Source organism: Snodgrassella sp. B3882, assembly GCF_026535915.1.
Classification (GTDB): Bacteria; Pseudomonadota; Gammaproteobacteria; order Burkholderiales; family Neisseriaceae; genus Snodgrassella.
In genome coordinates this window covers 1,707,087-1,937,772 of record NZ_JAFNPF010000001.1, presented here as the reverse complement: position 1 = coordinate 1,937,772, position 230,686 = coordinate 1,707,087, and the positions used below count along the sequence as shown (strand labels likewise).

Annotated in this window: 195 protein-coding genes, 2 tRNA genes and 3 pseudogenes (1 of these 200 running past the window's edge); 133 read left to right on the top strand and 67 right to left on the bottom strand. The window is 39.6% G+C overall.

The genetic code is table 11. The features are described from left to right. The 5 genes from ileS to J3U68_RS08140 all read left to right on the top strand — a co-directional run. Positions 1–1,057, top strand: the final stretch of a protein-coding gene (ileS, locus tag J3U68_RS08160; RefSeq protein ID WP_267375975.1) for an isoleucine--tRNA ligase. Its footprint begins 1,733 nt before the window's first position; only the last 1,057 of its 2,790 coding nucleotides appear in the window; the start codon falls outside the window, past its left edge; it ends in the stop codon at positions 1,055–1,057. A gap of 103 nt (positions 1,058–1,160) precedes the next feature. Next, positions 1,161–1,646: a signal peptidase II gene (gene lspA / locus J3U68_RS08155; protein ID WP_267375973.1), complete on the top strand. Its 486-nt coding sequence runs from the start codon at positions 1,161–1,163 to the stop codon at positions 1,644–1,646. A gap of 37 nt (positions 1,647–1,683) precedes the next feature. After that, positions 1,684–2,625, top strand: coding sequence for a 4-hydroxy-3-methylbut-2-enyl diphosphate reductase (ispH, locus tag J3U68_RS08150; protein ID WP_267375972.1), 942 nt, complete (start codon positions 1,684–1,686; stop codon positions 2,623–2,625). Next, positions 2,622–3,332, top strand: coding sequence for an ABC transporter ATP-binding protein (locus tag J3U68_RS08145; protein ID WP_267375970.1), 711 nt, complete (start codon positions 2,622–2,624; stop codon positions 3,330–3,332). Before ispH ends, J3U68_RS08145 begins: the two co-directional genes overlap by 4 nt. Further along, on the top strand, positions 3,322–4,131 hold the full coding sequence (locus J3U68_RS08140; RefSeq protein ID WP_267375969.1) for an ABC transporter permease: 810 nt from the start codon (positions 3,322–3,324) through the stop codon (positions 4,129–4,131). Before J3U68_RS08145 ends, J3U68_RS08140 begins: the two co-directional genes overlap by 11 nt. A 185-nt stretch (positions 4,132–4,316) precedes the next feature. Here the strand turns inward: J3U68_RS08140 and iscX are convergent, their stop codons facing one another. From iscX to J3U68_RS08090, 10 genes are all read right to left on the bottom strand, one after another. Beyond that, the gene (gene iscX, locus J3U68_RS08135) at positions 4,317–4,511 is read right to left on the bottom strand and encodes a Fe-S cluster assembly protein IscX (RefSeq protein ID WP_267375968.1); all 195 of its coding nucleotides are present in this window, start codon (positions 4,509–4,511) and stop codon (positions 4,317–4,319) included. A gap of 67 nt (positions 4,512–4,578) precedes the next feature. Then, entirely contained in the window at positions 4,579–4,920 is a 342-nt protein-coding gene (gene fdx / locus J3U68_RS08130) for an ISC system 2Fe-2S type ferredoxin (protein ID WP_267375966.1), read from the bottom strand. Between the two features lie 72 nt (positions 4,921–4,992). Next, a complete protein-coding gene (locus J3U68_RS08125) occupies positions 4,993–5,619 on the bottom strand; it encodes a glutathione S-transferase family protein (protein ID WP_267375963.1) in 627 nt (208 codons plus the stop codon). A gap of 40 nt (positions 5,620–5,659) precedes the next feature. After that, positions 5,660–7,534 carry a Fe-S protein assembly chaperone HscA gene (gene hscA / locus J3U68_RS08120; protein WP_267375960.1) on the bottom strand — a complete coding sequence of 625 codons (1,875 nt, stop codon included), beginning with the start codon at positions 7,532–7,534 and terminating at the stop codon, positions 5,660–5,662. Between the two features lie 82 nt (positions 7,535–7,616). Further along, positions 7,617–8,120: a Fe-S protein assembly co-chaperone HscB gene (gene hscB / locus J3U68_RS08115; protein ID WP_267375958.1), complete on the bottom strand. Its 504-nt coding sequence runs from the start codon at positions 8,118–8,120 to the stop codon at positions 7,617–7,619. A gap of 160 nt (positions 8,121–8,280) precedes the next feature. After that, complete coding sequence (gene iscA, locus J3U68_RS08110) at positions 8,281–8,604, bottom strand: iron-sulfur cluster assembly protein IscA (protein WP_267376242.1); 324 nt, start codon at positions 8,602–8,604, stop codon at positions 8,281–8,283. Between the two features lie 312 nt (positions 8,605–8,916). Further along, the gene (iscU, locus tag J3U68_RS08105) at positions 8,917–9,300 is read right to left on the bottom strand and encodes a Fe-S cluster assembly scaffold IscU (protein ID WP_267375956.1); all 384 of its coding nucleotides are present in this window, start codon (positions 9,298–9,300) and stop codon (positions 8,917–8,919) included. A 108-nt stretch (positions 9,301–9,408) separates the two neighbouring features. Beyond that, positions 9,409–10,623 carry an IscS subfamily cysteine desulfurase gene (locus J3U68_RS08100; RefSeq protein ID WP_267375955.1) on the bottom strand — a complete coding sequence of 405 codons (1,215 nt, stop codon included), beginning with the start codon at positions 10,621–10,623 and terminating at the stop codon, positions 9,409–9,411. Between the two features lie 33 nt (positions 10,624–10,656). Beyond that, positions 10,657–11,124 (bottom strand): Fe-S cluster assembly transcriptional regulator IscR, encoded by a 468-nt coding sequence (gene iscR, locus J3U68_RS08095; RefSeq protein WP_267375954.1) that lies wholly within the window; start codon positions 11,122–11,124, stop codon positions 10,657–10,659. 180 nt (positions 11,125–11,304) lie between these two features. Continuing rightward, on the bottom strand, positions 11,305–11,688 hold the full coding sequence (locus J3U68_RS08090; RefSeq protein WP_267375953.1) for a winged helix-turn-helix transcriptional regulator: 384 nt from the start codon (positions 11,686–11,688) through the stop codon (positions 11,305–11,307). 102 nt (positions 11,689–11,790) lie between these two features. Here J3U68_RS08090 and J3U68_RS08085 point away from each other — a divergent pair, with 102 nt between their 5' ends. After that, positions 11,791–12,330: an NAD(P)H-dependent oxidoreductase gene (locus tag J3U68_RS08085; protein WP_267375951.1), complete on the top strand. Its 540-nt coding sequence runs from the start codon at positions 11,791–11,793 to the stop codon at positions 12,328–12,330. A 308-nt stretch (positions 12,331–12,638) separates the two neighbouring features. On the opposite strand, the gene serB is transcribed toward J3U68_RS08085, so the two are convergent. Further along, on the bottom strand, positions 12,639–13,481 hold the full coding sequence (gene serB / locus J3U68_RS08080) for a phosphoserine phosphatase SerB (RefSeq protein ID WP_267376241.1): 843 nt from the start codon (positions 13,479–13,481) through the stop codon (positions 12,639–12,641). A 313-nt stretch (positions 13,482–13,794) separates the two neighbouring features. On the opposite strand from serB, the gene J3U68_RS08075 reads away from it, so the two are divergent. Both J3U68_RS08075 and J3U68_RS08070 read left to right on the top strand, forming a co-directional pair. Further along, on the top strand, positions 13,795–15,843 hold the full coding sequence (locus tag J3U68_RS08075) for an OPT family oligopeptide transporter (protein ID WP_267375950.1): 2,049 nt from the start codon (positions 13,795–13,797) through the stop codon (positions 15,841–15,843). Between the two features lie 3,024 nt (positions 15,844–18,867). After that, positions 18,868–19,098 (top strand): hypothetical protein, encoded by a 231-nt coding sequence (locus J3U68_RS08070; protein WP_267375949.1) that lies wholly within the window; start codon positions 18,868–18,870, stop codon positions 19,096–19,098. Between the two features lie 691 nt (positions 19,099–19,789). Here the strand turns inward: J3U68_RS08070 and J3U68_RS08065 are convergent. Genes J3U68_RS08065 through J3U68_RS08055 form a run of 3 tightly spaced genes read right to left on the bottom strand, consistent with a single transcriptional unit; the run spans position 19,790 to position 22,511 of the window. After that, positions 19,790–21,145 (bottom strand): histidine kinase dimerization/phospho-acceptor domain-containing protein, encoded by a 1,356-nt coding sequence (locus J3U68_RS08065; RefSeq protein ID WP_267375948.1) that lies wholly within the window; start codon positions 21,143–21,145, stop codon positions 19,790–19,792. Beyond that, entirely contained in the window at positions 21,142–21,804 is a 663-nt protein-coding gene (locus J3U68_RS08060) for a response regulator (RefSeq protein WP_267375946.1), read from the bottom strand. The genes J3U68_RS08065 and J3U68_RS08060 overlap by 4 nt, the downstream gene beginning before the upstream one ends. Before the next feature lie 8 nt (positions 21,805–21,812). Continuing rightward, positions 21,813–22,511 carry a VIT1/CCC1 transporter family protein gene (locus J3U68_RS08055; protein ID WP_267375944.1) on the bottom strand — a complete coding sequence of 233 codons (699 nt, stop codon included), beginning with the start codon at positions 22,509–22,511 and terminating at the stop codon, positions 21,813–21,815. A 148-nt stretch (positions 22,512–22,659) separates the two neighbouring features. Here J3U68_RS08055 and J3U68_RS08050 point away from each other — a divergent pair, with 148 nt between their 5' ends. From J3U68_RS08050 to J3U68_RS08025, 6 genes are all read left to right on the top strand, one after another. Next, positions 22,660–24,273 (top strand): phosphoethanolamine transferase, encoded by a 1,614-nt coding sequence (locus tag J3U68_RS08050; protein WP_267375942.1) that lies wholly within the window; start codon positions 22,660–22,662, stop codon positions 24,271–24,273. Positions 24,274–24,508: 235 nt separating this feature from the next. Next, positions 24,509–25,411 (top strand): recombination-associated protein RdgC, encoded by a 903-nt coding sequence (locus J3U68_RS08045; RefSeq protein WP_267375939.1) that lies wholly within the window; start codon positions 24,509–24,511, stop codon positions 25,409–25,411. 89 nt (positions 25,412–25,500) lie between these two features. Further along, positions 25,501–26,067, top strand: a complete 567-nt coding sequence (gene dcd, locus J3U68_RS08040) for a dCTP deaminase (RefSeq protein WP_267375938.1) — start codon at positions 25,501–25,503, stop codon at positions 26,065–26,067. Positions 26,068–26,573: 506 nt separating this feature from the next. Further along, positions 26,574–27,092 (top strand): toxin-activating lysine-acyltransferase, encoded by a 519-nt coding sequence (locus J3U68_RS08035; RefSeq protein ID WP_267375937.1) that lies wholly within the window; start codon positions 26,574–26,576, stop codon positions 27,090–27,092. A gap of 67 nt (positions 27,093–27,159) precedes the next feature. After that, entirely contained in the window at positions 27,160–36,231 is a 9,072-nt protein-coding gene (locus J3U68_RS08030; RefSeq protein ID WP_267375936.1) for a hemagglutinin repeat-containing protein, read from the top strand. A 13-nt stretch (positions 36,232–36,244) separates the two neighbouring features. Next, positions 36,245–36,511, top strand: a complete 267-nt coding sequence (locus tag J3U68_RS08025) for a hypothetical protein (protein WP_267375935.1) — start codon at positions 36,245–36,247, stop codon at positions 36,509–36,511. Positions 36,512–36,561: 50 nt separating this feature from the next. Here the strand turns inward: J3U68_RS08025 and J3U68_RS08020 are convergent, their stop codons facing one another. Then, positions 36,562–36,750: a SymE family type I addiction module toxin gene (locus J3U68_RS08020; RefSeq protein ID WP_267376240.1), complete on the bottom strand. Its 189-nt coding sequence runs from the start codon at positions 36,748–36,750 to the stop codon at positions 36,562–36,564. A 107-nt stretch (positions 36,751–36,857) separates the two neighbouring features. On the opposite strand from J3U68_RS08020, the gene J3U68_RS08015 reads away from it, so the two are divergent. Both J3U68_RS08015 and J3U68_RS08010 read left to right on the top strand, forming a co-directional pair. Beyond that, entirely contained in the window at positions 36,858–38,051 is a 1,194-nt protein-coding gene (locus J3U68_RS08015) for a hypothetical protein (RefSeq protein ID WP_267376239.1), read from the top strand. Continuing rightward, positions 38,051–38,431, top strand: coding sequence for a DUF6911 family protein (locus J3U68_RS08010; protein ID WP_267375934.1), 381 nt, complete (start codon positions 38,051–38,053; stop codon positions 38,429–38,431). The genes J3U68_RS08015 and J3U68_RS08010 overlap by 1 nt, the downstream gene beginning before the upstream one ends. A gap of 44 nt (positions 38,432–38,475) precedes the next feature. On the opposite strand, the pseudogene J3U68_RS10715 reads toward J3U68_RS08010, so the two are convergent. Together J3U68_RS10715 and J3U68_RS08005 are read right to left on the bottom strand one after the other, a co-directional pair. Further along, positions 38,476–38,607: pseudogene (locus J3U68_RS10715) on the bottom strand (SymE family type I addiction module toxin); the annotation flags it as partial. A gap of 216 nt (positions 38,608–38,823) precedes the next feature. Beyond that, complete coding sequence (locus J3U68_RS08005; protein WP_267375933.1) at positions 38,824–39,063, bottom strand: RstR family transcriptional repressor; 240 nt, start codon at positions 39,061–39,063, stop codon at positions 38,824–38,826. Between the two features lie 112 nt (positions 39,064–39,175). Between J3U68_RS08005 and J3U68_RS08000 the strand changes: the two genes are divergently transcribed. Beyond that, entirely contained in the window at positions 39,176–39,361 is a 186-nt protein-coding gene (locus J3U68_RS08000) for a hypothetical protein (RefSeq protein WP_267375930.1), read from the top strand. Positions 39,362–39,567: 206 nt separating this feature from the next. Here J3U68_RS08000 and J3U68_RS07995 read toward each other — a convergent pair whose 3' ends face one another. Continuing rightward, a complete protein-coding gene (locus J3U68_RS07995; protein ID WP_267375928.1) occupies positions 39,568–39,792 on the bottom strand; it encodes a hypothetical protein in 225 nt (74 codons plus the stop codon). Between J3U68_RS07995 and J3U68_RS07990 the strand changes: the two genes are divergently transcribed. Both J3U68_RS07990 and J3U68_RS07985 read left to right on the top strand, forming a co-directional pair. Next, positions 39,791–41,701 (top strand): VENN motif pre-toxin domain-containing protein, encoded by a 1,911-nt coding sequence (locus J3U68_RS07990; RefSeq protein WP_267375926.1) that lies wholly within the window; start codon positions 39,791–39,793, stop codon positions 41,699–41,701. The genes J3U68_RS07995 and J3U68_RS07990 overlap by 2 nt on opposite strands. Next, the gene (locus J3U68_RS07985) at positions 41,698–41,922 is read left to right on the top strand and encodes a CPCC family cysteine-rich protein (RefSeq protein WP_267375924.1); all 225 of its coding nucleotides are present in this window, start codon (positions 41,698–41,700) and stop codon (positions 41,920–41,922) included. The genes J3U68_RS07990 and J3U68_RS07985 overlap by 4 nt, the downstream gene beginning before the upstream one ends. 22 nt (positions 41,923–41,944) lie before the next feature. Here J3U68_RS07985 and J3U68_RS10710 read toward each other — a convergent pair whose 3' ends face one another. Beyond that, positions 41,945–42,013 carry a hypothetical protein gene (locus tag J3U68_RS10710; RefSeq protein WP_416384661.1) on the bottom strand — a complete coding sequence of 23 codons (69 nt, stop codon included), beginning with the start codon at positions 42,011–42,013 and terminating at the stop codon, positions 41,945–41,947. Between the two features lie 212 nt (positions 42,014–42,225). Here J3U68_RS10710 and J3U68_RS10705 point away from each other — a divergent pair. From J3U68_RS10705 to J3U68_RS07880, 22 genes and pseudogenes are all read left to right on the top strand, one after another. Next, positions 42,226–42,333: pseudogene (locus J3U68_RS10705) on the top strand (hypothetical protein); the annotation flags it as partial. A gap of 575 nt (positions 42,334–42,908) precedes the next feature. After that, entirely contained in the window at positions 42,909–43,106 is a 198-nt protein-coding gene (locus J3U68_RS07980; protein ID WP_267375922.1) for a hypothetical protein, read from the top strand. Positions 43,107–43,196: 90 nt separating this feature from the next. After that, complete coding sequence (locus J3U68_RS07975) at positions 43,197–43,391, top strand: DUF637 domain-containing protein (RefSeq protein ID WP_267375921.1); 195 nt, start codon at positions 43,197–43,199, stop codon at positions 43,389–43,391. Next, positions 43,342–43,587, top strand: a complete 246-nt coding sequence (locus J3U68_RS07970) for a hypothetical protein (RefSeq protein WP_267375920.1) — start codon at positions 43,342–43,344, stop codon at positions 43,585–43,587. The genes J3U68_RS07975 and J3U68_RS07970 overlap by 50 nt, the downstream gene beginning before the upstream one ends. Continuing rightward, a complete protein-coding gene (locus tag J3U68_RS07965; RefSeq protein ID WP_416384660.1) occupies positions 43,526–44,671 on the top strand; it encodes a VENN motif pre-toxin domain-containing protein in 1,146 nt (381 codons plus the stop codon). The genes J3U68_RS07970 and J3U68_RS07965 overlap by 62 nt, the downstream gene beginning before the upstream one ends. Beyond that, on the top strand, positions 44,668–44,982 hold the full coding sequence (locus J3U68_RS07960) for a hypothetical protein (RefSeq protein WP_267375916.1): 315 nt from the start codon (positions 44,668–44,670) through the stop codon (positions 44,980–44,982). Before J3U68_RS07965 ends, J3U68_RS07960 begins: the two co-directional genes overlap by 4 nt. Before the next feature lie 423 nt (positions 44,983–45,405). Beyond that, entirely contained in the window at positions 45,406–45,672 is a 267-nt protein-coding gene (locus J3U68_RS07955; protein ID WP_267375915.1) for a hypothetical protein, read from the top strand. A gap of 17 nt (positions 45,673–45,689) precedes the next feature. Beyond that, entirely contained in the window at positions 45,690–46,016 is a 327-nt protein-coding gene (locus J3U68_RS07950; RefSeq protein ID WP_267375914.1) for a hypothetical protein, read from the top strand. 402 nt (positions 46,017–46,418) lie between these two features. Beyond that, entirely contained in the window at positions 46,419–46,691 is a 273-nt protein-coding gene (locus J3U68_RS07945) for a hypothetical protein (protein ID WP_267375912.1), read from the top strand. 139 nt (positions 46,692–46,830) lie between these two features. Then, positions 46,831–47,403, top strand: a complete 573-nt coding sequence (locus J3U68_RS07940; protein WP_267375910.1) for a hypothetical protein — start codon at positions 46,831–46,833, stop codon at positions 47,401–47,403. Between the two features lie 12 nt (positions 47,404–47,415). Continuing rightward, on the top strand, positions 47,416–48,060 hold the full coding sequence (locus J3U68_RS07935) for a hypothetical protein (protein WP_267375908.1): 645 nt from the start codon (positions 47,416–47,418) through the stop codon (positions 48,058–48,060). A gap of 252 nt (positions 48,061–48,312) precedes the next feature. Continuing rightward, positions 48,313–48,642, top strand: a complete 330-nt coding sequence (locus tag J3U68_RS07930) for a hypothetical protein (protein ID WP_267375907.1) — start codon at positions 48,313–48,315, stop codon at positions 48,640–48,642. Positions 48,643–48,650: 8 nt separating this feature from the next. Then, positions 48,651–49,121 (top strand): hypothetical protein, encoded by a 471-nt coding sequence (locus J3U68_RS07925; protein ID WP_267375906.1) that lies wholly within the window; start codon positions 48,651–48,653, stop codon positions 49,119–49,121. Positions 49,122–49,471: 350 nt separating this feature from the next. Beyond that, the gene (locus J3U68_RS07920; protein ID WP_267375905.1) at positions 49,472–49,630 is read left to right on the top strand and encodes a hypothetical protein; all 159 of its coding nucleotides are present in this window, start codon (positions 49,472–49,474) and stop codon (positions 49,628–49,630) included. A gap of 48 nt (positions 49,631–49,678) precedes the next feature. After that, entirely contained in the window at positions 49,679–49,987 is a 309-nt protein-coding gene (locus J3U68_RS07915) for a helix-turn-helix domain-containing protein (RefSeq protein WP_267375904.1), read from the top strand. Positions 49,988–50,359: 372 nt separating this feature from the next. Further along, entirely contained in the window at positions 50,360–52,741 is a 2,382-nt protein-coding gene (locus tag J3U68_RS07910; protein WP_267375903.1) for a type I restriction-modification system subunit M, read from the top strand. Between the two features lie 5 nt (positions 52,742–52,746). Next, entirely contained in the window at positions 52,747–54,090 is a 1,344-nt protein-coding gene (locus J3U68_RS07905) for a restriction endonuclease subunit S (protein WP_267375902.1), read from the top strand. 20 nt (positions 54,091–54,110) lie between these two features. Further along, positions 54,111–57,152 carry a type I restriction endonuclease subunit R gene (locus tag J3U68_RS07900; protein ID WP_267375901.1) on the top strand — a complete coding sequence of 1,014 codons (3,042 nt, stop codon included), beginning with the start codon at positions 54,111–54,113 and terminating at the stop codon, positions 57,150–57,152. Positions 57,153–57,171: 19 nt separating this feature from the next. After that, entirely contained in the window at positions 57,172–58,155 is a 984-nt protein-coding gene (locus tag J3U68_RS07895) for a hypothetical protein (RefSeq protein ID WP_267375900.1), read from the top strand. Positions 58,156–58,214: 59 nt separating this feature from the next. Further along, a pseudogene (locus J3U68_RS07890) lies at positions 58,215–59,422 on the top strand (IS256 family transposase). Positions 59,423–59,486: 64 nt separating this feature from the next. Beyond that, positions 59,487–59,732: a hypothetical protein gene (locus J3U68_RS07885; protein ID WP_267375898.1), complete on the top strand. Its 246-nt coding sequence runs from the start codon at positions 59,487–59,489 to the stop codon at positions 59,730–59,732. Between the two features lie 542 nt (positions 59,733–60,274). Next, positions 60,275–60,643 carry a hypothetical protein gene (locus J3U68_RS07880; protein ID WP_267375897.1) on the top strand — a complete coding sequence of 123 codons (369 nt, stop codon included), beginning with the start codon at positions 60,275–60,277 and terminating at the stop codon, positions 60,641–60,643. Positions 60,644–60,884: 241 nt separating this feature from the next. Here J3U68_RS07880 and J3U68_RS07875 read toward each other — a convergent pair whose 3' ends face one another. Both J3U68_RS07875 and J3U68_RS07870 read right to left on the bottom strand, forming a co-directional pair. Further along, on the bottom strand, positions 60,885–61,019 hold the full coding sequence (locus J3U68_RS07875) for a hypothetical protein (protein ID WP_267375896.1): 135 nt from the start codon (positions 61,017–61,019) through the stop codon (positions 60,885–60,887). 184 nt (positions 61,020–61,203) lie between these two features. After that, positions 61,204–62,310 carry a class I SAM-dependent methyltransferase gene (locus tag J3U68_RS07870; protein WP_267375895.1) on the bottom strand — a complete coding sequence of 369 codons (1,107 nt, stop codon included), beginning with the start codon at positions 62,308–62,310 and terminating at the stop codon, positions 61,204–61,206. Between the two features lie 816 nt (positions 62,311–63,126). On the opposite strand from J3U68_RS07870, the gene J3U68_RS07865 reads away from it, so the two are divergent. Next, entirely contained in the window at positions 63,127–63,666 is a 540-nt protein-coding gene (locus J3U68_RS07865; RefSeq protein ID WP_416384644.1) for a C40 family peptidase, read from the top strand. Then, positions 63,666–63,887, top strand: coding sequence for a hypothetical protein (locus J3U68_RS07860; protein ID WP_267375894.1), 222 nt, complete (start codon positions 63,666–63,668; stop codon positions 63,885–63,887). The genes J3U68_RS07865 and J3U68_RS07860 overlap by 1 nt, the downstream gene beginning before the upstream one ends. Before the next feature lie 1,603 nt (positions 63,888–65,490). On the opposite strand, the gene J3U68_RS07855 is transcribed toward J3U68_RS07860, so the two are convergent. The 3 genes from J3U68_RS07855 to J3U68_RS07845 form a co-directional block, all read right to left on the bottom strand. Beyond that, the gene (locus J3U68_RS07855; RefSeq protein ID WP_267375893.1) at positions 65,491–65,988 is read right to left on the bottom strand and encodes a hypothetical protein; all 498 of its coding nucleotides are present in this window, start codon (positions 65,986–65,988) and stop codon (positions 65,491–65,493) included. Positions 65,989–66,137: 149 nt separating this feature from the next. Further along, positions 66,138–66,755, bottom strand: a complete 618-nt coding sequence (locus J3U68_RS07850; RefSeq protein ID WP_267375892.1) for a BON domain-containing protein — start codon at positions 66,753–66,755, stop codon at positions 66,138–66,140. A 33-nt stretch (positions 66,756–66,788) separates the two neighbouring features. Next, complete coding sequence (locus J3U68_RS07845; protein WP_267375891.1) at positions 66,789–67,376, bottom strand: D-sedoheptulose-7-phosphate isomerase; 588 nt, start codon at positions 67,374–67,376, stop codon at positions 66,789–66,791. 283 nt (positions 67,377–67,659) lie between these two features. Between J3U68_RS07845 and rsmI the strand changes: the two genes are divergently transcribed. Together rsmI and J3U68_RS07835 are read left to right on the top strand one after the other, a co-directional pair. Further along, on the top strand, positions 67,660–68,568 hold the full coding sequence (gene rsmI, locus J3U68_RS07840; RefSeq protein WP_267376237.1) for a 16S rRNA (cytidine(1402)-2'-O)-methyltransferase: 909 nt from the start codon (positions 67,660–67,662) through the stop codon (positions 68,566–68,568). A 156-nt stretch (positions 68,569–68,724) separates the two neighbouring features. After that, entirely contained in the window at positions 68,725–69,618 is an 894-nt protein-coding gene (locus J3U68_RS07835; RefSeq protein WP_267375890.1) for a peptidoglycan DD-metalloendopeptidase family protein, read from the top strand. 237 nt (positions 69,619–69,855) lie between these two features. Here the strand turns inward: J3U68_RS07835 and pckA are convergent, their stop codons facing one another. The 4 genes from pckA to J3U68_RS07815 all read right to left on the bottom strand — a co-directional run bounded on the left by pckA (position 69,856) and on the right by J3U68_RS07815 (position 74,438). Further along, the gene (pckA, locus tag J3U68_RS07830) at positions 69,856–71,448 is read right to left on the bottom strand and encodes a phosphoenolpyruvate carboxykinase (ATP) (RefSeq protein WP_267375889.1); all 1,593 of its coding nucleotides are present in this window, start codon (positions 71,446–71,448) and stop codon (positions 69,856–69,858) included. A gap of 346 nt (positions 71,449–71,794) precedes the next feature. Continuing rightward, on the bottom strand, positions 71,795–72,352 hold the full coding sequence (locus J3U68_RS07825; RefSeq protein WP_267375888.1) for a cysteine hydrolase family protein: 558 nt from the start codon (positions 72,350–72,352) through the stop codon (positions 71,795–71,797). A gap of 600 nt (positions 72,353–72,952) precedes the next feature. Beyond that, positions 72,953–73,528: a hypothetical protein gene (locus tag J3U68_RS07820; RefSeq protein WP_267375887.1), complete on the bottom strand. Its 576-nt coding sequence runs from the start codon at positions 73,526–73,528 to the stop codon at positions 72,953–72,955. A gap of 274 nt (positions 73,529–73,802) precedes the next feature. Then, the gene (locus J3U68_RS07815) at positions 73,803–74,438 is read right to left on the bottom strand and encodes a flavin prenyltransferase UbiX (RefSeq protein WP_267375886.1); all 636 of its coding nucleotides are present in this window, start codon (positions 74,436–74,438) and stop codon (positions 73,803–73,805) included. 222 nt (positions 74,439–74,660) lie between these two features. Here J3U68_RS07815 and J3U68_RS07810 point away from each other — a divergent pair, with 222 nt between their 5' ends. Continuing rightward, on the top strand, positions 74,661–75,131 hold the full coding sequence (locus tag J3U68_RS07810; RefSeq protein WP_267375885.1) for a hypothetical protein: 471 nt from the start codon (positions 74,661–74,663) through the stop codon (positions 75,129–75,131). An 84-nt stretch (positions 75,132–75,215) separates the two neighbouring features. Here J3U68_RS07810 and J3U68_RS07805 read toward each other — a convergent pair whose 3' ends face one another. Continuing rightward, entirely contained in the window at positions 75,216–76,379 is a 1,164-nt protein-coding gene (locus tag J3U68_RS07805; protein WP_267375884.1) for an extracellular solute-binding protein, read from the bottom strand. Between the two features lie 332 nt (positions 76,380–76,711). Here J3U68_RS07805 and alaS point away from each other — a divergent pair, with 332 nt between their 5' ends. Together alaS and J3U68_RS07795 are read left to right on the top strand one after the other, a co-directional pair. Continuing rightward, positions 76,712–79,339, top strand: a complete 2,628-nt coding sequence (gene alaS / locus J3U68_RS07800; protein WP_267375883.1) for an alanine--tRNA ligase — start codon at positions 76,712–76,714, stop codon at positions 79,337–79,339. 78 nt (positions 79,340–79,417) lie between these two features. Beyond that, positions 79,418–80,035 (top strand): MlaC/ttg2D family ABC transporter substrate-binding protein, encoded by a 618-nt coding sequence (locus J3U68_RS07795; RefSeq protein WP_267375881.1) that lies wholly within the window; start codon positions 79,418–79,420, stop codon positions 80,033–80,035. A 65-nt stretch (positions 80,036–80,100) separates the two neighbouring features. Here the strand turns inward: J3U68_RS07795 and J3U68_RS07790 are convergent, their stop codons facing one another. The 5 genes from J3U68_RS07790 to J3U68_RS07770 form a co-directional block, all read right to left on the bottom strand. Next, on the bottom strand, positions 80,101–80,352 hold the full coding sequence (locus tag J3U68_RS07790; protein WP_267375880.1) for a GlsB/YeaQ/YmgE family stress response membrane protein: 252 nt from the start codon (positions 80,350–80,352) through the stop codon (positions 80,101–80,103). Between the two features lie 304 nt (positions 80,353–80,656). Beyond that, positions 80,657–80,872: a hypothetical protein gene (locus J3U68_RS07785; protein ID WP_267375879.1), complete on the bottom strand. Its 216-nt coding sequence runs from the start codon at positions 80,870–80,872 to the stop codon at positions 80,657–80,659. Between the two features lie 304 nt (positions 80,873–81,176). Next, positions 81,177–82,427 carry a serine hydroxymethyltransferase gene (glyA, locus tag J3U68_RS07780; protein ID WP_267375878.1) on the bottom strand — a complete coding sequence of 417 codons (1,251 nt, stop codon included), beginning with the start codon at positions 82,425–82,427 and terminating at the stop codon, positions 81,177–81,179. Positions 82,428–83,238: 811 nt separating this feature from the next. Next, positions 83,239–84,021 (bottom strand): tetratricopeptide repeat protein, encoded by a 783-nt coding sequence (locus J3U68_RS07775; RefSeq protein ID WP_267375877.1) that lies wholly within the window; start codon positions 84,019–84,021, stop codon positions 83,239–83,241. 989 nt (positions 84,022–85,010) lie between these two features. Further along, positions 85,011–85,652 (bottom strand): hypothetical protein, encoded by a 642-nt coding sequence (locus tag J3U68_RS07770; RefSeq protein WP_267375876.1) that lies wholly within the window; start codon positions 85,650–85,652, stop codon positions 85,011–85,013. A 270-nt stretch (positions 85,653–85,922) separates the two neighbouring features. Here J3U68_RS07770 and J3U68_RS07765 point away from each other — a divergent pair, with 270 nt between their 5' ends. Beyond that, the gene (locus tag J3U68_RS07765; protein ID WP_267375875.1) at positions 85,923–86,564 is read left to right on the top strand and encodes a Pr6Pr family membrane protein; all 642 of its coding nucleotides are present in this window, start codon (positions 85,923–85,925) and stop codon (positions 86,562–86,564) included. 382 nt (positions 86,565–86,946) lie between these two features. Here J3U68_RS07765 and J3U68_RS07760 read toward each other — a convergent pair whose 3' ends face one another. The 3 genes from J3U68_RS07760 to miaA form a co-directional block, all read right to left on the bottom strand. Continuing rightward, the gene (locus J3U68_RS07760) at positions 86,947–88,167 is read right to left on the bottom strand and encodes an MFS transporter (protein WP_267375874.1); all 1,221 of its coding nucleotides are present in this window, start codon (positions 88,165–88,167) and stop codon (positions 86,947–86,949) included. 479 nt (positions 88,168–88,646) lie between these two features. Then, positions 88,647–90,164 carry an acetyl-CoA hydrolase/transferase family protein gene (locus tag J3U68_RS07755; protein ID WP_267375873.1) on the bottom strand — a complete coding sequence of 506 codons (1,518 nt, stop codon included), beginning with the start codon at positions 90,162–90,164 and terminating at the stop codon, positions 88,647–88,649. Between the two features lie 352 nt (positions 90,165–90,516). After that, positions 90,517–91,455, bottom strand: a complete 939-nt coding sequence (gene miaA / locus J3U68_RS07750) for a tRNA (adenosine(37)-N6)-dimethylallyltransferase MiaA (protein WP_267376236.1) — start codon at positions 91,453–91,455, stop codon at positions 90,517–90,519. Positions 91,456–91,632: 177 nt separating this feature from the next. Here miaA and J3U68_RS07745 point away from each other — a divergent pair, with 177 nt between their 5' ends. From J3U68_RS07745 to J3U68_RS07720, 6 genes are all read left to right on the top strand, one after another. Beyond that, entirely contained in the window at positions 91,633–92,526 is an 894-nt protein-coding gene (locus J3U68_RS07745) for an NAD(+) kinase (protein WP_267375872.1), read from the top strand. Positions 92,527–92,813: 287 nt separating this feature from the next. After that, on the top strand, positions 92,814–92,972 hold the full coding sequence (locus J3U68_RS07740) for a hypothetical protein (protein WP_267375871.1): 159 nt from the start codon (positions 92,814–92,816) through the stop codon (positions 92,970–92,972). A gap of 141 nt (positions 92,973–93,113) precedes the next feature. Further along, positions 93,114–94,775, top strand: coding sequence for a DNA repair protein RecN (gene recN, locus J3U68_RS07735; protein ID WP_267375870.1), 1,662 nt, complete (start codon positions 93,114–93,116; stop codon positions 94,773–94,775). Between the two features lie 1,266 nt (positions 94,776–96,041). After that, the gene (locus J3U68_RS07730) at positions 96,042–96,281 is read left to right on the top strand and encodes a sulfurtransferase TusA family protein (RefSeq protein ID WP_267375869.1); all 240 of its coding nucleotides are present in this window, start codon (positions 96,042–96,044) and stop codon (positions 96,279–96,281) included. 130 nt (positions 96,282–96,411) lie between these two features. Beyond that, on the top strand, positions 96,412–97,452 hold the full coding sequence (gene pyrC, locus J3U68_RS07725) for a dihydroorotase (RefSeq protein ID WP_267375868.1): 1,041 nt from the start codon (positions 96,412–96,414) through the stop codon (positions 97,450–97,452). Continuing rightward, the gene (locus J3U68_RS07720; protein ID WP_267375867.1) at positions 97,449–97,886 is read left to right on the top strand and encodes an acyl-CoA thioesterase; all 438 of its coding nucleotides are present in this window, start codon (positions 97,449–97,451) and stop codon (positions 97,884–97,886) included. The genes pyrC and J3U68_RS07720 overlap by 4 nt, the downstream gene beginning before the upstream one ends. 67 nt (positions 97,887–97,953) lie before the next feature. Here J3U68_RS07720 and J3U68_RS07715 read toward each other — a convergent pair whose 3' ends face one another. Continuing rightward, positions 97,954–98,175, bottom strand: coding sequence for a YdcH family protein (locus tag J3U68_RS07715; RefSeq protein WP_267375866.1), 222 nt, complete (start codon positions 98,173–98,175; stop codon positions 97,954–97,956). Between the two features lie 143 nt (positions 98,176–98,318). On the opposite strand from J3U68_RS07715, the gene J3U68_RS07710 reads away from it, so the two are divergent. The 6 genes from J3U68_RS07710 (at position 98,319) to J3U68_RS07685 (ending at position 103,620) form a co-directional block, all read left to right on the top strand. Next, on the top strand, positions 98,319–98,909 hold the full coding sequence (locus J3U68_RS07710; protein ID WP_267375864.1) for a LemA family protein: 591 nt from the start codon (positions 98,319–98,321) through the stop codon (positions 98,907–98,909). Between the two features lie 208 nt (positions 98,910–99,117). Further along, positions 99,118–99,525 carry a hypothetical protein gene (locus J3U68_RS07705; protein WP_267375863.1) on the top strand — a complete coding sequence of 136 codons (408 nt, stop codon included), beginning with the start codon at positions 99,118–99,120 and terminating at the stop codon, positions 99,523–99,525. Positions 99,526–99,704: 179 nt separating this feature from the next. Continuing rightward, the gene (locus J3U68_RS07700; RefSeq protein ID WP_267375862.1) at positions 99,705–100,568 is read left to right on the top strand and encodes a TPM domain-containing protein; all 864 of its coding nucleotides are present in this window, start codon (positions 99,705–99,707) and stop codon (positions 100,566–100,568) included. A gap of 106 nt (positions 100,569–100,674) precedes the next feature. Next, positions 100,675–101,583, top strand: a complete 909-nt coding sequence (gene djlA / locus J3U68_RS07695) for a co-chaperone DjlA (protein WP_267375861.1) — start codon at positions 100,675–100,677, stop codon at positions 101,581–101,583. A gap of 78 nt (positions 101,584–101,661) precedes the next feature. After that, positions 101,662–102,189 (top strand): TPM domain-containing protein, encoded by a 528-nt coding sequence (locus tag J3U68_RS07690; protein ID WP_267375860.1) that lies wholly within the window; start codon positions 101,662–101,664, stop codon positions 102,187–102,189. A gap of 1,185 nt (positions 102,190–103,374) precedes the next feature. Next, a complete protein-coding gene (locus tag J3U68_RS07685) occupies positions 103,375–103,620 on the top strand; it encodes a hypothetical protein (RefSeq protein WP_267375858.1) in 246 nt (81 codons plus the stop codon). A 267-nt stretch (positions 103,621–103,887) separates the two neighbouring features. Here J3U68_RS07685 and J3U68_RS07680 read toward each other — a convergent pair whose 3' ends face one another. The 4 genes from J3U68_RS07680 to modA all read right to left on the bottom strand — a co-directional run bounded on the left by J3U68_RS07680 (position 103,888) and on the right by modA (position 107,317). Then, entirely contained in the window at positions 103,888–104,679 is a 792-nt protein-coding gene (locus J3U68_RS07680) for a TOBE domain-containing protein (RefSeq protein WP_267375856.1), read from the bottom strand. After that, positions 104,676–105,362: an ABC transporter ATP-binding protein gene (locus J3U68_RS07675; RefSeq protein WP_267375854.1), complete on the bottom strand. Its 687-nt coding sequence runs from the start codon at positions 105,360–105,362 to the stop codon at positions 104,676–104,678. Before J3U68_RS07675 ends, J3U68_RS07680 begins: the two co-directional genes overlap by 4 nt. Positions 105,363–105,832: 470 nt before the next feature. Next, positions 105,833–106,513 (bottom strand): molybdate ABC transporter permease subunit, encoded by a 681-nt coding sequence (gene modB, locus J3U68_RS07670; RefSeq protein ID WP_267375853.1) that lies wholly within the window; start codon positions 106,511–106,513, stop codon positions 105,833–105,835. Between the two features lie 36 nt (positions 106,514–106,549). Beyond that, positions 106,550–107,317: a molybdate ABC transporter substrate-binding protein gene (gene modA, locus J3U68_RS07665; protein ID WP_267375852.1), complete on the bottom strand. Its 768-nt coding sequence runs from the start codon at positions 107,315–107,317 to the stop codon at positions 106,550–106,552. Positions 107,318–107,781: 464 nt separating this feature from the next. Here modA and fdnG point away from each other — a divergent pair, with 464 nt between their 5' ends. From fdnG to J3U68_RS07590, 15 genes are all read left to right on the top strand, one after another. After that, positions 107,782–110,889 carry a formate dehydrogenase-N subunit alpha gene (gene fdnG / locus J3U68_RS07660; protein WP_267375851.1) on the top strand — a complete coding sequence of 1,036 codons (3,108 nt, stop codon included), beginning with the start codon at positions 107,782–107,784 and terminating at the stop codon, positions 110,887–110,889. A 12-nt stretch (positions 110,890–110,901) separates the two neighbouring features. After that, positions 110,902–111,816, top strand: coding sequence for a formate dehydrogenase subunit beta (gene fdxH / locus J3U68_RS07655; RefSeq protein ID WP_267375849.1), 915 nt, complete (start codon positions 110,902–110,904; stop codon positions 111,814–111,816). Then, positions 111,816–112,481, top strand: coding sequence for a formate dehydrogenase subunit gamma (locus J3U68_RS07650; protein ID WP_267375848.1), 666 nt, complete (start codon positions 111,816–111,818; stop codon positions 112,479–112,481). The genes fdxH and J3U68_RS07650 overlap by 1 nt, the downstream gene beginning before the upstream one ends. A 90-nt stretch (positions 112,482–112,571) precedes the next feature. Beyond that, on the top strand, positions 112,572–113,372 hold the full coding sequence (fdhD, locus tag J3U68_RS07645; protein ID WP_267375846.1) for a formate dehydrogenase accessory sulfurtransferase FdhD: 801 nt from the start codon (positions 112,572–112,574) through the stop codon (positions 113,370–113,372). A gap of 101 nt (positions 113,373–113,473) precedes the next feature. After that, entirely contained in the window at positions 113,474–114,799 is a 1,326-nt protein-coding gene (locus J3U68_RS07640; protein ID WP_267375844.1) for a cation:dicarboxylate symporter family transporter, read from the top strand. Between the two features lie 200 nt (positions 114,800–114,999). Next, complete coding sequence (gene fdhE / locus J3U68_RS07635) at positions 115,000–115,917, top strand: formate dehydrogenase accessory protein FdhE (protein ID WP_267375842.1); 918 nt, start codon at positions 115,000–115,002, stop codon at positions 115,915–115,917. Positions 115,918–117,028: 1,111 nt separating this feature from the next. Beyond that, the gene (locus tag J3U68_RS07630; RefSeq protein ID WP_267375840.1) at positions 117,029–118,798 is read left to right on the top strand and encodes a ShlB/FhaC/HecB family hemolysin secretion/activation protein; all 1,770 of its coding nucleotides are present in this window, start codon (positions 117,029–117,031) and stop codon (positions 118,796–118,798) included. A 73-nt stretch (positions 118,799–118,871) separates the two neighbouring features. Continuing rightward, positions 118,872–126,725 carry a hemagglutinin repeat-containing protein gene (locus tag J3U68_RS07625; protein WP_267375839.1) on the top strand — a complete coding sequence of 2,618 codons (7,854 nt, stop codon included), beginning with the start codon at positions 118,872–118,874 and terminating at the stop codon, positions 126,723–126,725. Then, positions 126,706–127,092, top strand: a complete 387-nt coding sequence (locus J3U68_RS07620) for a hypothetical protein (RefSeq protein ID WP_267375838.1) — start codon at positions 126,706–126,708, stop codon at positions 127,090–127,092. Before J3U68_RS07625 ends, J3U68_RS07620 begins: the two co-directional genes overlap by 20 nt. Positions 127,093–127,428: 336 nt before the next feature. Continuing rightward, positions 127,429–127,818, top strand: a complete 390-nt coding sequence (locus J3U68_RS07615) for a hypothetical protein (RefSeq protein ID WP_267375837.1) — start codon at positions 127,429–127,431, stop codon at positions 127,816–127,818. A gap of 336 nt (positions 127,819–128,154) precedes the next feature. Beyond that, complete coding sequence (locus J3U68_RS07610; protein ID WP_267375836.1) at positions 128,155–128,544, top strand: hypothetical protein; 390 nt, start codon at positions 128,155–128,157, stop codon at positions 128,542–128,544. Between the two features lie 331 nt (positions 128,545–128,875). Continuing rightward, the gene (locus J3U68_RS07605) at positions 128,876–129,265 is read left to right on the top strand and encodes a hypothetical protein (RefSeq protein WP_267375835.1); all 390 of its coding nucleotides are present in this window, start codon (positions 128,876–128,878) and stop codon (positions 129,263–129,265) included. 343 nt (positions 129,266–129,608) lie between these two features. Beyond that, positions 129,609–130,157, top strand: coding sequence for a hypothetical protein (locus J3U68_RS07600; protein ID WP_267375834.1), 549 nt, complete (start codon positions 129,609–129,611; stop codon positions 130,155–130,157). A gap of 472 nt (positions 130,158–130,629) precedes the next feature. Continuing rightward, positions 130,630–131,178 carry a hypothetical protein gene (locus J3U68_RS07595; RefSeq protein WP_267375832.1) on the top strand — a complete coding sequence of 183 codons (549 nt, stop codon included), beginning with the start codon at positions 130,630–130,632 and terminating at the stop codon, positions 131,176–131,178. Between the two features lie 477 nt (positions 131,179–131,655). Further along, positions 131,656–132,204 (top strand): hypothetical protein, encoded by a 549-nt coding sequence (locus J3U68_RS07590; protein ID WP_267375831.1) that lies wholly within the window; start codon positions 131,656–131,658, stop codon positions 132,202–132,204. 1,304 nt (positions 132,205–133,508) lie between these two features. Here J3U68_RS07590 and glp read toward each other — a convergent pair. From glp to J3U68_RS07570, 4 genes are read right to left on the bottom strand one after another with little or no spacing between them, the layout of a single operon-like run. Continuing rightward, the gene (glp, locus tag J3U68_RS07585; RefSeq protein WP_267375829.1) at positions 133,509–134,699 is read right to left on the bottom strand and encodes a gephyrin-like molybdotransferase Glp; all 1,191 of its coding nucleotides are present in this window, start codon (positions 134,697–134,699) and stop codon (positions 133,509–133,511) included. A 6-nt stretch (positions 134,700–134,705) separates the two neighbouring features. After that, entirely contained in the window at positions 134,706–135,305 is a 600-nt protein-coding gene (locus J3U68_RS07580; protein ID WP_267375828.1) for a molybdenum cofactor guanylyltransferase, read from the bottom strand. Beyond that, positions 135,296–135,757 carry a molybdenum cofactor biosynthesis protein MoaE gene (locus J3U68_RS07575; RefSeq protein WP_267375827.1) on the bottom strand — a complete coding sequence of 154 codons (462 nt, stop codon included), beginning with the start codon at positions 135,755–135,757 and terminating at the stop codon, positions 135,296–135,298. The genes J3U68_RS07580 and J3U68_RS07575 overlap by 10 nt, the downstream gene beginning before the upstream one ends. A gap of 1 nt (position 135,758) precedes the next feature. Then, positions 135,759–136,007, bottom strand: coding sequence for a MoaD/ThiS family protein (locus tag J3U68_RS07570; RefSeq protein ID WP_267375826.1), 249 nt, complete (start codon positions 136,005–136,007; stop codon positions 135,759–135,761). 185 nt (positions 136,008–136,192) lie between these two features. On the opposite strand from J3U68_RS07570, the gene moaA reads away from it, so the two are divergent. From moaA to J3U68_RS07540, 6 genes are all read left to right on the top strand, one after another. Next, on the top strand, positions 136,193–137,167 hold the full coding sequence (moaA, locus tag J3U68_RS07565) for a GTP 3',8-cyclase MoaA (protein WP_267375825.1): 975 nt from the start codon (positions 136,193–136,195) through the stop codon (positions 137,165–137,167). A 1,169-nt stretch (positions 137,168–138,336) separates the two neighbouring features. Further along, positions 138,337–139,473 (top strand): polyamine ABC transporter substrate-binding protein, encoded by a 1,137-nt coding sequence (locus J3U68_RS07560; RefSeq protein ID WP_267375824.1) that lies wholly within the window; start codon positions 138,337–138,339, stop codon positions 139,471–139,473. Positions 139,474–140,305: 832 nt separating this feature from the next. Next, complete coding sequence (locus J3U68_RS07555) at positions 140,306–141,754, top strand: anion permease (protein WP_267375823.1); 1,449 nt, start codon at positions 140,306–140,308, stop codon at positions 141,752–141,754. 489 nt (positions 141,755–142,243) lie between these two features. After that, entirely contained in the window at positions 142,244–142,996 is a 753-nt protein-coding gene (gene surE, locus J3U68_RS07550) for a 5'/3'-nucleotidase SurE (protein WP_267375822.1), read from the top strand. After that, positions 142,993–143,667, top strand: a complete 675-nt coding sequence (locus tag J3U68_RS07545) for a protein-L-isoaspartate(D-aspartate) O-methyltransferase (RefSeq protein WP_323811433.1) — start codon at positions 142,993–142,995, stop codon at positions 143,665–143,667. The genes surE and J3U68_RS07545 overlap by 4 nt, the downstream gene beginning before the upstream one ends. Before the next feature lie 138 nt (positions 143,668–143,805). Then, positions 143,806–144,849 (top strand): zinc-dependent alcohol dehydrogenase family protein, encoded by a 1,044-nt coding sequence (locus J3U68_RS07540; protein WP_267375821.1) that lies wholly within the window; start codon positions 143,806–143,808, stop codon positions 144,847–144,849. Between the two features lie 83 nt (positions 144,850–144,932). Here J3U68_RS07540 and J3U68_RS07535 read toward each other — a convergent pair whose 3' ends face one another. The 8 genes from J3U68_RS07535 to tsaB form a co-directional block, all read right to left on the bottom strand. Next, positions 144,933–145,940 (bottom strand): aldo/keto reductase, encoded by a 1,008-nt coding sequence (locus J3U68_RS07535; RefSeq protein ID WP_267375820.1) that lies wholly within the window; start codon positions 145,938–145,940, stop codon positions 144,933–144,935. A gap of 196 nt (positions 145,941–146,136) precedes the next feature. Beyond that, positions 146,137–147,111 carry a LysR family transcriptional regulator gene (locus J3U68_RS07530; RefSeq protein WP_267375818.1) on the bottom strand — a complete coding sequence of 325 codons (975 nt, stop codon included), beginning with the start codon at positions 147,109–147,111 and terminating at the stop codon, positions 146,137–146,139. A 1,369-nt stretch (positions 147,112–148,480) separates the two neighbouring features. Beyond that, a tRNA-Asp gene (locus J3U68_RS07525) sits at positions 148,481–148,557 on the bottom strand. A gap of 32 nt (positions 148,558–148,589) precedes the next feature. After that, positions 148,590–148,665 (bottom strand) — tRNA-Val (locus tag J3U68_RS07520). Positions 148,666–148,728: 63 nt separating this feature from the next. Continuing rightward, the gene (locus J3U68_RS07515) at positions 148,729–150,699 is read right to left on the bottom strand and encodes a cation:proton antiporter (protein ID WP_416384643.1); all 1,971 of its coding nucleotides are present in this window, start codon (positions 150,697–150,699) and stop codon (positions 148,729–148,731) included. 102 nt (positions 150,700–150,801) lie between these two features. Further along, positions 150,802–151,701 carry a uracil-DNA glycosylase gene (locus tag J3U68_RS07510; RefSeq protein ID WP_267375816.1) on the bottom strand — a complete coding sequence of 300 codons (900 nt, stop codon included), beginning with the start codon at positions 151,699–151,701 and terminating at the stop codon, positions 150,802–150,804. Then, the gene (gene rimI, locus J3U68_RS07505; RefSeq protein ID WP_267375814.1) at positions 151,695–152,126 is read right to left on the bottom strand and encodes a ribosomal protein S18-alanine N-acetyltransferase; all 432 of its coding nucleotides are present in this window, start codon (positions 152,124–152,126) and stop codon (positions 151,695–151,697) included. Before rimI ends, J3U68_RS07510 begins: the two co-directional genes overlap by 7 nt. Then, the gene (tsaB, locus tag J3U68_RS07500; RefSeq protein WP_267375812.1) at positions 152,126–152,803 is read right to left on the bottom strand and encodes a tRNA (adenosine(37)-N6)-threonylcarbamoyltransferase complex dimerization subunit type 1 TsaB; all 678 of its coding nucleotides are present in this window, start codon (positions 152,801–152,803) and stop codon (positions 152,126–152,128) included. The genes rimI and tsaB overlap by 1 nt, the downstream gene beginning before the upstream one ends. Before the next feature lie 261 nt (positions 152,804–153,064). Between tsaB and gluQRS the strand changes: the two genes are divergently transcribed. The 7 genes from gluQRS to J3U68_RS07465 all read left to right on the top strand — a co-directional run bounded on the left by gluQRS (position 153,065) and on the right by J3U68_RS07465 (position 161,152). Further along, positions 153,065–153,994 (top strand): tRNA glutamyl-Q(34) synthetase GluQRS, encoded by a 930-nt coding sequence (gluQRS, locus tag J3U68_RS07495; RefSeq protein WP_267375811.1) that lies wholly within the window; start codon positions 153,065–153,067, stop codon positions 153,992–153,994. A gap of 51 nt (positions 153,995–154,045) precedes the next feature. Beyond that, the gene (gene cydD / locus J3U68_RS07490; RefSeq protein ID WP_267375810.1) at positions 154,046–155,749 is read left to right on the top strand and encodes a thiol reductant ABC exporter subunit CydD; all 1,704 of its coding nucleotides are present in this window, start codon (positions 154,046–154,048) and stop codon (positions 155,747–155,749) included. Position 155,750: 1 nt separating this feature from the next. Further along, a complete protein-coding gene (locus tag J3U68_RS07485) occupies positions 155,751–157,403 on the top strand; it encodes an amino acid ABC transporter ATP-binding/permease protein (RefSeq protein WP_267375808.1) in 1,653 nt (550 codons plus the stop codon). A 361-nt stretch (positions 157,404–157,764) separates the two neighbouring features. Beyond that, the gene (locus J3U68_RS07480; protein ID WP_267375806.1) at positions 157,765–159,309 is read left to right on the top strand and encodes a cytochrome ubiquinol oxidase subunit I; all 1,545 of its coding nucleotides are present in this window, start codon (positions 157,765–157,767) and stop codon (positions 159,307–159,309) included. A 9-nt stretch (positions 159,310–159,318) separates the two neighbouring features. After that, positions 159,319–160,467: a cytochrome d ubiquinol oxidase subunit II gene (gene cydB / locus J3U68_RS07475; RefSeq protein ID WP_267375805.1), complete on the top strand. Its 1,149-nt coding sequence runs from the start codon at positions 159,319–159,321 to the stop codon at positions 160,465–160,467. A gap of 44 nt (positions 160,468–160,511) precedes the next feature. Beyond that, positions 160,512–160,619 carry a cytochrome bd-I oxidase subunit CydX gene (gene cydX / locus J3U68_RS07470; protein ID WP_267375804.1) on the top strand — a complete coding sequence of 36 codons (108 nt, stop codon included), beginning with the start codon at positions 160,512–160,514 and terminating at the stop codon, positions 160,617–160,619. A gap of 251 nt (positions 160,620–160,870) precedes the next feature. Further along, complete coding sequence (locus J3U68_RS07465; protein WP_416384642.1) at positions 160,871–161,152, top strand: hypothetical protein; 282 nt, start codon at positions 160,871–160,873, stop codon at positions 161,150–161,152. Positions 161,153–161,904: 752 nt separating this feature from the next. On the opposite strand, the gene J3U68_RS07460 is transcribed toward J3U68_RS07465, so the two are convergent. After that, positions 161,905–162,294: a hypothetical protein gene (locus tag J3U68_RS07460; RefSeq protein ID WP_267375803.1), complete on the bottom strand. Its 390-nt coding sequence runs from the start codon at positions 162,292–162,294 to the stop codon at positions 161,905–161,907. 996 nt (positions 162,295–163,290) lie between these two features. Between J3U68_RS07460 and J3U68_RS07455 the strand changes: the two genes are divergently transcribed. Both J3U68_RS07455 and J3U68_RS07450 read left to right on the top strand, forming a co-directional pair. Then, positions 163,291–163,653 carry a DUF423 domain-containing protein gene (locus tag J3U68_RS07455; protein ID WP_267375801.1) on the top strand — a complete coding sequence of 121 codons (363 nt, stop codon included), beginning with the start codon at positions 163,291–163,293 and terminating at the stop codon, positions 163,651–163,653. A gap of 34 nt (positions 163,654–163,687) precedes the next feature. Further along, a complete protein-coding gene (locus tag J3U68_RS07450; protein WP_267375800.1) occupies positions 163,688–164,182 on the top strand; it encodes a hypothetical protein in 495 nt (164 codons plus the stop codon). 438 nt (positions 164,183–164,620) lie between these two features. Here the strand turns inward: J3U68_RS07450 and adhE are convergent, their stop codons facing one another. After that, the gene (gene adhE, locus J3U68_RS07445) at positions 164,621–167,239 is read right to left on the bottom strand and encodes a bifunctional acetaldehyde-CoA/alcohol dehydrogenase (protein ID WP_267375799.1); all 2,619 of its coding nucleotides are present in this window, start codon (positions 167,237–167,239) and stop codon (positions 164,621–164,623) included. Positions 167,240–168,299: 1,060 nt separating this feature from the next. Beyond that, complete coding sequence (coaD, locus tag J3U68_RS07440; RefSeq protein ID WP_267375798.1) at positions 168,300–168,824, bottom strand: pantetheine-phosphate adenylyltransferase; 525 nt, start codon at positions 168,822–168,824, stop codon at positions 168,300–168,302. A 506-nt stretch (positions 168,825–169,330) separates the two neighbouring features. Between coaD and J3U68_RS07435 the strand changes: the two genes are divergently transcribed. From J3U68_RS07435 to J3U68_RS07330, 22 genes are all read left to right on the top strand, one after another. Then, on the top strand, positions 169,331–170,515 hold the full coding sequence (locus J3U68_RS07435; protein ID WP_416384641.1) for an efflux RND transporter periplasmic adaptor subunit: 1,185 nt from the start codon (positions 169,331–169,333) through the stop codon (positions 170,513–170,515). A 3-nt stretch (positions 170,516–170,518) separates the two neighbouring features. Continuing rightward, a complete protein-coding gene (locus J3U68_RS07430) occupies positions 170,519–172,456 on the top strand; it encodes a MacB family efflux pump subunit (RefSeq protein WP_267375796.1) in 1,938 nt (645 codons plus the stop codon). Between the two features lie 98 nt (positions 172,457–172,554). Continuing rightward, entirely contained in the window at positions 172,555–173,955 is a 1,401-nt protein-coding gene (locus J3U68_RS07425; protein ID WP_267375795.1) for a TolC family protein, read from the top strand. Between the two features lie 611 nt (positions 173,956–174,566). Further along, positions 174,567–175,307, top strand: coding sequence for a DNA polymerase III subunit epsilon (dnaQ, locus tag J3U68_RS07420; protein WP_267375794.1), 741 nt, complete (start codon positions 174,567–174,569; stop codon positions 175,305–175,307). Beyond that, on the top strand, positions 175,304–176,008 hold the full coding sequence (gene ispD, locus J3U68_RS07415) for a 2-C-methyl-D-erythritol 4-phosphate cytidylyltransferase (protein ID WP_267375793.1): 705 nt from the start codon (positions 175,304–175,306) through the stop codon (positions 176,006–176,008). The genes dnaQ and ispD overlap by 4 nt, the downstream gene beginning before the upstream one ends. After that, positions 176,008–176,490: a 2-C-methyl-D-erythritol 2,4-cyclodiphosphate synthase gene (gene ispF / locus J3U68_RS07410; RefSeq protein WP_267375792.1), complete on the top strand. Its 483-nt coding sequence runs from the start codon at positions 176,008–176,010 to the stop codon at positions 176,488–176,490. Before ispD ends, ispF begins: the two co-directional genes overlap by 1 nt. Positions 176,491–176,580: 90 nt before the next feature. Then, entirely contained in the window at positions 176,581–177,249 is a 669-nt protein-coding gene (gene rpiA / locus J3U68_RS07405) for a ribose-5-phosphate isomerase RpiA (protein WP_267375791.1), read from the top strand. 378 nt (positions 177,250–177,627) lie between these two features. Further along, positions 177,628–178,281 (top strand): thermonuclease family protein, encoded by a 654-nt coding sequence (locus J3U68_RS07400; RefSeq protein WP_267375790.1) that lies wholly within the window; start codon positions 177,628–177,630, stop codon positions 178,279–178,281. A gap of 7 nt (positions 178,282–178,288) precedes the next feature. Further along, positions 178,289–178,930 carry an endonuclease III gene (nth, locus tag J3U68_RS07395; protein WP_267375789.1) on the top strand — a complete coding sequence of 214 codons (642 nt, stop codon included), beginning with the start codon at positions 178,289–178,291 and terminating at the stop codon, positions 178,928–178,930. A 79-nt stretch (positions 178,931–179,009) separates the two neighbouring features. Continuing rightward, entirely contained in the window at positions 179,010–180,494 is a 1,485-nt protein-coding gene (locus J3U68_RS07390; RefSeq protein ID WP_267375788.1) for a DegQ family serine endoprotease, read from the top strand. A gap of 144 nt (positions 180,495–180,638) precedes the next feature. Continuing rightward, entirely contained in the window at positions 180,639–180,782 is a 144-nt protein-coding gene (locus tag J3U68_RS07385; protein ID WP_267375787.1) for a hypothetical protein, read from the top strand. 232 nt (positions 180,783–181,014) lie between these two features. Further along, positions 181,015–181,773 (top strand): lysozyme inhibitor LprI family protein, encoded by a 759-nt coding sequence (locus J3U68_RS07380; protein WP_267375786.1) that lies wholly within the window; start codon positions 181,015–181,017, stop codon positions 181,771–181,773. A 577-nt stretch (positions 181,774–182,350) separates the two neighbouring features. Further along, a complete protein-coding gene (gene nagZ / locus J3U68_RS07375; RefSeq protein WP_267375785.1) occupies positions 182,351–183,448 on the top strand; it encodes a beta-N-acetylhexosaminidase in 1,098 nt (365 codons plus the stop codon). Between the two features lie 230 nt (positions 183,449–183,678). Next, positions 183,679–184,599, top strand: a complete 921-nt coding sequence (truB, locus tag J3U68_RS07370) for a tRNA pseudouridine(55) synthase TruB (protein WP_267375784.1) — start codon at positions 183,679–183,681, stop codon at positions 184,597–184,599. Between the two features lie 89 nt (positions 184,600–184,688). Beyond that, positions 184,689–184,958 (top strand): 30S ribosomal protein S15, encoded by a 270-nt coding sequence (gene rpsO, locus J3U68_RS07365; protein WP_267376232.1) that lies wholly within the window; start codon positions 184,689–184,691, stop codon positions 184,956–184,958. A gap of 688 nt (positions 184,959–185,646) precedes the next feature. Continuing rightward, positions 185,647–187,767 carry a polyribonucleotide nucleotidyltransferase gene (pnp, locus tag J3U68_RS07360; protein ID WP_267375783.1) on the top strand — a complete coding sequence of 707 codons (2,121 nt, stop codon included), beginning with the start codon at positions 185,647–185,649 and terminating at the stop codon, positions 187,765–187,767. Positions 187,768–189,222: 1,455 nt separating this feature from the next. Further along, positions 189,223–190,602: a UDP-N-acetylmuramate:L-alanyl-gamma-D-glutamyl-meso-diaminopimelate ligase gene (gene mpl, locus J3U68_RS07355; RefSeq protein WP_267375782.1), complete on the top strand. Its 1,380-nt coding sequence runs from the start codon at positions 189,223–189,225 to the stop codon at positions 190,600–190,602. Between the two features lie 399 nt (positions 190,603–191,001). Then, the gene (locus J3U68_RS07350; RefSeq protein WP_267375781.1) at positions 191,002–191,124 is read left to right on the top strand and encodes a hypothetical protein; all 123 of its coding nucleotides are present in this window, start codon (positions 191,002–191,004) and stop codon (positions 191,122–191,124) included. A 102-nt stretch (positions 191,125–191,226) separates the two neighbouring features. Next, entirely contained in the window at positions 191,227–192,399 is a 1,173-nt protein-coding gene (locus J3U68_RS07345; protein WP_267375780.1) for a 5-methyltetrahydropteroyltriglutamate--homocysteine S-methyltransferase, read from the top strand. Positions 192,400–192,622: 223 nt separating this feature from the next. After that, on the top strand, positions 192,623–193,558 hold the full coding sequence (locus J3U68_RS07340; protein WP_267375778.1) for a PoNe immunity protein domain-containing protein: 936 nt from the start codon (positions 192,623–192,625) through the stop codon (positions 193,556–193,558). Between the two features lie 793 nt (positions 193,559–194,351). Further along, the gene (locus J3U68_RS07335) at positions 194,352–195,032 is read left to right on the top strand and encodes a hypothetical protein (RefSeq protein ID WP_267375777.1); all 681 of its coding nucleotides are present in this window, start codon (positions 194,352–194,354) and stop codon (positions 195,030–195,032) included. 679 nt (positions 195,033–195,711) lie between these two features. Then, on the top strand, positions 195,712–195,849 hold the full coding sequence (locus tag J3U68_RS07330; RefSeq protein WP_267375776.1) for a hypothetical protein: 138 nt from the start codon (positions 195,712–195,714) through the stop codon (positions 195,847–195,849). A 26-nt stretch (positions 195,850–195,875) separates the two neighbouring features. Here J3U68_RS07330 and clpX read toward each other — a convergent pair whose 3' ends face one another. Further along, the gene (gene clpX, locus J3U68_RS07325; protein ID WP_267375775.1) at positions 195,876–197,147 is read right to left on the bottom strand and encodes an ATP-dependent Clp protease ATP-binding subunit ClpX; all 1,272 of its coding nucleotides are present in this window, start codon (positions 197,145–197,147) and stop codon (positions 195,876–195,878) included. Positions 197,148–197,545: 398 nt separating this feature from the next. Between clpX and J3U68_RS07320 the strand changes: the two genes are divergently transcribed. The 11 genes from J3U68_RS07320 to J3U68_RS07270 all read left to right on the top strand — a co-directional run bounded on the left by J3U68_RS07320 (position 197,546) and on the right by J3U68_RS07270 (position 210,051). Continuing rightward, complete coding sequence (locus tag J3U68_RS07320; protein WP_416384640.1) at positions 197,546–198,505, top strand: serine hydrolase; 960 nt, start codon at positions 197,546–197,548, stop codon at positions 198,503–198,505. 208 nt (positions 198,506–198,713) lie between these two features. Beyond that, positions 198,714–199,466 carry an SDR family oxidoreductase gene (locus J3U68_RS07315; RefSeq protein WP_323811432.1) on the top strand — a complete coding sequence of 251 codons (753 nt, stop codon included), beginning with the start codon at positions 198,714–198,716 and terminating at the stop codon, positions 199,464–199,466. Between the two features lie 9 nt (positions 199,467–199,475). Then, the gene (locus J3U68_RS07310) at positions 199,476–200,003 is read left to right on the top strand and encodes a Fur family transcriptional regulator (protein ID WP_267375773.1); all 528 of its coding nucleotides are present in this window, start codon (positions 199,476–199,478) and stop codon (positions 200,001–200,003) included. Positions 200,004–200,938: 935 nt separating this feature from the next. Further along, positions 200,939–201,958, top strand: coding sequence for a 3-oxoacyl-[acyl-carrier-protein] synthase III C-terminal domain-containing protein (locus J3U68_RS07305; RefSeq protein ID WP_267375772.1), 1,020 nt, complete (start codon positions 200,939–200,941; stop codon positions 201,956–201,958). Then, positions 201,955–202,965, top strand: coding sequence for an NAD-dependent epimerase/dehydratase family protein (locus J3U68_RS07300; protein WP_267375771.1), 1,011 nt, complete (start codon positions 201,955–201,957; stop codon positions 202,963–202,965). Before J3U68_RS07305 ends, J3U68_RS07300 begins: the two co-directional genes overlap by 4 nt. Further along, positions 202,962–203,771, top strand: a complete 810-nt coding sequence (locus J3U68_RS07295; RefSeq protein ID WP_267375770.1) for an MBL fold metallo-hydrolase — start codon at positions 202,962–202,964, stop codon at positions 203,769–203,771. The genes J3U68_RS07300 and J3U68_RS07295 overlap by 4 nt, the downstream gene beginning before the upstream one ends. After that, on the top strand, positions 203,768–205,048 hold the full coding sequence (locus J3U68_RS07290; RefSeq protein WP_267375769.1) for a F390 synthetase-related protein: 1,281 nt from the start codon (positions 203,768–203,770) through the stop codon (positions 205,046–205,048). The genes J3U68_RS07295 and J3U68_RS07290 overlap by 4 nt, the downstream gene beginning before the upstream one ends. 264 nt (positions 205,049–205,312) lie before the next feature. After that, complete coding sequence (locus tag J3U68_RS07285) at positions 205,313–206,449, top strand: sterol desaturase family protein (protein ID WP_267375768.1); 1,137 nt, start codon at positions 205,313–205,315, stop codon at positions 206,447–206,449. Beyond that, positions 206,446–207,537 carry a fatty acid desaturase family protein gene (locus J3U68_RS07280; protein WP_267375767.1) on the top strand — a complete coding sequence of 364 codons (1,092 nt, stop codon included), beginning with the start codon at positions 206,446–206,448 and terminating at the stop codon, positions 207,535–207,537. The genes J3U68_RS07285 and J3U68_RS07280 overlap by 4 nt, the downstream gene beginning before the upstream one ends. A 138-nt stretch (positions 207,538–207,675) precedes the next feature. Continuing rightward, complete coding sequence (locus J3U68_RS07275; protein WP_267375765.1) at positions 207,676–208,476, top strand: carbon-nitrogen hydrolase family protein; 801 nt, start codon at positions 207,676–207,678, stop codon at positions 208,474–208,476. A gap of 219 nt (positions 208,477–208,695) precedes the next feature. After that, on the top strand, positions 208,696–210,051 hold the full coding sequence (locus J3U68_RS07270; RefSeq protein WP_267375764.1) for a sodium-dependent transporter: 1,356 nt from the start codon (positions 208,696–208,698) through the stop codon (positions 210,049–210,051). Positions 210,052–210,210: 159 nt separating this feature from the next. Here the strand turns inward: J3U68_RS07270 and J3U68_RS07265 are convergent, their stop codons facing one another. Continuing rightward, positions 210,211–211,053, bottom strand: a complete 843-nt coding sequence (locus J3U68_RS07265; RefSeq protein WP_267375763.1) for a class II glutamine amidotransferase — start codon at positions 211,051–211,053, stop codon at positions 210,211–210,213. A 425-nt stretch (positions 211,054–211,478) separates the two neighbouring features. Here J3U68_RS07265 and hslO point away from each other — a divergent pair, with 425 nt between their 5' ends. Next, positions 211,479–212,393: an Hsp33 family molecular chaperone HslO gene (gene hslO / locus J3U68_RS07260; RefSeq protein WP_267375762.1), complete on the top strand. Its 915-nt coding sequence runs from the start codon at positions 211,479–211,481 to the stop codon at positions 212,391–212,393. A gap of 65 nt (positions 212,394–212,458) precedes the next feature. Here the strand turns inward: hslO and pepP are convergent, their stop codons facing one another. The 4 genes from pepP to J3U68_RS07240 form a co-directional block, all read right to left on the bottom strand. Further along, positions 212,459–213,781, bottom strand: a complete 1,323-nt coding sequence (gene pepP, locus J3U68_RS07255; RefSeq protein ID WP_267375760.1) for a Xaa-Pro aminopeptidase — start codon at positions 213,779–213,781, stop codon at positions 212,459–212,461. After that, on the bottom strand, positions 213,771–214,163 hold the full coding sequence (locus J3U68_RS07250; protein WP_267375759.1) for a VanZ family protein: 393 nt from the start codon (positions 214,161–214,163) through the stop codon (positions 213,771–213,773). Before J3U68_RS07250 ends, pepP begins: the two co-directional genes overlap by 11 nt. Next, positions 214,160–214,348 carry a dioxygenase gene (locus J3U68_RS07245; protein WP_267375758.1) on the bottom strand — a complete coding sequence of 63 codons (189 nt, stop codon included), beginning with the start codon at positions 214,346–214,348 and terminating at the stop codon, positions 214,160–214,162. The genes J3U68_RS07250 and J3U68_RS07245 overlap by 4 nt, the downstream gene beginning before the upstream one ends. Positions 214,349–214,434: 86 nt before the next feature. Beyond that, on the bottom strand, positions 214,435–215,163 hold the full coding sequence (locus J3U68_RS07240; RefSeq protein ID WP_267375757.1) for a YebC/PmpR family DNA-binding transcriptional regulator: 729 nt from the start codon (positions 215,161–215,163) through the stop codon (positions 214,435–214,437). Between the two features lie 433 nt (positions 215,164–215,596). Here J3U68_RS07240 and htpG point away from each other — a divergent pair, with 433 nt between their 5' ends. After that, positions 215,597–217,495 (top strand): molecular chaperone HtpG, encoded by a 1,899-nt coding sequence (gene htpG, locus J3U68_RS07235; RefSeq protein WP_267375756.1) that lies wholly within the window; start codon positions 215,597–215,599, stop codon positions 217,493–217,495. 414 nt (positions 217,496–217,909) lie between these two features. Here the strand turns inward: htpG and J3U68_RS07230 are convergent, their stop codons facing one another. Together J3U68_RS07230 and J3U68_RS07225 are read right to left on the bottom strand one after the other, a co-directional pair. Next, on the bottom strand, positions 217,910–218,404 hold the full coding sequence (locus J3U68_RS07230) for a hypothetical protein (protein ID WP_267375755.1): 495 nt from the start codon (positions 218,402–218,404) through the stop codon (positions 217,910–217,912). Positions 218,405–218,551: 147 nt separating this feature from the next. Next, positions 218,552–219,946: an amino acid permease gene (locus tag J3U68_RS07225; protein ID WP_267375753.1), complete on the bottom strand. Its 1,395-nt coding sequence runs from the start codon at positions 219,944–219,946 to the stop codon at positions 218,552–218,554. Between the two features lie 946 nt (positions 219,947–220,892). Between J3U68_RS07225 and J3U68_RS07220 the strand changes: the two genes are divergently transcribed. Both J3U68_RS07220 and J3U68_RS07215 read left to right on the top strand, forming a co-directional pair. Beyond that, positions 220,893–221,189, top strand: a complete 297-nt coding sequence (locus J3U68_RS07220) for a type II toxin-antitoxin system RelE/ParE family toxin (protein WP_267375752.1) — start codon at positions 220,893–220,895, stop codon at positions 221,187–221,189. Continuing rightward, the gene (locus J3U68_RS07215) at positions 221,182–221,460 is read left to right on the top strand and encodes a HigA family addiction module antitoxin (protein WP_267375751.1); all 279 of its coding nucleotides are present in this window, start codon (positions 221,182–221,184) and stop codon (positions 221,458–221,460) included. The genes J3U68_RS07220 and J3U68_RS07215 overlap by 8 nt, the downstream gene beginning before the upstream one ends. A gap of 699 nt (positions 221,461–222,159) precedes the next feature. Here J3U68_RS07215 and kynU read toward each other — a convergent pair. Beyond that, a complete protein-coding gene (kynU, locus tag J3U68_RS07210) occupies positions 222,160–223,407 on the bottom strand; it encodes a kynureninase (protein ID WP_267375750.1) in 1,248 nt (415 codons plus the stop codon). Between the two features lie 376 nt (positions 223,408–223,783). Between kynU and J3U68_RS07205 the strand changes: the two genes are divergently transcribed. From J3U68_RS07205 to J3U68_RS10700, 5 genes are all read left to right on the top strand, one after another. Beyond that, positions 223,784–224,860 carry a bifunctional transcriptional activator/DNA repair enzyme AdaA gene (locus tag J3U68_RS07205; protein WP_267375748.1) on the top strand — a complete coding sequence of 359 codons (1,077 nt, stop codon included), beginning with the start codon at positions 223,784–223,786 and terminating at the stop codon, positions 224,858–224,860. Between the two features lie 336 nt (positions 224,861–225,196). Then, on the top strand, positions 225,197–226,219 hold the full coding sequence (locus J3U68_RS07200; RefSeq protein WP_267375747.1) for a hypothetical protein: 1,023 nt from the start codon (positions 225,197–225,199) through the stop codon (positions 226,217–226,219). Between the two features lie 422 nt (positions 226,220–226,641). After that, positions 226,642–227,112 (top strand): GNAT family N-acetyltransferase, encoded by a 471-nt coding sequence (locus tag J3U68_RS07195; protein WP_267375746.1) that lies wholly within the window; start codon positions 226,642–226,644, stop codon positions 227,110–227,112. 580 nt (positions 227,113–227,692) lie between these two features. Next, positions 227,693–228,235 (top strand): hypothetical protein, encoded by a 543-nt coding sequence (locus tag J3U68_RS07190; RefSeq protein WP_267375745.1) that lies wholly within the window; start codon positions 227,693–227,695, stop codon positions 228,233–228,235. A 518-nt stretch (positions 228,236–228,753) separates the two neighbouring features. Then, a complete protein-coding gene (locus J3U68_RS10700) occupies positions 228,754–228,939 on the top strand; it encodes a transposase (RefSeq protein ID WP_416384639.1) in 186 nt (61 codons plus the stop codon). A gap of 499 nt (positions 228,940–229,438) precedes the next feature. Here the strand turns inward: J3U68_RS10700 and J3U68_RS07185 are convergent, their stop codons facing one another. Beyond that, positions 229,439–230,251, bottom strand: coding sequence for a tetratricopeptide repeat protein (locus tag J3U68_RS07185; RefSeq protein ID WP_267375744.1), 813 nt, complete (start codon positions 230,249–230,251; stop codon positions 229,439–229,441). Positions 230,252–230,686 lie beyond the last annotated feature (435 nt).

Here is a 230,686-nt window from a genome sequence, read left to right as displayed (position 1 = left end):
GACCGCTTGTGCCACTGTTGGGGCACCACCTTATAAGCAATTGCTGACGCATGGTTTTGTGGTAGATGGCAATGGTCAAAAGATGTCTAAATCCATCGGTAATGTGATCGCTCCACAAAAAGTGAATGATAGTCTGGGCGCGGACATTCTGCGTTTATGGGTTGCTTCTACTGATTATTCAGGCGAACTGGCTATTTCAGATGAAATTTTGAAACGAGTAACCGAAAGTTATCGCCGGTTGCGCAATACTTTGCGGTTTTTATTGGCTAATCTAAGCGATTTCAATCCTGCAACTGATGCTGTACCTACGGCGCAAATGTTAGAAATGGATCGCTATGCATTGATCCTGGCACAGCAATTGCAACAACGCGTTGCAGGTGATTATTATGGACGTTATGCCTTCCATTTTGCTGTACAGGATATTGTTCAGTTCTGTTCTGAAGATATGGGTGCTTTCTATCTGGATATTTTGAAAGATCGCTTGTATACCATGCAGGCCAATAGCTTAGGGCGTAGAAGCGCGCAAACAGCTCTGTATCATATTACCCGTAATTTGGTATTGCTGCTGAGCCCGATCCTATGTTTTACTGCTGAAGAAGCATGGGCAGTATTGACCGCGAGTGAAGAGGATAGTGTGCTATATCATACAATGCACATTTTCCCTGAATTAGATCAGGCGGAAATCAGTACGTTAACGCAAAAATGGTCGGCCATTCGTCAGGTGCGTGATGTGGTTAATGCAGCCATTGAACCGCTACGTGCAGATAAAAGTATTGGTTCATCACTGCAAGCTGATGTGGAATTGACTGTACCGCAAGATTTGCTGCCATTTATCTCTGCTTTGGGAGCAGAATTGCGGTTTGTGCTGATGGTCGCTCGGGTTAATGTTCAGGAAGGTGCAGAATTGAGCGCGATTATCAGTGTTGATTCAGGTAAAAAATGTGAACGTTGTTGGCATTATACTGATGATGTTGGTTCGGATCCCCAGCATCCTACCATTTGCGGACGATGTGCCACGAATGTGGATGGTAGTGGTGAGCAACGCTTATTTGCATAATCTGCTTTGAAATGATATGACTGGATTTCATTGGTCGGGTTTAATATGAATTCAGGCGTGACTGATTTTATTTGGTCACGCCTGTAATAACTTAGGTAAAGCTATGGGTAAAAAGTTGTTTATTTATGGTTTGATTATCGCATTGAGTATCATTGCGGATCAGTTATCAAAAAATTTGATTTTGCAGCATATGCAATATATGCAACGTACAGCGGTGATACCTGGATTTTTCGATTTGATTTTGGTCTACAACACCGGTGCTGCGTTCAGTTTTTTGGCAGATGCAGGTGGCTGGCAAAAATTTCTATTTATGGGATTGGCGCTGATTATTTGTGTGTATTTGCTTAAAGAGATTATCTGCGATGGATTCGGAACGGTGGGCAAGTTTGGCGCTGCGATGATCGTAGGCGGAGCGGTAGGCAATGTAATAGATCGTTTAATTCATGGTCATGTGGTTGATTTTATATTGCTTTACTACCATAATTGGTTTTATCCGGCCTTTAATATTGCGGACAGCCTGATTTGTGTTGGTGCCGTGTTGCTGGTGTTGGAGAGTTTTTTTCATCGAAAAAATAAACCTTCTGCCTGAGCAGAATAGATGAAACCAACCAGGTAACGGAAGTTGTATGAATAATAAGCGTATTTTGTTGGCCAATCCTCGTGGATTTTGTGCTGGCGTAGATCGGGCGATCAGTATTGTTGAACGTGCGTTAGCACAATTTGGCGCACCCATTTATGTGCGGCATGAAGTGGTTCATAATAAATTTGTTGTGGACAATTTGCGTAAAAAAGGTGCTGTTTTTATTGAGAATTTGGATGATGTTCCACCTCAATCGACTTTGATTTATTCGGCACACGGTGTTTCAAAGGCTGTACAGCAGGAAGCAATAGCTCGAGGGTTTCGTATTTTTGATGCCACCTGTCCTTTGGTGACGAAAGTACACAAAGAGGTGTCCCGTCTGGATGAACAAGGTTATCAGATCATTATGATTGGTCACAAAGGTCATCCGGAAGTTGAAGGAACGATGGGACAATTAGCACCGGATACGATGCTGTTGGTCGAGCGGGTGGAAGATGTAGCTGGTTTGGTGGTCAAAAATGAGGAAAAACTGGCACATGTTAGCCAGACCACGCTTTCTGTAGATGAAACCAGTGATATTATCGCGGCGTTGCAACAACGATTCCCGCTGATTAAGAGTCCGCATAAAGAAGACATCTGTTATGCAACGACGAACAGGCAGGACGCGGTAAAAAAACTGGCGGTAAGTTGTGATGTGGTTGTTGTAGTGGGTTCGCCTAATAGTTCCAATAGTAATCGGCTACGTGAAGTGGCAGCTTTATTAAATGTCGATGCTTATATGGTTGATAATGCGGATTGTTTACAACCACATTGGTTTGAAGGTAAACAACAAGTAGGAATTACAGCTGGTGCTTCAGCGCCTGAAGTGCTGGTAGATGAAGTGGTGCAGAAGATAGTTTCTTGGGGATATGCAACCGTTACTGAAAACTCTGGTGTGGAGGAAAGTATTATGTTTGTACTACCCAAAGAACTGCGTGGTTCATCATGAATGTACCCGTTTTATCTGGTGAGCGAGTCTGTCAACGTGCACATGACGATGGCAGAGTCCTTTTACAGGATACCGACTTTCAGTTAATGGCTGGAGCACGCGTGGCAATAAGCGGTGCTTCAGGGGCTGGCAAGTCGGTTTTTTTACGCACGATTTCTTTGTTGGATTTACCAGCAGCCGGAAAGCTGTTTCGCCATGGTAAGCCAGTGCATTTGGATGCCCACAGTATCAGTGAACACCGCAGTCAGATAGCCTATATCAGCCAAAAAGCGGTGCTGGTGCCGGGAACGATACGTGATAATTTGCAATTGCCATATACGCTAAATCGTTATGCGCAGCAAAAATTCAATCCCGAATATGCGCAGCATGTGTTTTCAGATTTGGGTAAAGAAAAAAACTTTCTTGAACGAGATACAGCCGATTTATCAGGTGGTGAAGCGCAACTGGTGTGCTTAATGCGCGTTTTACAGCTTAATCCGCCTGTACTGCTGCTGGATGAGCCTACCGCATCATTGGATGAAACCTCTGCACATTTCGTGCAGAAGTTGTTAAATCAGTGGCAAAGCGAAAACCCTGAAGCTGCTTATCTATGGATATCTCATAGTGAGCAGCAGGTGCAGGAAGTTGGTGATGAAGTCTGGTATTTTGATGCCGGTAAATTGACTCATACTAAACAATTGCATCAGGAGGAGCACTATGCAAGCTGATCATTATTTAAGTGTTGGCGAATTGGCTCTGGCTTCTTTGTTGATATTGATTAGTGCCGCAGTATCGTTGTGGTTGAAATTAGGTTTGACTAAGCGTATTTTAATTTCGGCTGTGCGCGCTGTGGTGCAATTGACGATAGTTGGTTTGCTGCTAAAGTGGATTTTTGCCGCTAATCAATGGTATTGGGTATTGCTGATTATTGTTGTGATGACTGTGGTAGCCGGCTTTTCAGCTCGATCACGCGGTAGTTATGTTTATCGAGGGTTAACTCGAGATGCGTTATCTTCTGTCTGGTTTGCTTCTTGGCTGACGGCTGCAGTTGGTCTTTATGCAGTTCTGCATATTAAGCCATGGTATTCTCCGCAATATGTTATCCCGATTCTGGGGATGGTTCTTGGTAACTGTTTGACCGCAGTGGCATTGTGCTTGGATCGACTGACACAAGATTTACGCCAACAGCAATCTCGGGTAGAAATGATGCTATCTTTAGGAGCAAGCGGCTGGGAAGCCTATCGAGATACCGCCCGTGCTGCTGTGGTAGCAGGGATGCTGCCTACCATTAATCAATTAAGTGTTGTTGGTCTGGTTAGCTTACCAGGCATGATTACTGGTCAGATTCTGGCCGGAGCCTCTCCTGATCAGGCGATACGTTTTCAATTATTGACCATGTTTTTGATCTGTGCAGGTTCTGCAGGTGGTTGTCTGTTATGTGCAGTATTTGTTTACCGGCATGTGTTTAATCGTTGTTGGCAGTTCTGTGGCTGGCGCTTACAACGCCGGAAAACTGAAAAGGCATAGAGAGTTAATCCTAGAGCAGATTAATCCGTGCTAATAGATTTAACAAAAGGGGATTTGTCATTTTGTTTAAGCACAGATAAGCCAGATGCAGGGTTTAGATTTTAATGAACATCCGCTATGAACATTAAAAATGAGCCAATCAACCACATTGGCTCCTAGCAGTAAATTCAATGATAGGCCGATGGTCAGACCATTTCATTAATCCACGCTTGTTGTATCGCTTCCAGTATTCTTTCACCACAATGATCGGGATCATCATCAAAATCGGGTAAAGCCAAAACTAAATCGCGTAATTGGGTGAAACGAATCTGGCTGGGGTCAATTTCTGCATGACGATCGGCCAGCTCTTCAGCAATATAATGTATGTCGGTCCATTTCATCGGCAAAATCTTTATGTAATCTTGATCACTATTTAGTTTTATACAGCATTAGGATTTAGCTACCGGATTAATGTTCTTCACGGGCATGATTAATGGTGTATTTAGGTATTTCCACGGTTATGTCGCTTTCTCCGACTCGAGCTTGACAGCTTAAGCGAGAATCTGCTTCCAGCCCCCATGCCTGATCGAGTAAATCTTCTTCCTGTTCACTTGGTTCGTTTAATGTATTATATCCTTGACGGATAAGCACATGGCAGGTGGTACAAGCGCAAGATTTTTCACAGGCATGTTCTATTTCAATATCATGCTCCAATAGTGCATCACAAATGCTGGTTCCAGTTGGAATATCTTCAAGTTCCTTTCCGTCGGGACAAAGCTGAGGATGAGGCAAAACAGTAATTTTGGGCATGTGTCTTCCGTAAATCTAAATCATACAAGCTGGCTGACAAAACAGAGAATCATTGTCAAACCATGCTCGTTATTAAAGCAAATTTTGTGTTTTTAGTGCAGCCTGAACACCAGTATCAGCTTCAATGCGTTGGTAGAATGCTGGCAGATGCTCGTACTGACTGAGATCAATTTTACAGATTTCAGCCCAGCGTAACACAACATAAATGTAAACATCAGCAATACTGATGTTGTCACCAGCCACATAGTGATGCTGAGCCAATCTGCGATTAATTGGAGCAAACATTTTAATCACATTGGCAACAGCTTTTTGAATCAGATTTTTTTGTGCTTCATCGCCATCAATCATCTTATTGGCTTTAAATATAGTCAAAAAACAAGGGTGCAAATCACTATTCGCATAAGCTATCCATTGGCGTGCTCTGGCTCGCACACGCGCATCTTTGATGGCATCTCGTCCAAAAATGCCTTGTTCAGGAACCAGATCATTAATGTAATCAAGAATGGCTAGATTTTGAGATAAATTCCAGTCGCCATCGACTAATAATGGTACTTGTCCTTGTGGATTCATGGCAAGATATTCAGCACTTTTAATCTCTTCACGACTGATTTCTATAGCTTGATAATCTAAATGACTCCATTCCAAAGCAACGTGAGGAACCAGAGCACAAGTTCCGGGTAAAAAATATAATTTCAACATAGTCGTTCTCCCTAGTTATTAGTTGAAAAAAGAGCTTTTATTATGTTTCTATATCAGTGACATTTTTACCTTGTAAGGCTCGTTGAATATTGCGATTCATTCGTTTGGCAGCAAATTCATCTGTAGCCTGACTAAGTGTATGAATGGCATTCCTGATAGTTTGTGCTTCACCAAATTGCAATTGCTTGCTGGTTTCAGCCAGAGCAGCTTGAATGATGCTTAATTCTTTATCAGTCAGGATGTCGGCATCCAGCGACAGAGCATGCTCAACTGCAGCAATGATGCTTTGTGCTTCAACTATCGCTTCGGTTCTAGCCCGTTCTATGGCATCAGCTTGGGCATTAGCAAAGCTATCTTTTAACATTTGCGTTATCGTGGTATCGTCCAATCCATAGGAAGGCTTAACTTCAATATGCGCTTGTACTCCAGAAGTTTGTTCACGAGCAGAGACCGATAATAGGCCATCTGCATCTACCTGAAAGGTGACTCGAATGCGCGCTGCACCCGCAGCCATGGGAGGAATACCGCGCAAAGTAAATTGTGCAAGACTGCGGCAGTCGCTTACCAGTTCGCGTTCACCTTGAACCACATGAATCATCATGGCCGTCTGACCGTCTTTAAAAGTGGTGAATTCCTGCGCACGGGCTGTAGGTAAGGTGCTGTTACGGGGAATGACTTTTTCTACCAGTCCCCCATAGGTTTCCAGACCTAATGATAACGGAGTGACATCCAACAACAACCATTCATCATCATTTTTATTACCCGCCAATACATTGGCTTGCATGGCTGCGCCCAAAGCCACCACTTCATCAGGATTAAGATTGTTTAATGGAGTTTGTCCAAAAAAGGTGGCCACTGCCTGTTGCACATGCAGCATGCGCGTTGCGCCGCCGACCATGATGACACCCTTGATGTCTTGTTTGGTTACATGAGCATCTCGTAATGCTTGTTTGACTGGTTCGAGGGTTTTAACCACTAATGGCTGAGTGAGTTGCTGAAAAGTCTCACGACTGACTGTTGTTGAGATTGCCAAACCGGTAGATAAGGTTGCAGTTATTGTAGCGGTGGTTTGAGAGGTTAATTTTTCTTTGGCTTCTCTACATAGTGATTGTAATAATGCGCTATCTTGTGCCGGCAGCTGTGATAGGCTGTTGTGTTCCAGTAGCCAGCAAAATAACCGTTGATCAAAATCATCTCCACCTAAGGCACTATTCCCATTGGTTGCTTTGACTTCAAATAATCCGCGACTTAAAGCCAGAACAGAAACGTCAAAGGTGCCACCCCCCAGATCGTATACGACGAAAGTGCCTTCTGACGCATTATCCAGACCATAAGCAATAGCAGCGGCTGTAGGTTCATTTAGTAGGCGTAAAACATGTATGCCGGCCAGGCGAGCAGCATCTTTAGTGGCCTGGCGTTGTGCATCATCAAAATAAGCCGGTACGGTAATCACAGCACCAGCCAGTTCTCCACCTAACGATTCTTCGGCACGGGCTTGTAAAACTTGCAGAATTTTTGCCGAAACATCAATCGGGGTAATATCGCCAGCGCGAGTATGAATGTGAATAATCCGTTCATCATTGCCAAATTTATACGGCAAATATCTGATCTCGTCGTCAGCTTGAATATCATTTAGAGTACGACCAATCATGCGCTTAGCGGAACTAATAGTATTAACCGGATCGGTTCGCTGAGCTTGCAGGGCGAGATTACCCACTTGTACTGAGCCATCAGGCAGATAACGCACTACTGATGGCAGGATAACCTGACCCTGCTCATCTGGAAGGCATTCAGCATGTCCATTGCGTACCGTAGCCACTAAACTATTGGTGGTGCCTAAATCGATACCAACTGCCCGTCGTTGTTGATGAGGAGCAGGGGATAATCCGGGTTCGGAAATTTGCAATAAAGCCATAATCTGAATCTTGTCTGAATTTTTTTAACATTAATCAATAGCCAATAATCTTCACGAATTAACGGATTGAATAATTTATGGTTTAGGGTAAAGCGTGTGAAATTTCTGCCTGTAATTTAGTCAGAAAACGACCTTGACGAACCAACTCTGCCGCCGGCTCTAATTGATTGTTAACAAATGCAGTATTTAATTGACTCAGCAATTGCTGCAAAGATAGCTGAATCGTGTCTGCGAGGTTTTTTAAAGCTGTTTTATCGCCAGATTGCTGAGCTTCTGCAAGATCTTCACGCCATTGCATTTGTTGCATTAAAAATTCTGCTGGAAAACGTGTGTGTTCAGGCGCATCAGCGTTAATGCCCTTTTGTTGCAATAAGTAGGCTGCGCGATCTAAAGGCTGGCTGAGAATCCGGTAAGCTTCATTGATCGTTGCTGTCATCAACATGGCTTGTTTCTGTTCAAATGCACTTTTAGCAGCAAATCTATCGGGATGGCATTGCGCCGCCAATGCACGGTAATTGTCTTCCAGTTTGACTTGATCAACGAAAAACTGCTCGGGTAACTGAAAAAGTGCAAAATATTGATTCATGGTAAATCTTCATCAAAACAGCATGATAGGAGAAGCTGACTCAAAGCACATTGGGCATTCTAGCGCTAAAAATTGAGTCATATATCACTCTAATGACATCAAAATAAATCACCATAGCCATAACTGATCTTCATCAGTCCTATAACGGGACATGACGGCATCAGACGTGAAAACTTTCTCCACATCCACATTCGTCTTTAGCATTGGGATTAGCAAATTTAAATCCTTCTTGCAATCCCTCTTTGACAAAATCCAGCTCTGTTCCATCCAAATAGACATGACTTTTAGGATCTACAAATACCCGGACGCCATGTTGCTCAAACATCATATCTTCTGGCAGAATCTGATCCACAAATTCTAAAGTATAGGCCATACCTGAGCAGCCACTGTTTTTAACCCCGAGACGAATACCTTCACCTTTACCTCGTTTGGTTAAAAAATTGCTGATATGTTGTGCAGCCTTTTCAGTTAGAGAAATCATAATTGGTTCCATCTTATCAATTTTATTCAATCGAATGCATTGGGTTCGGAAGATTGAATAACATCATTATATCGTTTAAAACGGCGTATATATGCATGCATAAACAATCGCCGGCAAGCTATTTTTTCGGCACAGCTATTACAAAAATAGCTGATAATTTTGTTTGGGTATGAGTCCGATTCAATAAAGGTACTACATTCCAGACATAATTTCTGCTGTGTCTGATACATCATTGGTGTTCAACTACTTAATCTTGATTGGTGTGTTCTTAATGATTTTATTATATATTTTAAATATTAAACTTCATCATCGTTGTTATTCATCGTGCTTTTTTCGATAATCGGCAACAGCTGCCTTAATGGCATCTTCAGCTAGAATCGAACAATGAATTTTAACTGGAGGTAAGGCCAGTTCTTCAGCTATAGCACTATTTTTAATCGCCAACGCTTCATCCAAACTTTTACCCTTAACCCATTCTGTGATCAAACTGGAAGAGGCAATAGCAGAACCACAGCCGTAAGTTTTGAACTTGGCATCTTCAATAATGCCATTCTCACTAACCTTGATTTGTAACTTCATTACGTCACCACAGGCAGGAGCACCTACCATACCAGTGCCTACACTTTGATCACTTTTTTCAAAAGAGCCGACATTGCGGGGGTTTTCATAATGATCAATAACTTTATCGCTATAGGCCATAAAAGCGTTCCTTATATATTTTTGTCATTTCTGGCTGTCATGATAACAGCCGTTCACTGCCTTTCTTAACCCGATTGGGCAGTTATCAACCGGGCAGGGGGTTGCTAATCAGTGAGCAGCCCATTCCACCGTACTCAGATCAATGCCTTCTTCATGCATTTCCCATAACGGCGACAATTCGCGTAACTTATCAATTTTAGACTTAATTAAATTAGCAGCATAATCCACTTCTTCTACAGTAGTGAATCGTCCAAAAGTAATGCGCAATGAACTGTGAGCAAGCTCATCATTGCGTCCCAAAGCCCGCAAGACATAACTAGGCTCTAAACTGGCAGAAGTACAGGCCGAACCACTGGAAACCGCAATATCCTTAACGGCCATAATCAGAGATTCACCCTCTACAAAGTTAAAACTGATATTGAGATTCTGATAGACCCGATGATCCATATCGCCATTAATATAAACTTCTTTGACATCCTTAATCGCGTTCAGAAAACGATCTCGTAATAGCTTGGCATGCGCATTATCCTGTTGCATTTCCAACCGAGCCAATCGAAAAGCCTCACCCATACCAACAATCTGATGCGTTGGTAATGTACCTGAGCGGAAGCCACGTTCATGGCCGCCACCATGCATTTGCGCATTCAAACGTACGCGCGGTTTACGTCGTACATATAATGCACCAATTCCTTTAGGGCCATAAGTTTTATGTGCTGACATGCTCAATAAGCCAATATGATTGGCTTTGACATCGATAGCAACTTTTCCGGTAGCTTGTGCGGCATCAACATGAAAGATGATGCCATGTTCTTCACAAATCGCACCGATCGCAGCAATATCCTGAATCACTCCGATCTCATTATTTACCCACATCACACTGACCAAAGTGGTATCAGGGCGAATGGCCGCTTTCAATTCATCCAAATCAAGCAAACCATTTTCCTGTACCCCAAGATAGCTGACTTCAAAACCTTCACGTTCCAGTTCACGCATCGTGTCCAAAACAGCTTTATGTTCGGTTTTTAACGTGATTAAGTGTTTACCTTTGCTGGCGTAGAATTGAGCAGCACCTTTAATGGCCAAGTTATCCGATTCAGTTGCACCAGAGGTAAAAATAATTTCCTTAGAATCGGCTCCTATTAAAGTGGCAATCTCATTCCGGGCATTTTCCACGGCTTCTTCTGCAGTCCAGCCAAAACTGTGACTGTTAGAAGCTGGATTACCAAAGACCTCGGTTAAATAAGGTATCATTTTTTCAGCTACACGAGGATCAACAGGTGTAGTAGCAGAATAATCCAAATAAATTGGTAGTTTTACAGTCATAATTGTGTTCTCTAAAAATATCTATCAGCTCATTCAATGCAGGCTGACTAATGTTACAGCCTGCTCATGGCTGGCGTTTTGATCATTATTAAGTCGGTGCTCATGCTGATTTAGAATACATTGCAAAGAAATATTACGCAGATAGCTATCAATGGTCTTATTCAAATTAGTCCATAAATCATGTGTCAGACAGGGTGTACCAGACTGACAGTCGGCATGACCGCCACACTGAGTGGCATCCAGCATATCTTCAGCAGCCGCGATAATGTCGGCTATATTAATTTGCGCCGCATTCTGACTAAGAACGTAGCCACCTCCTGGTCCTCGAATGCTTTCCACCAAACCAGCACGCCTCAATTTGCCAAATAATTGTTCCAAATAAGATAAGGAAATTTGCTGGCGTTCACTGATGGCCGTCAGGTTGACCGCACCACATTGCGAATGCATGGCTAGATCCAGCATAGCAATAACAGCGAAGCGCCCCTTAGTGGTTAAACGCATGACAAAACCCGCATTAGAATGACAATACTTAAATTATCTAATACCCGACAATTTTAGTCAACTTTATTCATGGCTAAATCAAGCAATTATCTCAGAGCTGGCACCAACGAAAATGCCAGGTTTAGCTTTAAAACCTATCCGTTCAAATCACTAACACAAATGATGACCACAATGCGGCGATCATCCATGATTTGTAGTTTTAATCATTGACCCATCTTCATGGTTAATCTTTTTAGCCCAGTCACTCAGCGCCAGCAGAATGGGGCTGAGTAATTGCCCCTTCTCAGTCAATGCATAGCTGACATGTACCGGTGGTTTGTCACCTTTCACCGTTCGGGATATCAGTTCATCTTTTTCCAACTGTTTAAGCTGCAAACTTAAGGTCATTTCAGTGATATCCGGCATACTTTTTTTAAGTTCACTAAACCTTTTAGGCTGATTGAGTAAATAATAAAGAATCACACCTTTCCATTTACCCCCAATCAAATTCATGGCCATACTGATACTGCAATGATAGTGTTTACCTTGATAGGTAATCGCGCAAGGATTAGTTGTATGCATCATAATGATCCAACTCTCATATCTGATAGTTATAGCTATTTTTTTAAATTTTACTATACTTATTTGAGTAGATAAAAAATTGATAGTGTATTTAGGAAAACAACTATGACTTTAATGATTTTGGCGCATCCTGATTTCAACAATTCCACAGCCAATAAAACCATCTCTGAAGCTTTAGCCGTCAAATTGCCTGATATGGAAATCAGAAATATTCATGCTTTATACCCTGATTATCAAATAAATAGGAATGCCGAACAGCAGGCATTACTCAGACATAAATTGATTATTCTGCAATATCCAATGTACTGGTTTAATATGCCCGCCATCTTAAAAATTTGGTTTGAACAGGTGTTTACTTATCAGTTTGCCTATGGCTCGCAAGGAGACAAGCTGAAAAATAAAAAAATGCTGGTCAGTATGACCGTTGGACAGCCAGAAATCAATTTCCAGAAAGAAAATCATTCTCTTATGGATGATTTTTTACAACCAGTGAAACATTCGGCGGAGTATAGCCAAATGAATTATCTTGGCTATTCTGCCTTATATGGTGTTTCTCCGGTATTGGATAAGACACCAAAAATGATAGCCATTGAAGCCGAGAATTATAGTCACGATTTATTTAATCTGATTGTGAAAAACGGCTAACAACGAAAAGCTTTTCTGTCATCAAAAAGGCCTGAATTGGTTCAGGCCTGATCAGTCGAAGTTTCTAACTGCGAACTAACTTTTAGACTGGGAAACTTATTGGTTACTGTCCTGTCTGTGATTGGTCTTATCAAAACCAAATTATTTGGCTATGGTTACCACCAACATTGCTTAGCATAACGCACATCAACCTCTTATTGCGTGCGCAAATTCTCAATATCGGCACAAACCCCATACCATCAGTAATACTATATATCCCAGCAAAGAAAACGCATTTTTGCTTGGTCAGTATTTTCAGACACCACGCTTTAGCGAAACCATTTTCGTATTGTATCCAGACCACCAAAGCGGACGTTTATGCTGGTTGCAGCCTGTGTTTTTGGTTTGGCATGATAAGCCACCCCCAATCCTGCCAGCTGTAACATCGGGATATCATTGGCGCCATCTCCCATTGCCAACACTTGTGATTTTTTTAGTCCTAATTTGTTGGAATACTCAGCCAATAAATCTGCTTTAGCATGAGCATCGATAATGCGGCCGGTCAGCTCACCAGTTAAAACCTCGTTTTTAATCATCAACTGATTAGCATAAGCGTAATCCAGCCCATATTGCTGTTTTAACCGTTCGGTAAAATAAGTAAACCCGCCTGATACCAGCATAAATTTAACCCCGTGTTCACGACATTGCTGTAACAGCCATTTTGCACCCGGTGATAATTGCAAAACCTGATCGTATACACGTTGTAATTCAGTAATGGATAACCCTTTTAACAATGACACCCGCGCCCGTAATGATTGTTCGAAATCAATTTCACCACGCATGGAACGTTCTGTTATAGCGGTAACCTCAGATTGCAACCCCACACCGGCAGCGATTTCGTCGATACATTCAATCGTGATCAAAGTTGAATCCATATCACTAACAATCAGTCCCAAATCAGCAAAAGCCATATCGGGTAAAACAGCAAAATCAATTTGTTGTTGAATTAACTGTTTTTCAGTCGCGGCATCTAAACAAAAACCAGCATTTACAGGTAATCGAAGAACCGATTGATCAAAACTATAGTTATCAGAAAGGGTTAATACACCTTGCAAACCATTTAAATGGCAACGAGGTAAATTGGCGTGCTGTAAAACCAGAACATAGCTCATGACAAATACAGTATTCAAAAAACATGCAGTATAGAGACCAACGTCTAAGCGCACAACTGCTTAAATTGCAGCAATAAAAGGTGATAAAAACAAAATAGTTGGCATAAATTACCCATAAAATTTGTTTATAAGCCCCTCAATCAACGAAAAAATGATATATTTAGAAGTTATACACAAAATATAATGAATAAAAACTCTTTTTTATTTCATTATTACCTTTTGTCCAAAACTGCGTTCATAAAATTAAATTCAACATCCAGAATGAGCAATATATTTGCTATTATTCATGGACGCATCTTTATGGAGTTAATAAATGCAACAACCTTCAACCACCTCATCGTCGGTGGATCATTACCGTGAACTAACCCTACGCGGCATGATTCTAGGTGCCTTGATCACAGTCATATTTACAGCATCTAATGTTTATTTAGGACTAAAAGTTGGACTGACATTTGCTTCTTCTATTCCGGCAGCGGTTATTTCCATGGCGGTTTTGAAGTGTTTTCAGGGTTCCAATATATTGGAAAACAACATGGTGCAGACACAGGCATCTGCAGCCGGCACCTTGTCTTCCATCATATTCGTCTTGCCTGGTTTACTGATGATTGGTTATTGGCAGGGCTTTCCGTTCTGGCAAACTACCCTTATCTGTGCTGCTGGTGGGATCTTAGGGGTCATCTTCACCATCCCGCTGCGTCATGTACTGGTTGTCAAAAGTACTTTGCCCTATCCTGAGGGCATAGCAGCCGCAGAAATCCTTAAAGCTGGTGACCATAACCAGCCCATAGAAGATACCAATGATGGCGAAACCCCACAAAGTGGCGTGAAACAAATCCTGACTGGTTCGATAATCTCAGGGGTTTTTAGCTTTTTAGCCGGTGGTCTGCGCGTAATCAGTGAAAGCGCTAGTTATTGGTTTAAAGTTGGCGGAGCCATTTTTCAGATACCAATGGGTTTCTCATTAGCCTTATTGGGTGCAGGATGGTTAGTGGGTATTGCCGGTGGTATCGCGGTTTTATTCGGTATGTTTATAGCTTGGGGCATCGCCGTACCTATTTTCACCAGCTTAACCCCTATGCCGGCCGGTGTTGAAATGATTGATTTTGCCAAAGGCATCTGGACAGCTAAAGTAAAATTCATCGGGGCTGGTGCTATTGCTGTAGCGGCAATTTGGACTTTACTGACTCTGTTTAAACCGATGTTAGAAGGCATGAAATTGTCTTTTCAGGCATTCAGTGGTAATGGACAGCAAAGCCAGTCACAAGATAGAGTTAATCAGGATTTATCACCTAAAACCATGATCCTGATTATTTTGGCTACCATGATCATCTTATTAGCCACCTTTTACGGCTTTGTAGCCAGCGCACCCATTTCCGTTGGTTTGGCGTGTGCGCTAGTGGCGTGTGCGACCTTCTTAGCGTTTATAATCGGCTTTTTGGTGGCTGCTGCCAGCGGTTATATGGCTGGTTTGATTGGTTCTTCTTCTAGTCCGATTTCCAGTATTGGTATTGTGTCAATTGTGATTATCTCTTTGATATTCATGGCAATTGGACAATCAAATGGCGTGTTCTCACTAGAAGGTGGTAATCAGTTTATGACCGCTCTAGCCTTGTTTACCGCTGCTGTGGTGATGGCCATTGCCACCATTTCCAATGATAACTTGCAGGATTTGAAAACCGGTTACTTAGTGGAAGCCACACCTTGGCGTCAACAAGTTGCCTTAATTATTGGTTGTATCGTTGGCGCTATCGTTATTTCTCCCGTTTTAGAGTTGTTGTATAACGCTTATGGTTTTACCGGCGCTATGCCAAGAGCGGGTATGGATTCAGCCAATGCTTTGTCTGCACCACAGGCGACCCTAATGACAACCATTGCTACCGGAATTTTCTCGCATAATCTTGATTGGGATTATATTGGCATGGGTGTCATTCTTGGCGTGATGTTGATCATCTTAGATATAGTGGTTAAACGTGTACGTCCTGGATGCTGTGTTCCTCCACTGGCCGTAGGCATGGGCATCTATTTGCCAGCTGCCGTTAATATGCCTATTTTCATTGGTACCGTTCTATCCTATTTCTGCATGCGTCATATCAAAAAACGTTACTCAGATCCGCAAGTACAAGAACGTGAACTCAAAGCAGTGGATCGCCGTGGTACATTGCTGGCTGCTGGTTTAATCGTAGGCGAAAGTATCATTGGCGTCTTGTTAGCGATGGTGATTGTGGGTTCCATCGCTTTAGGCAAAGGTGAATCACCGTTAACCATTAGTCTATCTAACTGGGATGAAATGGCCGATTTGCTTGGTCTGGCCTTATTTATAGCAGCAATCGTCATTTTGTTACGGAAAATCATGAAAAAATAAGTTTGTTTTTTCATCAAAACAGCACTTAATAAGTGCTGTTTTTTTATGTAAATTGCAAATTGAAAACCGTGTTCAAACAGAATAAAACCAGTTTTTTGAAAATAAAATAAAAGATTTCAGATCGACTAATTAATTTGAATAATACTTATTAGTTTTAATTAATAAGTATCGCAAAATAATTCGTGTGCCAATAAATCTTTTATGATTATTTTAAAAATTAAACTAAATTTATTATTGAGAATTTTACTAAATTTGAAGGTGATTCTTCAAATAGTCGGGATGATTAATAGTGCATAATATGTTATTGCAAAGGGAAAAAATTTTTAACCATTGAAGATGAATGCTTTTTAATCAAATATAGATGTAGGAAAAATGTCTCTATTCAGTCTTTATTAATATGTACCGTGTAACTTTAGTGAAGTTTTAGATTAAATCGGTTCTAAGGCAAAAGGAAATACCAAATCATAAAATCTATAGAAAATACCTTAAACTATTCTTGAATTTAAAGTAAAGCTCAAGACAAAAATAAATTTATCAATATCTGGTATACTGACATGGATTTAAAAACATTGATGCTGCTGGGGACTGGCTATGGTCGCCAGACGTGAGTTACACATGTCAAAGTGGAAAGCTTTTCTAAATTAAAAAAAGAATAAATTATTCTGAATAAATACCTAAATAGAAAAAAAATGTAAATAAATTTGTATTGAATATTTTTATGTGCTATTATAAATTTAAATGACAGGGAAATAATTTTAAATGATTAAAAGTTAATTTCCCTAAATTATGAATTGGCCAAATTTACGGGCACAAACAACTTATATTTATAAACGTTTTGGAGACATTACCTTTATTAATTTATAATTATATAGCATCTTACACGACATTTACATAATGCTATAACCATTATTTGGTCAAATGATCAAATCAGAGACATAGTCTCAAAATAAGTCTATACGGTGGAAAAAACAATCTGTGTTTTAAAATGCAAATTTATTGGAGAATAAGCAAATGGTCAAAAGCAAAGGATTCATTTTTAGATTTAAAATCTGTACTGAACATTAATCTTAAGGTGTTAGCAATAAAATTAAGAACTTAAACTAAGGGAATATTTTTTTGGAGCGGTTTTTATTGTTGATATATGGGATAATAATTTCTGGTACTCTCTAAATGCAAGATTTGTCGGAGGAAAAGTTAAAAAATCCACTTTACAATAACGTAATGGATGAAGGAATACCGATAATCTGCCCTTTGAGGGTTATATAAAAGAAATATGCGCAAACTTGTTATACAACAAATTATTTCTTAAAACAAATTTTAAAGATAAAAATTTATTATAGCTAATGGCTTTAATTCATCTTGAGAAGGAGATATTAGGTTCAAACTATGAGGATTAGAGTCTATTTCCTCCTTATTCATTGGGTTTATCTGATTGTGCAGTAAGAAATGTCTTAAGGTATTTAATAATGCATTTACATTAGAAGGTATCTGCAGGCTGAATTAACAGTGAAGAAAATTTAGAGTTATTAAAATGGAAAGTAAATAATGATAAAACAATGATAAAAACTACTTAGATTTTTATAGAATATCATTAAATATAATAAATTAGCATACGCTAAAATAGCAGAAAATATCTTAAACAGACTGATCAAAATTACTTATCAAAAGTGAACAGAATGAAATCAAATTCTTTTTGTTTGCAAAATAGGAATGTTTGGACGAAGAAATATTGTTTAAAAAGCATATTGAAAAAGGAGAAAAAATGATCAAATAGCAAAAAATATCTCAAGTTAAGTTTTTAATAATTAAGCAACATTGGATTAAACAATTCAACTGTTTTTATTGATACACATTTTATAAGGCGTTAAGAATGGCTTTTTTCTCAGTTACAGCACGAAATGGTAATAAATCTCTTATCAACGGTAATATGGTAAATAAAGTAATTGATTATGGTCAATATCGAACAATATATCAAGGCAGTGATAACAATTACTATGATGTTCGAGAGACATTGGCTAGTATACAAAACGAATTAAAGAAATAATGGCGAATTTTTTTCAGCTAATCAGTATGAGAGTAATCTAAAAGTTTTATAGTTTTTAGCCATATGCAATGATACAAATTTTATATCCTTCTCAAATTAAGGTATCTGTACATTGAATTTTCTCTCTCTATTTGGTAAATCATATCTTGACAATATAGAAATTTTTCAGCATTTTTTATTGCTTGAAACAGATAATCAATGAGTTAGGGAGTAAGAATGAGATTACCAAAAAATGCTTTAAACATATAAAATTAAAAAATTATATTTTGAAATCAATGATTCCGTATAATTTTTGGTAAAAGATTCAATTTTTTTTGCTGCACTCGTCATTAATTGTCGGTGCAGCATTTTATACTTTTTTATTCTCGGCACTTTTATAATTATGCTGCTTGTGCATGTAAAACTATATAATAAATGAAATGAATGATATATAAATGCTAAATTAATATTATTATTTTGTAATATACGCAAACTAAATGAATAAATGCGAAGTTCTTTGTAAACAGGTGAATATTAGTTATAGATATCTTTTTCAAAACTATAGAGAGTTATAGTTCGATTTTAATTATTCTATTTTATTAATCTCCTTTTTAGTTGATTGATTAGATAATAATTTTTAATTGTTCACGAATATATCCACAAATTCATATAATCAATTATATCCATTATCGAACAAAATATTTTTCATATTCGCATGATGCCAAAGTTAAGTCATCTATTATTTGTAATTTTTAAATTTTTACTAAGTAACTCAATAATAAAATTTAACTGATTTTCCAAAAGGTTATAGCAGAAGAATTATTTTGAAAAATAACTTTTTTGTTTTTTAAAACGTTGGTTTTAATTGAAGGAAGAAATTTAAATTAGTTTGATGCTTTACAAATTGATAATATAATATTTTAAACGCTTTAAAAAATATACATTATTTATCATCTATGTTATTATTCTGAAAATTAACTAGAAAAAAAGGAGTAAATACTATGCCAAAAAATATTCATACTATTTGTATCCTAATGCTGGTGTTTTTTTCTGTAAGCAGCGCCTATTCCTATACGCCGTCTCAGTTTGATAAAATTAGCTTAAAACAAAACTGTCAGAGAGAATTAAACTCGTCATTTAGAGATATGGCCGGAACTCCTAGCTGCGATAAATTAAAAAAAATTGAACTTGAAGAAAAACAGCCATCTTATAAAGTAAAGCTTGAACAATAATTACTTAATTGGTGCATCGGTTTCTTCAACAGCAGTGTGATTAAATTCATTGAGTGATTAATCTTAAAGATAGTCTTATTTTTTATCATTAATTTGGAAGCAGCTTCCTAGTTTGATATGCTAAGATTTTTATTACAATTGTCATTGAAGATTATTTTCAACGGATAATTTTATGCCAAAACATATGGTTCTAGTTTTGCTAAAATTATTGTTTAGCATATAATAATTGCTAGCACCCTAGTTAATTTGTGATCAATGTTGATATCTATAATCTCGTTGTGCATCCACGTTGATGTCTAATTAGTTTTTTATAAAATTATATTAGTTATATTAGATAATAACATTTGTCGGGTAATACTACATTGATATATATACCCAAAGGATGGTCAATAATTCCAACCTGAGTTATATCAAAATCAGGGTAATTCCTCATCAGATATATTATGTTAAGTAAATTGAAGGACTAGTTAAAAGCTATATAAAGTTGTGATGGGCTATAAAATGGTTTTAATAAAGTTTCTGATTATCAAAATAGTGACAATTTTGCTTTTTCATAAGCAGATAATTAATTTGGAAATGGATTACCTTAGCATTAGTTTTTAATGTGCTCAGCTTAAATACTTTTTGTTATCGTCTATTTAAGTTACTAGTCCAAAATTAAATAATTTGTTCCGCTTTAAAATATATTTCCTCAGTGATAAATTTTTATAAAGAATAAGTGATTGTTTTCTTCAGCGTTATAAAGATTTTGCAAATCGACCTTCAGCCCATGCAATTGCGCCACGGCATCAACAATAGACAATCCTAGCCCGCTACCGCTGTTTTCCTGACCTGCTGGACGGTAAAATCGTTCGCGCAACCGTTGCAGGTTAATCGATGCCTGACCGTTATAGGGGTTGGTGATGCTGATGCTGTCAGCTGCCATGATAATGTTGATGGTGCTGTGTGCTGGGCTGTAGCGAATAGCATTATCGAGCAGGTTGCGAATGAGTATGGTCAATAGCGTAGGGTCGCCTGATAGGGGAAGGACGTTCGTTGCTTCCGTTTGATACTGGCGTTGGATGCGACACTGATGTTCCCGTGCCGTTAAACTTACGCTTTCAATGGCTGCGGTAGTGAGTTTTGTCCAGTTGACAGTGGTGGTATATGGTGGGGCAGTTAACGGATCGAGACGGGAGAGGGTAAGGAGCTGATCGACGAGATGGGTAGTGCGGTTAATGCTGTTGTCTAGATTACGTATGCGCTGTTGTTGATTATCGTCGAGTTCGGTTAACGCCAAAACTTCGGTTTGTACTTTAAGTGCAGCTAACGGACTGCGCAGCTCATGTGCGGCATCAGCGGTAAAGCGTAATTCGCGTGCGCGGGTTTGTTCGATGCGTTGTAAAAGGTCGTTTAGCGCATTAATCATGGGCTGAATTTCGCTAGGTACGTCGTGACTGATAGGATTTACACTGTTTGGATCTCGCTGATACAAGGTTTCAGTTAGTATCTGTAAAGGGCGTGTACCGCGTCGAACGCTCCATACAATCAACCACAATAGCAAAGGTAGAGTGAGTATGGATACGGCTAATTGTGACCATATGGCGCGTAAAACAGTTTGCAAACGTTCGTGCATGCTGAAAGATACCGCGACTTGAAGTTGTTGTTGCGGGTCATTCAGGTAGAATAGGCGCCAGGAACGTCTTTGCCACCAGTTTCCTTGATTAATAAAGCCTTGGTAATTATTTTTGTAGGGAATGTTCAGACCAGTTTTATCGGCGTTAATGAGCTGCCCTTGATACCAAATGGCATAGCCGGATTCTTTACTGTCGATCAGACCGCGCTGTTTTTTAGGTATTTCGGGAAGGGTTGGGTAGTGGCTGGTATCAAGATTAATGGGCGTATGCATCAATCGCTGAGCAAACTGACTCATTTGGGTATCACCAGCTTCATTGATTTCGTGCATAACTGCGATGGCACTAATGATGGCAGTGGTGATCCAAAGCACTGGTAATGTACAACCCAAATAAATAAGTAATCGTTTGCTAATGGCGGTGGTCGGCTTCAAGGCTCTTCCCCAAGTTGGTATCCTAGTCCGCGACGAGTACGAATGATTTTACTGTTTATTTTTTTTCGTAAATGATGCACATGTACTTCGATAGCATTACTTTCAACTTCTTGTTGCCAACTGTAAAGTTTATCTTCAATTTGAGCGCGACTGAATACGCGTTGCGGATGCGTGACCAGTAACTGTAATAATAACCATTCACGTTGAGTGAGCTCAATCGGATGACCATCCAGCTTTGCACTGCAACTATTCAAGTTTAAGCTTAACTGTCCGAAATTAATTTCTGTCTGGCTAAAACCTTGACTACGGCGAATAAGTGCATGCAAACGAGCGATCACTTCATCCAAGGCAAATGGTTTGCATAAATAATCATCAGCACCTGCATTCAGACCGGCTAGTCGGTCGGGTAAGGCATCACGTGCTGTTAAAATCAATACTGGCGTATCCATTCCTTTATGACGCCAATGGGCAAGGACATCCATCCCATCGATTTCAGCCAAACTCAAATCGAGTATAACAGCATCGTAGGATACGGCACTTAATGCCTCTTCTCCTAACCGACCCGAAGCAAAAACATCGCATACCATTCCATGCTGATGTAGACCTGTACTGAGGCCTTCAGCTATATATTTATCATCTTCAAGAATCAATATGCGCATGCGTTCGCTCAGATAACGGTACCTAAAATATGTCCGATGATGCTGGTGAAGGCGAGTGCTAGGGCGCCTAAAATAACTATTCTAATCACGGCTGGACGTTTGGGCGCTCCTCCCAGATGGGCTGAAATGCAGCCTAAGATTCCAAGACCCACTATGGTGGTTATGGAAAGTATCGACATCAGCCAAATAGTTGAGCTTAGTAAAGATAGTAATACAGGCAACAATGCACCACAAGCAAAAGAAAAGGCAGAAGCCAAGGCAGCTTGTAAAGGATTGGCTTTACTGACTTCAGTAATACCGATTTCCTCACGTGCATGCGCTTCCAAGGCATTATGTTTAGTCATGGCTTGGGCAACCTGCTGAGCTAAACTTTCATCTAACCCTCGCTGACGATAAATATCAGTCAGTTCTTCCAACTCAACTTCTGGGTATTTTATGAGCGAGTCCATCTCTTTGCGTAAATCGGCTGCTTCGGTGTCTCGTTGGCTGGAAACAGAAACATATTCACCGGCAGCCATTGAAGCCGCTCCAGAAACCATGGCAGCGATACCGGTTAAAAGTAAGGTTTGATGATTTGGATCTGCTGCGGCCATCCCCATTAGTAAGCTGGCTGTGGAAATTAAGCCATCATTGGCACCCAATACACTAGCACGTAACCAGTTATTACGCGTAGAAAAATGTTGTTCAGTGTGCCAAGAGTGATTCATTTTGTTCTCCGATAAAAGCATGATATTACTATTAAATTCTTCTATCACTATGGGTTAAAGCAAGGTTCAATGCTGCAAAATTATGGCTTAAGCTTTTCTTAAGGTAAGTTGTTTACACTTGCACAAGTTTAGTTAATCAAGAATAGCTATGCATAAAAAGTGTATTTTGAGCAGTAATCAGGTGGTTTTTATCTTAAGCTGCTATATGATTTTAGTATTCAATCTGGGTTTTTGGCATTATGTGTTACAGCATGTAATTTTTAGAAATAATGTTGTTTTGTGGTTAACTTTGCCTGTTGTCATGTTGGCAGCCATGAATTTTTGTATGCAGTTGTTATTTTGGCCATATCTGCATCGAGTTTTTGTGCCTTTGATATTAATATTGGGCTCAGCGGCCAGTTATGCAGTCATGTCGCAAAATATTTATTTTGATGCCAACATGTTGCAAAATATCTTTCAAACCAATCCTGGCGAGGCCATGGCATGGTTAACCCCTCGGTTCTGGGTATGGCTAGGTTTGACTGGAGTGTTACCGGCGCAATGGTATTGCTGGGGTGTAGCTATCAGTTACAAAACCAAATGGTTTCGGGAATTAATGGGACGGCTGGTCAACACCATTATTTCTGTCGGAATAGTGGTTGCTATCATTTTAATGGCTTATGGCAGTTATATTTCTTTTTTCCGTAATAATAAGGCGTTGAATTATCTCATTGTCCCTACAAATATCGTAGGTTCGTCCATAAAAACTGCCTATAACACTTATGAAGCGCATCAGCCATTACAGCAGATTGGGCATGATGCCACTCATCAGAAACTAAAGCAAAAAAGAGTATTGGTTATCGTTATGGGTGAGACCACGCGTGCTCAAAACTGGGGGTTAAATGGCTATCAACGACAAACCACGCCTGAATTGGCCGCAATGGAAAAAGAGCTGATTAATTTTCCGCAGGTCACCTCCTGTGGTACAGCTACGGCGGTATCTCTACCTTGCTTATTTTCCAACATGCCTCGTCAACACTATAAAGCCAATTTGGCCAGACATCAGGAAGGATTATTGGATGTTTTGCAGCATGCTGGTGTGAATGTGTTGTGGCGTGATAATGATGGAGGTTGCAAAGGTGTATGTGACCGAATCCGTCATGAAAATGTACAGGATTGGGCCGCAGATTTGTCATGTAACAGCGAGGGCTGTCTGGATGAAAGTCTATTGCTTCATTTAAGTTCAACTATAGCTAGCTTACCCAATGATGCTGTATTGGTTTTGCACACCATGGGTAGCCATGGTCCGGCATATTATCAACGTTATCCAGATGCTTTTCGGCGTTATACGCCCACTTGCAATACCAATCAGATACAACAATGCTCTAAAGAAGAATTACGTAATACTTATGATAATACCGTGCTGTATACAGATCATGTGCTGGCAGAGGTCATCAAATTGCTGCAACAGCAAACGGGATTAGCCAGTGCTATGTGGTATTTTTCTGACCATGGTGAATCGCTGGGTGAAAATGGTATATATTTGCACGCTACACCTTATTCGATCGCACCGGCAGAACAAACCCACGTACCAATGGTGTTTTGGGCTAATCCGGATTTTAGCCGTGCCAGCCATTTGGATATGAACTGTCTGCGTCAACAAGCGCAGCAGCAAGATTATTCACACGATAATATTTTCCATTCAGTTCTGGGGTTGATGAATGTGCAGACCCGAGAATATCAGCCACAGCTAGATTTATTTGCAGCGTGTCGACAACAATAGTGATTAGGATAAAACTCATTTACCAACAAAAAATCTGCTATTAATTGAATACATTGGACTGATTTGCGATTAATAGCAATAAATGGTGGCTACTTTGACATAAACACAATAGCAATATTCAACCTTAGCTTGCGATTAAAGTTAATCCATAGCCTCTTAATTGCTAAATGGTCCACAGATGCTCAAGCTGCCGTATAATAGCCCCTTTCTCAGTAGGATGTGAAAGACATAAAACATGTGGTTTAAGCAACTAAGTATTTATCCGCTAAACAAAGAGAATTTGCCTGATCTGGATACCTTGGCAGATAAACTCAATGATGCAGCATTCAAACCATGTATGGGATTAGACTGGGACAGTATTGGGTTTGCCAGTCCCGTATCATTTAGTCCTGAAATGGTTTTTCCAGCGCAAAACACATGGCGAATTGCGCTGAAAAAAGAAGAAAAAGTGCTACCAGCAGCAGTTGTGCGTGATATTTTGGATGAAAAAATTAACGAAATACGTGAAATAGAAGGACGCAATGTTGGTCGCAAAGAAAAGATGGAATTGAAAGAAACCATCACCGACGATTTATTACCTCGTGCTTTTACCAAAAGTGGTAAAACGGAAGCAATCATTGATACCCAGCATGGACTATTACTGATCAATCAGGCAAATAGTAACCGTGCAGAAATGCTATTAACCAAATTACGTGATGCTTTAGGCGGTTTGGAAGCCAAATTGCCACGTACCCAGCAGTCACCAGGAAGCTTAATGACCGAATGGTTGTTAAACGGAGCTGCAGCAGGACATTTTGAATTAGATAGTGATTGTGAGCTAAAAGGCTTAGGAGATGCCGCGCCAGTAGTTCGGATTAGTCATCAGGATTTAACTGCTGAAGAAGTGATTAATCTGGTCAAAAACGGTAAAATCGTTACCCAGCTTGGATTGAGTTGGCAGGATAGAGTGCGCTTTGTCCTTACACAGGATTTCACCCTCAAACGCATCCAATTTCTCGATGTAATACAAGAAGAAGCAGCAGGGCAGGGAGACGATATGCAAAGCATCACCTTTGCTTCTCAAATATTGATGGCAGAAGCTTTAGGAGAATTATTGTCTGAACTTGTGCATCACTTGGGTGGTTGGCTTCCCGAATAAACATTTAATCAGGGGTAAATTAGCGCAATTTATCCGCTGGATTGATACAGGCTTCGGTATAATGCGCTAAATTTATTAAGGGTAATATCATGAGTATTAAGTCGGATAAATGGATACGCCGTATGAGCGAAGAGCACGGCATGATAGAACCGTTCGAACCTAATCAGATTAAACAGATGAACGGTGAAAAAATCATCTCTTATGGTACTTCTAGCTATGGCTATGATATTCGCTGTGCACGTGAGTTCAAAATCTTCACCAATATCAACAGTACCATCGTTGATCCGAAAAACTTTGATACACGTAACTTCGTCACTGTTGAGGACGATTCCTGTATTATTCCTCCCAACTCATTTGCATTGGCGCGTACCGTCGAATACTTCCGCATTCCGCGCGATGTATTGACAGTCTGTTTAGGTAAATCCACCTATGCGCGTTGTGGGATAATCGTTAATGTCACCCCGTTTGAACCAGAATGGGAAGGATATGTAACTTTAGAATTTTCTAATACCACGCCATTACCAGCAAAAATCTATGCAAATGAAGGTGTAGCACAAGTGTTATTTTTCCAAAGTGACGAAGAATGCGATACCTCTTACAAAGACCGTGCAGGCAAATATATGGGACAAACTGGCGTAACCTTACCTAAAGCATAATACCATTGGTCAAAAAGGGCACTTAGGCGCCCTTTTTTCATATAAAAATATATCAGCCATATTCGATCTTACTTGAATAAGTTTTTTAAAAAAATGAACCCACAACCCTAATTTTAAAGGGTTATGTTTATAACAAAATCATTTTAATCAAGATCAATTTAATTAACACGAATAAATCATATATGACAATATATTGACTATTCATTTTGAAATAATCTTAAAAATAATCCATCTTAATTATTAAATAACGTTAAATACAAACCTAAAATAAATAAATAATATTAATTTAAGATAACTAATCCCTGACAAGCTCTTCAAAAAATAGATCTCAAAATTCATCCATTTTGAGATTTATTCATCTCAAAAAGCAAATAAACCTTAATTTTGCTACTTTTTTTGGGCAAAGAGAATTCATTCAAAAAATATCGAAAGTTAAGAAATAATAATGGCGAATAATTAAATTTACAATTATAATTATACCGATTTGATAAATATAAGTATTCAAGATGGAGAAATTTAACATATCGTTTTTAGCTCCGGCTGTTTTTCAGCAACAATGGGCAACGACTACGGTTTTAGGTTCAATTACATGGTTATGGATAAATTCAAAACATCACCAGCAACACACGATCCAAACATTTCATAAGCATTTATTGCCAGTAATCAACTGTCAACAATTTGCTTTATTTTATTTAAACCAGCAACCAATCGCCTATATTACCTGGGCAATGTTTGATGAAGAGGCCGAACAAGCTTATATACAGGACAACCGCTCATTACTATTGCATCCGCAATACTGGAATAGCGGTAGCAGAATGTGGCTAATCGATTGGTTTGCCCCATTTGGACATTCCATCTACTTAAAAAACATCATTCAAAACCAAATTTTTCCCACTTCAGTGGTGCGCTTTCTTTATCACCGTAGTGAACAGACCAAAGCAAAAATTCTGCATGCTAAGGGCGTAGCTGTTACAGCTCAAGAGTATCAGTACTGGATGCAACACAATCCATTACCGGCCCTTTAAATAACTCCACCTTTTCATTTAATTCCAATTAACTTTCCTATTTATAAATTAGATAACAGGTATAAAAATGAACAAAGCACGTTATAAAGTCATCTTTAACCGTCACCGTGGTCAAATGATGGCCGTAGCCGAAAACACCGTCAGCAATGGTAAAAGCCCAGCAGATCGGAGTGCAGGTGAGCATAGCGTGTTCAAACAATTTTTAGCTAGCATTCCCGTGCTGACTAGTGCCATCCTGTTGGGGCTGGGTATCTGCGTGGTATTAGATCATGCCATAGCCGCTGATATTCATGTTGATCCATCCGCCCCTAAAAACCAGCGCCCCAACATCGTACAAAGCGCTAATGGTACCGTCCAGGTCAACATCCAAACTCCAAGTAAAAAAGGTGTATCTCTCAACCAGTATCGCCAGTTTGACGTTCATCAAAAAGGTGCCATCCTCAACAACAGCCGTAAAAACACCCGTACCCACTTAGGTGGATGGGTTCAGGGCAATCCATGGTTGGCTGGAGGCGAAGCCAAAATCATCGTTAACCAAATCAACAGTCGCAACCCAAGCCAACTAAATGGCTACATCGAAGTAGCCGGACGTCGTGCCGAAGTCATCATGGCTAACCCATCCGGCATCAACGTCAATGGAGGTGGCTTCATCAACGCAGCGGGTGTCACCCTGACTACCGGTCAACCCATCATCAACAACGGACAACTAAACGGCTATCAAGTACGCGAAGGCAACATCAGCATCAACGGACAAGGTCTGGATAGCAGTGGCAGCGACTATACCCGTTTGCTGAGCAAAGCCGCCCAGATCAATGCAGGCATCTGGGCAAACGACCTGAGCATCATAGCTGGCAGCAATGACCTCAGCAGCAATGGACAGATCAGCCAGATTCAGTCAGACCCAAACGGCCGTGAGCGTATAGCCATAGATACAGCTCAGTTAGGCGGAATGTATGCTGGCAAAATCAGCCTTATCAGCAGCGAAAAAGGGGTTGGTGTGAACAATGCCGGGCAAATCTTTGCCGGAGCAGGAGGGGTGGTAATCAGTGCGGATGGGAAACTGAGTAACAGTGGTAGCATCGTAGCAGCAGACCGAGCACAAAACGGAGGCGACCAAGCAGGAGCGGCCTTACAAGGGCAAAGCATCATAAACAGTGGCACCGTATCCAGTCAGGGCAAAATGCAGCTGCAAAGCGAGCAGCTAAAAAATAGTGGCTTAATCACCAGTGCAGACGAACTGAACATCCGCAACCAGCATAACCTGGACAACCAAGGCGAAATCAATGCGGGTCGACTGGATATTGACACCAATAAACTGTATAACCGCGAAGGCAAAATCATTCAAACTGGCTTACAAAGCCTAGGTATCAACACCCAGCACCTTCAAAACAGCAACAACAGCTTAATCGGCTATGCACCGAGTACAGCGACAGCCGATCAGCCAGATAGCTCATCGACCCCAACCAAACCTACCGAAACCCCTTCAACCCCACCAACCACAGCCAGCGCCGCTGGCACAACCCAGAGCGTTGCTGAAACAAATAGCTCAGTACCTAATACCTTTACTGCCGGACAAATCACCAGCGAAAGTATTAACAATGACAATGGCCAGATCATCGCCAACGGCGGTATTGATCTCAGTTCAGAGCAGGGTTTAACCAACCAAGCTACCTTGAACCTGAACCAACTTCATGTGAGCGGAGCTGAGTTGAATAATCAGCATGGCAAACTGAGCGTAAACCAAGCCCACATCACCACCGACCGCATAGACAACCGCCAAGGTGAAATTTTCAGCAATGAACACTTTAAGTTTGCCGGACAACATCTCGACAACCGTCAAGGCAAAATACAATCAGCCAACCAACTGCAGATTCATAGCCAGGAAATAGACAACAGTGCCACCGGCGTCATCGCAGCGCAAAACCAGGCCGAACTGAACACGACTTCCCTTAATAACAACGAGGGCAGCATCGATGCAGAAAACATTAACTTAAGTGCTGAGCGCGTCAGCAACCAGCAAGGCGCCATACGCGCCAACAAACAGCTTCAAGCACAAATCAACCAAAGCCTCGACAACCAACAAGGGCAAATTAGTAGTGCCGAAGACCTACTCTTACATGACCAGCAGCAAGAAAACCTGATTATCAACAACAGCGGCAAAATTCTGGCAGGCAATGACCTGACCATCCAAAGCAAGCAACTGCACAACAGCGGAGAGATAGGTGCCAATCGCGATGCCAGCATTCAACTGCGTGATGACTTCAACATCACCGCCGACCTCAATGCGGGCGGAGCGTTAAACATCAGCAGCAAAGGCGACATCAACAACCATCAAACCCTCACCGGTGGTAAAAGCGTCAAATTGAACGGCAACAACATCATCAACCACAGCGATGGCACCATCCAAAGCAACACCCAAACCGAGCTGCAAGCCAACCACAGCATCACCAACCGTGGATTAATCAACAGCAACGGCACCACCCTGATTCAATCCGCTAGCGACATCAACAACATCGGAACTGGTCGTATCTATGGCAATCATGTCGCCATCGGTACCCAGCAATTGATTAATCGTGAAGAAACGCTCAATAATCACACCCAAGCAGCCGTGATTGCAGCCAGACAACGACTGGATATCGGCGCTAAAAACATCACCAACCAAGAACATGCCTTAATTTCTAGTGCTGGTGACATTGCTATTGGCGGCGCATTAGATCAAAAAAATCAAGCCATAGGTATGGCTGATAGATTGATTAATAGCAGCGCGCGTATCGAAGCGCAAGGTAACGGCACCATCGCTGTACAGCAGCTGCAAAATCGCAACAACCACTTTAATGTAGAAGAATACCTACACAGCGAAGAGCGCATCAAACAGTATCAACAACAAGGCAATCCAGCGATCTGGGTAGATGGCGTTGACGGCAAATTCGTAAGAGAAAGAAAAAAGCTCAAATTTATTTTCAACGATGGCAGCAAAACAATTTGGAATAAATGGCATTCTGAAAAACTTCACTGGTGGGATTTTAAACGCAAAACCTACAAACAAAAAGTGACCGAAACCGATCCGAGTGAAATCATTATCGGCGGCGACCTAAATATCAGCGGCAGTCACTGGTTGAACGAAAACAGCCACATCATCGTTGGTGGCATTCTAAGTGGAACAACAAACCTCAACCTCGAAAATCGCGAAACCAAAGGACAACAGCGTGTTGAAGAACAAGGTCGCCAAGGTGGCTATAAATATGACAATTCATCGCATAGAAAAGGCCGAATTAAAACCACCAATACAAAATCCTACAATCGGACCATCAGCACCAGCCATGATTTTGACAATCCTGTAAGCACTGTACAGCAGCATGCTAATACCGGTACCAACCAAGCTCAGGCCGATCAGGCAAACCTTAACAATCTGCCCGATCATCAGCTAAACCAACACAATCAGCTTATCCAGAGCCAAAATAGCAGCCTGAGCAAACTGCCTAATAGCAGCCTGTATCACATTAACCCCAACAACAATGGTTACCTGATCGAAACCGATCCGGCGTATACCAACATGCACAAATGGCTCAGTAGCGACTATATGCTCAGTGCCTTAGGTCATGATCCAAGTAAAATGCAAAAACGACTGGGAGATGGTTACTACGAACAACGCCTGATTAACGAACAGATCACCAACCTAACCGGCTACAGACGCTTAGAAAATTATCAAAACGACGAAGAGCAATACAAAGCCCTGATGAATGCGGGCGTGACCTTTGCGCAGCAATACAACATTACCCCAGGCATCGCCTTGACAGCAGAGCAGATGGCCAAACTAACCAGCGACATCATCTGGTTAGTGAGCGAAACCATCACCCTAGCTGATGGCAGCAAACAAAACGTACTCGTACCCAAAGTCTACCTGATTGCCCGCTCCGGCGACGTCAGCGCCAATGGAAGCCTAATCAGCGCGCGCAACATCAACCTGCAAAACAGCGGTGACATCAGCAACCAAGGTACCATCGCGGCGCAAAACATCGTCAACCTTGGCGCGCAGAACATCGACAACAGCGGACTAATCAGCGCACAAAAAATGAGTTTGAGCGCACAACATAACATCGACTTCAATGGCGGAGCAGCCGTAGCCAAAGACCTGATATTATTGAATGCTGACCATGTCCAGTTAAACACCACCACCGTAGACTATGGAGATCAACGCAATGGTGGTACCGTTATCGACCGTACAGCTGGACTGTACCTAACTGGTGAAAAAGACAGCGTACTGAGCATATCAGGTACCCATGGCATCAGCACCCATGGTGCAGCGATCATCAACAACGCCGAGAATGGTCTTACCCAGCTCAGCGCCAAAGAAGGCAGCGTCGAACTGAGCACCGTGACCACCAGCCAAAACATGGCGTCAGGCAGCCGCAGCGACAAAAACCACTGGATTAATCGCTATCAAAGTGAAAACGGCACCGGCATCATCGCCGCGGGCGACATCAACATTAATGCCAAAGATCAAATTAACCTTCGCCAAAGCGATATATACAGCCTCAATGGCAGCATCAACATCTATGGTGAAAACGGCGTCAACATCATCGAAGGGCGGCAGCAAACCGAACTGGATCATTCCGTTTACCGCAAAACCAAAAAAATCGCTTCCAAAAAAACCGTCCTGGATCGACATCAGGCCAACTATAACGAAGCCATAGGCAGCACTCTATCCGGTCGCCAAGTCAATATTGGTTCAGCGCAAGACATCCACATACAAGGGAGTAACATCATCTCTACCGACCAAACCATTCTCAGTGCTGGTAGAGACATCAACATCGAAGCGGCGCATAACCTCTATCAGGATCATATCTATCACGAAGAAAAAAAATCCGGCTTTAGCGCCAGCGTAACTAAAGGCGTTGCCAGCGTAGGCTACAGCAAATCCAAACTGCAACTGGATCAACAAGATCACAACAACACCTTGACCATGAGTCAGATAGCCAGCCTCAACGGCAACACCATCCTGCAGGCTGATGGAGACATCAACCTCAAAGCCTCCGCTCTGGGCGCCGGCAAAAACCTCACCTTAAATGCTCAAAACATCAACTTGATGGCTGATCATATCAGCAGCGACCACTATACCGACCTCAAAACCAAACAGAGTGGTTTCAGCATTGGCTTCACCTATTCCCCTTTAGTTGCCGCCGCCACCACCCTCAAAGACGGCATGCGCAGTGGAGACTTCAGCAACAGCATCGTTGGTCGCAGCATGCAGCTGGGCGAAGCAGCCTCCAGCGCCTATCAAGCGGCCAGTACCCCCATCGTGGTTACCCTGAGTCACCAACGTAGTCACCAGACCCGTGATGTTCACCAACGTACTGCCGTGGGCAGCGAACTAACAGCTGGCGGCAACCTAAACCTCATAGCCAAAGGCGGCGACATCACCAGCGAAGGCGGTAAACTATCTGCCGAAGGCGATGCCATCCTCTATGCCAAAGACAACATCAACCTAAGCTTTGCGCGTGATGCCCATAGCGAAAGCGCCAGCAGCAAAACCAGCGGTTTCAACTTTGATAACCGCAACTGGAACTCATCCTTCGGCATGTACCATGACAAAAGCGCAGGTCAGGGTAAACTAGACACCATTACCGGCACCCAACTCTCCGTTGGTGGGACATCCATCATCAAAACCGATACCGGCGACATCAACATCCTTGGTAGCAGCGTTGTGGCCACCCACAACAACATCATCAATGCAGCCGGCGACGTCAACATCAAATCCAGCCAAAATAGCAGCTTCCAAAGCGAAAAACACAGTAGCAAAGGCTGGGGCAGCGCCCAAATTTCCGATACCGAAAAATTTACCGGCTACATGAGCAGCAAAGACGAATATCGCGGTAACAGCGTCGAACAAATACGCAGCCAAATCGGCAGCTTAACCGGCAACGTCAACATACAAGCAGGAGGTCATTACACCCAGCAAGTAGCCGACATCATAGCTGGCAAAGACATCAACATCAGCGCCAAAGACATCAACATCCTTGACGATGCCAACTACGGTAGCAGCCATCAATCATCCAAAGACCTCAAAATAGGCAACTTCACCAAAATCAGCTCCCCACTGATCGATCTGGCTAATGCCGTCGACACCGCGTATAAAAGCAAAGCCGACGATCGTACCCGAGCCCTGCAAGGCATGGCGGCACTGGGACAAGGATACATGGTTTACAGCGCGGCACAGAACTTCCAGAATGCCCTGAACAACAACGCCGGCGTCATTGCCGCAGCCATGAAAAACGGCCAGGCGGTTGATCCAAACAAACTCCAAGACGGCACCCTACTCAAAATAGAAACTGGTATTGGTTTCAAGAGCAGCAATAGCCGGCAGGACAACAGCTACCGCGTTTCCCAGGCCAACCAACTGACAGCAGGAGGTAACATCAACCTCAACAGTCGAGAAGGCGACATCCACCTGCAAAACACCCAGCTGAATGCCACCGACACCATCGCCTTGAACTCAGCCCGAGACATCCTGCTCGAAGCAGGTCAAAACCACCAACAAGCCGATGGCAAAAACAGCAGTGCCGGCGTAAGCGTCGGAGTAGGAGCCTCAATCGGAGCCAAAACCGGCGTCTACATCTATGGTGATATAGGATTTAGTTCAGGCAAAAACCATCTGGATGCCCTCACATACAATCCAACCACCCTGCAATCAGACAAACTAAAAATCAGCAGCAAAGGCAACACCACCTTAAAAGGAGCTCAGGCCACAGCAAACCGCATTGATGCCGATGTAGGAGGCAAACTAAGCATCATCAGCCTGCAAGACAAAATAGACCAGAAAAACAGCCAAAGCGGAGCCAACATTCATGTACAGGGCGGCTTTGGCAGCGTGTGGGAAGTATCTGGTGGAGTCAACAGCAGCAAAGCATCCGGACACCTCAATGCCGTCAACCAACAATCCGGCTTATTTGCCGGAGAGGGCGGCTACCACATCAAAGCAGACAGCGTAGAATTGCAAGGGGGAGCCATAGCCTCAAGTGCTGCCAAGGAGCACAACCAGCTTATTGCTAACAGCATCAGCTTTAGTGACATCGAAAACCAATCTAGTTTCAAAGCCAATACCGCGTCCATCAACGGAGGCGTCTCTGGACTAGGCTCAAGTGAACCGGGCAAACCGCACTATACACCGAGCATACCGCAGCACCAAAGTGGCAGCGATAAAAGCACCACCCATGCCACCTTAAGCCCGGGACAGATCATCATCAATGGTAAAGAGACCAGCGTAGAAGAACTGGGTATCCACAGCGACATCAACACTGCGCATAGCCAAGTAAACCAACTGCCGGATTTACAGCAAATACTCGACAAACAGAAGGCAGTAGCCGACGCCACCGCAACCATCATGCAAAGTGTGCGTACTTTCAGTAGCGACATGGCCAACAAAGCGGCCAAAGAACGCTTAGAAGCGCGAGAGCAAGCCGAACAGGAAATGTATAACAACAACCCAGAACTGTGGCAAGAATATAACGAACTGACAGAATCAGAAAAACAACAAGTACTAAGAAAGACCAATAAAGAATATCAAGCAGCAGATGATCAGGCCCAATCCTGGGGCATAGGCGGCAACAAGAGCCGCGCCTTAAATGCAGTCACCACCGCCATCACCGGCATATTGGGAGGACAAACCAATATGCAAGTGCTAACCAACACCTTAGCCCCATATGCCTCCGAATTAATAGGGCGGAAGTTTGGACATGGAGAAGATCAGAACAAAGCAGCTCAACTACTGGCCCATGCGATATTGGGAGCAGTTACGGCAAGCGTCAACGGAGGCAATGCAGCCGCCGGCGCAGCAGGCGCAACCGGAGCGGAACTAGCAGCAGATTACCTGATCAGTCAATTACCTAAAGACAAATATCCAGAAGCAATAAATCCATTAACAGGAGAAATCGACCCGAACAGACTGCCGGAAGAGGTGAAAAGCACCATAAGAGACTTGTCATCCGCTGTCGCCTCAGTAGCAGGGGGGATAACCGGAGGGAATATAAGCAATGCGCAGATAGCCGGAGTGGCAGGGATGAATGCGGTTGAGAATAATGCCCTAATTAATATTAAAGGAGAAAGTAAACTAAATTCTGAAGAGAGAAAAATAAATGACAAGCTTAAAAAGGCCGGCGTACAAATTGCAGATGATTATCAGAAAAGATATGACGCTTGTGTAACAGATCAATGTAGACAACAAGTAGAAAAAGATTATAGAAAAGCCTCAGAAGAGGCAAACAAAATCATATTGAATTTGTATATGACGGGACAGCTAACAGAAGAAGAATCCAAAATATTATTGACAAGCTATGCTACAAAAATGATGGAAGGAGCGGGCGAAAGCCAAAGAGCAAGAGGGCCACGCATCGTAGATATAAACGTAAATGAATGGATACCATCGGCAAGAATAGCGAATGAGTATTTTCATCAAATAACCATAGCCAACGTAATAAAACAAATGAAACGCTCAGGAAAGTCAGATGAGCAAATAGAGACAAGATTAGTTCAATATGGACTAGTGGCAAATCACCTAGGTTCCTATAGTGTATTGCAACAGCAAGTAGATGCATTAATTAATAAGGGAGAGGGTGGAGATGCACTGATACAAGCAGCAATATTTAAAAATAAAAGAAAATTAATAAATGGAGGGTATAATGCCAAAAAGGGGACTAGTCAGACTAATAAGGTTGCAACTACAGGAACTCCGAATTTACCAGTAGCGCGTAAAGGAAAAGTGACTTACGAACCATTGGCTAAACCTGATGCTAATGAGTTAAGGGCTGGTCAGAAATTTGCTGATCAGGGATATGATGTAACTTATAGAGCAACTGCTTCTGATAAAGGAATTTCAGGAACAAGGACATCTGATTTACATGTTAATGGGATAGGTAAAGTTGATGTTTATACGCCAAAACCAACAACTAAAGTTGATCGAATATTGAGCTCGATTGAAAAGAAAAGCAACCAAGCTGGTGGCGTTATTGTACAAATGGATCTATCTGGAAAAGAAATGCAGAGTATGGCCTCTAGATTATGGGGTAAACCAAATGCTCAAAATATTAAGACTCTATTTTTCCAAGATTCAAAAGGCACAATACACCGTTATGATAGAAAATAATTAGGATTAGTTTATGCCGAAAATTGCATGCAAATGTGGGCAAATAATGAATATTGGCTCACTTGATGAAGACTTCGCTTATGATCTCATTTCACAAAATGCTTTATGGGACATAATAGATATATGTTCTGAACAAAAAGGACTTACCTCTGAAAAGTTTATAGATTCTTTTAATCAAGAAAGCGTTGAAGTGTATGAATGTCCATCTTGTAAAAGATTATTAATTGAAGAGTCTCCACGTTCTAATAAATTTAGTTTTTATAAAAAAGAAACTGAATAATCCAACAATAATAAGATCCCAGCTTAACACTGGGATCTGTTTTTGTATTATTAGATCTGTATAGCACGTTCAATAATCAGCTTGTTCTGCTCAACTTTAATAATAACAGGCCGCCCGGCATAAAAACCTATCTGCTCCAGCCATCTACCTTTAATGGTGAGTTGGGGTCTGAGGGTGGTGAGTCCGCCGTTGGGAGTGTAACCCACGGTGTAAAATCGCTCAGTGGGTTGTAGTGCCAGTGCTTGTCTGTGGTTGATTTTAGCGTTGAATATATCTTAGCCATAGTTAACTCCGTAATAGTTAGTTGTTGTTAGCAAGTTAGCGGTTGCCTCAGTAGCGGGGGGGAATAACCGGAGGGAATATAAGCAATGCGCAGATAGCCGGAGTGGCAGGGATGAATGCGGTTGAGAATAATGCCCTAATTAACATTAAAGGAGAAAGTAAACTAAATCCCGAAGAGAGAAAAATAAATGACAAGCTTAAAAAGGCAGGCGTACAAATTGCAGATGATTATCAGAAAAGATATGACGCTTGTGTAACAGATCAATGTAGACAACAAGTAGAAAAAGATTATAGAAAAGCCTCAGAAGAGGCAAACAAAATCATATTGAATTTGTATATGACGGGACAACTAACAGAAGAAGAATCCAAAATATTATTGACAAGCTATGCTACAAAAATGATGCAAGGAGCGGGCGAAAGCCAAAGAGCAAGAGGATCACGCATCATAAATATAAACGCAAATGAATGGATACCAGCGGCAAGAATGTCGAATGAGTATTTTCATCAAATAACCATGACTAACCTGGTAAAACAAATGAAACGGTCAGGGAAGTCAGATGAACAAATAGCAACAAGAGTACTTCAATATGAACTAGTGGCAAATTACCAAGGTTCATATAGTGTAATGCAACAGCAAGTAGATGCATTAATGAATGGGGGAGTGGGTATTGATGCTGTGATACAAGCAGCAGTATTAAGAGCGGGAAGAAAATTAACAAATCAAGAGATAAGATTAATAAAAGAAAGGTATAATGCTAAATGGAATGCTGGTAAGAATACACCAGTAAAAATGCTGAAAAAGCCCAACAAGGGACTAAAAAATGAATCGAATGCAAATAAGGGAACGACGGTTGTTAAACCAACAGTCACGGCTGAGTTAGAAGTTAATGGTGTTAAATTTAAAGATACTAATCAAAAAGCAAGACCTGCGGACAAGGCAAATGCAAATGAGTCAACACTGATTGCAGATAAAATAAGAGATAAAGAAATAGCTACAGGTAAAGAACTTCCTAATTGGAATATGGCTAATGCACATGCAGAAATAGGTGCAATTCAGCAAGCTCATAACGCAGGACTGGCTAAGGGGGCTGATCTGAAAATTAATGTGACAGGGAAAGCTATTTGTAGTTATTGTCGTTCGGATATTGTTTCTGCCGCAAAAGCTGCTGATGTTAAATCGATAACAATATATGAAGCAAAAACAGGGTTAACCTATTATTGGCGACTAGGTATGAAAAAACTTGAGGTACAAAAATAATGAAATTTTTATTGTCTTGGGTTATTGAAGATAAAGGTGGTCACACTTATTCTTTTAATTGGGATTTTTTAAAGAATTTGCTAATTAATTTAAAAAATTCTCGAGGGAGTATCACATTATCTATAATTGATAGGGAAACGGGAATAACATCGCTACAAACTCAAGCAGAAAATAATAATTATCTACTAACATTAGAAGATGAAACGGAAGATGAAATAGATGTAAAATCTTATTTTAATGAGTTGGGTGGACAAGGACAGATTAAAATTCTTGGTGATTATTGGGATAAGAGACAAGTAACTAATGACTATTCAATGATTTTAGATATCTTCTCTCAATATTATTTAACAGGCGATATAAATAGAGATTATATAAAGTAATCTCCTAATCCCCACATCATCAGCGGGGGAGCTTTTACAGCCTTCTAAATCTGCATCACAAGTTCAATAATCAACTTGTTTTGCTCAACTTTAATGATGACCGGTCGGCTGGCATAAAACCCTATCTGTTCCAGCCAGCTCCCCTTAATGGTTAGTTGCGGTCTGGGGTTGGGCTTTGTGCCTTGTGGTACTTAACCCACGGTTTAAAATCGCTCAGTGGGTTGTGGTGTCGGTGCTTTGTCTGTGGTTGATTTTAGCGTAGGCTATCTCTTAGCCATAGTTAACTCCTAGTAAGTTAGTTGTGGTTAGCAGGTTAGCGGTGGTGGTACACCGTTAACCTGCGCTGTTATTTACTGTCTTGTGTAACTTCTCTTCTTTATGCCCAGTTTTAATCAACCAATCAAATGCTTAGCCTGATGCTTTAAAATCATAGCGACTAAAATCTTTTTTATTGACTTCTGCTCGTCAGCAGTCATCTGCTTGACCGCCTCAAACTTAAGCTTAAGCTCAAGCTGTGGTTCACGTTCACCGTCCTCAAATATCAGCCAGTCGGTGGTGACATTAAACGTCGTGGCAATCTTCTTTAAGATATCTAAAAAGGGCTGAGCTTCGCCTGCTTCATAGGGGCGCACTTGGGTTAACAGTTAATGGTGTAGAGAGGACTGTGCATTGGAGTGGTGATGTAGGTGTTGTTACCGAAAGTAACGGTAAAATTATTGTGACCTTTTTAAGACGGAGTGAAAAGTGATCAACTGGATATATCCTGATGTTGTTGATAAATTGAAAAAAAAATGTGATTCTTTTTTGAACAAAGAAATCGGGGTGGAAGAAATACAATCTAGCATTTATGAGGCTGAATACCAAATTCTAGCATTAGAAGAGAAATGGTTAAGGGAATTACTGTTTGATGCAGAAAATAAATTGAATTAAACCGTTATACGATAGATAGCGATAAGTTAGAACTATCTGTTGAACTCATCATTAAGAATATAATGACAAAAATATCATAGTGGTAATGATCCCCACCTAACTGGCGGGGATCTCATTATTGAAAACGAATCCAGCTTCAAAGCCAATACCGCGTCCATCAACGGAGGCGTCTCCGGACTAGGCTCAAGTGAACCGGGCAAACCGCACTATACACCGAGCATACCGCAGCACCAAAGTGGCAGCGATAAAAGCACCACCCATGCCACCTTAAGCCCGGGACAGATCATCATCAATGGTAAAGAGACCAGCGTAGAAGAACTGGGTATCCACAGCGACATCAACACTGCGCATAGCCAAGTAAACCAATTGCCGGATTTACAGCAAATACTCGACAAACAGCAGGCAGTAGCCGACGCCACCGCAACCATCATGCAAAGTGTGCGTACCTTCAGTAGCGACATGGCCAACAAAGCGGCCAAAGAACGCTTAGAAGCGCGAGAGCAAGCTGAACAGGAAATGCATAACAACAACCCAGAACTATGGCAAGAATATAACAAACTGACAGAATCAGAAAAACAACAAGTACTAAGAAAGACCAATAAAGAATATCAAGCAGCAGAAGATCAGGCCCAATCCTGGGGCATAGGTGGCAACAAGAGCCGCGCCTTAAATGCTGTCATCACCGCCATCACCGGCATATTGGGAGGACAAACCAATATGCAAGTGCTAACCAACACCTTAGCCCCATATGTCTCCGAACTAATAGGGCGGAAGTTTGGACATGGAGAAGATCAGAACAAAGCAGCTCAACTACTGGCCCATGCGATATTGGGAGCAGTTACGGCAAGCGTCAACGGAGGCAATGCAGCCGCCGGAGCAGCAGGCGCAACGGGAGCGGAACTAGCAGCAGATTACCTGATTAGTCAATTACCTAAAGACAAATATCCAGAAGCCATAAATCCATTAACAGGAGAAATCGACCCGAACAGACTGCCGGAAGAGGTGAAAAGCACCATAAGAGACCTGTCATCCGCAGTCGCCTCAGTAGCAGGGGGGATAACCGGGGGGAATATAAGCAATGCGCAGATAGCCGGAGTGGCAGGGATGAATGCGGTTGAGAATAATGCCCTTATAAATATTAAAGGAGAAAGTAAACTAAATTCTGAAGAGAGAAAAATAAATGACAAGCTTAAAAAGGCAGGCGTACAAATTGCAGATGATTATCAGAAAAGATATGACGCTTGTGTAACAGATCAATGTAGAGAACAAGTAGAAAAAGATTATAGAAAAGCCTCAGAAGAGGCAAAGAAAATCATATTGAATTTGTATATGACGGGACAACTAACAGAAGAAGAATCCAAAATATTATTGACAAGCTATGCTACAAAAATGATGCAAGGAGCGGGCGAAAGCCAAAGAGCAAGAGGATCACGCATCATAAATATAAACGCAAATGAATGGATACCAGCGACAAGAATGTCGAATGAGTATTTTAATCAAATAATCATGACTAACCTGGTAAAACATATGAAGCGCTCAGGAAATTCAGATGAACAAATAGCGACAAGAGTATTTCAATATGAACTAGTGGCAAATTACCTAGGTTCATATAGTGAATTGCAACAGCAAGTAGATGCATTAATGATTGGGGGAGTGGGTATTGATGCTGTGATACATGCAGCAGTATTAAGAAAGGGAAGAAAATTAACAAATCAAGAGATAAGATTAATAAGAGAAAGGTATAATGCCAAATGGAATGCTGGTAAGAATACACCAATAAAAATGCTGCAAAGGCCCCCCAAGAGACTAGAAAATGAATCGAATGCTGGAAAGGGGACGGGCGCCAACAAGCCATTAGACAAAAAAGCGTTAGAAGCAAATCACGGAAAAGGGAATGTTAAACAAGGGGGTGGAAAATATAAACAAACTAAGGATAAAATACTTGAAAATCAGGTTACCAATCAGAAAGGAAATAAAAGTAGCAAGTTTAGTGCCCTTGTAAAAAAAGAACAAGATATTAATGCTAATTTAGGTAAGCGTCCAGAAGATAAAATTTGGACAGAAACAAATAAAAAAGAGCCAGTTAAAAATGCTTACGATCATTGGGATAAACATAAAAATGAGTTTCCTGAATTTCAAAATTCAAAACAATACGTTGATGCTACCCATAATTTTGTAAGAAATCCACCTAAAGGAACTTTGACAAAAGTTAGAAAAAATGGGGATACGCTATACTACAATCCATTAAAAAATATTTTTGCAATAAAAAATGCAGATGGAACACCTAGAACAATGTTTAAACCTAAAAAAGGTTTAGAATACTGGAATAAACAAAAATGATTGAAAAAAAATTATATTCTTGCCCATGCTGTGGTAATAAAACTATAAGTAATTTGGGTGACTACGAAATATGTTATATCTGCAATTGGGAAGATGATCCTGTTCAATCAGATGATCCAGATTTTTCCGGCGGAGCGAATGTAGAAAGCTTAAATGAGGCAAAAAAAATGTATCAACAGTTAATTCAGAAAAACAAAGATCCCTTAATTAGAGATCTTTGATATTTAGCTTTGAAATTAAGCTTTAACAAAACTGGCTCTGTTCAACTTTAATAATGACCGGTTGTCCAGCATAAAACCCTATCTGCCCCAGCCACCTGCTTTTAATAGTCAGTTGAGGGCTGGGGTTGGGTTTTGTGGCACGTAACCGACGGTGTAAAATCGCTCAGTGGGTTGTAGTGCTGGTGCTTTGTCTGTGGTTGATTTTAGCGTTGAACATATATTAGCCATAGTTAACTCCGTAATAGTTAGTTGTGGTTAGCAAGTTAGCGGTTGCCTCAGTAGCAGGGGGAATAACCGGGGGGGAATATAAGCAATGCGCAGATAGCCGGAGTGGCAGGGATGAATGCGGTTGAAAATAATGCCCTTATTAATATTAAGGGAGAAAGTAAACTAAATCCCGAAGAGAGATAAATAAATGAGAAGCTTAAAAAGGCAGGCGTACAAATTGCAGATGATAATCAGAAAAGATATGACGCTTGTGTAACAGATCAATGTAGACAACAAGTAGAAAAAGATTATAGAAAAGCCTCTTGATGCAGAAAATCAAATTGAATTAAACCGTTATACGATAGATAGCGATAAGTTAGAACTATCTGTTGAACTCATCATTAAGAATATAATGACAAAAATATCATAGCGGTAATGATCCCCACCTAACTGGCGGGAATCTCATTATTGAAAACCAATCTAGTTTCAAAGCCAATACCGCGTCCATCAACGGAGGCGTCTCTGGACTAGGCTCAAGTGAACCGGGCAAACCGCACTATACACCGAGCATACCGCAGCATCAAAGTGGCAGCGATAAAAGCACCACCCATGCCACCTTAAGCCCGGGACAGATCATCATCAATGGTAAAGAGACCAGCGTAGAAGAACTGGGTATTCACAGCGACATCAACACTGCGCATAGCCAAGTAAACCAACTGCCGGATTTACAGCAAATACTCGACAAACAGCAGGCAGTAGCCGACGCCACCGCAACCATCATGCAAAGTGTGCGTACCTTCAGTAGCGACATGGCCAACAAAGCGGCCAAAGAACGCTTGGAAGCGCGAGAGCAAGCCGAACAGGAAATGTATAACAACAACCCAGAACTGTGGCAAGAATATAACAAACTGACAGAATCAGAAAAACAACTCGTACTAAGAAAGACCAATAAAGAATATCAAGCAGCAGATGATTAGGCCCAATCCTGGGGCATAGGCGGCAACAAGAGCCGCGCCTTAAATGCAGTCACCACCGCCATCACCGGCATATTGGGAGGACAAACCAATATGCAAGTGCTAACCAACACCTTAGCCCCATATGCCTCCGAATTAATAGGGCGGAAGTTTGGACATGGAGAAGATCAGAACAAAGCAGCTCAACTACTGGCCCATGCGATATTGGGAGCAGTTACGGCAAGCGTCAACGGAGGCAATGCAGCCGCCGGCGCAGCAGGCGCAACTAGCAGCAGATTACCTGATTAGTCAATTACCTAAAGACAAATATCCAGAAGCCATAAATCCACTAACAGGAGAAATCGACCCGAACAGACTGCCGGAAGAAGTGAAAAGCACCATAAGAGACCTGTCATCCGCAGTTGCCTCAGTAGCGGGGGGGAATAACCGGAGGGAATATAAGCAATGCGCAGATAGCCGGAGTGGCAGGGATGAATGCGGTTGAGAATAATTACCTATCAGAAGATAGGCTAATGTATTATTCCAAAAAATTAAGAAATTGTACTAACAAAAAAGAATGTGATCAAATAATTCAACAAATGAATGAAGAAGATGAGAGAAATAGAAAATTGCTGACAGATATATGTAGTAAAGATAGGTTCAGTAAAGCTTGTAGAGATCAAATAGGCAATGCCCAAAGCGGTGATGATATGGTCTATACACCGATAGATAATAACAATTTAGACGGAGTGAGGGGTAAATTTTTAGTTACTGATCTTTGTGGTATAAATCAAACTTGTATTAATACATTTTTAGAGCAAGATAGAAAAAATAAAGCAGATACAGAATTTGGAAAAGAGAAAACAATAAAACAACAAGCTTCCCAAATAAAGCAATATCCAATATATAAACATGTTGATTTTTCAGAGATGACAGATGAGGAAATATACAATTTTCATAATCAAATGTTATTGGGTATTGTGTTGTCAGGTGGAAGCAAGCTGGCAGGAAAAACATCAGGTAGGAAAAATTCACCAAATTCACAAGGAGAAAAAGGTAGTAATAAAATAAATGTTGCAGAAGCACTTAAAAAAAGTTTTAGAATTTTTAATGATAATATCAGTGCCGGAAAGGGATCTAAGGCAGGAAAGGGAACGGGCCTAACATCAACTCAAATAAAAGATGTTAAAGCAATTAGTGCTGCAGAGGCAAATAAACCACATATAGACTCTGGTTGGAATTCACCATACGATCCTTCAGCCCAAGTAAGGCAATTTACAACAGTCACGGAAATAAAGGGTGAATTTGTTCGTGTTTATGTGGAAGGGTTAAATAAACCTTCAGGAGCTTTTATTGTGAGGGCTAGTGAAATAAAAGGGATGACGCCACAGCAAATACAACAACATCTTGCTTTACCAGCAGTACCTACACATATAGTTGATGTTACAATACCGGCTGGAACAAAAATGCAAACAGGTAAAGTTGCAGCCCAACCTAATTTTGGAGTTCAAAATAAAGTGGGGACTCAATATCAATTATTGCAAGAAATACCTATCAATAATTTTCATAATAAGAGGCCAATAAAATGATTAGGCATATTAGTAAAAAAGATATAGTGGAAAGTTTATGTTTATCAAATAACCTGTATATAGTACGAGTAGATAGTTTTAATTCTATATTAAATAATGATATAAATAATAAAGTCAGAAATGTTTTTAAAATCGATAATGAAGGAAATGTTATTTGGCAAATTTTTTCTAATTCTGATTTAGAACAAGATGGTAGTTTTCAAGGGATTAGAATGGATGGAAATAGATTGAAAGGTTATAGGTGGAACGGCGGCCAATATGATATTAATATTGAAACAGGATTTGCTACACCAGAAATATTGTTAAAATAGTTATACTGACCCACAAATCCTAGTATAAAAAAACTTGGTTTTACTATAATGTAGACCTGAGCAAATTGTTTATCAACTTTTAGATCTGCATCGCCAGTTCAATAATCAACTTGCCCTGCTCAATCTTAATGATAACAGAGTTACCCACTTAAAGCCCTATCTGCTCTAGCCTCCTGCCTTTAATGGTCAGGTTGTCTGCGGATGGGTTTTGTGCATTGAGGTACGTAACCGATGGTATAAAATTGCTCAGAGGGGTTGGTGTGTTGGTGCTTTGTCTGTGGTTGATTCAGCTTAAAATATGTTGTAATTCATAGAAAATTTCCTCGTTTAAGGTTTGTGATTAGCAGATTAAAGGTCGCATTAGTAGCTTGGGGGAATAACCGGGGGAATATAAGCAATGCGCAGATAGCCTGAGTGGCAGGGATGAATGCGGTTGAGAATAGTGCCCTTATTAATATTAAAGGAGAAAGTAAACTAAATCCTGAAGAAAGAAAAATAAATGACAAGCTTAAAAAGGCAGGCGTACAAATTACAGATGATAATCAGAAAAGATATGACGCTTGTGTAACAGATCAATGTAGACAACAAGTAGAAAAAGACTCTAGAAAAGTCTCAGAAGAAGCAAACAAAATCATATTGAATTTGTATATGACGGGACAACTAACAGAAGAAGAATCCAAATATTATTGACAAGCTATGCTACAAAAATGATGCAAGGAGCGGGCGAAAGCCAAAGAGCAAGAGGATCACGCATCATAAATATAAACGCAAATGAATGGATACCAGCGACAAGAATGTCGAATGAGTATTTTCATCAAATAACCATGACCAACCTGGTAAAACAAATGAAACGGTCAGGGAAGTCAGATGAACAAATAGCGACAAGAGTACTTCAATATGAACTAGTGGCAAATCACCTAGGTTCATATAGTGTAATGCAGCAGCAAGTAGATGCATTAATGATTGGGGGAGTGGGTATTGATGCTGTGATACAAGCAGCAGTATTAAGAGCGGGAAGAAAATTAACAAATTAAGAGATAAGATTAATAAGAGAAAGGTATAATGCCAAATGGAATGCTGGTAAGAATACACCAATAAAAATGCTGCAAAGGCCCATCAAGGGACTAAAAAATGAATCGAATGCTGGAAAGTGAACTAAGGGGCAGGTAACTCCGGATTTACCTAAAACAAGAAAGGAGTTCTATGAAGATCTAAGATCTAAAGGATTTATTAGTAATGGACAATCACAGGGAGGCTACGAAACATGGAAAGGTCCAGATGGTGTCACTGTAACCATCACGCCAACAGGTGAAGTTATTAGAACGCAGAAAGAATGGAAATCAGATAGATCAGGTAAATACTCGGAACGACAAGATTATTTTGGTAATAGGATACCAGATCAATCACATTCAACTGGACATTTTGTGGAGTAAAGTATGAAATTAGAAGATGTATGTCTTGGAACTATAAATTTTAATAATTTTGGGCGTGATCTTATTTTTGATATATGGAGTACTTATAATGGGCATTCTTTGGGAAAAATTCATTGTAAAAATGTGAAGGAATTTGAATGCAGAAATATGCTGGATGGCGAAGAGTTATTTGGTTCTTATATTGCACTTGTGAAAATAGAATCAGAAACTTTGTTAATGGAGTCTGGAGAAGTTTGGATTAAAGTAATTAGCAATGAAATCATTTCCACTTTGTAAATTAACATTTTCCAAGTGGATAAGAATGGTAATACTATTAAAACCAAGGATGGATATGAAGTTTTGGATCTGGTGATAGTAGGTGATATCAGTCAACTCACAGAAAAAGAAGAAAAAGTATATCGTGAATTGAAAAGACATGATTAATGATCCTGAAAATATTGCTAAAGTCACAATTGATAAAGATGTTCCTTATGTAAATACCGGCGATTACATCAATCAAATTATTGATTTAGCAGATATTTATGAATATGACAAAGTTCCTTATGGAATGAGTGGTATAGCAGCAATAATGCATGAAATAGTTGAACAATATGAAAAATCTAAGCATGGAACACCTATTGGTAGTGCAGGTCGTTGGGATAAAAACCAAGGTGGTATACTGCAAGATGAAAATTCCGACTTTAATAAAGATCATGCAAATGCTGTCAAAGTACAGAATAAAATTGATAATACTGATAGAACACAGGGGGATATAATAGATATAAATTCTGGAAGAAAATATATAATGTTTTATATTGATCAAACAAATAATAAAGTTGTTGGTATAACTGAACAAAAAAAAGGGAATCAATTCACTCCACAAAAGACGGAAATCAAAACTGATAAAGATGGATATTACGATCTAGGGGTTAATAGATTTGATGATCGAGGAAACCCTCAATTCATAAGGGCTAGATTTAAATTGAAAAATGGCAAGCCTATTAAGTAAATGGAGAGTTATATGCTTAATTATTTAAAAAAAGGATTATTAATATCAATTTTAATAATTCAAAATCCATTAATTGCTAGAGAGTTTGATATAAAGGAACAGCAAAATTTTTTTTGTAAATTAGAGAAATTTGATCAATGTTTTTATACCGGAAATTGTTCATTAAGACAATTGAAAAAGTATACGGACTATTTTGATAAAATAACTGAGCATAATTATAAAAGCGTCAGTGATATATATGATACTATTCCAAAAATATTGGTCAAAGAAATTGACATTACAACAAATAAAAAAATATTTGAATATAGTGGTGCTCGGGTTTTCTATCTTTCAGGAGCTTACGTAGCTGGAAAATATAACTGGTTAACATGGTTTAAACAAAAAACTGGAATTAGTTATGAATCTCCAAAAAAAATATTTATGGATAATAAACCTGATCAATGTGGAATAAAAATGTTTGACAAATATTTATCATTACCATTACCAGAAGATGCTGATTTACTAACTTGCATAATACATTATCAATATATATATCGCTGTATACCAAATGATAAAGAGTTAATAAAAAATTTATTTTGCACATTAGGTTCAAAAAATTGTAAAATTGAAGGATTTAAAAAATTAAAATTTTATTTAGAATATTTAAAAGAAAATTAGATTATATAATAATATCTTCAAATCAATATTATAATAATCAAGATTCAATATATTACTTGAAAAGTAATTGAAAAATAATACTCATTTGGAATAATTGGTATTAAGAAATGAGCTAGTAAAAATGTAATTTGTAAAATATAAAATGTAGCAACGGGAGCGGAACTAGCAGCAGATTACCTGATTAGTCAATTACCTAAAGACAAATATCCAGAAGCCATTAATCCACTAACAGGAGAAATCGACCCGAACAGATTGCCGGAAGAAGTTGTTACTGAACACATCATTGTATCATCAGGGAAAGCACCAAAAACCTCAACACCAAACTCAATTTATGAAGTATCGAGAGCAAATGGTTCTAAAAGTGTTACTTATTATTATAAAAATGGGAATATGTTCTCAAGAGAAGATTATGGTCAATTGAATCCCCACAAAGAAATAAAATTAGGTCCAGACGGGAGAGCTGAAGCTCATGAACATAAAATAATGTATAATAATCAAGGAAAGCCTATTGGTAAATATTATAGAAAAATTGATAAAAACGGTAAACCATTAGGAGAATGGATTAATGATAAAAAGAAATAGGAAAAATTATGTCAAATGATGTAAGAGGATATATCTATCACTTAGGAGAAGAAGATTTAACTTCTTTGATAGATTTTATTGAAAAAAAATATAATATTGGAATAAAGAATATTGGAATCAATGAGCTATATAATTTTCCCGATTTAATGTTACCTAATAAGCAAAAACAATTTATTTTTGTAATTGGTGATGATAACGAGTATTTTAATGCAAGTTTTTTAATTGATTATATTGATTATGCCCCTGAAACAAATTTAGGTTTTCCAAATATTGCTGAAGATCGGCTTAATATCCTTTTTAATGTTATGTCAGAAATAATTAAAATTACTAATGCATCTAAAATGGTTATATCATTGACTGACAGTTGTGAAATAGAAACGATAAAAAAAATAAATTTTTCTGAAATGAGAGAAATTATTCATGCTGATTTTGAAGCATATCAAGCACCGCCTGATACACTTTATGAAATTATATGTTAACAAATTCTTTTTTAATAAATCAGGCTCTATAACCAACTTGCTCTGCTCAATCTTAACGATAACAGGGTTACCCACTTAAAGCCCTATCTGCTCTAGCCTCCTGCCTTTAATGGTCAGGTTGTCTGCGGATGGGTTTTGTGCATTGAGGTACGTAACCGATGGTATAAAATTGCTCAGAGGGGTTGGTGTGTTGGTGCTTTGTCTGTGGTTGATTCAGCTTAAAATATGTTGTAATTCATAGAAAATTTCCTCGTTTAAGGTTTGTGATTAGCAGATTAAAGGTCGCATTAGTAGCTTGGGGGAATAACCGGGGGAATATAAGCAATGCGCAGATAGCCGGAGTGGCAGGGATGAATGCGGTTGAGAATAATCCCCTTATTAATATTAGAGGAGAAAGTAAACTAAATCCCGAAGAGAGAAAAATAAATGAGAAGCTTAAAAAGGCAGGCGTACAAATTGCAGATGATTATCAGAAAAGATATGACGATTGTGTAACAGATCAATATTAAAGTTTCTCATTAATAATTCATGTGTAATTGATGATTTTAGGAGGTATTATGAATAGCAAAAAGGACTGGCATCCTGCCGATATTATTGCAGCATTGAAAAAGAAAGGAACAACGCTATCTGCGTTATCTAGACAATCTGGCTATGCACCTTCAACGCTCTCTAACACACTTGTACGCCCATGGACGAAAGGCGTACTGATTATTGCCAATGCATTAGGTGTAGAGGCTAAACAAATTTGGCCCTCTCGTTATAGAAAGAAAATTTGGGTATTGCGAATTAAAAATGTGTATAGAAACAATCTAATATCTATTACAGACAATACTAAAAAGTCAGGTTTAATAAAATGCATGGCTTAAAGCACGCTTATACATAAACATGGTATGAAACACTAACAGGCTGTAGATCATCCAAAGCTGCTGGGCTATCAGGGAAAGAACTCACGCCGGCGCAGCAGATCAAAGATCAATGGACTCGGCAGATAATTAGCAGGGAATTTAGACATTATCGGGGGGTTTTGGTATTGAATACTGGCTTTTTATAAATGCCTAAATCTCCTTTTATTTCATTAAATTATTTAGACAACATACAAATCTGAATATAATTTATTTCTGTCTTTTTTTGTCCATCTAATATTTCTCATGTTTTACCTTCTATTGGTAATATAAAGATTATGCTATCATTTATTGCATAAATTTAAGTTAAAAAGTTACTCATAACTAAGGTAAAAAATGAATCACAGCGCACACAATAAACTTATTTCTTTTATTTGGTCTATAGCCGATGATTGTTTGCGCGATGTTTATGTGCGGGGAAAATACCGTGATGTGATTTTGCCTATGGTGGTTTTACGGCGTATTGACACATTATTAGAACCAACTAAACAAGCGGTATTAACAGAATATCATGTTCAAAAAACAACCTATAAAAATACTGAGCTCGATGATTACCCATTGGAAAAAGCATCCGGTTATGTGTTTTATAACACGAGCAAATGGACGCTAAAACAGCTTCACCTTTCAGCTAATAATAGCAATCAAATTTTATTAACTAATTTTGAAGAATACCTTAATGGCTTTAGCAAAAATGTTAAAGAAATTATTCAATGCTTCAATTTAAAAGCACAGATTCGCCATATGGCGAATAAAGATGTGTTATTAGATGTTATTGAAAAATTTGTGTCACCTAAAATTAATTTGACACCACAAGAGGTTAAAGATCCCGATGGTAACCGTCTACCAGCTTTGACCAATTTAGGTATGGGGTATGTATTTGAAGAGCTGATTCGTAAGTTTAATGAAGAGAATAATGAAGAGGCTGGCGAACATTTTACGCCACGTGAAGTCATTGAACTGATGACCCATTTGATCTTTGATCCGATAAAAGATCAGTTACCGGAGGTTTTAACTATTTACGATCCAGCTTGTGGTAGTGGTGGCATGCTTACCGAATCACAGAATTTCATCGAAGAAAAATACCCCCTTGAAGGAACGGATCGTATGATTGAACTCTATGGTAAGGAGATCAATGATGAAACCTATGCTATCTGTAAATCCGATATGATGATTAAAGGTAATAATCCACAAAATATCAAAGTTGGCTCAACACTTTCTACCGATGAATTTGCAGGTTGTCCTTTTGATTTTATGTTGTCAAATCCACCTTATGGTAAAAGTTGGGCATCAGAACAAAAATATATCAAAGATGGCAAAAATGTCATCGATAATCGTTTTAAAGTGAAGTTAAAAGATTATTGGGGTAACGAACAAGAGGTTGATGCAATTCCTCGATCGAGTGACGGGCAATTACTGTTTTTAATGGAAATGATCAGTAAAATGAAATTGCCACAAGCTGGTGTGCAAGGATCTCGTATCGCTTCGGTTCATAATGGGTCTAGCTTGTTCACCGGTGATGCAGGTGGTGGCGAAAGTAATATTCGTCGTTATATTATTGAAAATGATCGCCTTGAGGCTATTGTCCAACTGCCTAATAACCTATTTTATAATACCGGCATAACCACCTATATTTGGTTACTAAGTAGTAACAAAGCTCCGCATCGTCAAGGTAAAGTACAATTAATTGATGCGAGTCTATTATTTCAAAAATTGCGTAAAAATTTAGGTGATAAAAATTGTGAGTTTTCACCTGAACATATCCGAGAAATCACTCAAACCTATTTGAATATGGCGACTATCGAACGGCAACTTGATAATAATAACGACCCGATTGGTATTGCCAGTCAATGTTTTGATAATAGTGATTTTGGTTATTATAAAGTTAATATTGAACGCCCCGATCGTCGTAAGGCACAATTTAATATTGAATCCCTTGCTGAACTGCGGTTTGATAAATCATTACGTGACGTGATGAGCCATTTATATAGTATTTATGGTGAGCATGTTTATCAGACTGGATTTTTAAAACCGCAACAAAAATCGATTCTAGACTGGTGTGATGATAATGGTATTAGTTTGAATAGCAAAGCCAAAGATAAAATTTTTGATACAAAATATTGGTTAAAGCTACAAACTCTTTATCAATCTGCATTAGCTATCATGCAGCAGGTTGGTGAGCAGGAGTACCGTGATTTTAACCTATTTAAACGGGATGTTGATAAAGCAATTAAGACATTGAGTCTAAAACTATCATCTAGTGAGAGAAATGCCATTTTAAATGCGGTGAGTTGGTATGACGAAAATGCCGAAAAAGTGATTCAAAAAGTGCATAGTTTGAATAAAGATAAACTCGAAAAGCTATTAGTGCATCTAGATTGTGAAGTGGAGCAATTAGCTGATTTTGGATATTTTGCGAAGGGTAAGCCTAACGAATATATCACTTATGAACCTTGTACTGATTTACGCGATGCAGAATCTATCCCACTGAAAGACAATATTCACCGCTACTTTTTAGCAGAAGTGCGACCATATGTCGCAGAAGCTTGGATTGACCTAGATAGTACTCAAATCGGTTACGAAATTAGCTTTAATAAATATTTTTATCGTCACAAGCAATTACGTTCATTAGAAGAGGTTACACATGATATCTTAGCCTTAGAACAACAAGTTGATGGTTTGATTGCCGATATTTTAGGTTTATCCGGTAAGAGTGAATAATGACAATGAAAAAAGTAATTAATATGCCTCGTTATTCGGTTTATAAAGATTCTGGAGTTGATTGGTTGGGATATATTCCTGAACATTGGAAAATACTCCGGTTTAACTTTGTTTTTTGTTTTAGTAAAGGTTTAAATATTACTAAAGAGAACTTACAAGATAATGGCATTCCCTGTGTTAATTATGGAGAAATTCATTCAAAATATGGTTTTGAGATAGACCAAATAAAACATCAACTTAAGTGTGTCAGCGATGAATATTTAAAAGCAAATAAAAAATCTTTACTAAGTTATGGTGACTTTGTTTTTGCGGATACCTCCGAAGATATAGAAGGTGCTGGAAATTTTAGCTATTTAAATAATGCTAAAGATACTGTATTTGCTGGTTATCATACAGTAATAACTAGACCTATTGTTGATGTAAATATACGGTTTTTGGCTTATATGCTTGATTCAGAATCTTATCGTTCTCAGATTAGAAATAAAGTTAAAGGTGTCAAAGTTTATAGTGTCACTAAAACTATTTTAAAAGATACAAATATTTGTTTACCTTCAGACACCGAGCAAATTGCTATTGCCAATTTTTTAGATAAAAAAACAATTCAAATAGATCAAGCGATTTCTATAAAACAAAAACAGATTGAACTATTAAAAGAACGTCAACAAATTATTATTCAACAAGCAGTAACAAAGGGATTAAATCCTAATGTACAAATGAAAGATTCCGGTATTGAGTGGATTGGGATGATCCCTGAACATTGGAAAATATCTAAGCTTAAGTATTTATTAGACGAAATAAATATCAGAACAGCAACTGGTAGTGAAGAACTATTATCCTTAAGTAAATATCAAGGGGTCATACCCAAATCATCTTTGGCAGAAAGAGCCGGTTATGCAGAGTCATTAGTTGGATATAAAATTGTTAAAAAAGGGTGTTTAGTTATAAATAAAATGCAAGCTGTAAACGGGCTATTAGCTGTCTCTAATTTTAATGGAATAACTAGTCCTGATTATTCTGTATATAAAGAAAAAAATAGTAATATTATTAATATAAATTTTCTCTGCCATTTATTACTTTGTCCCGAATTTCTTGCTGAGTTTAAAAAGAGGGTTACAGGAGTAATGGATGGTTTTATTCGTTTATATACTGCTGATTTATATTCAATTAGTATATTTTTTCCAGAAAAAGAAGAACAATCAACTATAGTTGATTACATAGAACAAAAGATGAAAAAATATAACAATTTAATTGATATAGAAACACAACAAATCGAAAAACTTAAAGAATATAAAACTACCCTAATTGATAGCGCAGTAACAGGAAAAATCAAAATTACGCCAGAAGAATAAATGTAAATGGAGAAGTGGATATGGTCAGTCAAACCAATGAGCAAGCCCTTGAAGCAACAATTGAAAAACAGTTAACCGGTACTTGTCTGGAAGAACTCAAGGGTGCAAAAGAACCTAATTTGGATCATCATTCAGACTATTATCAATTAGGATTGGCAAGGGATTTCAACGCCCAGTATGCCATTGACAACCACTTCTTCTGGTCTTTCCTGCATAATACCCAAGCCAATGAGCTGGATAAATTACAGAAAAATCACCCCCATGATTGGCAGCGTAAAGTACTGGATCGTTTTGATAAGTTAATTAAAAAATATGGCATCATTCATTTACTAAAAAAAGGCTTAGCCATAGATGATATTCATTTAACACTGATGTATCCAGCTCCGCTTGCCAGCAGTGGCGAGCAAGTGAAACATAATTTTGCGCAAAATATCTTTAGCTGTACACGTCAGGTACGTTATTCTCAGCTCAATCCTCTACAAGAAATTGATATGGTGCTGTTTATTAATGGTATCGCCATTATCACCCTTGAGTTAAAAAACCCGTGGACAGGTCAAACAGCTCAATATCATGGTCAAAAACAGTACCGCGAAGATCGAGATATCAATCAACCACTATTAACCTTTGCTCGTTGTTTAGTTCATATGACCGTCGATACTGACGAAGTGTATATGACTACTAAATTAGCTGGTAAGGATACCGTCTTTTTACCTTTCAATAAAGGTAATAACGAAGGTAAAGGTAATCCGGTTAATCCTAGTGGTCATAAAACGGCATATTTATGGGAAAGTATTTTTAAGAAAGCAAGCATTGCCAATATAATTCAGCATTTTGTACGTTTGGACGGTAGCAGTAAAGATTTATTAACCAAACGAACGCTGTTTTTTCCACGATACCATCAATTAGATGTTGTGCGTAAACTTATTGAAGATGTGGCTAGTCGCGGGACTGGTCATACCTATCTTATTCAACACTCAGCCGGTTCAGGCAAGTCCAATTCCATTACATGGGCAGCATACCAATTGATCGAAGTTTGTCCTCATAATAATTCAGTGACTGGCGCAAAAGGTATTGATTTGCCGCTCTTTGATTCAGTGATTGTGGTGACGGATCGCCGTCTTTTAGATAAGCAACTGCGTGATAATATCAGTGGTTTTTCAGAAGTAAAAAATATTATTGCTCATGCTCAAAAATCATCAGATTTAAAAGCAGCACTTGAAAATGGTAAAAAAATTATTATCACCACTATCCAAAAATTTCAGGTGATTGTTGATAGTATTAACGATCTGAGTGATAAACGCTTTGCAGTCATCATCGATGAAGCGCACAGTTCACAAAGTGGTTCAGCTCACGATAATATGAATAAAACTATGGGCAAAACGGCTAATGTCGATACCAATGAAAATGAAGATATTCAAGATGTCATTATCAAAACCATGCAGGCGCGAAAACTACGAGGCAATGCGTCTTACTTTGCATTCACAGCTACGCCTAAAAACATTACCTTAGAAAAATTTGGTGATCAGCAAGCTGATGGTACCTTTAAACCATTTCACTTGTATTCAATGAAACAAGCCATTGAAGAAGGCTTTATCTTAGATGTACTGACTAATTACACTACCTATAAATCTTATTACGAAATAGAAAAGTCGATTTCAGATAATCCACTGTTTGATACTCAAAAAGCACAAAAAAAATTACGCGCTTTTGTTGAGAGAAGTAAGCAAACCATCGCCGTTAAGGCTGAAATTATGTTGGATCATTTCCTTAATCAGGTAGTGAATAGTAAAAAGCTGAAAGGAAAAGCCAAAGGTATGGTAGTTACACAAAATATTGAAAGTGCTATCCACTATTATTTTGCTCTTAATGAACAGCTTAAACAACTCAATTATCCATTTAAAATACTAATTGCATTTTCCGGCGATAAAGAGATTGATGGAATTGAATATAGTGAAGCCAGTATCAACGGGTTTTCAGATAATGATACCTCCGAAAAATTTGACTCTGATGAGTATCGATTACTGGTTGTTGCCAACAAGTATTTGACTGGTTTTGACCAACCTAAACTTTGTACCATGTATGTGGATAAGAAATTACAACATGTGTTAGCTGTACAGGCTCTTTCTCGTCTTAATAGAGCAGCACCTAAATGGGGCAAGAAAACCGAAGATCTATTTGTGCTTGATTTTTTTAATAGTATTGAAGATATTAAGCAGGCGTTTGATCCTTTCTATACTGCAACCTCATTATCTCATGCGACCGATATTAATGTATTACACGAACTGAAAGATATGCTTGATGAACCTGGCATTTATGAATGGCATGAGGTTGAAACGTTTAATCAACTTTACTTTAAAGGTAGTGCAGCCGAATTACTTAGCCCAATTATTGACCTTGCTGCAGATCGTTTTAATGTTCAACTCGAATTAGATAACGACGATAAAGTTGATTTTAAAATTAAAGCGAAGCAATTTGTAAAAATTTATAGCCAAATGGCGGCTATCATACCGTTTGAAATGCCAATATGGGAAAAACTGTTTTGGTTCTTAAAATTCTTAATCCCTAAACTAAAAGTGAAAGATCCAGACATGGATAAATTAGATGAACTCCTTGAATCTGTAGATCTTAATTCATATGGTTTACAACGGGTAAAATTGAATCATAAAATTCAATTAGATACTGAAGATGCCGAACTCGACCCTCAAAATGCTAATCCAAGAGGTGCGCATACTGGCGAAAGTGAAGAAAGTACATTAGACGATATTGTGAATATGTTTAATGAACGTTGGTTTCAGGGTTGGAGCATTACTCCAGAAGATCAACGGGTGAAATTTATTTCCATTGTGCAAGATGTCACTGCTCATAAAGATTTTGATATGAAATATAAAAATAATCACGATCCCTATAATCGAGAATTGGCGTTCGAAAGAATCATGCGCGAAATCATGCTGGAAAATCGCCAGAAAGATATGCAACTCTATCAACTCTATGCTCACGATCCAGCCTTTCGGTCAGCATTTTTAGAGAGTATTAAAAGACAAGTAGGTCTTTTATCAAAGTAAAAGTAAAGGTGGATTGAATATGGCAAAAAAAACATGGGCGTATGCAAAGAATGAACAGGATGAGTTCATACAAGATAAAAATGATCCATCTAGATTTCGAACTTTCTATATTTGGGAAGTACTAAAATTAAAAAATACTTTACCAGAAGATTATAAAAAAATTAGTTTTTATAGTACGCAAGCGAATCCGTCAAACAGATCAAGAATGGCGCCAGTTAAGAATGGTTTTTTTAGATATATAGAAAATATGAAAGGTGGCAATAATAGCGAAGGTGATAATGAAACTATTTCCCATTCAACAGCTTTACTTGTTTTATCTGAATTAAAAAATATTAAATTTATTATTAAAGATAAAACTTATTTATTGAATTTTTCAAAGTTTATTATTGAACAACGCTTGCAGTTTGAAAATGGTAATGTTTATTTTCCTGACCTTATTGGTTATTTTTCTTCTGAATGTGATTTAGCAGAGAAATGGAATGGAAAAGTCGTTATCGAAATTGCAGTAAAACATAAATGCACGTCACAGAAGATACGTGATTTCTTAGAATATGGATTACCAATAATTGAAGTCAGTATTTCAGATAAAATTTGGTTTTCTAAGGAATTTAACGGAAAAGTTTATGATGCTAATGATGTCGAAAACTACTATAATTTTTTAAAAAAATTATTTAATAATAGAGTTTATGGTCACATACGTTCAAACCCTACATCATCTGATTACTATGAAAAACAATTACTCATAAAGGATAAAATAATAGATGATAATCAACAGAAATTTAATGAGTTCCAAGAATTATGTAAGCTTAAATTAACAGAGGCAATTAAACGGTATGATAACGTTAGGAATAGCTTAGATAATATAAAATTAACTAACCAACAGTTACAACAAGCATTATCTAAAAGCCAAGAAAACGAAAATGCTTTAAAAAAAAGAATTGAAGAAATAAAGTCTATGAGTTTTTGGGAAAAAATTAAACAGATTTTTAGACCCTGTAAATAAATTTGTGTATTTGTCTATTTTTGAACTACTCTAATGAGTAAAAAAATAGGTAGATATAAATGGACGAAAAAAGACTAAGAGAAATGGCCGCAGAGCTCGCCAAAGGCATAAAAACTCAGGAAGATTTAGGTAAATTAACGGGCTTTATGAATAAGTTCGTGATTGACACGGCTTTAAATGAAGAAATGGCTCAGCATCTAGGTCATGAAAAACATCAGAAAAAACGAGGTAGCAATACTCGTAATGGTTATAGTAAAAAGACTGTTATAAGTGATGATGGCGAGTTAGAGCTTGCCATTCCACGAGATAGAGAAAGTCGTTTTGAACCTCAGCTGGTTAAAAAGCATCAAACACGCATCGATAAAATTAATCATCAAATTCTCTTTTTATATGCTAAAGGTATGACAATAAGGGAAATTGCCAACACATTCAAAGAGATGTATGATGTTGATGTCTCTCCGACTCTGATTTCAAAGTGACAGATTCAGTAAAAGAGCAAGTGGTTGAATGGCAAAATCGTCCGCTTGAGAATATGTATCCAATTGTTTATTTGGACTGCATAGTGGTCAAAGTAAAACAAGATGGAAGTAGCATCAATAAATCCGTTTTTCTTGCGCTAGACATAAATGTGGAAGGTAAAAAGGAACTGCTTGGATTATGGATGGCAGAAAATGAAGGTGCCAAATTCTGGTTGTCAGTACTCACAGAACTTAAAAATCGAGGTGTTGAAGATATCTTAATTGCTTGTATAGATGGATTAAAGGGCTTCCCAGATGCGATTAATGCAGTGTATCCGGATTCTAAAATTCAACTTTGTATCATCCATATGGTGCGCAGTAGTCTGAAATTGGTGAGTTGGAAAGATTACAAAGAACTAAGCAAAGATTTAAAGATGATTTATCAGGCTCCAACCGAAGAACAGGCATTACAGGCACTCGCTCATTTTGAGGAGATTTGAGATGATAAATACCCGTATATTGGTCAATCCTAGCGCAGACATTGGGAAAATCTCAGCACCATCTTTGTTTATTTTCAGGATATTCGCAAAGCGATTTATACCACCAATGCGATAGAGTCTTTAAATAGTGTTATTCGTCATGCTATCAAGAAAAGAAAGGTATTCCCGACCGATGACTCAGTTAAAAAGGTCATCTATTTAGCGGTACAACAAGCATCAAAAAAATGGACAATGCCAATTCAAAACTGGGAGAGTGCGATGAATCGATTTATTATAGAATTTGGTGACAGAATGACTCGTCACCTCTAACTGGCAAATACACAAAATCTAGGATAGGGTCCTTATTATAGAAAATATACGTTGTTATGATCTTATGGTTATTCACAATGAATCTAATTATTATTATTCGTCTGGATTAAAATTTAATACTAAAGATCGTTTTATATCATTAGGTGGTTATGATATAGAACACTCGGATTCCAATATTTATAGTCGGGTTATTTTTAAAGGTAAAGTTTTTCTAGAATTAGAAGAGGAAAATATTATTCCTTTAATGATAGGATGTGATGATCAAATTGGCTATAAAGATATACAAAAAATAAATAACGAAAAAAACTGAAGTCATGAAAAAGAATAAATCTATGAATTTGAAACGTTTTAATTCTATAATATCATCAATATGGGAATTTGACTTTTTAATGAATTATTTTGCTAGTCAAGATGGTTATCATGAAGCAATTAAAAGTTATGTGTAGACTTTATAAAGAAAATTATGTGACAAATCAAGCTAAAGTATACTAGCTGGAAAGGGAAAGACAAATCTAACACCAATAAAAATTAATATTGCAAATGATTTTACAAAATCGCCTCAATCTAATTTGGGTAGGTCTGCTGATGATTTTACAAAAGATCTTCAGGCAGCAGGACATTAAGTTAAAGTAAGGCAATCAATAAGAGGTTTAGGACAAGAGGTCATTATCGAAGTTAAAGGTCATCCTGAAATTAGCCAGATACCGATACACGAACGCGGAGGACGTCACGACGGTAGTAATTATAAAGTATTAACCACAATACAAGGTTCGATAAAAGTTGTTGATGCAAAGACTAATAATTCAAGTGTGGGAAAAATCGACAATTGTTGATAAACCAAAGAGATATTATATGAATAAGATTAAATGGGTAACTCAGGCAATAGCACAGCCTTGTGAAATACAAAAGAGTTTATTTCCTGATTTTGCAAATATAGCTGATGAATTAGCAGTTGAGTGGGAGATGGCTTTAAATGAACTAAATGATTCTCAAGTAGCATCTCTGTTTTCATCAGAGCAAAAACTAGCAGTAAAAAATTTAGATAATTATATGTTATCTATAAGTGGAGCCGCTAATATTCAATATTGGAATAATGACGCACTTTGTAGAAGCGTAGAGTGGCAAAAAATGAGAAAAATGGCCATTAATATATTGCGCATCATGAATTGGGAAAATGTTGTACCAGCAAAAGCCGATGCTTTATATATCAATTATGGTTAAGTATCAAATCCCCACATTGTAGTAAGGAAATTTATCATTTTTTTTGAGTTTGCAATTCTGTGTTTTGTTTAATACTTTAAAGACGTACTGTTTAATATCTAATTTTTTTAAAATTAATAAATTAGCTGTTTGCTTAGTTTGATTAAATTAGTTTGGATAAAAATTTATTGTTGTTTGACTTCCTTTTTTTAGTATTGAACTAGAAACCAATTTAAGCTATTTATTTTATGCGGTCATACTATTATAGCTTGGCCGATTGATCGTCACATTTTGGGGCAAAGGTGACCTCAAGCGCTGAAGGTAATAGGTTGTGACTACGGTGATTATCAGCGGGATCAAAGCAATATGTAACTGCTTCCAGTTGATTTTGCGTCATCTGCTATTGCATCAATTGGTTGCAGTTGATAGGTGGCTGGTTTATTTAGCCACATTTTCTACTATTGCATTAATGGTTTGTATTTTCATTCTGATGTGTTCAGTTTGTTTTTTCTGTTTACTGATGATTGTGTATTTTTTCATCCTGCTGGATTTCGCGCGAAACATTACTTTCGAATGAAATATTAAGCAATAGTCAGTTGCCACAATGAGGTGGTTTCGTGATTGCGGGCATAGGCAAGGGCGTTGTGCTGGTGTTTTGCTTTCGGATGTTGTGGTTGAATGTTGCTTTTTTTAATTACTGATAATCCGGCAGCTGCAAACCACTGCTCAAGTGCCTGAGGTGAACGTAAACCCAGATGCTCGGCAATATCGGACATGATTAGCCATACCTGACCTTGCGGATTTACATGTTTGGTAACCTTTTGGAGAAATGTTTTTAACATTTGGTGATCCGGATCGTATAAAGCAGTTTCGATGCTACTGCTTGGTTTAGCCGGTAGCCATGGTGGATTACAAATGATGAGATCGGCACGACCATCAGGGAAAAGATCTGTTTGTTGAATGTTGATTTGTTTAGTTAAGTTTAGGCGCTGAACGTTGGCTTGAGCGCAAGCGACGGCACGAGGGTTGTTGTCGGTGGCGATGATATGTGGGATACCCCGTTGTGCCAGAATAGCTGCCAGTACACCACTACCTGTTCCAATGTCGAAAGCTGTGTGACAGGATGCGGGTAAGGATGCTTGATTGACCAGCTGTAAATATTCACCACGTACTGGTGAGAATACGCCATATGGTACGTGAATTCTTTGATTGTTTAAGGCAGGAATGATGACGCCGGTTTTATGCCATTCATAGGCGCCGATATAGCCGAGTAACAGGTGTAAGGGTATCAATATATTGGTTTTATTGATTTGTCCAAAAACGTCTAGCAGAGCAGGAGCGATATTTGGCGCACGTTTATTTTTGATGTGTCCCTCTGCTTGGATTTCAATCAATATGCGTTGAAATAAACGGCTTTGTTGTGCCTGTTGTAAACGATGCTTATGAAAATCCTGATGTTTTTTTGCTTTGTGATGAATACGTTTTTTGATCGCGGTGAGTAGTTGTTTACCTTGATGGTAGTCACCACGCCAAAGTAAGGCGTTGTTCTGATGGATAAGTCTCAGCGCATCATCAGCACTGATTTGGTGGATGCATTCTATTTGGTTGGGAATGGGATGACGGTCATCGCCAGCCCAAATGGCGTGCATGGGTTGACCTTGTTCATTCCAATTTACGATTGTATTCATTCAGCAAAAGCGCAAAAAGAATATTATATAGTAGAAGTGGGCACTGTCTATTCAGGTATTGCGATATTTAGCAATTTATAAGGTTATTGGTAGAAATTTTGGATGATGAACCCTTTTTTGTTTAGCTTTATAAAGGATAGGCGAATTTTGTTGAGGGATGATTATGTTTTCTGTGATTAGTAACTTAAGCATCAGGTGGAAGAATAAATTTCATTTTTGTTTATTGCTGTTTTAGGTAAATTATGGTGAAGATTTTAAAATTGGAATTTTTGGCTATTACTGGTTAGATTTAGTTTTATTAAGCTTATATAGGGAGTTATTTATTGTAAAGTAGTACTTTTTTGATTATTGTCAGTGTATGAATGCTGTTTTTGGGTGCTCTGATCTGACAAGCATTGTTTTATAAAGATGGTTATTTGGTCAATATTGGGTAGATCGGATTCGATCAGATTGTGATTGTGGTTTAAAATAGTTGGATTGGTTGAGACTTTTCAGGTATTTTGTTTTTCTGGTTGGTATTAGGCCGCTTATTTGGTATCTGAGTGATTTGACTTTGTTTGAGTATTATTTGTGCTGAATATTGCCGCTAATTTAGATTAGCTGATTGTACTTTAGTTTAAATGATCAGGGTTTTCGGCTTGATAGTTTTAAGAATAACCGCTATGTAGGTTGTTTAGTCGATTTTGATTATTAAAGATTTTATGCTTATGCATTCTGGTTTGTGATGGTAAATAGGATGCGAGGTAAGAATAATATTTTGCTCGGTTAATGTTGCTGTTATGTAATTGAGTGAATTGTTTTATGGAATTCTATTGAATGAAATGGATGAAAAAAGTAATGAAGTTGGCGGCGTTGTGCGTATGTGCCAATTTCATTGTTATTGCGCCGGTCATGGCTGCTCCTGAGGGCTTGGATTCTGATGCGCTTGATCGCCTGATTCGAGAAAGAACTGCTGTTAAACCTGCGGTACGGACGGGTGACGATGCCAGTGATTTGATTATGAATGCGATGGGTCTGTTGGGATTGGCTTATCATTTTGGGGGTAATTCACCGACTAAGGGGCTTGATTGCAGTGGTTTTATGCAATATATATTCCGACGTAGTATGGGGGTTACGCTTCCGCGAACTGCACGCCAGATGGCCACGGTTGGTGAATCTGTGGCTCGAACCAATATGCAGCCAGGAGATTTGGTCTTTTTTAGCCCCAAAGGTGGCGGTATTTCTCATGTCGGGATGTATATTGGTAATGGACGTATGATTCATGCTCCACGAACAGGAAAAAATATTGAAATAACCAATATTGAACAAGGTTATTGGGCCCGAGCTTTTGTGACAGCACGAAGAGTGAAACATTGATGAATTCTATGCCGAAAATGCCCGTGTGGAAGGATGATGCGGGAAATGTTGTTTCCTGCACGGAAAAAATTAAGGTAATGCAGCAAAATATGCAGGAAATCTTTGAGCTGGCACAGGAGGCATTTGAAGATGGTCTTCTGATGGGATGTCAGGAAAGTCAGTTGCGTGGATATTTGCTGGAGTTGATGAACGGATTGAAAAATCCATATAAAAATAAGTAGCACTGTACTGTTGAAATGGTTATTTTTCAATGTATGAAGTTGGATTAAGAACTGACATAAATGTTCTTAAGGGTTTCTGTTGGAAAATGCATGAGAATGGATAGTGATGAAGCAATGAATAGCTGTTTTATCTCAGTGAGGCTGAATGGAAATAGTTATTGAATGGTCAGTTTGATCAACTCTGTTATTGGTGAATGCTGTTGTTGTGGAGGAGGTGGCATGATTCGTTGTGGCCAAGAGAAGGCACATGTGACAGGGTATAGGTATATTGGCAGGGGGAATTAAGCCTTATTCAGACTATAATCTGTATTGTCTTCTTATAATCATATTATGGTTATAACTGGAAGAAGTGGTGACAATGGGGGAATTTATGCGCTTTTTATGATGATGCAATAGGTTATCTGGCGCAAGTTTCGGTTCTAATGCATAAATTGTATTTATAGGTTTCAATTTTTTAAATATAAGAAACCAATATTTATTGAAGATTCTCAAATAATATCTAAAAAAATGAATCTTTGAAAAATTTTTTTATTAATCTTGTTTATATGTTCATTACTGTGCCGTGTAACGCTAAAATTAACTCAGTAAGTTCTATAAAATATTTCAATATTATAAGGATCTGAAAAAGAGGAATTGGTCGCGGTAGAGAAAAAAGATTCGATTAGAAATACATATATCAATAAATATTGGTTGTATTGCTGAAACAGTTCTGCAATGCTTAATATTTACGCCAATAATCAAGTCTATTTAGCGTGGCACTTAATCTAATTTATATTAAGACAAAATTAACAGAAATAATAGCAAATAGGTTTGGATTAATTTTTGTCTAACCTTTGTTTTTAGACCTGATGATATGGGTATACAATGGAAAAATTTTCTAGGGATAGCGCGATTGCAAAGATTGATTTGTTTGAGAATAGAACAATTCAGTTTTTTTAAAGGTTTCGAAGATAAAAAAGAAATTGATCTAGATTTTTCTGAGAGTGCATTTAACTCAGATTCAGATGGGATGAATCCTGTCATTCTTAAGAGATGTAATTAATTTGGAAAAATATAATTTTTTTAGGAATAGATGAAGCAGTTAATAATACGGCACAGGCATAATTAAGGATAGCTAATTAAAGAATTATTTGACGATGATGAGGCTTTTTCCTGTATATGGGTCAAGCGGTTTGCTCCAGATTGGAACAGCGACTTTGTTTACAAAATGTTTATCAACTTTAAGTCGTGAATGTTGTTTGAATAATTTGGCGAGGATGATCAAGACGATGGGGCTTTGTTTTTTTCTTTTTCAGCGATTCATCATGAAAAGTTGTTGTTTAAAGATTGAGTGACTTAGAAATATCAGATGTGTTAAAAGGGTTTTTGAACTCCTGTGATTTAGCATTAAGTTTAATGCGTTGCAGAAAATATTATATTGTTATGTTTATTCAATAATTTATGATTTTTATAATGTTGTTTGTTTATAGTAGATAAATGGTATGGTTTGCTTATGATTGAACTTTTATGGTGAGTGTTTCTGTGAGTTAGCTTCAGGTTTGCAGGTATGTTTAATCTGTTTATTAAAAAGCCCGTCTTGGTGACGGGCTTTTTAAGTAGGTAGTTAGAATAGGTTGTCTAGTTGTTTGTCTGTGGTGCTATTCGTTGTCTTGGGTTTGGATGGACGTGGGCTATCGGTGTTAGTGGTTGTAGCCGGAAGATTGGTGGGTAAGATGGGTTGTACGTTGTTATCAACATCGGCATTTTGTGGTTTGGTATCAACTGGTTTGGTTGTTGTTGCAATATTCAGGGTGTCTGTTGCGGATGCTGATAAAGCTTGGTCAGAGGCTGCCATGGTAACGGTATTAGGTACAAATGTTGTGGGTGCATTTGGGTTTGTAGAGGCGCCTGCTGGGGTTAAGACTTCGATGCTGGCAGCTTGGACGGTGGTATTGTTCTCAATCGGTTTGTTTAAAACTTGCCATGCATGGAATATAAATCCGGCAACACAAATAGTCAGCAGAAGTAATATGGATAGCATTACTTTGGTAAAGGTACTCAGCCCCTTTTTTTTCGAGTTCTTTTTATTATTTTTGCTCGGTTCATCGGGTTTTTTGCTCATGGAAGGCTTTCCTCTATAAGGTAAACGTTAATTGCTTTGCATTATAAGCAAATTTGAATATGTTTGGTTAATTGATTCAATATTGCTGTGGCGATCTGAATGGGTTTATTCAGATCGCAAGCTTGGATATTTACAGGTTAAATATTGGGTTAATCGGTCTTTTTCGGAACAGGATTGAAGGTTTGATACAGGGTAATGACTTTTTGTACACCCGCTGTGGTGCTGATCATGTTGGTTGCTGCTTGTTGTTCTTCTGGAGTCAGGATACCCATTACATAGGTGATGCCATTGTAGGTAACCACTTTGACATGGTTTGGCCAAACGCCTTTTGTATTAAAAAGATTGGTCCGAATTTTGGAAGTAATCCACGTATCATCGGTAACGTGGCTGATTGTCCGATTCTGATTAACTACATCTATATAGTTATATACTTTTTGTGCGGATGGCTGGGCACGCGCGACACGTTCAACTTGATTTTTGTCACTTTCACTGGCAACGATGCCTAATAGTAACACCTGTCGGTTGTAGCTGATGACAGATAAGGTAGGTTTAAATTTTTTATCGGAAGTTTGGTTGTTCAGGTAGTTCATTGCACCATCAAGGATGCGGACTTCCATGACTTTGTCGTCAGTTTGTGCACCGGTACTGCGTCGATCAGCAACAGCAAGGGTTCCTACGGTGGCACCTCCTATGATGATGGCAGGACAACCTGTCAATGAGCTTGTGAGACCTAAAGCGATTAAGAGGGTAGTTATATATTTTTTCATGTTTTTTTACCTGTCTTTAATATTTGCCGATGGTTATAAACCACCAAGTAATAGTTGGTCAATCTGTGCACACAATGCGTGAATGGTGACTTGTTGTGCCTCCATAACTCGCAATGCATCATCCCCAGGAATGTTGAGCCAGAAATCTTCATCACGCAATAAAGCAGCGATTTCACCACCACTGCCACCAGTGATGGCCAAAACGGGCATATCTCGTTCATGCGCGGTTTTAATTGCCTGGCAGAGATTGCGACACTGTCCATCAGTTGAAATAACGCATAGCATATCATGCTGTTTGCCTAAAGCATGAATTTGTCGGGCAAATAAGTCATCAGAACTGCTGTTATTTAAGGAACTGATTACGGCGGGATTATTGCATAATGATAATGCAGCTAATGCCATTCTGTCTTGTTGTAATCTGGTCACTAAATAGGCTGCCATGACGTTGGCCATGGAAGCATAGATGCCATTACCGGCAATCATGAGTTTACCATCACTCATCAGTGCCATGAGTATGCCCTGAGCCGCATTGGCCAGAGGTTCTGCCAGTAAATCAGCGCATTCGTGTAATAGCTGGGCGCTGTCGGAAAAATGTTGCCGGATAGCAAAAGATTCTGTCATATTTTAATCAATATAGTTCAATGTTGCATTTATTCAGTTGATGCTCGATATATTGCTGGTGCGAGCAGCGGTTTAATGCATAAATAATGATGGCTAAACGTGCTTAGGTCTTAAGCACGGTTGGATTTCCTGCTCAGGAAAAGGTATCCCTGTTAGGTGGTGGGTAATGAAATTGAATTTCATTACTCTGGTTTATCCAAGTTTATTGCTCAAGCTGGTGCGAACATCGTGGTATAGTATGCCTCTTGAGCAAAAAGACCGTGTTGATGAAGAATTGTTCTGCATGATAACGGTCAAATCAGAGTACGGAAATACCTTAATGCAAGTACATTACCAAAAAGCTACTGCTAGCATTGTACCGCAAACCCTTTATGTGGTGGCTACCCCGATTGGAAACTTGTCAGATTTAAGCCTACATGCGCTAGCTGTACTTGCAAAGGCAGATTTGATTTGTGCTGAAGATACCCGTGTCACTCAGCAGTTATTGCGTGCTTATGGGTTGACTGGTCGTTTAATCAGTGTACGCGAACAGAATGAGCAAAGTATGGCTGATCGGGTCATTGCTGCTCTGACCGCGGGGGAAGTTGTAGCGCAGGTGTCTGATGCTGGTACGCCTGCTGTATGCGATCCAGGAGCTCGTTTAGCGGTGCGGGTGCGTGAGGCAGGCTTTAAGGTTGTGCCTGTAGCCGGTCCTAGTGCGGTGATGGCTGCGCTAAGTGTTGCTGGAGTGACGCAGTCTGATTTTTATTTTGCTGGGTTCTTACCGGCTAAAAAGGGCGAGCGTGAAATGCGTCTGCAACAATGGGCAGAGGTTGAATATCCGGTGGTGATGTTTGAAACACCTCATCGGATAGCGGCTACGTTGGCGCAGATGGCGATTCTTTATCCACAGCGACGGCTTATGCTGGCTCGTGAAATCAGTAAAACACATGAAACTTATTTGTGTGGGACGGTTGCGGAGATCCAATCGATTTTGCTGCAAGATGCGAATCAAAATCGAGGCGAAATGGTATTGGTTTTACATCCGGCTGCTAAAGAAAAAACCGTGGCTTTGGCCGCTGAGTCTAAGAGGATTATGCAGATTCTAGCGCAGGAATTGCCCACTAAGCAGGCAGCTGCTTTAACGGCAGAAATTTGTGGTGAAAGTAAGAAGGCTTTGTATGATTGGGTAATAGCACATAAAAAACAATAAAATATGTGCAATTTTGTGCTGGTATCTACGATTATTATGTTTTATTGTATTGTACATACAGATTAGCTTTGTTTATGATACGGTCTTAATTGGCTGTTGCCGCCGCTTCAGCGTTGGCACCCTTCTAAATATTGAGATAATTTAAGGTGAACCATTATGTTGAATAAAACCGCTATTCGTTCTGGCTGGTGTTTGCTGGCATTGGCTTTGGCTGCTTGTTCGGGCTTGAAACAACCGGCAGCGCCAACTGAAGCGGCAGGTAGTACAAATACCAGTACCAATGCTGACAATCCTTATGGTTCAGCTCCTTACACACCTCCTCCAGCTTCTAATACCGATTATGGTACCTCAGGCTCAACGACTTCTTCTTCTGGTTATGTTCCTAATTACTCGCCGGTTGATATTAATGCAACCAATCATACGGTTCAACAAGGCGATACTATTTATAATATTTCTAAACGTTATCAGATTACGCAAGAAAATTTGCGTAGTTGGAATAATCTGGATGGAGACAGCATTCGGCTTGGACAGATATTAAGAGTTAAGCCTGCTGGGTATGTTGCTTCATCGGGTTCCAATACGAGTACAGTAACGGCGACCGTTTCTCCGTCTAAGTCTACAACCACGACAACTACGACGACGACCACGACAACTAAACCCGCTTCAACAACCACTGTTAGTAATACTTCCGGTATAGATTGGCTACGACCAACTGCAGGCAGTATTTTGCAAAGTTTTGGTGGTAATAGCAAAGGTATCGATTTTGGCGGCACTATAGGTCAGCCAGTGGTAGCTGCAGCATCAGGTAAGGTGGTTTATGCCGGCAATGGATTACGTGGTTATGGTAATCTGATTATTGTTCAGCATAATCAGAAGTATTTAACCGCTTATGGTAATAATCAAACCATTATGGTTAAGGAAGGGCAACAGGTTAAGCGTGGACAACAGATTGCGACGATGGGCAATACTGATGCTAAACGTCCGCAATTACACTTTGAATTACGTGAAAATGGACACCCTCAGGATCCGGCTAAGTTTTTACGCCTGTAAGGCTGATAATTCAAATAAGGTGATGAAAAGTATATCTTCGCTTTTTGTTTCTAATTAGCAATAGTAGATGACTGATATCTTGTTTAGGATATCAGTCATTTTAATTGTGGCTACAGAAGACTTGAAACGATGCTTTGCTGACATTGATCTTAGCCTTAGGGCAAGTTGTCTGCGCAGGCTTTGGATACAAAGGTTGAAAAAAAACTTCTAACTTAGGTTAGAAGTTTTTGAGTTTTTTTATAACTGAGGCCCTGAAGTAACCAGATTTTTACCTTCTTCGGTATCGGTGAATTGCTCAAAATATTTGATATATTTCGAAGCCAGATCTTTAGCTTTTCTTTCCCATTCATGCTGATCGGTATAAGTTGTGCGTGGATCAAGGATATCCGATACATGGGGTAGGTGTTTCGGAAAGGTCAGATTGAGGTAAGGGATTTTCTCGGTTGGAGCGCTTTCTATCGAACCGTCGATGATGGCATCGATGATAGCACGGGTATCTTTAAGAGAAATTCGTTTACCGGTACCGTTCCAGCCAGTATTAACTAAATAAGCTTTGGTGTGATGCTTTTTCATCTTGTTGACCAGATTTCTGGAATAGATGGTCGGGTGCAAGGTTAAAAAGGCTTCTCCAAAAGCTGGCGAGAAAGAAGGTTGTGGGTCGTTGATACCCCGTTCTGTACCAGCCATTTTGGATGTGTAACCACATAAGAAATGATACTGTGCCTGATTATCGTCAAGCAAGGATACTGGCGGTAAGACACCAAAAGCATCAGCCGATAAATAGATGATTTTTTTAGCGTGCCCTGCTTTGGATGGAAGCACTATTTTATTAATGTGATAAATCGGATAAGAAACTCGAGTGTTTTCGGTAATGGATTTATCTTCAAAATCTATTTCGCCATGTTCATCAACCACGACGTTTTCGAGAAGAGCATCACGTCGGATGGCTTTCCAGATATCTGGTTCTTTTTCGGCTGAAAGGTCGATGACTTTGGCGTAGCATCCTCCTTCAAAGTTGAATATACCATTATCATCCCAACCATGTTCATCATCACCAATTAAATAACGCTTGGGATCGGCTGATAGGGTGGTTTTACCCGTTCCTGATAAGCCAAAGTAAATTGCTACGTCTCCATCTTCACCAACGTTGGCTGAACAGTGCATGGAAGGCATGTTTTTCAATGGCAGATAGTAATTCATCATGGAGAACAAACCTTTTTTCATTTCTCCACCGTACCAGGTTCCACCGATTAGCTGAATTTTATCGGTTAAATTGAATACGACGAAGTTTTCAGAGTTCAGGTTTTGTTGCTGCCAATCTGGATTAGTAAATTTGGAAGCATTGATAACGGTAAAATCGGGCTCACCGAAATGTTCTAATTCATATCCTGTTGGACGAATAAACATGTTGGTGACAAAGTGTGCCTGCCACGCTACTTCCATAATGAAACGGACTTTAAGCCGCGTGTCTTTATTGGTACCACAGAAGGTATCTACAACATAAAGTTTTTTATTGGAAAGGTGATTAACTACCTTTTTTTTCAGGTCTGCAAATATTTCTGGAGTGGTGGCTCGGTTGACTTTGCCATCCCACCAGATGGTGTCCCGGGTGATATCGTCTTCGACAATATATCTGTCTTTGGGAGATCGACCGGTAAATACTCCGGTTTTGACGGCCACTGCACCAGATTTGGTCAGTATGCCTTTTTCATACCCTTCATTAGCCGGGTCTAATTCGGCCTGAAAAAGCTGATCGTGGGTTGGATTGCGTAGGATTTCCTGTACGCCGACTATACCTAAATCTGCCAATGCTTGGTTTAAGTTGTTCATAAAGTCTAAGAATAGAGTTTGAAGGAGGTGTAACTAATATGAAGAAGGGTGAATAGCTAGAAAAAACGTACCAATTATACAATTAATTTTATCTATTCTGGCAAATATTATGTTTGTAATGATTGATGATGTTTAAATTCGAAAATGGGGTGGTGAAATAATGAAATGGTTGTTTTGCTGTTGGTTTTTCAGGGTGATGATGATTGGTTAAATGGTCGTTGATTGTGAATATGGTTTGTATTTGTTAATTTATAACATATTATTTTAATATATTTTAATTTGGTGATATTTGCCGTCTGTTGGTGAATGACGCAGACGGCGGGTGTTTAGTCTCAATCTGTTTAGCTTATTGTTGATGAGTACTGATGAATTCTTGCGTGCTTTGTATTTGAGCAAATCTTGCTAATGCAGCCATAAAGCTATTATGTACTTGATTGGCAGGAATAATATTATTTTTGAAGGTTAAATCACGCGTGGTACAAGCGTCATCAATGAGTATAGGTTGATAGCCCAGTTCGGCTGCACAACGTGTGGTAGAGTCGACACACATATGGCTCATCATGCCACAAATAATGAGTTGTTTGATGTTGTGGTGGGCGAGTTGTTGTTGTAAGTCTGTTTTGAAGAAGCTGTTAGGATAATTCTTGGGTACGATTTTTTCTTGTACACTCTGCAAGGGTAATAGTTGTGGGTGCAGTGCCTCGCCTTGCGTATTAGGGCGAAAGAAGGTGGCAGCGGGATCGAGATTGGTATGCAGAATATAAAAAATGGGCAATTGTTGTTGACGGAAGTGATCACGTAAGGTGAGTACCTGTTGCAAGGTTTGTTCAGCCTGATTCAATTCCATATTTCCTTGGGGGAAGTAATCATTTTGCACGTCGATAATGATTAAGGCCTGTTGCATGAGTTTTGTCCTATTTGAATTTTTGGGTTAATTCTGGTTAAGCACAAAAGATTATAGGACAAGTTAGCCGAAGCGATTTAAATATTTTCAGTTGGGATATGAAATGTGCTTAATTGAAGATCAATGACTAATTCGGTGATTGAAGATGTGTCCCTACAAAAGTCCATATTTGAAAACAATGATGAGTTAGAAAGATGGATAGAGGGCATTTTTGCTGTTTAGGCTGGCATGCCGTGGGTTTAATCTGCTTAATTCAGTATGAGGGGTAACGCGATCGTGCAGATTGCAGCTTTATTTATGTCTCTCATTAAAATAGTGGCTTCAATTACGAAAAAACATTTTGTTCATTTGAGGATATGTTATCCAAGATTTAATTTGGATATTTTATCTGATTGTATTCTGCTTTAAGTAATTAAGTGGGTTTTAACTTCGCCACTGTTTAATTTGAAGTAGTTTATATAGTGGAATAAATACAGGCTTGATTGATCTGAGTTAATTTATTTTAGTCAAGCCATAATATTGCCGGAAAAACGGCAATTGTATCGCCGCGGTGCCTTTTGCGTTATTGAAGATGTAAGCAAGATTAATATTTGCACCAATCTAGTTTTTTTGCTGGCAAGTCTGGATAAGCGCTTCTTCAGCTAAACAAGCTTGTTTGGCAAAGTTTAAGCTGTTGTTAACTAGGTTTTGATTTTGCTCAATTTGGGTTGCGGTTTCGATGATGAGCAATCTTTCCGGACGACCAGCATGCAAACTCATGCGCATTTGTGCCGGCGTAAATGGTAGGTTATGTTGGTTGGCAAAAGCCCGTGCCCGCGCATTGGCGGTTTTCAGCATGGGAATTAAGGTGATATCTAAATGAAAGACGCGAACGCCCATAACCAATATGCGAGCAGCAAACCAATCCGCTTCATCACTGATTATAGCTGGGGTAGGTTGCTGAAAATTAAGCCTCTGTGCTGCGATAAGCATGGCTATGAGGCGTAGCTGAGGGATTAAGGCTTCGCTTAACATAAATTCTTGGTTGATTTCTGTGTCACGCAGTTGTGATAGCTGGTGGTGTTGGTTGCCATCAACAATCATATACCAACGCTGTAATTGCTGTGCTGGCGGTAAATCCTGTGACTGTTGTTGAACTAGGGCATGCATTTTTCTCTCACTTAAGTTTGTATTCATTTTAATGCCTTTCTATTTGTAAAACTTGAGGCGTTTTTGGCACTAAAAAACCGCCTCGATTGATTCGGGCGGTTTACCTTTTTTTCTGACTTCGCTAATTGGATTTAATCATACGCGAAAAGGCACCGCACTAAAGTGTGGTACCAATAAGAGTAAGAAAAGAAAGGTTTTGTATTATTCATTCTTTTAAAATACCGTTGCTAAGTTTGTTTGTCAAGTATTTTTTTGCTGTTGATCTGCGATGAGACTATTGCAATTTTGTGTTTTGCCTATATTAAGAAGGGTGGTGATCACCCCAACGATGGATTAGTTGATGGGGGATATGTAGTTGATCAAGAATTCTGGCCACAATAAAATCGACCATATCGGCAATGGTGGTAGGATGGTGATAAAAGCCCGGAGACGGAGGCAGGATACACACGCCTAATCTGGCTAATTTAAGCATGTTTTCCAGATGTATTGCTGAAAATGGACTTTCTCGTGGTACGACTATAAGCTGTCTATTTTCTTTCAAACAGACATCGGCAGCTCGCTCTAGCAGATGGTCAGATGTACCATTGGCGATGGCTGCTATGCAACCCATGCTGGCCGGGCAGATTATCATGGCATCGGCAGGGTTGGAACCGGAAGCAGGGGGGGCAAACCATTCATCTCGCCCGAAAACAGTCAGCATTGATTTTTCAACGCCGAATTCTGCACATAATAGATCTGTACACTGTTTGGGATTAGCTGGCAGATGCCAGTTCAGCTCTTGTTGGGCAACGATTTGCGCTGCCTGCGAATACAGTAGCCATACTTTGATTTTGGCCTGCAGCAGACAGGATAGTAAACGTTTAGCGTAGGGCATTCCGGATGCACCGGTTAATGCCAAGGTAACGGTTTCAATTCTGCTTGCAACAGGATTAATCATGATGATGCGGTCATTTAAATAGGGTGGAAGCTCATTATAGCTGTTTTAGATAGCAGTTGGGTTGTCGGTCTCGTTGTTTGAATTTTAAATTTGTGGTGTGGTCGGTTAGCGATGTTTTGAGAAGAATAATTCTACAGCCTGCGCGCTCTATCTCGACCATTCTGATTCAGCCGTCGATATGGCTGGGTTTTATAAGTTTTGATTAATATTGGATTGATAGTTATGCAATGGAAAAAAATATTATTATGGTCAAGTGTGTGCTTGGGTATGTTGTCTGGTTGTCAGGAATTGTCTGGCCCACAAGAGAATTGTAATGAGGGTGTAGAAGCTGGTAGTCAGGTTGTGAGTGGTAAATGTTTGCCAGCTAAAAAGAAACCTGAGGCACCGCTGATTATGCCGGAGCGCCTTTCTGCCCCGTTGGTGTCGGTATCGGTGGATAAGCCGGTGGATGAAGTGGGCAATTGTTTGCATACGAATATGCAGTCCCGTTTTAAATTACCGGCAGAATTTTATAAAGTAACTGTGTATGCTAATGGCAGTCAGACTCTGGCTCTGGTTAATCCTTTTACTAAGCTGGAAGGATTGCAAATAGATGTGGTTAAAGCCGGACCCAATCACAGTATTGTTAATCTGTATGATAATGGTATGGTTATTTCGAAAGCCTGGCAGCAGTTTCCTAAGCTGTGCCAATAGTATTGTCAAATAATCCACCATTTTTGATACAAGAAAACCCTTCACTGAGTGAAGGGTTTTTATGCTTATTGCTAAGGGTCAGGTTTATTTTCCCGCTTTAAGATTTTGCCATAAGCGTAGTTCGTACTTGAGGGTGTCGCTTTTGGCTGGAAGAACCAAATAGCTATTTTTAAGGACCTCATCAGACGGGAAAATGCTGCTGTTTTGCTGATATTCTTTTTTCATCAGATCTTTTGCTGGTAAGCTGGCAGGCGCGAAGGTAACGAAGTTAGCATTACGCGCAGCAATGTTTGGGTCAAGCACCCAGTTCAAATAACGATAGGCGTTTTGGATATTGGTGGCATCTTTGGGAATGGTAAGGGTATCAATCCATAGTGAAACACCACTAGCCGGTACCAAGACGTCTATATCGTCTTTGCCTGTGGCCTCTTGACGACGACGTTTAGCAATATTGAGATCGCCGCCAAAACCGATGGCCAGACAAACATCGCCTCTGGCCAGGTCATCAATGTAGCCTGAGGAAGAATAACGCAAAACGTTGTTATGATTGATTTTAATGACATTGGCGGCGAGATCAATGTCATTTTTACTCTGGCTGTTTGGATCTTTACCAATATAATGCAATGCCAGCGGAATCATTTCTACTGGACTATCCATATAGCTGATACCACAGCTTTTGAGTTTATCGGTATAGTCCGGATTGAAGGCCAGATCCCACTCATTTTCAGGCATGGGGGTATCGCCTAATGCAGTCTGTACTTTAACCCGATCTATTGCGATGGTATTCATGCCCCAATAGTTGGGAATGGCATATTGGTTGCCTGGATCGGCATCCTGCAATAATTCTAGTAATTTCGGATTGATAAATTTCCAGTTTGGGAGTAGTTCTTTATTCAATGGCTGATAAGCACCAGCTTTAATCTGACGACCAAGGAAAGAGTTAGACGGACCAACTATGTCATAACCGGATTGACCAGTCAGGATTTTACTTTCCAGTGTTTCATCACTGTCGTAATAGTTGTATGTAATTTGAATATTGTATTTTTTTTCGAATTCGCTGACGGTTTTGGGGTCAACGTAATCTGACCAATTGTATATTTTAAGTGCTTTAGTATTGTTTAATTCCCCTGATTGTATTGCTTTTACTGCAGAGGCCGGCTGTGCCGTAGTATTGTCTTGGGAACCATTACAGGCAACCAATGTACATAAAATCAAACCAACTAAGCTCAGACTGGCTGTTTTTTTCATGTCTGTCCTTTAATTAAATATGCATCAGTAATCTTGTTGCTGATGCGGATTTTGTAATTTTACTATCTTTGTAACATTATTTCGGGTTGATATGGGATAACTCGGCTGAAATAATGTAATTGTGTTGTTGGAATTGTCATTTCATTATGAAAAATTGAGTTGCAGGTAGGCGTAACTTCAAAACTACGGTAAGATAAGCGCATGATTTTAACAAGGGCAAGAAGCTGGAAGGGCAATCACTAAAGCTCTGTTTCTGGTTACTGTTTTCAGGCAGTCTGTGAAAATGCAGACTGCCTGTCTACAATTATTTGCCTCTATAAACTGACACAAACATGAAAACAGCTGAACTCCGAAGTAAATTTCTACAATTTTTTGAAAGTAAAAACCATCAGATTGTACCTTCTTCTTCACTGGTACCGCCACAGGATGATAAAACTTTATTGTTTACTAATGCCGGTATGAATCAGTTTAAAGATGTCTTTCTGGGGTTTGACAAGCGTCCTTATCATCGCGCCACAACAGCGCAGAAATGCGTGCGAGCCGGGGGCAAACACAATGATCTTGAAAATGTAGGCTATACTGCACGTCACCATACTTTTTTTGAAATGTTGGGTAATTTCAGTTTTGGTGATTATTTTAAGCGTGATGCTCTGCTTTTTGCGTGGGAATTTCTAACCAGTCCGCAATGGCTTAATTTGCCCAAAGAACGCTTATTGGCCACTGTGTATGCTGAAGATGATGAAGCTTATGATATTTGGCTCAATGAAATCGGAATGCCAGCAAATCGAATTATTCGTATTGGTGATAATAAGGGTGCCCGATTTGCTTCTGATAATTTCTGGCAAATGGGGGATACTGGTCCATGTGGCCCTTGTTCTGAAATTTTTTATGATCATGGTGAGCATATCTGGGGCGGCCCTCCAGGTAGTGCGGAAGAAGATGGTGATCGTTTTATCGAGATCTGGAACTGCGTCTTTATGCAGTATAACCGTGATGAAAACGGCAATATGAATAAGCTGCCACGCCCATCGGTGGATACCGGTATGGGTCTGGAGCGGGTGTCGGCAGTGTTGCAACATGTACACAGCAATTATGAGATTGATTTGTTTGTTAATTTGTTACATGCTGTGGCCAGAGTAGTGGGAGTAAGTTACTCACAGGACATGCCAAGTCTGAAGGTCATTGCTGATCATATTCGTTCTTGCGCATTTCTCATCGCAGATGGTGTGTTACCGAGCAATGAGGGGCGTGGTTATGTATTACGCCGAATTATCCGGCGTGCAGTGCGACACGGCTATAAGCTGGGATGTAAACAGGCGTTTTTCCATTTGTTAGTTGGTGACCTTGCCAAGGAAATGGGTCAGGCTTATCCGCAATTAATTGAAAAACAGACTCAGATCAGTGAAATTTTGCAACAGGAAGAAACCCGTTTTGCGCAAACGCTGGAAACAGGCATGGCTTTGCTGGAAACGGCGTTAGAAAAAGATTCACAGAGTTTATCTGGCGAAGTTATTTTTAAATTGTATGATACCTATGGTTTTCCTTATGATTTAACGGCTGATATTGCCCGTGAACGAAATATCAGTTTGGATGAAGAAGGTTTTGAAAGAGAAATGGCGGCGCAACGTGCTCGTGCTCGTGCCGCACAGAATTTCAAAGCCAATACGCAGCTGAACTATGAAGGCACGGACACGGAGTTTCGTGGTTATAGTGAACGACAAAGTGAAAGTAAAATTTTGGCTTTGTATAAAGATGGAGAAGCTGTTGAGCAACTTCATGCCGGTGAAGCAGGAGCGGTAGTTATTGATTTTACGCCGTTTTATGCGGAATCAGGTGGTCAGGTTGGTGATGTAGGTTATATATTTACCGGCGAAAATCGCTTTCAGGTATTGGATACGCAAAAAATTAAAGCCAGTGTATTCGGGCAGTTTGGCGAGATGTTGGCTGGCAGTTTAACTGTTGGCGATGCAGTGACTGCTCAGGTGGATAATGATATTCGAGAAGCCAGTATGCGTAATCACAGTGCTACGCATCTGATGCATCGGGCTTTACGTGATGTATTGGGCACACATGTTGAGCAGAAGGGCTCATTGGTGACGCCAGAGCGTACTCGTTTTGATTTTTCGCATTCGCAACCCGTGACAGCTGCTCAGATCGCAGAAGTTGAACGTCGGGTGAATGAAGCCATATTGGCCAATGTACCCGTTTGCGCCCAGCATATGACTTTTGATGAAGCGATTGCCGCCGGTGCCATGGCTCTATTTGGAGAAAAATACGGCGATCAAGTGCGGATGTTGAGCATGGGCGAATATTCAACTGAGTTATGTGGTGGTACGCATGTTTCCCGCACGGGTGATATCGGTTTATTTAAAATTGTGTCTGAAAGTGGTATCGCTGCTGGTGTGCGCCGTATTGAAGCTGTTACCGGTATGGTATCGCTGCAATATGTTCAACAGCAGGAAGAGTTATTAAAAGCTGCAGTAGCAGAGGTAAAAGCCCAGACTACAGATGATCTGTTGACGAAGATCGCAGCTATGCAAACGCACAGTAAACAGTTAGAGAAATCTTTGTTGCAGGCAAAAGGTGAGCTAGCCAAGCAGGCAGGTATGTCTTTGTTGGCACAGGCGCAGCCGATTGGAACAGCCCGACTGGTGGTTAGTCAGGTTGAAGCTGATAGTAATGCGTTACGTGAAATCACCACTTCGCTAACAGCAAAAGGCGATAATATCGTTGTGCTGCTGGCAGCGGTTAATGCAGGTAAAATAGCGATTACTGCTGGTGTTTCTAAGGAATTAACTAAAACGGTTAAAGCCGGCGAATTGGTTAATTTTGTTGCCACTCAGGTTGGTGGCAAAGGTGGTGGACGTCCGGATTTGGCGCAGGCCGGTGGGCAGGATGTGGATCAGCTCGAAACGGCGTTGGCTGGTGTGGCTGATTGGCTAAAAGCCAAGGCAATATAAGTTTTTGCAGATGTATGAGCGGTGGTTTATGTTATGGCAGCATAAACCACTGTGACTAATCCCTACAGGAGAGGAATGATGCAGAAGTACTTAAAAGGTTATTGGGCAGTTTGGTTAATGCTGTGTTCAGTGTGGGCATTTGCGGCCACGCCGGAACAGATTGCACAACAACAATTACAACAAAATGTTCAGATGGTTTTATCGGTGGCTAAAGATAAAAGTTTGAACGAGCAGCAACGAATCAGTCAGATTGAACGCTATGCTGATCAGTTTCTGGATTATGAGCGTATTTCTGCATTAGCTGTGGGTTTGCCGTGGCGTCAGTTTACACCGCAACAAAAACAAGATTTTAGTGCCGCTTTCAAGAGTATGATTGTGCGAATTTATGCGCATTCTGCCTTATTGGGTGCGGCAAATGCGGAAGTTAAGGTTTTACCGAAGGTGGTGAATCAAGGTAAAAACAAGCTGGAAACGTTTACTGAGATTGTTAGTGCTAATAATAAGCGCTACACGGTTGGTTATCAGATGTATTATTCTGGTGGTGTGTATAAAATTTATAATTTCCGCGTTAATGGTACCAGTCTGGTCACAGTGTATCGCTCACAATTTGATCAGTCGATTCAACAAAAAGGAATTGATGGCACGATTGCCCAGCTAAAAGAACGTGGATTTGGCAAGGTTCAGACTATTAAATAGTTTTGCATAGCCATGTTCTGAATAAGGATTGAAAGGTGATGGATTGATTATCCATCACCTTATTTTTATGACTGTCTGCTTTTAAATTTGCCATAAAGATATAGGATCAAACAGGCAAAAATCACGGATGCAATCAAACCAGCTTTTTCTCCGGCATGATACCAGCCAAACATTTGTCCGACATAACCTGCAACCACTGATCCACCTATGCCAAGTATTGTCGTCATCACTAATCCCAGATTTTCTTTACCTGGATAAATTACTTTTGCAATTACGCCAATAATAAAGCCGACGATAATCGTCCAAATTAAGCCCATAATTTACTCCTCGTTATAAGAAGTTTTATCTTAATACTACTAAGTGATTGAAAGTAAATCGCTTATGTAAAATAATTAGTTATTTGGGTATATTTTGTAACGGGTTTTGTAATGTTGCAAATAACAATAAATTTGCTATTCTTAACGTTGTTGATGGTTGTTTTTCATGGGAAATAGTTTTTTTATGCTAGTTTTCGTCTCTAGCTAAACCTGTCTTTAGATGATAGTGGCTGAAGGCATACTAAGCTCAGTGGGTAGTAAAAAAAGCACAGCTTAAAGCTGTGCTTAGATGATTGGATGAAGTTTAGTTATCACCAGTGTATTCATTCAAATCATGATATGCCCGACCACTTGATGGATTACCATAAACACGGTGGGTAGAATCATTTTGACCGTTTTGCGCAGTAGATTGAGTGAAGTTATTGATATCAGTATCATCATTCTCTTGGTTGGCCAGTGCTACACCTGCAGTCATGCTAAAAGAAGCAGCTAATAATAAGATAGAAGCTATTTTCCTCATTTTTGTTTCCTTTCGTATGTGCGTTATAAGGATAAAAGATAAATTCGTGCTTGTGCTGAATTTATGTTTGACCCTAACGATATATTAATACTTTATCGAATATTTAGTAAAGCCTAATAGATAAAATCTGAATTGCTAGCTAGGAAACCTTTTCAGTTTGATCCTAGAAAACCAAATTAAACCTAACTCAATAAAAAAACAGATTTAAATGCTACAAAATTGATAGCACTCTTATCTGTTTTTCAGTATAGCGATTATTAAAAGCAGTCGCAATTAAATTTCATTAACTAATTAATATATTTGTTTATCTATTATAAACAGGTAAACGATTGCAAATATTTTTAACTTTATTTGAAATTTCAGCAATGATCTGTTCGTTATCAGCATTGTCTAATACATCTGCAATCAGATGAGCCAATTCACGCGTATCTTCTTCAGTAAAACCACGGGTGGTGATGGCGGCCGTACCCAAACGGATACCGGAAGTGACGAATGGTTTTTCAGGATCATTGGGGATGGCGTTTTTATTCACAGTAATATTGGCTTGACCTAATACAGCTTCGGCTGTTTTACCAGTGATGTGTTTGGGTTGTAGATCCACCAAAAACATATGGCTTTCTGTCTTACCAGAAACAATGCGTAAACCACGTTGAATTAAAGTTTCGGCTAATACTTTGGCATTGAGTTTAACTTGTTTGGCATATTGTTTGAATTCCGGTTGTAACGCTTCTTTGAAAGCAACGGCTTTGGCTGCGATGACGTGCATTAAAGGACCGCCTTGTAAGCAAGGGAAAATTGCGGAATTCAGTGCTTTAGCATGTTCATCGCTACGGCTTAAAATCACGCCGCCACGAGGTCCACGTAAGGTTTTGTGGGTTGTGGTGGTGACAAAATCGGCAAAGGGTACTGGATTAGGGTATTCACCTGCTGCCACCAGTCCGGCATAGTGGGCCATGTCGACAAATAAGTAGGCACCCACTTTATCCGCAATGGCACGGAATCGTGCCCAGTCAATTTCTAGAGAATAAGCAGATGCACCTGCAACGATCATTTTTGGCTTATGTTCAAGTGCCAGTTTTTCAACTTCGTCATAATCCAAAACTTCATTTTTATCCAGACCATAAGTAATGGCGTGGTATAAGCGACCGGAAATATTGACGCCGGCACCATGGGTGAGGTGACCGCCATGAGCTAAAGACATACCCAAAATGGTATCACCAGGTTGCAAAACGCTGGCATATACCGCCTGATTGGCCTGAGAGCCTGAATGTGGCTGCACATTAACATAAGTAGCACCAAACAATTGCTTTAAGCGGTTAATCGCCAATTCTTCTACGATATCTACATATTCACAACCACCGTAATAACGTTTGCCCGGATAACCTTCTGCATATTTATTGGTTAGTTGGCTACCTTGTGCTTCCATTACGGCACAGCTAACATAATTCTCTGAAGCGATAAGTTCAACATGGTCTTGTTGGCGCTGATTTTCTGCAGCAATGACTTTTGCCAGTTCAGGGTCAAATTTTTCGATGGTTAAATCTTTAGAAAACATTTGGATTATTCCTTTTGGTTATGAAAGGTAAATGAAAAAGGTGAAGATGACTTAACGTAAGTTTATTTAGTTAACTATTTTAGCTTATCGACACAGCAGATGTGGATGAATTTGATCATTGTTTTAAATAAAGCAAATTCATACTCGGATAGATTGAGGTAGACATGAATCAGATCAATCTTTTGTTGAGATGGCTCGACTACATGCGGATATAGCTGACATGCGAATTTGGAAAGAGCGGTACAGCACACTCAACTTTAAGTAGGGCAACCCAATTGGTAGAATTTGCATAAAGAATGTTGGTTAATGTTATAAAACATACTGTCATCATTGTTCATTAGCATAATTAAATCTGTCCGGAATTATCTTATTTAAAATAAACCTACATTATCTGATACTTTGTTATATTCTTTCTTTTTCAAAATACCGTTGTATTAACCTTACTCTGGCTAATGCAATTTGTGGATCTATTTTTAAGGCTTGCTGATATTCTACTTCAGCTGCTTCTTGATGACTTTGTGCATAGGCTATGAACCTGATAGCTCAGAAATTGGTGGATAATGGGAATCGAGTTCTAATGCTTCATCATCGTATTCTTAGGTACTTGATATTAATTCTAAATACTTTTTTTCTTTGGGGAATTCTGAATTTATCTTAATGTATGACAGCTCAGGTTTTGCTGTATCTCCCAACAACTGCTGATTATTAGCTTCTTTTAATCCCTTTTCTGCTTGTTCCGTTAGAACTTTGATGGATCAAAATTTTATCTATTTACAGTCTTTTTTGCGTTTACGACTTTGATAGTGATCTTTTAAAAATCATCTTTATGATAATTATCCCAATTTGTTTCTAAGATATATCCCTGTACTGCATCTTTTTGCAAACCTATTATTTTGGTGGTACTAAATTTATAATGTTCTTGAAGTAATTTTTGTTGTTGTTCTAACATCTCTTTATTACCTATGATGTAATATAACTTATATAAATGTCTATCTTCAGATACTAAAGTGTATTCATCTCCATCATCAATAAAATTCATGACTTCTTTATATCTGTTAATTAAACGGATGGCATCTTTATATCTTTTGCAATGGATATAAGATTCCTTTAATTCAATGTACACAGCTCCTAACCATTTGAATTTCTCCTTCATCTCTTCTTTGTTAAATGCAAAACTATTATATCGGCTAATTACAAATTCACACTGCTGAATGGTTTTTTCACCATCCTTCTGTTTTTTACAATACAAATCAATAAGACCTATTCTTGCTTCAAAGTAATCCATATCTATTTCTAAGGCTCTTAAATACATCTGCTCCGCCAGTTTGTATTGTTTTTGGTTTTCATATATTTTTGCTTTTAACCAGTAAACTTCTTTATACGCAGGATTGATCTTTAAAGCCTCGTCTGAATATTGCCAAGCTGCTTCTGCTTTTCCACTTTCGTAATACGTAGCTGCTAATAAGTAATAATACTGAGCTTCAGGGTATTCTGCTGTTATTTGATGCAAAAGGGCAAGAGCTTCTGCATATTGTGCAAATTGCCGATAATGTCGGGCTTCTGCTATTTTTGTTTTCCGTTCTTTTTTATCCATATCTATGCATTTCTGGTATTAGCTATAGGACGAAAACCGTGTATGGCTTGATACCCTTGTATAAAAGCCACTTCCAACACTATAGTTGCAACAAGGTTATATCTACATAAATTCCTTTTTGCAGCTATTTTTCAGATTTTATCCATCTCAAACTATATTGCTCTTTTTTATTGGTGCTATGTTTTAGAGATTCCTCATATTTTGTTTTTACCGATGCTTTCTTTGCTTTCCCGTATTAGTATAGGTCACATAAGGAAAGATTGACTTTAGACTTAGATAAACCATTTTTATCTATTCGGTCAGCGGTAGAAATAATCAATGGTTTATAATAATTTGTTAGATGTAAATCGTCTACATTCCATGGTCCCCGGCTAAGGGTTTCTGTATGAGCTATTGTCTTGAATAAATCTTCATGCTGTGAAAGCAAATTTGGGTCTACTCTTTCAATCCCATTATCGGTTCAAGCAATAGCTGGAAATGCAGCGAAAATAGGATTATCCCAAGCCATATCACTTGGAGGAACAGCTATAATAGGAGTAGAAATTGTTCACTCTCTAACTATAGTTGCCATTTGAGCTATTTCTTTACCTAGCGATGAGAAGAAATCACAAATGGTATCCCTATACTACGCTAGTATGGTAAGTATAGACATTATTGCTAAAAATAATGAGTAATGAACTAGTTCAGATATTTGCTAATCATAATTATGGGCTAATACTAATTTTGTACAGAGTTTTTACAAGTGATCATTCCCGCATAAAAACAAATCAACTTCGCTTCAGCCGATAATGATTTTAAAACCAACAGTGAGTTGGGCACGGTATTCATTCAGTTAAAAGGCAGACTTCCCAATGGGATGATGCAATCTGATGATTATCAGGGAAGTTCCAATAATGAATTGATTTAGAATGTGTAGACTGAAGGAAAGTATATTTATCTGCCTGTTGCTAAGGGATTAATTGCCAAGCAAGCTTTGAGTTTTTTTGCTCTTAATCGTAGCTTTTGGATTGAATAAGTTGAAAATATCCATTTTTTATCTGATATTTTTGTTTTAAATAGACTTTGGCAACAGGATTTTTGATTAACCCTCGTTCATCTCCATACTCATATTTATCATTATAGTAATAGGTCACATATTGGGTAATATCGATGGTGAAGTCACGGTTAATTTTGAATTTGTTGAAACTGGACACGTCTTCATAACTGTACTGACTATCCAGCAACAAAGCTGCTCGCAGTTTACCTTGATGGTCATAGCTGGTAAGGAGGATATTCAGAAGTGGCGTATCTGACTCGCCGTAAGTGTTGTATATAATTAATTTATAAAGATAATCTTGATGCTGAAAACCACCTATTTCAAAATATTGATCCGTTAGGTTTAAATGGTTTTTTCCGAATATGGATCCTAATATTTCAATCTCGGTTTCTTGCTCAGTCACTTTTTGGGTTTGTGTACTGTATTGGTTTAGTAGTTTTATACCATGGGGAGTTTGATGATAATAATGGCTAAACTGGTTTGAATTGGCGGGCAAGCGCAGATTTTTCACGTTAATTTGGGCTAAGCTTAGCGTGGTACTCAGGCAAAATAAGCTTGCAATGAGGAGAAATTTTTTCAGGATAACGCTGATCATAGTGGCATAATCTTTGCTTAAATTTGTCAGGACATGCAGCGAACAGAACTGTTTTTGTATTCTGAATGTTTTTTGGTATTTATACCATCTTGATGGTAACACACATAGAGCAACGATGGCGGTTGAAGTTATGCGAGATTAAGCCATTCAATTTGTTCTATGCAATGGTTGTGTGGCAATACAGGTACTCTCTAAAGTTGAAATAAATTATCTATTAAATATTCAATTGTTGTTTTTACAATTAAGTTAAAGGGGTGCTTTTTTTAGAGTATGAAAAAATTGCTTAATTTGTTGATTGTGGTTTTGGTGGTATTCAGCATTTGTACTGAAACCTATTTATTTGTCATTAAGGGCATGCATCCGCTTATTTTAAACGAGACCTCTTACTTATCCCGCTTTATTTTTTATTATAGCTATTTTACCGTTCTATCAAATCTGGCCGTAGGACTGAGTTGTTTAATATTGCTGGTCAATGCTGATTATTCGGCTAAATGGTTTAAAGTGTTACGTTTGGACAGTATCGTCTGCATTACGATAACGTGTATTGTCTATAATGGGATGATGCGACAATGGCATGATGTTGATGGTATGGTTATTTTGACCAACGAATTTTTGCATCTAATCATTCCGATTTTAACCATATTTAGTTGGCTAATATATGGCCCGCGACAGTTTATTGATCAGCAAGTGATGAGTATCGCTGTTATCCCTCCTCTTATCTATGTGTTCTATATTTTTATAAGAGGTTATTTGACTCATATATATCCTTATCATTTTCTCAATGCTGATCAATTAGGTCTGTCTAAAGCATTGTGGATTATTGCTGCATTGATAATTTTATTTTTATTGCTCGAGTTTATTTTATTCTTGATTGATAACAAATTGGCTTGTGGCGCAGAGAAGCGGCGATAAATAATATTTTTCATGCGTTTGTTTACCCGCTAATACTTCAAAATTGTCTAACTACCAGCGCTATGCCATGATGGTTAAACTGCTAGCGCTCATGATGACACGGTTGGTGGTGATTTAATGTTGGATGTTTGATTGATCTGGCAGCTATGCCAATAGCTGGCTGCTTCAGCTGCTGCTTTGTTGAGGTTTATTCAGGCAACAATTAGATTTTTTTGCTGATGAATGCCGGCAGTTGCCTGTGTGGCTAAGGTGCTTGATCACTGAATGCGCGTGTGGTGATAGAGCAGGAATATGAATCATGTAATCAGTTTTGCACGGGTGCATTGTTGCTGCCCCTTGGTTTGCTGCCGGCATGATATCGTTTTATTGAATGCTGCTGTATTTATTTAAGTTCAATTTGTTTGGTCTCTTTTCCTAATAAGATAATCGCTACTACAGCTATCAGTATCGCTAGACTGAATAAGGCAAATATGGCGGATACACTGATATTTCTAGCCATTAATACGCCCACCATTAATGGACCCAGAATCCCACCGATGCGCCCTATCGCTGCTGCCATACCGGAACCGCTAGCGCGAATGTTGCTGCAATATTGTTCCGGTGTATAGGCATACAATGCTCCCCATGCGCCTAAATTGAAGAATGAGAGTAAAGCCCCCGCCAGAATTAATTGTGATTTCGTTTCAGCCACCCCAAACAGGAACGCACTGATGAGGGTGCCTAGTAAATAGATGATTAGTATCCATTTGCGTCCAACACGTTCGATTAGCCATGCAACGCTAAAATATCCTGGTAATTGCGCCAGCGTCATAATCAAGATATAAGCAAAGCTTTTAACCATATCAAAGCCTTTGGTCATCATGACACTGGGTAGCCATAAGAACATGCCATAATAAGAAAATACGACGCAAAACCAGACTATCCATAGCATGATACTTTGACGCTGATAGGGTTTTGAGGTTAATAATTTTAGTTTACTGATCACGCTTTCTGGCTGCTTGGATGGGCTAGCGCGGTTCACTGTAGCTGATTCAGGTAAATGATATCTTAAGTAAAGCGCATAAAAGGCCGGAATGGCACATATCAGCATGGCGCCACGCCAACCAATAAAAGGTAAGGGAATAAGAAAGTAGGCGATTAAGGCTGCCAGTATCCACCCGATCGCCCAAAAGCTTTCTAATAATACGACTATTCGACCGCGTATTTCTGGGGCAGCACTTTCACTGACTAAGGTTGAGGCTACGGGTAATTCTCCACCTAATCCCATACCAATAAAGAATCGTAGTATCAATAAGCTGGTTAATCCCCAGGCGAAAGCACTTAGGCCACTAGCGATACTAAACATCAGTAGGGTCATTAAAAATGCTGATTTACGCCCTTTTTTATCTGCATAAACGCCAAACACGAATGCACCAATTGCCATGCCAATGGAGTTGACGCTACCGATCCACCCCAGTTGAGTAGAGGTTAGTGACCAGTCTTGTTTTAAGGCTGCCAGTATAAAGGATAATAAACCAACATCCATTGCATCAAACAGCCAGCCGGTGCCGGCAATTAGCAACAGTTTTCGGTTGGAAATAGATAGGTTTTGGGATGGAAACATAATTAAATACTCAGGTTGATTTATCAGTTGGCATTAAGTGCCATTTGTCCAAGGCTAAGCTGAGTTAAATTTGCAATGATGTCACAGATCAAATATTTAAATAGCTAATCTGTTTGGGCTATTCTGGCAATCGTGTGGTGAAGGATTGCAGCAGATGACTGTTTAAGCGCCTAGATGATTGATCTGATCGGTTTCGCTGGTTGCTGAAGTTTTAAGCGTTATTCAATCATATAAGGTTTAGTTAGGCTAGACCAGTAAAATTTTTGTCTAGCTTAAGGTGGTGGCATAAATGTTGGATTTGACCAGTTTCACGTTTAAGTCGGTCAATTTATGCCATGAAAATGGTGCAGACTGAAGGAAAAAAACGCCAGGTATTGCGCAGCAGCAGAATAGAAGCTGGCACCATTTAGAAAGGGTTATGCAGGATTTGCCGTGTAAAAAAAAGTCCTGTGTGAACACAGGACTTTGAGGATGTTGATTTACATTTTCATGCTGCCAGTTTCAATGAAGTGCTGGTGCCAGCCTAAGGCTTCGGTCAGAATGTGTGGAGTGTGAATTCCTTTGGCTGTTTTCAAAGCACGATCGTAATAGTCTTGTAACTGATCACGGAAATCTGGGTGAGCACAGTTTTCAATCATGACTTTAGCGCGTTGACGTGGAGCCAAACCACGCAAATCGGCCAGACCTTGTTCGGTGACAATAATTTGAGTGTCGTGTTCAGTATGGTCAACATGAGATACCATTGGAACGATACAAGAAATTTTGTCATCTTTCGCGGTTGAAGGCGTTACGAAGAAGTTCAGATAACAATTGCGTGCAAAGTCGCCAGATCCACCAATACCGTTCATCATGCCAGTACCCATCACGTGAGTAGAGTTGATGTTACCGTAAATATCCGCTTCAATCATGGAGTTCATGCCGATAATGCCTAGACGACGAACCAATTCAGGGTGATTGGAGATATCCTGAGAGCGCAAAACGATACGTTCGCGATAAAAATCAATGTTATCTGTAAAATCTTTAAACGCTTTGGCTGATAAAGAGACAGCAGTAGCAGATGCGGTTACCATTTTACCGGCACGAACTAAATCTAACATACCGTCCTGTAATACTTCGGTGTAACCGTAAAGATTTTCAAATGGTCCAGTTAACAAGCCGGCCAGTACTGCATTGGCCACATTACCTACACCTGATTGGATCGGTAACATTTCTTTTGGTAAGCGACCCTGTTTGATTTCATGCGAGAGAAAATCAACGACGTATGCCGCAATTTGTTTTGATTTTTCGTCAGGTTCGCTGAAGACATTGTCACGGTCTGGAGCATTAGATTCAACAATCGCCACAATTTTCTTCGGATCAACTTGCAGGTAAGGGCTGCCAATGCGCTCATCAGCGCGATTGATGTTGATTGGTTTACGATGAGGAGGAAGCGGATTGTCATGACAGATATCATGCATACCTTCCAATTGCAGTGGCAGTGAAGTGTTCACTTCAAGAATCACTTTGTCGGCTAAGTCCAGCCAAGTTTGGTTATTACCCACTGCGGTAGAAGGGATCAATTTGCCATCTTCTGTGATGCCAACAACTTCAACGATAGCGACATCCATGTGTCCTAGGAAACCAAACTGGGCCAGTTGAGCGACACTAGATAGGTGGATATCGATAAAATTAATTTCGCCATTATTGATTTCCTGACGAACATCACGGTCTGAATTGAAAGGCAGACGTTGGTTAATGGCATGTGCTTGTGCCAGTACGCCGTCACAATCCGGTGCGGTAGATGCACCAGTCCAAAGATTGATTTTATAAGGACGGCCGGCGCTGTGTTCATGAGCAGCCAGTTCAGCAATGGCCTTGGGCAAAACTTTAGGATAGCCGGCGCCGGTAAAGCCACTCATACCAACATTGGCATTGTGTGAAATCAGTGATGCAGCCTGAGCAGCAGACATGAGGCGTGAATGAAGGGATGAGTTGCGAATACGATCTTGTGCGGACATCGTTGTTCTCCATAAGAATTCAAATTGTCTGACCCCCTTGGCTGGTCAGATTAAGTGCTGAGGTGTGCTGAGTGCATACTGCGATATTCATCGTAAATCTGAATATGTTTATTGGTAAACAGTGCACAACTGGCGATATTTTACTGTAAACAGTGCCGTTTGGCTGCAATAATTGCCGAAATAATTGCCAGTTATTTGGTTTAAATCAGGCTTAAATAAAGTCGCTGAAATTTATTAATATAATACAATGTATTATATATTAGTGCCTGATGATTTAGTTGATACATTATGTGGGTAGTATGCTTTTAAACCACCATGTAACGGATATTTGTCGGCTACGCTGCCAACTTGATCAGGAAAAAAATTGGCGCAGCGCAGTTTCTGCCTGTGGCAACAATTGGCTATTTTGGTAGGGATCAACGGTGATATTGGGTTGGAGTTTACGCAGCCATGTTAACTGACGTTTGGCTAACTGACGAGTTGCCGCTGTACTGCTGGCAATAAAGGTGGATAAATCACTTAATCCTGACAGGTAATCCCAAGCCTGACGGTAGCCAACGCAGCGGATAGAAGGTAGATCTGGATGCAGATCAGGGTATTTTTGGCGCAAATTTTCTACTTCTTCAATCAATCCTTGAGATAGCATGGTTTGGAAGCGGACAGCAATTTGCTGGTGTAACTCGGCTCGGTTTGCCGGTACCAAAGCCATACTAAATAGATTGAGTGGGGGAGTAAGGGTTTGCTGGTGATCAAGCTGACTACTCATGGGTTTGCCAGTGATGTAATAAATCTCCAATGCCCGTTCTATGCGCTGGCTGTCGCCCGCCGGTAAACGTGCTGCTGTATGCGGATCTAATTGTTTCAGTAAAGTATGTAAATGGGCTATTCCGTGTTGCTGTTTGAGTTCGCTCAATTTCGCGCGAATTTCTGGATCCGCCTGCGGTAATTGATTTAGACCATGCATTAACGCGTGGTAATACATCATGGTGCCACCAACCAGAATTGGTAAGCGTCCGCGCGCATGAATTTCCGTTACTAATCGAACACAATCACTGACAAATTGTGATGCATTATAACTTTGCAGCGGTGTAATGATGTTGATAAGGTGGTGCGGCGTGGCGGTCAATTCTTGTGCCGTTGGCTTGGCGGTGCCGATATCCATATCCTGATAGACTAAAGCGGAATCAAGGCTGATGATTTCGATTGGAATTTGTTGTGCTAATGCTAAAGCCAGACTGGTTTTACCCGATGCAGTCGGACCTAGCAGAGCAAAAACTTTAGGCTGTGATATAGACATAGCATTAGATCTTTTTTTCAAAGTCGTATTGTAACTTTATCTGCGGGCTAGGGCGAGTCGCGTTGTCAAGCCGAAGGCTATATAATGCAGATTCACTTAACATGTGCTTTAATGAGTTTTTCACGATTTATACCCTTATGAAGCCGTTTAACAATCAGGATCCAGCGTTGCATGAATAGTCAATTTAACAACATCGGCATTGTAACCAGACCGCAGACACCGATGATTGAGTCTGTAGTGAATGAATTGATGACTTTTCTGATTGATGAAGGCTTAAATGTCTTCATTGACGCAGCCTCTCCTTTAGATGTTGACACTTTGCAAATGATTGATGAAAAGCATGGTCACATCATTACTAAAGAAAAAATGGGGCGGCTGTGTGATCTGGTCATTGTGCTGGGTGGCGATGGAACCTTATTATCGGTTGCGCGGGAGCTGGCACCGCACCGAGTGCCTTTGATCGGGGTTCATCAGGGACATTTGGGCTTTCTGACTCAAGTACCCAGAATGGAGATGTTGCAGGAATTAGCCGGAATGCTTCGTGGCAATTATACGCCGGAAGAACGCATTATGCTGGAAGCATCGGTGTTGCGCGCTCATTCTGAGGTGGCTCATTCATTGGCTCTGAATGATGTGGTGCTGAGTCGCGGTGGTTTGGGGCAAATGATTGAATTTGAGGTGTTTATCAATCAAGAATTTGTTTATACACAACGTTCTGATGGACTGATTGTTTCCACGCCAACTGGTTCAACCGCCTATGCTCTTGCAGCCGGTGGACCCATATTACAGCCAACCTTGCGCGCCTTCAGTTTGGTACCGATTTGCCCGCAATCGATGTCTAATCGTCCTATTGCTGTATGTGATACCAGTGAAATAGAAATCCTCATTACCAAGGGTAATGATGTACGAGTGCATTTTGATGGTCAGGCTTTTTTTGATCTGGAAATGATGGATAGAGTGCGTATCCGTCGCTACCGCAACTCTTTACGCATTTTACATCCAGTCAATTACCAGTATTACAAAACATTACGCCAAAAACTCCATTGGGGCGATCAATTGGTTTAGCGGGATAACAATCCGTTAATCTGACACAAGCGTAGCAATAAATTGTTGAGTGTGATCTACGCAATATGCTCAAAATAATCTTCTACAGAGTGACGCTCCGAATCAGTATCTATTAAGAATAATGGGTAGCCATCTCCAGCAAGATTGATAAGTTCTGAAAAAAAATTAAATTTAAATCGATGCGCCCAATTATCAATTCTAGCTAACAAATTAGCCAGAGAATGAATTGGGGCAATTGATATGAATAATGTCCATTGGATCATGCGCTGCTTGATGGACTGGTTTGAATGATTTGGCCAAACAGCAGTCGCGATCAAACCCTCTTCAGCCGAATAATGAAACTGTTCCCCTACGTTGGCAACGAGCAAAGATTATGTCATAGTTTGTCCGAATTGGATGGTTATGCGCAGCGTTACCGCGTAGGCGATGACCCACAACGCGGTTGAATATCTGGAAATTGACTATAGAAAACGCAATAAATGCAAAACGCAGTGGATAATTTAGTTTTTTCTAATTAGAGGTTTGCTTCAAGTTTAAAAAAAATTAGAATGAGATTAAATGCTGCTATTTTATTAAAAAGGCGATTTATGCTTTTGGCTTTATCTTTACGTGATTTTGTGATTGTAGATGAATTGAATTTAAGTTTTCAGAGCGGTTTTACTGTGCTGACGGGTGAAACCGGCGCTGGTAAATCGATTATTCTGGATGCATTGGGTTTATTGCTGGGGGATAAAGCTGATTATCAACAAATTCGTCACGGGGCACAAGAAGCCCAGTTATCCGCATTATTTGATGTTAGCGATACACCCAAGGCAAAGTCTTTATTGCTGGAGCAGGGCATATTGGCTGAACCGGAGCACGAACTGAGTATCCGGCGCATTATCGATGTGAAGGGGAAAAGTCGCAGCTTTTTGAATAATCAGGCGGTGACTTTAGGTCAGTTACGCCAGATTGGAGAGTTACTGGTTGATATTCATGGGCAAAATGCGCATCACTCTTTAAATAGTGAAGCGGCACAACGTGAGTTACTTGATGCTTTTGCCGGAGCAGATGAAATTGTTATCAAGGTACAGCAGGCTTATCAGCGGTGGCAGGAAGCCAAACGTGATCTGGAACGCGCCCAACAGCAGGCAGAAACCATGGCGATCGAACGAGAGCGTCTTCAATGGCGCTATGATGAGTTAAGTGGATTGAATCCACAGGAAAACGAATGGGAAAATCTCAGTCGTAGCCATGATGCCTTGATGCATGCTGCGGATATTTTGCATACCGCTGAGACTGTAGAACTTGAACTGAACGGCGATGATGGTTTGGTCAGTCGACTTTATCATTGTCGTCAGCAATTAACCGCATTAATGCAAGCCGCGCCTGCATTTGCTGACTGTGTGGTCTTACTGGAGTCAGTTGAAGCCGAACTCAGTGAGGTGAGCTCTTATCTACGTGATGCCAGTGCCAGTGTGGAAACCGATGAAAATCTGCTGGCACAACAGGGACAGCGCATGCAAGACTTGATCAGCATGGCGCGAAAATACCGGCTCGAACCGGAGCAATTACCGGCAGAATTGAGCAAAACGGAAACCGCGCTCAACGAACTGGATGCCGCCACAGATTTAGATATTTTACAAAATCATGTGCAACAACGAGAGTCAGAATTTCAACATGTTGCGCAGAAATTATCTGCCAAACGTGCGCAGGCAGCTACCAAGCTAGCCAAACAGACCACCACGCACATGCAGGATTTGGCCATGAAAGGAGCGCGGTTTCATATTGAACTGATTGCTTGCTCTCCGTCTTCACATGGTTTGGAACAAATACAGTATCAAGTTGCCGCGAATCAGGGTTCACCCTTGCGTGCGATGAATAAAGTCGCTTCAGGCGGTGAACTGGCTCGCATCAGCTTGGCTTTGCAAATGGTTACCAGCAAGTACAATGCTATTCCCACTTTGATATTTGATGAAGTGGATACCGGTATTGGGGGGGCTGTGGCGGATGTAGTTGGACATGCATTACGCGATTTGGGCAAAAACCGGCAGGTGGTGGCGATTACTCATTTGCCTCAGGTGGCGGCTTGTGGTCAACAGCATTGGCAAGTGCGTAAGCAAATTAAAAAAGGGCAAACTTTAAGTGAAATAGGGGTTCTTCAATCTGCAGAACGTATTGATGAAATAGCGCGGATGTTAGGTGGAGAAACCATTACTGATACCACCCGTTCTCATGCTAAAGAAATGTTGGCTTTAGCCCAACAATGAATGCCCAATTTTGGTCTTTTATTGAGGGAAATATTTTGAGTTTAAAGCTCATTTTAAGAATCAATGCTTGATTATTAGTAGTCTGTGTTAATGTAAAATTAATCTTTAAAATCAAAGTTTAATATTCATTTGCACCCTCTAATTCTTTTAAAATTTGAATTTCAATGATTCATGGGTCAGTTAGACAATCTGCCCCATTTTTTTGCTATCGCCAAGATTATTATTTAGATGGAAGCTTAATTTCAGCGCTCGGCGAACACCTTATTGATTGACCACGTTGCAATACTGCTTGATTGAGGTAGCAAAACATCTTCAATCCATTCTTAGTTTCGCTGTCTTGTAGAATGATTATTGACGATGGATGGTTGGTTAAGCTGATTGAATATATAGCTGTATCAATGCGCTTATCATGGTGATAAAAACGACTCCATTTAATTTAAACTAGGAAATCCTCTTATCAGTCAAATTTTGTTATTGCATAAAGACGACGCTGATACTTATGTTTTATCTTTGCTTAAGCTCAAACAGCGATCAAGCTAGGCAGAAATTTTTGTGGTAGAGGGTGTTTGTAAAGAGCTTGGCGACGATTTCAGGTAGATAACCTAGCCTAAAGGTGTGTTGATCAAATTATTGAAGCAGGGATTACTCGAGTTTAAAGGCGAATTAATGGTGGAAATTTATTCAAGTAAACCATTCTCTGGTTTTGTCTATGGGTGAATTTTTGCTCTCAAAGTTTTTTCGTAAAAAAAAACAAGATACTAAACATAGTTTTTGCTTGGGTAAATTCTATTCTACATTTAGATACTAACTTAAATTTATACTGGATTAGCGTCTATTCATAATAGCAAATCAGATAACAGTTAATATGCCAAAGTAGTTATTTTGTACAAACCAGATTGATCAGCATATGGCTCAGTGAATCCATTTTGGGTTGATTTCGCCTTGGGCTGTTGTTGTGATTTATGTTCTTATTTCGGGCAAACCAGCATTAAGCCATTTTATTTTCATCATCCTATTAGCCATTGAATCCATATTTGACCCAGTGTGAAATCTAAATTCAGTCGATATAGCAGGTAAAGTAAGCTAAAACTTGGCTTGAATGCATAAATATACAGTGTAACAAGGCTAAATTTAACTAAAATTGCGGTGATCAATGGAAATGTTTTACCGCCATGTAAAATAAAATCATTGATTTGCTGTGCTTTAGTTTTTCTTCAATTTAGGTCAAGGTATAATGCGCTTAATCGTTTTCTTAAATGGCAATATATGAACATTCCTCAGTTTGATGAGACATTAGATGTGACCGGCATGAATTGTCCATTGCCTATTCTAAGAGCCAAAAAGGCTTTGGCAAGGATGAATTCAGAACAGACTTTACGCCTTTTTGCTACTGATAAATCTGCACCGGAAGATTTTGCGGCATTTTGTCGCCAGACTGGACATATTTTGCTCGTTTCTGAGCAGGGGGAAGATGGTGTATTTGAGATTGTGATCAAACATCGTTGATGGATGGTTTGATCAGGTTTAAGGGCCATTTCCAGCGACTAAACTCATAGTCGCTCAATGACCATTCTTTTCCAAATGCTGATTACTGTAGCCGCTCGGTGTTATTCACTTTTAAACTTAAGATGTATTTATGCAAACACAAACTTTGACCATAACCCGCCCAGATGATTGGCATTTGCATGTGCGCGATGGCGTTGCTTTGCAAGCGGTAGTTCCTTTTAGTGCCCGGCAAATGGGGCGCGCAATAATAATGCCTAATTTAAAACCGCCGGTGGTCACCGTGGCCGAAGCGATGGCTTACCGCGAGCGGATTATGGCTGCTGTACCATCTGGATCCAAGTTTGAACCACTAATGACCTTATATCTGACCGATGGTGCTACGCCGGCTTTAATCAGAGAAGCTAAAGCTGCCGGTATCGTTGCCTGTAAGCTTTATCCGGCTGGGGCGACCACCAATTCGGCTGCGGGAGTCAGTGACCTATGGGCGTTGTTACCAGTATTGGAAACCATGGCGCAGGTTGGTATGCCTTTGTTGGTTCATGGTGAGGTAACAGACGCCAATATCGATATTTTCGATCGAGAGGCTGTATTTATTGAGCGCGTGTTGTTTCCGTTAATGCAACGTTTGCCACAACTTAAAATAGTTTTTGAACATATTACTACGGCTGAAGCCGCACAATTGGTTAGCGAGGCAGGTGAGCAGATTGCCGCAACAGTGACTCCACAACATTTGCTCTACAACCGCAATGCCATTTTGGTAGGCGGAATTAAGCCACATTATTATTGTTTGCCGGTATTAAAACGCGAAGCTCATCGTGTTGCATTATTAAAAGCCGTTAGTGGTGCAAAAGCACATAAATTTTTTCTGGGAACAGACAGTGCACCGCATGCTCAGAATACTAAAGAGTGTGCCTGTGGATGTGCTGGTGTATTTAGTGCTTTTGCGGCCATTGAATTGTATGCGGAGGCATTTGAACAGATCAATGCACTGGATCAATTGCAGGCTTTTGCATCTGAAAACGGACCGAGATTTTATGGTTTACCCCAAAATTCAGACACCATTACCTTAAAAAAATGTGCGCGTGTTGTTCCAGCTAGTTTTTCTTATGGTGAGCAGAATTTGGTGCCTATACGTGCTCAGGAAACGATTGCTTGGACGTTGGTTGAATGAATACTTATAAGCATAAAACAGCTTTGGTACATCAGAAAGAATTGCGGGTGCGTGGTTTTCATGTGGATGTCTATCAGCATGTTAATAATGCCCGCTATCTTGAATTTCTGGAAGATGCCCGCTGGCATTTTTTTGATGATATGGGATTAACGCCTTTATTTAGTGCAGCTCAATGTGCTATGGCGGTGATTAATATCAATATTAGCTATCGGTGTAGTGCTTATTTTGGTGATGATCTGGTAATTGAAACTTCTTTTAGTCAAGTACAGTCTCGCAAGGTTGAACTGAAACAGATCATCAAATTGAAACATTCAGATAAAGTGATTACGCAAGCGTTGGTCACATTTGTTGCTTTTGATCAGCAAACTAAGAAAGCGATTTCTTTTCCGCCAACTCTTTTAGAAAAAATGCACTCTTTGATGTCTTCAAGCTAAGCTCTTTTTCGTCACCATTCTGACTGAATTAATGGTGACGAAAAAACCTGCTATCAAGAATGAGTGATCAAGACTTATTATCAGCAGCGCGTAACATAGCGTAAATTTCATCTTTCAAGCGAAGTTTTTCGCGCTTTAAGTCCTCAATATTATCCAAACCACTGGTCACGGGATTGTTGGTTAAACCGGTAATTTTGTCGTCCAGGCGATTATGTTCTTCAAATAGGTTAGCAAAGTGGTTATTTTCCGCTTTAAGTTTGCTTATCAGCTCGCGATATTCAGGAAACATATTAAATCCTTTACAGTTTGGTTAAAATGTTTTTTTTTATTTTGCATTAATTATATCTTAACGTATATACGAAAGTGCTATTCATGGCGTAAAAAGATATCATTGCATGTTAAACTGAAACAATATATACACAGGAGTAACAAATGTTTAAACAATTCCGAAGTTGGGCTGTGGCTTTGCTGCTGATTATGAGTTTGAGTGGATGTGGTTATAATACTTTACAATCACAGGATGAAGCTGCCAATGCTGCCTGGTCTGAAGTGCTTAATCAATATCAGCGTCGGGCTGATCTGGTACCAAATCTAGTGAATACGGTTAAAGGCTACGCCAATCACGAGCAAAAAGTGCTGACTGACGTAACCAATGCGCGTGCCAAAGTGGGCAGTATGAATATGACATCCACAGACGCAACCGATGAAAATAAAATGAAGCAGTTTTCTCAGGCGCAAGGAGAACTGAGTAATTCTTTAAGCCGATTGCTGGTAGTGAGTGAGAATTATCCAGATCTAAAGGCGGATAAAAATTTCAAAGAATTGCAGGCTCAGTTGGAAGGCACAGAAAATCGGATTGCTTTAGCACGAAACCGCTATATTAAGAATGTGCAAGAATACAATACCACTTTGCGCTCTTTCCCTAATAATCTGACTGCCAAAGTTTTCGGTATGCACATTCGCCCAAATTTTGTACCAGAAAATGAAGCAGCGGTAAAACAAGCACCTCAGGTTCAGTTCTGATTGTAAAACGACACTTGTCAATACGGAAATGGCCAGTCTGTATGTGCTGGCTATTTCTATTATTACGGTGTAATTAAAGCATATGAAGATCAGTATTAAATTGTTTTTATACAATTTTCCAGCAAAATGATCTGTTTCGTTGCTGCAGTCCTAAATCATGGTTGAAATAGTGATTGATTGTTTAAATGTAAAAATTGAGGATCAGTTTATGAAATATATATTTTTTGCTTTGTTTTTTTTCTTGCCTTTAGATTACGCTTGTGCTTCAGCTATCAATCAAACTTGGACCGAAGAAGTTTATTTAGAAAACAAAGAAATACCGTTTAGTGTTTTCTCAATAAAATTAAACATTGACACTAACAATAAAGTAAATGGGCATTTGTGTTCTATAGTTAATTATGGCAAAAAAATAGATTGCCCGATCCCTTTTGTATCTAAATTAATTAATAATGAAATCAAAGTTCATTTTAACAGTACTTTTGGTGGTAAAAATGGTGTAGCGATTATTCGACTACAAGGAAAAAATTTAATTTGGAATTTGATCAGTATTCCTACTGGAGAATATTATTTTAAAAATAAAGCGAAATTACTTCCTGAAAATATTAAAAAACATTGATGTGTGGCGCCCAGATTTTTATTGGCTGTTTTGGTTTGTTTCTGGGTGTAAACAGTTTATAGAAGTAGCCATCAAAAAAGCATCTCAACTAACATGATTATTCGGTTAGTTTGCATGAATGTATAAAGTAGCGACATTCTGATTGGCGTGATCCTGTCGAGACCGCAAGGTGATAAAAAATGAATACTTTCCGTTTATCTATGCATAAAATCCTGATTCTGTTTCTAGGCTGTATTTTCGCCTTTTGGGTAGCGGCAGAAGATAATTTGGCTCCTGTGCCTGTGCTGACCGCACCGGTAATGGATACAGCCAATATGATGAGCCCACAAGCACGGCAAAATTTGAATCAACAATTATTGCAATTTACGCAGCAAAGAGGCAGTCGTATTGTGGTACTCACTGTACCCACCATTGCACCGGAAGAGCCGTTTGATTATGCCACCCGTGTGATGGATAGTTGGAAACTGGGTCGCAAGGGCATAGATGATGGTGTACTATTATTATTGGTGCGCGATGAGAGAAAAAGCTTTTTAGCCCCCAGTCGTGGCCTTGAGGGTGCCATTCCTGATGCATATGCCAAAAGGTTACTGGATGATGTTTTAGCACCGCAGCTCAAAAATGGCAAAGTGGATGAGGGGATCAATAACACAGTAATTTTGATTGAAAAACTCATTATTGGTGATAAACTCCCTCCAGTGCAGCAGAATCAGCAATCGGAACAGAGTTTTTCCGACTTACTGCCAGCACTGTTTATTTTGGTTTTAGTGGGTGGCGCCATTTTCAAAAGTATGTTTGGTAGATTCTTTGGTAGTGGTGTGGTTGCCTTTCTGGTGTTTGCAATGGGCTGGTATGCAGGCTGGAGTCTGTTGTTAGCGATCATTCTGGCGTTGATTGCGTTTATATTTTCACTCATTTTTGCCGGTAGTGTATTCGTTGGTGGTATAGGTGGCGGCTGGGGAGGCGGTAGCTCTGGTGGCTCTGGCGGTGGTTTTAGTGGTGGTGGTGGTGACTATGGCGGTGGTGGTGCTTCAGGAAGTTGGTAAATAATGGGTTGTTTTTTTGCTAAAACCTAATATGATGATCATTCCAAAAAAGTTAGCCAGTTTCACTGATACTCAATAATAAACAATAAATGATAAATCAATCAATATGACAAAAAATTTTTGGAATTGGATCCTAATTTTTATTTTTTTCTGGTTTTTCGGGCTGCACTATGGATTTATGGGCAAAATAATCTGTGTGGTGGCTGGGATAATCTTAGTATGTCTATGGAATGTGCATCAAAGCCTTGATCGGGGAAAAGCTGATGAGATCAGTAATGATGAAAATCTATTTATTGCCATACTGTTTGAAGTCAGCGGGCATATAAGCGCAGCAAAAGGTCACGTTAGCGACGAAGACAGAGCCTATATTCGCTTTGTCATCCAAAAAATTGGTATCAATACCGAGTTACAAGTGTTAGCCCAGTATGCTTTTAATATGGGGATGATGCCGGATTATCCGTTACGTTCCCGCTTAAGACGGTTATATCGAAGATATCGTAGAAATAGACGCGGATTGATGCTGTTCTGCAAAAATTTAGTCAATATTGCCATGATTGATGGCAAATTACATACTAACGAACAGCGAATTCTGCGAACTGTAGCAAGGGAATTTGGGTTAACCTATAATAAAATGTTGAAAATGGCCAAAGAAATCAAGGCACAAAACAGTGATTTCTACAGTTTTCAGCAAAGAGAGCATCAACGCTATCAGCAACAAAAGCGTCAATATCGCCAGCAAAATACTTATCAGCAGCGTGAACAAAAACAAAAACAATACCGCCAACCTCAGCGTCATCATGATGAGGTAAGTACCGCTTATGAAGTTTTGGGTATCCCAACCACGGCAACCGAGCAGGAAATTAAACAGGCTTACCGTCGCTTAATGAACAAATATCATCCGGATAAATTGGTTCAGCAAAATCTGTCAAAATTTGAATTAGAACGGGCGACGAAACGTGCGCAGACTATTCAAGGTGCATATGCTTATTTAAAACAGTTACGCGGCTTTGTTTAGGTAAAAAAACATCTAAAAATCACATGATTGTCTTTATTGGGGCATAATGATTTAAACCAATACAGAGGAATGTACAAGATGAGTGCTGCTAATCCCAATCCAAATTTGCAACTATGGCCAAGATTGTGGCGACATTGGGTTCATCCGCGCTTGCGGGTAAAACATCATTTTCCCACATTGGCTCTGCGTCAACTAACCGAACAGGTACAGTTGTCCGAGCAACAGCATAACGGTCAGGTTAAATTTGTGATCGAATCAAATCTATCCACAACGGATATTTGTCATGCTGTAACTGCGCGTCAACGGGCGCAATATTGGTTTGCTCATCTGGGTGTATGGGATACAACCCAAAGAAATGGTATTTTGGTTTACGTCCTGTTTGCCGATCGATGTGTGGAAATTATTGCTGATCGAGGTATCAACGCTTGCGTTCCAGTGGAAAAATGGCAGCAGATCTGCCAGCATATTATCGATGCATTTCAACAAGGAAAATATCTACCGGGATTAACTCAAGGACTGAACGAACTAACGGTTTTATTGGCGCAGTATTTCCCGCGTCAGCCTGAAACTTTAAACGAATTGCCCGATGATGTGATATTGCGTTGAATACGCCACCAACACCGATATGTAAAAATGTTAAATTCAGCATTTGCTAAATCATCACTCATTCAGACAGCCAGATTTGTGCTGCGTCGGTGTCTATGCTACTAGTTGGAGATGTAGATTAATCGTTAAGGATAAAAAAACTAAAACAAGCACAGATCGCTAATTTGTTAATCAGGTTAATGGTCATTTTTTCCTGCTTTTTGATTTTCCTGATATAGCATTGCTATATCCATACTGGTAGCATGATCTATTGCAAAAAATTCAATATACCTACAATAAGTTATTTTTGTAAATTAATCAGTTGTTTGTTCAAATAGTGAGTTGAAATAAAGCATCACTGTTTGCTTTATTCATTGTGATGTGAACATTGTGATAGAAGCTCAGATTAGGTATATGGCTATTGATTTTTAATACTTGATTGTAAGCTAAAACCATTAAATCATTCGGATATGATTTGCTTAAAGAACTAAATTTTGCTGATTTCAATAAAGTTCGAAACGAAATACCAAAATTGATTATTAATTCAGAATAAAGCATCTTTATAAATGATTTACGCTTAAATCTATACCAAAAATATATTTGTGAGTATAAAATAAATCAGCAGTTTGAAAAGACAGATATATTAAGAGACATGATAAAAACTGCTTGATGGCTTAGCCATCAATTATCACTTAACAACCAGAATAATTACATTGCGAAAAAATTTCGTCATGTCTTATTCTGGTTTATTCATTCAGCTGCTCATAATTTGGCAAACAAGGATGCGCCTTAAATTGATCAGTCATTTTTTGATGCTTATACTTTACCTTTAGCCAAATACAACGCTCATAGGCACAAACAATAGCTTGAATACACGTCACCCTTTCAACTAAATCATGGCTAATGATCGAAATAAGTTGAATGAGTGACTCCATTTAACCTGTGGTCAAGTTAGTCGGATTCTTGCACAGTATGCTCATTAATAATATGAAATGTTCATCAATCAGCCTATTTTATCCCTAATGTAAAAATATATATGATTAGCAATATAAATGAGTATCTGTATTTAGCTGAAGGCGATAATAAAACAGATAATAATCGAATAATCAATGAAGAATTATCATCTGAATTAATTTTAGAGATTATAAAAATTATCCAGAAAGAAAATCGTGGCTTATTCATAATAAATTCATTCCAGTCAAAATATTGGAAGAACTGGCTACTGATGATAATGACGATGTTAGATTCACCATTGCAATGAAGAAAAAATGCAACAGAGTTACTTATGAAAAATTATTAAAGGATAAAAATTATTCAGTACGTTTAGCTGTAATAAGAAATAAAAAACTTCCAATTGATTTGTTAGAAAAAATTTCTAATGACATGAATGACGAAATTCATGAAGATGCTAAAAAATTTTTAGCCATGAGGATTTGGGATGCATCAAAATAGAATATGAATCGATGAGATAAAATAAAAAAATCGCCTCGCCAATGAAGCGGTTTTTTCTCTTTATAAGAGTTCAGTTTAGCAAGAAGTTCGAGTTCATTCTCGGGAATAAGCGAGCGTATCAGTTGCCAAATGTGATAGATATCCGATTTGTTGTGTTCCGTAGCATTGGTCAACGAGATATCAGCCAATGGAGCTGTTGGAGTGATCTTAGACAGAGATTAATGAGTAAAACTAAGGGATAAAGAATGGGGCAGTAAAAAAGTTATTTTACCCCTGTCGTGCTAATACAATACTGGATGCCTTAATCAAAGCTACAATATCGTCGCCAATTTGTAACTGCATGTACTCAGTGCTGCCACGGGTAAGGGCGGCCGAAAGGGTCAGATGATTATCTATATTAACCATAACGACATCATTTACACTGCCGGTGATCAGATCGCGTACTTGCCCTGGCAATTGATTACGCGCAGAGAGGTGAAAATTGTCTGTAGCACGAGCAAGCATGATGGCTGACGCTTGAATTAACGCAATGGCTTCAACACCTGGACTTAATTGCATTTGTTCACAGCTGTGTTTGGTGATAACAGCGATCAGTTCCTGTCCGGTGCTTAGGCGTAAATGAACCTCATTATTCACTGCGCCACTAATTATCTGGCTAACCCTGCCCAATAATTGATTATCCGCACTTAAATGTAAATTCATTCTTTGCCATAACTGATAATGATCTGTATCTTTTTGCTGTAATTGTTTGAATAATTGCTGATGCCGATGATGCATTTGCTGGTAATAATGCAAAAAAGCTTGTCCGTATTCCGTCAACGAACTGCTTCCGCCACCTTGTCCGCCAGTTTGGCGCACAACTAAGGGTTGAGGTGACAGATTATTCAGAGCATCGATGGCATCCCAAGCTGCTTTATAGCTCATCGGCACGGCTTTAGCTGCCTGAGTGATAGAACCAAATTGGGCGATATATTCTAGTAGGGCTATACGTTTGCTGTTACCAATGCGCTGACCTTTAATGGTTGGCAAAAATTCAGCATCAAAATCAAAATCATTCATGAATACGGGCTAGAAGAGGCAGAAGTGAGCTGACCATTATCCATGTGCCAAATGCTGCCGTCAAAAGCTGACGCATCTGCAGCATCATGAGTGATCAGCAGCATGGGTAAAGCCAGTTGCTGTTGCCATTCCAGTAATTCCTGACGAAGCTGTGTACGCAATTGACTGTCTAAGGCTGAAAAAGGCTCATCCAGTAAAATAGCTCTTGGTTTGGTTATCAGAGCACGAGCCAGCGCCACGCGCTGACGTTGGCCGCCAGATAAAGTGAGCGGATATTCGTTGGCAACGCTGGTTAAATGCATGGCATCCAACCAATAACGAACTTCTTCAGCTTGAATATGTCTATGCGGATTGAACAGTCCGTGTTTTAAACCACTGGCGATATTTTGACGGACATTTAAATGGGGAAATAAAGCAAAGTCTTGAAACACATATGCTAATTTACGTTGCTGCGGAGGCAGATTAAGATGCTGGTGTTGGTTAAAGACCTGTTCTTTACCGATGGTAATGTAACCGCTATCTGGAGTCATGAGCCCGGCAATGGCTTTCAAAGTCAGGCTTTTGCCACTTCCCGATGCACCCATGATGACAGTACGGTCATACTGAGTTTTTAGGCTAATATTTAACTCAAATACCGATCCATCTATACGCTGTATTGTTTTTTGGAAATTCACATCAAACATGATTATTTTGATCTTTCATTTTTAATCCAAGAACTCAGTGCACCTTGATCAACGATGGGATTTATTTCAAAAAAGTTCCACAAAGTGGAATTTTTGGGCTGACATACCATCTCTTTAATCCTGTAAACGACCCTAACTAGCCGAAAAAAAATTAAGAACCAACTCACCATGTTCACTTCATGTGCATAACAAAAATAAATAATGGCTCTCTTTTTCATCAACAAATAATAAACCGTATTTATGTCACCAATCTTCCGAAGGCTGTAGAGTGGTTCAGCCATATATTCAGAGAATAAGTTTATTGCTCAAATGCGTTCTTTCTTATTAGTACCCCTAAATTTAACTGTAAAATCACCATTTGTTTGCATTTAACCAATCAACTGAAATGGAGTTTGCGCCACATGCATGCCATTTTTAAGCCATTGGCTGCTATTGATTCACCTGATGATTTTAATTTGCATACGCATCGATTATTTCAAATGTTGCAGCGGTTTTTTGCCGCTGAGCAATTTACTGATCAATAATAACAACGCAATACACACCACTGAAATAATACACACCAAACTATTAGCCAAATGGTCATCGCCAGATTGCACCGCCTCATAAACGGCAATAGACAACGTTTGGGTTTGCCCTGGAATGCTACCGGCCACCATCAGCGTAGCACCAAATTCGCCTAGACTGCGTGCAAATGCCAGCAATAACCCTGCCATAATGCTTCGCCATGCCAGAGGAAGAGTGATGCGAAAAAAAATACCCAGATTACTGATGCCTAATACCTTGGCAGCTTGTTCCAACTGCATATCTAACGTTTCAAAAGCTGCCCGAGCTGGTTTGAACACCAGCGGAAAAGAGACCAATGCAGCAGCGATGACTGCTCCTTGCCAGGTAAAGATCAGATTAATATCAAATGTTTGTTCTAGCCATCGACCTATTGCCCCATTTTTACCGATGAGCACCAATAAATAATATCCCAACACAGTAGGTGGCATCACCATAGGTAAGGTTAAAATAGTATCAATCAGTTCTTTTGCCCACAGTTTTTTTCGCGCCAGTAAATAGCCCAAACTCACCCCAAAAAATACATTGATCATGGTTGCCCAAAACGCAATTTTTAAGGACAACATTAAAGCTACCCATACTGATTCCATGTTTTGCTCCTGGCTCAGACAGACCAATTTAAAGCTTTAATGTGCGGTTTGAAAACCATATTTTTGCAGAATTTTCTGTCCCTTAGCCGAACGCACAAAAGCAATAAATTTTGCGGCCTCAGTTGGATGTTTGCTTGTTGCTATTCTGGCAATGGGGTAACGGATTGGTTGCGAAGTGGCAACTGTAGTAACCACCGTGACTTTATCTGGCATCAGTGCTGCATCTGTCGCAAATACAAAACCCGCTTCTGCAGCTGCGTTAGCTACATAATCCAGGGCTTGACGGACATTGTTCACATTGACCATTTTTGCTTGTACCTTAGTCCATAGCTGATTTTGCTGCATTGCAGCTTTGGCATAGCGACCCGCTGGTGTATAGGCTGGATTACCAATTGCAATATGTTTGATGCCTGGCTGTTGTAAATCCTTCAGACTGCTAACCTTCAGTGTGGTTTTTTTGGGTGTAATTAACACCAGAGTATTATTAACAAAATCAAAACGATCCTGTGCCAATACCAGTTTTTTAACCTGTGCCTGATTCATGGTTTCTTGATCCGCAGAAGCAAATACATCAACCGGCGCACCATTCTGAATCTGTTGTAATAAAGATCCCGATGCACCAAAATTCAACAGCACTTGATCATGAGGATATTGCTGTTGATAAGCTTTGGCCAAATCATTAAAAGCATTGGTTAAACTGGCAGCAGCTGACACGGTAATTTGCGCTGCAGCTGCGGTTGATACACAGGCAAAAAAAACTAAAATTATTATTAATTTTTTAAAACAAGCAAGCTGTAAACGCATGGCTTTCTCCCTTTCTTAAAATTCTGTTGTGTTAATAGACCAGTACCGGCTTAGCTGAATTCTAAATGAAATCGCCCTCAAAATATACCTAAGTATATAACGGTTATGAGACAGAATAAAAGCATATATTTTAAAACAAAAAAACCAAACAGCATTATCACATGATAATGATTACCAATATATTTAATTAAATTGCCAACATAACTTTGGCTGTAACTGATATGTATTTGTAGTTAATAGAATTAATTATTTATATGCAGATAATTATCATTTAGATGCTACAAACAACCATTTGGACCTTCTTTACAAATAATTATTTATATTTAAATTAAAAAATTAAATTACATAATATCTTTAACTCGGACTATAATGCGATATAATTAAACTTCTCATAAACAGTGAGTTAATCAATACGTTACTCATTAACGTATTTAGATAAAAATAAAGTTTTATTAGGACACATCATGAACCTGACTAGACGCCAGTTTTTTAAGGTAACGGCCGCAGGAGCCAGTGCTACAGGGCTTGCGGTATTAGGCATGGCACCCGCTACTGCATTTGCTGAAGTGCGCCAATATAAATTACTCCGCGCCACTGAAACCAGAAACAACTGTACCTATTGTTCAGTAGGGTGCGGAACCTTACTGTATAGTCTGGGTGATGGTGCTAAAAATGCCAAAAAGAAAATATTTCATATAGAAGGCGACCCTGATCATCCGGTAAGCCGTGGTAGCTTGTGTCCTAAAGGTGCCTCACTGATCGACTTTGTCAACAGCCCAAATCGAGTTCTGAATCCGCAGGTCAGAGAGGCGGGTACCAATACATGGAAAAACATCAGTTGGGATGACGCACTTGATCGTATCGCTCGTTTGATTAAAGACGAGCGTGACGCCAATCTGATCGAAAAAACGGCTGATGGTGTGACGGTTAACCGTCTTGAAAGCATTGGCATGTTATGTGCTTCGGCCAGCTCAAATGAAACCGGCATCTTAACGCAAAAATTTATGCGTTCGCTCGGACTGGTTGGCACCGATTCGCAAGCACGGGTTTGTCATGGTCCTACCGTTTCAGCCTTAGCTGCAACTTTTGGTCGTGGTGCCATGACCAATACCTGGACCGATATCCAAAATGCAGATTTTATTCTGGTGATGGGAGGCAATGCAGCAGAAGCCCATCCGGTTGGATTCAAATGGGTGATTGAAGCCAAAAAACAAAAGGGCACCAAATTAATCGTCTGTGATCCGCGTTTTAACCGCACCGCTTCCGTGGCGGACCATTATCTGCCTATTCGTTCTGGTACCGACATTGCTTTTCTGGGTGCGGTTATTAACTGGCTAATTGAACATAATCAAGTTCAATGGGACTATGTAAAAAATTATACCAATGCCGCTTTCATCGTAGCAGAAGGCTTTGGTTTCAATGAAGGCCTATTTTCAGGTCACGCAGATTACACCACGAACAATGGCAGCCCCGTTCCTGCTGCAGCTCCTAAAGGAGCAAAAGGGGGTGCCGTGTATAACAATGATAGTTGGACATATGAACTGGATGAAAAAGGTTATGCCAAAACGGATCCAACCCTAGAGCACCCACGTTGTGTCTGGCAAATGATGAAGCAACATTATGCTCAGTATACAACTGAAATGATGCATAAAATCACCGGTACACACATTGCTGATTTTCTGAAAGTGTGTGAAGCCTTGGGCGCGACGTCAGCAAAAAATAAAGCGGGCACAATCCTTTATGCATTAGGCTGGACACAGCACACCTATGGTTCACAGAATATTCGAACCATGGCCATGATACAGTTAATTCTCGGTAACATAGGCATGGCCGGAGGAGGGGTGAACGCCCTACGAGGACACTCCAATATACAAGGTTTGTCAGATTTAGGTTTACTCTCAACCAGTCTGCCTGGGTATCTGAGCTTACCTAATGAGCAGAAAAATCCCACTTTCGCTGATTACCTTACGGTACAAACGCCTAAACCAATGCGACCAGGTCAGCTCAATTATTGGGGCAATACCCCCAAATTTATGGTTAGCCTGCTTAAATGGTTCTTTGGTGATCACGCCACCAAAGAAAATGACTTCGGTTATGACTGGTTGCCCAAATGGGACAAAATGTATGACGTGATGCAAATGGCAGAAATGATGTATCAGGGTCAAATGCATGGTCTGTTAGTACAAGGTTTCAATGCCATGGGGTCATTTCCAGATTCCAACCGCATCATCGAAGCTTTCTCCAAGCTTAAATGGATGGTGGTTATGGACCCCTTGAACACCGAGACAGCAACATTCTGGGAAAATCATGGCGAAGCGCATAATGTAGATCCGTCTCAGATCCAGACCACCGTTTTCCGCTTGCCGGTTCCTTGTTTTGCTGAAGAAAATGGTTCAATAGTTAATTCAGCACGTTGGTTGCAATGGCACTATGCCGGAGCAGAACCACCGGATGAAGCCCGTTCAGATTTGGAAATTCTGGCTCAATTACATCTGCGCCTCAAACAAATGTATCTGGAGGAGGGCGGTACAGTACCCGAACCAATCATTAATCTAAGCTGGCCGTATAAAGTCGCTCATTCACCAACGCCTGAAGAAATGGCCATGGAATCCAATGGTTGGGCACTGACTGATCTTAAAGATGAACAAGGAAACATCATTGTTCCTAAAGGGGGTCAGCTAGATGGCTTTGCACAATTGCGAGATGACGGCTCTACTGCTTGTGCTTGTTGGATTTTCTCCGGTTCCTGGACTAAAAACGGCAACCAGATGGCAAGACGTGACAACAGCAGTTCGGGATTGGGTAATACCCCCGGTTGGGCATGGGCTTGGCCGGCAAATCGCCGCATCCTTTACAACCGAGCCTCTTGCGATCCTACTGGTAAAGCTTGGGATCCTGAACGAGTATTGATCGAATGGAATGGCTCGAAGTGGATCGGAGCAGATGTTGCTGACTTCAAGGCTGATCAAGCACCCAATACTACTATGAATCCATTTATCATGAATGAAGAAGGAGTGGGTCGCCTGTTCTGTACCAAAAAACTGGTAGATGGTCCCTTTCCAACTTTTTATGAACCGATCGAATCGCCGATTGGTAAAAATCTGCTTTATCCAAAAGTATTAAACACACCGGCTGTCCGCTTATTTGATAGCGTTAAAGCCCGTATTGGACATAAAGATCAATTCCCTTGTGTCGGCACAACATATCGCCTGACAGAACATTTTCAGTTTTGGACCAAGTCCGTAAAATTGCTCATGATTGCTCAACCAGAACAATTTGTTGAAATCAGTGAACAACTTGCTCAGCAAAAAGGAATTGCTAAGGGTGATAAAGTTAAAATCAGCACCAAACGTGGCTGGGTGGAAGCCAAAGCCGTGGTGACGAAACGTTTGCATCCCTTAAATATCAATGGGCAGACTGTGCATCAAATTGGAATTCCCCTCCATGGTGGCTGGGTAAACGTTGGCGAGAAAAAACAATTCCTAATTAATACCCTTACTCCTTTTGTTGGTGACTGTAATACCCAGACACCTGAATACAAAACCTTCTTATGTAATATTGAAAAAGCGTGAGGGGAGTGAGATATGTCTTTACAATCTTTAGATATTAAACGTCGTTCAGCTACCAATCAACTTACCCCCTTACCAATGGCTCGCAAACCCATAGAAGTGGCTAAATTGATTGATGTTTCCACTTGTATTGGATGTAAAGCCTGCCAAGCGGCCTGTTCAGAATGGAATGACATTCGCGACGAAGTAGGCACCAATCACGGCGTGTATGACAATCCAATAGATTTAAGTGCGGATAGCTGGACAGTCATGCGGTTTGCCGAGACAGAAGAATATGGCAAATTAGAGTGGCTGATTCGTAAAGATGGCTGCATGCATTGTGCCGAACCGGGCTGTCTAAAAGCTTGTCCCTCTCCGGGAGCCATCGTTCAGTTTGAAAATGGCATAGTCGATTTTCATCAGGAAAATTGCATTGGATGTGGTTATTGCATTACCGGCTGTCCCTTTAATATTCCACGCATCTCCAAAAAAGATCATCGTGCTTATAAATGTACGTTATGTTCTGATCGTGTAGCAGTAGGGCAGGAACCCGCTTGCGTCAAAACCTGTCCAACCGGCGCCATTCACTTTGGTAGCAAAGAGGACATGAAATTTATGGCGGCGGAACGAATAAAAGATTTAAAACAACGTGGATTCGATCAAGCTGGCTTGTATGATCCACAAGGTGTGGGCGGAACCCATGTCATGTATGTGTTGCATCACGCTGACAAACCAAGCCTTTATCATGGATTGCCAGATAATCCTCATATCAGCACAACCGTAAAACTATGGAAAAGTATGCTTAAGCCGATAGCTGCTTTCGGCATTGCTGCGGCTGCGTTCACTGGCTGGCTGCACTACATAACCATAGGTCCCAATCGCCCCGATGATGATCAAGAAGAAGTGCTTGATCGTGAAGGAGATATCCTCAAAGATAGAGGTGATGCATAATGAAAAAGTTACTTATTCAACGTTATAAAAAATCTGAACGCTTCAACCACTGGGTTGTGGCGGGGACATTCGTTTTGTTAGCCATATCAGGATTAGGCTTTTTCTATCCATCTTTTTTCTGGTTAACCAATATATTCGGTTCACCACAGTTGGCGCGAATCCTACATCCCTTTATTGGTGTAGTTATGTTTGTAGGATTTTTTGTTCAATTTTTCAGATATTATAAGCATAACTTTCTGGATGGCGAAGACATCAAATGGATTAAAGGCATCAAACATATATTGTTAGGCAGAGAAGTTGGCGATACTGGTAAATACAATGCCGGTCAGAAAATCATGTTTTGGCTAATGACCGTTTGCATGATCTTATTGATGCTCAGCGGGCTGATCGCTTGGCGACAATTTTTCTCATCTTACTTTCCTATTTGGGTAGTGCGTCTGGCTTTATTGATTCATTCAGCCTCAGCTATCTTATTGATTGTCAGCATTATTATTCATGTGTATGCTGCTTTGTGGATCAAGGGTACCATTCCAGCTATGGTTGAAGGAGTAGTGACTCAGGAATGGGCCAAAAAACATCATCCGCGTTGGTATCGGGAATTAATGGCGAAAAAAAAAGCAAGACAACAACCGAATGGTGATGCACCTGTTTGTGATCCAGAATAGCTTTTTAGTTCTAAAATTCTTCTTATGACCTAAGCCAGATCAGGATTAGAAAATGTGCACATTTGTCCCATTTTTGGTAAGACATAATTTATGAACTATACGCCAGCTCAGAAGCGATCAGTTCAGGTGGCTGAAAAAGGGCGTATGGATCAAATCAATGATCAAATCAGTGCAGAAACGCCGATTGCACTGGTTTACAATGGTGTTTCCCATGTCGTCTTAATGGCAACGCCCACTGACATAACTGAACTTGCCCTTGGCTTTAGCTTCAGTGAAAACATAATCCAAGACCCGAAGCAAATATACGCCATCGAAGTTAACTCACAAGCTAATGGCATTGTCGTCAATATCGAATTGGCATCCGCTGCATTTATGCAATTAAAAAATCGTCGTCGTCAAATGAGTGGGCGAACAGGGTGTGGCTTATGTGGCATAGATAGCCTGAGTGCGATTGAGCCAAATATAGCCGCTGTACCGCGTCAGGGGGCAATCAATCTCGCAGCAATACAACGAGCTTTGACCGATTTTAACCATCATCAGAAACTGCATAAACTGACTGGATCTGTCCATGGAGCGGCGTGGGCTAGCCTTAGCGGAGAGATTGTTACTGTACGTGAAGATGTGGGTCGCCATAATGCTTTAGACAAAATCATTGGCTGGGGATTGCACACAAAAGTGGATTGGAAGCATGGTTTTGTGGTATTGTCGAGTCGTGCCAGTTTTGAAGTGGTAATGAAATCAGCATTAACCGGCATAGGTTGCGTCGTGGCCGTCTCTGCGCCTACAACCTATGCTATTGATTTAGCTCAAAAAGCTAATATCACGCTGGTGGGTTTTGCGCGTCACAATCGTCAAGTTATATATACCCATCCTCATTTTCTCCATTTTTAAACACTAAGTTTAAAGACAAAAGGAAAAAATTAATCATTCCTTTTGACTGTGGCATGCTGTCTTTTATAAGAACTATATCACCAAACATGATAAGGACGACTATGTTATCGATAATTAAAAAATATAGCCGTAATTTGGCCTGGCAAATCCTATTTGCCCTGATACTAGGCATTTTAGCCGGTTTGTATCTACACACAATGTCTGACCCATCTCATCCGTATTACGCAACTTATAATTCTTGGGTTGTCAATGTGCTTCAGCCTATGGGTGATATCTTCATCCGACTGATTAAAATGATCGTATTACCCATCATTCTCAGTACCTTGACTCTAGGCATTGCCGGATTAGGTAATTCCAAAAGTTTGGGAAGATTGGGTGGTAAAACAATCTTATACTTTGAGATTGTCACCACCGTTGCCATCGGTGTTGGTCTACTGTTTGGTAATTTATTCAAACCTGGTAGCGGAATTGATATTACACATTTGCATCACAGCAGTGTCACTCAATTTGTCCAGAAAAGTGGCGAATTGGCCGATAAGCCTCACGGCTTAGTCGTGATGATTTTAGACATGATTCCACACAACATCTTCGATGCATTAAGTAGTGGAGAAATTCTGCCAGTTATCTTTTTCTGCGTATTCTTTGGTCTAGGTTTGACTAAGCTGCCTGATAGTCAGCGTCTGTTTTTCTCAGATTTTCTGAAAGTCGTTTCAGACGTGATGTTCAAAATCACCAACATGATCATGCGTTATGCCCCGATCGGTGTGTTTGGCTTAATGACTGTTACCATCAGTAAATTCGGTTTCGGTTCACTGATACCATTAATGAAGTTAATCGTTATCGTTTATTTGGCCATGTTCGTTTTTACTTTGGTCATCCTTGGTGGCGTGGCCTATATCTGTAAATTTAATATCTTCACCATCATCAAAATACTGAAAGATGAATTGATTGTTGCCTTTTCTACATCCAGTTCAGAAACCGCACTGCCTAAAATGATTGAGAAAATGGAAGCTTATGGAGCACCAAAATCCATCACCAGCTTCGTTATCCCCACTGGATACTCATTCAATTTGGATGGCTCGACTTTATACCAAAGTATCGCCGTAATCTTTTTGGCCCAGTTGTATGGTATTCCCTTATCTGTATCTGATCAAATCATGATCGTGATTACACTGATGGTGGCTTCGAAGGGTATTGCTGGTGTGCCCGGGGTATCCTTCCTCGTGTTATCAGCCACTTTGGCAACAACCTCAATTCCACTTGATGGTTTAGGATTTATCTTAGGCATAGATCGTATTCTGGATATGGGACGTACAGTAGTCAACGTGATCGGTAACGCATTAGCTTCACTCGTCATCTCTCGTTGGGAAAATGATTTTGATGACGTCAAAGCGCGAGAATATGAAAAAACACTTGGCATCAAATAAAGATTTATAGATTAAAAAGGTTCAGAGAATTCTGAACCTTTTTTTTATCTACTATAATGCTTATATCTTATACAATAATAAATTAATTACAAATACAGACAGAAAGTAACAAAGTAGCTAAACTTAACCAATTTCCAATTATTCTTGCTTGATTAAGTACAATCAAGCAGCAATCACATTTGTCTGGACGACATTTAACCATGCACCTACAAGACGCCCGAATCAATAATCAACAAAAAGAATTCTTTGAAATCCCTTTTTGGTTTCAGCCAAATGATCATATGTTTAATCTGCGTGCCGACCGCTTTGAACAATTGGCGGCGGAGGAAACCAGTGATTGGCATAAATACTTAACCTTTTTGGCCAATCTTTGCCGTGCACAGCAAATTCTTTTCGATCGTCACAACAACCAGCAGGCGTTAACATTACCGCAAACTGATCATGAAGAACGACCTTTATCAACGTTACTAATCACATCTCATTCACCTTTAATCAATCATCTTTTTAACGAATTATTTACCTTACTTGAACAACAACTTAGTCCTACAGCAATACAAGTGTGGAGAGAATTACGTCAATTGGAGCAGCAAGAACTAATCCAATTATGTGTAAAGGCATTTAACCAGCAAATCAATCTGGCGCAACAAGATTACACGGTATGGATCAATGCTGTTTTACAAATCATCTACACTCTGGCGGCAAAAAAACTAGCAAAAGAACAAATAAAACCCATTGCAAACATAGGTTATTGTCCATGTTGTGGTACAGATGCTGTGGGTTCGGTAATTATTGGTAGAGGAAATTTAGAAGGCTTGCGCTATCTACAATGTGGTATCTGTAACAGTCGCTGGCATAGTATCCGCGCTCATTGTAGCTTTTGCGATAGCAGTCATAATCTGACCATCCAAAACATTGAGCATACCTCAGAAGCTGCGTTAGCGGGTGCCGAGGCAGAGTGCTGCCCAAATTGTCAGAGCTATCGGAAACGATATCGACTGGCTAAACAGCAGTATGCTGATCCAATAGCTGATGATCTTGCATCTTTGGCCTTAGATATCATGCTGAGTGAAGAACAGTGGCGTCGAGGTGGAGCCAATCCGTTTTTAATCATGACTTAACTCCCCAAACTTGAGAACCATAAGATTCCTAGGGATTGATAAAAAGGCATCCATGAATTTTGCCAAAAGATAACAGCCCATCACAAAATTTTCTTACCCTACTTAAATAAAGCGTATGAACAACAGCTAAAATACTGATCAACCATTTGATCGACCATTTGCTCAATATTCTCTAAGATTCACATATTTATTAATGTTGGGACTGAGTCTTTGCCAGAAGCTTTTATAAAACAAGTATGCCACCGATCTATCGCTATCAGTATACTATTGTACTATATGGAATAATTTATAAAACCATAATTTATTGGTTGTTGCTGTAGGATATTTTTTACAAGAATGCGCAATAACCCTTAAACTGGGGAAGCAGTATATAGCAGTGAAACAATCATTACCATACGAATAATCCTAATATCAGTCTTTCCCTTGTAGTATGCTAAAGTTTTTCTTAAAATGCTGATCTCTTAAGTGCAATATGAAAATTTTTTTATTCTAAATTATGGCTTATTTTTTAATTATGCTATGTACTTTGCGGGAGAATAAAAAATTTATTCTTATTCAATCTGAACAATAAATCATTGCCATATCAGATTTAACCCCAGTTTTAAATAAATTGATGGGTCGATTCGGGTTCAATATTGCAATCTAATTTATTCCATCTTGCAGATTAATGATTCGAAATAATTAAACAAAGAATAATATTTATAGTTTGGTAAACTTTAGTGGAAGATAATTTTTTTGTGCCGAGCACAGACATTAAATTGAATTATATGAAAATGAAATCATCTGTATTGAATAATCAAATTTCATCATTCAATTAAAATAAATTGCTAAAATTTAACCAAAATTAAAATATTATGGCTTTTTTAAATTATTGGTTTTAGTTTGGAATTTTTGCTATCAAATATAAAATAAGTTTTTAACATCAATAAAAATCAAAAAAAACAAATAGATATAAATTATAACAATCCTAAAAAATACAAAATATTGCCTTGAGGACCTATTCAATCACAATTAATATATAAATCATTGAATAATAAAATTATTTAATTAAGTTGAAATTTATCTAAAATGAAGATAACATTAACTAATATTAACATATATTAAGAATAAAATGCCTTTGAAAAAAATTCCCTTACTAATAAGTTTATTTGGTACGTTTATTTTTCCAGCACATGCTGCACCAATCGATAATCAAATAGAATTATTGGAGAAACAGCAACAACAGATTATTCGTGAACAGCAGCGTCAACAACAATTTCAACAGCACATGCAGCCAGAGGTTAATGTCCGCTTGCCACAAGAGGGTCTTCAACCAGACACCAGTACGGGGTTAATCGTTGATGAACAGCCTTGCTTCAAAATTAACAAAATTATCTTGACTGGTGAAGAAGCGGCTCGCTTTCAGTTTGCTTTAAATAAAGCATTGGAACGCAGCCAATTCACACCGGGTATGTGTCTGGGAAGTCAAGCTGTTAACCAAATCATGACCAGAGCACAAAATATTTTAATAGCTCGCGGTTATACAACCACGCGTATTCTGGCTAATCCACAAGATTTAAATAATGGCAGTTTGCAATTAACCGTCATACCAGGGCGCATACATGCTATTCGGTACAATCTGGATAATGCTGAAGCAACCCATATAGGGCGAATTCGTCGTATTCAGAACGAATTTCCAGCTAAAGCTGGCGATATTCTAAATCTACGCCGATTAGAACAGGGGCTTGAAAATCTTCGCCGAATACCCACTGCTGAGGCAGATATCCAAATTGTACCGGCGGAAGAACCTAATCAAAGTGATGTAGTCATCACCTGGGTACAAAGAAAAATACCCCTACGCCTGAGCGTCAATATCGATGATTCAGGTAGTCATTCCACCGGACGCTATCAGGGCGGTGCCACCTTATCTGTAGACAATCCTCTTGGATTAAGTGATTTATTCTATATCAACTATAACCACGACTTAGGAAGTAAAGACAGCTCCTTTGATAGCGATGGAAAGAAAACCGGTAGTGGTACTCGGGGTTTTTCTTGGCATTATTCTGTTCCAATGGGTAATTGGTTAGTTGCGTTTAACCGTAGCCATTACCATTACCATCAAGCAATAGCTGGTTATAACGAAAATTACCAATATAGTGGCAACAGCGATAGCAGTGATCTTGGTATTACCCGCATGTTGTATCGGGACAGTCACCGTAAAACTGATGCCACAGCCAAAATATGGCGCCGAGAATCTCATAACTTTATTGACGATACCGAAATTGAAGTCCAGCACCGTCACACAGCTGGATGGGCACTTAACTTAAATCATCAGGAATATATCGGTAATGCCATTATCAATCTTGGTTTGAGCTATAAACGCGGTACCGGCGCTGATAACAGCATACGCGCTCCAGAAGAAGAATTTAATGAAGGAACTTCGCGTATGCAAATCATCAGCATAGATGCTGGAGTGATGTTCCCTTTTACCGTAGGCAAACAGCGTTTCAGTTATGACAGTTCTTTTCATGGCCAATGGAATAAAACCCCGCTAGTTACCCAAGATCAAGTATCTATTGGCGGGCGTTATAGCGTACGTGGTTTTGATGGTGAGGTCACCCTCATGGGAGAGCGTGGCTGGTATTGGAACAACAATATTAACTGGAAATATTGGAAAAACCATCAGGTTTACCTTGGTGTCGATGTAGGTCATGTATCCGGTCCTTCAACTGAGTATCAACTTGGTAAAACTTTGGCAGGGGCAGTGATCGGCTTTAAAGGACAGATAAAGGCTGGCGGAAATCTTTATTACGACCTGTACGTAGGTAGACCATTCTACAAACCACAATATTTCCGCACGGCTAAAACAACCGCGGGATTTAGTTTGAACTATTCCATGTAAGCAATCTAAACATAGAAAACTAAAACATATTCTTGCTTAAACTTAGAAATATCTTATTCATTAAGGATAGATTATGAACAAAACACGCTATAAAGTCATTTTCAACAAACATCGTGGTCAAATGATGGCCGTAGCCGAAAACACCGTCAGCAATGGTAAAAGTCCAGCAGATCGGAGTGCAGGTGAGCATAGCGTGTTCAAACAATTTTTGGCTAGCATCCCCGTGCTGACTAGTGCCATCTTGTTGGGGCTGGGTATCTGCGTGGTATTAGATCATGCCATAGCCGCTGATATTCATGTCGATCCATCCGCCCCTAAAAACCAGCGCCCCAACATCGTACAAAGCGCCAATGGTACCGTCCAGGTCAACATCCAAACCCCAAGCAAAAAAGGTGTATCCCTCAACCAGTACCGCCAGTTTGACGTTCATCAAAAAGGTGCCATCCTCAACAACAGCCGTAAAAACACCCGCACCCACTTAGGTGGATGGGTTCAGGGCAATCCATGGTTGGCTGGAGGCGAAGCCAAAATCATCGTTAACCAAATCAACAGTCGCAACCCAAGCCAACTAAATGGCTACATCGAAGTAGCCGGACGTCGTGCTGAAGTCATCATGGCTAACCCATCCGGCATCAACGTCAACGGAGGTGGCTTCATCAACGCAGCGGGTGTCACGCTGACCACCGGTCAACCCATCATCAACAACGGACAACTAAACGGCTATCAAGTACGCGAAGGCAACATCAGTATCAACGGACAAGGTCTGGATAGCAGTGGCAGCGACTATACCCGTTTGCTGAGCAAAGCCGCCCAGATCAATGCAGGTATCTGGGCAAACGACCTGAGCATCATAGCTGGCAGCAATGACCTTAGCAGCGATGGACAGATCAGCCAGATTCAGTCAGACCCAAACGGCCGTGAGCGTATAGCCATAGATACAGCCCAGTTAGGCGGAATGTATGCTGGCAAAATCAGCCTCATCAGCAGCGAAAAAGGGGTTGGTGTGAACAATGCTGGGCAGATCTTTGCCGGAGCTGGAGGGGTGGTAATCAGTGCGGATGGGAAACTGAGTAATAGTGGTAGCATCGTAGCAGCAGACCGAGCACAAAACGGAGGCGACCAAGCAGGAGCGGCCTTACAAGGGCAAAGCATCATAAACAGTGGCACCGTATCCAGTCAGGGCAAAATGCAGCTGCAAAGCGAGCAGCTAAAAAATAGTGGCTTAATCACCAGTGCAGATGAGCTGAATATCCGCAACCAGCATAATCTGGACAACCAAGGCGAAATCAATGCCAGCAGAATAGATATTGCTACCCATGAATTAAATAATACTAGAGGTAAAATTGTTCAAGTTGGCTTGCAGGGGCTATCGCTAGATGGAGACAGTCTTGAAAACATCAATGCAGGTTTAATTGGTTATACGCCTTTGGAAAGTGATCAAGAATCGGCTTCTGGCAATAACAATCAGGAAAACACGACCAAACCGCCAACCACAGCTACAGGAGGTGGTGGAACCGTTGCTGCTGCAGAAAGTAGTGGTCATAAAATTCCGGCAAGTTTTTCCAGTGGTCAAATCAATGCCAGAGGTAAAATCATTAATGATAATGGTCAAATTACTGCCAATGGTGGTATTGATCTAACTTCAACTCATGGCTTAAATAACTATGCTACATTAAATTTGAATAAACTCAATGTGACTGGGGGTCTATTAGACAATCAGCATGGCACATTAACGGCGAATCAAATGCAAGTGTCCACCAATAGTGTTGATAATCGCCTCGGCACATTAATCACGGGCGAAACATTAGATATTCGTAGTCAGCACTTAGACAATCGTCAAGGAAAAATACAATCAGCTAAAGAGATAGAGATTCAGAGCAACCAACTGGATAACAGTAATGATGGCCTAATTACTGCGCAGAACAACCTAACAATCCTTTCTGATCAAATTAACAACAGTAGCAAAGGTCAGATAATTGTTGGTTCCCATGCCCAAATTAATAGTAAAGCAATCGACAATCAGCATGGTTCTATCGATGCCGAAGATATATCTATACACACCAATACTTTGGATAATCGGCAAGGTGCTATTCGCAGCAATAAACAACTAAACGCCAACATTAATACTCATTTCAATAATCAGGGCGGGCAAATAAGTTCAGTTAACGATTTAACCATACATGATGATAACCGTCATTCATTGACCATAGATAATAGTGATGCGGGTTCAATTTTGGCCGGAAAAAATGCCACTATCCAAGCAAAATCATTGTACAACCCTGGTAAACTGGCTGCAGGAGAAAATTTAGAAATAAATCTTATCAATAATTTCCAAATTGATGCGGACATACAAGCTGGTCACAATCTAACCTTGAATACCCAGGGTGATATAACCAATTTACATAAATTAGAAAGTGGTGAAAACATCACCATTCAAGCTAACAATATAGATAATCGAAATACAGGTATTATTCAAAGTAATAATCGTACTCATATCAATGCCAAAACCGATATAATTAACCGAGGACTGATTAACAGCAATGGCTTAGCTTGGCTTGAAGCAAGTAATACCTTAAACAACATAGGTACAGGCAGAATTTATGGTGACCATATTGCTATTTCTGCTGACAGCCTGATTAATCAGGAAGAAAACATTAATCAGCAAATTTCGGCTGCCTCTATTGCTGCACGATCAAGATTAGATATAGGTGCTAAAAATATCGTTAATCGCGAACATGCACTTTTATCCAGTGAAGGCAGTTTATGGGTTGGAGGAAGTTTAGATAGTAAACAACAGGCAAGCGGTTTTGCCAATAGCTTAGATAATGCCAGTGCCCAGATTCGATCTGGTGGTGACATGACCTTGAGAACCAATAAACTGACCAATCGCAATTTACATTTTTCTTCCTCAGTAAAAGAAGTTCCCGGTTCGCGCAAAAAAGTTATTGCTTATCAGCCTGATGGTCACAATGAGATATTGGACTCTTCCCATGTAACAGGTTGGGGTCATGCAACCACTATCTATCTTGACGGTGTTGAATACGAAGACTATACCCAATATGAATACACTCACTACGAAACACAAACCTATGTTGATGAAAGCGACCCAGCTCAAATAATATCAGGTGGTTTACTGACAATAGATGGGCAAACCCTAACCAACGATAAAAGTCAAATATTAGCCAATGGCATAAAAATTAGTCAAAATCAGGTTAACAATATTGATGCTGAAGGTGAACATCGAGTCATTGAAAAAGGGATATCCAAACATCATTCAGTAGGTTGGAATTCGAAAGGTACCGGTCATGTTTCAGACTGGAGTGATCCTGTGCCTTATAATCCGGCTGATCAAGTTACGCCAATCAAACTCAACATAGTTAAATATGATGACCATTACACTGGAGCTAGTGCACCTGGAGCAGCCACCTCAGCAACCATTAGTACTATTAAAATCAATACTGGGGACCAAAATCAAGCTCAGGAAATTAGCACGATTAGCCCCAATACCAACCTACCCAATCAGTCTTTATTCAGCATCAACAAAGATAACAACAATCGACCTATAATCGAAACGGATCCGGCATTTATCAACGGTAGTAAGTGGCTTGGTAGTGATTACATGCTCAACGCTTTTGGACAAAGCCCAGATAACATGCAGAAGCGATTGGGAGATGGCTACTATGAGCAACGTTTAATCAGCGAACAGATAGCCCGCCTAACCGGCAAAGTCCGACTGGAGAACTATAGTAATAACGAAGAACAATTCAAAGCACTTATGGATGCGGGTATCAGCGTGGGTAAAACCATGAACCTAACCCCTGGAATCGCCTTGAGTGCTGAACAAGTAGCCAGACTGACAACTGACATTGTTTGGTTGGTTAGCCAAACCATTACCTTGCCAGATGGCAGTCAAACGACAGCACTCGTACCCCAAATATATGTTGTTACCCGTCCAGGAGATTTGGATGCCAGCGGAACTTTAATTAGTGCCAATGTTATTCAGATGAAACTGCAAGGAGATCTGAACAATAATGCAACCATTGCCGGTCGTAAACTGATTGATCTTGGTGCACAAAATATCAATAACCTTGGCGGGCAGATATACAGTGATATCGTCAATTTAGAAGCCAAAAATGATATTAATAATATTGGTGGGCAGATTATTGCGGGCAATATGTTATTACTTCAAGCAGATAACAATATTAATAGCAACAGCACAACCCGCAAAACCGAAAATCATATAGATCAAAGCCACTTCATAGCGGAAAATACCGATCGGTTTGCCGGACTTTATGTGACTACCAAAGACGGCCAGTTAAGTGCCAAAGCAGGAAAAGATATAAACTTAACTGCAAGTAATGTTAGCAGCAATGGCGTCATCTACCTACAAGCTGGACAAGACATCAACCTATCCACAGTTACCAATAGCCGGATGGATCATGGTTTTGAATCTGAACAAAATCAAATTAAAAATGCCAGTACCACCGAAATCGGAACCTTCATCCAAGCTACCGGCGATATCATCACCCAAAGTCAGCGTAATACACATATTCGCGCAGCGGATATAGATAGCCTTTTCGGTACCGTATCCATTAAAGCCGGTAAAAACATCAATATAGAAGAAGGTCGTGCCACTACCGATAATCTTTTAGCCTACCACGAAGAACACAGCGGTCTCATGTCTAAGTCCACAAAAGATGTGCGCATTAGCAGCAATAGCGATACCAGCATAGCCAGTAACATCACCGGCGCTCATGTTCATTTACAGGCTGAAAATGACATTGATATACAAGGTAGTAATATAATTTCAGATAATCAAACACACCTAAAAGCAGGTAAAGACATAACCATCAATGCTGCCAAAGATCATTATTTGAGTAGTAGTCAAATTGTTAAGAAAAAATCCGGCTTTATGAGCTCAGGAGGTATTGGGTTTACCATTGGTAATATGCGTGATGCCACGACGACAACCGATGTTAGCACCTCACACAGCGGCAGCACAGTTGGTAGCCTAAAGGGTAATACCACCATTATTGCCGGTAATCATTACCATCAAACTGGCAGTACAGTCATGTCACCCCAAGGCAATATAAACATAGTTGCTAAACAGATAGATATCGCTGCTGCACAAGATCAGTATATCAACGATTATCTTCATACTTATAAACAAAGCGGTTTAACAGTAGCAGTCAATGTCCCAGTAATAAATGCTGTTCAAACAGCTACCACTGCCTATAATCGAGTTGGTAAAAGCAAAAACAAGCGTGTTAATGCCATGGCAGCCTTTAATGCAGGCATGGATGCTTATAAAGCCGCTAATGCCATTCAAGATCTTAACAATCCGCAGACAGCTAAAAATGTTAGTGTCAGCGTAACCGTTGGACAACAAAAAAGTAGAGAGGAAAGCCATAGCGAAACCACTATGGCATCTGCTAGTCAAATATACGCAGGAGGACAAGTTAACTTATTGGCTACCGGCGCCGGCAAAGATTCCAATATCAACATAGTTGGTTCTGATGTCAGTGGAAACTTAGGGACCTATTTACAAGCAGACAACGAAATTAACCTATTGGCAGCCGAACAAAGCCACAGCGAGCGCAGCAAAAACAAATCCAGTGGCTGGAATGCCGGCGTAGCCATCAGCTATGGTTCAGATGGATTTGCCTTTGGTGTTACCGCAGGTGGTAATTATGGACGGGGTCATGGTAATGGCGACGAAACCAGCCACCGCAATACCCATATTGGCAGTAGCAGTGGTCACACCAGCATCATCAGTGGAGGTGCTACCAACATCAGAGGCGCACAAGTAACCGGCAAAGGCGTCAGCATTGATGCCGCCGAACTGAACGTCGAAAGCTTGCAAGACACCGCTAAATATGACAGCAAGCAGGAAAACATCAGTGGGCAAGTAACTGTAGGCTATGGTGCCTCTGGCTCAGCCAGCTATAGTAAAAGCAAAATTAAAGCTGATTATGCCGGCGTGACCGAACAAAGTGGCATCATCGCTGGTGATGACGGCTACCAGATTAACGTCAAAGGCAATACCGATCTTAAAGGTGCCATCATCACCTCAACACAAGCAGCCGAAGCGTCGGGTAAAAACCGCCTCACCACCGGCAGCCTTACCTACAGCGATATAGAAAATCACAGCGATTACAAAGGTAGCAGCTTTGGATTTGGTGGCGGAGTTACCATCAGTGGCTCAGCACTTGGGCAAGATCAGCCAAGTCAGAATGACACCATCCACCTAGCCAATCAAGGCGATACAGGTGTAAACAAATCCATGGGATTTGGACGTGATAGTGGTCATAGCAATAGTACAACCCATAGTGGCATCAATACCAGCAACATCAGCATTACCGATGCCGATGCACAGCAACAGCGTAGCGGTAAATCAACTGCTGCTACCATTGCGGCCATTCACACTGATATTAACAGCGATAACTATGCCAATAAAGCCGGATATCTGGCTAACAACTTCGATAAAGACAAAGTTCAGGCAGAACTAGATTTACAACGCGAAGTCAGCCAAGAATTTGATCAAAATCGACAAGATCTAAAAAAAGAACTGCTGAAACGGGCACGTAAAAAATATGAAGAAGCCGAAGAAGAGCGGAAAAAACATAACGGTCTCAGAACAGAAAAAAGCATCGAATTAGAAAAAGAAGGGCGCAAGATGGAACAGAATATTGCCTATCTGGATACTGCCCTTGGCATATTATGGGCAGGTGATTTCGGTACTGCTGTCTTAGAAACAGTGGCCTTACACGCCGATTATGCTAAAAACGCTGCCAAACACATCACTGCCGGTAAAGTCTACAAAGTTAGCTGTTCAGGATCGGCAGAACAGTATTTTTGTAAAGACATCAATAATGCTCAGGATGCCATAGCAGCCAGTGATGGAAGCAAACTGACCAAAGAAGAGAATAAAAATGCCCCATTTGATGGAACGGCAATAGAGATCTATGATTACGGAGAAATCATGGATGGCAAAGCAATATTCGTATCAAATCCGGGTATCTACAATAACGAAGAAGCCGCCTTTAGAAACGCAGTCAAACAAAACCCAGAAGCAGCAAAGAATGGCAATCTGTATGTTGTGATTAATAACCCCACTGTTGAAGTTGTCCCTGGGTTAGGCGAAGTAGGTGGATATGCCTTCTACGATAAAATTAATGAGTGGTTGGGAGGTAGACTGCCTTTATCCAATGCACAAAAAACCAATGCTATTCTTAAACAGTTGGCCAAAGAGACCGGCACAGAAATCATGGGCAATAACCATAGCCGTGGATCAATGACGGACAAAATCAGCATGGCTTACCTAATAAATAGGAAGAATGTAACCAATGTGCCCATTGCCGCTACCAAAGTATTAGGCCCAGCAGCGAACCAAATAGGTGCATTTGCCCAGCTCCAAGATAATGGTTGGGTTGATAAGGATGGGATCAGCAGCACACTATTTTTGTCCAACCTCAATACTGACTTTGTTGGTCGCTTGGTTGGGATGAATCTAAAAACAGCAGGAGAATGTATAGGTAATCCGTTTGGCTCATGTTATAGTCACAGCAGTTATAATGGTCACTACTACCTTGAAGAATATCTAAAAGATGAAAATGGTAATAAATATATTGATAGAAATACTGGTAAACCGATTACAAATCCTGAGTTTGATAAAATTGAAAAATCAGTAGGAGGCAATATCAATAGGGATGAGAATGGTCGATTAATCAATCCAACTCTTGCTCAGGCATATGTAATCGATGCTAACGGCAATATCAATTTGATTGATAGGTTTGGTACGGTGAGAACATACAACAAATGGACACATAGACTTATTAATACCACCCATATTCCGATACATGAAGTAAATGGCAAACGTTATTTTAACTTTGAAGGAAAGAGATATCATGCAGATCCACCGCGCTAAGATTAAGTTGTTGTTATCAGGCTTAAGTTTACTATTCACAGGTTGCAGTATATCTGATTGGTATAATGGCTATTATGCCGAAACCGCTGCCATAAGAAGAGCACATAAAGAGAGAGATGCTTATTATGATGCCGAATCTCCAGAAACGAAAGAGTTAAGAAAACAAAATGATGATTATTGTACAGAATTGGCCTCAAAACCGGAAAATCGACTTGAAAGGAAAGGTTATAAAAACAAAGTTTTTAATGAACCCATGTATCGTCTTTGTATGGAAGATCGTGGAACCCCGACTTATGGTACTTATTTAGCAATACAGGCGGAAAAACGTGATGCTGAGCGGAGAGCGCGCGGAAAAAGAGTAATGTGAATGCCGGTCCAAATATGCGTGATAATAGTAATAATTGCATGGAATACCGCTGAATGCCGATTTATATAACTTATGTAGCAAGGCAGGAGGAAAAACTTGATGCTAAAGCAAAGAGCGTGCGGGGAGATATTTTTATAATAATGCTATATCTGATAAAGATTTGAAAATAGTTATTGCAGTATGACAAACTGCAATAACTATTGTCAGGTTAAATTGAATTATGGTTAGTATTCAATAAGATATTCGTATATGAAAAAAAAGATTTTAACAATATGATCCGGTTATAAATCGTACCAATAGCAGTCATCACCGAAGTATTTTAAATATGGGGGAAAAATGCAGATCCGCCGCGCTAAAATCAAATTATTGTGGTTAACAGGCTTAAGTTTACTATTTACAGGTTGCAGTATATCTGATTGGTATAATGGCTATTATGTAGAAAGGTCTTCAATAAAAAAATACATTAAAGAGAGTGAAGCTTTCTATGACGCCGAATCTCCAGAAAAGAAAGAATTAAGAAAACAAAATGATGATTATTGTACAGAATTGGCCTCAAAACCGGAAAATCGACTTGAAAGGAAAGGTTATAAAAACAAAGTTTTTAATGAACCCATGTATTCGAAATGTATGGAGGACGGCGGAACCCCGACTTATGGCACTTATACGTCAAGGCAGGCGGAAAAACGGCGAGAAGAGCGGAGAGCGCGCGGAAAAAGAGTAATGTGAATGCCGGTCCAAATATGCGTGATAATAGTAATAATTGCATGGAATACCGCTGAACCCCGATTTATATAACTTATGTAGCAAGGTAGGAGGAAAAACGTGATGCTAAAGCAAAGAGCATGCGGGGAGATATTTTTATAATAATGCTATATCTGGTATAGATTTGAAAATAGTCATTGCAGTATGACAAACTGCAGAAACTATTGACAGGTTAAATTGAATTATGGTTAGTATTCAATAAGATATTCGTATATGAAAAGAAAGATTTTAACAATATGATCCGGTTATAAATCGTACCAATAGCAGTCATCACCGAAGTATTTTAAATATGGGGAAAAAATGCAGATCCGCCGCGCTAAAATCAAATTATTGTGGTTAACAGGCTTAAGTTTACTATTTACAGGTTGCAGTATATCTGATTGGTATAATGGCTATTATGTAGAAAGATCTTCAATTAAAGAATATCTTAAAGAGAGTGAGGCTTACTTAAATGCCGAATCACCAGAAAAGAAAGAATTAAGAAAACAAAATGCTGCATATTGTACAGAATTGGCTTCTAAACCGGAAAATCGACTTGAAAGGAAAGGTTATAAAAACACAGTTTTTAATGAACCCATGTATCGTCGGTGCATGGAAGATCGTGGAACCCCGACTTATGGTACTTATTTAGCAATACAGGCGGAAAAACGTGATGCTGAGCGGAGAGCGCGCGGAAAAAGAGTAATGTGAATTCCGGCCAAATATGCGTGATAATAATAATTGCATGGAATACCGCTGCACCCCGATTTATATAACTTATGTAGCAAGGTAGGAGGAAAAACGTGATGCTAAAGCAGAGAGCGTGCGGGGAGATATTTTTATAATAATGCTATATCTGATATAAATTTGAAAATAGTTATTGCAGTATGACAAACTGCAATAACTATTGTCAGGATAAATTGAATTATGGTTAGTATTCAATAAGATATTCGTATATGAAAAAAAAGATTTTAACAATATGATCCGGTTATAAATCGTACCAATAGCAGTCATCACCGAAGTATTTTAAATATGGGGAAAAATGCAGTTCCGCCGCGCTAAGATCAAATTATTGTGGTTAACAGGCTTAAGTTTACTATTCACAGGTTGCAATATATCTGATTGGTATAATGGCTATTATGTAGAAAGATCTTCAATTAAAGAATATCTTAAAGAGAGTGAGGCTTACTTAAATGCCGAATCACCAGAAAAGAAAGAGTTAAGAAAACAAAATGCTGCATATTGTTCAGAATTGGCTTCTAAACCGGAAAATCGACTTGAAAGGAAAGGTTATAAAAACACAGTTTTTAATGAACCCATGTATCGTCGGTGCATGGAAGACCGAGGAACCCCGACTTATGGTACTTATTTAGCAATACAGGCGGAAAAACGTGATGCTGAGCGAAGAGCGCGCGGAAAAAGAGTAATGTGAGTTCTGGCCAAAACCTGATTAAAGGAAAAACCATGATTAACAGCCGTTTATTAATCATAACCGGTCTTATACTGCTATTAAGCGGTTGCAATATATCTGATTAATATAAAGGCTATTATGTAGAAAAAACTTTAATAAAAAATACATTAACTGTCAGAGTTAACGCAATCGATTGTGCGAATAACAGTGGCGTTGTGGTAGAACCAATCTATTTTTTATCATGACTATAGTACTCAAACTTTAGAATGATACGTTACCTAATGATTAATAAAAATAATAAATGAATTTTGTCAAAAAATAATATACTATAACAAAATTATATAAATTTACTCTAACAGAGAATATGAACGATAGAATAGATACCGAACGCCCACTTGTAAAATATTTTCTAAAGTTAATCGGTCCTTTTGTGCTGGGACTATGTTTATTTAGTATAATCGGTGATTTTAATGCTAAATACAAGAAATATATACCTTTACAAAAAAAAGCTGAGTATCTATTGTCGTTAAATTGTCCAGATAAGAAGTGTATTACAGAAGGGAAAATTATATTTTATGACCATGCCAGAAGCAAATATAAAACATTTAAGCCACCGATTTATCGTTATCAGTATTATTTTGAAGTAAATGGAATAACTTATAGAAACAATAATTTATTGGTTTTTAGTGAAGGATATTTTTTTACTGGAATGCGTTATTACCCTGGAAATAACGAATCAGCGTATAGCAGTGAAACAATCATTTACGATCCGAATAATCCAAATATAAATCTACCCTTGGAGTATGCTAAAGTTCTTCCTAAAATTCCAAACCCTTATGCGCAATATGAAAATATATTCATGCTAATTATGGCTTTAGTTATGAATTATGGTTTGTATTTTTATAAAGAATAAAAAATTCGTATTTTTCAATTTAAATAGACGATCATGGTTGTTCACATGACGTAAAAGATATTAAATAAATTTTTATGCACTGGCGGAAAAACGTGATGCTGAGCGGAGAGCGCGCGGAAAAAGAGTAATGTGAATTCCGGCCAAAACCTGATTAAATGAAAAACCATGATTAACAGCCGTTTATTAATCATAACCGGTCTTATACTGCTTTTAAGCGGTTGCAATATATCTGATTAATATAAAGGCTATTATGTAGAAAAAACTTTAAAAAATACATTAGCTGTCAGAGTTAACGCAATCGATTGTGCGAATAACAGTGGCGTTGTGGTAGAACCAATCTATTTTTTATCATGACTATAGTACTCAAACTTTAGAATGATACGTTACCTAATGATTAATAAAAATAATAAATGAATTTTGTCAAAAAATAATATACTATAACAAGATTATATAAATTTACTCTCACAGAGAAATGAACGATAGAATAGATACTGAACGCCCACTTGTAAAATATTTTATAAAGTTAATAGGTCCTTTTATGCTGGGACTATGTTTATTTAATATAATCGGTGATTTTAATGCTAAATATAAGAAATATATACCTTTACAAAAAAAAGCTGAGTATCTATTGTCGTTAAATTGTCCAGATAAGAAGTGTATTACAGAAGGGAAAATTATATTTTATGACCATGCCAGAAGCAAATATAAAACATTTATGCCACCGATTTATCGTTATCAGTATTATTTTGAAGTAAATGGAATAACATATAGAAACAATAATTTATTGGTTTTTAGTGAAGGATATTTTTTTACTGGAATGCGTTATTACCCTGGAAATAACGAATCATCCTATAGCAGTGAAACAATCATTTACGATCCGAATAATCCAAATATAAATCTACCTTTGGAGTATGCTAAAGTTCTTCCAGAAATTCCAAACCCTTATGCGCAATATGAAAATATTTTCATGCTAATTATGGCTTTAGTGATGAATTATGCTTTGTATTTTCATGAAGAATAAAATATTCGTAATTTTCAATTTAAATAGACGATCATGGTTGTTCACATGACGTAATAGATATTAAATAAATTTTTATGAAATGGCGGAAAAACGGCGAGAAGAGTTGAGAGCGCGCGGAAAAAGAGTAATGTGAATTCCAGCCAAAACCTGATTAAATGAAAAACCATGATTAACAGCCGTTTATTAATCATAACCGGTCTTGTACTGCTTTTAAGCGGGTGCAATATATCTGATTAATATAAAGGCTATTATGTAGAAAAAACTTTAATAAAAAATACATTAACTGTTAGGGTTAACGCAATCGATTGTGCGAATAACAGTGGCGTTGTGGTAGAACCAATTCTTTTTTTTCATCATGATATTGTACTCAAGCTTTAAACCGACACGTTACCTAATGATTAATAAAAATAATAAATGAATTCTGTCAAAAAATAATATATTATAACAAAATTATATAAATTTAAATTAACAGAGAATATGAACGATAAAATAGATACTGAACGCCCACTTGTAAAATATTTTATATTGTTAATAGGCCCTTTTATGCTGGGGCTGAGTTTTCTTTGTATAATCGGTAGTTTTAATGGTAAATACAAGAAATATATACCTTTACAAAAAAAAGCAGAGTATCTATTGTCGTTAAATTGTCCAGATAAGAAGTGTATTACAGAAGGGAAAATCATATTTTATGACCAAGTCAGAGGCTCTTATAAATCAAATTTGCCGCCGATTTATCGTTATCAGTATTATTTTGAAGTAAATGGAATAACATATAGAAACAATAATTTATTGGTTTTTAGTGAAGGATATTTTTTTAAAGGAATGCGTTATTATCCTGGACGTAACGACTCAGCGTATAGCCCTGAAACAATCATTTACGATCCGAGTAATCCAGATATAAATCTACCCTTGGAGTATGCTAAAGTTCTTCCTGAAATTCCTAACCCTTATGCACAATATGAAAATATTTTCATTCTGGTTATAGCTTTAGTGATGAATTATGCTACGTATTTTCATAAAGAATAAAATATTCCTAATTTTCATTTAAATAGATAATCATGTTTGTTCACATGACGTAATAGATATTAAATAAATTTTATGCACTAACGAAAACAAGAGCTAAAACAGACAAGAATTCGTGGAATATAGTTTTTGAATTGGTATTAATGAGCAAAGTATATTGTCATAGGCGGATACATCAATATGATTTTTTGCAGAAGACATGATGATATCTTTGACTCGCTGTATTTATACCGTCATAAAATTTTGACAGTAAAAATTGTCATGTTTAAGAAAATCCATTTATCAAAAAAGTCTCGATGAGTTGATTATCAGGCTTTCTCAACCAAATTTACCAATTATGCTGTTATCCGGCATGTTGAATTGGGTCTTATTTAGAAAGATGGAGAAAAATAATAAAATTTTGGTTAATGATTATGATAAATAAATTATTGTATTATATTAAACACATCCAAATGATTTAAAGTAAATCATGATTTTTAATAATTATTTTATTCAAATAGTTTAGTGCAAATGATGACTTTAATCGCTATCGCCATCTATATTTTGCGTCAATGTAGAATAAAGCAATGACTTTCTTAGCATGTGTAACAAAGTAAGCAATCATGCTTTGTATTTAGTTGTTAGGGAATATTTGTATACTTTGGGTATAACTGTTATTCAGTCAATTCGGAAAATAGTCATGCAAATAAAAACTGTGTTTACCTATTGTGAGTGGGGCTATTTTTAATTGCTTGTGCGCTCATTCGTGTTATACCTAAATTTAATCCAGATGTTGATAATAGTTTAAAAGCAAGTCTGATAGGTAAACTTTAAAAATTAGAGGGTAAACAGATTTTAGTAGGGAGAGTTAGAAGTGCGAGCCTATGGTGATAAAGAATTACGGACAGATCAAGATATTGATATGTTAAATATGCTGTTAATCTAATTGTCGAGATTATTGAGTGGTGTAGTGGCATTGATCATTGCTTGAACAATGAAGGTGAGTTAATTAGCGCTCTTATCCGATGCGTTTGATTAGCATATTCATCCGGTAAATGTAGTTGAATTAGCTATCAAATAGACGCCCAGTCACTATTACTGTATTTGAAGTTAAATAATTTACTCTGGCTGTGATTTGCTTATTGCATCACTTTATCTTTAAGCAAAAGTTAGGCAGGACCAAATTGTTGGTTATATTTTTACTAAGCTAAGATATACATAGCAGATTAATAAATTTGATCAATATTGCAAGCTATTGTGGATAACAGATAAATTCCAGAAAAGCCTGTTTGTTTAACAGACTTTTGGGCTGGAATTGGATTATTTAATTATATCGGATATACCGTTAGCCATTGGCCTGGTTCAATGTTTGTTTCGGCAGGAATATCAATCAATACTTGTGCCTGTACACAGCCAGACAGCATATGTGAACCTTGCTTGATCAGTGGTTGTACTTCTGGTCCAGTATCCGTAAAGCGTAATGTACCGCGAAGAAATTGGCGGCGTTTTTGCTGATTAGGCAAGATGGTGAAGGCTGCTTTGGCTTGGTAACTTTGGGGCAGTGCATCGGTTTGGAGGCGACCAGCTGCATTGTGTAGTGCAGGGAGACCAAGCAATTTGAAGGTAACAAAGCTGGCAACTGGATTACCAGGTAATAGCATAATCTGACAGTGTTTGATCCTACCCCAACCAAAGGGTTTACCCGGTTTGATGGCTAATTTCCATTGTTCGATGCGGCCGAGTTGGGCGATTGCTGGTTTAACAAAGTCGCGATCACCGACTGAGGCACCGCCAGAAATGATGATACTGTGATTGGTGCTCGCGGCTTGAGCAAGAGTAGTGGTGATGGTGTCCAAATCATCTGGCAAAATACCTCCATCAATGGGTTCGATAAAGGCGTGTTGCTTTAGCTCGGCGAACAGCATGGGGCGGTTGCAGTCGTAGATTTGGTTTTGTTTTCGATCGCTATTATCGCTGACTAATTCATCTCCAGTGGTGAAGATAATGACACGTAATTTTTGATAAACCTGTAATTGTCTGGCTCCTTGTGCAGCAGCTAATCCAATTGCTTGTGCATTTAAAAAGGCACCATTTTGCAGCAGGGTATCTCCTTGATGAAGCTCTTCACCCTGATAACGGATGTTTTCACCAGCTTTGGGCATTTGAGTGCTTTTAATACTATCAGCAATGATGCTAATATTTTCCTGCATGATAACTGCATCGGTATTTTCTGGAATTCGGGCTCCAGTATAAATACGTACGGCCTGACCAGACTGCAATTTGATTTGCTGTGGGTCCCCGGCAGCCACAGTACCTATTAGTTGCCATTCTTTAGATTTCAATCCACAAATAGCATAGCCATCCATGGCGCTGTTGTTAAAAGCGGGCGCATCCAGACTGGCACTAAGTGTTTGCGCCAGTATGCGACCTGATGCCTGATCGATTGGAATTGTTTCGCTTTCAACGATACGGCCGGCTTGTTGTAATAGGTTCTGCTGACCTTGATAAAAATCCATCATGGTTTGTTACTCCCTAGCGCAGCTGGCAAACATGGCGCTATTGTTGTAATTGGTGAAGGGGATGCTATTGTTAAAGGTTACGATACTATGTGGGTAGGGTTCGATGATTGAGCGCATGCTGTGTTTACCTGTACTGTTGAGTTGCTGTTCAACTTTTGTCAGATGATGACGACGCATTTGGCAGACGATAGGATGCTGCTTGCTGGGGTCGGCGGCATAGACAATATGAAGTTCAGGTTGGTGATGCAATTGCTGATAAAGATGTTCGATGATGTTGCTGGTAATGAAAGGCAAATCACAAGGCACAATTTGTATGAAATCGATCTGAGGTGGCAACAGGGTTGCTGCGCTGATGATGCCGGCTAACGGTCCCATGTGACGATATGTTGGTAAGTCAGAGCAGACGGGATAACCATATTGCTGGATCAATGTTATATCACGATTTGCACTAATGATAATGTGTTCACTACAATCTTTGATTTGCTGTATCACCTGCTGAAGCATAGGTTGCCCATGAAGCATCATTAATGCTTTGTTGGCGCCTCCGACACGTTTACCCAGTCCGCCAGCGAGAATAATTATTCCAAGTTTAGAATTTATTGCCATGATAAGGTATGTTGCTGATCGCTTTGTTTCATGTCTACCCAGCGTTGCTCGCCATTAATATAGTATTCTTTTTTCCAGAATGGTGCTTCAGTTTTCAGAAAATCCATGATGAAACGATTTGCTAAGTAAGCCTCATGCCGGTGGCTGCTGGCTGTGAGGACTAAAACGATTGGCGCACCAACTGCAAGTTCTCCTACGCGGTGAATCACGCAGGCATAGGTTAATGACCAGCGTTGTGCCGCTTGGGTAATAATTTTGCTGATCTCATGTTCGGTTACTATGGGCATATGGGTCAAATGTAAATGGCTTAAGGGGTTTTGTGGCTGATCGTTACCGCGAACGAGTCCGACAAAGCTCACTAATGCGCCAATATCATCTGCATAGCTTTGTGCTTGTGAGATTTCCTCAGCCAGATTGAATTCTTCAGTCTGTATGACGATGCGTGTATGCAAGTTAGCCTCCTGTTACCGGTGGCAGCAGGGCTATGTTGTCGCCATCTTTTAATTCGGTGTTGGTATGTTGGATGACGTTATTCACAGCAATTTTGTAGACTTTTTCGCCCGCAAGCACTTGTTGCCATGGTTCGCCACGCTGGCGTAAATGGCTCAGTAATGCATCGCTATCGGGAAAGTTAAAATCGATCTGTTCTTGTGTCAGTCCCAGCTCTTCGGCAAAACGTGCCAAATAGGTAACGGTAATCATGTTGGCTATGGTTAATTGAATAAAGTTTTATTATGCCGTGTTTTTCGTTTTTTTGGGCAGATAGGGGAAATAAAATGCATTTGGATTCTGCTCTGATTCTGGGATAAAATGGGTTTTTCTTAATAGCTGCAAGACTTTGTCTTTTACTACAATGATTTCTCTATTAAAAGGCAATTATCTCACACATGTTGATTGACCGCTTCCATAGACGTATTGATTATTTACGCATTTCGGTGACTGATAAATGTGATTTACGTTGTTCTTATTGTATTCCACAAGGGTTTACTGAGTTTGAGAAACCGGCAAATTGGCTGTCTTTTGCAGATATAGAACGGGTTGTTGGTGCTTTTGCTCGTTTAGGTGTATCGCGTTTCCGGTTAACCGGTGGTGAACCATTGTTGCGCAAAAATTTGTCTCAACTGGTGGCCAATCTGGCGGTATTGTCTGGGGTAGAGGATTTGTCGTTGACGACTAATGGGACGCAATTGAGTCGCTTCGCGTACGATTTGCGTCACGCCGGACTTAATCGGCTCAATGTCAGTCTGGATTCTTTGCGCCGTGAATGTGTGCAGACTATTTCAGGCAAGGATAGTTATGAGCAGGTCATTAAAAGTCTGCAGGTGGCTCGTGCTGCTGGGTTTGAGCAAATCAAGATTAATATGGTTGCCTTACCGGGGGTCAATATTGATGATATTGAGGAAATGGTTGGTTTTTGTATCGCCAATGGGTTCATTTTGCGTCTAATTGAAGTGATGCCAATGGGGAAAAGCGGTTGGAAACAAGATTATTTCAATTTGTTGGAATTAATCGAAAATCTCCGTCCGAAATATCAGTTACATAAATCTAATCGTATTTATGGTGGTGGACCGGCCAAATATTGGGAAAGTGCTGATGGTCGATTTACTTTAGGTCTGATTACTCCACGATCACAACACTTTTGCGCAACTTGTAATCGGGTTCGCATGACTGTAGATGGTACGCTATATTTGTGTCTGGGACAGGAGCATAGTGTCGCTTTAAAACCATTACTGCAAGCTGGATGCTCTGATGCTGAATTGGAACAGGCGATAAGGCAGGCGATTGATTTAAAACCGGAAAAGCATGAATTTAATGAACACCCTGAAAAGATAATACGAATTATGGCGAAAACTGGTGGTTAAGTATTTTAAAAAAATTAATGAAAAGTACTTGGTTGCAGATAAATAATATTTTGTCCTTATCGATCACCAAAAACAATGAAGATTGGGTCTGAAATAGGTTTATAAGCGTAGTTAAACTGATGATAATCAGATTATCGCCCATAAGCCATGATGATAAGAAATATGTCTGATTCTATATTACACGAGCTTGACAGTTTGCTAAAAAAAAGCCATTAAATCGCTGCTAAGCCACCACCATAAATGATCTTATTTAAGGGAAGTGCTCATGGTTTAGCTGAAATTTTTACTTGTCGGTATATTTTCGCGAGTCCCCAATCAGGATAGTGAGAGGTAAGTTGGTTTTGCCCGAGCATGAGTAATTGTAAGGTTTGGTCGAAGTTGCAATGCTGCGGGGATGGCCGCATTTATGCTCTGCATTGCAGTTTTGTATTCTGTGTTGTAATCAGCAGGAATTGTTGCTATGGCAGATTAGGTAGTCAGTTTTGAAGCTGTTTGGTTTGCAGCTGAATAGTTAATCAAAAAGGCTGGGGCTTGATCATGATAAAAACTCTGGCAGAGGCTGGTATTCACGCTGTAGCAATAGTGAATGGTGTCAATTTATGCTAAATCTACTCTGGAGCAAAATCATTCGATCCAGTTGTCAGCGAAGATGGTGACTATTTTATGTTGTGTCTGCTTTTTAAGGAATGAGTCGAGCTCAATTCTTCCTCGGATAAATTAAGCTAGATCGTGATAATGGTTGCGGCTGGTGTGCGCCATGCTATTTTTAATCTGTCATGTCAGTATCAACGTTGCACAGGGCTATTTATTGCAAGTAAAAAGGCGACAACCACTTTAATATAGATCTTTTTTCAGACTAATTGAATTTGAGCTCATACAGATCATTTTGGCGGCAGATTGTTATGGTTTATTTATGAGTATGACGCATGTATTGACACTATGCGTCTCTTTTATGCTAGCTTATGGATTATATTGGTCTTTTCGTCTCATTTTTTGAATATTATGCTGGTTTTGTACCCTATGAGATCAGTTATACTGTAATAATTTGCCAAATACTCTTGCATGCTAGGGTATTTCACAGTTTAATGTCGAATTATTGATGGCTGTACCGGAGAAATCTGGCTAGTTATGTTTCTTTGGTAGTCTGTATAAACTTATGGGAAAGATGGATGAAAAAGTTTTGGATGTTGTCGGCCATCATGGGCTTGATATTGTTTGCCTGCACTGATGCTGGTACATCAAATAAAGATTCAGCGACTGTTCAGAAAACGACGAATCATACTGATCAGCTAAATATTTATAACTGGTCAGATTATGTTGATCCTGATACGGTGAAAGCATTTGAAAATAATAATCATATCAAAGTTCGTTATGATTATTATGACAGCAATGAGACGCTGGAAGCCAAGATTCTAATCGGTCGATCCGGTTATGATTTGGTGGTGCCGTCGATTGCCAATGTAGGACGAGAAATTAAAGCTGGCGCTTATCAGCCTATTAATAAAAGTCAGTTGTCTTATTACAATGATATTGACCCGAATTTATTAAAAATGATGGATAAGGTTGATCCAGGTAATCAATATGCCGTGCCCTATTTTTGGGGGATTAATACCATCGGGATCAATCAAACTCAAGTTGAGAAAGCCCTTGGGGGTGAATTACCGGATAATCTTTGGGATTTGGTGTTTAATCCAGAATATACTCATAAGTTGAAAAATTGTGGTATTTCTCTTTTTGACAGTCCAACTGAATTGTATCCGCTGGCACTACATTACCTCGGTAAAGATCCCAACAGCAGTGATCCAGAAGATATCAAAGCTGCCACGAATTTGATTAAGTCGGTGCGCGATGATGTGAAACGTTTTAGTTCATCTGGATACATCGATGACATGGCTCGTGGTGATATTTGTGTGGCAACTGGGTATGGCGGTGATTTAAATATTGCTAAAAAGCGTGCTAAAGATGCCAATAGTGGAGTGGAATTAAAGGTATTGGTGCCTAAGGAAGGAGTCGGTATCTGGATTGACTCTTTTATGATTCCCAAAGATGCGCAAAATGTTGCCAATGCTTTGAAGTATATTAACTATACTTTGGATGCAAAAGTGTCTGCCAAAAATGGCTCATATGTGACCTTTGCTCCTGCAACGACTACTGCTAAGGCATTAATGGATAAGTCTTTAACATCTGATCCGAGCATATTTCCACCTAAAGAAATTTTGGATAAAAGTTTTGTGGTTTCACCAAAATCTCAGGATGCGGTAAGATTGGCTGTACGACTGTTTCAACAGGTGAAGGCTGGTCAGTAGCGGTATTTGAATCTGAAGTTTCTGTGCAAAAAAGTGAGCTTTTATGCTCATTTTTTTTGTGCTGATATTTTAGCGGTTGGCTAGATACTGCTGGTGTTTTTGCAACACGGCGATTAAGGGGGGCTGTTGCAAATTTGCATCTGAATCGAAGGTTGTTTAAGCATAATTTTGAGGATATGTAGATTAATTGCCGCAAATTTGACCTTGCAAAAAAAATTTTTGAATTATTTAAACAAGATCAAGATTTAATAGATTGGTATTGATCATAATTTTCCAGTTGATGATACTGTGCATTGATGTGCGGATGAGGTAATTCAAGATATTTAATTACATTAAATATCAATAATTTAATTTATTAATCTGAAAATGTTCGGGAATTATTTGACATAAACAGGAATTTTAGGGAAGGGTGTATTGAGGTTAAATTAATTTATTTGTTAACTTTTTAATAAAATCATCAATTACTTTAAATATATGATTTTTCGCTATATTGTATTAAAAGCAAATAGGTTTTATGGTGGCTATTATTAGGGAATCTATAACAATACACCCAATAATTTAATATAGATATTTGTTTTTAATGAATATCTGTATTAGGTCAAATATCTATGAAATTGAGTAATTGATCAGATTGAAATATGTTACTGTAGGGGTCCTAGTATTTTTTAAATATATTTAAATAATTTAAAATTCTTATACCCAATTGTTAAAAAATTGAAATATAATTTCAAGACAACGTTCCTATTTAAAAAAAGATTGAAATTTATTTATTTTCAATTGAATTCTATTTAAACTAGATACGATTTTTTGCCTGAACTATTGAGATAATATTATGAATAAATCCAAAATGTGGAAGTTGGGTGTTTTAATTCTCATCCCTCTTATCATCTTTCTCATTCCGCCACCGGAAGGCTTACCTGTACTGGCTTGGCGATTGTTTGGTCTTTACCTGACTGCAATTGTCGGTTTGGTGCTCAAACCTTATTCTGAGCCTGTTATTTTGCTTGGATCTGTTGCTGCATCCGCAGTGACTATTGGTAATACAGCAGTGCCAAAAGAACAAGCCATTAAAATGGGTCAAGTGCTTAGTGGCTATCAATCAGGTACTACCTGGCTAGTTTTTGCTGCATTTACGCTGAGTGCGGCATTTGTCACTACTGGTCTAGGTAAACGTATCGCCTATTACTTGATCGGTAAAATGGGTAGCACCACACTGGGTCTAGGCTATGTAACCGTATTTCTGGATTTGCTGATTGCACCGGCTACGCCATCAAATACTGCCCGTGCTGGTGGTATTGTGTTTCCGATTATTAACAGTGTGGCCAGTGCGCTGGGTTCTGATCCAGTAACGAGTCCGCGTAAGGCTGGTCATTATTTGATGATCAATGTCTACATGGTAACTAAAACCACCAGTTACATGTTCCTGACTGCCATGGCGCCCAATGCATTGGCTCTATCTATGATGGCTCCAATCTTGAAGATTGATTTGAGTTGGGGTCAATGGGCTTTGGCCGCCGCTGTACCTGGACTGATCTGTCTGTTACTGACTCCTCTGGTGATCTACTTCTGTTATCCACCTGAACTGAAAAAGGTGAATAACAAAGAAATTTCAGCTAAAGGTCTGCAGGAACTGGGTCCAATGAAAAAATCTGAGAAAATGCTGGCCGTGCTGTTCATCATGGCTTTGGGCGGCTGGATTTTTTCAAAACAATTAGGTATGGATGCCTCTACTGTAGCATTGTGCGTAATGGCTACTGCGTTAATTATCAATGTGGTTACCTGGGATGATGTCCTGAAAAATAAAGGTGGCTGGAACACTTTAATTTGGTACGGTGGCATCATTGGTTTGTCTTCTACTTTGACTAAAGCCGGTTTCTTCGCTTGGTTGGCGGAGACCTTGCAAGCTAATCTAAATTTTGGCGATCATAATACCCTTGCTTTACTGTCTATCCTGTTGCTGAGTGTAGCCATTCGTTATCTGTTTGCGTCTGGTGGTGCCTATGTAGCAGCCATGGTTCCAGTATTTGCAACTGTCGGTTCCGTAGCTGGAGCTAACCCAATGTTGCTGGCATTAGGATTGTTATTCTCCAATGCCTACGGTGGTGCCATGACTCACTATGGTGGTGCAGCTGCTCCGATTATTTTCGGTGCCGGATACAACGATACCAAAACATGGTGGATTGTCGGTGCGATTATCGGATTTGGTAGTTTGATTATTCACTGTACTGTTGGTATTGCATGGTGGGAACTGCTCATGTCTATGGGTTTAATTGGTAAATAATTTTAGCTTTACCTTTGAGAAAACGGGGAGATTTATTCCCCGTTTTTTTATATGGGTTAATCATTGGGGTAATTAAGCTTGCCATGCTTAAAATGGTTTGAGGGTGTTTTTTGTTTGGAGGCTTTGTTTAGGAATAGTTGGCGGATTGTATGGTAAAGAAATGAATTTAATAAATGTGATTAGACAGCAATGATGTGAATAATTATTTTGGGTTACTGTTTAAATCGATGCTGCCAGAATATGCTGGAAACTCTTATAATAAGCATTGATTGCCGATGTTGTTGCAGTGGCAAAAATGGCTACTTAAATTATTATGTACCCAAATGTAACAGGTAAGGTTGATAGTAATAGGGTTTAAATGTTAGTTTGCTCATGTTTTGAGTGGTTGTTTAATCGGTAATCCAAAACTCGATATCTATCTATGGTATAAATGTTGCTGTTTGGGGTGAATGATCAAGTTGATTCACCAGCAATTGGAAATGGATGATTATGAAAATTTTAATTTGTAATGATGATGGTTATTTGGCCGAGGGGATAGCAACACTGGCGCGAACTGCGGAGAAATTTGCCGAAATACGAGTAGTTGCTCCGGAAAGTGATCAAAGTGGAGTCAGTAATTCATTTACATTGAATCGTCCATTAACAATTAAACAAGCAAGTAACGGATTTTATTTTGTCAACGGCACGCCGACTGATTGTATTCATGTTGCTATGCATACGATGGCAGACTTTAAGCCTGATTTGGTGATAACTGGCATCAATCATGGCGCTAATATGGGTGACGATGTCCTATATTCTGGTACGGTTGCAGCTGCAACGGAAGCTTATTTGATGGGAATTCCTTCTCTGGCTTTTTCGTTGTGTGATCGAAGCGGTCAATATTGGAGAACAGCAGAAAAGGTTGCAACAACTATATTGCAAAAAGTTTGTGGAGAGCTGCCAACTGAGCCCGTATTATGGAATATTAATATTCCGCCAGTTTCGGAAAATGAAATAAAAGGTATAAGGGTAGTCAGACTTGGGCGACGTCATCATGAACATTGTATCGTTCCTTCAAAAAATCCACGTGGGGAAATCATGTATTGGATTGGCGGTGTAGGCAATGCCGATACCAGTAAAGCGGATACGGATTTTGCCGACAATCATGCTGGATATGTAACCATCACGCCGATAAATTTGGATTTAACTGACTATCAACAAATGGGAAGTGTCCATTCATTTGTACAGGACATCAAGTGGTGAATAAAGTGGGTCAGGGTGCGGGTTGGACCGGATTTGAGTTACGTCGAGCACGCATGGTGGCGCGCTTGCGTCAGATGGGTATAACGCGCGAAGAAGTATTAGAAGCAATGGTGACTGTACCCAGACATTTGTTTGTTGAAGAGGCATTGAGATCGCGAGCCTATGATGATATGTCGTTGCCGTTGGGACTCGGGCAGACTATTTCCCAGCCCTATACGGTGGCCGTCATGACTCAGTTACTTTTTGCCAAACGCCCAATTAATGTTAATCAGCGTATTTTGGAAATTGGCACAGGATGTGGTTATCAGACAGCTATTTTACAAGCACTAAAAATTAAAGAAATTTATTCTATCGAGCGTATACGGTCTTTGCATGAGCGTGCCAAGCAGAATTTACGCGCAGTACGATTACAGTCACAGGCGCGTTTAGTCTGTGGAGATGGTTATCTTGGTTTACCTCAGCAAGCGCCCTTTGATGGCATTATGCTCACAGCAGCTCCCAAGGAAGTGCCATTGCCATTGTTGCAACAACTGGCAATCGGTGGGCGTATGGTTTTGCCTTTAGATGAAGGCGGTATTCAGTTTTTATGGGTCATTGATAAAACTGCTAAAGGTTTTCAGGAAACTTGTGTACAAAAAGCGTTGTTTGTACCCTTGGTTAATGATAATTGATGTTTACACGTCCTAATCACGATTTTAAAAATTGCCATTATTTTTAACTTATTGATTATACTATACAATTATATTATTAAGGTATAAGCTATGGGATAGCTGACAGCAGATTGTCTTTGTTTCCCTAAAGGATAAGTTATGATGAATGTAGCCGTTTTTGTAGCCCCTGGCAAAGTAGAAATTCGTCAGATGCCCAAGCCGACCATACAGCAACCCACCGATGCAATTATTCGTATTGTTCGTTCGTGTGTTTGTGGATCGGATCTTTGGTGGTTTAGGGGCATTAGTTCGCGTCAAGCTAATTCTACAATAGGTCATGAAGCTATAGGTATTGTAGAAGAAGTGGGGAGTGAGGTAACTCACGTTAGGGCGGGTGACTTTGTTATTGCCCCCTTTACCCATGGTTGTGGACATTGTGTAGCTTGTAAAGCTGGATTTGATGGTAATTGCCTGAATCAGGAAGAAGGGGGTAATGGTGGATATCAGGGAGAATATTTGCGTTTCACTAATGCAGATTGGGCATTAGTTAAGATCCCTGGTCAACCTGAAGATTACTCAGATTCGGTATTGAATTCTCTTTTGACATTAGCTGATGTTATGGCTACGGGTTACCATGCTGCGGCCAGTGCTGAAGTAAAAAAAGGGGATACTGTAGTGGTTATGGGTGATGGTGCGGTTGGTCTGTGTGGCGTGATTGCAGCCAAAATGCGAGGTGCCACACGTATCATTGCCATGAGTCGACATGCAGACCGTGCTCAACTGGCCAAAGAATTTGGCGCGACTGATATTGTTCCGGAACGAGGAGAAGAGGCTGTCAAAAGGGTAATAGATTTGACTCATCTTTCAGGTGCTGATGCTGTGTTGGAATGCGTTGGCACACAAGAATCTTTGCAAACGGCAATTCATATTACCAGACCAGGCGCGATTGTTGGCTGTGTGGGCGTACCTCATGACTCTGACCTTCAAAGGAGTGATATTTTTTGGCGTAATGTTGGGTTGCGTGGAGGAATTGCTAGTGTAACCACTTACGATAAAAATCAGTTATTGCAAGCTGTTTTGAATGGAGAGATACAACCGGGTAAGGTGTTTACGCAGCGTTTTAATCTCTTGGATATACAGGCAGCCTACGAAGCGATGGATCAACGGCAAGCAATTAAATCTTTATTGGTTATTGGTCAGTAATAGAGTATTACCCCACCACAGATAAAGATCTGTGGTGGGGTAATGTTTAGGTAGTTAAGTGAGTTGAATTTTTACTTTTAAATTCAAACGATACCTTTCATTCCTTCATGTGTATACCGTTCCCCTTGAATTTGAATGCTGTTTTTCAAATCATTCAATGTTTTGATATCAGTTTCATCCAATTGCAGTAAGCTAGCCTGATTATTTTCAAGCAGGTATTTTTCATTTTTGGTTCCTGGAATCGGAACTATGTGTTCCCATTGAGCCAATAACCATGCTAAGGCGATTTGTCCCAAGGTGCAATTGTACTTGGTACTCATGGGTTCTAAGACTTGTAGCAATTGTTTGTTATGCTCAAAATTACCATCCTGAAAGCGGGGATTGGTACGCCGGAAATCATTCTCAGGTAAACTGTCTTTACTTTGAATCCGTCCAGTTAAAAATCCTCGCCCTAATGGAGAATAGGGTACCAGTCCGATATTGTATTTTTTAAGCAAAGGGATAATTTCTTCTTCAATATCTCTGGTCCACAATGAATATTCAGTTTGTATTACATCCACAGGATGAACGGCAAAAGCTTTTTCTAAAACAGGTGCAGAAACTTCACATAATCCAATATTAGCAATTTTGCCCGCTTGTTTCAGCTCAGCCAAGGTTTGCATGGTTTCTTCGATCTGAGCATTTGGATCAATACGGTGGATATAATACAAATCAATCTGTTCAATACCCAGTCTGGCGAGGGATTCGTCACAGCTTTTTTTGATGTAGCTAGGTTGATTATTGATGTTGCGGCTGTAGCCAGTGGTATTATTTCGATCGATGCCGCATTTTGTGGCAATGGTTAAATTGTGCCGTTCTGAAGCGGGTAATGTTTTCAATACTGATCCGATAAGCTTTTCATTTTCACCACGGCCGTACATGTCTGCAGTATCAATTAACGTTACACCGCTTTCAATAACTTTATGCAGTACCTTTTGTGCCTGTGCTGTGTCAATATCACCATAAAATTCGCTTAATCCCATTGCACCATAGCCAATGGCTGATACGGTTAAATGTTGACCGAGTTTTCGTTGTGGCATTTTATGAGTCATTATTTATTATCCTATGTGTATAAGTTATCTCATGCTTTTATTCGGATAAACTTCATATCTGGATAAAATCACAAGCTAATAATCTTGTTGCTGCTGTCAGTGATGGTAATAAATAAATGATTGCAGGAGAAATACGAAATTGTTGATATTAAAAATATATCAATACGGATTTTTTTTTAAACATAAATTAATGCATTTATTCAATATATTCTGTTTCTGTTCTGTTTTTTTGTAAAAATTCGATCATTGATTTTATGGTTGGATTGTCATCATTTGACTGATGCCAGAGCAGATGCATATCTAAAGCTAGTTGTTTTTCATATTCAAGCGTCAATTTTTTATAAACTGCTCCTTGTATGTGCGCCTGTGCCATGGATTGTGGCAATAACAGCATACCTCTGCCCATAGCGATTTCCATCAGCATGGTGAGGAAGTTAGGTAATTTTGGTTGCATTGCTATAGGTTTGGATAGATGGCTCATTACCCTGATTAATTTTTCGTACAAATCAGGATTTTGATAACGTTTGCAGCAGTATAAGGGTAAATCTACCACGGTATTTAAATCTATGCGCTCCTGAGAACTGGCTGGATGATGTTCTGGTAGTGCTAAGACTAAGGGCTCTTGATATACCAAGAGGCTATTTACCTGTTTGTTATTGTTTTTGTAGTCAGAAACAATCACTAAATCTATATTTTTTTTGGTGAATTCTGCTATTAGCTCTTTTGAGGAATAGTCTTGTTGCAAGATATCGATTTGTTGCTGAAAATGAGTGGTGAAATTGCGCAGTAAGGGGATGAAGTTAAACCCAAGAATTTTGGTGATACCCAATGTGATTTTGTCGATGGGTTGTTTATTAACATGGGTGATGGTTTTGGATAAATTTTCAAGCCAATTTTGCGCCAAATCCCGAAACATTTTGCCTTGTTCTGTAAGCAATACATAGCGGGTATTGCGTATCAGAAGGATGGTCTGTAATTTTTCTTCCAATTCCTTAATCTGCATAGATAAAGGCGGCTGACTAATCCCGAGCCTACTGGCTGCCTTGCGAAAATTACCTTCTTCACACACAGCCAGAAAATATTGAAGTTGTCTGATTGTGGGTAAATGTCTGCTGTATATTGCAGAATTTTCGTGTTTATATTCGGGTCGAATCAGTATTTGATTAGACATTAAGCCCCTCTGTTAAAAAAATAGAGTCTGTATATAAAAAGAAAATGACAAGATTTTATTCAATCTTCTTGCAAATATCATTGGGGGATATTATAGGTCAAATTTGCGGATATTGGCTGAGATTTAACGTTCCTTTTGTTGCTAATCATGTATTCATGATTAAAAGCTGAATGAATGGCAGGGGGGGCAATCAATATGGGAAAATTTCTTTTTGGGTTGTTAGGTATATAAAAATAATATTTTTTTCTATTATTGAATTTTTGCTCAATAAAATCATTAAGATAAATTATAAATGGGTGATGCGGTCATTGATGGTCTTTGTCTAAAGGATGGTTCATATTGATCAATAGAAATCGTTTTGCTTTGCTTACATAGCATATCAATTAATTTAGATGATTAGAATTCTATTTAACTGCTATTAATGGGATGGATAATCTCGAGTTTTTAATCCGGCTTGATGAAGTTTATTCATTTATCTTTGTGACATGAAGTGGTGTAAGACTGATAAATTCTCTAGCATTAACTTTTTGGATAAATTAAATGGAAATGAAATGGGTCTTAATGTAGTGATCAGTATTTATATAAGTTTTTATCTTTATTTGATCTATTTATGATGATTTTTTTATGATCAATGCGATTTTTTAATCTTGTTTTTGCTATCTGATTTTTTAATTATTCAACTCAGTTGAATGGAGAACAGCAAAAATTTTATTGCTATCTTTGTTTATCAAATGGCTGATCTGTATAGTTTAGTTTGATGTTTGTTATGGAGATGGTTGGTTAAATATTTTATTGGTAGGAAAAAATCTTATCGTGATTGAGTGGGAGACAATTTAAGTCTTTTGTTCCTTGGTTTAATGGTTGTTTTAACAATAGATATAGACAATTGTGCTATGAGTTGAGCTATATAATTTTTTGATACAGCTCTGGTTTGCATGATCATCTGAACTATTTGATGCTTTTACTCAATATTGTTGGACTAAGTGTAACTCCAATAATGAATTTTTGTATGATGCGATTTTAACGTTACGTGATCTGATGTTTCAGTGATGAAGTACAAGGTGGGATGAGCTGAGATTAAATGTATTTTTTAAATTCTCGTATTTAGGTGCATCCTAGAAGAGGATGAAAACTTGACTTAGTTGGGTAAAGATGTCGTCGCTGTGCTTGCTTTACAGGTTTGTTGCACTATGTGTGTCAGCTTAAATAATATCAGTTAAGCTATGGCGATTTAATCAGACTAGTTGCTGAACAGGACTTGGCTGCTTAATTTTTTTGAAAACTGATTTTAAATAAAGAGTGTTGAAGATATTTGGCAACTATGCGCAATAAAAAAGCACAGCTTTTGCTGTGCTTTTTTACGATATTGTGGCGCGGCGGACGGGGCTCGAACCCGCGACCCCCGGCGTGACAGGCCGGTACTCTAACCAACTGAGCTACCACCGCGCGTGTTTTATGCTATGCATAAAACTAGAAACTGGTGGGTGATGACGGAGTCGAACCGCCGACATTCTGCTTGTAAGGCAGACGCTCTACCAACTGAGCTAATCACCCGTTTGGGAAAGACGCTATTAAACCAGATACTCAGGAATATGGCAAGACCCTAAGGTGAAAAAATTAATTGTTTCCCTGTAATGACCAGTTTTCAAACAAAATTACTTTATCGCGAGGTCCGAGTAATACCAGTGTATCCTGATTTTTGAAGCGAAATTGATCATCAAATGTGCGTAATTGGTGGGCATTACGACGGACTGAAAGCAATTTGATTTTTAATTTATCTAAAGGCAGATCGTTAATACTTTTACCCACTAAATAGGCATCAGGTGGAAGGGTAAAGGCCTGACGGTAATAATGCAGATGTTCTCCAGATATTTCATCATTACTACCAGCAAATAAACCCTCCAGAGCTTGGTAGCGATTCTGCCGGATTTTTTGCATGATTTCATAAACTTCTTCAAATGGTTTACCCGAGCTAAGTAGTGCTTGACTGGCAAGAGTCAAGCTGGATTCTTTTTCATCTGATACGATGTCGTCTGCCCCCATGTTGGTGAAGGCAGGTATGCTGTCATCGTTTCCTACGCGCACGATAACCGGCATTGTGGGAATAATCAGCATGATATTATTCAGTATATGCTTGGCTTCAGCGGTATTTTTGATGGTAATCAGCACCATATTGGCTCTTTTTAATCCTGCGGCTTGTAAGACTTCCTGTCGTTTGGCATCGCCAAAGGTGACTGGTTCGCCCGCAGTTTTAGCGGTAGCTACACGTTCTGCATCTAGGTCGAGGGCATAGTAGGGGGTATTTTCTTGTTGCAGTATGCGAGCAATGTTCTGCCCACAGCGTCCGAAGCCAATAATCAGAATATGATCGGTTTTGTTCATGGTTTCGACTAAGATGCTTTGTAAGTCTACAGCTTGTTCATCCCAACTGCGTTTGACCATCAATTTTAGTATTTTGTCTGTACTTTTCATGATGAAGGGAGCCAACATCATTGAAAGTAGGATGGCTGCAATGGCAGTTTGTTGCAGATTCAGGGAGATTAGCTTAAGTGAGCCACCGATGGCGAGCATAACGAAGCCAAACTCACCACCCTGCGCTAGATATAATGCTGTTTTTACTCCATCGGTGCTTTTCTCTTTCATGTAATAGCAGGCACCGAAAATGACTACCGCTTTTAATATTAGCAATAGACCCAGCATAATTAATACCATCATCCAGCTGGATTGGAGCACTTGAATATTCAGTTTCATCCCGATGGTGATGAAGAAGAAACCTAACAATATATCGCGGAAGGGACGAATATCATCTTCGACCTGATACCGATATTCAGTTTCTGAAATCAGCATACCAGCTACAAAGGCGCCTAGAGCGAGTGACAGACCTGCAAGCTGAGTTAAATAAGCAACACCCAGTGTGACCAACAATACGTTGATCATAAAGAGTTCGCTGGACTTGGTGCGGGCAATCAAGCGAAACCATGAAGGCATGATTTTACTGCCAACAACCAATAGTAGACCGAGTGCCACGATCATGGTTAATAAAGCTTTACCCATTTGCAAGAACAGACCGTCACTGCTGTGGGCGATTGCCGGGAATAAAATCATCAACGGCACAACGGCAATGTCTTGCATTAAAAGCACACCCATGATCATGTGACCATAATGCTGTCCTAATTCATTTTTTTCCACCATGATACGACTGACGATAGCCGTAGAAGACATGGTCATGGCCGCTGCGAGGGTGAATGCCCACGTTAATTTGATGCCCATGATGGCGAATATGAGGAATAAAGCTGTTAGTGTCAGGGCAACTTGTAATCCTCCTAAGCCCAGTACCAGCCTACGCATGGCTTTGAGTTTGCCTATGGAAAATTCCAACCCAATGCTAAACATGAGGAAGGTAATGCCGATTTCGCCAATGAATTCAGTGGCATGATTTTGATTAATTAAATGTAGCCAGCCGGGTCCGGCAATAAAACCCACTACCAGATATCCCAGCATGGTGGGAATATGCAGGCGCCGGCAGATGATAGCAGCCAACACAGCCACTAACAGTATCATGACGATAGGACCAAGAGAAATATGCATAATCTATTGATTTTATTTAAATATAAATTTTATTAGCATATTTTAACATGGTTGTAAAATGTTGTGTGGATTAAGAGTTTAAAGATTGGCTGATTATGATAATTATTGTAAAAATTTGTGTAAAATTTTGAGTGCTGTCCAAGCGGAAGCTTTGAGATGGCTTTGGCGTAGCAACCGTGCAGGATGCGGTGCAATGACATATGGAATGTGGTTTAAATATTGTTGCAAATTTGATTGTTCTTCTAGTTGTTTGAAAACTTGTCCAAGAAGTAATATAGCTCGCGGCTTGATTTGTTCAATTTGTGCTTTCAGTGCAGGTAAACATGCTTGAATTTGGTCTTGGGTGATACGCAGACTGATGTTTGGAGCGCATTTTACCTGACTGGTATAGAAAACTTCATCAGCACCGATGTTGATTGCAGCGAGCATATTGCTTAATAGTTTACCGGCTTCGCCACTGAAAAGTTGTTGAGAAGTGTCATCTAATGGAGCTGGATTAGGGGTAATAACCAATAATCGAGCATTAATGGCACCGTGTCCGACAATCGGAGCACAACGTTCTTGATGCAAACTGCATCGAGTGCAAGCAGCAACGGCCGCAGGTATGTCTTCAAATTTGAGTATCTGTTCTGTTACGACTTGGTTTAATTGAGAAGCGATGTTGGCTGTGTCGGTTACAGCTTGTGAAGGAGCAGGGGTTAAGGTGTGATTAACGGTTAGAGAACTGCCTAGGATGTTTTGCAGTGTGCTCAAGCGATGATCAGTAGTAGGTAAATGGGAAGCGGTGCTTTCAGGATCGTTTATAGCAGGATGTAGCTCAGAATTGACCACAGATATTCTTGCGTCTGGGTGCGTTTTCGTGCTGGTGTCTTGCGCCTGCGTTGCGGTGATTGGTGTGCTGTCAGATTCGGGCTTGGATTGATGCAAATGAGCGGTTTGTGACAGCCACATTGGTCCTAAGCCAAGGGCTTCATGTAGGTAAAGGTAGCGACTGTCTAACATATTTTTTCCATTAACACGGCATCTTCGCCATCAGAGTAATAATGTTTACGTATTCCACACTCAGTGAATCCATGCTGTCGATAAAGTTGTTGTGCGTTAGTATTGCCGGCACGAACTTCAAGCAGGAGACGCTGCATATTCTGCTGTTGCGCTATTATACCGAGATGATTAAGTAAATTGCTGGCATAGCCTCGTCTTCGGTAATGCGGATGAGTATTGAGGAGGTGTATTTCTGCCTCGTCGACGAGAGTTTGCCACACCAACATAGCAACAATGCTATGCTGTGCATTTTCCATCACCCAGATCGGTTCGGGCAGATTCAGTGTTGCCTCAAGCTGCTGCGTAGACCACGGTACGGGATTGCATAACTTTTCTAAATTAACCAGTGCCGGTAAATCCGACCAAGATGCTGTGCGGATCACCATCAACCACGCTCTGCTTTTCTGGCTGCCTGCTCGGCAGCAGTCAGAGCAATTTTATTGCGCACATAATGCAGACTGGCATGGGCGCTGTCAGTAAGGGGATAGCGTCCCGTTAAAGCCAGCTCAGCATAAATTTCTGCAGTAGGCATTAAATTCTCTCCTGCGACGGGCAAATCAATATTTAATCCAAATGCATTACCAACACCGATACCTTCAAGGTTTCCGTCAGGCAGCTGAATGCTGTTTGCTGATCCTACCTGATAATCACTCAGGCGGGTATGATTAAGTGTGTTATACCAGGCAAAGAATAATTCATTCATGCGTGCATCTGTAGCGGCCAAAACACAGGGTTGTGCGGGCTTAAGTGCGGCGACAGCATCCAGACAGGGTATTCCGATCAGTGGTAAATCAGTTGCTAAAGCCAATCCAGTAGCGACCCCGAGTCCAATTCTTAGACCAGTAAAAGCACCAGGTCCTTGCGCATAGACAATAGCCTTCAGTTTTGATAGGGTGGTCTGATGTTGCTGCAATAATTGTTGAATTCTCGGTAAAATATAGTCTGATTGTTTGGTGCCAACAGCTTCATATATGCTGTGAGTTGTGTTGTTTTGATATAACCCAAGTGATAGATAATTGGTGCTGGTATCAATAATTAGTAGGGAAGATGAGGTGCTAAGCATAGTACTCCAACATGACGGCTGGTGTCATGGTGCAAAGTTTGGTTCGATGACTGATTATACATTTAATAGGATTTTTGATTAAATCTTATTGGAAACCCTTAAGCCAGAAACGTTAATTCATCTCAGTAAACCAATCGATAAATAAAAATTAGGAGTGTAAAGGGTTTATTTATTGAGTTGGTTTTATTCTTGTAAGTTGCTGAAAGGACATTGAAGGCTTGGTTAATGCAATGAATAATTTAAGATTTATGGATATGGATTGTGCCTAATACTTATATTGGGCGATTTGCCCCAAGCCCTACCGGATGGTTGCACATTGGCTCTTTATTAACTGCAGTAGCATCTTATTTGGATGCTCGCAGCCATCAGGGAAAATGGCTGGTGAGAATGGAGGATTTGGATCCATTGCGCGAACAGCGTGGTGCAGCTTCTGTAATTTTGTCAACGCTAGAAGCTTTTGCGCTTTATTGGGACGATACGGTCGTTTATCAGAGTCAACGTCATCATTTATATCAGCAAGCGTTATCACGTTTGCAAGCAAATAATCAGGTTTATCGCTGTTATTGTAGTCGTAAAACCGTACAGGCAGAGGCAAGAGGAGAGGGTATTGACGCAATGGTCTATGGAGGTCGTTGTTCGTTATTGCCTTCTGACTGGCAGTCAGAGTCTGGCAAAAAACCGGCTTGGCGGGTAAGATCGCCGTCTAAAAAAATCACTTTTATCGATGCTATTCAAGGATTACAGGAACAGCAGCTGGATGAAGAAGTGGGAGATTTTGTGTTATTACGCGCAGATGGCTTTTGGGCTTACCAGCTTGCGGTGGTGGTAGATGATGCGGTACAGGGGATAAATCATGTAGTGCGCGGAGAAGATTTACTGAGTTCTACTCCCCGACAAATTTATTTGCAAAGCTTGTTAAATTTGCCCCAACCTTGTTATGCTCATGTTCCTTTGCTCACCAATAAACTTGGACAAAAATGGTCGAAACAAACCTGCGCCCCTGTATTGAATCTTAATCAAAGGGAGCAATTAATGCGACAGGTGTTTAACTATCTTCAATTGCCACAGGCTCCGGCGGTGGATCATATTGCTGATCTTTTACAATGGGGTGTCGAACACTGGCAGTTAGAGAGGGTAGCTCCAGAGCCAATCAATACTGAAACAGAATATCTATCTAATCTGTCGCATTAATCTTAGTGATGCCATATTACAGAAAGTCCGGCCATTTAAAGGGGATAATGAGTGGTTGATTATTCAGATCCAAAATATATATCTAAACAGTTTTTACGCAAATTCCAGCAACAGCAAGCGACAACTTTTCGTCTGGCATGGTATTTAATGCTGGTTAATTCAGTGTTAATGGTCATTCAGAACGGTTTATTGGCCTATTTATTCGCCTTTTGGCTGGAACACAATCAATTAGTTCAGCCTGTATTAAGAGCAGTATTGCCTTATCTGGCAGCCTGCTTATTGCTCCGCCCTTTCATTAATTATGTTATTGATCAATTGTTACAACGTGCCAGTATGTCTATCCGGCAGAATTTGCGCAGCAAGTTATTAAATGCTATTGCCAGTTTGGGCCCGGAACGCAGTGCCTATGGTAGCGATGGGGCACTATCTACTCAGGTATTAGAGCAGGTAGATGCTTTGGACGGATACTTCATTCATTATGTATTGCAACAAAAATTAGCTGTCTTTGTTCCTTTGATGATTGTTGGCGTGACTTTTATTTACAGTCCGCTCTCCGCTTGTTTGTTGTTACTGACGGCGCCATTGGTGCCGGTGTTTATGATTTTACTTGGCGAGGCTGCGGCGCGAAAAAACCGGCAGCAGTTGGCTGCCTTAGCTGGCTTAAGCGGAAGATTTTTAGATCTCTTGCGCGGCATGCCAACGTTGCGCCGGTTAGGAGCCATTTCTCAGGCTCAATCAGCTGTTGATCATGCGGCAGAATCTTATCGGGCGCGCACCATGGGTGTGTTACGGCTAGCCTTTCTCTCCACTGCTGTATTGGAATTATTTGCGGCTTTAGCTATTGCATTGGTTGCGGTCTATCTTGGCCTAGGCTTACTGGGGGTATTACCCTGGGCACAAGGTTCGGTGCCGGTACATTATCAGGGCGCCTTATTAATTTTATTATTGGCTCCAGAATTTTATCTACCTTTACGCCAACTTGGCGCTGATTATCATGATAAGGCCAAAGCTGAAGCTGCTGCTTCTAATCTGCTGCCATTATTAGAAGTGGCGGAGACACTATCGCAAAATAACATCGATCGAAGTGATTATTTATTGATCACACCGCCAGTTATCCAGGCAGAAAAATTGTGTGTACATGGCAGGGATAAGCGTGTGCGATTAGCTGAGATGGATTTCACAGTAAAAGCACAAGAAAGAGTGTTGCTGACTGGTGCCAGTGGTAGCGGTAAATCGAGTTTGTTACAGGCGTTGCTCGGTTTTGCCCCTTACAGCGGTGAGATTTATATCAATGAACACAATTACACTACTATCAATTTGTCATTACTGCGTCAATCTATAGCCTATTTAGCTCAGACACCACCAATTATGGCGTTGAGTATTGCCGATAATCTGCGTTTGGCTAAAAATTCAGCCACGGAAGCTGAATTGCAAGAGGTTTTGCAGCAAGTTGACTTATGGGAATTGATCCAAAAATTACCGGAAAAGATGAACACGATATTGGGTGAAAGAGGGCAGGGAATGTCCGGAGGACAGTTACAACGTCTGGCTTTAGCACAGATACTATTACGAAATGCGCCATTGTGGTTGTTGGATGAACCCACGGCTCATCTTGATAGCGATACCGCCGCCAAAATTATGTCGTTGTTAGAGCGGTTAAGTGTGGGTAAAACGGTTTTACTCATCAGTCATGATCATAGTCATACCCAGTGGATTGACCGACAGATTGTCGTATCAGCAGTAAGAGAGGATTGATATGAAAAATGCTGATTTGTTATGGAAAAATGGCCGTCTGCATTTGTCTGGTATGTTGTCCAGCCGTCGCAAAATCTGGTTATTTGCGTGGTTGTTGGGTCAGATTGCAGCGCTCTCCAGTATTGGTCTGTTGGCATTATCCGGATGGTTTTTAACGGCGGCAGGTTTGACTGGTCTAATTAGTTTAACTACCGCTTATACCTTTAATTATTTCACCCCAGCTGGTGTGATTAGATTACTGGCAATTATTCGTACAGCCGGACGGTATGGAGAACGTCTGGTCTCACATGATGCAGTGTTGGGTTTACTGTCTGATTTGCGCAGTAGTATGTTTGCTCATTTGGCGCAGGTTCAACAGCATAAACCGGCTTCAATACGTCAAATGCATCGGCTGATCAGTGATATTGATCTTCTCAATGTTTGGCCTCTCAATGTCATTTTACCAGCTTTATGGGCGCTAACAGTGATGCTTTTGATAACATTGTGGAGTTGGTTTGCAGGCGGTTTGATGCTAGCTGGGTTAATTTTTGTCCCTCTGATGTGCGCCTGTGTCATCATTCCTCTCTTAGGTAACAGATACGGATTTCGCTTAGCATTACAGCAGGCGGAGCAAGTTGAACAGCGACGAGCAGCTTTATTGCAGCCTTTGGCCGCACTAACCGCTCTGTTGCAATGGCAACAATGGCCACGTTTCGCCAACCAGTTTCACGATCAAGATCAGCAATATGTCAGCAGTCAACTTCAACAGCAGAAAATAGCCGGAAAAATCATGCTCATGCAGCACATTTTTCTCGCCTTAGCCATGATCCTGATACTGTGGCAGGGAAGTCACTTAATGTTACGTGGACAGATGAGTGCTGCCATGCTACTGGCGATACTATTAATGATTTTAGGCTTTAGTGAGCTCGTAGTGGTGCTGGGGAGAAATATTCTTTCTTATGGATTATGTCATGCTGCTTGTAAGCGACTTAATGAGCTCATTCAGACGCAAAATATTTCCACTCTGGAGCAAAAAACATTATCTGAACAAATTTTTATCAAAGCAGAAAATTTATCTGCTCGTTGGCCTGAAGCCATCAATGGTGCAGAAAATATCAACTTTCAAATAGGTAATGGAGAGATTTTACATATTTCTGGTCCATCAGGCATTGGTAAATCAACCTTACTATCCGTTTTAGCTAACGAATTGCCACCTTGTGGTGGTTCCTTAAGTTGTAATGACCAGCCCTATACTATCTGGGATTGGCAGGGAAAAATAGCCTATTTGTCCCAACAACTGGATATATTTGATCTGACTTTGGCAGAAAACTTGCGATTGGGAAAAGCAGATGCTTCTGATGAGGAATTGTGGACAGTTTTAGAACAAGTGCAATTGGCCGAGTGGGCACGTTCGCAGCCTCAGGCACTTGATACGGCTCTGGGAGAGTACGGCGCTGCCATTTCCGGAGGACAAGCAAGACGGATAGCGTTAGCACGTTTTCTTTTGCGACCCTATCCAGTTATGATTCTTGATGAACCTTTTGCCGGAATTGATGAACAGACCTGTGTTCAGATTGCTCGAATATTGGAAATTCAGCAACAAAATGGTATTTTAATTGTGGCCAGTCATCAGGCAAATTACTGGCCACAGGCGCAAGTTTTGGCCATAACTTAAACAAGAAATCTATTTTTTGTTTATTTTTGAATGAAAAATTTAAGATTGAGCAAAGAAGACTGCATCTTGGTCTAACCGCTATCTGATACTCATATTTAACCCAAATCGTCGATTGGATATGAGAAAAATATTTGATAATTTAATGTAAATCAGAAATTCATTTATAAATAAACTTGACAAATAAAATTATTATAAACACAAACATAAAATATTTCGCTACAAATATTGACATTAATCAGACATAAACAGATTAAAAAAATTTTGCCATTCTTTATATGTATGTATTATCCTTACCAATACATACCTATTTAAACCTTTGTTTAAATGATAATAATTATTATTACGTACAAGGAATAGCACTATGGATCTGGTAGAACTGTCAAGATTACAGTTTGCTCTGGTCGCTCTTTATCACTTTTTGTTTGTACCATTAACATTAGGCATGACCTGGATATTAGTTATCATGGAGTCTGTTTATGTGTTAACTGGTAAAGAAGTTTATAAAGACATGACTCGCTTCTGGGGTAAATTGTTCGGCATTAACTTTGCTCTAGGTGTCACCACAGGCATTACCATGGAGTTTCAGTTTGGAACTAACTGGTCATACTACTCTCACTATGTAGGTGATATTTTTGGCGCTCCACTGGCTATTGAAGCATTGATGGCCTTCTTTCTTGAGTCCACATTTGTTGGATTATTCTTTTTTGGCTGGGATCGCCTGAGTAGACCCAAGCATCTTTTCATTACCATCCTGATGGCTGTGGGTACCAACTTATCGGCTTTGTGGATTTTGGTGGCAAACGGCTGGATGCAGGATCCGGTTGGCGCACATTTCAATTTTGAATCTATGCGCATGGAAATGTCCAGTTTTGCTGAGATTTTCCTCAGTGAAATCGCTCAAAATAAATTTGTACACACCGTATCAGCTGGTTATGTGACGGCATCCATTTTTGTTATGGCCATATCTGCATGGTATTTACTGCGTAAACAAGATGTTGAGTTTGCCAAAAAGAGTTTTCGCATTGCAGTCGCATTCGGTGCTGCCTCAATTTTGTCCGTAATCATTTTAGGTGATGAATCCGGTTATACCATTGGTAAAGCACAGCAAACCAAAATGGCTACTCTGGAAGCGATGTGGGAAACCGATCCCGCACCGGCACCATTCAATTTGATCGCTTTTCCAAATGAAAAAGAAATGAAAAACGATGCAGCCATCCGAATTCCTTATGCAATGGGTATTATTGGTACCAGATCATTGAATACACAGATTCCGGGTATCAAAGAGATTATTGCTCATAATACCAAGCGAATAGAGAATGGTCGTGAAGCTGTTGTTGCTCTGGAAACACTGCGTAAAAATCGCAATGATGTACAGGCTCAGGCAGCGTTAAAGCAATATGGCGATGATCTAGGCTTTGGATTATTGTTGAAATCTTATGTACCGGATGTGCGTCAGGCAACGCAACAAGACATCGCTCATGCTGCCCGAGAAACCATACCACGTGTCGCTCCTATGTTCTGGAGTTTCCGCTTGATGGTATTGTGTGGATTCCTGATGCTGGTAGTGATTCTTGTGGCATTGTATTCATCTATCCGCAATACCTTTGCGGAAAAACGCTGGTTACTGAAATTAGTTCTGTGGAGTTTTCCATTACCGTGGCTGGCATGTGAAGCAGGTTGGTTTGTGGCGGAATATGGCCGTCAGCCTTGGACTGTATATGGCGTCTTGCCAACTAGTTTATCTGCGTCGTCGCTGACAACCGCCAGCATATGGGGTTCGATCTTCGGATTTACAGTGCTCTATACGATCTTATTGATTGTTGAAGTTTATCTAATGGTTCGTTTTTCCCGTCAAGGTCCAGGTTCGCTGGGTACCGGCCGTTATGATATTGAAACAAAACACTAGGAGTGAACCATGGAATTCTTAGATTATTCAGTATTGAAATTCATCTGGTGGCTATTGCTCGGTGTTCTGTTGATTGGCTTTGCAGTCATGGACGGTCAGGATATGGGGGTGGGATGTTTATTGCCCTTTATCGGTAAAAACGATGATGAACGTCGAGTTTTAATTAACAGTATTGCACCACACTGGGATGGTAATCAGGTATGGTTTATCACCGGTGGCGGAGCCATATTTGCTGCTTGGCCTTATGTGTATGCAACCGCTTTTTCTGGTTTTTACTGGGCGATGATGGCAGTATTATGGGCATTGTTTTTCCGTCCGGTCGGATTTGATTATCGTAGTAAAATCAATAATCCTACTTGGCGCAATAGCTGGGATTGGTTATTGTTTGTCGGCAGCTTTGTCCCACCACTGATCTTTGGTGTGGCCTTTGGTAACCTATTATTGGGTGTGCCCTTCCATTTTACTGAAGATTTGCGTTCTTTCTATACAGGTTCTTTCTGGGGCTTGCTCAATCCGTTTAGTTTGCTATGTGGCGTCGTATCGGTTGCCATGATTATTTTTCACGGCGCAATTTATTTAGCCTTACGCAGTGATAACATAATCAAACAGCGGGCGAAGAAAGCCAGTACTTGGGCATTGATTGTGTTATTGATCACCTTTACCTTAGCCGGGATCTGGATCAAATTTGGCATTAACGGTTATAGCATGGTAGCAGGTAGCTATATTCCTGATGCTTCACCAGATCCGCTGAATAAGCAGGTAACAGTAGCAGTTGGTGCATGGTTGAATAATTATGTAGAGCATCCGATTTTGTTTATTGTGCCTATTTTGGCCTATGCTGGATTTATTCTTGCATGGTTATTAGCCAAAGCAGACAAAATCTTTACAGCTTTTTGGGCTTCTGCCATCGGATTGGCTGGCGTGATTGGCACTGCGGGTGTAGCCATGTTCCCATTCATGATGCCATCTAATACTGATTTACGCTCCAGTCTGACGGTTTGGGATGCTAGTTCGAGTGAGACTACACTAACGATCATGTTGGTTGTTGCTTTGATCTTTGTACCGATTATCGTGTTGTACACCAGTTGGTGCTATAAAGTCATGCGCGGTAAGATCACAACGGACATGATTAAAGAGAATGATCACAGTTTATATTGACCAGTATTGCTTGCCTAAATTCAGCAATATAAAAAGGAGTTTATATGTGGTATTTTGCATGGTGCTTAGGAATAGGTTTTGCAGTGCTGTTCGCTGTAGTGAATGCATTATGGGGTGAGTACCAGCATGACCGGGAACAGTTAGACAATTAATCTGGCTGAAAGTTGTTGTTTCTGAACCCAGCATTAATAAATCTAAATTAAGACAATCGGATTTTGTGTTAATATATTCGCTAACTTAAATATTATTACATGATTGAAATTTTGGTGTAATAACGGAGAAATGACTTGAATGTCTTCGTAAAAGCACCATAATATTAAGTGTAATGCAGATTTTTAAGTGTCGACTATAGCTACATAAGATCCGATACTTATTTTAAGGTTGGTTTTCGGAAAGGAATCCGATGAATAAATTATTTCGTAACAGTTTAATATTCAGTTTAGGCTTGGCTATGACCGTATGTGTCAATGCAAAAGACATTAAAGTGAATGCAAACAATACCCCTTATACGCCGGCAGACGTACAGAAGCTCGCCTCTACTGCTGTCAAAATGGGGGTGAGTGAACCGGTAAATTTGCAACTTAACGGTGCAAATCTAACTGTCTCTGGCAGCAGTAAAACAACTTGTGTCATTAAAGTTGGTGAAGCGGCCACCCCACAAATAGCAGGCATCAACTGTAAATAAAATTTGTTTTTGATGCTCAAAATTGATTCATTTCTCATTTAAAGAGATGAATCAATTTTTTTTGTGATTAAAATCTCCATTTTGGTCAAAATTTTGCCGATTAATGAGAAAATTTTAAGTGCAGAAAAAGCGAATTTAAATAAGATAATAAACATGATTGAGTGTATCAATCCAGTTTACTGCCTATGTCGCTGCAGTTTTGACCCAAATTAGAATATTGCTATTTGATTTATACTGTTGTTCTGGAAATGTACCTGTTTTTGAGAGGCTTTGAGACCAAATTTTTATTCTGGAAGTAAGATTGAGTTAATACCTATGCAAAATGAATTAAATAAAAAAAATTTACTCACCAAAGGTTAAGCTAAATTCAACAGGTCAGTTAATTCTTTTTTCCTCACAGTTTTGGTAGTAAACAGGAATCAGTCTGGTTACACCTGTATGTAGTTTTCTTTGCCGAATCGATAGCATAAAGGTGATGTTCGATTAACAATTCCTTAAGATGGCACATGTTTTTTTCATTCTAGATTGCATTATGGATGTCATCATAAAAAAATTTCAGGCAGCGCATTTAGCAACTATTAATCGTATTGTGTATTGTATGGTCAATATATTTTTTAGGGCTAGGATTGTTGCAGTAAAATCAGATGATTATAAATTTATGCACTACATTTAATGAGTTGAAAAATTTTTATGGTTATAGATTCTGATTAAACGCTGCATTTAAATCAATCAGCCGAGAAAACATTATTAAGCTATAACTGAGGTCTAAAGATACAAAGTGCGATGGTGATTAGCATAACGCCCCAAAAAAGAATGGTTAATTCATCCTTATAGTATCTATTGCCTACTATATCCGCGACTTGAGGTTTATTTTTATCATAAATGATTTGGATGGTTGAATCTGGGGAATATGAATTATGAGTAGTCATTTTGGTAACATAGGTTTTGTTTAATCGGTCAGTAAACTGCACGGTAACGACAGCCTCATCCTGATTTTTAACTTTGTAATTATGGACGTTTTTAATGATGGCTGTGGTTTCAATTCCATTTACTTTTAACCGATGATCGAAATAGGCTGCATTAAGCGTATAAATAATAAGTCCAATATAAGTAATGAATGCTAAAATTTTTTCATAATACATTTATATGGGTTGTAAAGATTAATAATGGAATCTATAGCGTTAATAATAAGCATTAACATTAGAGTTATTGTAAGATATTTCTGTCGTATAAGGTAATTGCATAAGCCGATTGAAAAGGAAGCCCAAGTTTTTACAAGGTGTTGATTAAAGTTACACCGCAAAAATGCATCTATTTTATTGATTTAATTATATTTGTGATTTTTCTGTGTTCCTAGGGAATCTGTTTAGATAAATACGCCAGTTTTAATTATTCTATAAGAATATGTTCATGAAAGATTAAACATTCTGTTCAGTTCCGCTGAGTCTTTAGACCCTTTTAAACTCAAGATTTATTCAAATCAATAAGTGATATTTAGATTCTAATACTAGTTACATGGTTTTTATATACGATTACTTTCGTGGAGAAATCTTTTTTTCAGATTTGTCTACGTCTGAATAAAATATAAATTTTGGTTAGCACGATTAATTTGATAGCTGGCATAGGTCTCTTATGATCGTGGTGTTATGATTTAACATTTTCTGCTCTTATATTTTTACCCATGTTAGTTCTGGCGAAATAACGGTGGGTTGTTCTATCAATAACTTCCTTCTCTATGATAAGCGTTTACAATAAGCATTTCGTTAATCGTGCTTACTGATGCCTGAACAAGGAGTCAACATTTTTCATCGTATCTTTATCGTCCTTAATTAAGGTTGTTCATTTGTGTTTGTCTGATTTTATTGTTATAAACAAATATCTCTGGATATTTATTGTGTTTTCAAATTATTTTTAAGTTTCAGATCGACCAATATCAAAATCATCTGCTGCTTAGCACTTGGTACGGTAATTGCTACAGTTTGCTTTTGAACTATTTTAAGGTTTGCCAAAGAAAAAGTGACTTGGATATACAATGGCAAATACTAGGCATTTCTTGGGGAATAATGAAGAAGGATCAATAAAGTTCTTCATTATTTATAGTGACAAAAAAGTTGTTATTTTAAGGGTTAAGGAAAATTATGTGGTTAGGGTTTGCATCAATTAATCTTGCTTTAGCGGTGATGTTGGGTGCTTTTGGCGCACATGGATTGAAGAGTTTTGCTGATACTCAACAACTAGAATGGTGGCACACTGCTACACAATATTTTTTCTATCATGCTTTAGGACAAGTAGCCATGGGGATACTAGTTAAAGCTGTTCCCTATATGAAAGTAAAATTACCATTTTGCCTGCTGCAGTTTGGTATAGTGGTATTTTGTGGATCGTTGTATTTGATGGCATTAGGGCTGCCTGGCTGGTTGGGTGCAATTACACCTGTAGGTGGCGTGGCAATGATCTTAGGCTGGTTGGCGTTGGCGAGAGTTGCGTTCAAACAATATTGACTTTGTTGGCTATTTTACTGCAAGGAGTGATGATATGAAGCGATCTATATTTTCTTTATTGCTTATCTGCCTGAGTCTTCAGTTAAGTGCTTGTAGTAATCCTAAGTCTTCTTCCACCACAGAATATAACAGTGATACGTTGATTAAGAATTCGGTTGAAATTCCCTATTATCAAGGCAAGGTATATTTTATTAAAAATACCGTCAAAAATCAGGTTCCAGCACGAATTAAAAGTCAATCAGTTTTTAATCAGTATTTTGGCTATGCATATACAGCTTCTTCCTGGAAAAATCGAGCGATTGATTTTGAAAAGGAGGAAGTATTGGTCTATGATGCTGGCGTGGTACAAAGATCGATGGAAATCACTCCGGTTGCTTTAAGACAAGATGGAAGAACATTACATTTATTTCTAAAAGTAAAATCTGGCGCTGCGATCAATTACTCCATCCATCCTTTCTTAATGCTAATAATTGATAAGAATAAAGCGGATAAGTTGATATTTCATGTACAGCAGGAAAAGGCAAAATGATTTCAGGCTAGTAAGGTGAATATGGTGACTAGAAATGGTGAACACTGGGGTTACAAAAATGTGAGAAAAGAAGATTGGTTTTTATGAGGTGAATTTTTTTTCAGATCTTCAGAAATATTGTCCCACAATATTATTAAACTAGTCTTGCAAAAGAATATTAGATCAGAAATGTTTTATTCTATCTGGTTAAAAATATTTATTTGGTATGATTTTAATTAATCAATTATTGGTGATTAAAAATCTTTAGTATTATCGATGTAAGAACGCTGGATTTATATTTAATGGTTAATGGAATGAATCAGTAATAGTGGTTCACTTGATTTTTTTTATTAAATAAAAAACCCTGAAATATTGATTATTTCAGGGTTTGGTTTAAACGGAAAAATATTGGCTATTTTTCTTGTTTAATGAGTGTATAAATTAAACTTTTTGCTGATTTCAGTTTTTGTCGGTATACACTTTCCCATAATAAGAATCCAACAAGATTTGTTTTAATTCAGCTATTAAAGGATAACGTGGGTTGGCACCGGTACACTGATCATCAAATGCATCCACTGCTAATTTATCCACCGCAGCCAAGAAGTCTTTTTCTGGTATGCCATATTCCTGAATAGACATAGGAATATCGAGGTCTTTTTTCAATTGATCTAACCAGCCTAAGAGTTTTTCAACTTTTTTCTCATCTTTGTCTGTTGTTGCTGTCAGACCCAGATGATCGGCAATTTCGGCATAGCGCTGTAGTGCTTTTGGATAGCCGTACTGACTGAAGGTGCCTTGTTTGGTTGGTTTATTGGTGGCATTGAAGCGAACAACGTTACAAATCAACATTGCGTTGGCCAATCCATGCGGTACATGGAAAGCTGCGCCCAGTTTATGTGCGATGGAATGACATACGCCAAGGAACGCTTGCGCAAAAGCGACACCAGCTAAAGTTGCGGCACTATGAACTTTTTCACGCGCTACTGGATTTTTAGCGCCTTCTTTATAGCTTGCTGGCAGGTAGGCTTTGAGCAAGCTTAATGCCTGTAACGCCTGACCGTCGGAAAATTCGTTTGCCATGATGGAAACATAAGCTTCTAACGCGTGGGTAACTGCATCATAACCACCGAATGCACATAAGGATTTAGGCATATTCATGACTAAGTTAGCATCAACCACAGCCATATTAGGGGTGATAGCGTAATCAGCTAAGGGGTATTTCTGCCCTGTAGCATCATCAGTCACCACGGCAAAAGGGGTAACTTCAGAACCGGTACCGGAAGTGGTGGTAACGCAAACTAATTTGGCTTTTTTACCCATATTTGGGAAGTGGCAAACGCGTTTGCGGATGTCCATAAATCGCAAGGCCAGTTCGTCAAATTTGGTTTCAGGATGCTCATACAATACCCACATGATTTTTGCTGCGTCCATGGGTGAACCACCACCTAAGGCGATAATGGTATCGGGTTTGAAGGCATCAATATCTTCAGTACCTTTGCGCACAACGCTTAGGGTCGGATCAGCAGCCACATCAGAGAATACTTTGCACAAGACGCCTTTTTCTTCTAATTGATCGGTAATGAGTTTGGCATAACCATTATCGAACAGGAATCGGTCGGTAACCAAAAATACGCGTTTTGCGCCTTGTTCGATGACTTCATCAAGGGCAATAGGTAGTGAGCCACGACGGAAATAGATCGAATTGGGTAATTTATGCCATAACATATTTTCTGCTCTCTTCGCGATGATTTTCTTGTTTATCAGGTGTTTCGGACCAACATTTTCTGATACCGAATTTCCACCCCAAGAACCACAACCTAAGGTCAGTGATGGCGCTAAATCAAAGTTATATAAATCACCAATGGCTCCATGTGAAGAAGGGGTATTGATGAGAATACGGCAGGTTTTCATTTTTTTGCCAAAATAATCTACACGGTCTTTATTGGCATCCTGATCTGTATATAGTACAGAGGTATGACCCAGACCACCCATTTCGACTAATTTTTCGGCTTTTTCTACGGCATCTTCAAAATCTTTTGCTTTAAACATGCCTAATGTAGGAGATAGTTTTTCGTAAGCGAAAGGTTCTGAATGATCTACTTTGGTGGCTTCGCCCACCAATATTTTGGCAGATGCTGGTACTTTAATACCGGCCAGTTCGGCAATTTTGGCGGCAGGCTGACCAACGATGTTGGCGTTTAAAGCTCCTTTTTCATTCAGGATGATGCCCTGAACGGCTTTGTTTTCTCTGGCATCCAGTACATATGCTCCATATTCGCCCAATAGTTTTTTGACTTCGTTGTAAACGGAATCTACCACCACGATAGCTTGTTCGGATGCGCAAATGGTACCGTTATCGAAGGTTTTAGACATGAGAACTGAGGCGACAGCTCTTCGAAGATCGGCGGTTTCATCGATCACAACCGGCGTGTTACCGGCGCCAACCCCAAGTGCTGGTTTGCCAGAACTATAGGCAGCTTTTACCATGCCAGGACCACCGGTAGCCAGAATGGCGGCAATATCTGGGTGATGCATGAGGCTATTGGATAATTCGATGGAAGGTTCATCAATCCAGCCGATGATGTCTTTGGGTGCACCGGCTTGGACAGCCGCTTCCAGAACTATGCGTGCAGCTTCAATAGTGGATTTTTTGGCTCGGGGATGAGGTGAGAAAACGATGGCGTTTCGTGTTTTCAGGCTGATTAGAGATTTGAATATGGCTGTAGATGTTGGATTGGTGGTTGGTACGATACCGCAAATAACGCCTAGTGGTTCTGCTATGGTGATGGTACCGAATTGTTCATTTTCTTCGATAACATCACAGGTTTTATCATGGCGAAATTTATTAAATATGTATTCTGCTGCAAACAGGTTTTTGATGACTTTATCTTCTACAACCCCCATTCCAGATTCGGCAACAGCTTGCTGTGCCAGAGGAATTCTTGCTGCAGCAGCAGCTTTAGCCGCTGCTGTGAAAATATGATCTACTTGTTCTTGTGTATAAGTTGAGTAAATTTTCTGTGCTTTTTTAACACGGGTCATTAACTCGTTTAACTTATCTATATTGGTTACAGCCATAGATCTCTCCTGAAAATTAATAAAATAAATCTACGTTGCTTGGTGTCTTCCTTGATATTGTTAATTACTCGTTATTATTTCAAACAGAAATTACGTTAGCGTAAATCTGTTTGTTTACCTTATACAATAATTATTAACCAGCAACAATATTTTTTTACATTTTTATGGATAAAAATTTGAATTTAGCTTTCATGTATATGATTTTTATTATAAATATTTATTTATTTATTTTTAATAAGGCATTTATTAAGTTTTTAAGCAGTTTTCAATGATAATTATCTTTTTATCATAAATTAGATTAGTTAATTCATTTTAAAAGGTAAAATAGTGACAAAAATATTCTTATAACATATTTGGTTGTGGTGATCTGTGATAATAACTGTTTTTTAAGCTAATGGATGGGTGATTAAGGACTTTTTCAACCGTGTTGCACCAATATTCTTAAGATTATATGTTATATAAATATAGATGAATGGCTAATTAATTTTTAGTTTGTTTAGATATTAAGTTTCTTTGTTTAGAAGGTTAATTATCTACTATGCATATCAGCTATAATGAAAATTTCCTGTTTTTCTGACATGGTTATGGTCTTTATATACGCTGCATCTGTGGCAGAAAGGTTGTTAAGTGAAAAACAGAAATAAAAGTGATGAACATGTTAGTTAGTTATCAATTGCGTTTGGCAAAATGGCGTTTTGGCTATTAGTGTGTTTCTTGTTGGCTGGAAAAGGGGTATTTGAAAAAGTTCACCGCGATGATGCTCCATCGCTTCAATTCTGTTTTATCTGGATTTAAATTATTTATCCTTCATCATTTTCTTGGCAATTATTGTACGATTTGAGCAGTTTTTTGCAGATTATGTGGTGATTTGGTTGGTTTTATCTGCCATTTTTTGGGATGATATGGGGATGGATCTGAAGGTTACTGAATGACGTTTTTGCTGTAGAAATGGTCTTAAAAGAAGCGGTGTTTACTAGCATGCATGGCAATTTCTGTCTGTCGGGCTAGGACGAAACAGGCTGGAAAATTTCCGTGCCTGTTCTTTCTCATGTGTTCACTTTTATTTAGTTTCTTTTTGGGTGCGGATATGGTCCTCGATAATTTTTTCATAAACCGCTTCTGGGACATAGCGACGGATTATTTCTGTCCAATTATCAGGCCCAACTAATCCTTTCACCATGGTAGAAGAGACTTCGGCATATTCTCGAGGCGGCATTAAAAATAGGGTGGATATATTGGGCTGGAGGTCATGGTTGATATGTCGCATGGAGCGCTCATATTCGTAATCAAATGCAGTTCGAATACCGCGAATGATGAAATCAGCGCCAACGCTTTGGGCATAATTAACCAGATATTGGTTTTCAAAAGAGCTAATGGTGACATTGGGAAAATCAGCAGTGATTGCTTGCAGCATTTCTTTGCGTTCGCTCAAGCTATAGGTGCTGTTTTTTTCCGGATTGATGCCGATAGCGACAATCAATTCATCAAACAGGGGCTGTGCTTCTTGGATCATCCATAAATGACCTTTGGTTGGCGGATCAAAGCTGCCGGCATAAACCGCTCGGCGATGGGTGGTTTTGTTCATTATGCTTGTTTCAGATTATTTATAAGGTATTCGCTGAAAGTACAAGTAAAATTGTAGCTTGTCTAAGCAGCGGTGTATTGGTTGGTTATTTAAATGACTATTGTACATGAATCAGAACGTTTGCATCTATTGCTGATAGGTTAATGATGACTGTATAACTGCTGTTAGTCGAATCTTGGTTGTAGAATTCTGTTGGATGAATTGCAAGTTATGTGGAGCTGTTTTAAAAAACGGTTAAAAAGCATTGGATTAGGGTAGTTAACTTGTATGATTGCGAAGTGGTTGGATGAGTTGTTTTAACCGCAATAGTCTAGGACTGGTATTATGATTTTGGTATAATGTTTGGCTTTGCTGTGCAGAGGTTGGTGCATGGTGTGGCGGTTTTGGTTAAGGGTGAATCTATCTGGTTGATTGGGAGTTTTATCGTCATTTACAATCGGCGGTATTTTTAGTGACTTAACTAATTTGGGCAAAATGTTCGCTGTTATTTTTGGATGTTGAAGCTGATGAAGAAGAAATGGATAAAAAGGATAATCTGGCTGGTGTTAGCACTGGTGTTGATCGCCGTTTTATGGGGAATATTCCGTTCTAAGGAAGAAGTAAATTATATTACGGATGAGGTGCATCGCAGTGATTTAAGTCAGGTAGTCAATGCAACTGGTGAAATTGCGGCCGCTCAGCTGGTGGATGTTGGTGCTCAAGCATCTGGTCAAATTAAGAAGTTATATGTGAAGTTAGGGCAGCAGGTAAAGAAGGGTGATTTGATTGCGAATATTGATTCGACCACGCAGTTAAATACGCTTAATACCAACAAAGCACGCCTGGATACTTACCGCGCTCAATTATTATCAGCTCAGGTTGCTCTAAGGGTTAAGCAACGTGCTTTTGATCGTGAACGTGCTTTATTGGCGCAAGATGCTACTTCTAAAGCGGACTGGGAAAATGCCCAAGATAGTCTGGCCGCGGCTAAAGCTAATGTGGCTGAACTAAGATCACAAATTCGTCAGACTCAGATTGCAATCAATACTTCTGAGGCTGATCTGGGTTATACACGCATTACTGCCCCGATGGATGGGACGGTGGTATCGATACCGGTTGAAGAAGGGCAAACGGTTAATGCCAGTCAAAATACGCCAACTATTGTGCAGCTGGCCGATCTGAGCAAAATGCTCAATAAGATGCAGATTGCGGAAGGTGATATGGGCAAGGTTAAAGCGGGTATGTCTTTGACTTTCACTACGCTGGCTGATAATGCTAAAAAACGCCATGCAAAACTGGATGTGGTTGACCCCGGTCTAACGACGATGTCTCAAGGCAGTTACAATACCAGTACTGATACGACTGATACGGCAATTTATTATTATGCCCGTGCTTTGGTGCCAAATGATGATGGTGCGTTACATATTGGTATGACGACTCAGAATAATATTCTGGTGAAATCTGTCAAAGGGGTGTTGACTGTATCTAATCAGGCAATTAAGCATCAGCAAAATAAGAAGATTGTATTGGTGTTGGATGCTAATCAGCAGGTTCATTCTGTGGCGGTAGAAACAGGTATTACGGATGGGATGCGAACTGAGGTGAAATCGGGCCTGAAAGAAGGCGATAGGGTGGTTTTATCTTCGATGAATAATGTTGAGGCTAAGAATAATCAGTCTAAAAACAACAAGATGCCCGGACCGAGAATGTAAGCAATGAGTTTATTGGAAATCAAGGATATTAACCGCTGGTTCGGTAGTGGCGAAAGCCGTGTACATGTGCTTAAGGACATTAATTTAAGCATAGAAAAAGGTGATTTTGTCGCGATAATCGGTCAGTCTGGTTCGGGTAAATCGACGCTAATGAATATTATAGGCTGCTTGGATGTCCCTTCCAGTGGCTCGTATAAGATTGATGGGGTAGAGGCGGCAGCAATGGATGGCGATCAGCTAGCTGCTTTGCGTCGCAGAAGTTTTGGTTTTATTTTTCAGCGCTATAATTTGCTAAGTTCGCTTACGGCTCGTGAAAACGTGGCTTTACCAGCGGTGTATGCCGGCATGGATTTGGCTGAGCGACACAAGCGTGCAGATGAATTGTTGCATCAGTTGGGATTGAGCGGAAAGGAAGACAATAAACCCAGTGAATTATCGGGCGGACAGCAACAACGGGTGAGTATTGCGCGCGCGCTGATGAATGGTGGGGAAATTATTTTGGCCGATGAGCCGACTGGCGCGCTTGATACGGCCAGCGGTCATAATGTAATGGAAATTTTGCATGGCTTACACGCCGCTGGTCATACGATTGTGATGGTAACGCATGATCCAGGGATTGCGGCTAATGCAAACCGGGTAATTGAAATTCGTGACGGGCAAATTATTGCTGATCAAAGCAAAACCAAAGACATCCAACCCAGCCAAGTTGTCAGTATAGAAGAAAAAAATTCATGGCATTTTTATAAAGATCAGTTTTTTGAATCTTTTAAGATGTCGGTGCAGGCAATTATGGCGCATAAGATGCGCTCTTTTCTGACGATGCTGGGGATTATTATCGGTATTGCTTCAGTGGTTTCTGTGGTTGCCTTGGGACGCGGTTCTCAACAAAAAATTCTGGAAAACATTAATGCAATTGGCACCAATACGATTTCCGTCTATCCGGGTAAAGGGTATGGTGATCGGCGTTCAAGCCGGATTAAAACGCTCACTGTTGCGGATGCAGAATCGTTGAAAGAACAGAATTATGTTGAAAGCGTTACGCCTGGAGCAAGTATGCGTGGGACGTTAACCTATGGAAATCAATCGCTCTCTGCGCAGTTGTATGGTGTAGGGGAACAATACTTTGATGTGCGTGGGATTAAATTGGCGTCTGGTCGTTTGTTTGATGAAGATGATGTGACGCAGAATAGTCAAATTGTGGTGATTGACGATAATACAAAAAATAAGTTGTTTGCTGATGGTACTAACCCCATTGGGCAAATTATGCTGTTTAATAAACGACCATTAAAGATCATTGGGGTGGCTCAACCGAATAATTCAGGCTTTGCTGATAGTGATACTTTGCAAATGTATACCCCATATACCACGCTGATGAATCGTATTTCTGGCTCTAAATATATTACATCTGTTACGGTGAAGATTAAGGATAATGTGAATTCGCAAACGGCAGAAAAGGGCATAATAGAGTTGTTAAAAGCACGCCATGGTACTGAAGACTTTTTTACCCGAAATAGTGACACGATTAAACAGACGATTGAAAGCACTACAGGCACAATGACTTTGCTTATTTCCTGTATTGCCCTGATCTCTTTGGTGGTGGGTGGTATTGGCGTGATGAATATTATGCTGGTATCGGTGACTGAGCGGGTGAAAGAAATCGGTATTCGTATGGCTATTGGTGCTCGGCAACACAATATTTTAGAACAGTTTTTGATTGAGGCCGTACTCATTTGTGTGATTGGTGGCTTAGTGGGCGTCTTGTTTTCATTTGCAATCAGTGTGCTATTTAATTTGTTGGCAAGTGATTTTGCCATGTCATTTTCTACGATTTCTATTGTGATGGCGGTTTTGTGTTCAACGGTAATTGGCGTGGTATTTGGATTTATGCCGGCCAAAAGGGCTTCACAGTTAAATCCGATTGATGCTTTATCGCGTGATTAATCTGTATGGTGGCATGGATTTAATGGGTAAGAAGGTTTATTGGGTGTTTGTCTGTTCGTTAAATCGGACAGATAAAACTGAAATCGAAGTGATGAAAAATGAAAAATTTTATCGGTAATACTCGTTCTGCAGCTTTGTCGTTAGTTGTGATCTCTGTGTTATCAGCCTGTAGTACGTCGACGTTATATCCACAAAGACATTTGCAGCAGGCGGGAATGCTGACTAGTGCGCAAATTGAGCAGCAATACGATGTAGTTGGAAATTGGTGGGAAGTTTATCAAGATCCGATTTTAAATAAGCTGGTAACAACAGCGTTGGCTAATAATGTTGATTTGCGTCAGGCTGCATTAACTGCACAAAAGGCTCGATACAACGCTAAACTGACAGCAACTGATTTGTTTCCCACTGCCAATGGTTCTGTGGGCGCCAGTAGCTCAAAGGACTTGAAGCATGGAGGGGCTTCAAATCGTAGCTTTAATGGTCAGATTGGTTTGAGTTATGAAGTTGATTTGTGGCAAAAATTGCGTGCCGATACGCATGCCGCGATCTGGAAATATCATGCCAGTGAACAGGATGTGGAAACAAGTCGGTTATCATTAATAAATAGTGTGGTTGATGGGTATTTTCATCTGGCTTATATTGATGGGGCCATTGATTTAACCCACAAGAGTATCAATCAATACCGCAAAATTGCCCATATCGCACAGGCACAGTATCAGACAGGTAAGGTAAGTAGTATCAATGCGATCAATGCGAAACAATCTTTGCTGAACGCAGAAAATACGTTGATTTCTTTACAGCAAAATCGGGCTGAAGTTGTGCAGTCGTTACATAATTTGCTCAATTTGCGTCCAGGAGCAGAAACGGATATTCGACCAACCTCACTTGGGCAGATTAATTTTAGTCAGGTTAATCTTGATGTGCCTTTATCGGTGTTAGCCAACCGCCCGGATCTGCGTGCGGCCGAATACCGACTGCAATCGGCTTATGCGGCTGAGCAGGCATCGCGGCGTAGCTGGTATCCATCTATTACACTGAGCGCGGTGGTTAACTCACGATCTAATGACTCTTCATCAGCTTTGCGACTACCAGTAGGGGTAGCCAGTGTGAATATCAACCTTCCTTTTCTGGACTGGCAAACGTTGCACTGGAAAAACAAGCAGGCCAAGGCTGATTTTGAAAGTGCTCAGTTAAGTTTTGAGCAATCGCTGACAACGGCTTTGAATGAGGTCAATCGGTATTACCAGCAATATACGCTAAGTCAAAATACGCTTGCCAATATACAGAAAAAGTACGTTTTTGATCAGAAAAACAGTCGCTACTATCAGGCAAGATATCAATACGGTGCCAATCCGTTGAGTGATTGGCTGGATGCTTTAAATAAAGAATATGCCTCCGCTCAGAATGTGTTGAATAGTCGCTATGCTGTATTGCAGAATGAAAATTTGATTTATCAATCTATGGCTGGTCGATATTTGGTGAAGACAATTGAGCACTAATGCATCAGTTTGAGATGAAAAAAGCGCCCCTAATAAGGGGCGAAAAAGGAACACAAACCACTACCAATAAAATTTTAAAGCAAACGATCCATTCTACCCATTCTTAATTAACTCCTATCAGTCACAAAATAAAATCATTCTATTCGAAACATTTTTCTTCAAATATTAATTTTATGTTGAGTAGACTTTTTGGTAGAAAATGCAAAACGATTTATCTCACATTTTCTGAAGTATAAAACAGGATATTCTCCTAAGTTGTTGACTGGATGACCATTTGCAGGTGTTTGATCCGCTTGTTGATCATCTGTGACCATAGTAAACAATTTTATTTCTAATTGCAAATGATATTTATTATTATTTGTGAAAAAAATCTAATTCTCTTGTATCTATTTGAAAAATATGAAAATTTAAATTAATTGAATTTAAGTTTTATCAATGTGATGTATTTTTAGGTAGATAAATAATTAAGTTTTACCCGTCATTTGTATGCTAGGTTTCGCTGCCTCAAAATTGATTCGCTCGTTGGCTTATGGGTGATGTGGTATGCGTGAATGGGCTTTTTTAGTATGATTAGGGTTTTAAATCTGCGGTTTTCCGCTTAAGTGTCGTTTATGCGTCAAATTATTTTAGATACTGAAACTACTGGGCTATCTGCGCAGAATGGTGACCGCTTAATTGAATTTGCCGGTGTGGAAATGATCGATCGGCGATTGACAGGAAATAATCTGCATTTATTTGTTGATCCAGAACGCGATATACCGGAAGAGGCAATCGCGATACATGGTATTACGCCGGAAAAACTCAAAAAAGAAAATGCTCAAGTGTTTGCAGCAGTGGCACAGCAAATTACAGAATATATCTCAGGTGCTGAATTGGTGATTCACAATGCATCCTTTGACGTTGGCTTCTTGGATATGGAGTTTACTCGTTTGGGTATGCCGATAGTTGATCAAATTACCAGCAAGGTGACTGATACATTACAAATGGCACGGGAGAGATACCCCGGGCAAAAAAATTCTCTGGATGCATTATGTACTCGTCTGGAAGTGGATCGCAGTAAGCGGGTGTTGCATGGAGCGCTGATTGACTGTGAATTGCTGGCAGAAGTGTATTTGGCGATGACACGCAGTCAGTTTAGTCTGGTGGATGAGTTGGTCACTCCTAATGGTAATAGTCAGAAGCAGGAATTAGCTAATTATCAACGACTCAATCATGAAGCTCTAGCGGTCATTGCGCCAACCCTAACTGAGCTCGCAGAACACGAAGCTTATTTGGCAGCCTTGGATAAAGTGGTTTCTGGACAATGTTTATGGCGTAGTTGGGAGCATAAGGGTAAGGATCTGCCAGTATGAGCCGGCAAATTATGTTGATTCCGGCGGCGGGTGTTGGTCAAAGATTCGGTGCTGGCCGTCCGAAACAATATGTTGATTTGGCGGGTCGTACTATGCTGGAACAGACGGTAAATCGCCTAAGCCAAATTGATGGCATAGATCTGATCGTGATTGTGGTTTCCGTTGACGATGGTTATATAGATGAGGTGATTTCCGCAGCAAACTGGTCTGCGCATGTGCATATTTTGCGTTGTGGCGGAGCATCTCGAGCTGAAACGGTGAAAAATGGACTGTATACAGCTCGTACGCTGTTTGGATTGCAGCCAGAAGATTGGATTTTAGTCCATGATGCTGCTCGTTGTTGTGTGCGTACAGATTCGGTGCTGCGGCTGATTCAGGCAGTACACTCTGATGCGGCGGGAGGATTGTTGGCGGTGCCGGTGAGTGATACGTTAAAACTGGCTGATGAGACAGGACATGTTTGTCGTACTATAGATCGTACCGCTATGTGGCAGGCACAAACCCCACAAATGTTTCGCTTAGGCATATTAATTCAGGCATTAGACAATGCGGATTTATCTACGGTGACCGATGAGGCTTCCGCCGTTGAGGCGCTGGGTTTTCAGCCTTTGTTAGTTATGGGCGATGTTGCTAATCTAAAGATAACTACGATGCAAGATCTTGCACTGGCAAGATTTTTTTTACAACAGGAGACAACCTGATGAAGGCCATTCGCATTGGACAGGGTTATGATGTTCATCAATTGGCAGTTGGGCGTCCTTTAATTCTGGGTGGCGTGACTATCCCACATGAAAAGGGATTATTAGGCCATTCTGATGCTGATGCTTTATTACATGCCATCACTGATGCATTACTTGGTGCAGCAGCCTTGGGCGATATCGGTAAACTTTATCCTGATACAGATGTGCACAATAAGGATGCGGATAGTCGCGTTTTATTGCGCGGAGCTTATCAAAAGGTGCAACAAGCTGGCTGGCAATTAGTCAATGTAGATGCGACTGTGATTGCGCAGCAGCCCAAATTGCGACCGTATATCGATCAAATGCGCGCTAATATTGCTGCTGAATTGAATTTGACCCTTGATCGGGTAAACATCAAAGGCAAAACGAATGAAAAGCTCGGTTATTTGGGACGGGAAGAGGCAATTGAAGCTCAGGCGGTAGTGTTGTTGCAGGCGGTTTAATCAGTTTGTGACAAAGGGTATAATTTTTATCGGATTCAGGCGGATGCCGAATTGGGTTTTTCCGCTAATTAATTAAAGAGAGAGAACGGTATGACTTCACAAGATGAATTGAAATGTCTGGCAGCTCGCAAAGCTGTGGAGTATGTACAGGAAAATGAATATCTGGGCATCGGCACTGGCTCTACAGTCAAGTTTTTTATTGAGGCTCTGGCCGAAAGCGGTCTCAGAATTAAAGGTGCAGTATCAACTTCTGTTCAAACCAGTGAATTGATGAAAAAATGTGGGATTCATGAAGTGGCACTTAATGAGGTGAATGGACTGCCTTTGTATGTTGATGGTGCAGATGAAGTCAATCATTTATTGCAAATGATCAAAGGGGGTGGTGGGGCATTGCTGAATGAAAAAATCGTAGCCAGTGCATCCAAACAATTTATTTGTATCGCTGATGAAAGTAAATATGTCAGCCGACTCGGACATGTTCCTTTGCCAGTGGAAGTAACCCCGAATGCTCGATCATTGGTGGCTCGTCGATTATTAAAGCTGGGTGGAGACCCTAATTTGCGCTTGGGTTTTACCACTGATCACGGTAATTTGATTTTGGATGTCAATAACCTGAATTTAAATGAGCCAATTAAAATGGAAAATGCCATCAATAATTTACCCGGCGTGGTAGACAATGGTTTGTTTACTAACCGCCCAGCGGATTTGTTGATACTTGGATGTGCAGATGGAGTGAAGGTGTTGACGGCACAAAGTTGATGTATAAGTGATGAAATTTTAGTGGCAAAAGGCGGAATTTCCGCCTTTTGTTTTCATTCTGGTTATGCTGTTATGCTACTAATAGAATTGTTTTGCACCGATGATGATTTTGTTCCTAAGCCAAACGGTTATAGGGTTGAAATTTAATCTTTTCAGTTATTGTCTTTCTGTTTATTTGAGGTAGACATATCTCTGATCGGTCGAAAGGAGAGGTTAATAATTTGCAGGGATCAGCGCTAATTTAAGTTATGATGTTGCATGGCTAAGAGTATAAATGGATGCAAATTGTTTAAAATATGGCGAAAGCAATTGACTAAGGATTTTAGGGTGTATTTGTCTATGAGTGGAAAAGCAGATACTGCTGGGTTGGATTAAAACATGAATATGTCGAATATACTGGCTAAATGGAAATATTGGCTATTGTGTGTTGCTTTTGTACTGACTCTTTTTAAGGGATGTGTTCCAGATAGATGGCTTTTACCTGTTCTGAGTTGGGTGGGTGAGGCACACGAAGGGGTTCATACTGCTAAAAATTTTGTCGATGGAAAGCCACAACGACAGAGTAAAAAAAGATGGGCTGAAGCCAAACTTGGAACCTATCAAGGTGAAGTTAAAACGGTTCATGATGGTGATACAGTGCATATTTTAGATGTTAATGGGCATATGCATAAAGTGCGATTGGCTAATATTGATGCACCGGAATTGAATCAGGCTTATGGTGAGGCCAGTCGCAATGCATTAGCCAAGAGGATTGAATATCAGCATGTGGAGATCAAAGTGGTGGCAATTGATCAGTATAAACGTGAGGTTGGTCAAATCCGTTTAAATCATGCTGATATCAATTTATGGATGGTGATGCAAGGCTATGCTTGGCATTACAATACGATTGCAAAAAAACAGCAAAATAAGTTTGATTTTAATCTTTATCAGCAGTCTCAGTTGCAGGCGCAACAAAACAGATTAGGCTTGTGGCACAATGCTCGTGCTGTCGCGCCATGGCAGTTTCGCCAGCAAAAAAAAACCGTTAATTAAACCCATTATGAATGCACAAAAACGTATAGAAATATTTAGTCGTTTGCAGGCAGTTTGTCCGCATCCGACCACCGAGTTGGTGTATCACAATCCATTTGAATTACTGATCGCCGTGATGTTGTCGGCGCAGGCAACTGATGTGTCAGTCAATAAATGTACGGTTCATTTGTTTAAACTGGCTCCAAATGCTCAGGCGATGCTGGATTTGGGCATCGATCAGGTAATGGATTGTATTCGCACCATAGGTTTGTTTCGCACTAAGGCTAAGCATGTTATGCAAACCTGCCGTATTCTGGTTCAGCAGTATGATGGTGAGGTGCCTCAGACCAGAGAAGAGCTGGAAAGTTTACCTGGCGTGGGCAGGAAAACAGCTAATGTGGTGCTCAATACTGCTTTCGGTCAACCCACTATAGCAGTAGACACCCATATATTTAGAGTGTGTAATCGCACCGGTATTGCCAGAGGTAAAGATGTCCGCGTGGTTGAAGACAAACTGGTCAAACTGGTACCGAAACCATTCTTACTTAATGCGCATCATTGGTTGATTTTGCATGGGCGATATGTGTGTAAAGCACGTAAACCCTTGTGTGAGCAATGCATAATTAATGACTTATGTGAGTATCCAGCCAAGAGTACTTTAACAGTTTGATTGTATATTTTAAAGACTCTTTTCGCTACAATGTATTTTAAAACTACTTGTGTAATCAACATTCAAGATAGGGACTTTGATGCGTATAAATCGCAAATGTATGTTGACGATGCTGATGGCTGTATTGATGGTCATGGCTGGCTGCAACAAAATTGAGCAATGGTTTGGTAAGGAAAAACAAGAGCAAGTTTTTGTGAAAGAAATTCCTGCTGGCGACCAAAACAATGGCCATCAGGTGGACATGCTGTTGCCGGATTTTACCAAGCTGGTTGAACAACAAGGTCCGGCTGTTGTGAACATTCAGGCTACACGTAAAAATTTAAATATTGATGATGAATTTGGTGGTGAAAACGGATCGGGTACTTTACCGGATAATGATCCTTTTTACGAGTATTTCAGACGATTACTGCCGAACGTTCCTCAAACACCTCAGGCTATTGATGACGAATACAATTTTGGTTCCGGTTTCATCATCAGTAAAGATGGATATATCCTGACCAATGCACACGTCGTTAAAGGGATGAATACCATTAAGGTGTTGTTGAATGATAAACATGAATTTCAGGCTCAGTTAATTGGTACTGATCCACAGTCTGATGTGGCTCTACTGAAAATTAATGCCAGTGATTTGCAACAAGTGCAGTTAGGCAATCCAAAGGATCTAAAAGTAGGGGAATGGGTCGCAGCCATTGGCGCGCCTTTTGGATTTGATAATAGCGTCACTGCTGGGATTGTCTCGGCCAAAGGACGTAGCCTGCCAGAAGAAAATTACACGCCATTTATTCAGACAGATGTTGCCATTAATCCAGGCAATTCCGGCGGTCCATTGTTTAATCTCAAAGGACAGGTCGTGGGAATGAATTCTCAGATTTACAGTCGTAGCGGCGGCTTTATGGGTATTTCATTCGCCATTCCGATTGATGTGGCCATGAATGTAGCCGATCAACTTAAAAAAGCAGGTAAAGTGCAACGTGGTCGGCTTGGGGTAGTGATTCAGGAAATGAATTATAATTTAGCTAAATCATTTGGCATGAGTAAAGCCAGTGGTGCTCTAATTACTCAGGTTCTACCAGGTGGTGCCGCTGATAAAGCAGGTTTGCAGATTGGTGATATCGTCCTCAGTGTAAATGGGGATAACGTGAATAATTCCAGTGAATTGCCAGTGATGGTGGGGCTGTTGCCACCTGGAAAACAGATTAACCTGACTATATGGCGTAAGGGTAAAGAGCATCATATTAAAGTGGTATTGGATAATGTGGTGACCACCGTTGCGCCAGCAATCAATAATCCTTCTCCTGTCTTACCAACTGAAGGCAGTAATAGTGCTAATCACAATATTGGATTGAATCTGCGTGAAACCAGTAAAGGATTGATGGTAGATGATATCAGTGGCTGGGCAGCGCAATCTGATATTCGCCGAGGGGATATTATCATCGCTGTAGGTCAAACATTGGTGCACGATCGGGAAGCTTTTAGCAAAGCTGTGGCCGATGGAGGAAAACAAGTTCCATTATTGATCAAGCGTGGCAATAATACTTTGTTTGTTGCTCTGGTATTACAGTAAACACGGGTTGTTTCACTATCATTTACCTTAAGCCAAATTGCCAGGGAGTGAATTTTGCATCCTGTTGAGATGATTAGTTTATCTAATAAAGCTATTAAGAGAAAATTAACAACATCACAAGCAGGAAAAAATATTATTTAATGGGTGAAAGCACAAACAAAAGTTTCTGCCAACTTGGATTGGTTAGAAACTGAAAGAGGTATTTCATCTGAGGTAGTGAAACAAATTTCTAAAGTTGCTGGTATAAAAATTGAAACTGAAATAGAAGCATTTTTGACGGAAGTTTAAGAATGTTTCTGCTTTATCAGTTAAATAAAAAAAATTATTTTTAGTTAAAATAATTTCCGAAAAAAATAAAATTGAGAAAGCGCTAAAATTGATTTGTAATCATATCAATATGATGCTTTAATTTTTTTAATGTTGGGTTTTATTAAGAGTTAAAACAATTTATCAAAATATCTTGAAAAAGATAAAAAGAATTAAGCAGGGATGCGATAGAGACTTATCAAAAGGAAAGAATATGGTGCGTATTATTTATTTACTATTTAGCTTGCTTTTGTCATTCTCAGTAAAAGCAGATTTAACTAATAACTGGATAGTGAATAAAGTATATATTAGCGATAGCACATACACGAAAAAAGTGTCCCCTGATGATCCAGTTTATGTTAACAGAGTATTCCAATGGAGTGAAAATGAGATTAAAACAAATATATACTCTGGTGATTTTATTGAAAAATGTACAAATTATAAACTAGATAAGTTTACTATCCATGTTGATGAGTTTTTAAACAAAATAGGGATGATAGATAGTAAACAAATGCTAAGATATGATTTTCTTAACAAAGATGGTAACCAATCCGTCAACCAAATAGATATTTTTTGCCCTAATATTCAAACAACATGGACACTCTTTGAAAAAAATGCTGACGCATATTTAATCATGAATACAGATGATTCTATCTTAGAAATAAATAAAATAAAGTATCAGGATACTGTTCCTAGTTTCTCCTGTTCAAAAGCAAAAAAATTAGCCGAAAAACTGATTTGTCAAAATATTTATCTATCTGGATTAGATAGAAGTATCCATGATATTTACCATAATATAAAAAAGTATTATGACTACAATAATGCTCATATTGAGTTTGAAAAAATTAAAGGTAATCAAAAAAGGTTTATCCAGCAAAGAGATTTATGTCTTAACGAAAAGTGTTTGATGGAAATTATGTATAAACATGCATATGAATTACATGAATATATGCCAGTAGTTACACCTTACTAGAAATGGCAAAGCCAGCTATATTTGGATGTGTTATTTCAACCGCACATAGATAAAAAGACAATTCTAATTTAGCCAATGACCAAGATGAAACCTTGATAAAAGTTTATGTTCTTGAAGGGGTTGTTAGATAAGGGAAATGATTGTTTACAGGTGGAAATAAAAAAATGAGTTGTATACGAAGAATCATCTAATATTAATTATGGCCATTTAATAGATAGTTCTATCCCTGTTAATCTAAATAAATTAATAATAAAATTAAAGATCTTAGAATGGAAATTTTGGTGGTAAAAATGGTTTGACCATGATTAGGTTTTAAGAACAAAACTTAATTTGGAATTTGAGTATTGTTCCCAGCGGAGAATATTATTTTGCTATAAAAGCCAAAAGACTGATTAAATGGTAACATGGCAGTTATGCAGATCTGTTAAAATTTCTGATAGTAGGCTCCGACTGACTGGGCGTTGACCAGCTAGTTGATTTATATCCCCAGCATTTACTTATCATTCTTCAGTGAGTAACCCCTTTGTGTTCAATGCTGCATTGATGGCAGCAGATTGATCATTTTTTGAGATAATCTATGTCTAATGTAAAAGCTAAAACTATAGCGCGTGGGCCGATTATGGCTGATGTGGCCGCATTTTCTCTGACCGATGAGGAGCGCGAGCGTTTGCGTCATCCGGCGATAGGTGGCGTGATCCTTTTCCGGCGAAATTATCAATCACGAGCGCAATTAACTAGCTTAGTCGCTGAAATAAAAGCATTGCGCACGCCTGAACTGATTGTGGCTGTAGATCATGAGGGTGGAAGAGTGCAACGTTTTATTGCTGAATTTACTCGGTTACCAGCAATGCGAAAATTAGGCTATTGTTGGGATAAACATGGGGCAGCGGTGGCGGAAAAAATGGCCGAAACCATTGGCTGGGTGTTGGCAACCGAATTGCGCGCCTGTGGTATTGATTTGTCATTTACGCCGATACTTGATTTGGATTGGGGTCATTGTGATGTCATTGGCAACCGCAGTTTTCATTCGTTGCCTGCGGTAGTCACTTCGCTGTCTTTATCTTTACAACGGGGGTTAAAACGTGGCGGAATGGCAAGCTGTGGTAAACACTTTCCCGGTCATGGCGCTGCCAGTGGCGATAGCCATGTGATGATGCCGCAGGATAATCGTAGTTGGGAAGAATTGTGGGCAGATGATATTCAACCGTTCAATGATTTAATTCATCATGGTATGGCGGCAATTATGCCGGCACATGTTGTTTACCCGAAAATTGATCCTACTGAGCCGGCAGGGTTTTCCTCGATCTGGCTCAAACAAATACTGCGCGACAAATTACACTTTAACGGGGTGATTTTCTCTGATGACCTGACTATGGAAGGCGCCAGCAGTGTAGGTGATGTGCGTTCCCGTACTAAACATGCTTTTGCTGCGGGTTGTGATATTGCTTTAATTTGTAATAAGCCAGACTGGGTGGATGATGTGCTGCAGGATTTTACTTTTCCGTTAAACCAACATTTGCCACAGCGCTGGCAGTTGATTGCCGGAGAGGGCGAGATCACCGAGCACCAATCTGTTATGCAAAAGGCCGAATTTCAAAGCGCACAACGATTAGTATCTAGTCTGGCATCAGCAGAAGATACCTTGAACGGCGTTCAGGTTGGTGAAGCATTTTAGCATTGACCACGACTGGTTACGGTTTTTTCTTCTTTCAGCCAGAGCTTACACACAAGTCTGATTAAGTACCAGATTCAGCCATTTTCTAATCAGCTGGAAAAGTGCTGTAATGACAATTAAGACAATCTGACAGACGAGTTGGACAAATTTTTGTACTGAAACATTTTGGAGAAGCGTGCTATGATGCGCGACCTTTTCTTCCTGACTGTAAAATTTACTTCTGAACTTTTATGACAAATCAGATCAACCGGCGTAAACGAATTCTTAATGGAGTGTTGTTACTGGATAAAGATTCAGGCATGAGCAGTAACAGCGCTTTACAACGTGCGCGTTTTTTTTATGGTGCAGCCAAAGCAGGACATACAGGTGTACTTGATCCTTTGGCGACTGGATTATTACCGGTTTGCTTTGGTGAAGCCACTAAATTTGCCCAATATCTACTCGATGCGGATAAAGCCTATACAGCGACGCTTAAACTGGGCGAAGCCACCACAACTGGTGATGCTGAGGGCGAATCAATTGGCTTTGGGTCAACCGACATCACTTTAGCACAAGTAGAAGAGGCGATAGCTTGTTTCACCGGACAGATCACCCAAATTCCACCGATGTATTCAGCCTTGAAATATGAGGGTAAGCCCCTGTATGAATATGCTCGTGCCGGTATTACCATCGAACGAAAATCCCGACAAGTGACCATTTATCAGATAGATATCCTCGAATTTCAGGCGCCAAAACTGGTTTTACAAGTGCGATGTAGCAAAGGAACCTACATTCGCACATTGGCTGAGGATCTGGCTAAAAAAATGGGAACCGTTGCGCATTTGACCGCATTGCGGCGTACTGCTACGGCAGGTTTTCAGATTGCTCAAAGCCATACCTTAGACGCAATCAGCTCTGTCGACGAAATTCACAGAGATACTTGGTTGTTACCTTGTGATGTGCTATTGCAGCATTTTGCTGCAGTCACTTTATCTGATGCGGAAATTTTGCGTTTGCAGCATGGTCTTAGCGTGCAAACCAACGAAAATTATGGCATAATGCACCCCTTACGTATTTATAGTGCAGATGGTCGGTTTATTGGCTTGGTGCAGTATCAGCCTGCTGCAAGCAGTTTGAAAGCACTGCGTTTGATGAGCACAGCTACTGTTTAATGATACGTATTCGGAGTTGGTATTTGTCAGCCATAATATGGTGAGCTTGGCCAACTTGTCCGCCGCAAGGCAAATTTTATAAGAGATTAATTATGTTAACTGTTGAACAAAAAGCGCAAATCGTAAAAGATTTTCAGCGTACTCCAACCGATACCGGTTCTTCTGAAGTACAAATCGCCTTATTGACTTTCCGTATTAATGATTTGACTGGTCACTTTAAAGCCAATCCAAAAGATCACCACAGCCGTCGTGGTCTGTTGAAAATGGTTAGTTCCCGTCGTCGTTTGCTGGCGTACATTCGTCGCACTAAACCGGATACTTATCGCGAACTGATCGGCCGCTTAGGCTTGCGTAAATAATTTCGCTTTAAACTGAAAATATCGTCTGCTTATTTTAACCAGACGATATTTTTTTAGTCGTTAAACTGGCTTATATGTGTATTGATTCAGATTAAAACCGAAACAGTACTGCACTTCATCTTCAAGGCTAATTGAGCGAATCAGTAGGTGATGGCTAATTTAAAACAGTTTATCCATACTTATACGAAACGGTTAAAGATGCCACAGTACAGTGCTATGGCAAAGTGCAGCACAGAATATTTCATGGCGATTTTACTGTCATCATATAGTTAGCTAATTCTGTGATGGCCTCAGTGATAACCGTAGTATTGAGCCTTTCAGACTGTAAGTTGATCAATATGTTCAACGATAGGCGGCCAAATTAGCGACTGGCTCTAAAGATTTTATGTATACATCATTTCTAATCCATAGCAGCGAACAACGACGGTTAATTTTTTAAAAAATTGATCCTTTCAGCTGGAAAGCCAATGGTTAGGTTGGGATAAGAAAAAGAATATATGATAGAATTTAGGCATGATACAGACAGTATCAATTTAACCAGTAATACAATGGTATAAATATTATATTAAACGAAGCAGGACTATAGTCGGCCAGAAACCCTACTAATGTATAGGTAGCTACATATATATCAGTAGGTTTTTTAGCAGACTAAGTTTCTAGCTGATTCCGAAATAGAAAGTAAAAATAAATGTTCAATAAACACATTAAAACATTTCAATATGGTAACCAAACTGTAACCATGGAAACCGGCGAAATTGCCCGTCAGGCTGCCGGTGCAGTCAAAATTTCCATGGGAGAAACGGTTGTGCTGGTGGCGGTGACCACCGCCAAAGAGGTTAAACCTGGTCAGGACTTTTTTCCGCTAACCGTTGACTATCTGGAGCGTACTTATGCTGCCGGAAAAATTCCCGGTGGATTTTTCAAACGTGAAGGCAAACAGAGCGAAAAAGAAATCCTTACTAGTCGTTTGATCGACCGTCCAATTCGCCCGCTGTTTCCAGAAGGCTTTTATCACGATATTCAGATCGTGGCGATGGTGGTTTCATCTGATCCAGAAATCGATTCTGATATTCCAGCCATGTTGGGTGCATCAGCTGCGTTATTATTGACTGGTGTTCCGTTTGCCGGTCCGATTGGTGCAGCGCGCGTTGGCTATGTTAATGGTGAATACGTTCTTAATCCGACTAAAACTCAGCTGGAAAATTCCCAATTGGATTTGGTGGTCGCCGGTACTGAAAAAGCTGTGCTGATGGTGGAATCAGAAGCCGATGTGCTGACCGAAGAAACCATGCTCGGAGCAGTGGTATTCGGACATGAACAGATGCAAGCTGCCATCAAAGCCATCAATGAATTGGCGGATGAAGTGAATCCTGAAATGTGGGATTGGCAGCCTCCGGCAGTCAACGAAGAATTAATTGCCCGTGTCCGTGAGCTGGCGGGTGCTCAGATTGATGCTGCTTTTAAAATCAAGCAAAAACAAGCACGTACTGCTAAATTGGATGAAGCTTGGGCAGCTGTAGAAGCCGCATTGATCACCGAAGAAACCGATACTTTACTTACCAACCAGATTCGCTCCATATTCAAAGATCTGGAAAAAGAAGTAGTACGTGGTCAGATTTTACAAGGTCATCCACGTATTGATGGTCGTGATACTCGTACAGTACGTCCGATTAATATTCAAACCAGTGTCTTACCACGCACTCATGGTTCTGCTTTATTTACTCGCGGCGAAACTCAATCTCTCGCTACCACTACTTTGGGAACCCAGCGTGATGAACAGATTATTGACGCCTTAAGCGGTGAATATACTGATCGTTTTATGTTGCATTACAATTTCCCTCCTTATTCAACTGGCGAAGTAGGTCGGATGGGTGCACCAAAACGTCGTGAAATCGGTCATGGTCGTCTGGCGAAACGTGCTTTATTAGCAGTGTTACCTTCTACAGATGATTTCAGCTATACCATGCGCGTTGTTTCAGAAATCACCGAGTCAAATGGTTCTTCCTCAATGGCAAGTGTTTGTGCTGGTTGCCTGAGTTTGTTAAATGCTGGTGTACCACTTAAGAGCCATGTAGCCGGTATCGCTATGGGGCTTATTCTAGATGGTAACAAATTCGCTGTGCTAACCGATATTCTCGGTGATGAAGATCATCTCGGCGACATGGACTTTAAAGTCGCGGGTACCACTGACGGCGTGACTGCTTTGCAAATGGATATCAAAATCCAAGGCATTACTAAAGAAATTATGCAAATTGCGCTGGCACAAGCCAAAGAAGCGCGTCTGAAAATACTTTCTCAGATGCTGGAAGCAGTAGAAGGTCCACAAGAATTATCTGCTCACGCTCCACGTTTGTTCACGATGAAAATTCATCAGGATAAAATCCGCGATGTGATTGGTAAAGGTGGTGAAACCATTCGAGCTTTGACGGCAGAAACCGGTACAGATATCAATATTGCCGAAGATGGCACCATTACCATTGCTGCTAGCACCAGTGAAGCGGGCAATGAAGCGAAACGCCGCATTGAAGAAATCACTGCCGAAGTGGAAGTAGGTAAAGTTTATCAAGGTACTGTGATTAAAATTCTCGACAACAATGTAGGCGCGATTGTTTCAGTGATTCCAGGCAAAGATGGTCTGGTACACATTAGCCAGATTTCTCATGATCGAGTGAAAAATGTCAGTGATTACCTGCAAGTTGGTCAACAGGTTAATGTGAAAGCCTTGGAAGTAGATGATCGTGGTCGCGTGCGTTTATCTATTAAAGCTTTATTGGAAAAAGCGCCGCAAGAATCCAATCCCACTGAATAAGAAATCGCTTAACGACAGATCAACCGGCTGCCTGAAATTTCAGGCAGCTTTTTTTATGTAATATCTAATTTATGTCAGAAAATGCAGTTTTCAGCGAGTTTGATCATTTATTACAGCCATTCAATACACGTTTTAAGGGTGATTTAAATACTCATTTATTTCCGAATAAAAGGGCATTGACGAGGCATAGGTATATAGGTGGCATGATGGTACAAGGGGAAAACCCTTGGCGCGTTAAGGTCAGATCTAAGGAAAAATGAAAGCTGCTTAAAATTTAATCAATGTAATTTAATTCAATAAAAACATAGATATATAATCATTATCCACAGCTTATCTGCAATAACATCCCAGTATTAACAGGAATAATGTGCACTTTTCCCATGACAGCAAAGTTTTTGGCATCAAGAAAAGACAGAAACAAATAATGATATGCCTAACAGGTTATCTCAGCTAATTTAAGCACAAATTGAAGATAAAATGAGCTGATAAAATGTGTATAGCTGAAACTTATCCACAATTAGTTATTACCTACTTATATTTTTCTCGCTTGTGGCAGCAGCTTGCAGGATTAACTCAAGAATAAAAGGGCATCCAGTAATAACTAATCAATGTTGATTAACCATGTAAAGCAAAACGATGAAGAACGGATAAATTTAAATTTTCCAGCATGATTAAAAAATCCATGCATTATGGGTTTTGAAATAATATAAATAGAATAGTTTATTTAAAACTAGAGTGGTATTTAAAGGGGTAATGAGTGATTTGCTCTCTCACATACTGAGTAATGCGATACCTTAAATGAACAAATAATTAAGATGGTTTTCTACTAATGATGGGTTTTATGATGTCTTTTACTGGCACCAGTTGTTTTCAGGTTGATTAATATCATCATTTTCTGTTGCTAAATCATCATCATCAAATGTTTATCTTTGCTAAACTTGTATTATTGCCAATTGCGTATTGCTAGATCAGATTTAGGCAATAAATTGACCAATCCATCTTCAAAATATGGATTTTGTGGTGAAACTGGTTATATCCCTATCATTATAAACGGTGTTAAATACCGCGTGAGTATAGGTATCAATATCATTTTTAACGTATGCTGTTAATTATAAGAATAATTCATTATTTTCGCTGTTTATACTTAGAAATTTTTGCCTCTATCCATTCTCATACCCAGACTCAGCACGCTAAGAGATTGAATATGTGATGGGCTGTTTATAGCAATTGTCACATTTATGTCTTACTGGTAAAGGTAAACCAAGAGCTGAAAGATAGGCTGCAAAACGAAATTTTTTTAAGGAATTTAAGTTGTTGTGATGCTTAATTAATGTTGATGGTAGTCATCGACAATGATATTTGCTCTTTGGCACAGGCGGAATGAAGGAATAGCAATGAAGAAAAGATCATAAACGTCTATAATGCTCGTTTTTAAGAATTTAAGTCTAAATTACTATGCAGCACATCCACATTATTGGCATTGGCGGAACCTTTATGGGTGGCATAGCAGCCATTGCCAAAGAAGCAGGTTATCGAGTTACAGGCTGTGATGCCAAAATGTATCCACCAATGAGTACTCAGTTGGCAGATTTGGGTATTGAAGTGGTAGAAGGCTTTGAAGCAGCCCAACTTGATCAGTATGCTGCCGATATGTATGTGATTGGTAATGTGGCGCGCCGAGGTATGCCAGTCATTGAAGCGATTTTGAATCGCGGTTTACCCTATACTTCTGGACCGCAATGGCTAAGTGAACATGTTCTACAACAACATTGGGTACTGGCCGTAGCTGGCACGCACGGAAAAACCACCACCGCAAGTATGCTGGCATGGGTTTTAGAAGATGCTGGAATGGCACCAGGATTTTTGATTGGTGGTGTACCAGAAAATTTTGCTGTATCTGCTCGTTTACCCAAAAAAAATCAGGGTGATCACGCCCAGCAGTCTTTTTTTGTGATTGAAGCTGATGAGTATGACACGGCTTTTTTTGATAAGCGCAGTAAGTTTGTTCATTACCGTCCGCGTACGGCCATCTTAAATAATTTAGAATACGATCACGCCGATATTTTTCCTAATCTGGCAGCCATTCAAACGCAATTTCATCATTTGATTCGCACCATTCCGGGTGAAGGTCTGATTGTTCATAATGATCAGTCACCAGCCTTGCAGCAAGTATTGGAACAGGGCTGTTGGTCAGAAATACAAGGTTTTGGTTCTAGTCAGGATTGGCAGATTGGTGCGATCGATAGTCAGGGTGGTTTTGATGTGCTGTTGCAGCAGCAAATCGTGGGTCATGTAGATTGGAATTTACTTGGTCAGCATAACCGTATGAATGCTTTAGCTGTGATTGCAGCGGCCCGGCATGTGGGCATCACGGTAGAACAAAGCTGTGCAGCTTTAGGTCGGTTTAAAAACGTCAAACGGCGTATGGAAATCAAAGGAGTAGTACAGGGGATCACTGTCTATGATGATTTTGCGCACCATCCTACTGCGATCGCCACCACTATCGACGGTTTAAGACAGAAAGTTGGCAATGCCAGAATTTTGGCAGTACTGGAGCCACGTTCAAATACCATGAAGTTGGGTACCATGAAGGCTGCTTTATCCGATAGTTTGCTGCAAGCCGATGTGGTTTATTGTTATGCCGGCGGGGTGGACTGGGATGTGGCCGCTGCTTTAAGACCATTACAAAATAAAGTCCACGTATTTCAGGAAATGTCTGCGCTCATTGAGGCGATCATTCATGAGTCCAGACATGGGGATCATATTTTGGTCATGAGTAATGGCGGATTTGGTGGTATTCATCAACAGCTTCTGGATGGATTGACGATTAAATAAATGTCATTTATATAAGATAGATACCAATTTTATGCTAGCTGAGATGGTTTTAATTCAAGACGTTTTAATGGAAATAATCTAACTGATTATCTTTAGAAAGATAAAAATGTTGCTGCCGGCATGTTGATTATTCAACAGAGCAGCGCAAACATGATATAGGCTTTTACCTGATCAAGCTGAAGCTAGCATGAGGGTAAAAGCCTATTAATATTAGGCACGATCAAACTCCATATGCTTATTCTGAAGTTCGATTCAGCAAGTTAATTAAAGCAGCGATAGCTAATAGCAAAAATTAAATTTTTTTCATTGCACTCAGTAGAATGTTGAATGGACGATGTTGATTAAGACTCGCATCGCTATTTTGCTTCAACGTGTCCGGCAATTGTCTCAACGGAAATCATGGTTAATCTACGTGATATGTTCTCGTTTGCGCACTTGATTAAAGGTATTAATGATGGCGGTGCTGCTGCTGAGCATCTGCAAGCCAGCGGTTCACGCCTAAAATATTTGCCACAAAAATAATTCAGGTTATTGCTTTTTGATCATGACCTTGCCATGATGCATAATCGCACTTGGTATGATTTATGTTAAACTATATTCAGAATGATAAATTAAGAACAGATTATGAAAACATTATCCAAGCCACCTTTTCGTGCCGACGTAGTTGGCAGTTATTTAAGACCTGATTATTTAATTGAAGCTCGAGCAAAATTTGCCCGAGGGGAAATCAGTCATGAAGCGCTAACTGAAACGGAAAATCAAGCGATTACCGATCTGGTGCATAAGCAGAAAGCTGCCGGTTTAAAAGTAATCACTGATGGAGAGTTTCGTCGAAGCTGGTGGCATCTTGATTTTATGTGGGGTTTGAACGGGGTTGAAAAAGCTTCGCTGAAAGAAGGGTATAAATTTCAGGGTATTGAATCTCGCCCAGAAACAGCACGCCTCAGCGGAAAAATCAGTGGAGAAAATCATCCTTTTATTGAACATTTTCGCTTTTTAATGCAATTTGCTGATGATCAGGTTGTTCCCAGAATCACGATTCCAGCACCAGCTCAATTTTTCAAAGAGCTTTATCGGCCGGAAAATAAAACAATTACTGAAGCTATTTACCCAAATCAAGCAGATTTACTCAGCGATATCGCCAAAGCTTACCAAACATTCATCGCGCAAATCTATGCCATCGGATGCCGAAATTTGCAGCTTGATGATTGCACGTGGGGGATGATGGTGGATAGTCGCTACAATAACGCTGGCGTAGCTGATCAGAAAAACAACTGTGGCTGTGACTGTGCCGATAATAATACCGTTATCAGTCAGTCGGTGGATGATCTGGCCGAAATGTTTGTGCAACTGAATAATACAGTCATGCTCAATGCTGCTGAAGATCTGATTTTAACCACCCATGTTTGTCGTGGTAATTACCGTTCTACTTGGGCAGCCAGTGGCGGTTATGCACCTATTGCCTCCTATCTTTTCGGTCGTGAACATGTCAGCGCATATTATCTGGAATTTGACACAGAACGTGCGGGTGATTTTTCCCCTCTTGCCGCCGTCAGTGGTGAAAAGCAGGTTGTGTTGGGGCTGATTTCTTCTAAAGTCAGTGAATTAGAGGATAAGCAGGCTGTGATTGAGCGAATAAAAGAAGCCAGCCAATATTTGCCTTTAGACCGTCTGTGTTTAAGTACTCAATGCGGATTTGCTTCTACTGAAGAAGGTAATGAATTAACTGAGGCACAACAGTGGGCTAAAATTGCGCTGGTTACTGAAGTCGCTAAAGAGGTTTGGGGATCTGTTTAATCAATGGTAAATTCAGTTTGCAGTAGTCGTCGATGAATGCGATTACTGCAAACTTAGGTTATTTTTAGCTGATAGGTGCGATTGATGTTCACACCGCCTGTGTTGTGTTCCTTGATTTAGCTAGAAAAGTCATTGTCGTTTTTTCTAGGTTGCTGCGGTGAGTGACACGCGATTTTGACTAAAGAGTAGGTGGCAGAATACAGCGGTTGTGCGGAGAGCAAAGATGTCTCTTGACTGGTTACATAATAAATTAAATGCAATGAGTTTTTGGAAAGATTTGAAAAATGCTTTTAGCGGAAAAGACCCTAACCAAGCATTTAAAGAAAGTATACAGCAGGAACAACAACAGATATTAGACAGCAAAGATAAAGAAGGGGTTCGAGATAAAATTATAGGAAGTAAAGCTTTTTTTACTAAACAGATTGATAAGGTGCAAAAACGGATTGTCCAAATGAAACAGGAATATGACGAAGATAAAGCTGTTAATAAACCTGATTTTGATTTTTCTGCTTATTTTATCAGTTTCAATATAAAATATTTTCAACTTATCCAAGCTAAATATAGCAGGGGAGATGGGGTAAAAACCATATTGACGGATTGTGCTGTACTTATGGAAACTGTAACCAATTTTTGGACTCCTGATACAGATTATTCAGATGGAGGAGATATGGACTTTATGGACCTAATTAATGCATTGTCTTTAGGAATACTTGCCGATATTGATAAAAAATACTTTGAAGAACTAGGAAAAGTAATGCAAGAAAAAAACTTTTCCGACTTTATTATTGATTATTTACTAAATACTCAACTTTCTGATTATCATATAGGAGAAGAATTGCAAGTCCCTGATAGTAAATCTTTGCAATTACTTTCAGAAATCACAAAAGAGGAAAACAAAAATGAAGCAGTGAAAAAACTCAAACTTTACTTAGATAAATATTATTATACTTTAGAAAGTTTAGATTATGAATACAATACGCATAAATTTGAAAATGGCAGAAACTTCTATGGTTATTGGTGTTGGGAAGCAGGAGCTTTAGTAAAAATAAAAGGTTTAGATGATGGTATTTTAAGAAACAATCAGTTTTATCCTTATGATTTTGTTCATTGGAAAGATAAAGACACAAATAAATCTAAAAAAACCTACTTTTTTGAATGAATAATTTGTAAGATTACTTACAGTCTATAATAAATATAATTTATTATAAATCTTACAATTAGTAATTATACTTTTTATTATTAGAGTTTTTAATAAAAATCCATACAACTTTTAAATGTAGTTAAAACTTGAATATAATAATCTCCTAAAAGTTTAAATTCTTTTTCTAAATTATTTAACAAATCAATAGCTATTTTAGAGGGCATACCATACAGTGTATCGTTAAATATTTCAAATGCATAACTATTCTTCTCTGCAATTTTTAGGGAATTTATTAAATACAATTCTTTAATAAAATCACATACCGTTTTATAATTTGAGTATTTCCATTAACTGAAAATTGTAAATCCTCTAAACATTTTATATAATAATTATAATAATTTTCTGTTAACAACAAATAATCGTAAAATTCGTTTTTATCACTTCAAAATTTATATTAACACCTAAAGAATTAGATTTTTAAAGCTACCATATAAAATGGTGTATTGCATTTACTGGATTAATTATATTTGCTAGTTAATTAGATTTTTTCAGGAATAGGAATAAAGAAGAATCACTACTAATCAAATTAGATTTTTGTCTTGTAGATAAATACATACTATCAATGAAATTTTTCATGAATTTTCCAAATTTTTTATTATTCTTTTTCAGTTTAAATGCAGTATCTAATTTCTTTTCAACTAAATCTATTATATTTCTCGAAAAAACGAGGATTTAAAGATTTATGCTGATTTAGTCAGCATATATTTATATTTTTGTTTACGCCTAAATTTCAGTCAGTCAGGATAAAATCATGTTTAAGAAATTGGGGTTAATGGTAGCGATATTGTGGGTATGTTTCGCCCAAGGGTCATTTGCCGCAAGCCACAATAAGCCTGTCAGCACAAAAAATGACGTCGCTCAGCAACAGCAATTAACTAAAACAATAAAGCAAATCATTCATTATTATAATCAACATGATTTACATGGGTTGAATCAATTTATCCACCCAGATGTTAAGCTATTTATCACGTTCGAGGGTTTGCTTGATTTTTACCAATATGAGAGAGTGCCCAAACTTAAAGAGCATATTGAAAATATTCCTGATTTTGTTTTGGATGATTTAAAGCAAAATGTCATGACAGAAGATTTTCCTGTTACCTTTCTAACTAAACGCAAGACGAGGTGCAATGAGGCTGAGAACCCAGCAAAAAAAGGTCTTTTTGTTACTGTCCATCAGCGTCAAATTGATGTAATGTCTGGAATATTTCATTTTTATAAGCTTAATGATGACAATTATGACTCAGCAGATGAAAAGCTGATTAAACAGATTACTCCACGAACAGTCAAAGTCACTTATCGGGGTAAGGGTAAAGATGAAAGCGATCATAAAGAATTCCAAAAATTTTACTTTACCTTTCATCTTACCTTAATCAATCATAAATGGTATTTAACCGTGCTGGAGCTGCAAAATGAATGTTGTGGCGAAGGCTGAAAAAAATTCTGTGAGTAAAACTATGCATGATAGGTTTATCTAAACTGGTGCAGCGCTGGTTTAAGTCTGTTTTGGTTATTAGCACTGGTGATCAATATGATTGATTTGCTGGAGGTGCAGTTAAACAGCAGGCACAGTATAGTTGAAGCTTGATGCACTTTAAATCGGTCTGTTTCGAGAAAGTAAAAAATATAGTTTGCTCGTGGCACAATAAACAAACATTAGTAGGCAATCCATTATTAACTTGATCTATTTTGCTATTGTTATTGGAGCGAAAAAAGCATGGGATAGGGTTACTGTTAGGTGGAATAGGGTTCCTGTTGAAGGTTTTGACGCTGATGAAAACAAGATGCCTGCAATCAAGGCATTAAGATAGCAAGAGATAAAATATCGTTTAGGACTCAGAAAACATCTATATCGTCTGGATCAAAAAAATGGTGTCAATAGATTTAATGATGTTGCCATGATATTGATTTAGTGGCTGAAGGAACATTGGTGGGCTGAATTTTACATTATGCATCAATGATAATTTGCTGGTTTAACCTTTCAATTTATGCTGGTGATTGGTGTCTTTGTTATTTCAGCTAATGGGGCTTATCCAATGTTTCCATCAAGCTAGATAAAATGGATGAAGATGTACCGATTATTGGTCAGCTTTTGGTTTAGCTATAAGTGAAAAATGAAAAAATCTGGGCTAATTGGTGACTGGTTGAGTAAGGGATCCAGTCTGTTTTATTGCGCTATACAGTACTGGAACAAATCTCGCGTTAATTTCGCCCGAGCCAAAATAATACCGCTGCAAGCCATGCAGGCCTGAAGCGGTTTATTCATTCACCACAATAGTTAGTCTGTTGAATCTGGATGATAAGGGCTACCATCTGCCAATAACCATTCTGGTTCGGTACCCAGATTAATCACATCCTCATTAACAATGACTTTTTTGACGTTTTTGAGGTCGGGCAGTGCATACATGGTATTGAGCAAAGCTCTTTCCACAATGGATCGCAAGCCACGTGCACCGGTTTTACGTGCCATAGCCAGTTTGGCAATAGCGCGTAAGGCAGAAGGTTGCACTTGTAATTCAACTCCTTCCATGGCGAATAATGCCTGAAACTGTTTGATTAAGGCATTTTTTGGTTCGGTTAGGATGTTGATTAAGGCATCTTCATCCAGTTCGGACAAAGTCGCAATAACGGGCAAACGACCGATTAATTCAGGAATTAAACCGAATTTAATCAGATCTTCGGGTTCTACGGTCTGAAAAAGTTCGCTGATGTTGGTTTTTTCATCTTTGCTGTGAACATCAGCACCAAATCCGATGCCCCCTTTTTCAGTGCGTTGTCGGATCACTTTTTCCAGACCGGCAAAAGCGCCACCACAGATAAATAAAATGTTGGTGGTATCAACGTTGATAAATTCTTGATTGGGGAGTTTGCGTCCACCTTGAGGTGGTACTGAAGCAACAGTGCCTTCTACTAATTTGAGCAAGGCTTGCTGTACTCCTTCACCAGATACATCACGTGTAATCGACGGATTATCGCTTTTACGCGAAATTTTGTCGATTTCATCGATATAGACGATCCCTTTTTGCGCTTTTTCAACATCAAAATCGCATTTGGCTAACAATTTGGTGATGATTTGCTCAACATCTTCACCCACATAACCCGCTTCGGTTAGGGTGGTGGCGTCAGCCATGACAAAAGGTACATCTAGCTTGCGTGCCAGAGATTGCGCCAGCAGTGTTTTGCCCGAGCCGGTGGGACCGATCAATAAAATGTTGGATTTGGACAGTTCAACTTGTCCTTCAGTCTTGCCCATACGCAGACGTTTATAATGGTTATAAACAGCTACGGCTAATGACTTTTTGGCCGGTTCCTGACCAATTACATATTGATCCAGATTGGCTACGATTTCCGCTGGTGTGGGTAATGGCTGGTTTTCATTATCGCCTGAGCTGGCCATTTCCGCTGAATCTTGTTCATCGGGGTTATGCAGCATCATGCTACAGGTGTCGACGCATTCATTACAAATCAGTGCGTTTTCGCCTTCAATCAAATTTTTTACATCGTTTTCGGCTTTACCGCAAAACGAACAATAACGGGTATCTTTACTCATAAATACGATTTCATTGAGGGAATATGCATAAGTTGCAAGCTTAAAATGTTACAATACTAAGTCTGTAGCAGACATCAGGTGATCGATGAGTATATAGTGTTATTGCTGGGATATCAAACCGTATGCTGTTGTCCAACTGTGAATGTTGCTACTTGGTCAGAATTCAAAAATTAAGCTAAAATAGTTATTCATTATATTTTTTAATATTCAAGCAGTTTGAAAACTCTAGATGAGGAATATTAAATGTTGAACAATGATGAAGGATCGCTACTGTAGGTGGCGTTGTTACGGTAAGATTCATACAGCTGTAATGATGTAGCAGACATGATTTTCTCTGCAGCTATGAAAGTCAGTTAGTGATTTTTTGTCATTAGCGCCCTTAAAGGGCTCAAAAGGAAATGATTATGTCACGTTTATCTTGTTTACGTCGGTGGCAGTGGATCGGTTTATTAGGTAGCAGCTTGTTCATGGCTGTACCTGCAATGGCGGATGATTTAGATGTACTGGGACAGTTTATAGAACAAAGACAGGCCGCAGATGAGTCTGGTTCAGTTAGCTCGTTTATCAATCATCATCCAGATTCTAATTTGGAAAGTCAGGCACAGATTGCCGGTCCATTGTTAAGTTCGCAATCGGCTTTGATTATGAATAATCAGACCGGTGAAATTCTTTATCAGAAAAATATTAATCAAGTTCGTTCAATTGCTTCAATTTCGAAGCTGATGTCTGCAATGGTGGTTTTGGACGCCAAGCAAAACATGAATGATCAGATTACGATTACTCCAGCTGAAATTGATCGTCTGAAAAATTCCAGCAGTCGGTTATCGATCGGTACTGTCCTGAGTCGGCGCGAGCTGTTGCATATCGGGTTGATGAGTAGTGAGAACAGAGCGATCCATGCTTTGGCGCGAACCTATCCAGGTGGTATGCCGGCTTTTGTCAATGCTATGAATCGCAAGGCAGCTGATTTAGGTATGACTAATGCTCGTTTTTATGAGCCCACCGGCTTAGATCCTCGTAATCAGGCTACTGCCCGTGATTTGGCCTTGCTGGTACGCGGAGCCAGTCAATACCCTTTAATTCGTCGCTATACCACTGAAGATTCTGGCGTGGTTTATACCAGTAATGGTAAGGTGGAGAAATACCGTAATTCAAACGCTCTGGTGCGCGAAGGAAGTTGGCCCATAGCATTACAGAAAACTGGATATATCCGTGAAGCCGGAAAATCTATGGTGGTGTTAACCACGATTCAGAATCAGCCCGTTACTATTGTGTTGCTGAATTCTTCCAGCTCATTAAATCGGGTTAATGACGCGCGTACATTAAGATCTTGGGCATTACAACAGCAAGCATTGTAATTGATCGACGCCTTTGTTATCTGGCTGTGCTTTTTTTTTAGTGCAGCGAGGTAATGAAGGCTATTCATTCAATTAACGCTGATTTTTTTCTGTTTAAGCTGTTTGTTGTAAGCTTGTGATTTAAGATGGTGGTTCATTCTGGTGCTTTATAAAGCTGGTTGACAGAATGAATTAATCACCTTCTATATTTATATTGGGGCAATTGATCATGACTATTCTTGTTACAGGTGCTTCTGCAGGTTTTGGCGCCAGTATTTCCCGCACTTTGGTAAAAGCTGGTTATCAGGTCATCGGTGCTGCTCGGCGGCAGGATAAGTTGCAGCATTTAAGTCAGGAACTGGGTGCTGCATTTTTACCACTGGAAATGGATGTGACTGACACCAATAGTGTAGATCAGGCACTGGCATCAATCCCTGAACAATGGGCTCAAATTGATTTGCTGGTCAACAATGCCGGATTAGCTTTGGGGATGGAAGTAGCGCAGGAAGCTAATTTTGCCGACTGGGAAAGGATGATTCATACCAATGTACTTGGTTTGACCTATGTGACTCGAAAAATACTGCCACAGATGGTGCAGAATAATAAAGGTTATATTATTAATCTTGGTTCTACTGCCGGTAGCTGGCCTTATAAAGGTGGTAATGTGTATGGGGCCACGAAAGCTTTTGTGCGTCAATTCAGTTTAAATCTACGTACTGATTTGGTTGGTACCCGAATTCGTGTAACCAATGTTGCGCCGGGTTTATGTGGTGATACTGAATTTTCCAATGTGCGCTTTCGTGGTGATGAAGATCGGGTTCAAGCGGTGTATGAAAATATCAGTTACCTCAAACCCGAAGATATTGCCAATACGATTTTATGGCTTTATCAAACTCCCGCTCATGTCAATGTAAATCACATTGAAATTATGCCAGTATCACAAACTTTTGCCGGTCTGAGCGTGACCCGCGATCTGGCATAGGATTTTGGTATGACTGGCAAGTTATCCTGCTCAGCGAATACGGCAGAAAAAGCACGGATTTTAGCGCAATGTGAGCTGCAGGGAGCCACGATTACGCAACTGCGAGCGCAAGTTCTGGATATTGTATTGGGTATGACTGGTGTGATTAAGGCGTATCAGGTATTGGCATGTATGCAGCACAATAGCAGCAATACAATCGCCCCGCCTACTGCTTACCGAGCATTAGACTTTTGGACTGAGCAGGGCGTGCTTCACAAAATACCAGCAATCAATGGATATATTCTTTGTCGTCATGTGCAGCATGAGTGTGGCGATCTTTGTCGGCAAGATCCCATCCATCATAGTGATTTTGTTTTAGTTTGCAATCAATGTGGTGCCGTTGAGGAGCTCAGTATGAGTCAAGAATGGCTGGCGTTACGTCAACGAGTGGCAGACAGTGGTTTTCTGCTCAATGATGAACATATTGTTTTAACTGGTATGTGTAATCAGTGTCGCCAGACGGGTGAAAGCCAGCAGCAAAATAAACAGCCTAACTGAACACAGATTTCTGTGGCATGCTTTTAGCTCTATCCGCTAAATACTCTTTATCTATGTTGCTAATATCTTCTAGATTACAGATCCTATTCAGCAAATTAGGTTAGTTTTATTGTTGGTGTAACCATTTGATTATCCATGTGGCTATTGGTTCCATTGTAGCAAATCAATCAGCACGAACTTTTTGTTATTCAGTGCGACTTTAAGCACTGATTGATCATAGAAAATCAATGCCATTATTGTCGAAAATCTAAAATCAAAGTTTATGTTCTTTTTCTGCCTATTCTTGGCTATTTCTTCACGATCATGTTGAGCTAGTGAAGGTGTCTAAAGAAAAAATTTTTACTCTAATAAAAGAATCCCCCAATTTGTATGGATCTAAAATGGTTTTCTTTGTGCCTTTTTTACTTTGCTCCTAAGTTGGTTTTTTCAACAAGGTGCGCATTGAGATCTTTCTACATCCCTCTTATTAACTGAAGACAAAGTTATTCTAGGTTTTAATTGAGTAGCATCTGGCTATTTTATGCTTAAACCATGAACTACTATCGCTGCTTTGGCTCAGTCATCTGTTGATCATAGGAGAATATCTAATACTTTTTTTTTGCTATTAAAGTATTTCCTTAAATATGAATAAAATTGATGGCTTGACCGTGGGCTTTGACCCTGTTGATCGCTGCTATGTTTAAAAACATGCAGTAGTACCTGTGGTAATTCGCTAATAAAATTGCCATACTTTTGGGGGGCAAAATATCGGTGGATGGGTATGGATAATGTTCGCTATCTTGTCAAAATTGAAATCATTAAATTTTTCAAATCGTCATGCAGTATTTTGCAAAGGCAATTTATATTGATGGCATAAATCTAAGCTAAATTTTGTTTACATTGTCGATATTAAGTGCTTAAATGGTTAATGTTTTGGTTACATTTCAGGTATGGAAGTGCATTTTAATAACCAATTTATCCAAAAAGCTCAACATTTTATTCCCCTTAAAATCATATCAACTGGTGTTGCTTTGCCAGATGGCAAGTTAACCTCTGACGAACTTGATCAAAAACTCAATAAACCTCATGGCTATACTCTGAAACGCTCAGGGATTGAATATCGGTATCATGCTGATTATCAGCTTAATCAGGCTGATCTCGCCGCACAGGCTTTGAATGATGCCTTAGCTCGTCATCATATCGCAGCAGATTCTATTGATTTATTGATTTGTGCTTCTGCATTGAAAGTACAAGCGTTACCTTATTGTGCGGCACATATTTTGCAGGCCAGTAATTTGCCTGATAAAACCGCAACATTGGATGTCAATGTTAGTTGTGTTAGTTTTATTTCTGCCTTGAATTTGGCAGGTTGTTTAATTAATTCTGGAAGTTATCAACGTATCGCTATTGTTTCAGCTGAACTGGCATCCCGAGGATTAAACTGGGAGGATGAAGAATCCTCAATGATTTTTGGGGATGGAGCAGCTTGTGCTATTGTGGAAAAGGGCGATGGTCAAAGTGGGATTCTATCGTTTTTACAGGAAACGCATACTGCGGGTATCGATCTGTGTCAGATAAAAGGTGGTGGTACTCGCTGTAATTTGCGAACTGGAATGAAAGATAGCGATTTTCTTTTTCACATGCAGGGTAAGCCTTTATTTAAGCTTGCTTCTTCTTTAATTGAACCTTTTATGACAAAGCTTATGCAGTTAAGTGGTTTACAATTAGAAGATATTGTCACCGTTATTCCACATCAGGCCAGTCATCTATCGTTGGAACATATGCGTAAACGGTTAAAAGTTTCCCAGCAAGCGTTGATCGATATTTATCGATTTCGTGGTAATCAGGTGGCTGCATCTATTCCCAGTGCTTTGCACGAAGCGGTCATTACCGATCGATTTCAAGCTAATCATCCGGCGATGCTCATCGGCACCGCTGCTGGTCTGACCTTTGCCGGAATGATTTTACTGCCATGAAGTTTTTGGTAACTGGTGCTACCAGTGGTTTAGGCAGAAATGCGGCGCAATGGCTGTTACAGGCAGGTTATCAGGTTTGTGCAACAGGTCGCAATAAGCTTGCGGGGGAACAATTACGCCAAATTGGGGCTCAATTCATAGCTTTGGATCTGGTTACTGCCTCCGATGAGGATTATTTGAACCTTTTACAAGGTTGTGATGTGGTTTGGCATTGTGCGGCTTTATCATCCCCATGGGGTGATTATCAGGATTTTTACCAAGCAAATGTGGTGGTAACTTCCCGTTTGGCACAATTGGCGGGTCAGCTGGGTATTAAGCGGTTTGTACATGTATCGACGCCATCGCTGTATTTTGATTTTCATTCCCATCAGAATATCAGCGAGAATCAATTGGCAAAGCGTTTTGCAAATCATTATGCTTCAACAAAATATTTGGCTGAACAAATGATCCAGCAAAATGTGCATTCTTTTCCTGATACCGTTTTTATCATTCTCAGACCACGCGGTATTTTCGGCCCTCATGATCGGGTGTTGATTTCACGCGTGCTGGCTTTGATTGCCCGGACTAAAGGGAATTTGCCTTTACCCGGTGCTGGGGAGGCAGTGATAGATCTGACTTTTGTCTTAAATGTGGTGCAGGCGTTATTTTTGGCATCCACCAATGAGCAGTTACTATCTGGGGAAATCTTTAATATCACCAATCAACAGCCTATGCAGCTTAAAACCATGCTCAATATGCTGCTTAAAGATAGGTTGCATATTGATTATCGTATCCGCTCTTTCCCTTATCCAGTGCTTTTTGCCCTTGCCTGTTGCAGTGAATTGGTGGCGAAGGTGACAGGAAAAGAACCAACATTAACGCGCTACAGTGTCGGCGCGCTATATTTCGACATGACTTTGAATCCTGAAAAGGCTAATCAACGCCTTGGCTATCAACCCATCTATAGCCTAGAAGAAGGAATCAATCTAACGGCTGAATGGTTAAGCCAAAACGGAAAAACAGTATGATGGCCAAGCTAACCACCTTTGAAGCAGGCTACTGCACGCATCTTGCCTGTATGGCGCAAAAGGGAGCGGGGTGGAATATCTGCAAATTTCCTGCACGAACATGGTTAATTGAAGTGGGTAGTAAACGCTGGTTATGGGATACGGGTTATGCCGACTATTTTTATCAAAGCACGCAGACTGGGATTTTTAAATTTTATCGCAAGCTAACCCCTGTATATCTACAACAACAAGAATCGATGAAGATGCAGTTTCTGGCTTTAGGCATTGATTTAGCCAGCATAGATGCAATTATTCTTTCCCATTTTCATGGTGATCATATTGCTGGTCTGCGTGATTTTCCCAAAAGTAAGTTTATTTGCAGTGGTGAAGGATGGCAGAAAATGCGTTTATTACGTGGTTTTTCTGCTTTAAGGCATGGATTTGTGCCAAATTTAATTCCGCCTGATTTTGAACAACGGCTTACTTTTGTGGAAAGTTTTGCTCAATCTGCTTTACCACAGCAACTTTGGCCATTTACTGATGGCTATGAGTTACCCCAAAGCCATCAACAGGTCTTTATTGTTCCTTTGCCAGGTCACGCCAGTGGTCATATTGGTGCCTTCGTACAGACTGATCAAGGTTGGACACTACTGGCAAGTGATGCTGCCTGGACCCCGGCTAATTATCTACAATTAAAAAGCCCATCTCGTCTGACTCATCTGGTGATGGAAAATCCGCGCGCCTATTATCAGACGTTGCGCAATTTACAGCTTTTATCGCGCCAATCTCAGGTCAATATCTGTCTTAGTCATGAAGGCTATATATGAATACGTTGAAAGTGTTGTGGCACTACTGGAAAACCAAACGTTTGTCGTTTGCCAGCAGGGAGGAACTGCAAGCATATCAACAACAACAACTAACCCGATTTAGACAAAAAATACTCAGTAAAAGCCCTTACTTCCGGCGTTTTGCCACACTTGAATTTGACCAATGGCCTTTAATGAATAAACAGATCATGATGCGCCATTTTGATGCAATGAACACTGCTGGATTAGAGCTGGAAACGTTATTAGATTGCGCCCGCCAAAGCGAACAATCTAAGGATTTTTCCCCAAAGGTTGGTCAATACAGTGTGGGGCTGTCATCTGGAACATCCGGCAGTCGGGGGCTGTTTGTTGTTAGCCCAAAAGAGCAGCAAATGTGGGCTGGTGCTATGTTGGCTAAAATGTTACCCAAGGGTTTACTGGCGCATGAGCGTGTAGCTTTGTTTCTGCGGGCAGATAATCATCTTTATCATAGTGTTGATACCAGTTGGCTCAAGTTACGCTTTTTTGGTTTGTTTGATCATTTTCAACAGCAATTGCATGCCTTGGCAGAATATCAGCCAACGATCATTATTGCCCCGGCGCAGGTGTTGTGTGCCTTAGCTCGTGCGAAACAAGATGGCAATCTCTCAATCTCTCCGGATCTGGTTATTTCGGCCGCGGAAGTACTGGAATATCATGACCGGCAAATGTTAGCTCAAGTTTTTAATCGATTGGGCGAAGTGTATCAGGCGACTGAAGGATTTTTAGGATCAACTTGTGCTCATGGTGTGTTGCATTTGAATGAAGAGTTTATTTTAGTCGAGCCACAGTGGCTGGAAGAAAAGCGTTTCGTTCCTGTTATTACCGATTTTACCCGTGAAACGCAACCGATCGTACGCTATCGATTGGATGATATTCTGGTGCGGCGTGAAGAACCGTGTTTATGTGGTCGGCAAGGAATGGCGATAGCGACCATTGAGGGTAGGCATGACGATCAAATTATTTTGAAAAATCAATGCAATGAGTCTATAACGATTTTTTCCGATTATTGTAGTCGCATTATTGCCAATCATTTGCCGTTAAACAGTGATTACCGCTTGATTCAACATGCTACCGATCAAATCGAGTTAATAGGATGCTGTGCACTTTCCAGTCTGCAATCTTGTCAGCTGGCGTTGCAAAAGCATTTTCTACAGCAAGGTGCGCAGATTGATCAATTAGATTGGATTCTGAAATCTGTCGACACTATTCCAGTATCGTTTATGCATAAAAAACGCCGCATTATTCGGGAAAAATAGGTTGTATAAGCGAATAAATGCCAATATGCTTATTCATTTCCATTTTAAAAACATCAGTATCAATTCCAATATGCCCTAAGTTTGATTTAGAGTAAAGTCTCGAATTGTGAGCAAGTTATGATGTTTGTTATTACACCTGTGGTCTGCAAAAAAGGGAAAAAATAATGAGCACTACCTATATGCATTGATGATATGGTGATATCTAGGTTGCACTGACAGGGTACATAGCCATTCAGAACAGATCTAATGAAGTGAAGGGAATCGATGAATCAGCTAACTATGCCAATCATTTTCATGCTATGCAGTGTTTATATTGAAGCATTAGTACTCAAAATAGTTAAGAAGAAGCACATTAACTGGCTGGATATTATGTTTAATTTAAATTCTGGTCATATTGTTTTGTGGTTTTTTAGGGGGCTGGAAATTCTGTGCTATGCACTGGTTTATCAGTATTGCAGTTTGAATTTATTTGCACATGTGCCAGTCATTTTTGCCTGGATATTTGCTTTTATAGCCTGGGATTTCTGTTTTTATTGGCAACATCGGTTGTTACACACGTTTCGTCTGCTTTATGCGGTGCACATTGTTCATCATCAGGGCGAACACTTTAATTTATCCTTAGCGGTCAGGAATTCATGGTACTCGTCTTTATTGTCGGCCGTGTTAAATATTGTACTGGCATTTATTGGGGTTTCAACAGAAATATTTCTGACAGTATCGATATTTCATTATTCTATTCAGTTTTTTAATCATAACGACGTCACCCCAAAATTGGGTATTCTAGAAAAGATTTTTGTTACCCCGAATCACCACCGAGTACATCATATCAATGACAGACATTATTCTAATCGTAATTTTGGCGGCTCATTTATTATTTGGGACAAGTTGTTTGGTAGCTTTGCTGTGATGCCTGCAGGTAAGGTTAGCTACGGTTCACCGGGAATCAAGACGCAAAATCCATTGCTGGCGAGTAATTATCCCTTCATGCAATTGTTGAACATTTCTTTTGTCCCCGCCGCACCGACGAAAAAATGGGTTTTTTCCAGTTTCCTGTTGACCTTGGGTGGAATTCTGCTTTTTGCGCTGACTATTGCTTATGTATATAAATATGCTTATGGTATGACTAATATCACGTTTAGCCAATATACTCTTTTTGGTTTTTTAGCCGCGGGGACCATTTTTCTTGGGGCAATGGCAGAAGGACGGATATGGGGATTGATTGGCTGGACCATATTAACTTTAAGTATGCCCGTAGTGTTTTTATATCTATTTGATTGGCCACAGCTTTACTGGCAGGTTATCATTTGGTTATTGACTATACACGGTGTGGTGATTTTGCTCTATACTTTGATAAATGGTCATAAAACCACCATCCCTTGTGCTAAACAGGCATCCTCATGAAGCCAAATTGTCTGGAGCTGATTTATGATCGGCAACAAGATCAGCGTTTAAAAGAGTCCCTTGAAACAGCGCTGGCAGAGTATTTATGCCGGCATCAGGATCATCGTTATGCTGATTGGGGAATGAAATTCAAGCTGGTTGCACTCTGTTTGTTGTGTGCCGGTGCTTATATTGCAGCGTTGCATCAAACAAAATTGCTGTTTTTTTGTCTATTCTATTTTTTCTTTATTACTTTTGCCTTACTGTTGGCGATTAATGTGGTGCATGATGCCTCGCATAATGTTTTTTTTCGTTCTCCAAAAGCCAATAAATGGCTCAATTTTTGGATTACTATTCCGCTGGGCATAGATCCAGAGTGTTGGCGAATACGGCATGTGCTGCAACATCATCCCTATACCAATGTTGAGTTTTATGATTTAGATATTGATTATAACGGGGTATTACGTCAAACACCGTTTCAGGTGCACCATTGGTTTATGCGCTATCAGCAATATTACTGGCCTTTGGTGGCAGCGATGACTTTTCCGACCATTGTTTGGTGTTTCGATTGGCAGGATAGGTTAGGCATTAAATTCAATGTGTGTAAATTTACTTACCCCGGTGTCAAAGGGTGGCTGGTGTTTTTGTTATCCAAAATGCTGCATATTATTCTGGCATTTGTTATTCCGGCATGGGTGTGTCCGCAGTTTAACTTCTGGGTTATTGTGCTGGTATATTGTTTGAGTCAGATGTGTTCATCACTGATTTTTGTCATTCTAATTTTGGGGAGTCATTGGGCAAAAGCCACTTTTTATCAGGCACCTCCACAAGGGCGGTTTGAGCATGGAAAATTGCAGCATGCGTTTTATACAACCTTAAATTGGCATTTAAAATATGCCTGGCTGGAGTACTGGCTGGGGGGACTGAATTTGCATCTCACTCATCATCTCTTTCCGGGGGTCAGCCACAGACATTATCATAAGTTGACGCCAATCGTGGCGCATATAGCGCGTGAGTTTAAGCTGGATTATCAGGCTTTGTCCTTAAGCGGTTTGCTGCGCTCACAGCAGGTATTTCTTCGCAAGATGGGGCAAAATTATCGTCAATAATACGGCCCACGCCAACGATATTCAGTCAAAAAAATTCAAATTCGTCTATTTTTCTGCTTTCAGTAAGCGAATAATTTGCCAGATGAAGCAGAAATGGTTTTAAATAAACGCTATACACATAGCTTAGGGGCTGGAGTAATGAAAGATATTAAAGTTGCTGTGGTGCAGATGGTATCCGGTACCAATGTGGCGGAAAATGTCGAGAAGATGTCGGCACTGGTGAAACAGGCGGCTGAGACTGGGGCTCGCTGGGTAGTATTACCAGAATACTGGCCGCTAATGGGGCAGGATGATCGGGATAAGGTGGGCATAGCCGAGAAATTGGGTGAAGGCGTGTTACAGCAAAGTCTGAGTGAATTGTCGGCACAATTAAATATTGTGTTATTCGCCGGTACCATACCATTACAAAGTACCGATCCAGACAAAGTTTTAAATACTATGTTGGTTTACGATCAGGGTCAATTAATTGGTCAATATCATAAAATGCATCTCTTTGGTTTTCAGTCAGCCAATGAGTCTTATGCTGAAGAAAATACCATAATGCGTGGGCTAGAAGTGCCTGAACTGAAGGTAGACAAGATCGCTGTGGCGCAGGGTATTTGCTATGATTTACGTTTTCCCGAGTTTTTCCGAGCGCAGTTACCATTTGAAGTGATGGTTTTGCCTGCTGCATTTACTTTTACCACTGGTAAAGCTCACTGGCAAACCCTGTTGAGTGCCAGGGCGATAGAGAATCAGTGTTATGTTTTGGCATCAGCTCAGGGCGGAATCCATCAAAATGGACGCCGTACTTATGGACACAGCATGATTATTAATCCTTGGGGTGAAGTGTTGGCTTGTTTGCCTGAGGGAGAAGGGGTGATTACCGCTACTTTGGATGCAAATCAGTTAGATATGGTACGCAGCAAATTACCTGCTTTGAATCATCGGCTGCTTTAATCTACTTCTAAAGCAATCAAGGCGGAAAAATTAGATAATTTGTCTAATTATTCTGCCTTTTTTATATTTACTTGGCATAATTTTTTACAATTCTTGTCCAATAGTTTAATTCATGGCATGATTAGCCACTTTATTTTTGACTTAATCGAATTTTTAGATGAATTATTGTAATCAAATCATATCAGGCTGTGAGGACAAGAAATGAGTGGAAGCATAACAATGAAAAAATCACACTCCCAGTGGAGTTCGCGCATGGGCTTTATGCTTGCTGCTGCTGGATCAGCTGTTGGGCTAGGTAATATATGGAAATTTCCGTATATGGCTGGAGAGATGGGTGGTTCTGCTTTTGTACTAACTTATCTGATTTGTATGTTTGTGATTGGTTTGCCCATATTGGTAGCAGAGTGGCTGATTGGTCGGCGTGGGCAAAAAAATCCGATACATACTATGGAAGATGTGGCCAAAGCAGAAGGAAGATCTAAAAACTGGCGCTGGGTAGGCATTATTGGTGTGCTCGGGTCTTTTTTAATTTTGTCTTTTTATAGTGTGATTGGTGGCTGGGCTACAGATTACATTGTGATTGCAGCCAAAGGCTCATTTGTTGGTATGAATGGCAATGGTACCAGCCAGCTATTTGAGAATTTTTTGGGCAGTGTCAGTCATCTATTTATTTGGCATACAGTGTTTATGTTTGCTACTGCCTTTATCGTTGCACTGGGGGTGGGTGCCGGATTAGAGCGTTCATGTAAGATCATGATGCCAGGATTGGGCTTATTACTGATTGGTCTGGTGGTTTATGCTGCTTTGGTCAGTGGTCCAGCATTTGAGCAGGCATTTAAATTTTTATTTACCCCGAATTGGTCAGCTATAACCGGCAAAGCTGTGTTGGCTGCTTTAGGACATGCATTTTTCAGTTTGTCTTTGGGTATGGGCATCATGATGGCATACGGTTCCTATCTGGGCAAAGACGTTAACCTGATTTCCACCGCTCGCACAGTTGTTATTCTGGATGTGATCGTGGCTATTTTGTCCGGTATGGCTATTTTCCCGCTGGTATTTGCTAATGGGTTACAACCGGGCGAAGGTGCTGGTTTGATTTTTGTTACTTTACCCATTGCATTTGGTAATATGGCTGGCGGAACTATTTTAGGAGTATTGTTCTTTATTTTCCTAACCTTTGCTGCGTTAACTTCTTCAATTTCACTGCTGGAGCCTACGGTAGAGTTATTGGAAGAAAAAACGCGCCTGAGCCGTGTTTCTGCAACGGTGGTGAGTAGTGTTGTTATCTGGGCTTTGGGTATTGCTTGTCTGTTATCATTTAATGAATGGAAGCAAGTGACTTTGTTCGGAAAAAATATCTTTGATTTGCTCGATTATCTGACCAGTAAACTGATGTTACCGCTAACAGGTCTGGGCACCATTGTTTTTGCTGGCTGGATGATGAATCAACAACTTATCCGTGAGGAATTACACTTAGGTCCAGCATTATTTGCTCTGTGGAAATTTTTGTGCCGTATCGTCATTCCTATTGCGGTCGTCGCCATTATGATCTATGGTTTTATGCCACAAAAGTAGTATAAATGATTGACTTGGCAGTGAAAACAGCTCTGATATTTTTCAGAGCTGATTTTTTATGACCGTGAGCTATGGGCAAATTAGCGAGTTAATGCTAAGTTGATGCTTGGACAAAATAAGGTCAATGCAGGTTAGGTTTAAGCTGTGACACAACTATTCTCACATTTCAACGCCGGCTTGGCGCGCAATCGCCAGCCCTTCTGCAACACTCATATACTGTGCAGGCTGTATTTCATCACGCAAAACAATTTCTCCCTGACTAAACATCACCAATTCATTCACCGCTAATTGTTGCCATTTTTCATTACATGTTAAAGGTAATGTAGCGATGACCGCAACGCGATCGTTGGGAGTGGTGACGGCGGAAAAATCAATGGCAACATCTTCATCTACTAAAGCCGCCTCGCCAAATGGAGCCTGACGGATAATATAAAACAGCAGAGTACTGGCATGTGCTAACAACCAGTCTCCATTGGAAAGCATATAATTGAACAAACCATATTTTCTCAGTTCATGCGTTTTTTCGGCAATGGAGGCAAACAATTCTTCGCGTGAAGGTTTGTATCGGAAGCGCTGACGCAAGTGTTCCAGAAGATAACAAAAGGCTTTTTCTGAATCAGTCGAGCCTACAGGGTTAAAATATTCGCCGTCAATTTCTTTAAGCCCACGCAGATTGCCATTATGAGCAAAAACCCAGTATTCACCCCATAATTCGCGTACAAAAGGGTGGGTATTGGCTAAACTAACCTGTCCTTGCGTTGCCTTGCGGATATGCGCAATAACATTTTCCGATTTGATTTTATATTGTTGCACGAGATCTGCCACAGGAGAACGAGCACAGGGTTTGTCATCCTGTAACAGCCGAATACCGTGTTGTTCAAAAAATGCAATGCCAAAGCCATCTGCATGGCTATCAGTCAATCCACCACGCAAACGAAACCCTTCAAACGAAAAAACAATATCCGTTGGGGTGTTACAATTCATGCCGAGCAATTGGCACATTTTAGACTCTCCTTATACAACCAGGCATAGGGTGGAATTAATAACCTAGCCACAGAGATGATGTTGAACTATTTTATCATTAATTATTTACTAATTTTATTTATTCGATCACTTAACACTGAAACAGTCGAAAAATCGGTTGAGGTCTGAAGAGTATATTGACCTTCAATTCTCGTGTTAACCATGCCAATACATGATCCTAAAGTTTATATAGGTATAAAGCCAATAGCTACTGTTAGCGGTCGTATTTATAAAAAATTGGGTTGTTTGTTGTTTTATGCGCGCACTTGCGATCAAAATTTTAGCCGTTTCATTGCGAGCAAAAATGAATTATTCAGATTGTTACATCTGCTCAACACATTACGCATAGTTGAATTTTATTAAGTTGTAACCATATTAAACGATTATTTTGCTGAAAGAAGATGATGACTGAACAGGCAATAAATCCTCAAGATCAACTGACTCGCTTTATGTTTGAAACCTATCCTGTGCGTGGATTGCAAGTGAATCTACAGCAGGTGTGGCAGCATGTTGGAGAAAATAAAAAATATCCAGCAGCCATCAAACAAGCACTAGGAGAACTGACCGTAGCGGCGGTATTGCTCGCCAGTAATCTCAAGTTTGAAGGCAGCCTGATTGTACAGGTTCAGGGAAGTGGTATTCTAAAAATGCTGGTTGCAGAAGCGACATCTTCTGGCACCTGTCGAGCCACTGCACGTTGGGATGAATCTGCGCTTATTGATGATGATATGAGCTTGGTCGATCTGCTTGGCTCCGGCGGTATGTTTGTACTGACCTTACAACCAACACATGGAGAATCATGGCAGGGTGTGGTAGAGCTGGCAGGCGACAGTATTGCGCAAATGCTGATGAATTACATGGCGCGTTCTGAACAATTAGCTACCTATATTGCCTTGGCTGCGGATGATAATCATGCCGGTGGCTTGTTATTACAAAGATTACCCGGGCAGGATATAGAAGAAGATTGCTGGACAGAACTGACTGCTTTAGCAGAAACAGTCAAAAAAGATGAATTGCTGCATTTACCAGCCGAAGAATTATTATATCGTCTGTTTCATGAACATGAAGTACGCCTGCTGGCGCAGCAGCCGATAGAATTTGCCTGTACCTGTTCGCGTACCAAAGTTAGTGATATGTTGCTGCTGTTGGGCGGACAAGAAGTGGGTGAAGCGGTGGCTGAAGAAGGCAGTATTCAGATCAATTGTGATTTCTGTCACGCTAATTATGTGTTTGATGAAGCGGATGTTAATACTCTGTTCGGACAAGACATTGTTGAGACAGCCAAACAACAATTGCATGCTCAGCAACGTAATCATTAAACAACATTATTAAGCAAACAGGCAGCAGACATAGAGTCTTGCTGCCTGTTTGATTAGATAAAAGCCTATTGCTGCATGATGGTTTCAATTGCGCTGGTGGTTTTGGGTACTGAGGCGGTCAGGTTTTCATTTCCATTTTCCGTAACCAAAATATTGTCTTCAATACGAATGCCAATATGATGAAAAGCGGCGGGGATATCATCAGCTGCGGCTATATAAATACCCGGCTCGATGGTGGTAACCATACCAGGTTGTAACAAAATTGGCTGACCCTGGTGGTCAAATCGCCCGCCAACATCATGAACATCCAGACCCAGCCAATGTCCCAAACCATGCATGTAAAAACGACGATAAAGCTGTTTATCAATGTTTTCCTCAACACTACCTTGCAAAATGCCCAGATCGATCATCCCTTCAGTTAGCATTCGTGTGGCATTGGATGCAATGATCTGCCAGTCTGCTTGATTAACTGTGGCATCAATACTTGCCTGATTAACAGCTAAAACGATGTCATAGACATCTTTTTGGGCACTGGTGAACCGTCCACTAACGGGAAAAGTACGGCTGATATCACCAGCGTACATCTGATATTCCGCTCCTGCATCAATCAGGAGTAAATCTGACGCTTGTAGCTGATCACTGTTGCGGACGTAATGCAAACAACAAGCATTTTTGCCACCAGCAACGATACTGTTGTAAGCCGGATAACGTGCACCATGCAACATGAATTCATGTAGTATTTCCGCCTCAATCTGATATTCGTATTTGCCCGGTTTAGTGTTGCGCATGGCGCGGATATGAGCTTGAGCACTGATTTCCGCTGCAATGCGCATTAAAGACTGTTCGTGTTCATCTTTGACTAGCCGCATCGGGTCAAGAATGCTGCTCAGATTAATCAAATTCTCTGAAGCGATGGTGCTGCCAGGAATGCTGTGGTGATTGGTGATCTGGTTAATTTCATTCCACAAAGCAATCATTTGGGTATCACGTTGAGGATATAAACCCCAAAGCGCATATAATTGCCGATGACCGGGTAAAGCTTTTTTTAAATGTTGAGTAAGTTGGCTAATGTCATCTGCCTGATCAAACTTAAATTGCTCCCGCGCGGCAGCAGGACCATAACGAAAACCATGCCAAATTTCTGCATCAGGATCTTTGTGACGACACAATAAAGTAGCACTCTGTTCTTGCCCATTCAGAATCAAAGCTGATTCAGTTTCAGGAAAGCCGGTGAGGTAATGGAAATAACTGTCTTGTCTGAAAGGGTATTCGGTATCGTTGCTGCGACGTTGTTCTGGCGCGGCAAATACAATAGCAATACCATCGGTACCGATTTTTTGAAGTACGGCTTGGCGACGCTGCTGATAAACCGATTGGTTAACTTTCATGCTGAATTCCTTGAGACATGCTACGGCGAGCAAATTGAATTTTTTTCGCCAGCCAAAGCGCACAAATCGCCCCGAGCAAATCTGCTATGGCGTCCAATATATCGCCACTACGGTGTGGTAACTGTGATTGAATCACCTCACTTATAGCAGCCCACAATAAAGCTAAAATCAAATATTGGCGTATGGGCAAAGTGCTGTTAGATTGTAAGCAGATTTTACATAATAACCAGAACTGACCGAAAAATAAACCAAAATGGCATATCTTATCAAAGTGGGGAATGGACACAGACTGATTGCCACTGGAAAAAAACAAGGTATAAATACTGGCGCCAAACCAGATTAGCGCCAGAACAAACCATTTATTCAGCCACTGAGTTTTCATTGCGTATTATCTTCATTAAGCCATTGCTGGCACAGCGTGGCCAAACGGAGGAATTTATTGCCACGTGATTGAAAAATTTGTTGCCAGTTTTGCACAACTGCTGCAGAAGGGGCTTCATCCAGAGTGCATTCATTTAGCCAAAAATCAAGTGTTTCTGCACATTCACCATAGCTGGCTGTTTGCATGAAGTCGGTTGTGGAGTGCATGAGAGAAAATAGAAAAATCAATATTTTAGAAGATTAAACGGGCTGATGATCAGCCCGTTTGAGTTTTATTCGGTATCCAATACCGCAGTAGTGTAGACGTTTTGCACGTCATCCAAATCTTCAAGCGCATCGAGTAAACGCTGCATTTTTTCCGCATCTTCCCCTGCAAGCTCGGTTTCGTTGACTGCACGCATGGTTACTTCACCATCAGCAGCATGAAATCCGGCTGCTTCCAGTGCTTCTTTCACCTTACTATGGCTGTAAGGCTCAGTAATCACTTCCTTAGAGCCATCTTCCTGCGTAATCACATCTTCAGCTCCTGCTTCCAGCGCCGCTTCCATCAAAGCATCTTCATCGGTTGCAGGATCAAAGAGTAAATAACCCTGATGAACAAATTGAAATGCCACTGACCCATCAGTGCCCATATTGCCGCCATGTTTATTAAAGGCATGACGAACATCAGCAACAGTACGGGTTTTATTATCTGTCAAACAATCCACCATGACAGCAGCACCGCCAATACCGTAACCTTCGTAACGTAATTCAACGTATTCGACACCTTCCAGATTACCGGTACCTTTATCAATAGCGCGTTGAATATTGTCTTTTGGCATATTGGCATCAGTGGCTTTGTCCATTGCCAAACGTAGGCGTGGGTTTGAATCAGGATCGCCTCCACCCAGTTTTGCTGCAATAGTGATTTCTTTAATCAGGCGGGTAAAAATTTTCCCGCGCTTGGCATCCTGTCTGCCTTTACGATGTTGGATATTAGCCCACTTACTGTGTCCTGCCATATTAAAAATCCCTCTTAATATGTTGATTTAAGGCATAAAATAACGCCAAAGCACCAAACCTTGGACAATCATATTGCCATTAAATATTTGATAAATTGCCCTAATTTTAACATATCAGAATTTTGTTGAGTAGACTACCCAGTGGTTAAGTGAAGAAGGGCAAGGGTTTTAATAAAAGTACGGGAAAAAAGTGTCCAGACAGCACGTCATGCAAAATTAAAACCGCTTTAATGAACAGGCAAAACGCGATAAGTCATCACGCTTTAGGTGAGTGATGTTTTGCAGAAACGCTTGTAGCAAATGCATTTATTAAAACTGAAATGTATTTGTCATAATAATCTAATTAATTGTCTTTTTCTATCGTCTTGAAACTGCTTAAATCAACCCCTATCTTAAATCAACAATAACCAATTTTAGATATTTCGGGAAAATCATGAAACAGACACATAGTTTTCAAACTGAAGTGAAACAATTGTTACAGCTGATGATTCATTCATTGTACAGTAACAAAGAGATTTTTCTGCGTGAACTCATATCCAATGCCGCTGATGCTTGCGACAAACTGCGCTTCGAATCATTACATAATGCTAGTTTGTTGGGCGATGATACAGAATTCAAAATCACTGTAACCGCCAACGCTGAAGAACAGACCATTACTGTAGCAGATAATGGTATCGGCATGAATGAAGCTGAAATCATCGAACATCTCGGTACCATTGCCAAGTCAGGCACCAAAGCATTTCTGGAGCAATTGACTGGAGATGATAAAAAAGATGCCAATTTAATCGGTCAGTTTGGTGTGGGTTTTTATTCTGCCTTTATTGTGGCCGACAAAGTAACAGTTGAAAGTCGTAAAGCTGGCAGTGCCGACAATGAAGCAGTGCGCTGGATTAGTGCTGGCGATGGTGAATTCACCGTTGAACCCATTTCTAAACCCGAGCGTGGAACAAAAGTCATCTTGCATGTGAAAGATGACGAAAAAGATCTGTTATCCGACTGGACTTTACGCCGCATTGTCACCACCTACAGCGATCATATTTCTGTGCCTATCTACATGAAAAAAGCACCGGAATACGATGAAGAAGGCAATGTTAAAACTTCTGACGAACTGGAAGTAGTGAATCAAGCTCAGGCGTTATGGCAACGTCCCAAAAACGAAATCACTGATGAGCAGTATCAGACCTTCTATCGCCATGTTTCCCATGATTATGATGATGCCTTAGCGTGGACGCATTTTAGAGTAGAAGGACGGCATGAATACACGGGACTATTATATGTGCCCAAACATGCACCTTTTGATCTCTACGAACGTGAGCCCAAGCATGGTGTCCAATTATACGTAAAACGCGTATTTATCATGGACGATGCCAAAAAACTGATGCCAACTTATTTGCGCTTTATTCGTGGGGTGATTGACAGCAGTGATCTGCCCTTGAACGTTTCGCGTGAGATTTTGCAGGAAAGCCGTGACTTGGATGCCATTCGCTCTGGTAGCGTTAAAAAAGTCTTGTCCCTGCTGGAAGATCTACAGAAAAATCAACCAGAAAAATATAGCGAATTCTGGAACGTGTTTGGTAATGTCCTGAAAGAAGGCATCGCCGAAGACTACAGCAATAAAGACAAAATTGCCGGACTGTGCCGTTTTGCTTCAACGCATAATGATCATGCCGAACAAACCGTTTCTTTGGCTGACTATATTAGTCGAATGAAAGAAGGACAGGACAAAATCTACTATATCACTGCTGACAGCTACGCAGCAGCGAAAAACAGCCCACATCTGGAAATTTTCCTGAAAAAAGGCGTAGAAGTATTGTTGTTGACTGACCGTGTCGATGAATGGGTGGTTAACAGCCTAACTGAATTTGACGGTAAAAAACTGGTTAGCGTAGCCAAAGGTTCCTTGGATCTGGGCAACCTGGCTGATGAAGAAGAGAAAGCAGTTCAGGCGAAAACCGAAGAAGACAACAAAGAAGTGGTAGAACAAATCAAAGCTGCTTTAGGTGATAAAGTAGAGTCAGTACGAGCCACTGCCCGCCTAACGGAAAGTCCAGCCTGTTTGGTTGTGGGTGAGCATGATATGAGTCAGCATTTGGCACGTATGCTGGAAGCTTCTGGTGCTGGTGCGCAAATCCCGCACACCAAGCCAACACTGGAAATTAATCCTGATCATCCCTTAATTAAAAAAATTGCTGCGGAACAGGATAATGAGCAACGAACCGAATTGGCTGAACTGGTTTATGATCAGGCTTTACTAGCCGAAGGCGGTAAACTGGACAATCCGGCAGCATTCGTTAAACGCATGAACCATCTGCTGCTGACCATGAACCATTAATTCTTTAGCGAATGAAACCAACTGCCCGTCTAGACGGGCAGTTTTTATTTAATGATTTGTGCATGCAGTGCTGCAAAACAGCAACGATTAAACTGCCAACTAATTCATCACCGCAGCAATTAAATATCTGAAAAAACAGAATAGGGTATAGGCAAGAGCTGTGGCGTATTTCAATGTGTATGCCATTTCAATGTCAATCAGGCAACCATAATAAATTGACAGACAGATTACTTCTTCTAAATTGCCACTCTGTTTTGACTGAAGGAAAAAAACGAGCAATCAACCAGCAGCCGATATACTGCGGCATCATTTCCCAGGAAGGACACTAACCTCTTGTGAGGCGGGACCTGCTTTTCCTCCTCGTTTTTAATCGCCCCCATTTGTCTTGTTTAGTTTTACAATTCGCGTTTCATTTTATTGAAATAATTGGTACCATTTTTTTATTATCGCTATTTGATTCAATTCTGGGCATATTATTTCTACAATACCTTTCAATTTATCAACAAACAATAATATTTGATTGTCTAAATCATCTTGTGTTTCGGCGGGTATAGAAGATTTCCAATCAGTAGTTAAAATGTTTTTAATTTCAACTATGTTTTTATCATGAATTAAAAGTAATTTTCTATCAGTTCCTACTTCGTAAAAATCTAAGATATGCTGTTTTTTAATCCCTTTTGTGACCTTTAAGATATCAGCTAATTGTTGCAGAAAAATAGAGAGATCACCAAATACAGTAACGTTCCATACTTCACCAAGGGAATTAAAATAAAACTTTATTTTATGAGTTTCATAAATAGCATCTTCAATGATAGAAAGTGCCTCGGTTAAGGAATCTTTATCATATAACTCAAACTTAAAGTCAGTTAGTTTCGTTAATGGTTCTTCAATGATTAAATCAAATTTCATTTTTCAGATATTATTTTAGGGTAAGTTGTAATTCAAATATTGTTTGAGCCATCAGAAATTTTTTATCAAAATAGCTTTTGTAGCTGCAACAATTGAACCATCAGGTTTAATCACTTACCCTAAACCTTTAAGAAAATCTATAACATTCTATTTATACTGACGATTATTCAATTTATTTTGCATATAGCGATGCAAAAAATACATCAGCGTTAGAAAAACCAAAAAGGGTAGACCAAAAACCAACGTGGCATGGAAAATAGGCGTAAACCATGTGGTAATCAGAATACTAATGATCGCAAACAGCCCAGCTAAAGTAACAAACGGATAACCAGGTACCTTAAATTTAATTTGCTCTCCTTTGCGCTGCATGTGCTGACGAAAACTCAAGTGTGACAAAAATACCGTTCCCCAACTGATTAAAGCACCAAACATGGATAATGCAATCATGACCGGAAACGCTGTTTCTGGATTAAAAATATACACCATTGCTGCCACAGCAATCCCAGCAGAAGATAAAGTGAGTGCATTCAGTGGCACACCATTGCTGCGTACTTTGCCTAAAATTTGTGGTGCTTCACCAGCTCGAGACAAACTGAACATCATACGCGTGGCAATATAAAGCATGCTGTTCATCGAAGACAGAGCAGCCACGATCACAATAAAATTCAGAATACTGTCGGCAAAAGGGATACCGACAATTTGCATCACCGTCACAAACGGACTGGTACTGTTTTCTTTGATCAGTTCCTGCCATGGCACCAACATCACAATCAGACTTAAAGCCAGCAAATAAAAAATAAACAGTCGTGCCAAAGTTCCTTTGAAGGCTGTTTTAACTGCTTGTTCCGGCTTGGTGGCTTCACCGGCGGCAATCGCAATCATCTCAATGCCCAGATAGCTAAAAATCGAGATAATCACCCCAGTCCAGATACCGGAAAATCCATGTGGGGCGAAACCACCCTGATCAAATAAGTGCTGTTCTATTTTTCCGATACTGCCATAAGTGAATAAAACACCAATGCCAAGAATAACAAAAACCAGTATGGCAAAAATTTTAATCGTCGAAAACCAGTATTCCACTGAACCAAAGGCCTTAACACTGTAGGCATTCACCGCGATCAGACTAAAAGAAAATAAGCCTATCCATATCCATGAGCTTATCTGTGGAAACCAAAACTTCATGTATTCTGCAATCGCAGTAACCTCAGTGCCAACCGCCAGCACAATACACGACCAGTAACTGTAGCGAACCAGAAAACCGGCCAAAGGATGCAGATAAAATTCAGCATAAGCTCCAAAAGAGCCTGAAGTAGGGTGCTGAACCGTCATTTCAGCCAAGCATCCCATTAAAGTCAGCGCAATTAATCCTCCCAAAGCATAACTAATAATCACTGCCGGACCGGCAAAACCAATAGCGAATTTACTGCCTAAAAATAATCCTGTTCCAATTGCTCCGCCAATCGCAATCATACTCATCTGCTTGGCAGAAAGTTTCTTATGTAAACCTGCTTCACGTGACTGGATCTTGTCAAAATTACCCATTGTTTCCCTTTAAATATGCACTGACAAAGAGAAATATTTACCTTTTCTCGTTAAAGCTGCATATTTTGCAAATAAAAATCACAATTTGTATATTATAATAGCAGGTCACGATGAAATTATATTAACAACGCTAATTTTTTAAGGATGCATTATTTAAATATGATATGCATCAAGTTTAAATATGTCCTGATGATTGAGTTAAATGATCCGTGACAAAGCGCGCATCCCACCCAGTATTCATCTTCTTTTCAATCCTACATCGCAGTGGTGCTAACTTAATCTACCTTGCGATAACGGCTAAACCGCAGCCAAAAAAATTGATAACTTATCTAAACAGCTAAAATTCAAAATTGGGCTCAGTAGATAAAGCCTATTAACTCATTAACTGGCTATCTAATTTTGTTCTTCTTCTGGCAGGAATATACCCTTATCCAACCCATAGCTGTAAAGCAGAATACTTCAATAATGATTCAAAGGAGAGGTTCACTACAAAAATAGTGATCAGCGAGTCATAAAGAATAAAAACCAGAGTGCAAAAGTGAGTTTAAGCTTCTATCACTACATCTCTGCTCAAAACAGCTGGAGAATCACCTTAATCATCACGAACCATCAAATTGGCAGCCACAGTGCCCGGATAACCCCAAAGCCAATTTTACACAACTCAATTTGCCAGCAACTGCCCATAAATCAATGAGAAAAAAATGATTTAGTCACAAGCAGATCAAATGCTGAACTAAATAGTCATACGTCATTATTGCACTAAAGCATTTTTTAAAATTAATCCAAATTGACTATGGCAAAATCATTTTTCAAAGCAAATTATTATATTTTAAATTATGTTCAGATATAGCCAGTTTAGTTAAGAAAAGGTATAATTTAAAAACATTAATCATTGATTTTAATTAGTAATTTTGTATAGTGCGTCTATACATAGGGGAGTTAATCCATGATTAAAAGCTTTAAACATAAAGGACTTGAACAATATTATCGAACTGGAAGCAAAGCATGCATACCCAATTCTCATAGCACAGAATTAAGAGTAGTACTGACTGCGTTAAGTGCAGCAAAAAAGCCTATCGATTTAGAAGCACCATTCTGGCGGCTGCATGTTATCAAAGGTAATCAGAAAGATCGTTGGGCTGTGATTATTAATGGCAGTTGGCGCTTGATCTTTGAATTTGATGAAGATGAAGTGGAAATCGTCGATTATCAAAACTATAACATGGAGAATAAATATGCATAATCCTTGTCATGCTGGTGTAATACTTAAACAGTATCTAGGCGAAACAAATATTAGCGAAGCGGCAAAACATTTAGGGATAACAAGGGTCACTTTATCACGCATCATTAATGGTAAAGCAGGAATTAGTGCGGAAATGGCGGTACGATTATCTATTTTATTGAACACCACACCGCAATTCTGGCTGAACATGCAGGTCAATTATGATTTATGGAAAGCATTGCAGAAAAAGAATCATGGTGTGACCCCGTTGCAGCGACATACTTGCAGATAAACGGTGTTTATCCATGCACCAAAAAGCCAATATAAAGTTTATAAGGACGATATCCATCTATATTATAGATAAAACGTATTACCTATATTAATTTGAATCAAAAATGCTTTTAGCCAGCATCTGCCGGCTATAGGTTCAGTATTGTATACGAGACTGGTCTGAACTTAATCTCAGATAAACAGGTGACAAGAAAAACACACATCGTCTTTAAATTAAATACAATTGATAACAGCGCAAAGTCATCAAATCTTTGATCACTTAAGTGAACATTCACCTGTGGTACACCAACTATCAATATTACCCATAAACCCTTTTCGTTTAAAAAATATGAATACCCCAAGGTATGTTAAAAAACAGGGGGAAGCAGCGGAATTTAAACACAAAAGATTTTAACTCTTAGCATATAGATTAAATTAAACCTAACCTGATCATGTGGACCCATAAAGACCTACTTAACCAGTATTGTGCTCAGTCATCATGAAAACATGATGACGACTGTGGGTAGAGGAAGTTTAAAGTTAAATTAAAATCTTATCGCTCTACCGACAGCGACGAGATGCACCAAAATCAATGCGCGTGTTAAGCAAAAGGTGTGCAAATTAACCCAAACCAACTAAATGCTGTATATCAAGCGTCATGCTACGCCTACAAATTAGCCAGCCGTAGGTGGCTGGCTGAAGATGTTTAACCAAACTTGCATCAGGTCACTTGTCTGCGAGTTTGAAATTGTGGCTGCGCCCATTCTTGCGACACCAAGACTTGCTTAAGATGTTGTACCGCTTGCCAGATATCACAAAAGCTCAGATATAAAGGCGTTACTCCAAGCCGAATAACTTCTGGTTCACGATAGTCACCAATCACCCCACGGGCGATCAATGCTTGCACGATGGCATAACCATGCGGATGTCGCACACTGATGTGACTGCCACGATGAAGATGTTCACGAGGCGTGATCAGGGTTAAATCATAACCCGCACACTCCTGTTCAAGCAGCTGAATCAGCACATCAGTTAGTCGCAAAGATTTCTGTCGCAGAGCCTGCATGTCGGTTTGCAGGAAAATGTCTACCCCACATTCCACCAGACTCATAGAGACAATCGGCTGAGTGCCACATAAGTAGCGTCGGACATTGTCGGCAGGAGTGTAGCTGACGTCCATAGCAAAAGGCTTGGCATGTCCCCACCAGCCAGACAATGGCTGATTAAATGCGGTTTGATAGCGACTGTGTACCCACAGCATCGCCGGCGAACCCGGTCCGCCGTTGAGATATTTATATGTACAGCCAATAGCAAAATCACTATTGCTGCCGTTTAAATCGATCGGCACAGCGCCAATCGAATGGCACAGATCCCAGATGATTAGCGCACCTTGGGCATGTGCTTGCTGATTCACGGCAGCCATATCATGCAAATAGCCTGTACGATAATTCACATGTGACAACACCACCACTGCAGTTTGTTCATCTAAATATTGTGGCAAATCCTCTGGCTGATCAATTAACTGTAATTTATAGCCTTGATTAATCAATGCCATAAAGCCTTCAATCATATATAGATCAGTCGGAAAAGAATCCCGTTCAGCAATAATGGTTTTGCGCGTTGGGTGTTGCTGCTGAATCCCGATGGCGGTAGCCAAAACTTTAAACAGATTCATACTGGTGGTATCAGTAACCACCGTTTCATTTTCACGTGCACCCACCAATTGGCCGATTTTATTCCCTAATCTAACCGGTAAATCCCACCAGCCAGCTTTATTCCAGCTATTGATCAGATCAGTGCCCCATTGTTGATTGATCACCTGCTGGGCACAGTCCATAGCCTTAATCGGTTTGGCTCCGAGAGAATTACCATCCAGATAGATGACCCCTTGTGGTAAATCAAACTGGCTTTTTAAATTAGCCAGCTCGTCTTCAGCATCCCATTGCTGACATTGTTCAAATGTAATCATGATTTGGCACAGATTATTAAATAATTAAAACACCGTAGTTTACTTTTTGTTTACGCGAAAGGCGAACAAATTTTAATGAGATTGAGATCTTATCTTGGTTTAAGTCAATAAAGGTAAGTCATGCAGCTTGAGTCATTAACAGCAAATGATGGTGACAATGCAAAAAAATCTTAATAAAACCTAGAGAAAAAAATACTTGTCAAATTTTCGGTTGTTCTTTTTCGGCTTAGTTTTTATAGTTTCCCATAGTCTATTTCTGGTCTGTCAGCATGAATGAATCAATCAAGACTGACGGTTGTGAGCGCAGAGATACCGCATAACAGACAAAAAAGCCTGCAATATAAATAAATGACCTAATGAACTAAGAGACAATTACATGACAAAGATTACCGATGCACAACAAATCGAGACCTTTTATCAAGCTTTATTAGCCAAAGATCAACATTATGTTGGTATATTCTATGCTGGGGTTACGACTACTTCAATATTCTGTATAGCCACTTGTCGAGCCCGCAAACCGAAATTCGAACATGTCGAATTTTTTTCCACATTTAAAGCAGCATTACAGGCAGGCTATCGACCCTGTAAAATCTGCCGGCCAACAGAAAATGCTGCTGAGGCACCACAAGAAGTGCGTAGGGCAATTGAACTAATCAGGCAAAATCCCAAACAAAAAATCTCTGACAGCATATTGAGTGCTCAGCAGATCAGTCCGGAAACGATTCGGCGCTGGTTTAAAAAGCATTACGGCATCACATTTCAAACATTTCAAAGAATGTATCGTATAAATCAGGCCTATCAGGAATTAAAATCCGGCAAAAATGTCGTCAATACCGCTTACGATTCCGGCTATGAATCCCTAAGTGGCTTTTCTTATATGTATAAACAGATTCTCAACAATTCACCTTCACAACATTCACACAACGACATCATGTTGATCAATCGTTTAACCACGCCGTTGGGACCGATGTTTATCTGTGCTACAGCAAAGGGTGTATGTTTACTTGAATTTGTAGACCGCCGAATGTTGGAAACCGCATTTCGCGATCTGCAAAATCGTCTAAAGATGCCAATTATTTTTGGAGAAAATGAGCATATTCGTCAGACCAAAAGAGAATTGCAAGAATATTTTCAAGGAACCAGATACCATTTTACCGTCCAACTGCATACCCCTGGTACAGAGTTTCAACAAGCAGTCTGGGCGTGTTTAACCCAAATACCTTATGGTCAGCTCACCACTTATAAACAGCAAGCACACAGTATTCATCGACCGCTGGCGGTGAGAGCAGTGGCCAGTGCCAACGGTTGTAATCGCGTGTCGATTATCATTCCTTGTCATCGAGTCATTGGCAGTAATGGTGATCTGACTGGTTATGGAGGCGGACTGGAGCGTAAGCGCTGGCTAATTGAGCACGAAAAATCACATGTTGTTGATTGCGGCGATGGCGTGTAGATGGATAGAAAATAGCAGCTATACCGCTTCATGCTAATTTATACTACTGCGATTTTCTGAGAAAAATTATTTTGCCACAGAATATTTACGTTTATATATTGCCACTGGGTAGTGGTGTACGACAAAACCTAAGCCTTAAGCTTAAATCTTTGCAATAGTTTCGTCCATGAATTAATGGGCATAGGGTATAGCAATAAAAAAATGACATTGGATACCCTTAATGTTACTATTGATTAAGTTGGGTGAAAACAGTTTTACCCCAACTTTATATCAACGCTATGATTGCTCAAAGAGCAGCCAGACATCAAATGTTGCCTTAATTTGGACTTCGATGACATGAAGAAAAAGAATCAATTGTTTTTAATGCTATTGTGCTTATTTCCTGCTATTTTGCCCGCTAAGAATTCAACTCATTCATCTAATCCTGATCAAACTAACACTTTTTCAGTTGATATTGAGACTATTAAACAGTACAAAAAATTATCTATTGAGCAGTTCGAGGCAATCATTGCTACGGAATGTCAACAACTTGGAGAATTCGCTTCACGGTCTGTTGATAATTGGCGACTGAATAAAATAGGGCAAAAAACAGAGGCCAAAGCAAAAAAATACAGTGAAAAATTGATGCAAAAAACTGTGCAGACTCAATCTAAACTGTCTGCATTTCCTTTTGATCTGCAAACCTATCAAGCTCTTGACTCAGCTCTGCGCAAAGAAATTTTTGAGCAACAAAATATTGAATTTAGCAAAAGTGATTTAATTGCTAAAACCAAAAAGCGTTGCCAAAATCGCTTGGCTCCACAAAAGTATTTTACTATTTTAAGTCAATCTCAATATAGCCAAAATGATCAAAAATCTATAGATCTAGAGCAGCTGCAAGATAAAATCGATAAATATAATTTAGAAATTTTAATTATTGATGATTCGTTTGCCAAGTGGTCGAAATTAACGCCAAAAGGAGTGGGGCAGAAATTAGGATTAACAGATACTGATTTAAATGCTACCTATCTATTTATGGCAAATAATATTAAAGAAGTGATGGATGAGATGGGTGAGCCCTGGTATGTTTACCAATATGTCGTTAATAAAACGTATCATGAATATCAAAATTTTTTAATCAATGGTGGTCACAATAGACAATTTGCTATGATCGCTTTAACCAGCAAAATCATCCAAAGTGATCCTACTAGTAAACCTGAGGGAATTGATAAATTCGTGTTTCTTGATATAGAGCCTATAAAACTAGATTTGGAATTTAATGGAAACAACAGTGAGATATTATTTGTGCTTAAATTGGTTGGCTATAACAAAATTAACGAGCGCGAATTAAAACAGTGGATTGAAATATTAGGCTATTAATAAAAATGGCGAAATGTATATCAGCGTTTTGGGCCTCTAGTCAATTTTGACAGTGATAACATTTTTGACTCGACAATATGATTTATAAAAAAACGAAATTAAGCCAAATAATAGAACGATCAGTTTCACAACAAATAGTTGCTGAACGTATATTTAAAGTTTTTTCTCACCACTCTAAGTTTTAGCAAAATATACTATAGAATATATTTCATCCATTTTCTGCTAACTAATAAAAGACTATAATCAATGATCACTCTTGAAATAAGTGGGTAAACTGAGTTAGAGAAGGAAATTTGCTCCTTGTTCAATCTATGGTAGCCATGGGTCTATTCTATATAATCATCACCTCATCAAGATTGATTAATCTATACTATGATACAAAGTTAAGCACTTAGCTAACAATAGACTATTTTAATTTTCCAATGCAATTAACCGTTCTTAATTATCAGGAAAAACATGCTCCTGCGATCTGCCAATTATTTTATCACTCGATTAACTCAATCGATTGCAAGATTTATACCGAAAAACAAAAGAATGCATGGTGTAGCAGTCCGCCAGATCCAGATAAATGGCACCTACGGCTGAAAACTCATATTATTTGGGTTGCATTAAATGATGATAGGGTAGTTGGTTTTTTAGAATTAGCACCGAATGGATATATCCACTGTTTATTCGTTCATCCACAATTTCAGGGACAAGGAGTAGCGGCAAAACTATATCAGTCGATGCTGGAATGGGTACAACAACATGGTGTTAAAATCTTACAAACTCATGCTTCCAAAGTGGCCATGCCAGTGTTTAAAAAATGGGGGTTTAATATCACTAAGAAAAATTTTATCCAACGGGAAAATGAAGTTTTAATTAATTACACCATGACCAAAGCGATCTTTTAAAAGTAAAAACCATCAATGTTGGCTAACTTAATAGGACATTAAGCCACAAAAGATTACGACCGGCATGGTTAATTTGGCTAAAACAACTCAAATTAACTTGTAAATGCAATTAGAAGCGAACAAATCCGATAAATATATGATGAAAAATGGAAATAAAATTGAAATAGGGTTTTTTTAGCGAAAAAAGCCTGGGCAACAAACGCAGAATCCACAAATAATTCAATTGAAAATATGTTCCATGACGAAGTTTATTATAAACTATTGATGTTGCTACACATAACCAATATCAAGCTCTTGCGCCTTTAGATACTCAGGTTTCAGATGTGGTACAAAGTTGGTCATTAATCGTACCTTATCTTGAAGTTGATAGAGCCAATGCAATTGATGATAGAAATCCTACTGATTTACATGACAATAATTTAACATTATTGTATGCAACAGAAATATACTGATAGATGCTTTTGCTTATATTACCAAGAAAAACATTAGGGATATAACAAATCGTAAATTCTATTTGCTAACAACAAATATACTAGGTCATTAACTTTAAAAATATGCTCACCGTAAATAAGGATAATGCATGAAACAAATAATATTCTTATTATTGATATTACCTAACCTATTATTAGCTCAGGAAATATACAAAAATTCGTCAAATCAAGAATTTTTATCCCTGGAAAGTACAGAAAATAGTAAGCAAAAATTTTTAAACCTTAAAAATGGAATGATAGTTTGGATAAATCAGTCAGAATTACAGCAAATGCAACAAATTGAAAGAGTAGAGCCACGTATTTTCTGGGATATAGTCAACAAAAATTCTATAGGTTTCTATGCAAGTGGTGAAGAACCTTTTTGGAATGCCATAATAAGTAACAAAAAATTGCAATTTGTACTTAATAAACCAGAAAATATACCTATTTCTATCGATATTAAATCTTCTGCTTTAACCAGAAATTTCGTCACAATTTTCCATTCAAATAAAGAGATATATGGTTTAATTCGTAGTCTTCCTAAGGGTACTTTTTGCGAAGCAAATCTTGATGAACCAGCTTCAAACTATGAAATTTTTATTGACTATAAAGGTGAAATATTTGAGGGCTGTGCACATTTAGATAAATTATAAATAAACAGCATAATAGCTAATGCAGGCGAGAAAAAGCTCATCATTGCTCAAAATAGAGAAAGTGGTTGTGAAGCCCAGCTAATAAAAAGCTTCAAACTCGCATAGATAGAATTAATCATCCTATTCTATTTTGATATAAAAAGGGATAACCACAATGGAAATCACCAATATATTTATGTAAATGCAAGGTGTTGATATTTCACCAACGCTGATTGCTAAAGTAACGAATTCTGACAAATAGCTCGTGGCAGCATGGCAAAATCATCAGCTTAATATTCTTATCCAGTTGTTTATTTACACTGCATAGAGGTTAGAATGAAACAAGACGGAAGTATCATCAATAAATCGGTTTCCCCTTGCACTAGCCATCGATTTGTAGGGTAAAAAGGAACCCCCTTGGCTTCTTACTAGCTGAAAATGCAGATCCCAATTCTGGTTATTGGCGCGAACAGAATTGCAAAAGCGCAGCCAGAAAGGGGTTTTAATTGCCCGTGTAGCTTGTTTGAAAGGCTTTCCTGATGCAATTAATACGGTTTAACCAGAAAAACAATTTTCAACTCTGTATCATCCATAGTGAGCACAATAGTCTGAAATTAGTGAGATGGAAGGATTATAAAGTACAGACAAAGGATCTAAAATTTATCTATCAGACAGCAACAGAAGAACAGGCATTACAGGCACTATGTCAATTAAAGGATATTTAGGGTGATAAGTAGTCCCGTGTATTAGCCATTCTGGCGTAGGCATTGGGAAATTTGAGTATCTTGTTTATTTATCCCATTGATATTCTGACAACGATCTATACCACTCATGCTATAAAGTCTTTAAATAGTGAGATGGTCATGCCATCAAGAAACGCAAGATTATTCCGATAGATGATACTGTTAAAAGGTTGATTTATATGGCGATAAAACCAGCAAGCGAAAAATGGACAATGCCCATTTATAACTGGAAGAGTGCGATGAACCGAATTATTGTAGAATTTGGTGACAGAATCAATTGTCACCTTTAACAAGCACATACATAAAATTTAAAATAGGGTCTTTAACATAAACTTATTCTCCTCTATCTATAAATCATAGTTATTTCTGAGAATCATTATGATCACTGCCGTTATCTAAACCAAGCGAACAAGCTTGCTTAATATACTTCTTGCTAACGCAATATTTTTTTTACGCCGTCACCTTCATGATACATAAAGCCTTATTCATGCTTTGCATCAGTAACACCCTGATCGGCTGCTTTTTTATACCAAAATAGCGCTTTTTCTTTATCGACTTTGACACCATCGCCTCTGTCATACATTTGTGCTAAACCATATTGCGCCTCACCATCCCCTAGTTTAGCGGCTTTTGTGTACCAATATAATGCTTTCCTTTTATCAACTTTGACCCCTTCACCTTTGGCATACTTACTTGCTAAAATATATTGCGCTCCAACAAACCCTTCTTCTACTCCTTGAGCTTGAGAAAACCAATATAACGCTTTTTCCGGATTGACTTCGACACCCTCACCTTGGTCATACATATATGCTAACTCTAAAGATGCCGAAATATCTCCTTCTTCCGCTGCTTGAGTGAACCAATATAGCGCTTTTTGTTTGTTGACTTCGACACCGTCACCTTGATCATATAAAAGTGCTAAATTATATTGCGCATCACCGCTGCTCTGTTTGGCAGCTATAGTATACCAATATAATGCTTTTCCTTTATCGATTTTGACCCCATCACCGTTGGCATATTTAAGCCCTAAATTATATTGCGCCTCACTAACCCCTTGTTTGGCGGCTTTAGTAAACCAATACAGCGCTTTTTCTTTATTGACTTTAATACCTCTCCCTTGGTCATACAAAAATGCTAAATTAAGCTGGGCTTCCCGATCTCCCTGCTTAGCCTGTTTTTCACAAGCTAATAAAGCTTTGTCATAATCTCCTTGAATATAATCGTTAGCACAATCATTTGCATAAATAGACAAGGAGAATAGTACAGTAGAGATAAAACAAAAAATTTTCTTCATAAATTTTCCTTAAATAGCTAAAATATAATCTATATTATTCATTCTACTAACTGACAAAAAAAACTCAAAAAAAACTTATTCTCTATTACTGGTTTACAATATTCTTTTATATGTCTTAGCGGTATTGGTCTAGGGAGTTGATAAAACTATTATCTCACCAACTAAATATAGAGCTCCATCGAAATGTCACTGTTAAACCAATTTTATCCAAAAAGATTGTGATAGCAGAATAAATGACATTTTGAGTTTGTATAAAAAAAGAACTGTCTGTATTTTGTAAGACAGTTCTTTTAGCATAGATTTATTATTCTTTATTTATAAATCATATTTATTTCAAAGAATTATAATTAACACAACCTTCGTTTAAACCAAGCGAACAAGCTTGCTTAAAATACTTTTTTGCTAACGTAATATTTTTTTTAACGCCGTCACCTT

Coding starts and splice junctions, on each gene's coding strand:
- lspA (WP_267375973.1), top strand. CDS start 1,161: ATGGGTAAAAAGTTGTTTATTTATGGTTTGATTATCGCATTGAGTATC.
- ispH (WP_267375972.1), top strand. CDS start 1,684: ATGAATAATAAGCGTATTTTGTTGGCCAATCCTCGTGGATTTTGTGCT.
- J3U68_RS08145 (WP_267375970.1), top strand. CDS start 2,622: ATGAATGTACCCGTTTTATCTGGTGAGCGAGTCTGTCAACGTGCACAT.
- J3U68_RS08140 (WP_267375969.1), top strand. CDS start 3,322: ATGCAAGCTGATCATTATTTAAGTGTTGGCGAATTGGCTCTGGCTTCT.
- iscX (WP_267375968.1), bottom strand. CDS start 4,511: ATGAAATGGACCGACATACATTATATTGCTGAAGAGCTGGCCGATCGT.
- fdx (WP_267375966.1), bottom strand. CDS start 4,920: ATGCCCAAAATTACTGTTTTGCCTCATCCTCAGCTTTGTCCCGACGGA.
- J3U68_RS08125 (WP_267375963.1), bottom strand. CDS start 5,619: ATGTTGAAATTATATTTTTTACCCGGAACTTGTGCTCTGGTTCCTCAC.
- hscA (WP_267375960.1), bottom strand. CDS start 7,534: ATGGCTTTATTGCAAATTTCCGAACCCGGATTATCCCCTGCTCCTCAT.
- hscB (WP_267375958.1), bottom strand. CDS start 8,120: ATGAATCAATATTTTGCACTTTTTCAGTTACCCGAGCAGTTTTTCGTT.
- iscU (WP_267375956.1), bottom strand. CDS start 9,300: ATGGCCTATAGCGATAAAGTTATTGATCATTATGAAAACCCCCGCAAT.
- J3U68_RS08100 (WP_267375955.1), bottom strand. CDS start 10,623: ATGACTGTAAAACTACCAATTTATTTGGATTATTCTGCTACTACACCT.
- iscR (WP_267375954.1), bottom strand. CDS start 11,124: ATGCGTTTAACCACTAAGGGGCGCTTCGCTGTTATTGCTATGCTGGAT.
- J3U68_RS08090 (WP_267375953.1), bottom strand. CDS start 11,688: ATGATGCATACAACTAATCCTTGCGCGATTACCTATCAAGGTAAACAC.
- J3U68_RS08085 (WP_267375951.1), top strand. CDS start 11,791: ATGACTTTAATGATTTTGGCGCATCCTGATTTCAACAATTCCACAGCC.
- serB (WP_267376241.1), bottom strand. CDS start 13,481: ATGAGCTATGTTCTGGTTTTACAGCACGCCAATTTACCTCGTTGCCAT.
- J3U68_RS08075 (WP_267375950.1), top strand. CDS start 13,795: ATGCAACAACCTTCAACCACCTCATCGTCGGTGGATCATTACCGTGAA.
- J3U68_RS08070 (WP_267375949.1), top strand. CDS start 18,868: ATGCCAAAAAATATTCATACTATTTGTATCCTAATGCTGGTGTTTTTT.
- J3U68_RS08060 (WP_267375946.1), bottom strand. CDS start 21,804: ATGCGCATATTGATTCTTGAAGATGATAAATATATAGCTGAAGGCCTC.
- J3U68_RS08055 (WP_267375944.1), bottom strand. CDS start 22,511: ATGAATCACTCTTGGCACACTGAACAACATTTTTCTACGCGTAATAAC.
- J3U68_RS08050 (WP_267375942.1), top strand. CDS start 22,660: ATGCATAAAAAGTGTATTTTGAGCAGTAATCAGGTGGTTTTTATCTTA.
- J3U68_RS08045 (WP_267375939.1), top strand. CDS start 24,509: ATGTGGTTTAAGCAACTAAGTATTTATCCGCTAAACAAAGAGAATTTG.
- dcd (WP_267375938.1), top strand. CDS start 25,501: ATGAGTATTAAGTCGGATAAATGGATACGCCGTATGAGCGAAGAGCAC.
- J3U68_RS08035 (WP_267375937.1), top strand. CDS start 26,574: ATGGAGAAATTTAACATATCGTTTTTAGCTCCGGCTGTTTTTCAGCAA.
- J3U68_RS08030 (WP_267375936.1), top strand. CDS start 27,160: ATGAACAAAGCACGTTATAAAGTCATCTTTAACCGTCACCGTGGTCAA.
- J3U68_RS08025 (WP_267375935.1), top strand. CDS start 36,245: ATGCCGAAAATTGCATGCAAATGTGGGCAAATAATGAATATTGGCTCA.
- J3U68_RS08010 (WP_267375934.1), top strand. CDS start 38,051: ATGAAATTTTTATTGTCTTGGGTTATTGAAGATAAAGGTGGTCACACT.
- J3U68_RS07990 (WP_267375926.1), top strand. CDS start 39,791: ATGCAAAGTGTGCGTACCTTCAGTAGCGACATGGCCAACAAAGCGGCC.
- J3U68_RS07995 (WP_267375928.1), bottom strand. CDS start 39,792: ATGATGGTTGCGGTGGCGTCGGCTACTGCCTGCTGTTTGTCGAGTATT.
- J3U68_RS07985 (WP_267375924.1), top strand. CDS start 41,698: ATGATTGAAAAAAAATTATATTCTTGCCCATGCTGTGGTAATAAAACT.
- J3U68_RS07980 (WP_267375922.1), top strand. CDS start 42,909: ATGCAAAGTGTGCGTACCTTCAGTAGCGACATGGCCAACAAAGCGGCC.
- J3U68_RS07975 (WP_267375921.1), top strand. CDS start 43,197: ATGCAAGTGCTAACCAACACCTTAGCCCCATATGCCTCCGAATTAATA.
- J3U68_RS07970 (WP_267375920.1), top strand. CDS start 43,342: ATGCAGCCGCCGGCGCAGCAGGCGCAACTAGCAGCAGATTACCTGATT.
- J3U68_RS07960 (WP_267375916.1), top strand. CDS start 44,668: ATGATTAGGCATATTAGTAAAAAAGATATAGTGGAAAGTTTATGTTTA.
- J3U68_RS07955 (WP_267375915.1), top strand. CDS start 45,406: ATGAATGCGGTTGAGAATAGTGCCCTTATTAATATTAAAGGAGAAAGT.
- J3U68_RS07950 (WP_267375914.1), top strand. CDS start 45,690: ATGATGCAAGGAGCGGGCGAAAGCCAAAGAGCAAGAGGATCACGCATC.
- J3U68_RS07945 (WP_267375912.1), top strand. CDS start 46,419: ATGAAATTAGAAGATGTATGTCTTGGAACTATAAATTTTAATAATTTT.
- J3U68_RS07940 (WP_267375910.1), top strand. CDS start 46,831: ATGATTAATGATCCTGAAAATATTGCTAAAGTCACAATTGATAAAGAT.
- J3U68_RS07935 (WP_267375908.1), top strand. CDS start 47,416: ATGCTTAATTATTTAAAAAAAGGATTATTAATATCAATTTTAATAATT.
- J3U68_RS07925 (WP_267375906.1), top strand. CDS start 48,651: ATGTCAAATGATGTAAGAGGATATATCTATCACTTAGGAGAAGAAGAT.
- J3U68_RS07920 (WP_267375905.1), top strand. CDS start 49,472: ATGAATGCGGTTGAGAATAATCCCCTTATTAATATTAGAGGAGAAAGT.
- J3U68_RS07915 (WP_267375904.1), top strand. CDS start 49,679: ATGAATAGCAAAAAGGACTGGCATCCTGCCGATATTATTGCAGCATTG.
- J3U68_RS07910 (WP_267375903.1), top strand. CDS start 50,360: ATGAATCACAGCGCACACAATAAACTTATTTCTTTTATTTGGTCTATA.
- J3U68_RS07905 (WP_267375902.1), top strand. CDS start 52,747: ATGAAAAAAGTAATTAATATGCCTCGTTATTCGGTTTATAAAGATTCT.
- J3U68_RS07900 (WP_267375901.1), top strand. CDS start 54,111: ATGGTCAGTCAAACCAATGAGCAAGCCCTTGAAGCAACAATTGAAAAA.
- J3U68_RS07895 (WP_267375900.1), top strand. CDS start 57,172: ATGGCAAAAAAAACATGGGCGTATGCAAAGAATGAACAGGATGAGTTC.
- J3U68_RS07885 (WP_267375898.1), top strand. CDS start 59,487: ATGGTTATTCACAATGAATCTAATTATTATTATTCGTCTGGATTAAAA.
- J3U68_RS07880 (WP_267375897.1), top strand. CDS start 60,275: ATGAATAAGATTAAATGGGTAACTCAGGCAATAGCACAGCCTTGTGAA.
- J3U68_RS07875 (WP_267375896.1), bottom strand. CDS start 61,019: ATGACGCAAAATCAACTGGAAGCAGTTACATATTGCTTTGATCCCGCT.
- J3U68_RS07870 (WP_267375895.1), bottom strand. CDS start 62,310: ATGAATACAATCGTAAATTGGAATGAACAAGGTCAACCCATGCACGCC.
- J3U68_RS07865 (WP_416384644.1), top strand. CDS start 63,127: ATGAAATGGATGAAAAAAGTAATGAAGTTGGCGGCGTTGTGCGTATGT.
- J3U68_RS07860 (WP_267375894.1), top strand. CDS start 63,666: ATGAATTCTATGCCGAAAATGCCCGTGTGGAAGGATGATGCGGGAAAT.
- J3U68_RS07855 (WP_267375893.1), bottom strand. CDS start 65,988: ATGAGCAAAAAACCCGATGAACCGAGCAAAAATAATAAAAAGAACTCG.
- J3U68_RS07850 (WP_267375892.1), bottom strand. CDS start 66,755: ATGAAAAAATATATAACTACCCTCTTAATCGCTTTAGGTCTCACAAGC.
- J3U68_RS07845 (WP_267375891.1), bottom strand. CDS start 67,376: ATGACAGAATCTTTTGCTATCCGGCAACATTTTTCCGACAGCGCCCAG.
- rsmI (WP_267376237.1), top strand. CDS start 67,660: ATGATAACGGTCAAATCAGAGTACGGAAATACCTTAATGCAAGTACAT.
- J3U68_RS07835 (WP_267375890.1), top strand. CDS start 68,725: ATGTTGAATAAAACCGCTATTCGTTCTGGCTGGTGTTTGCTGGCATTG.
- pckA (WP_267375889.1), bottom strand. CDS start 71,448: ATGAACAACTTAAACCAAGCATTGGCAGATTTAGGTATAGTCGGCGTA.
- J3U68_RS07825 (WP_267375888.1), bottom strand. CDS start 72,352: ATGCAACAGGCCTTAATCATTATCGACGTGCAAAATGATTACTTCCCC.
- J3U68_RS07820 (WP_267375887.1), bottom strand. CDS start 73,528: ATGAATACAAACTTAAGTGAGAGAAAAATGCATGCCCTAGTTCAACAA.
- J3U68_RS07815 (WP_267375886.1), bottom strand. CDS start 74,438: ATGATTAATCCTGTTGCAAGCAGAATTGAAACCGTTACCTTGGCATTA.
- J3U68_RS07810 (WP_267375885.1), top strand. CDS start 74,661: ATGCAATGGAAAAAAATATTATTATGGTCAAGTGTGTGCTTGGGTATG.
- J3U68_RS07805 (WP_267375884.1), bottom strand. CDS start 76,379: ATGAAAAAAACAGCCAGTCTGAGCTTAGTTGGTTTGATTTTATGTACA.
- alaS (WP_267375883.1), top strand. CDS start 76,712: ATGAAAACAGCTGAACTCCGAAGTAAATTTCTACAATTTTTTGAAAGT.
- J3U68_RS07795 (WP_267375881.1), top strand. CDS start 79,418: ATGCAGAAGTACTTAAAAGGTTATTGGGCAGTTTGGTTAATGCTGTGT.
- J3U68_RS07790 (WP_267375880.1), bottom strand. CDS start 80,352: ATGGGCTTAATTTGGACGATTATCGTCGGCTTTATTATTGGCGTAATT.
- J3U68_RS07785 (WP_267375879.1), bottom strand. CDS start 80,872: ATGAGGAAAATAGCTTCTATCTTATTATTAGCTGCTTCTTTTAGCATG.
- glyA (WP_267375878.1), bottom strand. CDS start 82,427: ATGTTTTCTAAAGATTTAACCATCGAAAAATTTGACCCTGAACTGGCA.
- J3U68_RS07775 (WP_267375877.1), bottom strand. CDS start 84,021: ATGGATAAAAAAGAACGGAAAACAAAAATAGCAGAAGCCCGACATTAT.
- J3U68_RS07770 (WP_267375876.1), bottom strand. CDS start 85,652: ATGATCAGCGTTATCCTGAAAAAATTTCTCCTCATTGCAAGCTTATTT.
- J3U68_RS07765 (WP_267375875.1), top strand. CDS start 85,923: ATGAAAAAATTGCTTAATTTGTTGATTGTGGTTTTGGTGGTATTCAGC.
- J3U68_RS07760 (WP_267375874.1), bottom strand. CDS start 88,167: ATGTTTCCATCCCAAAACCTATCTATTTCCAACCGAAAACTGTTGCTA.
- J3U68_RS07755 (WP_267375873.1), bottom strand. CDS start 90,164: ATGTCCGCACAAGATCGTATTCGCAACTCATCCCTTCATTCACGCCTC.
- J3U68_RS07745 (WP_267375872.1), top strand. CDS start 91,633: ATGAATAGTCAATTTAACAACATCGGCATTGTAACCAGACCGCAGACA.
- J3U68_RS07740 (WP_267375871.1), top strand. CDS start 92,814: ATGATTTGGCCAAACAGCAGTCGCGATCAAACCCTCTTCAGCCGAATA.
- recN (WP_267375870.1), top strand. CDS start 93,114: ATGCTTTTGGCTTTATCTTTACGTGATTTTGTGATTGTAGATGAATTG.
- J3U68_RS07730 (WP_267375869.1), top strand. CDS start 96,042: ATGAACATTCCTCAGTTTGATGAGACATTAGATGTGACCGGCATGAAT.
- pyrC (WP_267375868.1), top strand. CDS start 96,412: ATGCAAACACAAACTTTGACCATAACCCGCCCAGATGATTGGCATTTG.
- J3U68_RS07720 (WP_267375867.1), top strand. CDS start 97,449: ATGAATACTTATAAGCATAAAACAGCTTTGGTACATCAGAAAGAATTG.
- J3U68_RS07715 (WP_267375866.1), bottom strand. CDS start 98,175: ATGTTTCCTGAATATCGCGAGCTGATAAGCAAACTTAAAGCGGAAAAT.
- J3U68_RS07710 (WP_267375864.1), top strand. CDS start 98,319: ATGTTTAAACAATTCCGAAGTTGGGCTGTGGCTTTGCTGCTGATTATG.
- J3U68_RS07705 (WP_267375863.1), top strand. CDS start 99,118: ATGAAATATATATTTTTTGCTTTGTTTTTTTTCTTGCCTTTAGATTAC.
- J3U68_RS07700 (WP_267375862.1), top strand. CDS start 99,705: ATGAATACTTTCCGTTTATCTATGCATAAAATCCTGATTCTGTTTCTA.
- djlA (WP_267375861.1), top strand. CDS start 100,675: ATGACAAAAAATTTTTGGAATTGGATCCTAATTTTTATTTTTTTCTGG.
- J3U68_RS07690 (WP_267375860.1), top strand. CDS start 101,662: ATGAGTGCTGCTAATCCCAATCCAAATTTGCAACTATGGCCAAGATTG.
- J3U68_RS07680 (WP_267375856.1), bottom strand. CDS start 104,679: ATGAATGATTTTGATTTTGATGCTGAATTTTTGCCAACCATTAAAGGT.
- J3U68_RS07675 (WP_267375854.1), bottom strand. CDS start 105,362: ATGTTTGATGTGAATTTCCAAAAAACAATACAGCGTATAGATGGATCG.
- modB (WP_267375853.1), bottom strand. CDS start 106,513: ATGGAATCAGTATGGGTAGCTTTAATGTTGTCCTTAAAAATTGCGTTT.
- modA (WP_267375852.1), bottom strand. CDS start 107,317: ATGCGTTTACAGCTTGCTTGTTTTAAAAAATTAATAATAATTTTAGTT.
- fdnG (WP_267375851.1), top strand. CDS start 107,782: ATGAACCTGACTAGACGCCAGTTTTTTAAGGTAACGGCCGCAGGAGCC.
- fdxH (WP_267375849.1), top strand. CDS start 110,902: ATGTCTTTACAATCTTTAGATATTAAACGTCGTTCAGCTACCAATCAA.
- J3U68_RS07650 (WP_267375848.1), top strand. CDS start 111,816: ATGAAAAAGTTACTTATTCAACGTTATAAAAAATCTGAACGCTTCAAC.
- fdhD (WP_267375846.1), top strand. CDS start 112,572: ATGAACTATACGCCAGCTCAGAAGCGATCAGTTCAGGTGGCTGAAAAA.
- J3U68_RS07640 (WP_267375844.1), top strand. CDS start 113,474: ATGTTATCGATAATTAAAAAATATAGCCGTAATTTGGCCTGGCAAATC.
- fdhE (WP_267375842.1), top strand. CDS start 115,000: ATGCACCTACAAGACGCCCGAATCAATAATCAACAAAAAGAATTCTTT.
- J3U68_RS07630 (WP_267375840.1), top strand. CDS start 117,029: ATGCCTTTGAAAAAAATTCCCTTACTAATAAGTTTATTTGGTACGTTT.
- J3U68_RS07625 (WP_267375839.1), top strand. CDS start 118,872: ATGAACAAAACACGCTATAAAGTCATTTTCAACAAACATCGTGGTCAA.
- J3U68_RS07620 (WP_267375838.1), top strand. CDS start 126,706: ATGCAGATCCACCGCGCTAAGATTAAGTTGTTGTTATCAGGCTTAAGT.
- J3U68_RS07615 (WP_267375837.1), top strand. CDS start 127,429: ATGCAGATCCGCCGCGCTAAAATCAAATTATTGTGGTTAACAGGCTTA.
- J3U68_RS07610 (WP_267375836.1), top strand. CDS start 128,155: ATGCAGATCCGCCGCGCTAAAATCAAATTATTGTGGTTAACAGGCTTA.
- J3U68_RS07605 (WP_267375835.1), top strand. CDS start 128,876: ATGCAGTTCCGCCGCGCTAAGATCAAATTATTGTGGTTAACAGGCTTA.
- J3U68_RS07600 (WP_267375834.1), top strand. CDS start 129,609: ATGAACGATAGAATAGATACCGAACGCCCACTTGTAAAATATTTTCTA.
- J3U68_RS07595 (WP_267375832.1), top strand. CDS start 130,630: ATGAACGATAGAATAGATACTGAACGCCCACTTGTAAAATATTTTATA.
- J3U68_RS07590 (WP_267375831.1), top strand. CDS start 131,656: ATGAACGATAAAATAGATACTGAACGCCCACTTGTAAAATATTTTATA.
- glp (WP_267375829.1), bottom strand. CDS start 134,699: ATGATGGATTTTTATCAAGGTCAGCAGAACCTATTACAACAAGCCGGC.
- J3U68_RS07580 (WP_267375828.1), bottom strand. CDS start 135,305: ATGGCAATAAATTCTAAACTTGGAATAATTATTCTCGCTGGCGGACTG.
- J3U68_RS07570 (WP_267375826.1), bottom strand. CDS start 136,007: ATGATTACCGTTACCTATTTGGCACGTTTTGCCGAAGAGCTGGGACTG.
- moaA (WP_267375825.1), top strand. CDS start 136,193: ATGTTGATTGACCGCTTCCATAGACGTATTGATTATTTACGCATTTCG.
- J3U68_RS07560 (WP_267375824.1), top strand. CDS start 138,337: ATGAAAAAGTTTTGGATGTTGTCGGCCATCATGGGCTTGATATTGTTT.
- J3U68_RS07555 (WP_267375823.1), top strand. CDS start 140,306: ATGAATAAATCCAAAATGTGGAAGTTGGGTGTTTTAATTCTCATCCCT.
- surE (WP_267375822.1), top strand. CDS start 142,244: ATGAAAATTTTAATTTGTAATGATGATGGTTATTTGGCCGAGGGGATA.
- J3U68_RS07540 (WP_267375821.1), top strand. CDS start 143,806: ATGATGAATGTAGCCGTTTTTGTAGCCCCTGGCAAAGTAGAAATTCGT.
- J3U68_RS07535 (WP_267375820.1), bottom strand. CDS start 145,940: ATGACTCATAAAATGCCACAACGAAAACTCGGTCAACATTTAACCGTA.
- J3U68_RS07530 (WP_267375818.1), bottom strand. CDS start 147,111: ATGTCTAATCAAATACTGATTCGACCCGAATATAAACACGAAAATTCT.
- J3U68_RS07515 (WP_416384643.1), bottom strand. CDS start 150,699: ATGCATATTTCTCTTGGTCCTATCGTCATGATACTGTTAGTGGCTGTG.
- J3U68_RS07510 (WP_267375816.1), bottom strand. CDS start 151,701: ATGTTAGACAGTCGCTACCTTTACCTACATGAAGCCCTTGGCTTAGGA.
- rimI (WP_267375814.1), bottom strand. CDS start 152,126: ATGGTGATCCGCACAGCATCTTGGTCGGATTTACCGGCACTGGTTAAT.
- tsaB (WP_267375812.1), bottom strand. CDS start 152,803: ATGCTTAGCACCTCATCTTCCCTACTAATTATTGATACCAGCACCAAT.
- J3U68_RS07485 (WP_267375808.1), top strand. CDS start 155,751: ATGAAAAATGCTGATTTGTTATGGAAAAATGGCCGTCTGCATTTGTCT.
- J3U68_RS07480 (WP_267375806.1), top strand. CDS start 157,765: ATGGATCTGGTAGAACTGTCAAGATTACAGTTTGCTCTGGTCGCTCTT.
- cydB (WP_267375805.1), top strand. CDS start 159,319: ATGGAATTCTTAGATTATTCAGTATTGAAATTCATCTGGTGGCTATTG.
- cydX (WP_267375804.1), top strand. CDS start 160,512: ATGTGGTATTTTGCATGGTGCTTAGGAATAGGTTTTGCAGTGCTGTTC.
- J3U68_RS07465 (WP_416384642.1), top strand. CDS start 160,871: ATGAATAAATTATTTCGTAACAGTTTAATATTCAGTTTAGGCTTGGCT.
- J3U68_RS07460 (WP_267375803.1), bottom strand. CDS start 162,294: ATGTATTATGAAAAAATTTTAGCATTCATTACTTATATTGGACTTATT.
- J3U68_RS07455 (WP_267375801.1), top strand. CDS start 163,291: ATGTGGTTAGGGTTTGCATCAATTAATCTTGCTTTAGCGGTGATGTTG.
- J3U68_RS07450 (WP_267375800.1), top strand. CDS start 163,688: ATGAAGCGATCTATATTTTCTTTATTGCTTATCTGCCTGAGTCTTCAG.
- adhE (WP_267375799.1), bottom strand. CDS start 167,239: ATGGCTGTAACCAATATAGATAAGTTAAACGAGTTAATGACCCGTGTT.
- coaD (WP_267375798.1), bottom strand. CDS start 168,824: ATGAACAAAACCACCCATCGCCGAGCGGTTTATGCCGGCAGCTTTGAT.
- J3U68_RS07435 (WP_416384641.1), top strand. CDS start 169,331: ATGAAGAAGAAATGGATAAAAAGGATAATCTGGCTGGTGTTAGCACTG.
- J3U68_RS07430 (WP_267375796.1), top strand. CDS start 170,519: ATGAGTTTATTGGAAATCAAGGATATTAACCGCTGGTTCGGTAGTGGC.
- J3U68_RS07425 (WP_267375795.1), top strand. CDS start 172,555: ATGAAAAATTTTATCGGTAATACTCGTTCTGCAGCTTTGTCGTTAGTT.
- dnaQ (WP_267375794.1), top strand. CDS start 174,567: ATGCGTCAAATTATTTTAGATACTGAAACTACTGGGCTATCTGCGCAG.
- ispD (WP_267375793.1), top strand. CDS start 175,304: ATGAGCCGGCAAATTATGTTGATTCCGGCGGCGGGTGTTGGTCAAAGA.
- ispF (WP_267375792.1), top strand. CDS start 176,008: ATGAAGGCCATTCGCATTGGACAGGGTTATGATGTTCATCAATTGGCA.
- rpiA (WP_267375791.1), top strand. CDS start 176,581: ATGACTTCACAAGATGAATTGAAATGTCTGGCAGCTCGCAAAGCTGTG.
- J3U68_RS07400 (WP_267375790.1), top strand. CDS start 177,628: ATGAATATGTCGAATATACTGGCTAAATGGAAATATTGGCTATTGTGT.
- nth (WP_267375789.1), top strand. CDS start 178,289: ATGAATGCACAAAAACGTATAGAAATATTTAGTCGTTTGCAGGCAGTT.
- J3U68_RS07390 (WP_267375788.1), top strand. CDS start 179,010: ATGCGTATAAATCGCAAATGTATGTTGACGATGCTGATGGCTGTATTG.
- J3U68_RS07380 (WP_267375786.1), top strand. CDS start 181,015: ATGGTGCGTATTATTTATTTACTATTTAGCTTGCTTTTGTCATTCTCA.
- nagZ (WP_267375785.1), top strand. CDS start 182,351: ATGTCTAATGTAAAAGCTAAAACTATAGCGCGTGGGCCGATTATGGCT.
- truB (WP_267375784.1), top strand. CDS start 183,679: ATGACAAATCAGATCAACCGGCGTAAACGAATTCTTAATGGAGTGTTG.
- pnp (WP_267375783.1), top strand. CDS start 185,647: ATGTTCAATAAACACATTAAAACATTTCAATATGGTAACCAAACTGTA.
- mpl (WP_267375782.1), top strand. CDS start 189,223: ATGCAGCACATCCACATTATTGGCATTGGCGGAACCTTTATGGGTGGC.
- J3U68_RS07350 (WP_267375781.1), top strand. CDS start 191,002: ATGGTTAATCTACGTGATATGTTCTCGTTTGCGCACTTGATTAAAGGT.
- J3U68_RS07345 (WP_267375780.1), top strand. CDS start 191,227: ATGAAAACATTATCCAAGCCACCTTTTCGTGCCGACGTAGTTGGCAGT.
- J3U68_RS07340 (WP_267375778.1), top strand. CDS start 192,623: ATGTCTCTTGACTGGTTACATAATAAATTAAATGCAATGAGTTTTTGG.
- J3U68_RS07335 (WP_267375777.1), top strand. CDS start 194,352: ATGTTTAAGAAATTGGGGTTAATGGTAGCGATATTGTGGGTATGTTTC.
- J3U68_RS07330 (WP_267375776.1), top strand. CDS start 195,712: ATGAAAAAATCTGGGCTAATTGGTGACTGGTTGAGTAAGGGATCCAGT.
- clpX (WP_267375775.1), bottom strand. CDS start 197,147: ATGAGTAAAGATACCCGTTATTGTTCGTTTTGCGGTAAAGCCGAAAAC.
- J3U68_RS07320 (WP_416384640.1), top strand. CDS start 197,546: ATGATTATGTCACGTTTATCTTGTTTACGTCGGTGGCAGTGGATCGGT.
- J3U68_RS07315 (WP_323811432.1), top strand. CDS start 198,714: ATGACTATTCTTGTTACAGGTGCTTCTGCAGGTTTTGGCGCCAGTATT.
- J3U68_RS07310 (WP_267375773.1), top strand. CDS start 199,476: ATGACTGGCAAGTTATCCTGCTCAGCGAATACGGCAGAAAAAGCACGG.
- J3U68_RS07300 (WP_267375771.1), top strand. CDS start 201,955: ATGAAGTTTTTGGTAACTGGTGCTACCAGTGGTTTAGGCAGAAATGCG.
- J3U68_RS07295 (WP_267375770.1), top strand. CDS start 202,962: ATGATGGCCAAGCTAACCACCTTTGAAGCAGGCTACTGCACGCATCTT.
- J3U68_RS07290 (WP_267375769.1), top strand. CDS start 203,768: ATGAATACGTTGAAAGTGTTGTGGCACTACTGGAAAACCAAACGTTTG.
- J3U68_RS07285 (WP_267375768.1), top strand. CDS start 205,313: ATGAATCAGCTAACTATGCCAATCATTTTCATGCTATGCAGTGTTTAT.
- J3U68_RS07280 (WP_267375767.1), top strand. CDS start 206,446: ATGAAGCCAAATTGTCTGGAGCTGATTTATGATCGGCAACAAGATCAG.
- J3U68_RS07275 (WP_267375765.1), top strand. CDS start 207,676: ATGAAAGATATTAAAGTTGCTGTGGTGCAGATGGTATCCGGTACCAAT.
- J3U68_RS07270 (WP_267375764.1), top strand. CDS start 208,696: ATGAAAAAATCACACTCCCAGTGGAGTTCGCGCATGGGCTTTATGCTT.
- J3U68_RS07265 (WP_267375763.1), bottom strand. CDS start 211,053: ATGTGCCAATTGCTCGGCATGAATTGTAACACCCCAACGGATATTGTT.
- hslO (WP_267375762.1), top strand. CDS start 211,479: ATGACTGAACAGGCAATAAATCCTCAAGATCAACTGACTCGCTTTATG.
- pepP (WP_267375760.1), bottom strand. CDS start 213,781: ATGAAAGTTAACCAATCGGTTTATCAGCAGCGTCGCCAAGCCGTACTT.
- J3U68_RS07250 (WP_267375759.1), bottom strand. CDS start 214,163: ATGAAAACTCAGTGGCTGAATAAATGGTTTGTTCTGGCGCTAATCTGG.
- J3U68_RS07245 (WP_267375758.1), bottom strand. CDS start 214,348: ATGCAAACAGCCAGCTATGGTGAATGTGCAGAAACACTTGATTTTTGG.
- J3U68_RS07240 (WP_267375757.1), bottom strand. CDS start 215,163: ATGGCAGGACACAGTAAGTGGGCTAATATCCAACATCGTAAAGGCAGA.
- htpG (WP_267375756.1), top strand. CDS start 215,597: ATGAAACAGACACATAGTTTTCAAACTGAAGTGAAACAATTGTTACAG.
- J3U68_RS07230 (WP_267375755.1), bottom strand. CDS start 218,404: ATGAAATTTGATTTAATCATTGAAGAACCATTAACGAAACTAACTGAC.
- J3U68_RS07225 (WP_267375753.1), bottom strand. CDS start 219,946: ATGGGTAATTTTGACAAGATCCAGTCACGTGAAGCAGGTTTACATAAG.
- J3U68_RS07220 (WP_267375752.1), top strand. CDS start 220,893: ATGATTAAAAGCTTTAAACATAAAGGACTTGAACAATATTATCGAACT.
- J3U68_RS07215 (WP_267375751.1), top strand. CDS start 221,182: ATGCATAATCCTTGTCATGCTGGTGTAATACTTAAACAGTATCTAGGC.
- kynU (WP_267375750.1), bottom strand. CDS start 223,407: ATGATTACATTTGAACAATGTCAGCAATGGGATGCTGAAGACGAGCTG.
- J3U68_RS07205 (WP_267375748.1), top strand. CDS start 223,784: ATGACAAAGATTACCGATGCACAACAAATCGAGACCTTTTATCAAGCT.
- J3U68_RS07200 (WP_267375747.1), top strand. CDS start 225,197: ATGAAGAAAAAGAATCAATTGTTTTTAATGCTATTGTGCTTATTTCCT.
- J3U68_RS07195 (WP_267375746.1), top strand. CDS start 226,642: ATGCAATTAACCGTTCTTAATTATCAGGAAAAACATGCTCCTGCGATC.
- J3U68_RS07190 (WP_267375745.1), top strand. CDS start 227,693: ATGAAACAAATAATATTCTTATTATTGATATTACCTAACCTATTATTA.
- J3U68_RS10700 (WP_416384639.1), top strand. CDS start 228,754: ATGCAATTAATACGGTTTAACCAGAAAAACAATTTTCAACTCTGTATC.
- J3U68_RS07185 (WP_267375744.1), bottom strand. CDS start 230,251: ATGAAGAAAATTTTTTGTTTTATCTCTACTGTACTATTCTCCTTGTCT.